At 45.1% G+C, this 164,618-nt stretch carries 148 protein-coding genes, 1 tRNA gene, 2 rRNA genes, 1 other RNA gene and 4 pseudogenes (1 of these 156 cut by a window edge); 56 read left to right on the plus strand and 100 right to left on the minus strand.

The window, feature by feature from the left end:
- From murC to ACZ1GZ_RS15525, 16 genes are all read right to left on the minus strand, one after another.
- Window positions 1-657, minus strand: the start of a protein-coding gene (murC, locus tag ACZ1GZ_RS15450) for a UDP-N-acetylmuramate--L-alanine ligase (RefSeq protein ID WP_472665775.1). Its footprint begins 753 nt before the window's first position; 657 of the gene's 1,410 nt are visible here — the first part of the coding sequence; its start codon is at window positions 655-657; its stop codon lies beyond the left edge, outside the window.
- A complete protein-coding gene (gene murG, locus ACZ1GZ_RS15455) occupies window positions 654-1,778 on the minus strand; it encodes an undecaprenyldiphospho-muramoylpentapeptide beta-N-acetylglucosaminyltransferase (RefSeq protein WP_472665776.1) in 1,125 nt (374 codons plus the stop codon). The genes murC and murG overlap by 4 nt, the downstream gene beginning before the upstream one ends.
- 11 nt (window positions 1,779-1,789) lie before the next feature.
- On the minus strand, window positions 1,790-2,947 hold the full coding sequence (ftsW, locus tag ACZ1GZ_RS15460) for a putative lipid II flippase FtsW (protein ID WP_472665777.1): 1,158 nt from the start codon (window positions 2,945-2,947) through the stop codon (window positions 1,790-1,792).
- Window positions 2,940-4,370 (minus strand): UDP-N-acetylmuramoyl-L-alanine--D-glutamate ligase, encoded by a 1,431-nt coding sequence (murD, locus tag ACZ1GZ_RS15465; protein ID WP_472665778.1) that lies wholly within the window; start codon window positions 4,368-4,370, stop codon window positions 2,940-2,942. The genes ftsW and murD overlap by 8 nt, the downstream gene beginning before the upstream one ends.
- A gap of 6 nt (window positions 4,371-4,376) precedes the next feature.
- A complete protein-coding gene (gene mraY / locus ACZ1GZ_RS15470) occupies window positions 4,377-5,480 on the minus strand; it encodes a phospho-N-acetylmuramoyl-pentapeptide-transferase (protein WP_472665779.1) in 1,104 nt (367 codons plus the stop codon).
- Window positions 5,481-5,488: 8 nt separating this feature from the next.
- Entirely contained in the window at window positions 5,489-6,937 is a 1,449-nt protein-coding gene (locus ACZ1GZ_RS15475; RefSeq protein WP_472665780.1) for a UDP-N-acetylmuramoylalanyl-D-glutamyl-2,6-diaminopimelate--D-alanyl-D-alanine ligase, read from the minus strand.
- Window positions 6,938-8,401 carry a UDP-N-acetylmuramoyl-L-alanyl-D-glutamate--2,6-diaminopimelate ligase gene (locus ACZ1GZ_RS15480; protein WP_472665781.1) on the minus strand — a complete coding sequence of 488 codons (1,464 nt, stop codon included), beginning with the start codon at window positions 8,399-8,401 and terminating at the stop codon, window positions 6,938-6,940. It lies immediately after the preceding gene.
- A gap of 67 nt (window positions 8,402-8,468) precedes the next feature.
- Entirely contained in the window at window positions 8,469-10,202 is a 1,734-nt protein-coding gene (locus tag ACZ1GZ_RS15485) for a peptidoglycan D,D-transpeptidase FtsI family protein (protein ID WP_472665782.1), read from the minus strand.
- Window positions 10,202-10,549, minus strand: coding sequence for a cell division protein FtsL (gene ftsL, locus ACZ1GZ_RS15490; RefSeq protein ID WP_472665783.1), 348 nt, complete (start codon window positions 10,547-10,549; stop codon window positions 10,202-10,204). The genes ACZ1GZ_RS15485 and ftsL overlap by 1 nt, the downstream gene beginning before the upstream one ends.
- The gene (gene rsmH / locus ACZ1GZ_RS15495; RefSeq protein ID WP_472668328.1) at window positions 10,550-11,584 is read right to left on the minus strand and encodes a 16S rRNA (cytosine(1402)-N(4))-methyltransferase RsmH; all 1,035 of its coding nucleotides are present in this window, start codon (window positions 11,582-11,584) and stop codon (window positions 10,550-10,552) included. It abuts the gene before it with no gap.
- 14 nt (window positions 11,585-11,598) lie between these two features.
- A complete protein-coding gene (mraZ, locus tag ACZ1GZ_RS15500; RefSeq protein ID WP_472668329.1) occupies window positions 11,599-12,039 on the minus strand; it encodes a division/cell wall cluster transcriptional repressor MraZ in 441 nt (146 codons plus the stop codon).
- A 344-nt stretch (window positions 12,040-12,383) separates the two neighbouring features.
- Window positions 12,384-12,787: RNase P RNA component class A (gene rnpB, locus ACZ1GZ_RS15505), an RNA gene on the minus strand.
- A gap of 70 nt (window positions 12,788-12,857) precedes the next feature.
- Window positions 12,858-13,391 (minus strand): lytic transglycosylase domain-containing protein, encoded by a 534-nt coding sequence (locus tag ACZ1GZ_RS15510; protein ID WP_472665784.1) that lies wholly within the window; start codon window positions 13,389-13,391, stop codon window positions 12,858-12,860.
- A 142-nt stretch (window positions 13,392-13,533) separates the two neighbouring features.
- Window positions 13,534-14,295, minus strand: a complete 762-nt coding sequence (locus ACZ1GZ_RS15515) for an N-acetylmuramoyl-L-alanine amidase (protein WP_472665785.1) — start codon at window positions 14,293-14,295, stop codon at window positions 13,534-13,536.
- 16 nt (window positions 14,296-14,311) lie between these two features.
- A complete protein-coding gene (locus tag ACZ1GZ_RS15520; protein WP_472665786.1) occupies window positions 14,312-15,022 on the minus strand; it encodes a TerB family tellurite resistance protein in 711 nt (236 codons plus the stop codon).
- 88 nt (window positions 15,023-15,110) lie between these two features.
- A complete protein-coding gene (locus ACZ1GZ_RS15525) occupies window positions 15,111-16,589 on the minus strand; it encodes a diguanylate cyclase domain-containing protein (protein WP_472665787.1) in 1,479 nt (492 codons plus the stop codon).
- A gap of 243 nt (window positions 16,590-16,832) precedes the next feature.
- Between ACZ1GZ_RS15525 and ACZ1GZ_RS15530 the strand changes: the two genes are divergently transcribed.
- Entirely contained in the window at window positions 16,833-18,011 is a 1,179-nt protein-coding gene (locus ACZ1GZ_RS15530; RefSeq protein ID WP_472668330.1) for a lytic murein transglycosylase, read from the plus strand.
- A gap of 7 nt (window positions 18,012-18,018) precedes the next feature.
- Complete coding sequence (locus ACZ1GZ_RS15535) at window positions 18,019-19,278, plus strand: amidase (protein ID WP_472665788.1); 1,260 nt, start codon at window positions 18,019-18,021, stop codon at window positions 19,276-19,278.
- 8 nt (window positions 19,279-19,286) lie between these two features.
- Here the strand turns inward: ACZ1GZ_RS15535 and metF are convergent, their stop codons facing one another.
- From metF to ettA, 3 genes are all read right to left on the minus strand, one after another.
- Window positions 19,287-20,210 (minus strand): methylenetetrahydrofolate reductase [NAD(P)H], encoded by a 924-nt coding sequence (gene metF, locus ACZ1GZ_RS15540; protein WP_472665789.1) that lies wholly within the window; start codon window positions 20,208-20,210, stop codon window positions 19,287-19,289.
- Window positions 20,211-20,226: 16 nt separating this feature from the next.
- Window positions 20,227-21,231: an ArsR/SmtB family transcription factor gene (locus ACZ1GZ_RS15545; protein ID WP_472665790.1), complete on the minus strand. Its 1,005-nt coding sequence runs from the start codon at window positions 21,229-21,231 to the stop codon at window positions 20,227-20,229.
- A 124-nt stretch (window positions 21,232-21,355) separates the two neighbouring features.
- Entirely contained in the window at window positions 21,356-23,005 is a 1,650-nt protein-coding gene (gene ettA / locus ACZ1GZ_RS15550) for an energy-dependent translational throttle protein EttA (RefSeq protein WP_472665791.1), read from the minus strand.
- Between the two features lie 152 nt (window positions 23,006-23,157).
- On the opposite strand from ettA, the gene ACZ1GZ_RS15555 reads away from it, so the two are divergent.
- Window positions 23,158-24,090 (plus strand): alpha/beta hydrolase, encoded by a 933-nt coding sequence (locus ACZ1GZ_RS15555; RefSeq protein ID WP_472665792.1) that lies wholly within the window; start codon window positions 23,158-23,160, stop codon window positions 24,088-24,090.
- An 85-nt stretch (window positions 24,091-24,175) separates the two neighbouring features.
- Window positions 24,176-24,976, plus strand: a complete 801-nt coding sequence (locus ACZ1GZ_RS15560) for a TerC family protein (RefSeq protein WP_472665793.1) — start codon at window positions 24,176-24,178, stop codon at window positions 24,974-24,976.
- On the opposite strand, the gene ACZ1GZ_RS15565 is transcribed toward ACZ1GZ_RS15560, so the two are convergent.
- The 5 genes from ACZ1GZ_RS15565 to ACZ1GZ_RS15585 form a co-directional block, all read right to left on the minus strand.
- Window positions 24,973-25,206, minus strand: coding sequence for a DUF1905 domain-containing protein (locus ACZ1GZ_RS15565; RefSeq protein ID WP_472665794.1), 234 nt, complete (start codon window positions 25,204-25,206; stop codon window positions 24,973-24,975). The two genes, ACZ1GZ_RS15560 and ACZ1GZ_RS15565, sit on opposite strands and share 4 nt — an antisense overlap.
- A gap of 58 nt (window positions 25,207-25,264) precedes the next feature.
- A complete protein-coding gene (locus ACZ1GZ_RS15570) occupies window positions 25,265-25,729 on the minus strand; it encodes a helix-turn-helix transcriptional regulator (RefSeq protein WP_472665795.1) in 465 nt (154 codons plus the stop codon).
- 11 nt (window positions 25,730-25,740) lie between these two features.
- Window positions 25,741-25,968, minus strand: coding sequence for a helix-turn-helix transcriptional regulator (locus ACZ1GZ_RS15575; RefSeq protein ID WP_472665796.1), 228 nt, complete (start codon window positions 25,966-25,968; stop codon window positions 25,741-25,743).
- A gap of 9 nt (window positions 25,969-25,977) precedes the next feature.
- Window positions 25,978-26,277, minus strand: a complete 300-nt coding sequence (locus ACZ1GZ_RS15580) for a hypothetical protein (protein WP_472665797.1) — start codon at window positions 26,275-26,277, stop codon at window positions 25,978-25,980.
- 99 nt (window positions 26,278-26,376) lie between these two features.
- Window positions 26,377-26,748, minus strand: a complete 372-nt coding sequence (locus ACZ1GZ_RS15585; RefSeq protein ID WP_472665798.1) for a VOC family protein — start codon at window positions 26,746-26,748, stop codon at window positions 26,377-26,379.
- Between the two features lie 85 nt (window positions 26,749-26,833).
- On the opposite strand from ACZ1GZ_RS15585, the gene ACZ1GZ_RS15590 reads away from it, so the two are divergent.
- On the plus strand, window positions 26,834-27,319 hold the full coding sequence (locus ACZ1GZ_RS15590) for a winged helix-turn-helix transcriptional regulator (RefSeq protein WP_472665799.1): 486 nt from the start codon (window positions 26,834-26,836) through the stop codon (window positions 27,317-27,319).
- A gap of 51 nt (window positions 27,320-27,370) precedes the next feature.
- Here ACZ1GZ_RS15590 and rpoD read toward each other — a convergent pair.
- The 3 genes and pseudogenes from rpoD to ACZ1GZ_RS15605 form a co-directional block, all read right to left on the minus strand.
- Window positions 27,371-29,412, minus strand: a pseudogene (rpoD, locus tag ACZ1GZ_RS15595) (RNA polymerase sigma factor RpoD).
- 370 nt (window positions 29,413-29,782) lie between these two features.
- Complete coding sequence (dnaG, locus tag ACZ1GZ_RS15600; protein WP_472665800.1) at window positions 29,783-31,741, minus strand: DNA primase; 1,959 nt, start codon at window positions 31,739-31,741, stop codon at window positions 29,783-29,785.
- A gap of 105 nt (window positions 31,742-31,846) precedes the next feature.
- Entirely contained in the window at window positions 31,847-32,566 is a 720-nt protein-coding gene (locus ACZ1GZ_RS15605) for a helix-turn-helix transcriptional regulator (RefSeq protein WP_472665801.1), read from the minus strand.
- Between the two features lie 333 nt (window positions 32,567-32,899).
- Here ACZ1GZ_RS15605 and carA point away from each other — a divergent pair, with 333 nt between their 5' ends.
- Complete coding sequence (carA, locus tag ACZ1GZ_RS15610; protein ID WP_472665802.1) at window positions 32,900-34,099, plus strand: glutamine-hydrolyzing carbamoyl-phosphate synthase small subunit; 1,200 nt, start codon at window positions 32,900-32,902, stop codon at window positions 34,097-34,099.
- Between the two features lie 20 nt (window positions 34,100-34,119).
- Here carA and ACZ1GZ_RS15615 read toward each other — a convergent pair whose 3' ends face one another.
- The 3 genes from ACZ1GZ_RS15615 to ACZ1GZ_RS15625 form a co-directional block, all read right to left on the minus strand.
- Window positions 34,120-35,472, minus strand: a complete 1,353-nt coding sequence (locus ACZ1GZ_RS15615) for an MATE family efflux transporter (protein ID WP_472665803.1) — start codon at window positions 35,470-35,472, stop codon at window positions 34,120-34,122.
- Between the two features lie 121 nt (window positions 35,473-35,593).
- Window positions 35,594-36,535 (minus strand): KPN_02809 family neutral zinc metallopeptidase, encoded by a 942-nt coding sequence (gene ypfJ, locus ACZ1GZ_RS15620; RefSeq protein WP_472665804.1) that lies wholly within the window; start codon window positions 36,533-36,535, stop codon window positions 35,594-35,596.
- 96 nt (window positions 36,536-36,631) lie between these two features.
- On the minus strand, window positions 36,632-37,030 hold the full coding sequence (locus ACZ1GZ_RS15625; RefSeq protein WP_472665805.1) for a DUF2306 domain-containing protein: 399 nt from the start codon (window positions 37,028-37,030) through the stop codon (window positions 36,632-36,634).
- An 81-nt stretch (window positions 37,031-37,111) separates the two neighbouring features.
- Here ACZ1GZ_RS15625 and ACZ1GZ_RS15630 point away from each other — a divergent pair, with 81 nt between their 5' ends.
- From ACZ1GZ_RS15630 to ACZ1GZ_RS15665, 8 genes are all read left to right on the plus strand, one after another.
- Window positions 37,112-37,897, plus strand: a complete 786-nt coding sequence (locus tag ACZ1GZ_RS15630) for a LytTR family DNA-binding domain-containing protein (RefSeq protein WP_472665806.1) — start codon at window positions 37,112-37,114, stop codon at window positions 37,895-37,897.
- A gap of 179 nt (window positions 37,898-38,076) precedes the next feature.
- Window positions 38,077-38,595: a hypothetical protein gene (locus ACZ1GZ_RS15635; protein WP_472665807.1), complete on the plus strand. Its 519-nt coding sequence runs from the start codon at window positions 38,077-38,079 to the stop codon at window positions 38,593-38,595.
- 251 nt (window positions 38,596-38,846) lie between these two features.
- Entirely contained in the window at window positions 38,847-42,332 is a 3,486-nt protein-coding gene (gene carB / locus ACZ1GZ_RS15640; RefSeq protein WP_472665808.1) for a carbamoyl-phosphate synthase large subunit, read from the plus strand.
- Window positions 42,333-42,489: 157 nt separating this feature from the next.
- Window positions 42,490-42,966 carry a transcription elongation factor GreA gene (gene greA, locus ACZ1GZ_RS15645; RefSeq protein ID WP_472665809.1) on the plus strand — a complete coding sequence of 159 codons (477 nt, stop codon included), beginning with the start codon at window positions 42,490-42,492 and terminating at the stop codon, window positions 42,964-42,966.
- Window positions 42,967-43,002: 36 nt separating this feature from the next.
- Entirely contained in the window at window positions 43,003-44,064 is a 1,062-nt protein-coding gene (locus tag ACZ1GZ_RS15650) for a glycosyltransferase family 4 protein (RefSeq protein ID WP_472665810.1), read from the plus strand.
- The gene (locus tag ACZ1GZ_RS15655) at window positions 44,061-45,011 is read left to right on the plus strand and encodes a glycosyltransferase (protein ID WP_472665811.1); all 951 of its coding nucleotides are present in this window, start codon (window positions 44,061-44,063) and stop codon (window positions 45,009-45,011) included. Before ACZ1GZ_RS15650 ends, ACZ1GZ_RS15655 begins: the two co-directional genes overlap by 4 nt.
- A gap of 186 nt (window positions 45,012-45,197) precedes the next feature.
- Window positions 45,198-46,142, plus strand: coding sequence for a thioredoxin-disulfide reductase (gene trxB / locus ACZ1GZ_RS15660; protein WP_472665812.1), 945 nt, complete (start codon window positions 45,198-45,200; stop codon window positions 46,140-46,142).
- Window positions 46,143-46,275: 133 nt separating this feature from the next.
- The gene (locus ACZ1GZ_RS15665; protein WP_472665813.1) at window positions 46,276-47,172 is read left to right on the plus strand and encodes a LysR family transcriptional regulator; all 897 of its coding nucleotides are present in this window, start codon (window positions 46,276-46,278) and stop codon (window positions 47,170-47,172) included.
- A gap of 355 nt (window positions 47,173-47,527) precedes the next feature.
- Here the strand turns inward: ACZ1GZ_RS15665 and ACZ1GZ_RS15670 are convergent, their stop codons facing one another.
- On the minus strand, window positions 47,528-48,730 hold the full coding sequence (locus ACZ1GZ_RS15670) for a pyridoxal phosphate-dependent aminotransferase (RefSeq protein WP_472665814.1): 1,203 nt from the start codon (window positions 48,728-48,730) through the stop codon (window positions 47,528-47,530).
- 216 nt (window positions 48,731-48,946) lie between these two features.
- Here ACZ1GZ_RS15670 and ACZ1GZ_RS15675 point away from each other — a divergent pair, with 216 nt between their 5' ends.
- Entirely contained in the window at window positions 48,947-49,120 is a 174-nt protein-coding gene (locus ACZ1GZ_RS15675) for a hypothetical protein (RefSeq protein WP_472665815.1), read from the plus strand.
- Here ACZ1GZ_RS15675 and ACZ1GZ_RS15680 read toward each other — a convergent pair.
- The gene (locus tag ACZ1GZ_RS15680) at window positions 49,099-49,572 is read right to left on the minus strand and encodes a PH domain-containing protein (RefSeq protein WP_472665816.1); all 474 of its coding nucleotides are present in this window, start codon (window positions 49,570-49,572) and stop codon (window positions 49,099-49,101) included. The two genes, ACZ1GZ_RS15675 and ACZ1GZ_RS15680, sit on opposite strands and share 22 nt — an antisense overlap.
- 190 nt (window positions 49,573-49,762) lie before the next feature.
- Here ACZ1GZ_RS15680 and ACZ1GZ_RS15685 point away from each other — a divergent pair, with 190 nt between their 5' ends.
- Both ACZ1GZ_RS15685 and ACZ1GZ_RS15690 read left to right on the plus strand, forming a co-directional pair.
- On the plus strand, window positions 49,763-50,662 hold the full coding sequence (locus tag ACZ1GZ_RS15685; protein ID WP_472665817.1) for a DMT family transporter: 900 nt from the start codon (window positions 49,763-49,765) through the stop codon (window positions 50,660-50,662).
- Between the two features lie 80 nt (window positions 50,663-50,742).
- Complete coding sequence (locus ACZ1GZ_RS15690; protein ID WP_472665818.1) at window positions 50,743-51,222, plus strand: BA14K family protein; 480 nt, start codon at window positions 50,743-50,745, stop codon at window positions 51,220-51,222.
- 3 nt (window positions 51,223-51,225) lie between these two features.
- Here the strand turns inward: ACZ1GZ_RS15690 and ACZ1GZ_RS15695 are convergent, their stop codons facing one another.
- Window positions 51,226-51,876 (minus strand): MBL fold metallo-hydrolase, encoded by a 651-nt coding sequence (locus tag ACZ1GZ_RS15695; RefSeq protein ID WP_472665819.1) that lies wholly within the window; start codon window positions 51,874-51,876, stop codon window positions 51,226-51,228.
- 179 nt (window positions 51,877-52,055) lie between these two features.
- On the opposite strand from ACZ1GZ_RS15695, the gene ACZ1GZ_RS15700 reads away from it, so the two are divergent.
- On the plus strand, window positions 52,056-52,331 hold the full coding sequence (locus tag ACZ1GZ_RS15700) for a hypothetical protein (protein ID WP_472665820.1): 276 nt from the start codon (window positions 52,056-52,058) through the stop codon (window positions 52,329-52,331).
- Window positions 52,332-52,389: 58 nt separating this feature from the next.
- Here the strand turns inward: ACZ1GZ_RS15700 and ACZ1GZ_RS15705 are convergent, their stop codons facing one another.
- Entirely contained in the window at window positions 52,390-53,280 is an 891-nt protein-coding gene (locus ACZ1GZ_RS15705; protein WP_472665821.1) for a branched-chain amino acid aminotransferase, read from the minus strand.
- Window positions 53,281-53,507: 227 nt separating this feature from the next.
- Between ACZ1GZ_RS15705 and ACZ1GZ_RS15710 the strand changes: the two genes are divergently transcribed.
- The 3 genes from ACZ1GZ_RS15710 (at window position 53,508) to ACZ1GZ_RS15720 (ending at window position 56,182) form a co-directional block, all read left to right on the plus strand.
- Window positions 53,508-53,963: a MarR family winged helix-turn-helix transcriptional regulator gene (locus ACZ1GZ_RS15710; RefSeq protein ID WP_472668331.1), complete on the plus strand. Its 456-nt coding sequence runs from the start codon at window positions 53,508-53,510 to the stop codon at window positions 53,961-53,963.
- A 15-nt stretch (window positions 53,964-53,978) separates the two neighbouring features.
- Window positions 53,979-54,704 carry a response regulator gene (locus ACZ1GZ_RS15715; protein ID WP_472665822.1) on the plus strand — a complete coding sequence of 242 codons (726 nt, stop codon included), beginning with the start codon at window positions 53,979-53,981 and terminating at the stop codon, window positions 54,702-54,704.
- A gap of 95 nt (window positions 54,705-54,799) precedes the next feature.
- Window positions 54,800-56,182, plus strand: a complete 1,383-nt coding sequence (locus ACZ1GZ_RS15720) for an ATP-binding protein (protein ID WP_472665823.1) — start codon at window positions 54,800-54,802, stop codon at window positions 56,180-56,182.
- Between the two features lie 10 nt (window positions 56,183-56,192).
- Here the strand turns inward: ACZ1GZ_RS15720 and ACZ1GZ_RS15725 are convergent, their stop codons facing one another.
- The 4 genes from ACZ1GZ_RS15725 to ACZ1GZ_RS15740 form a co-directional block, all read right to left on the minus strand.
- On the minus strand, window positions 56,193-56,534 hold the full coding sequence (locus ACZ1GZ_RS15725) for a tRNA-binding protein (RefSeq protein WP_472665824.1): 342 nt from the start codon (window positions 56,532-56,534) through the stop codon (window positions 56,193-56,195).
- Window positions 56,531-57,349 carry a pyrroline-5-carboxylate reductase gene (gene proC, locus ACZ1GZ_RS15730; protein WP_472665825.1) on the minus strand — a complete coding sequence of 273 codons (819 nt, stop codon included), beginning with the start codon at window positions 57,347-57,349 and terminating at the stop codon, window positions 56,531-56,533. Before proC ends, ACZ1GZ_RS15725 begins: the two co-directional genes overlap by 4 nt.
- Complete coding sequence (locus tag ACZ1GZ_RS15735) at window positions 57,350-57,850, minus strand: type III secretion system chaperone family protein (protein WP_472665826.1); 501 nt, start codon at window positions 57,848-57,850, stop codon at window positions 57,350-57,352.
- A 343-nt stretch (window positions 57,851-58,193) separates the two neighbouring features.
- On the minus strand, window positions 58,194-58,487 hold the full coding sequence (locus ACZ1GZ_RS15740) for an accessory factor UbiK family protein (RefSeq protein ID WP_472665827.1): 294 nt from the start codon (window positions 58,485-58,487) through the stop codon (window positions 58,194-58,196).
- Window positions 58,488-58,704: 217 nt separating this feature from the next.
- Between ACZ1GZ_RS15740 and lgt the strand changes: the two genes are divergently transcribed.
- From lgt to pth, 9 genes are all read left to right on the plus strand, one after another.
- Window positions 58,705-59,556, plus strand: coding sequence for a prolipoprotein diacylglyceryl transferase (gene lgt / locus ACZ1GZ_RS15745; RefSeq protein ID WP_472665828.1), 852 nt, complete (start codon window positions 58,705-58,707; stop codon window positions 59,554-59,556).
- A gap of 8 nt (window positions 59,557-59,564) precedes the next feature.
- Window positions 59,565-60,695 carry a class I SAM-dependent methyltransferase gene (locus tag ACZ1GZ_RS15750; protein ID WP_472665829.1) on the plus strand — a complete coding sequence of 377 codons (1,131 nt, stop codon included), beginning with the start codon at window positions 59,565-59,567 and terminating at the stop codon, window positions 60,693-60,695.
- Window positions 60,696-60,757: 62 nt separating this feature from the next.
- Window positions 60,758-61,549: a peptidoglycan editing factor PgeF gene (pgeF, locus tag ACZ1GZ_RS15755; protein WP_472665830.1), complete on the plus strand. Its 792-nt coding sequence runs from the start codon at window positions 60,758-60,760 to the stop codon at window positions 61,547-61,549.
- A 4-nt stretch (window positions 61,550-61,553) separates the two neighbouring features.
- Entirely contained in the window at window positions 61,554-62,702 is a 1,149-nt protein-coding gene (locus ACZ1GZ_RS15760) for a M24 family metallopeptidase (protein WP_472665831.1), read from the plus strand.
- A 38-nt stretch (window positions 62,703-62,740) separates the two neighbouring features.
- Window positions 62,741-63,259: a hypothetical protein gene (locus ACZ1GZ_RS15765; protein WP_472665832.1), complete on the plus strand. Its 519-nt coding sequence runs from the start codon at window positions 62,741-62,743 to the stop codon at window positions 63,257-63,259.
- 208 nt (window positions 63,260-63,467) lie between these two features.
- On the plus strand, window positions 63,468-64,400 hold the full coding sequence (locus tag ACZ1GZ_RS15770) for a ribose-phosphate pyrophosphokinase (protein WP_472665833.1): 933 nt from the start codon (window positions 63,468-63,470) through the stop codon (window positions 64,398-64,400).
- A 7-nt stretch (window positions 64,401-64,407) separates the two neighbouring features.
- Window positions 64,408-65,028, plus strand: coding sequence for a DUF922 domain-containing protein (locus tag ACZ1GZ_RS15775; RefSeq protein ID WP_472665834.1), 621 nt, complete (start codon window positions 64,408-64,410; stop codon window positions 65,026-65,028).
- A gap of 189 nt (window positions 65,029-65,217) precedes the next feature.
- The gene (locus ACZ1GZ_RS15780) at window positions 65,218-65,859 is read left to right on the plus strand and encodes a 50S ribosomal protein L25/general stress protein Ctc (RefSeq protein ID WP_472665835.1); all 642 of its coding nucleotides are present in this window, start codon (window positions 65,218-65,220) and stop codon (window positions 65,857-65,859) included.
- Window positions 65,860-65,878: 19 nt separating this feature from the next.
- The gene (pth, locus tag ACZ1GZ_RS15785) at window positions 65,879-66,619 is read left to right on the plus strand and encodes an aminoacyl-tRNA hydrolase (RefSeq protein WP_472665836.1); all 741 of its coding nucleotides are present in this window, start codon (window positions 65,879-65,881) and stop codon (window positions 66,617-66,619) included.
- 15 nt (window positions 66,620-66,634) lie between these two features.
- Here the strand turns inward: pth and ACZ1GZ_RS15790 are convergent, their stop codons facing one another.
- Complete coding sequence (locus ACZ1GZ_RS15790; protein ID WP_472665837.1) at window positions 66,635-67,039, minus strand: hypothetical protein; 405 nt, start codon at window positions 67,037-67,039, stop codon at window positions 66,635-66,637.
- Between the two features lie 187 nt (window positions 67,040-67,226).
- On the opposite strand from ACZ1GZ_RS15790, the gene ACZ1GZ_RS15795 reads away from it, so the two are divergent.
- From ACZ1GZ_RS15795 to bluB, 3 genes are all read left to right on the plus strand, one after another.
- Window positions 67,227-67,742, plus strand: coding sequence for a fasciclin domain-containing protein (locus tag ACZ1GZ_RS15795; RefSeq protein WP_472665838.1), 516 nt, complete (start codon window positions 67,227-67,229; stop codon window positions 67,740-67,742).
- Window positions 67,743-67,898: 156 nt separating this feature from the next.
- Window positions 67,899-69,002: a redox-regulated ATPase YchF gene (gene ychF, locus ACZ1GZ_RS15800; RefSeq protein WP_472665839.1), complete on the plus strand. Its 1,104-nt coding sequence runs from the start codon at window positions 67,899-67,901 to the stop codon at window positions 69,000-69,002.
- 15 nt (window positions 69,003-69,017) lie between these two features.
- Entirely contained in the window at window positions 69,018-69,641 is a 624-nt protein-coding gene (gene bluB, locus ACZ1GZ_RS15805) for a 5,6-dimethylbenzimidazole synthase (RefSeq protein WP_472665840.1), read from the plus strand.
- Window positions 69,642-69,669: 28 nt separating this feature from the next.
- On the opposite strand, the gene ACZ1GZ_RS15810 is transcribed toward bluB, so the two are convergent.
- The 5 genes from ACZ1GZ_RS15810 to ACZ1GZ_RS15830 form a co-directional block, all read right to left on the minus strand.
- A complete protein-coding gene (locus ACZ1GZ_RS15810) occupies window positions 69,670-70,212 on the minus strand; it encodes an adenine phosphoribosyltransferase (protein ID WP_472665841.1) in 543 nt (180 codons plus the stop codon).
- Between the two features lie 103 nt (window positions 70,213-70,315).
- A complete protein-coding gene (locus ACZ1GZ_RS15815) occupies window positions 70,316-71,152 on the minus strand; it encodes a cytochrome c1 (protein WP_472665842.1) in 837 nt (278 codons plus the stop codon).
- Between the two features lie 25 nt (window positions 71,153-71,177).
- Entirely contained in the window at window positions 71,178-72,479 is a 1,302-nt protein-coding gene (locus ACZ1GZ_RS15820) for a cytochrome b (RefSeq protein ID WP_472665843.1), read from the minus strand.
- A 12-nt stretch (window positions 72,480-72,491) separates the two neighbouring features.
- Window positions 72,492-73,055, minus strand: coding sequence for a ubiquinol-cytochrome c reductase iron-sulfur subunit (gene petA / locus ACZ1GZ_RS15825; RefSeq protein ID WP_472665844.1), 564 nt, complete (start codon window positions 73,053-73,055; stop codon window positions 72,492-72,494).
- A gap of 270 nt (window positions 73,056-73,325) precedes the next feature.
- Window positions 73,326-75,182: an ABC transporter ATP-binding protein gene (locus ACZ1GZ_RS15830; protein WP_472665845.1), complete on the minus strand. Its 1,857-nt coding sequence runs from the start codon at window positions 75,180-75,182 to the stop codon at window positions 73,326-73,328.
- 147 nt (window positions 75,183-75,329) lie between these two features.
- On the opposite strand from ACZ1GZ_RS15830, the gene ACZ1GZ_RS15835 reads away from it, so the two are divergent.
- Entirely contained in the window at window positions 75,330-76,226 is an 897-nt protein-coding gene (locus ACZ1GZ_RS15835) for a polysaccharide deacetylase family protein (protein WP_472665846.1), read from the plus strand.
- A 60-nt stretch (window positions 76,227-76,286) separates the two neighbouring features.
- Here ACZ1GZ_RS15835 and ACZ1GZ_RS15840 read toward each other — a convergent pair whose 3' ends face one another.
- The 6 genes from ACZ1GZ_RS15840 to ACZ1GZ_RS15865 form a co-directional block, all read right to left on the minus strand.
- The gene (locus ACZ1GZ_RS15840) at window positions 76,287-76,730 is read right to left on the minus strand and encodes an RbsD/FucU family protein (protein WP_472665847.1); all 444 of its coding nucleotides are present in this window, start codon (window positions 76,728-76,730) and stop codon (window positions 76,287-76,289) included.
- 235 nt (window positions 76,731-76,965) lie between these two features.
- Window positions 76,966-78,129: a Gfo/Idh/MocA family protein gene (locus ACZ1GZ_RS15845; protein WP_472665848.1), complete on the minus strand. Its 1,164-nt coding sequence runs from the start codon at window positions 78,127-78,129 to the stop codon at window positions 76,966-76,968.
- Window positions 78,130-78,131: 2 nt separating this feature from the next.
- Window positions 78,132-79,190 (minus strand): sugar phosphate isomerase/epimerase family protein, encoded by a 1,059-nt coding sequence (locus ACZ1GZ_RS15850; RefSeq protein WP_472665849.1) that lies wholly within the window; start codon window positions 79,188-79,190, stop codon window positions 78,132-78,134.
- Window positions 79,191-79,258: 68 nt separating this feature from the next.
- Window positions 79,259-80,212 (minus strand): substrate-binding domain-containing protein, encoded by a 954-nt coding sequence (locus ACZ1GZ_RS15855; protein WP_472665850.1) that lies wholly within the window; start codon window positions 80,210-80,212, stop codon window positions 79,259-79,261.
- 92 nt (window positions 80,213-80,304) lie between these two features.
- A complete protein-coding gene (locus ACZ1GZ_RS15860; protein WP_472665851.1) occupies window positions 80,305-81,315 on the minus strand; it encodes an ABC transporter permease in 1,011 nt (336 codons plus the stop codon).
- A complete protein-coding gene (locus ACZ1GZ_RS15865) occupies window positions 81,315-82,832 on the minus strand; it encodes a sugar ABC transporter ATP-binding protein (protein ID WP_472665852.1) in 1,518 nt (505 codons plus the stop codon). Before ACZ1GZ_RS15865 ends, ACZ1GZ_RS15860 begins: the two co-directional genes overlap by 1 nt.
- A gap of 232 nt (window positions 82,833-83,064) precedes the next feature.
- Between ACZ1GZ_RS15865 and ACZ1GZ_RS15870 the strand changes: the two genes are divergently transcribed.
- On the plus strand, window positions 83,065-84,102 hold the full coding sequence (locus tag ACZ1GZ_RS15870) for a LacI family DNA-binding transcriptional regulator (RefSeq protein ID WP_472665853.1): 1,038 nt from the start codon (window positions 83,065-83,067) through the stop codon (window positions 84,100-84,102).
- Between the two features lie 37 nt (window positions 84,103-84,139).
- On the opposite strand, the gene ACZ1GZ_RS15875 is transcribed toward ACZ1GZ_RS15870, so the two are convergent.
- Window positions 84,140-85,993 carry an ABC transporter ATP-binding protein gene (locus tag ACZ1GZ_RS15875; protein ID WP_472665854.1) on the minus strand — a complete coding sequence of 618 codons (1,854 nt, stop codon included), beginning with the start codon at window positions 85,991-85,993 and terminating at the stop codon, window positions 84,140-84,142.
- A 442-nt stretch (window positions 85,994-86,435) separates the two neighbouring features.
- Here ACZ1GZ_RS15875 and ACZ1GZ_RS15880 point away from each other — a divergent pair, with 442 nt between their 5' ends.
- Both ACZ1GZ_RS15880 and hemF read left to right on the plus strand, forming a co-directional pair.
- On the plus strand, window positions 86,436-86,888 hold the full coding sequence (locus tag ACZ1GZ_RS15880; RefSeq protein WP_472665855.1) for a tRNA (cytidine(34)-2'-O)-methyltransferase: 453 nt from the start codon (window positions 86,436-86,438) through the stop codon (window positions 86,886-86,888).
- A 99-nt stretch (window positions 86,889-86,987) separates the two neighbouring features.
- Window positions 86,988-87,901, plus strand: a pseudogene (gene hemF / locus ACZ1GZ_RS15885) (oxygen-dependent coproporphyrinogen oxidase).
- A gap of 11 nt (window positions 87,902-87,912) precedes the next feature.
- Here the strand turns inward: hemF and ACZ1GZ_RS15890 are convergent.
- The 3 genes from ACZ1GZ_RS15890 to ACZ1GZ_RS15900 are packed head-to-tail and all read right to left on the minus strand — an operon-like array spanning window position 87,913 to window position 90,436.
- Window positions 87,913-89,160: a CCA tRNA nucleotidyltransferase gene (locus ACZ1GZ_RS15890; RefSeq protein ID WP_472665856.1), complete on the minus strand. Its 1,248-nt coding sequence runs from the start codon at window positions 89,158-89,160 to the stop codon at window positions 87,913-87,915.
- Window positions 89,157-89,816, minus strand: coding sequence for a CoA pyrophosphatase (locus ACZ1GZ_RS15895; protein WP_472665857.1), 660 nt, complete (start codon window positions 89,814-89,816; stop codon window positions 89,157-89,159). The genes ACZ1GZ_RS15890 and ACZ1GZ_RS15895 overlap by 4 nt, the downstream gene beginning before the upstream one ends.
- Window positions 89,816-90,436, minus strand: a complete 621-nt coding sequence (locus ACZ1GZ_RS15900) for a DUF1285 domain-containing protein (RefSeq protein WP_472665858.1) — start codon at window positions 90,434-90,436, stop codon at window positions 89,816-89,818. The genes ACZ1GZ_RS15895 and ACZ1GZ_RS15900 overlap by 1 nt, the downstream gene beginning before the upstream one ends.
- Before the next feature lie 130 nt (window positions 90,437-90,566).
- Here ACZ1GZ_RS15900 and ACZ1GZ_RS15905 point away from each other — a divergent pair, with 130 nt between their 5' ends.
- The 4 genes from ACZ1GZ_RS15905 to ACZ1GZ_RS15920 are packed head-to-tail and all read left to right on the plus strand — an operon-like array spanning window position 90,567 to window position 97,441.
- Window positions 90,567-91,580, plus strand: coding sequence for an AAA family ATPase (locus tag ACZ1GZ_RS15905; protein WP_472665859.1), 1,014 nt, complete (start codon window positions 90,567-90,569; stop codon window positions 91,578-91,580).
- Between the two features lie 2 nt (window positions 91,581-91,582).
- A complete protein-coding gene (locus ACZ1GZ_RS15910; RefSeq protein WP_472665860.1) occupies window positions 91,583-92,509 on the plus strand; it encodes a DUF58 domain-containing protein in 927 nt (308 codons plus the stop codon).
- Window positions 92,509-95,358, plus strand: coding sequence for a DUF4159 domain-containing protein (locus ACZ1GZ_RS15915; protein ID WP_472665861.1), 2,850 nt, complete (start codon window positions 92,509-92,511; stop codon window positions 95,356-95,358). The genes ACZ1GZ_RS15910 and ACZ1GZ_RS15915 overlap by 1 nt, the downstream gene beginning before the upstream one ends.
- Before the next feature lies 1 nt (window position 95,359).
- Entirely contained in the window at window positions 95,360-97,441 is a 2,082-nt protein-coding gene (locus tag ACZ1GZ_RS15920; protein ID WP_472665862.1) for a hypothetical protein, read from the plus strand.
- Window positions 97,442-97,449: 8 nt separating this feature from the next.
- Here ACZ1GZ_RS15920 and ACZ1GZ_RS15925 read toward each other — a convergent pair whose 3' ends face one another.
- Complete coding sequence (locus tag ACZ1GZ_RS15925; RefSeq protein ID WP_472665863.1) at window positions 97,450-97,938, minus strand: GNAT family N-acetyltransferase; 489 nt, start codon at window positions 97,936-97,938, stop codon at window positions 97,450-97,452.
- 263 nt (window positions 97,939-98,201) lie between these two features.
- On the opposite strand from ACZ1GZ_RS15925, the gene ACZ1GZ_RS15930 reads away from it, so the two are divergent.
- Window positions 98,202-99,182: a glutathione S-transferase family protein gene (locus ACZ1GZ_RS15930; protein ID WP_472665864.1), complete on the plus strand. Its 981-nt coding sequence runs from the start codon at window positions 98,202-98,204 to the stop codon at window positions 99,180-99,182.
- A 3-nt stretch (window positions 99,183-99,185) separates the two neighbouring features.
- Here the strand turns inward: ACZ1GZ_RS15930 and ACZ1GZ_RS15935 are convergent, their stop codons facing one another.
- Entirely contained in the window at window positions 99,186-99,653 is a 468-nt protein-coding gene (locus ACZ1GZ_RS15935; protein WP_472665865.1) for an NUDIX domain-containing protein, read from the minus strand.
- A gap of 42 nt (window positions 99,654-99,695) precedes the next feature.
- On the opposite strand from ACZ1GZ_RS15935, the gene ACZ1GZ_RS15940 reads away from it, so the two are divergent.
- Complete coding sequence (locus ACZ1GZ_RS15940; RefSeq protein WP_472665866.1) at window positions 99,696-100,586, plus strand: metallophosphoesterase family protein; 891 nt, start codon at window positions 99,696-99,698, stop codon at window positions 100,584-100,586.
- 10 nt (window positions 100,587-100,596) lie between these two features.
- On the opposite strand, the gene ACZ1GZ_RS15945 is transcribed toward ACZ1GZ_RS15940, so the two are convergent.
- The 5 genes from ACZ1GZ_RS15945 to ACZ1GZ_RS15965 form a co-directional block, all read right to left on the minus strand.
- Window positions 100,597-101,241: a hypothetical protein gene (locus tag ACZ1GZ_RS15945; RefSeq protein WP_472665867.1), complete on the minus strand. Its 645-nt coding sequence runs from the start codon at window positions 101,239-101,241 to the stop codon at window positions 100,597-100,599.
- A gap of 109 nt (window positions 101,242-101,350) precedes the next feature.
- Window positions 101,351-103,057, minus strand: coding sequence for a 2-isopropylmalate synthase (gene leuA / locus ACZ1GZ_RS15950; protein WP_472665868.1), 1,707 nt, complete (start codon window positions 103,055-103,057; stop codon window positions 101,351-101,353).
- 340 nt (window positions 103,058-103,397) lie between these two features.
- Window positions 103,398-103,913, minus strand: a complete 516-nt coding sequence (locus tag ACZ1GZ_RS15955) for a helix-turn-helix transcriptional regulator (protein WP_472665869.1) — start codon at window positions 103,911-103,913, stop codon at window positions 103,398-103,400.
- A 17-nt stretch (window positions 103,914-103,930) separates the two neighbouring features.
- Window positions 103,931-105,220, minus strand: coding sequence for a ferredoxin reductase family protein (locus ACZ1GZ_RS15960; RefSeq protein ID WP_472665870.1), 1,290 nt, complete (start codon window positions 105,218-105,220; stop codon window positions 103,931-103,933).
- Window positions 105,221-105,360: 140 nt separating this feature from the next.
- Window positions 105,361-107,535: an anthranilate synthase gene (locus ACZ1GZ_RS15965; RefSeq protein ID WP_472665871.1), complete on the minus strand. Its 2,175-nt coding sequence runs from the start codon at window positions 107,533-107,535 to the stop codon at window positions 105,361-105,363.
- A 291-nt stretch (window positions 107,536-107,826) separates the two neighbouring features.
- Between ACZ1GZ_RS15965 and ACZ1GZ_RS15970 the strand changes: the two genes are divergently transcribed.
- A complete protein-coding gene (locus ACZ1GZ_RS15970; RefSeq protein ID WP_472665872.1) occupies window positions 107,827-108,558 on the plus strand; it encodes a helix-turn-helix transcriptional regulator in 732 nt (243 codons plus the stop codon).
- An 11-nt stretch (window positions 108,559-108,569) separates the two neighbouring features.
- Here the strand turns inward: ACZ1GZ_RS15970 and ACZ1GZ_RS15975 are convergent, their stop codons facing one another.
- From ACZ1GZ_RS15975 to ACZ1GZ_RS16000, 6 genes and pseudogenes are all read right to left on the minus strand, one after another.
- A complete protein-coding gene (locus ACZ1GZ_RS15975; protein ID WP_472668332.1) occupies window positions 108,570-109,670 on the minus strand; it encodes a DUF2333 family protein in 1,101 nt (366 codons plus the stop codon).
- 6 nt (window positions 109,671-109,676) lie between these two features.
- A pseudogene (locus ACZ1GZ_RS15980) lies at window positions 109,677-110,963 on the minus strand (DUF6638 family protein); the annotation flags it as partial.
- Window positions 110,964-110,967: 4 nt separating this feature from the next.
- Window positions 110,968-112,887, minus strand: a complete 1,920-nt coding sequence (locus tag ACZ1GZ_RS15985; protein ID WP_472665873.1) for an AAA family ATPase — start codon at window positions 112,885-112,887, stop codon at window positions 110,968-110,970.
- A gap of 3 nt (window positions 112,888-112,890) precedes the next feature.
- Window positions 112,891-113,991, minus strand: a complete 1,101-nt coding sequence (locus ACZ1GZ_RS15990; RefSeq protein ID WP_472668333.1) for a hypothetical protein — start codon at window positions 113,989-113,991, stop codon at window positions 112,891-112,893.
- A gap of 65 nt (window positions 113,992-114,056) precedes the next feature.
- Complete coding sequence (locus ACZ1GZ_RS15995) at window positions 114,057-115,145, minus strand: hypothetical protein (protein WP_472665874.1); 1,089 nt, start codon at window positions 115,143-115,145, stop codon at window positions 114,057-114,059.
- A 126-nt stretch (window positions 115,146-115,271) separates the two neighbouring features.
- Window positions 115,272-115,856 (minus strand): thymidine kinase, encoded by a 585-nt coding sequence (locus ACZ1GZ_RS16000; RefSeq protein ID WP_472665875.1) that lies wholly within the window; start codon window positions 115,854-115,856, stop codon window positions 115,272-115,274.
- A 92-nt stretch (window positions 115,857-115,948) separates the two neighbouring features.
- Here ACZ1GZ_RS16000 and ACZ1GZ_RS16005 point away from each other — a divergent pair, with 92 nt between their 5' ends.
- Entirely contained in the window at window positions 115,949-116,692 is a 744-nt protein-coding gene (locus ACZ1GZ_RS16005) for a HugZ family pyridoxamine 5'-phosphate oxidase (RefSeq protein WP_472665876.1), read from the plus strand.
- A gap of 187 nt (window positions 116,693-116,879) precedes the next feature.
- A complete protein-coding gene (locus tag ACZ1GZ_RS16010) occupies window positions 116,880-117,836 on the plus strand; it encodes a nucleoside hydrolase (protein WP_472665877.1) in 957 nt (318 codons plus the stop codon).
- 14 nt (window positions 117,837-117,850) lie between these two features.
- Here the strand turns inward: ACZ1GZ_RS16010 and ACZ1GZ_RS16015 are convergent, their stop codons facing one another.
- Both ACZ1GZ_RS16015 and rirA read right to left on the minus strand, forming a co-directional pair.
- Window positions 117,851-120,121 (minus strand): glycoside hydrolase family 9 protein, encoded by a 2,271-nt coding sequence (locus tag ACZ1GZ_RS16015; RefSeq protein WP_472665878.1) that lies wholly within the window; start codon window positions 120,119-120,121, stop codon window positions 117,851-117,853.
- A gap of 118 nt (window positions 120,122-120,239) precedes the next feature.
- Entirely contained in the window at window positions 120,240-120,707 is a 468-nt protein-coding gene (rirA, locus tag ACZ1GZ_RS16020) for an iron-responsive transcriptional regulator RirA (protein ID WP_472665879.1), read from the minus strand.
- Between the two features lie 208 nt (window positions 120,708-120,915).
- On the opposite strand from rirA, the gene ACZ1GZ_RS16025 reads away from it, so the two are divergent.
- Window positions 120,916-121,395: a cytochrome c gene (locus ACZ1GZ_RS16025; protein WP_472665880.1), complete on the plus strand. Its 480-nt coding sequence runs from the start codon at window positions 120,916-120,918 to the stop codon at window positions 121,393-121,395.
- An 11-nt stretch (window positions 121,396-121,406) separates the two neighbouring features.
- Here ACZ1GZ_RS16025 and ACZ1GZ_RS16030 read toward each other — a convergent pair whose 3' ends face one another.
- The 5 genes from ACZ1GZ_RS16030 to ACZ1GZ_RS16050 form a co-directional block, all read right to left on the minus strand.
- Entirely contained in the window at window positions 121,407-122,078 is a 672-nt protein-coding gene (locus ACZ1GZ_RS16030) for a cytochrome b/b6 domain-containing protein (RefSeq protein ID WP_472665881.1), read from the minus strand.
- Between the two features lie 134 nt (window positions 122,079-122,212).
- Window positions 122,213-123,058 (minus strand): fumarylacetoacetate hydrolase family protein, encoded by an 846-nt coding sequence (locus ACZ1GZ_RS16035; protein ID WP_472665882.1) that lies wholly within the window; start codon window positions 123,056-123,058, stop codon window positions 122,213-122,215.
- 77 nt (window positions 123,059-123,135) lie between these two features.
- On the minus strand, window positions 123,136-124,938 hold the full coding sequence (locus tag ACZ1GZ_RS16040; protein ID WP_472665883.1) for an IlvD/Edd family dehydratase: 1,803 nt from the start codon (window positions 124,936-124,938) through the stop codon (window positions 123,136-123,138).
- 18 nt (window positions 124,939-124,956) lie between these two features.
- Window positions 124,957-125,700 (minus strand): SDR family oxidoreductase, encoded by a 744-nt coding sequence (locus ACZ1GZ_RS16045; protein WP_472665884.1) that lies wholly within the window; start codon window positions 125,698-125,700, stop codon window positions 124,957-124,959.
- A 63-nt stretch (window positions 125,701-125,763) separates the two neighbouring features.
- Window positions 125,764-126,408 carry a GntR family transcriptional regulator gene (locus tag ACZ1GZ_RS16050; protein WP_472665885.1) on the minus strand — a complete coding sequence of 215 codons (645 nt, stop codon included), beginning with the start codon at window positions 126,406-126,408 and terminating at the stop codon, window positions 125,764-125,766.
- Between the two features lie 249 nt (window positions 126,409-126,657).
- On the opposite strand from ACZ1GZ_RS16050, the gene ACZ1GZ_RS16055 reads away from it, so the two are divergent.
- Together ACZ1GZ_RS16055 and ACZ1GZ_RS16060 are read left to right on the plus strand one after the other, a co-directional pair.
- The gene (locus ACZ1GZ_RS16055; protein WP_472665886.1) at window positions 126,658-128,166 is read left to right on the plus strand and encodes a UxaA family hydrolase; all 1,509 of its coding nucleotides are present in this window, start codon (window positions 126,658-126,660) and stop codon (window positions 128,164-128,166) included.
- A 9-nt stretch (window positions 128,167-128,175) separates the two neighbouring features.
- Window positions 128,176-129,105 (plus strand): NAD(P)-dependent oxidoreductase, encoded by a 930-nt coding sequence (locus ACZ1GZ_RS16060; RefSeq protein WP_472668334.1) that lies wholly within the window; start codon window positions 128,176-128,178, stop codon window positions 129,103-129,105.
- 18 nt (window positions 129,106-129,123) lie between these two features.
- Here the strand turns inward: ACZ1GZ_RS16060 and phoB are convergent, their stop codons facing one another.
- The 7 genes and pseudogenes from phoB to ACZ1GZ_RS16095 form a co-directional block, all read right to left on the minus strand.
- Window positions 129,124-129,822, minus strand: coding sequence for a phosphate regulon transcriptional regulator PhoB (phoB, locus tag ACZ1GZ_RS16065; RefSeq protein ID WP_472665887.1), 699 nt, complete (start codon window positions 129,820-129,822; stop codon window positions 129,124-129,126).
- Window positions 129,823-129,851: 29 nt separating this feature from the next.
- Window positions 129,852-130,571 carry a phosphate signaling complex protein PhoU gene (phoU, locus tag ACZ1GZ_RS16070; protein WP_472665888.1) on the minus strand — a complete coding sequence of 240 codons (720 nt, stop codon included), beginning with the start codon at window positions 130,569-130,571 and terminating at the stop codon, window positions 129,852-129,854.
- 11 nt (window positions 130,572-130,582) lie between these two features.
- Window positions 130,583-131,371: a phosphate ABC transporter ATP-binding protein PstB gene (pstB, locus tag ACZ1GZ_RS16075; RefSeq protein WP_472668335.1), complete on the minus strand. Its 789-nt coding sequence runs from the start codon at window positions 131,369-131,371 to the stop codon at window positions 130,583-130,585.
- 52 nt (window positions 131,372-131,423) lie between these two features.
- The gene (gene pstA / locus ACZ1GZ_RS16080; RefSeq protein ID WP_472665889.1) at window positions 131,424-132,683 is read right to left on the minus strand and encodes a phosphate ABC transporter permease PstA; all 1,260 of its coding nucleotides are present in this window, start codon (window positions 132,681-132,683) and stop codon (window positions 131,424-131,426) included.
- Window positions 132,676-133,575: pseudogene (gene pstC / locus ACZ1GZ_RS16085) on the minus strand (phosphate ABC transporter permease subunit PstC); the annotation flags it as partial. The gene pstA and the pseudogene pstC, both read right to left, overlap by 8 nt.
- A 155-nt stretch (window positions 133,576-133,730) precedes the next feature.
- Window positions 133,731-134,780 carry a substrate-binding domain-containing protein gene (locus ACZ1GZ_RS16090; RefSeq protein ID WP_472665890.1) on the minus strand — a complete coding sequence of 350 codons (1,050 nt, stop codon included), beginning with the start codon at window positions 134,778-134,780 and terminating at the stop codon, window positions 133,731-133,733.
- Window positions 134,781-134,930: 150 nt separating this feature from the next.
- A complete protein-coding gene (locus ACZ1GZ_RS16095) occupies window positions 134,931-135,974 on the minus strand; it encodes an ATP-binding protein (RefSeq protein ID WP_472665891.1) in 1,044 nt (347 codons plus the stop codon).
- Between the two features lie 221 nt (window positions 135,975-136,195).
- Between ACZ1GZ_RS16095 and ACZ1GZ_RS16100 the strand changes: the two genes are divergently transcribed.
- The gene (locus tag ACZ1GZ_RS16100) at window positions 136,196-137,764 is read left to right on the plus strand and encodes a trimethylamine methyltransferase family protein (RefSeq protein ID WP_472665892.1); all 1,569 of its coding nucleotides are present in this window, start codon (window positions 136,196-136,198) and stop codon (window positions 137,762-137,764) included.
- On the opposite strand, the gene ACZ1GZ_RS16105 is transcribed toward ACZ1GZ_RS16100, so the two are convergent.
- The 4 genes from ACZ1GZ_RS16105 to ACZ1GZ_RS16120 are packed head-to-tail and all read right to left on the minus strand — an operon-like array spanning window position 137,755 to window position 141,746.
- Window positions 137,755-138,498, minus strand: a complete 744-nt coding sequence (locus ACZ1GZ_RS16105; protein ID WP_472665893.1) for a proteasome-type protease — start codon at window positions 138,496-138,498, stop codon at window positions 137,755-137,757. The genes ACZ1GZ_RS16100 and ACZ1GZ_RS16105 overlap by 10 nt on opposite strands.
- A 30-nt stretch (window positions 138,499-138,528) precedes the next feature.
- A complete protein-coding gene (locus ACZ1GZ_RS16110) occupies window positions 138,529-139,329 on the minus strand; it encodes a transglutaminase family protein (RefSeq protein WP_472665894.1) in 801 nt (266 codons plus the stop codon).
- A gap of 10 nt (window positions 139,330-139,339) precedes the next feature.
- Window positions 139,340-140,281: an alpha-E domain-containing protein gene (locus tag ACZ1GZ_RS16115; protein ID WP_472665895.1), complete on the minus strand. Its 942-nt coding sequence runs from the start codon at window positions 140,279-140,281 to the stop codon at window positions 139,340-139,342.
- A gap of 37 nt (window positions 140,282-140,318) precedes the next feature.
- A complete protein-coding gene (locus tag ACZ1GZ_RS16120) occupies window positions 140,319-141,746 on the minus strand; it encodes a circularly permuted type 2 ATP-grasp protein (protein WP_472665896.1) in 1,428 nt (475 codons plus the stop codon).
- 106 nt (window positions 141,747-141,852) lie between these two features.
- On the opposite strand from ACZ1GZ_RS16120, the gene ACZ1GZ_RS16125 reads away from it, so the two are divergent.
- Window positions 141,853-142,836, plus strand: a complete 984-nt coding sequence (locus ACZ1GZ_RS16125) for a zinc-dependent alcohol dehydrogenase family protein (protein WP_472665897.1) — start codon at window positions 141,853-141,855, stop codon at window positions 142,834-142,836.
- On the opposite strand, the gene ACZ1GZ_RS16130 is transcribed toward ACZ1GZ_RS16125, so the two are convergent.
- From ACZ1GZ_RS16130 to ACZ1GZ_RS16160, 7 genes are read right to left on the minus strand one after another with little or no spacing between them, the layout of a single operon-like run.
- Window positions 142,833-143,585, minus strand: coding sequence for an SDR family NAD(P)-dependent oxidoreductase (locus ACZ1GZ_RS16130; RefSeq protein WP_472665898.1), 753 nt, complete (start codon window positions 143,583-143,585; stop codon window positions 142,833-142,835). The two genes, ACZ1GZ_RS16125 and ACZ1GZ_RS16130, sit on opposite strands and share 4 nt — an antisense overlap.
- A complete protein-coding gene (locus ACZ1GZ_RS16135; RefSeq protein ID WP_472665899.1) occupies window positions 143,573-144,790 on the minus strand; it encodes a thiolase family protein in 1,218 nt (405 codons plus the stop codon). The genes ACZ1GZ_RS16130 and ACZ1GZ_RS16135 overlap by 13 nt, the downstream gene beginning before the upstream one ends.
- Entirely contained in the window at window positions 144,768-146,252 is a 1,485-nt protein-coding gene (locus ACZ1GZ_RS16140) for an AMP-binding protein (protein ID WP_472665900.1), read from the minus strand. The genes ACZ1GZ_RS16135 and ACZ1GZ_RS16140 overlap by 23 nt, the downstream gene beginning before the upstream one ends.
- A 10-nt stretch (window positions 146,253-146,262) precedes the next feature.
- Complete coding sequence (locus tag ACZ1GZ_RS16145) at window positions 146,263-146,820, minus strand: biotin transporter BioY (protein WP_472665901.1); 558 nt, start codon at window positions 146,818-146,820, stop codon at window positions 146,263-146,265.
- A 31-nt stretch (window positions 146,821-146,851) separates the two neighbouring features.
- Window positions 146,852-147,451 (minus strand): energy-coupling factor transporter transmembrane component T family protein, encoded by a 600-nt coding sequence (locus ACZ1GZ_RS16150; protein WP_472665902.1) that lies wholly within the window; start codon window positions 147,449-147,451, stop codon window positions 146,852-146,854.
- The gene (locus tag ACZ1GZ_RS16155) at window positions 147,451-148,152 is read right to left on the minus strand and encodes an energy-coupling factor ABC transporter ATP-binding protein (RefSeq protein WP_472665903.1); all 702 of its coding nucleotides are present in this window, start codon (window positions 148,150-148,152) and stop codon (window positions 147,451-147,453) included. The genes ACZ1GZ_RS16150 and ACZ1GZ_RS16155 overlap by 1 nt, the downstream gene beginning before the upstream one ends.
- Window positions 148,153-148,560: an acyl-CoA thioesterase gene (locus ACZ1GZ_RS16160; RefSeq protein WP_472665904.1), complete on the minus strand. Its 408-nt coding sequence runs from the start codon at window positions 148,558-148,560 to the stop codon at window positions 148,153-148,155.
- A 311-nt stretch (window positions 148,561-148,871) separates the two neighbouring features.
- Here ACZ1GZ_RS16160 and ACZ1GZ_RS16165 point away from each other — a divergent pair, with 311 nt between their 5' ends.
- From ACZ1GZ_RS16165 to ACZ1GZ_RS16180, 4 genes are all read left to right on the plus strand, one after another.
- On the plus strand, window positions 148,872-149,933 hold the full coding sequence (locus ACZ1GZ_RS16165; RefSeq protein WP_472665905.1) for a quaternary amine ABC transporter ATP-binding protein: 1,062 nt from the start codon (window positions 148,872-148,874) through the stop codon (window positions 149,931-149,933).
- Between the two features lies 1 nt (window position 149,934).
- Complete coding sequence (locus ACZ1GZ_RS16170; protein WP_472665906.1) at window positions 149,935-151,482, plus strand: ABC transporter permease; 1,548 nt, start codon at window positions 149,935-149,937, stop codon at window positions 151,480-151,482.
- A 65-nt stretch (window positions 151,483-151,547) separates the two neighbouring features.
- On the plus strand, window positions 151,548-152,504 hold the full coding sequence (locus ACZ1GZ_RS16175) for an ABC transporter substrate-binding protein (RefSeq protein ID WP_472665907.1): 957 nt from the start codon (window positions 151,548-151,550) through the stop codon (window positions 152,502-152,504).
- Window positions 152,505-152,622: 118 nt separating this feature from the next.
- Window positions 152,623-153,801 carry an MFS transporter gene (locus tag ACZ1GZ_RS16180; RefSeq protein ID WP_472665908.1) on the plus strand — a complete coding sequence of 393 codons (1,179 nt, stop codon included), beginning with the start codon at window positions 152,623-152,625 and terminating at the stop codon, window positions 153,799-153,801.
- On the opposite strand, the gene speB is transcribed toward ACZ1GZ_RS16180, so the two are convergent.
- From speB to speA, 4 genes are read right to left on the minus strand one after another with little or no spacing between them, the layout of a single operon-like run.
- The gene (gene speB, locus ACZ1GZ_RS16185; RefSeq protein WP_472665909.1) at window positions 153,798-154,649 is read right to left on the minus strand and encodes an agmatinase; all 852 of its coding nucleotides are present in this window, start codon (window positions 154,647-154,649) and stop codon (window positions 153,798-153,800) included. The two genes, ACZ1GZ_RS16180 and speB, sit on opposite strands and share 4 nt — an antisense overlap.
- On the minus strand, window positions 154,650-155,834 hold the full coding sequence (gene nspC / locus ACZ1GZ_RS16190) for a carboxynorspermidine decarboxylase (RefSeq protein ID WP_472665910.1): 1,185 nt from the start codon (window positions 155,832-155,834) through the stop codon (window positions 154,650-154,652).
- Window positions 155,835-155,842: 8 nt separating this feature from the next.
- On the minus strand, window positions 155,843-157,048 hold the full coding sequence (locus ACZ1GZ_RS16195; RefSeq protein ID WP_472665911.1) for a saccharopine dehydrogenase family protein: 1,206 nt from the start codon (window positions 157,046-157,048) through the stop codon (window positions 155,843-155,845).
- 26 nt (window positions 157,049-157,074) lie between these two features.
- Window positions 157,075-158,961 (minus strand): biosynthetic arginine decarboxylase, encoded by a 1,887-nt coding sequence (gene speA, locus ACZ1GZ_RS16200; protein WP_472665912.1) that lies wholly within the window; start codon window positions 158,959-158,961, stop codon window positions 157,075-157,077.
- 188 nt (window positions 158,962-159,149) lie between these two features.
- On the opposite strand from speA, the gene ACZ1GZ_RS16205 reads away from it, so the two are divergent.
- On the plus strand, window positions 159,150-159,368 hold the full coding sequence (locus ACZ1GZ_RS16205) for a hypothetical protein (RefSeq protein ID WP_472665913.1): 219 nt from the start codon (window positions 159,150-159,152) through the stop codon (window positions 159,366-159,368).
- A 119-nt stretch (window positions 159,369-159,487) separates the two neighbouring features.
- On the opposite strand, the gene ACZ1GZ_RS16210 is transcribed toward ACZ1GZ_RS16205, so the two are convergent.
- From ACZ1GZ_RS16210 to ACZ1GZ_RS16225, 4 genes are all read right to left on the minus strand, one after another.
- Window positions 159,488-160,480 carry a sodium:proton symporter gene (locus ACZ1GZ_RS16210; protein ID WP_472665914.1) on the minus strand — a complete coding sequence of 331 codons (993 nt, stop codon included), beginning with the start codon at window positions 160,478-160,480 and terminating at the stop codon, window positions 159,488-159,490.
- A 494-nt stretch (window positions 160,481-160,974) separates the two neighbouring features.
- A tRNA-Met gene (locus ACZ1GZ_RS16215) sits at window positions 160,975-161,051 on the minus strand.
- Between the two features lie 279 nt (window positions 161,052-161,330).
- A 5S ribosomal RNA gene (gene rrf, locus ACZ1GZ_RS16220) occupies window positions 161,331-161,445 on the minus strand.
- A gap of 222 nt (window positions 161,446-161,667) precedes the next feature.
- Window positions 161,668-164,464, minus strand: a 23S ribosomal RNA gene (locus tag ACZ1GZ_RS16225).
- Between the last annotated feature and the right edge of the window lie 154 nt (window positions 164,465-164,618).

Raw genomic sequence — 164,618 nt, forward strand, 5'->3', positions numbered from 1 at the left:
GTCAATGCACAATACGCCAAAACCGTAAAATGGGACATTTTCTACAAACTGTGCAAAGGCGGCTTTAACTGTTTCAAAGTCTCCGTAGTGATCAAGATGCTCTGGATCGATATTGGTAATCACAGCGATATCGGCAGGAAGCTTTAAGAAAGTACCATCGGATTCATCCGCTTCGACAACCATCCATTTACCCTCGCCCATGCGCGCGTTGGTGCCATAGGCATTGATGATACCACCATTGATAACGGTCGGATCTAAACCGCCAGATTCGAGCAAAGTGGCAACCATGGATGTGGTCGTCGTTTTCCCGTGCGTGCCACCAATCGCAATTGCATTACGGAAACGCATAAGTTCTGCAAGCATTTCAGCACGACGCACAACAGGTAACAGCTTTTCACGCGCAGCAACCAATTCAGGATTATCTTTACGAATTGCAGTTGAGACCACCAATACTTCCGCGTCACCGAGATTTGCTGCTGAATGACCAATAAAGACGTCGATACCCTTTTCACGCAGACGCTGCACATTTGCGCTGTCTGACTGATCGGAGCCCTGCACTTTGTAACCCAAATTGTGCAACACTTCTGCAATACCGCTCATTCCAATTCCGCCGATACCAACGAAATGTACAAGTCCTATTGTTTCAGGCATCTTCATGCTTGCTGATCCTTAAATTCTCGAATTGATGTACCTTGGGCCATAGCCTCAACAAGATCGGCAAGCAAGCTTGTAGCACCCAAATTTCCAGCAAGTTTTGCATTTGCCGCCATTTTTTCCGCTTCAAGCGGGTTGTTCATCCGATTTTCAATCATTTCTGCAAGTTTATCTGCGGACAATTCTGATTGCGCAACAACCTCCGCGCCACCTTTTTCCAACATGCCTTTTGCATTAGCAGCCTGATCATGATCAAGCGCAAAGGGATAAGGAACGAGTATAGCAGGACGACCAATTGCCGCTAGTTCAGAAACGGTAGATGCACCTGAACGTGATATAACCAATTGTGCATCGGCAATCCGCGCCGCCATATTATCAAAAAACGGAGATATTTCTGCGTCGATATTCATCTCAGCACACTCGGTTTGAGCCTGTTCAAGATCTTCTTCTCTCGCCTGCAAAGTGAGCTTTAAACGTTTTTGCGAGTCAGCTGAAAGTTTGGCAATCGCTTGAGGAATTGTTTGACCAAAAAATTGAGCACCCTGACTGCCACCGAAAACAACGAGGTTAAATGTCTCATCACCATTTGAAGACTTATATGCTTGCTCCGCAGCTTTGATGACCGCTGGTCTCACCGGATTTCCAGTGACGATCGTCTTATCTGAATAAACACCTGAATTCTCGGGTAAAAACCCTCCAGCTATCGCAGTTACTCGATTGGCCAGCAGCTTATTTGCTCGTCCCATGACCGCATTTTGCTCATGCAATATACTCGGCTTGCCTGCTTGTGTTGCAGATAAAAGTGGAGGTAATGTAGGATATCCACCAAACCCTATAACCGCATCAGGTCGCAAAGTTCTGATTAAATGGCTTGATTTTCGCATCCCCTTGAACAAAGTCCAAAGCGCCCTAGCCACCTTGAACGGGTTCTTCGAACCAATCGTGGAAGATGGAATAATATGCATATCATCGCATGGGAACGTATTTGCGTATCGGCTGGCACGATTATCAGTTGCCAAATGAACGCGATGTCCGCGCGCACTCAGCTCGACTGACAAGGCTTGAGCGGGGAATAAATGCCCACCCGTGCCACCTGCGCTCAATAGAAAAGTCTTCTGACCCATTTCCGCTTTTCCTAAACTGCCATAGAAGGTTTGACTTTGCTCGGCATAACAATTTTGTTGCGCGCCCGCTTTTCGGGGCGATGTCGCGTAAGCGCCAAAATAAATCCAACAGTTATGGCAATCGCCAGCATGGACGAACCACCATAGGAAATAAACGGCAATGTCATTCCTTTAGCTGGAAGCAATTCTAGATTAACACCAATATTGATCATTGATTGTGCACCAATAAGCAGCGCAAGTCCGCTTACAGCTAAGCGCGTAAACTCATCTGTTTCACGCGCTGCATGCAGCAATGTGCGCAGCACCACAAACGCAAAGATCGACACAAGCACGATACAAAACAAAATACCAAATTCTTCAGCCGCGACTGAAAAAATGAAATCAGTATGACTGTCAGGTAAAATGCGTTTTATTGTTCCTTCACCCGGTCCACGTCCAAACCAGTCGCCACGAATGATTGCTTCACGCGCTGTATCAACCTGAAACGTATCACCCTCACCTGTTAAAAAACGATCTATACGACCGGCGACGTGTGGAAAAATGGTATAAGCGGTTATAAACCCAGCAATGGCCAATCCACCCAAGGCGATGATCCAAATCCACGGCATACCAGCCATAAAGAACATTGCACCCCAAACCGCTGTTAGCAACATGGTTTGGCCCAAATCAGGTTGCGCAATCAAAAGGGCAGCAACAATGCCAAAAAGAATGATTGCAAATAGATTTCCAGGTATTTCAGGATGACGACTACGCTCTGAAAACAACCACGCACATATGATCACAAAAGCAGGTTTCATGAATTCTGATGGTTGCAATGTAAAACCCACAAGAGATAGCCACCGTCGCGAACCTTTAATTTCGCTGCCGATGAAGAGCGTAAGCACCATCATAGCAACAGCGCCAAGCAATAATAAAATAGCAGCTCGCCTCACCATACGTGCATCTAAAAACGAAATCGCAACCAAGGTTATCAATGAAGGCACCATGAAAATGGCAAAGCGTTTTACAAAGTGAAAGCTATCAAGCCCAATGCGTTCTGCAACGGCGGGACTTGCGGAAAATGAAAGCATAAAACCTAAAAGGATCAAGACGACAAATGCGATTAGCAAAAACCGATCTACAGTCCAAAACCAGCTTGCAACAGCACCACGTTCAATACGGCTAACCATCTGCATCACCTTTCAGTTTATGCGGTATGAGCATTTCTATACCTTCAATTTTAGCAACTTGATCAACAAAACAATCGCCTCGGATTTCAAAATTCCGGAACTGATCAAAACTTGCACATGCGGGCGAGAATAAAATAGTAGCCTTACGCCCAGATTGCGCGGCAAATTCCTTCGCTGACGCCTGGCTATGCGAAACGGCGAGTTCGAGCGTGTTAGCAATTTCAAAATCGACTTCATCGCCCAATTCAGCAGCAAATTTTGGTGCAGCTTCACCAATCAAAAAGGCTTTCCGCACACGCTCAAAATACGGAGATAATGCCGTAATACCACCATCTTTGGGCAAACCACCCAGAATCCAGAATATATCGTCATATGATTTAAGTGCAGGCGCTGTGGCTTCGGCATTTGTCGCTTTTGAATCATTGATGAAAAGCAACTCAGCCAACCGTGCAACAGGCTGCATGCGATGCTTAAGACCCGGAAACGATGAAAGAGAATCTGAAATAGCATCAAATGACAATCCAATGGTATGGCATGCTGCAATTGCAGCAGCAGCATTTTGCGCATTATGTTGACCACGTAAGGTCTCAATTCCGGAAAGATCGGCAACGACTTTATTTTCCCCAGCGTCTGAGCAAATAATCAAACTGTCATCTGAAAACAGACCATTATCAAGCGTGTGCTTTGCTGAGATCGGCGTATTAACAACTCCGTTCGCTTGAAGTCCCTCTTGGATCTTTTTGCAATACTCATCATCAATGCCGATAATTGCATTTTCACTTTTCGCCACCAAACGTTCTTTCACCGAAGCATAATGGGCCATGGAACCATGACGATCGAGATGATCGGGTGTTAAGTTGAGCAAAATACCCGCACTTGGATGAAGCGATGGCGCAAGATCAATCTGATAGGATGAGCATTCAACAACGTAAACGCTGTCATCTTGTGGAGGGTCGAGTGATAGGACAGCTGTACCAATATTGCCGCCCATTTGAATGTTTAAATCATTCTCAGCAATAATATGCGAAATGAGCGCTGTTGTTGTCGACTTCCCATTCGTTCCTGTGATCGCAACAAATGCACATTCAGGGGCAATTGCTGCGCGCTCGCGTGAAAAGATTTCAATATCGCCGATGATTTCAACACCAGCTTTTTGAGCTAAGTCCACCGTCCAATGCGGCTTGGGGTGAGTAAGCGGAACACCAGGCGCCAATACGAAGCTATTAATAGAACCCCAATCGATATCACGAAGATCGGATGTAGGAATACCTTCGCTGGCAGATTTTGCGACCTGTTCAGGATTATCATCCCAGGCAACAATATCTGCACCACCTGCCATGAGAGATTTTGCAGTAACAAAACCCGACCCACCAAGGCCAAACAGGGCGACCTTTTTATCTTTGAAGCTTCGAGCAGGTATCATTTTGCTCTATCTCAATTTCAATGTCGCAAGACCAACCATTGCCAACATAACGGCAATGATCCAAAACCGCACAACAACCTGGCTTTCGGTCCACCCTTTTTTCTCAAAATGGTGGTGAATTGGCGCCATTCTAAACACGCGCTTTCCAGTGAGTTTAAATGAGATCACCTGAATAATCACCGACATGGTTTCAAGCACAAACAATCCGCCAATGATGGCCATGACAATCTCGTGTTTGGTCGCAACCGCCACGGTACCAATCAAGCCACCTAGCGCGAGCGAACCCGTATCACCCATAAAGATCGCAGCGGGTGGCGCATTAAACCATAGGAAACCAAGACCTGCTCCTATTACCGCCCCCAAGATTACCGCAAGCTCACCAGTTCCTGGCACAAAATGAATTTGTAGATAGTTTGCAAAAAGCGCATTACCCGCCAAATATGCAATCGCTCCGAAAGAAGCAGCTGCGATCATGACGGGCACAATTGCCAAACCGTCCAAGCCATCGGTTAAGTTGACAGCATTACCAGCGGATACGATGACGAATGCGCCAAATGGGATGAAGAACAAGCCAAGATCCAACAAGAAATCTTTAAAGAACGGGAAGGATAACGATGTCGCGAATGTTTCGCTTTGGTCTTGGGTTGCAGACATGGATTGGCTGAGAATAAAATAAACTGCAACGCCTGCAATTAAGAACTCTAGAAGAAGACGAACTTTACCTGAAAACCCTTTATCCGATTGCTTGGTGACCTTTAAATAATCATCATAAAAGCCAATTGCACCAAAACCAAGTGTGACCAATAAAGTGGTAATAACATAGGTATTCCCAAGATCAGCCCACAACAGCGAACTGATCACAATACCAGCTAGGATCATCAGCCCACCCATTGTCGGGGTACCGGCTTTCTTAAAGTGGGTTTGAGGTCCATCGGCGCGAATAGGTTGGCCGCGCCCCTGACGAACGCGCAGGGAATTAATGATTTTTGGTCCAAATAAGAACACAATAAGTGCGCCTGTGAAAAGCGCTCCACCAGTTCTGAATGTGATATACCTAAATAAGTTTAAAACCGGAAAACTGTCGGCAAACTCAACCAACCAAATAAACATTAGACCCCCTAGTCACCGGATGCGAGCTGATCATCATCGGGCTCACATTCGGGAAATTTTTCCTGTAATTTTTTGACGACTTTGCCAAATCCAATACCAAGTGATGATTTGACCATAATCACATCACCACTGCGGACTTTACTCATCAACCACTCAATCAACGCATCTAAATCTGTGCGGTAGTAAACCTGCATCTCACCGCGAATAGCATCGGCAAGATAGTTCATATCTTTGCCAGAAAGCGCAACAATATCAACGCCAGCTTCCTGCAAAGGCTGCGCGAGTTCAACATGAAGCTTCTCAGAAAATTCGCCCATTTCTAGCATGTCACCTAAGACAGCGATGCGGCGACCGCCGCGCCCTGGCTCACACGCTGCCAGCAGTGAAATCCCTGCACGCATTGAGGCTGGATTTGCATTATAACTTTCGTCAATGAGCGTAAAATATCCAGCACCAATTTGTCGAAGTGATCGTTCCCCGCGACCCTTCTCAGGTTCAAAATCAGCCAAGGCGAGTGCCGCAAGCGCCATGTCAGCACCCAGCAGCGAACACATACCCAAAACTCCGATAGCATTTTGTATGATGTGATCCCCAGGCGCACCGAGTTTAACAGCAATTTCTTCACCTTTGATTTTAACCGTTAAACATGAGCAGTCTGCATGGCTTCGCAGATTTAACAGTTCAAAATCCGCTTTTTTGTTGCGACCATAAGAATATGTTCGATCTTTTAAACCAAGCGCGTTGGCTTTTTTCTTCAGATAGCCAAAGAGGTCATTATCCAAGTTAAGGATCATCGAGCCGTCTTTAACAATGCCTTCCATAATCTCGGCTTTGGCATCAGCAATTTCATTGAGATTTTTAAAATTACCCATATGCGCAGCTTCAACGCATGTGATCATTGCAACATCTGGGCGGACCATATCCACAAGCGTACGAATTTCGCCCGAATGGTTCATTCCAATTTCAAAAACACCAAAATCAGTATCTCGCGGCATTCGCGCCAGTGTTAGCGGCACACCCCAGTGATTGTTAAATGAGGCAACCGAAGCATGAACTTTTCCAGATGGCGTGAGCGCGGTACGCAACATTTCCTTCGTGGTGGTCTTGCCCACAGAACCCGTAACCGCTGCAACTTTACCTGACACTCTGCGTCTTGCAGCGCGCCCTAAAGCTTCTAGCGCTGCTAACACATCACCAACAACAATCATCGGTGCGTTCAAGTTACCCATAGCAGGGATTTTTTCTTCAGCTATGATGAGAATACCTGCGCCATTGGCAAGTGCAGCACTGGCAAAATCATGCCCATCAAAACGATCGCCTTTAATTGCAAAAAACGCTGCACCTTGAGGTACATTGCGGCTATCAATGGAAACATCTGTCACGCCTTCTGGCATATCGCCAACGGGTCGACCATCCATTGCGCTAACCAGCTCATCTGAAGTCCAAAGTAAATCCATCTACCCCTCCAAACCTAATACGGCTCGCGCAACTTCATGATCAGAAAAGGGAAGTGTCGTGTCTCCAACGATCTGACCATGCTCATGCCCTTTGCCTGCAATGATCAAACTATCGCCCTCTTCAAGCATGGAAATACTGGCTTCAATTGCCTTTTGTCGATCACCAATATCAATCGCATCAGGCACGCTTGATAAAATCTCTTCGCGAATGGCATCTGGTGTTTCCGAACGAGGATTGTCATCTGTAACAATCACAACATCAGCGAGCCTTGATGCAATCTCACCCATCAATTTGCGCTTGCCTTTATCCCTGTCACCACCACAACCAAAAGCGAGAACTATGCGCCCTGTGGTAAATGGTCTAACGGCCTTCAAAACATGTTCAAGCGCATCAGGCTTATGAGCATAGTCAACATATACAGGCGCACCAGTTTTCGATTTTCCAACTAGATCCAAACGACCAGGGGCACCTTCAATTGTTTCAAGAGCTTTTAACACTGATTTCGCATCAGACCCTGTGGCAATACAAAGGCCTGCGGCAACCAAAGCATTAGACATTTGAAAATCACCCGCAAGCGGTAGATTTACTTCAAATATCTCGCCCTCATGATGAATTTCTGCGCGTTGCTCGTGGCGATGCTGCTCAACACGCTTGAGTGATAAAAATGAACCTTTATGCCCCACAGTTAAAACACGATGACCTGCATCATTTGCATGCGCGGCAGCTTTGTCTGACCATTCATCATCGGCGAAAATAACAACCGGTGAACCTTTGGGCAGCACACGATTAAACAACGCCATTTTCGCATTGAAATAATGCTCAACAGTTGGATGATAATCCATGTGATCGCGGCCTAAATTCGTAAACGCAGCAGCCGCAAGCTCAATGCCATCTAGCCGATACTGATCAAGTCCATGGCTTGAAGCTTCCATTGAACAATGGGTCACACCATCATTTGAAAGTTCAGACATTAATGAATGTAAAGTCACAGGATCAGGTGTTGTTAATGCGCCATATTCTTTTCGTCCGGGTGCAACAATACCAGTTGTGCCAATCATTGCAGCTTGTTGACCAATCTTATCCCATATCTGACGAACAAATGATGCAACAGAAGTCTTACCTGCTGTTCCGGTAACGGCGACAATTGTTTTCGGCTGAGTTTTATAAAACGCAGCAGCAGCTTTTGCTAAAACCAAACGAGGGTTTTCAACGACAAGATTTGGAATAGTATCATTTAGCCCAGAAATTTCTTCGGATGAAACAACAGTACATGCGCCGTTTTCCAAGGCACTCATGACAAACTGAGCACCATTTGCCTTATCACCTGAGAGCGCAAAAAACACAAAACCGGACTGAATTTTCCGACTATCTGCCGAAAGTCCGTCTACTACAACATTTAAAGCGTCTTCCGACAGCTCAGAATTGTGGATACCCGCAATTGCAGCTATATCGCCAAGTTTCATTTCATCCCCGTATTCGCCGTATTCCGCGAATCTCTATAGCACAACCTTGCGGTCGAAATATGATCAATTAATAGGATGTGAGACGATCACCCTCTCCATCCCCAAATTTTGGTCGAACACCCAACAAAGCAGCAGAACGACGGACAACTTCACGCACTGTCGGCGCAGCATTTGTCCCCGCTGTTGCATATTTCTTACCTTCTTCAGGCTTTGGCTCATCAACAATCACCAAAACAACATATTTGGGATCATTAATTGGAAACGCAGACAAGAAGGCATTAAAGCGAACTTGTGAAGAATATCTTCCATTGACCACTTTTTCAGCTGTTCCAGTTTTGCCACCAACCCAATAACCATCAACTTCGGCACGACGACCGGAACCTTGTTCTACATTCATGCGCATAAGCTCACGCATAGACTGACTTGTTTTGTCCGACATCACTTGTTTTGCCAACTGATTGGCTTCATTGCGCGTGCGCGGAACAAATGATGGTGGAATAAGTTTACCACCGTTCATCAAAGCCGCAGCAGCAACAGCAGTCTGGAGCGGTGTCGTTGACACTCCGTGCCCGAATGAGATCGTAACCGAGTTGATCTTTTTCCATTTTTTCGGTTGGCTTGGTGTTGCTACTTCTGGCAACTCAGTTTGCATTCTTGATAGCAAGCCCAATCGTGTCAAAAACTCTTGGTGCCCATCGACACCCACAACATCCGCCATTTTAGCAGTCCCGATATTCGATGAGTAAATAAAGATCTCAGGAACTGAAAGAACGCGGTTTTTTCCATGGAAATCGGAAATCGTAAAACCACCGATACGAATGGGCTTTCGCGCATCAAAACTGTCATTCATGGAAACATGGCCTGAATCAAGTGCCATTGCAGTTGTAAATGCCTTAAACGTGGACCCCATCTCAAATGTACCAGCGGTCATTCGGTTCAGACGATCTTTTTGTAACGCATCAACAGGATTATTTGGATTGTAATCCGGAAGCGAAGACATTGCGATCACTTCTCCTGTATGAATATCAAGCACAACACCCGCTGTTGCAATGGCGCGATAACGATCCATTGCCGCTGACAATTCATCACGAAGTACATGCTGAACGCGCAGATCGATAGAAAGTTTGACAGGTTCAAGCGCTTCATCAACGGTGAGCCCAACGCTTGCAAGATCACCAAGCCCTTGCCCGTCTACATACTTCTCCATACCGGCAATACCGACATTATCGATATTTACATGGCCCACAACATGAGACGCAGTTGGACCACCTGGATAAAAGCGACGTTTTTCCGGTCTAAAACCAATACCAGGAATACCGCGTGATAAAATCTCGCTTTGCTGACCCGGTGTTAATTGGCGACGCAACCATTGGAAACGAGACTTCGATGACAGCTTGCTGTAGGTTTTCTTAATATCAAGATCCGGTAATACAATGGCCAATTGCTCAACCACTTCATCAGGATCAACCACTTTGTGCGGCTCAGCATAAAGCGAAACCGTTCGAATATCGGTCGCCAAAATTTCACCGTTGCGGTCTTGTAAATCGGGGCGCGATGCAAGCAATGTGTTGCTCGGCAGGATAGATGAAACCGTCTCGGGAGACTTCATGCCATATTGCACCAAACGACCCCCAACGACCACGCACATGAGCGAAAAGGCGATCATAGCAATACCAATGCGGTTACCCGTTCTATTGGCATCAGAAACACGACTTGATGAAATCGCAATATCTTCACTCTGCCCGCCCAGAGAGATACTTGCCTTTTTCGGAAAGAATAGTTTCATTATGCTATGTTTCATCACTCAACCGCACCTGTCATGATTTGATCGGCAATTTCATCTGTTTCAATTTCTGGCTCCGGCTTAATTCGCGGCAATTCATCATGTTTTACAATCTGCTCAGCCTCAGTTGTGGTGAGCTGCAATTGTTCATGAAACGCCTCAATAAGCTTTTGAACGCGTGCGGGTTGATTGAGCAAACTCCAGTCAGCCTCAAGCAAATCGATTGTATCTTTATGGGTTTTAATCTCAGCCTCTAGCCTGCGGATTTCAGCCAAACGCTCTTCTGATTCATGCTTGATGTAGAACGTGTATGCAGTAGCGGCGAGAACCGCGACAATCAATAACACTTCAAATGCTCGAAACATCTAAACCAACCCCGCAACTTTTTTAAGTGGGTATAGATTTGGCAAGCCAAAGATTTTCATATCTGCCGAACCGCAAGGTGCATCGGTACGAATACCAGCACGCAGTTTTGCTGAACGCGATCTCGGGTTAATCTCAGCTTCATGCTTACTTGCTGCAATCATTGGTTTTTTGCCCAGCTGTTCAAAGCTTGCATCCGGCACCTCGATTTGCGGCAAATGGCGCGAACCAGAAACGCGGCCAAAACGATCAGTGAAGAATTTCTTCACGATGCGATCTTCCAAAGAATGAAAAGTTACAACAACAAGCCGTCCACCGGGTTTAAGCGCCTTTTCTGCCGCTAATAAAGCATGAGCAAGCTGACCCAACTCATCATTGATATAAATGCGCAAAGCCTGAAAAACACGCGTTGCCGGATGAATGCGATCTGCCATCTTACGCGGCGCAGCATTGGAGACGATCTTTGCCAATTGGCCTGTCGTCGTAATCGGTTCTTCAAGACGCGCCTGCTCAATCGCACGAGCGATGCGACCGGCTTTCTTTTCCTCGCCATAAAATCCAAATATACGCGCCAGCTCATTTGATTTGAGCGTATTTACAACGTCAGCTGCACTCACCCCGTCTTGAGACATACGCATATCAAGCGGTCCGTCTTGCATAAACGAAAATCCGCGCTCAGCCTGATCGATCTGCATAGAAGAAACGCCGATATCAAGCACGAAGCCATCTAGCGAACCTTCTTCAACAATATCTAAAATCTGTGAAAACTTTGCATGATGCAGAGAAAGCTGATCTGCAAACTCAGCCTTAATCTCATCAGAATTGGAAATCACTTCAGGATCTTGGTCCGTAGCAACGACCTTTGCACCCTTCTCTATGATCGCACGAGAATATCCGCCCGCACCAAAGGTGCCGTCAAAAATTATCTTATCTTGATTTGGCTCTAAAGCCTCTAAAACCTCTGAGAGAAGAACCGGAACATGGCGAACTGGTCCGCCACTGACGTCTGTTGCCACATCGTCAAAACCCGCCACTATTCCGTTCCCTCGCCTCAGGTTGAACGAACCGATTGCTCCATTCGTTCGCGCCGGGTTTCGTCTTGCATCCTCGTTAATGCTGACGGCTCCCAGAGCTGAAAATAATCTCCGCGACCCACAAAGGTCACTTGATCCGTTATGCCGGCAAAATCGCGAATAAAATCCGTGACCACGAGCCGCCCTTCCCCATCGAGCTTCATAAAAACGCCACCACCGTGAATTAGCAGAGACATTTTGTTGGCCTCCATTGAAAACGGATCGCCCTGATCTATATGCCGCTCGAAACGCTCCAGAACCTCGGGACCAGCGATAGAAATCGCCGGAAACACAAAATCTTGGAACACATACAGATCTCGAATATCTAACCGAGTAAGAACAGTCCTGAACGCCGACGGGACTGATACTCGCCCCTTCGCGTCCACCTTCTTTGTCACTTGCGACAAGAACCTGTTCATTACGCTTTACTACTATCCCTTTTGAGCCAAAGCGAAACATTTGCCCCCTAGCAAAAGATCGCACACACGTCTGTGCTTTTCTGACACGATGATCGGTAATCACGTCGCTAAGACCTCTATTCAGCGCCACAATTTTTTTGACCATTTGATGTATATTGGGATAGCATGGGCAAAATTGGGCGTCAATGGGATTTTATCTTTTATTAACGTTTCAATTCAAATTAATTATTCATAACTCGTTAAGATTAACGAAGCGTTAGGATTCCTCTCCAAGCTGCATCAAAATATAGGAAATCCAGCCCAAACGCCGATGTTTTGGGATCATGTTTTCTTTAAAAGGTAAATGTGTCAGTTGGCCTATAAGCCGGGTTCTGTTATCATTTTACCAGCGGTAAAATTCATGCAACCATTCGTCTGGGGCGCCGTTTACACGGTCAAATCGCCTCAAGCAACCTACCCGGATGACTAGCCTGGAAACTGCCGATGCTAAGCACCACGCCATCCCTATTTGGTTTTGCTCCCGGTGGGGTTTACACTGCCACTCTCGTTACCGATTGTGCGGTGGGCTCTTACCCCACCTTTTCACCCTTACCCGTGGACCATAAAGATCCATAGGCGGTTTGTTTTCTGCTGCACTTTCCCTAGGGTCGCCCCCGCCGGACGTTATCCGGCACCGTTATTCCATGGAGCCCGGACTTTCCTCCCCAAATCGCGAAACGCAATTTAAAGCGGTTGCCCGGCCAACTGACACGAGGCTCACTATAGCATAATCAAACCAAATACTAGAAGCAGCTTTATATATTTGGCATAAGAAACTGCTACTTCAAAATAGCCTTAACGCGCTGACAATATTTCGCTGACACTGGGTTCATACGCTTGGCATAGTGCCCGGCATTATATTTTAAAATTGCGCCACAAGTGGTGCCACCACCCCGGCGGTAAGCTTCACCTAGATATTTCATGCCGTAAGCGATGTTGTTCTCTGGGTGGTATAAATTTTTCGTCGATCCTGAATATCCCATACCGCGAGCCGTAGCCGGTTTGATCTGCATTAAACCGACCTCACCCGCGGCACCTCTGGCGCTTGCGTTGTAATTGCTTTCAATCTGAACAACAGCCCGTGCCAGTGACACCGGGACACCGTTTTTCTTCGCATGCTTTTGGATGAGTTTATCGTATGGTGAAGCAGTATAACCTGAAGCAGAACTTGTTGTGGTTGTTTGTTTAACACTACTTTTTTTAACCGACGATGTTTTTGTGGTTTTATCTACTTCTTTATCGCTGCTTGTTGTTTGGCAAGCAGATAGCATGAGCGCGCTGCCCAAAAGGCAGGCCGTGACCATAACTCTCATCAATATTTCCTTAAAATTTCTTGTAAATCAGCGACCAAATCGCTCAGTGTTTATTGCGCCTCTAAACGGCGAAATTCAGTCCAAATTGTGGCACTGCAGTAAACATGTGTTGCAAGAAATAGAAAAAACAAACATTTCGCGATTAAGACAAGGCCGAAAGCAAGCGATGTAGCGTTTCGATGGTCGACATATCTGCAATCCCATCTACTTTTTCAGGACGAAAATGACGTTGAAACGCAATGATATCCTGTTCAGTACGCTCATCAAACTCACCTGTAATATCTGTGCCATAGCCATAAAGCGACAACATGGATTGCAATGCTTCAATTGGCTGTCCACTTTCACCGCGCATGAAATATCGACCACTTCGGATTGGGGATGGATCAACCAGATGCCCAATGCCATTGGCATACAATTCCTGCCAAGGAAACCACTCTCCTGGATCCCGCTTGCGTGCTGGTGCGATGTCAGAATGGCCCAAAACACGTTCAGGCAAAATGTCATGGCGATCAATAATAGATTTCGACAATTCAATTACAGAGGCGATCTGAGCTTGCGCGAATTCTGGACAGCCAAATTCGTGACCAGGATTTGCAATCTCAATTCCGATGGATCGAGAATTAATATCACTCTCACCCTTCCATATACTTTGCCCTGCATGCCAAGCGCGATCCTGTTCGCGAACCATTTGCGTCACTTGGCCAAGCTCATCGACAAGGTAGTGCGCAGATACCTGAGATTCCTCAATGCATAGCCAATCTCGTGCAGCAATTGCTGTTTCCATAGCGGTGTAATGCAAGATGAGCATGTCAGGTCGACTAACGCCGCGGCGCTCGCCAAAATTTGGAGACGGGTGAACGATCGCAGCGGAATAATCCGGAGCAAAATCTGTACATGACGACATTGTTAAAGAACCCGCATTAACTTGGAACCTGCATTTTCTTCACGGCTTCAAATGCAAGATTTAATTTTGCCATGCGCTCTCCAGCCATGGACAAAAATTCGTCCGGCACGCCACGAGCTCGCAAATTGTCAGGGTGACTTTTCTTCGCAAGCTCACGATATCGCCGCTTAATCTCGTCAAAGGGGGTGTTTTTTGTAACACCCAAAACCGCAAACGGGTCCATGCCATCAGGATGAACATGACGCGCAGAAATCTGGGAGAAATGCGCTTCATCCAATCCAAAGATTTCAGCAATATGCTGCAACAATTGCTCTTCGCGCTCATGGATCACACCATCTGCTTTAGCGATATGATAAAGACCATCAAGCACATCTTGTAACACCGGACAATTGCGATCACCTGAGCTACAAAGACCTGACAAACGCGTTGCATAAACCTCGTAGCCGGCAACATCCTGCTTGGCTAAATTATATAACCTTGAAACATGCGCAGCCTCATCTTCTGGGATTTCAAAGATATCCTGAAATGCAGCAACCTCAGATTCAGTTACAATCCCATCTGCTTTCGCCATCTTTGCGGACAAAGCGATAATTGCCACAGAAAAAGCAACCTTGCGACGCGTTTCAGGATCACCCTCAAACGTGGTTCTTACGGCTTCAATGATGCTGGAGACAACACTCTTGGCGGTCTCGCCAACTTTGTCCAGAATTTCGCAAATCGATAACATACGATTTCTATACAATAATACTCATGTATTATCGAGCAATTTCTGCATAGTCTCACCAGATAGTGAACGAGAACTTATCTATGTTGAACTAAACCGAACGCTTGGCGCTACCGACAATATCACCTTTGACTAAAAGGCGCTTGAATTCCATTAGGCATTTAACCTGTTCAGCATGTTCCACACCGTGCAAAATAACGCGCAAATTCATACAATCTGCCAGGCGAACAAGATTGACCAAAAGCTCATATGAACTTTCATCAAAAGCGATGTCTTTCACCCAATTCTTACCGAGGATCAAATATGTCGACTTCAGCTTTTTACCCAAACCAAAATTGCTAATGTCACCGCTAAATCCTTGCGAGGCAATACGCACCCCAAGTCTAATCAGTTCATCAAGACTATTTTCCATAAGCTGTGCATTGTCAGAGCGATGAAGGGTATCAAATGAGAATACAAAATCATGGCCTGTAAGTTTGTGTTCTTTTAATAAACCAGCGAAATACTCAGTAAATGTCGGGTCCAATAATTGGTCTGAATCGAGATGCAACACCACAGTTTTGCGCTGGGTCCAGCCAGACATTGTTTTCATCGCACTTTCCAATATCGCACGATCAAACTGAACAACAAGACCTGTTTCCTTCAATATTTGTGTATATTGGCTATCAGAAAAATCACCAAATTCCGGGTTTCTGCTTTTAGCTGTCACATCGAACATCGAAAACGCTAAATCGGACGCAAATGCAATCGGCTGAAATTCAAGGTCGAAATCAGCTGTAAATATCATTTTACGAAGAGCTTGCTTAAAATCATGCTTTAAGCGTGTTTCCTGCTCCATCTGCTCACAGAAAAAGCGATGCGCGGAACCTGAAACTGTTTTAGCTTTGTAGAGCGCCATATCCGCACGCTGTAACAACATGCCAATATTATCGTCGCTTTCGCGCCCCCATGTAATGCCAACGCTTCCACCACCTTCGATCTCTGATTGATCAATTTGATAAGGTTGTGACAAGATTTTGATGAGGTCTTCACAAAATTCATCGACCTGGACAAAGCTCGGGCCGCCATCCCAAGTTATGACAAACTCATCACCACCCAAACGATAACAATTCACATGATAGGATGACAAACGACGCAAACGATCTGCTAACTCACAAAGCATTTTATCACCAGCCGCATGGCCAAGCGTATCGTTGATAAATTTAAAGCGATCAAGGTCTAAGAGCATCAAAGCACATCTATTTTCTTGTGAATATGCTTTGTCAAATATCGCTTTGCTATCTTCAACCAAACCACGACGATTGCGCAGCCCGGTTAGCTGGTCTTGATAGGCAATTTGCTCAAGCTCTTGAACTTGGTTGCCTTTGCTCATTTCCGCAATATGCGATGACATGGGAATACCACTTGCAGCCAATAGTGGCGTGATATCTGTCTCTTGAATTGCGACCACAGAAAAATCACCAACAACCAATCCATAGATCGTTAGTGCAAACAAACTCAATAATGTCATCGCCGGGCATACGTAACCATCACGCATAAACTTAACCAGCGGAAACCATTTTAACTTCATGTTAAACGCTCCCATTCGCGCTGGAAGATATCACTGGCAGGTTTAATCAATTATTACTCGGAGCAAGAAGCTGTGATGTTGTTGTGAATTATGGTTAATGAAATATTAAGGCTCACAACGCATCTATGGGCTGTAAATCGTCAAACTATAGCCAAGTTGCCTATCGGGTTATAAACTTGGTACTAGGAATCAAATTGAAGTGGGAGAGCGGGTTTGCCATTTTTTTCTAACAAAACTTTATCAATGTTGGTTGCAACAGGAATTCTTGCCGGATTTAGCGCTTTGCCCAACCAAGCACATGCAGCAGCTTGTGGAGGTAAGCTTTCGACCTTTTTAAACGGCGTTAAAAAAGAAGCTATGGCCGAAGGTATCAGCAAAAAAGCAGCAGACACAGCGCTTAGAAATGCTCAAATCAACCGAAAAGTATTGTCTCGCGATCGTGCACAAGGGGTTTTCAAACAAACATTTTTAGAATTCTCAAAACGTTCCGTTAGCCAAAACCGTCTGGATCATGGTGCCAAGAACTTACGAAAATTTGCATCAACATTTGCGCGCGCTGAACAAGAGTTTGGTGTTCCAGCACCTGTAATCGCAGCTTTTTGGGGATTAGAAACAGATTTTGGTGCATTCCAAGGTGACTTTAACACTATGAACGCGCTCGTAACACTTGCTCATGATTGTCGTCGTCCTGAACTGTTTAGACCGCAACTAATTGCTGCGATTAAGATGGTTGAAATGGGCGATCTTTCACCAACTAAAATGACCGGAGCTTGGGCCGGCGAAATTGGTCAGGTGCAGATGCTGCCGGAAGATATTGTTCGCTTTGGGACCGATGGTGACGGAGATGGGCGGGTAAATCTTAAGCAGAGCTCACCGGATGCGATCCTAACAGCAGCGGCATTCATTCAGAGCCTTGGATGGCAGCGCAATCAACCATGGATCATGGAAATTAGCCTCCCCGGAGGCGCGTTCCCTTATGAAAAATCTGGGCTTCGCAAAGGGATGACCACCGGCGACTGGGCCAATCTTGGCGTAACCGCAAGAAATGGCAGCTTGCCTAACGCTTCACTCCCAGCGGATTTGTTGTTACCTCAAGGACGCAAAGGCCCTGCTTTCCTCGCATTCCCAAATTTTGATATTTATCTGGAGTGGAATAAAAGCTTCATTTACACAACATCAGCGGCGTATTTCGCAACCCGTCTAGGTGGTGCAAAGCGATATGATGCTGGCAGCCCAGATCAAGGCTTAAGCGACGCGCAAATGAAGCAGCTTCAAAATAAGCTCGTTGCGCGCGGTTATGATGTTGGCAAGATCGATGGCATTTTGGGCAGCAAAACACGTTCGGCGGTTCAAGCAGAACAAACGCGTCTTGGCATGCCAGCTGATGCTTGGCCAACACCAAGCCTCTTAAGCAAACTGTAACGGCACCATGTCTTCGTTTACTCCACAATCGCTGCGCGCCTATCTTTATGATCGGGATCAAAATAACATCGATCCCGACGATATTTTGCAACGCTCTTTAAACCGTGTGGATGAAGTCGAGCAAGATGTCGAGGCCTTTGCGTGTTTATCAAATAAAACGCAATCTGCAGCCAAAGGTCCTCTCGCGGGCATCGCAATTGGTGTGAAAGATATTTTCGACACGCACGATTTGCAGACAGAATATGGCAGTGAAATCTATCATGGTAACCAGCCAAAAGTGGACGCTGCAATTGTTGCAATGCTTCGATCTAAAGGCGCATCGATCATTGGTAAAACCACCACAACCGAATTTGCGTTTTTCAAACCTACAAAAACAAAAAACCCGAACAATTTGGACTATTCGCCTGGTGGTTCTTCAGCCGGTTCTGCAGCCGCAGTGGCTGCTGGAATGGTCACGGCTGCGATTGGTACACAAACGGGTGGCTCCATGGTAAGACCGGCCGCATTTTGTGGGGTTGCAGGCTTTAAACCAAGTTATCGGATCTTACCAACGACCGGCATGAAATATTTTGCGCAAAGTCTAGATACAGCTGGAACCTTTGCCAAATCGGTGGCAGATGTCGCGACATTTACAAGCCTTCTAACAGATCGAGACCTTGAGATTGATGAGATAAATCCATCCGATATCCGGATCGGGATCTATCAGAATGATATCCTGTCGGAAGCAAGCGAGGATATGATAAGCGCACTCGAAGCCGCTGCGTCTATTGCCGAAAAATCTGGGTTTAATGTCGTGCAACTTAAAGAACCAGAAGAGCTGAAAAAGGCCCATGCGCTGCATTCAACTATTCAGTGCTTTGAGGCTGCGCAAGCATTAGGGCCAGAATTCGCACTTTATCCTGACCTTTTAAGCGACAAGATCAAAGAAGCGATAAATGAAGGCACGGCAATTATACCTTCTGAATACGACAACGCCCGCAGATCGGCTAAAAATGCCCGACGCAAAACGCATTCGCTTTATGATGATGTCGACGTGATTTTAACACCATCAGCCCCGGGTGCTGCGCCAAAAGGCTTTGCGACAACAGGCGTAGCAACCTTTAACAAGCTTTGGACGCTCATGGGTAGCCCATGCGTCAATATTCCGGTGTTCCGTGATGGAAACAACATGCCGCTTGGTATTCAAGCCGTTGGAAAATTTGGACGTGACAAGCTGACTTTATCAGTCGCACATGCTTTGCAAACTGCATTTGAAAAGTCCGCTTAACTAAATGATTAAGCAGCTTTTTGATTAAGCGTTTTCTTAGGTTCACTATTTTGGCGAAGACCCAACAAATGACACACAGCATAAACCAGCTTAGCGCGGTTCATTGTGTAAAAGTGAAACTCTTCAAAGCCACGATCTGCTAAATCCATCACCTGCTCTGCTGCAACAGCTGATGCCACAAGAGATCTAATTTCAGGATCGTTCTCCAATCCTTCAAAACGATTAGCCAACCAAGTTGGGATTGATGCTCCGCACATATTTGCGAACTTCTCAACTTGAGAGAAATTGTGCACCGGCAGGATACCTGGAACGATTGGAATATAGATACCAGCCTTGCGCACGCGCTCAACATAACGCTCAAAATGATCGTTGTCGAAGAAGAACTGCGTAATCGCACGCGTTGCACCATTATCCACTTTGCGCTTGAGCATATCCAGATCAGTCATGAAATCAGGACTTTCAGGATGCTTCTCAGGATAGGCAGAAACGGAGATTTCGCATTCACCCATCGCTGTTAGGCCGGCCGTTAATTCAGCAGCATTTGCGTATCCATCAGGATGAGGTTGATATTGCGAACCAATACCGCTCGCAGGATCACCACGCAAAGCAACAAAGTGACGAACACCAACATCACGAAACTCTTTTGCAACGTCATACACATCACCACGGCTCGCATCCACACAAGTTAAATGTGCAGCCGGTGCAACATCTGTTTCTTCTATGATGCGTTTCACGGTCGCTAAGGTTGGTTCTTTTGTAGACCCACCTGCACCATACGTCACAGATACAAATTCTGGCTGAAATGGTGCAAGTTTAGAGATACTCTCCCAAAGTTGCTCTTCCATTTTTCCTGTTTTCGGCGGAAAGAATTCAAATGAAACACGAATTTTATCGCTATTCGCGGGAGCTCCGAAACGGTTGGATAATACCATCTGATTATTTCCTATTCTACGCAATACTAGCGCTGTTATCGCCAGCCATTAAAATTCTTGGGTCTTTGCCGAGCCATATGGATACGGTGAGGGTTTTGTCTTGGCTGTTGCCCGAAGATAAATCGGAGATCTTTTCGACATCCAATCCGTTCGCCGTCATCCATCCGCTCATTGCTTCATGGCTGAAGCCAAGACGAGCGTGGGCAAAGTCGGTACGCATATATTCAAGTTCATGCGGCGCAAAATCAATGATGACCAATCGGCCACCTGGCGCGAGCATTTTACACGCTTCATTAATTGCCGGAGCTGGATCGTGCAGAAAGTGCAACACTTGGTGAATAACAATAAGATCATAGCTTTCACGCTCAAGCGCCAAATTAAAGATATCTCCCTGACGCACAGACGCGTGCGTTATACCTGATTGATCAAGCTTATCACGTGCAATGGTCAACATATCGCGGCTAGCATCAATACCTAAACCTTTGCGATACTGATCTTTAAACAATTCCAGAATACGGCCAGTACCGGTTCCCAAATCAAGCAAACTATCAAAAGGCTGATTGCCAACCAGTTTACAAAGCTCAGCTTCAACTTTCGCCTCAGACACATGGTGCTTGCGGATTTCTTCCCACTTTTCAGCATTTTGAGAGAAGTATTCCTGAGCACGTCCCGCACGGGCGCTTTTAACTGCTTTGAGGCGCTCAACGTCATGCTGAAGCATACGATCATCCTGGGCAATCGCTTCAATAATACTATGAATGATGCTGGATGTGCGACCTTCGTCGATTAATCGAAAGTAAGCCCAAGCACCTTCTTGATAGCGTTCGATCAAACCCGCTTCACCAAGCAACTTTAAATGCCGTGAAATACGAGGCTGCGATTGACCCAATATTTCTGTCAAATCACTCACGGTTAGATCACCGTGAGACAGCAAAATTAACAGGCGCATACGCGTTGTTTCACCCGCTGCTTTAAGCAGGTCAATCGCATCGTCCATTTTCAATTTTGGTAGATCTAACATCACGTCCTCGAAAAGATATAAAGATATGTTTATATCATTTTTGACAAAAATGCAAGATCCAAAAACAAAAAACCTCGGATAAGACAGAACTCATCCGAGGTTAATTTTAAATGCATTGATGATGTTAACGCGTCAAACGCTTATAAGTCACACGCTTTGGATTAACTGCATCCGCACCAAGACGACGGATTTTATCCTTCTCATAATCTTCAAAGTTACCTTCAAACCATTCCACATGGCTATCACCTTCAAAGGCCAAGATGTGTGTGGCCAAGCGGTCAAGGAACATACGATCGTGGGAAATGATAACGGCACAGCCTGCAAAACTCTCAAGCGCATCTTCAAGCGCAGCAAGTGTTTCTGTATCTAAATCGTTGGTCGGCTCATCGAGCAGGATGACATTGCCGCCTGATTTGAGCATTTTTGCCAAATGCACGCGGTTACGTTGACCACCGGACAAATCACCAACTTTTTGCTGTTGATCGCCACCTTTAAAGTTAAAGGATGAGCAATATGCACGGCTGTTTACTTCGTGTTTGCCGAGCTTGATGATGTCGTTACCACCGGAAACCTCTTCCCAAACTGTCTTGCCCCCATCCAGCGCATCGCGTGACTGATCGACATAAGACAATTCAACGGTGTCACCAATTGTAATTGAACCAGAATCAGGTGTCTCCTGCCCGGTAATCATGCGGAACAATGTCGATTTACCAGCACCGTTTGGTCCGATAACACCAACGATACCACCCGGAGGCAATTTGAATTCTAAATTCTCGATGAGAAGTTTGTCGCCGTAAGCTTTTGTCAGACCTTCAGCTTCAATCACTACATTACCCAAACGCTCACCAACTGGGATGATGATTTGAGCATCGCCAGGACGCTTATCCGCAGCTGCTTTAACCAACTCATCATAAGCTTTAATACGGGCTTTTGATTTCGCCTGACGCGCTTTCGGGCTTGATTGGATCCAGCTTTGCTCACTTGAAATAGCACGTTGACGAGAAGCCTCTTCACGACCCTCTTGCGCCATGCGTTTTGCTTTCGCTTCAAGATAAGCTGTGTAGTTACCCTCATATGGAATGCCGCGACCACGGTCGAGTTCCAAAATCCAGCCCGTCACATTATCTAGGAAGTAACGATCGTGGGTAATCATCAATACAGAACCTGGATATTCGCGTAAATGCTTCTCAAGCCAAGCAATTGTTTCAGCGTCCAAGTGGTTGGTTGGCTCATCGAGCAGTAGCAGATCAGGCTGGCTCAGAAGAAGCTTACACAAAGCAACACGACGAATTTCACCACCTGATAGGTTTTCAACTGAACTTTCACCAGGAGGGCAACGCAAGGCTTCCATTGCCATTTCAACCTGGCTATCCAAATCCCAAAGATTTTGGCTATCGATGACATCCTGCAGCTGCGCGCCTTCATCTGCAGTTTCATCTGAATAATTCATCATCAATTCGTTATAGCGATCAAGGATGGCTTTTTTATCTGCCACACCTTCCATCACATTTTCAAAAACGGTTTTGCTTTCGTCGAGCTTTGGTTCTTGTGGCAGATATCCGCGTGTTGCACCTTCCGCCAACCAAGCTTCACCGGTGAATTCATTGTCCAACCCTGCCATAACGCGCAAGACGGTTGATTTACCCGCGCCGTTTGGACCCAAGATACCAATCTTTGCATCTGGGTAGAATGAGAGGTGGATATTTTCCAAAACCTTTTTGGAACCATAGGACTTATTGAGCCCTGCCATGTGATAAATAAACTGACGCGCCATATGAACTGCCTTATTCGAATGTAATCTTTCCCGCACATGTAAGAGATTTGCGCGCTTCGAGCAATGAATGTTTTTTTATTACGGTACTTTGACTTGAATATTCCACTAAAACTCGTCAGATACGCTGAAACCCATGAATTATGAGACCATGAATGGCAAAAATTCGCACGCAAAGTCTAACCTCAACGACAGGCGCACAGCTTCACCTTCGTACGTGTTTTACCAAAAAGACGCCTAAAGCTGTCATCCAGATTAATCATGGACTGACCGAACATTCCGGCCGCTATGAGCATTTCATGAAATTTCTAGCAAAGCATGGCTATCATTCCTATGCTCACGATCATCGCGGGCATGGTTTAACCAAAGCAGAAAAACTCCCATTTGGGCAATTTGCAAAACGCGATGGAGCCCGCAAGGTTATTAAAGACGTCCGCTTCATTCATCATATGATACGATCTGATCATGCCGGCGTCCCAATCATTTGTTTTGGACATTCTATGGGCGGCTTAATTGCTGCAAACTATGCCATCCAAAACCCAAATTCGATATCAGGCCTTGCCATCTGGAACTCTAATTTTAAAACCAGCCAATATGCACCGCTCGCAAAATTCATTTTATATCTTGAAGCATTCTTCAAAGGTTCTGATGTGCCGAGCCTATTTATGTCCATGTTAACGTTTGATACCTGGTCGAAATCCATCAAAAACGCAAAGAGCGGTTATGATTGGCTCACTCACGATGAAGAGATGATCGAGAAAATCGCCAATGATGAGTTGGGTGGCTGGGCGCCGAGCAACGCAATGTGGAGCACAATTCTTGATTTTATTATTCGCAGCGCCAATCCAAACGCGATTAAGAGTTTAAACAAATCACTGCCTATTCAGCTTGTTAGCGGAGGACAAGACCCGGCAACTAAATATGGAAAAGCTGTTGAATGGTATGCAGATCAGCTCAAACAATGCGGTCTGACACGTGTCCAATTAAAAGAATATTCAGATTTTCGACACGAAACGCTGAATGAACTTGATCGAGAAACCGCTATGAATGATTTTGTGGATTGGGCCGATCAAGCGCTAGATAATTAGGGACTTTTGAAAACGCCTCTTGGCAAAGTGATGTTGATTTTGCTACCACGACATAAATTAAACCAAATTCTGCGGAGCGCTGTAAATGCTGGAAGGCCTGTTTACACTCGATAATCTAACTACTTTTCTCATTCTAACAGCGTTGGAAACCGTATTAGGGTTTGACAATCTGCTCTATATTACGCTTGAGGCGAAAAAGGTTGACCCGGCCAGAGAGCGTGTTTTGCGACGCTGGGGTATTATCTTAGCGATTGCGTTGAGAATTGTGCTGCTCTTTGTTGTTCTTCAGCTGATCAGTGCGTTCCAAGATCCTATTTTTGACATCGCACTTCCGTTCTTCACAGCATCCGTTAGTGGTCATGCTTTGATTGTACTCGCAGGTGGCTTGTTCCTTATGTACACTGCGATGAAAGAAATCTACCACATGATTGGCGTGCCAGACCTTGAAAATGAAGGCAAGCGCGCGGTTCGCAAATCTTTTGCATCCGCACTCTTCTGGATCGTTATCATGAACGTTGTCTTCTCATTCGACACGGTTCTGTCTGCGGTTGCATTGACCGACAACTTCATTGTTATGACAGCGGCAATTGTCATTTCAGGTATCTTGATGGTGGTCATGGCCGAAAGCGTCGCAACATTCTTAGCCAAAAACCGCATGTATGAAGTGCTTGGTTTGTTTGTATTGTTGATTGTTGGCATTGTTCTCATCGCAGAAGGTGGCCATATCGCCCATCTTAACTTCTTCGGTTACCCAATCGAGCCAATGTCCAAAGCGACCTTCTACTTCGTGCTCTTTGCGCTTGTGGCGGTTGAGGTTGTTCAAAGTCGCTATCAGAAAAAACTGCTGGCAGAAAAACAACGCGAGCAAACTGGCACAAACTTTTAAGCTTTAGATATCAATATCGAGTTGGACGGCGAGCATATCGCCGTCTCCAACTTTCGCTTTTTTCGAATTTCAGCCTTAATGGGCAAAAAGTAACAACCTGATTTGCTGTCTGGAAACAAAGATGTTTTCCATGAATGCTCACCAAGCGTGACCTTAACACGGATAGAGCCAAAGCCAGGGGTCTTGGATTGAACAAATGCTTTTATATGTTCTGAGTAGTCTTTAGGCACAGTGACAAAATGCTAGCTATCGCCTGTTACGCGCCACAACTCACCTTCAAATTCATAATTAAGATCTGACATAACCACTCATTTTGTCTCGTTGTTGCGCATATTTTACAAAGTCCTGATAAGTTTTACCTGGCTCATGGGGGAAGTTTTCGTAAACCAGATCGCAGGACACAATCTGATCGATGCGGAATGAACGAAACGCAACACGCTTTTCACACCAAGCCGATACTGTCCAAACCCGCCCCCAATATTCTAATCCCAACGGCCAGATGATACGCGATGAGACTTTGTTTGACTTATCGCGATACTCTAGTTTGAGTTTTTCTCGTTTATCAATCGCATTGCGCACAATACCAAGCGACTGTTTGGTATCCTCTTCGTTCCAAACGCGAATATTGGCAGCAGAATTGACCCGCACATAAGTTCGTTCACCTGGCAGCGCATCGGCAATTTTAATAGCAGCCTCTTCCGCGGCTTGTGCCAATTCATCATCGGCAACAGCCTTCACAAGATCAGCCCCCATTTGCAAAGCTTTCAATTCCAAAGGCAGAAAGTGCAAAGGGGGATCTCAATAGGTTGGCTGATCAGATAACCAACGCCGCGCTCACCTTCAATGGGAACACCAGAGGCCATCAAACCTGCAATATCGCGATAGATCGTGCGTTGAGACACGCCCAACTCGCCTGCAATGAATTCAGCCGTGCGCAGCCTTTTGCCGCGCAACAACTGTATAATCTCAAAAAGGCGATCGACCTTGCGCAATAGGTTCTCCTAGCAGAATGCTTTCACATCCAAATGCTGCATTTTAAGTGACTTTTGATCGATTACGGCTAATAGCGCGTGGTTGCGTTCATCGGCCATAAAGTTTGCAGATGCAGCTTCCGCTGACGCAAGATCGTCCCATTCAACGATATCCATCCATTGGCCATTGTCATTGGCAACCACAGTTCGTTTGATAAAACCAGACTGATCTTCAGCAAAGGCCAACGACTGTTTGTTTGCTTCAACGGCCTGCTCGACAGTTGCATCTGAATTCAACTCGTAGCTGACTACTTCAAAAATTTTACTCATCATTATCTCCTGAATGTTTCATCCGTTATTGGAATAATGATGGATATATATTACCCCTACTGACACCTTTTGTCAGTAGGGAATTTAAATTCAAAAAAACTAATTTGTGAGATCTTCCGCCAGCATGAGCGCATTTCCGTCAGGGTCATAAAATGTCGCTGTTTTGACCATGCCTTCAACAACCATTGTCTCGCCGTCAAACTTTACGCCAGCGCCTTCTAAGGCACCTCTGGCTTCGTCCATATTGTCAACACCAAATACAGGCACTGCATTCCCGGGGCTGGGCTCCCCCTGCTCTCCTAAGCCTAATGTCACACCATCAGTCATGGTCTTCATCTCACTCCAGCCCAATTCGTCGGCATGGTATAGCGCTTCAAACCCAAGCTTTCCTTCATACCACTTTGCGCTCGCATGTCGGTCACTGACAGAGATTGCGAATGTGATGGTATTATTTAGCGAAACAAGTGCCATTGTACTTTCCTTTTTACAATAAATATATATACTATATTTTATGGACATTAATCTACTTGTCAAGATAACGCAACGTGCTTGGTCAATGAACATTTTAGCACTCATGCACGAAGGCACTGCTGGACGGCAAGCAACCCTGCTTGCAAAGACCGGTGCGGGACGCACAGCATTCGCGCAAAGTCTTCAGCATCTGATTGAATTAAACTTAGTGCAGCGTAACCCTGGACACGGACATCCACTACGCCCCGAATATATTCTCACTGAGCTCGGTCATTATGTTGCAGAACGCGCTTACAAGATTGGTCATATAGACAGCGAATTGGAAGACAGAGCCTTGCTCAGACGCGCCTGGACGCTGCCCATACTGGCGATAAGCTCTGAACCCATTCATTTTGGCGGATTAAAAAGCCGACTTCTGCCGATAACCGATAGAGCCCTATCGCAATCACTTAAACAATTGGAGGCATGTCACTGGATGCAAAGAGATGTCGATATATCCCAAAGACCAGCAAGATCGATATATCAGGCACAAGGTATTGGATCGCAGATTGGACAATTGATCAGCGCATAAAAAAACCTGACACAAAGTATCAGGCTTTTCGATTTTTGATTAGATCGCTGTTTAGCTATCCAAGAAGCTGCGCAATTTACGCGAACGACTAGGGTGCTTTAATTTCCGCAATGCTTTCGCTTCGATCTGACGAATACGTTCACGCGTCACGCTGAACTGCTGACCAACTTCTTCCAAAGTGTGGTCGGTATTCATGCCGATACCAAAACGCATCCGAAGAACACGCTCTTCGCGTGGTGTAAGCGAAGCCAGAACACGCGTTGTTGTTTCGCGCAAATTCGCTTGAATAGCCGCATCAATCGGAAGGATCGCATTTTTATCCTCAATGAAATCACCCAAGTGGCTATCTTCTTCATCACCCACAGGTGTTTCAAGAGAGATCGGCTCTTTCGCGATTTTGAGAACCTTGCGCACTTTCTCAAGCGGCATAGCAAGTTTTTCAGACAATTCTTCAGGTGTCGGCTCACGACCAATCTCGTGCAACATCTGACGTGATGTACGTACGATCTTGTTGATTGTCTCAATCATGTGCACAGGAATACGGATTGTTCTCGCTTGGTCAGCAATAGAACGTGTAATCGCCTGTCTGATCCACCAAGTTGCATAAGTTGAGAACTTATAACCACGGCGATATTCAAACTTATCAACCGCCTTCATAAGACCAATATTACCTTCTTGAATAAGATCAAGGAATTGCAAACCACGGTTTGTGTATTTCTTTGCGATTGAGATCACAAGACGAAGGTTGGCTTCCACCATTTCCTTCTTGGCGATGCGCGCTTCGCGCTCACCTTTTTGCACCATATGCACGATACGGCGGAATTCAGAGATCGAGATACCTGTTTCAGTCGCAAGATTTTGGATCTCACCGCGTAGATCACCAACCTTACGCTCTTCAGCATTGGCAAGTTCTTGCCAACCTTTTGTCTTAAGAGCTGCAATCATCTCCATCCAATTTGGATCAAGTTCTGAGCCTTGATAGTGCTTCAAGAAATCTTCGCGCAACACACCGTAGCTTTCAGCCAAACGCAACAAGCGACCTTCGTTTTGCACGAGGCGTTTGTTAATGTCATAAAGCTGTTCAACAAGTGCATCAATTCTGTTCTGATTAAGTGCAAGCGATTTCACGGCACTAATCAAAACATCTTTAAGCTCTTTATATTTCTTTTCCTGTGCTGGAGACAATTCGTCATTGTCATGGTCAGCCATGCTGGATTCAACTTGTTGATCCTGCAATTTGCGAAGCCCGAAATATGTGTCCGCGATAAGATCAAGCGTTTCCATCACCTGAGGACGCAACTCAGCTTCCATCGCAGCTAGCGATAGATTTGCTTCATCTTCATCATCTTCATCTTCTTCAATTGAGCTGCCTTCGCCACCCACATCGGTGACATCATCAGAACGCTTACGCTCAGCGAGACGTTTTTCCTTCTCTTCAGCTGCCTTACGGTCAGCCTCGATCTTTTCAGGGCTCTGGAACTGCGGTGCAGCCTTTGCTTCTGGACCAGAATACGTTGTCTCAAGATCAATGATCTCACGCAATAGGGTGATTTCTTCATTCAACTCTTCGCGCCAAATAATTAGCGCCTGGAATGTCAGTGGACTTTCACAAAGACCAGCGATCATAGTTTCACGACCAGCCTCAATGCGTTTTGCGATAGCAATCTCACCTTCACGAGATAAGAGCTCGACCGAACCCATTTCGCGCAAATACATGCGCACCGGATCATCGGTACGATCGGTTGGCTCTTTTTCTTCGCCTTCGCCAAAGCCGTACCGGTTGCCGTTGCAACTTCAGTCCCGGTCGCAGAAGGTGCAGCAGTTGCAGCTTCCTCTTCAGCTACATCTTCTTCATCGACAACGTTTACGCCCATTTCTGAGAACAGCGATAAGATGTCTTCGATCTGTTCAGAACTAACTTCCTCAGATGGTAAAACCGAATTGATTTCGTCCATGGTCACATAACCACGTTTTTTTACCGTCTTGATAAGCTTCTTTACTGCGCTATCAGAAAGATCGATTAGAGGGCCGTCGGCGCCACCTTCTCGTTCATTTTCTTTTTCATCATTTTTTTCTTGTGCTTTAGTTGCCATCAGCCAGCCATTTCCTTGCAAAAACTGAGATCGTTACATACCAAATAAACCAAGTTTATTCGTTGCCGCGAATCACCTACGGCAATTTGATCAGTTGATGCTTAATTCCTGATTAACTTAGGATACCCATTCAGTAGGTGATTCCCGTAAAAATGCGCCACGTCAAGTACTTTTCGCCAAAACAGCCTATTTCCGTGCTTCAAACGCAATATTTATAGCTCCACAACGCATTATTACTTTATTTTATGTGACTCCATTTGGTGTCATCTATCGCAAATTCAAGCCTGCAAATCGAGAGAATCAGCCTTTAAGCCTGAAATATCGAAATTTTCGCGATTTAACCAACATCAACTTTAACAAAAAAGAATAATTAACTCCGTTTTCTTCCCCGTCCGGACAAAACACCGAAGCCATCAATGATTGCTTCCTGACTTTCAAGACGGATAACCTCCTCTTGAACCTGGTGCAAAGCAGCAATAAGGCCAGGAACAATATCTTCATCGCCCTCTTCTGTAGCCACAGCAATGTCGCGTTCAAGTTCGTTCTTTTGCCATTTTAGCGAACGCGTTCTTTGGTTTAGTGAAAATGCCTGCATGAAACCATCTCTGGCATCTTCAGGGGCGGCATCTGCCATAACCTGCCAAAGCCGCAATTGGCGCATCTGTTTTTCCAAGCGCTCAATAACCGGCCCCATATCTCTTTGCGTTAGATAAGTCATCATTTCCTCACGCGTTAGGCGATGACCACTTGCGCACGCCTCTTGCATAATTTGCCACAGACGTTGAAGCTCTTTGTTCTCCAATTCCAATTCCATGAGAATATCAAAATCATCAATGAGCATATGGGGATGGCTGATAATGGTAAAAACAAGCGCACTTTCGCGCGACAATGGCAAATCTGAACGGCCACTGACCAAACCAGATCGGCGAAGTTTATCCGAGGCAAGCATCGAATTACCCCCGCTCCCACGGCCATTTTGATATCTATTTTGTTGTGGGCCGGAACTAAATCCGCGATTTCCTTGTGCCTGATTGCCACTTCGGTTGGAGAAGAAACCGCGCAACCGATTACGAATATCCTGCTGATAATGATGTTTGATACTATCGTCTTGAATAACAGATATGATTTGGCGAAAGCGTTTTTCTAATTCCGCCTTGCTTTCGGGCGTATCATACACACCCCGGTCAGCTTCACGGCTCCAAACCATCTCCGCCAAACCACGGGCATTTTTGATCACTTCATCAAACCCAGCGCGTCCCTCTTCTTTGACCAGATCATCAGGGTCTTTACCTTCTGGCAAGACCGCAAATCTCAGCGATTTGCCCGGTGTTAAGAGAGGTAAAGCTAGATCAATCGCGCGGTCGGCGGCACGCTGGCCGGCACCATCGCCATCAAAGCACAAAACTGGTTGGTTTGAGACACGCCACAATAGGCGCAGCTGATTTTCAGTCAGCGCAGTCCCCAAAGGTGCAACCGCGTTTTCAACACCTGCCTGATGAAGCGCGATCACATCCATATAGCCTTCAACGGCAATAAGCGGAATATCATCATTCTTGATAGAACGACGTGCACGCGCATAGTTAAACAGCACGTTACTTTTATGAAACAACTCGGTTTCATTAGAGTTGAGATATTTCGCCGGTGCGGAAGGGTCCATTGCTCGTCCACCAAAGGCAATTGTCTTCTCGCGCGAAGACGGAATAGGAAACATAATCCGATCTCTAAATCGATCGTAAGAGACGGCAATATCAGGGCCATGGACAACAAGGCCGCATGCTTCAATCAAGCCTTTATCGACGCCTTGTTGCGATAGATGTTCCTTCAGCGCATTTCTGCTGTCATGCGCAAAACCAAGTCTAAAAGTTGATATAGTCTTGCCTGATAACCCCCTATCACGCAAATAAGCACGCGCTTTTGCACCCGATGCTTGCTGAAGTTGTTGTTCAAAATAACTGGTTGCCATTTCCATGACATCTTCGAGAGTTGCGCGCTTTTGTTCGCGCCGAGCTGATTCTGGATCAGGTGCAGGCAAAGTCACCCCGGCTTGATCCGCAAGACGTGTAACGGCCTCAACAAAGCTTAAACCTTCATATGAGGTCAAAAACTTGAAATGGTCGCCTTTTTCACCGCAACCAAAGCAGTAATATCGACCTTTTTTATCTTCACAGTGAAAACTTGGCGATTTTTCACCATGAAATGGACAACAAGCCCAAAAATCTCCGCGAGGCGCATTTGTTTTCTTGCGATCCCATGTGACATGGCGGCCGATGACTTCCGAAATCGGAATCCGGTCACGCAGTTCATCAAGAAAGTTGTTTGAAAATCGCAAAAATGCCTCCAGAGGTCGATATTTACTTAGCATAAATATCTGAAGGCGTTTTGGCTAGAATCTCAAATTTCGTCAAGCCATTTCATTAAATAGTATATTGGATAATTAGCGAATGAGACCTAAACGCATGGATCGAACAACGGCTTGCGTGCGGTTCACACATTCCAGTTTTTGTACGGCTAACATCGCATAATGATTAACTGTATGCTCGGACAATGACATGATCGTTGCGATTTCCGCGCTGGTTTTACCTTCAGCAATCCATTGCAACACTTCATTCTCGCGTTGTGAGATATTTGCATCCGTGGTTTGGTTACCCGGTAAAATCTTCAGTGATTTTTCAACCAACCTTGTTGCAAACAGCTGAATATCTGCCAAATGCTCTTCGCCGAGCATCACATCACGCCCACCCGTTAAAACCAACAAATGCAGACCATCACCATTATTGACCGGGAAATAACCGTTGCGCTCGTATTTATAACGGCTCAGCAATTCCACATGCATCTCGTTAAGGGTGCTGTAGTCAATATCATCAATAACCGGTGCAAGACGTTTGCGTGATTCTTTGATTAAGTAATCACTTTCCGCTCGACCCATCATATCATAATGGCCAAGAACTTCCGTTGGCCAATTATTGGTAATGGCAATCGTATTAATGCTGAGCTTTTCGTTCTCTGAGTGAGGAATGTAAGCGAGCATAAAGTGCTTAAATCCGTATTTTTCACATGTCGCACGCAGTATTTGTTTTATATCAAATACCGTCGCTATATCATCAACAAATGAAGATGATACCGCCTCCTGCCTAATCTCTGCGACTTGCCCCATAATTTTTATCCTACCATTAGCGTTAAAAGTTAACCTAGATAGATGGGCTTGTCCGAAACTGACGAAAGGTTAACAAACTAAGGGTGTCGAAGCGTTAGGAACCACTTTCTTAACAAATTTCGTCGTGCTGGAGACGCGTTTTTGGTTTTAAAATTTCAACTTCATTGCTTAAACGTGGATTTTACCACTCAGATGTTGACCGCAAAGACAGGCTAAGTTATCAGCATGTTTCAGATGGCAATTCTTTGCGCGATCTGAATCTTGAACGCATCTATCGCCATTCAATCGAACAATAATGCCCTATTATTTCGCTAAAGCTGAATGGATCCGCTAATGTCACATGCGCAAAACAACGACCAACCATGGCCAATAAAAAAACCAACCGCTGTATTAGTATTGGCGGATGGCACAGTTATCTATGGGCAAGGCCTCGGCGCTTCAGGTGAAGTGGAAGCTGAAGTTTGCTTTAACACAGCGCTTACCGGGTATCAGGAAATTCTGACCGACCCATCCTATCTTGGTCAAATCGTTACTTTTACATTCCCACACATTGGTAATGTTGGTGCCAATGGTGAAGATATTGAAGATCTAACACCGGCAGCAAGACGCGGTGCGGTTGGCGCCATCTTTAAGGCAGATGTGACAAACCCTTCCAATTATCGCGCTGTCGAACATCTTGATAGCTGGCTGAGTGCAAGAGGCATTATTGCGCTATCTGGCATCGATACACGCGCACTTACGGTTTTGATCCGCGAAAAAGGTGCACAAAACGCGGTAATCGCACATGCGCCGGACGGCAATTTTGATCTAGACGCATTAAAAGCCAAAGCAGCAAAATGGTCGGGTCTTGAAAATCTTGATCTTGCAATTGAAGCAACATCTGGCCAATCGAGTCAGTGGACCCAGGCGCCCTGGAAACTCGGTGAAGGTTATGAGGAGCTAAACAATGATGAATATCACATTGTTGCACTTGATTATGGCGTAAAAAGAAACATCTTGCGTTTGTTCGTTGGTCTGAACTGCAAAGTGACTGTTCTACCTGCCAAATCTTCTGCTGAAGAGGTTCTTGCTCATAACCCGGATGGCATTTTCTTATCAAACGGACCTGGTGATCCAGCAGCAACGGGTGAATATGCAGTTCCAACTATTCAAGCGCTTTTGGAAAGTGGTGTTCCAATTTTCGGTATTTGTTTGGGTCACCAAATGTTGGCACTTGCGCTTGGCGCAACGACAGTGAAAATGCACCAAGGTCACCATGGCGCAAATCATCCAGTAAAAGACCACACGACCAACAAGGTTGAAATCGTTTCGATGAACCATGGATTTGCGGTGGACAGCGACAGCCTGCCAAAGGGCGTTGAAGAAACACATGTCTCATTATTTGATGGCACAAACTGTGGCCTACGTGTTGCGGGCAAACCGGTTTTCTCTGTTCAGCATCACCCAGAAGCATCGCCTGGTCCGCAAGACAGCCATTATCTCTTCAGACGCTTCATTGATCTGGTTCAAGAAAATCAAAAAGCACACGCTTAAATTAATAAACGGACGGGAAGTTATACAATTTCCCGTCCGATTTGTTTGATCTTGTAAAAATATCGCGCACCCAAACAAATAAATGAAAAAGCAAGACCTGCAGTTAGGCCATACCAAATCCCTACTGGACCAAGCGCGAAACGGAAGCATAAGAGATATGCAAGCCCCAATCCAAAACCGTAGCAAACTAGGTTAATGATCATAGGCATAGTCGCATCTTGAAAACCACGCAGCACACCTGCGGCAATCACTTGCCCTGAATCAACAAATTGGAATGCGGCGGCAACCAATACAAGCGGGATCGCAATAGCTGCCACGATCGCTGCATCAGAGTTGGAGCTATCTAAGAACAGATCAACTAACTGGGTTGAGAACACGGCTATAATAAGTGCTGTAACGAGAGCAAAGAACATTGCAACCACCAGCGCCGCTTTGGAAGCGAGTAAAATATCAGACATATTTTCGCGACCATAGGCATTGCTCACGCGAATGGTAGCGGCACCTGAAATCCCGAGCGGGATCATAAATGCAATGGCCGCAACCTGCAGCGCAATCCCATGGGCGGCCAGCTCCATTGCGCCAATCCACCCCATTAATAATGAGGCGCCAGAAAACATTGAAATCTCGGCTAATATTGAAATAGATATCGGCAAGCCTAAAGTCGCAACGCGCCAGAAAACCGCCCAATCCGATCTCCATACACGCGTCAGTAATTCGTATTGGCGATATTGCTTGTGAATATACAGCCAACCCACCAACACAACCATGATAATAATATTAGTGCCCAATGATGCCCAAGCAGCGCCGACCACACCGAGCTCAGGAGCACCCCAATTACCGAATATAAAAACGTAATTGAGCAGCATATTTAACAATATTCCAGGAACAATCGCCCAAAATACGATTTGCGCTTTTTCAAGCGTTGCAAAAAAGTTGCGAAACACAAGCGCCCAAAGCGCAGGAAACAAACTCCATTGAGCAACGCGGACATATTCTGCTGCCAAAGATGAGACGTCCTCATCCTGCCCTAAAGAAACAAATATACGCTCAATATTCCACATTATCGGCATGGAAATTAGTACGATAAGCCCTGTAATCCAAAGGCCCATACGCATTGCACGGCGCAAGGATCTCGTGTCATCTTTTGCAAATGCGCTCGATGCTAAAGGCACCACTGCATGACCAAATCCAGCCCCAAAGATAAAGAAGAAAAACACAGCCTGCGTGCCAAGCACACCCGACGCGAGACTAAATGTGCCATGCCACCCGAGCATGACGGTATCCGTTGTATTAATCGCGATTTGAGCCAATTGGCTGCCAACTAGCGGCAGGCTTAATAGCCATGTCCGTTTTATATGGTGAATATAGTTCATCACGCGACTCAGTTTAATTGCCCAAAGAACAGACAATAACTTCATATCAAGCGAGAATACACCGCCTATTTTTTATGCAGAAGAAATACTGCAGAAAGAAATTTGATGTTCTGGCTTTAAACTATAATGTCGCGTTGAACGTGTCACAAGCCGACAACCGACCCGTTTCAAACCCGCGGGAGAACCATTCTTTTCTTTGAGCGGATGTTCCGTGGTTAAAGCTTTCTGGAACAATAAAGCCTTGCGTACGCTTTTGAATGGTATCATCGCCAATTTGATTAGCAGCATTGAGCGCTTCTTCTAAATCGCCGCGTTCAAGCAATCCTTTTTGCGCCGTGTAATACCCCCAAATCCCGGCAAAGCAATCTGCTTGTAGTTCAACGCGAACAGACATGCGGTTTTCTTCTTGTTTGCTCATTGAGCGACGCATCTGATTAAATTTTGGCAGTACACCAATGACGTTTTGGACGTGATGACCAACTTCATGCGCCAAGACATAGGCTTGCGCAAAATCACCAGCGGCACCAAAACGTGTTGCTAATTCATCATAAAAGGTGAGATCGATGTAGATCTTGCTATCTGCCGGACAGTAAAACGGACCAGAGGCTGAACTTGCAAATCCGCATGCCGACTGAACTTGATTTGAAAACAATGTTAAAGTCGGTTCAGGATAGTTCACACCTTCAGTGCGCATAACACCGTTCCAGACATCTTCTGTCTCAGCCAATACGGTCGCAATGAACTGGGTCATTTCATCCGCACTTTGGCTCGGTTGACTGTTTTGTGTGGTGGTTTGCTCAAAATTAGAGGTTGGAGCTCCTCCCATTTGCGATAAAATATCAGATGGGCTGACAATCCCAAATGCCCAAAGGCCTAGAAACACTACCCCCATAAGCAAGAGTGATTTAAAGCTCATGCCCCCACGACCAACACCGCCGCGACGAGATGGAAGACGAATACCACCGCGACCAAATGGATTGCGGCTGCTAGATCTTGTTCGTGAACTCGAACGACCACGAACATCTTCGATATTGCTTGACTGGCGACGACCTTTCCAACGCATGACATACCCCTTGGTCTGCAAAAAATAGTACTTTCACTGGTAATGCCATTTGGTTGGATAATCAAATATAGATTTCTCAATATGTGTGGAATTTAGCTATCCGATGAGGAGTTGATGCATTAAACGCCCGGGCAGTAGCGTGAAAAGCCCAGCGCCTATCAGAGCGTAATAAAACAACCCTTTCATGGTTTTTTTATGCTCTTGAATACGCCCTGCCCTTGCATGCTGGATGGCGCTAAAAACAGAATAGATCGCCAAAATAGATAGCAAATGTATGGGGCTAAACGGCCCGATGAGTTTTATACCATGAAGCCAAAAGCTTGAAACCGCAGTGATGAGTAAAGATACCACCCAAACTTTGCCCAAGAGTTTATGTTTTAAATTCCCTTTGGCACCCAGCATGATCCAAATACCAAGAATTAAGGCTAGAACAGCTGAAATAACGTGAATTTGAACCGTAAAGCTTGCCTGAAAAAGCGGTGATAAATTAAACATCGAAAATCTTCCTCATTGAATGAATGGAAGAATGGTCTTATCGGTTATATGCCAAAGACAAATTTAGTTTACGTGGAATGCATGACCGAATTCGCCAATGATACACCTTTCCAATTGACGCTTCGCCAAATGCAGGCGCAATTCAAAGACATTAAATTTTTCGGCTATATCGGTGTTGCTGTATTGATCCTCACCCTATCGGGTCCTTTTGGAACGCTCGAGCATTATAATTTCTTAGAGCGTTTCGCATATTGGGCGATTTTAACGCCTGTTACGTATGTATTAGCAAGTAGCGTGGCGACATTTGTCACAATTTCACTGAAACGTAAAAATCAAAACGACTGGTTATCTTATATCATCGGCGGAAGCGCAGCTGGTATCATTGTTGGCTTATTTGTGTGGTTGTTTGGTCTATTTTTGCAACAATCATTTGGCCAGTCATTTGCTGGGCTGCTAAAAATTTTCATGTACACGCTACCTATTACAATTGGCGTGACATTGTTATTCAAACTATCTGAAACTAAACCGCAGCAGGCGTTGGATGAGCTGCAGGCGGATACAAGGTTTTTTGAACGTGTACCAAAGGAACTCGGAAGAGATCTCATTTCTTTAAATTCGCAAGATCATTATGTAAAAGTTACAACATCATTTGGATCTGATCTTATTCTTATGCGGCTTTCCGATGCGGTGTCAGAGCTGAAAGATTTCGAAGGCATTCAACCGCACCGATCTTGGTGGGTTTCCAAAAACCACATTGCTGAAATGAAAATAGTGAATGGCAAAAAAATGATTAAGCTAAAGAATGGTGATCTAATACCTGTTAGCCGTTCAAACCAAAAAGACGTTGCCAACTACCTGTCCCGTTAATTGCAGGTCAAATTTTCAAAGTTTTTTCAAAAATTATTGTGTGCAGTGCGAAAATAGACCTTCTTTTTGTCATAATCGAACGCTAAACAGCGCCCATCTTCTTTTGAGATGTTATGAGGGCGACAACTTCCTCAAAATTGAAACAAACTAATTTGGCATAAGCCAATAAGGACAAACACATGAAAAATTTATTGATCGCGCTGGCTGTATCAGCAATGGCAGCGCTTACGCTTTCAGCTTGTAGTGACGAGAAAAAGGAAGCCGAGGCGAAAGCCAAGGCTGCTGCCGAAGAAAAAGCCGCTGAAGCTGCTAAGGCTGCGGAAGAAGCAGAAGCTGCAGCGAAAAAAGCCGCTGACGAAGCTATGGAAAAGGCAAAAGCTGAAGCTGCCGCTGCTGAAGAAAAGGCAAAAGCCGAAGCGGAAGCTGCAGCAAAAGCAGCTGAAGAGGAAGCAAAAGCTGCTGCCGACAAAGCTAAAATGGAAGCAGATGCTGCGGCAAAAGCCGCGGAAGATGCGGCTAAGGCTGCTGCTGATAAAGCAAAAATGGAAGCAGACGCTGCTGCCAAAGCTGCAACAGATGCAGTTGACGCTGTAAAAGAAGAAGCTGACAAAGCAATGGAAAAAGTTGGCGAAACAATGAACGCTGTTGAAGACACAGTTAAAGCTGTTGACGGTCTTCTTAAACAGCCAACTGAATAATTCATCATCCCTGTTTGATGAACATAATTGGGCAGTGGGTTGGCAAAATCCACTGCCCTTTTTTCATGCACATAAGGGGTAAAAACCATTTGGGTTTTATTCGTGCTACTTTGCCCACAATTTTCGTCTTTTAAGGGGTTACAAATACTTAAACTTCCCCTATAAGGCACGCTTAGCCACTTAAAACAGATTACACCTCCGATGGACTTCTCCAGCCGGAGTTTTTGTGTAGCGTGATACGGATATACGCCATGACGAAACGTACTGATATTAAATCCATTCTGATTATTGGTGCGGGACCGATTATCATCGGCCAAGCATGCGAATTTGATTATTCAGGAACCCAAGCCTGTAAAGCGTTAAAGGAAGAAGGTTACCGGGTGATCCTGGTTAACTCCAACCCAGCAACGATCATGACAGATCCGGGTCTTGCCGATGCAACATACATCGAGCCGATCACACCGGAAGTTGTTGCGAAAATCATTGCAAAAGAACGCCCCGATGCGCTTCTGCCAACAATGGGTGGCCAAACAGCGCTGAACACAGCGCTTTCGCTACGCCGCATGGGTATCTTAGATCGCTACAATGTGGAAATGATTGGTGCGCAACCTGATGCCATTGATAAAGCCGAAGATCGTTCATTGTTCCGAGAAGCAATGGATAAGATTGGCCTTGATACACCTATTTCAGTCCTTGCGAATGCGACAGATATTAAAGACGTTGATCGTGTAAAGCATGAAGCAGCGCGCGCAGAACTTCGCGAGAAATTTTCAGGTGATGAGCTTGATAAAGAACTCGATGCACTCGAAAACCAGTGGAACCTTGGCGAGAGCGACCGTAAACAACGCTACATTGCCCATGCAATGGGAATTGCAGCCACCGCTATCGATAAAGTAGGTTTGCCAGCGATTATCCGACCATCTTTCACATTGGGCGGCACAGGTGGCGGTATCGCGTATAACAATGATGAATTCTTTGAAATTGTTCGCTCGGGTCTTGATGCATCTCCGACCACAGAAGTTTTGATTGAAGAATCGATTCTTGGCTGGAAAGAATATGAGATGGAAGTTGTGCGCGACAAAGCGGATAACTGCATCATTATCTGTTCGATTGAAAACTTGGACCCAATGGGCGTGCACACAGGCGATTCTATCACTGTGGCCCCTGCTCTGACATTGACCGATAAAGAATACCAAATCATGCGGAATGCATCGATTGCCGTATTGCGTGAAATCGGTGTGGAAACAGGCGGTTCAAACGTTCAATTTGCGGTGAACCCGAAAAATGGCCGTTTGATTGTTATTGAGATGAACCCACGCGTGTCGCGTTCATCAGCGCTTGCATCGAAAGCAACTGGTTTCCCAATTGCCAAAGTCGCAGCCAAACTTGCTGTTGGTTACACGCTTGATGAGTTGGAAAACGACATTACCGGCGGTGCAACACCTGCATCCTTTGAGCCATCTATTGATTATGTGGTCACAAAGATCCCACGTTTTGCATTTGAGAAATTCCCAGGTTCTGAACCAACACTTACAACGGCTATGAAATCTGTTGGTGAAGTGATGGCGATTGGCCGTACCTTTAACGAATCGCTGCAAAAAGCACTTCGCGGCCTTGAAACTGGTTTGACTGGTCTTGATGAGATCGAAATCCCAGGTCTTGGCGAAGGCGATGATCAAGACGCCATTAAAGCCGCGATCAGCACGCCAACACCTGATCGTTTGCGTATGGTTGCACAAGCCATGCGCCTTGGCATGAGCAACGAAGATATCAATAAAACCTGTTGGATTGATCCATGGTTCTTGGAGCAAATGCGCGCCATTGTAGATATGGAAATGCGTGTGCGCCAATATGGTTTGCCTAAAGATGCTGAAAACCTGCGCATGCTCAAATCAATGGGCTTCTCAGACGCGCGTCTTGCATCACTCATCGGTCAAGACGAATTGGACGTAACCAAAGAGCGTCGCGAGCTTGGTGTTGTCCCAGCTTACAAGCGCATTGATACATGTGCTGCGGAATTCGCATCACCAACAGCTTATATGTACTCAACTTATGAAACACCTTTTGTCGGCCAACTCAGCTCTGAAGCTGATGTTTCAGATCGCAAAAAGGTTGTTATCTTGGGTGGTGGCCCAAATAGAATTGGCCAAGGCATCGAGTTTGATTATTGCTGCTGTCATGCTTGTTTTGCGCTTAATGATGCGGGCTATGAAAGCATCATGATCAACTGTAACCCTGAAACGGTTTCAACTGATTATGATACATCTGACAGACTGTACTTTGAGCCACTCACAGCAGAAGATGTGATTGAAATCCTTCATATCGAGCAGTCTAAAGGCACACTTGAAGGCGTGATTGTTCAGTTCGGTGGACAAACACCTCTGAAACTTGCCAATGCACTTGAAGAAGCAGGCATTCCGATTTTGGGAACAGCACCTGACGCTATTGATTTGGCAGAAGATCGTGACCGCTTCCAAAAGCTTTTGATCAAACTAGATCTCACACAGCCGAAAAACGGTATTGCTTATTCTGTTGAGCAAGCACGATTGGTCGCAGCTGAAATTGATTTCCCGCTTGTTGTTCGTCCTTCCTACGTTTTGGGTGGCCGCGCGATGGAAATCATCCGTGATGAGGCAACATTATCGCGTTATCTGTTAGAAGTTGTGCCTGAATTGGTACCAGAAGAGATTAAAGCGAAATATCCAAACGATAAAACAGGTCAGATAAATACGCTGTTGGGCAAAAACCCGCTTCTATTTGATAGCTATCTCACCAATGCAACAGAAGTTGATGTTGATTGTTTGTGTGATGGTGAAGACGTGTATGTTTCCGGCATCATGGAGCACATCGAAGAAGCTGGTATTCACTCAGGTGATAGTGCCTGTTCACTGCCAGCGCACTCATTAGATGATGCAATGCTTGATCGCTTGGAAGAACAAACAAAAGCACTTGCGAAAGCGCTGAATGTTGGCGGTCTGATGAACGTTCAATACGCGATTAAAGATGATGTGATCTACGTTATTGAGGTGAACCCTCGCGCATCACGTACAGTCCCATTTGTTGCGAAAACAATCGGTGCACCAATTGCCAAAATTGCCGCACGTGTTATGGCCGGTGAAAAACTGGATGCAGCGTTTAAAGCCTATGGCGAAAAACCTGATCCACGACAGCTTGAGCATATTGCTGTCAAGGAAGCCGTCTTCCCATTTGCGCGTTTCCCTGGCGTTGATACGCTACTTGGACCAGAAATGCGTTCAACCGGTGAAGTCATGGGATTGGATACAGACTATTCACTATCCTTTGCAAAGTCTCAGCTTGGCGCAGGTGTTGATCTTCCGCGGTCCGGTTGCGTGTTCGTATCCGTTAAAGATGACGATAAGCCAGGCATTTTGGAAACTGCTAAGAAGCTTTCTGACGGTGGTTTTGAAATCATGGCAACGACAGGTACAGCCAACTTCCTTGAACACGCTGGGGTTAAAATCACCCGCGTGAACAAAGTACAGGAAGGCCGTCCTGATATCCGCGACGCAATTCGCAACCGCCAGGTACAGCTTGTGATCAACACGACATCCGGAGCAAAGGCGATCTCGCATTCGAAATCTCTGCGCTTGGCAACATTGACCAACAAGATCCCGTATTTCACCACCCTAGCGGGTGCTGCGGCAGCTGCTGATGCGATTATTGCACTAAATGCAGGTAATCTTGAGGTAAAACCGCTACAGGATTATTTCAAATAATCTGCCAAAACACCAAACGAGCGGGGAAAACAAAACCATATTTGCGATCCCCCTTGTTTCAGGTTAAGAATCACTATCTGATATTCTGATCGGCTTGTATTAATTTACAACTTGCCCAAACAAGTCCCTCAATAGGGAATTTTTTAAGGATTGAGCCATGGTTGAAAAAGTACCCATGACCCAACAAGGTTTTACTGACCTTCAAGAAGAACTTCGTTTTCGTACGCAAACAGAACGAGGTCGTATTATTGATGCGATTTCTGAAGCGCGTGCGCATGGCGATTTATCAGAGAATGCTGAGTATCATGCTGCCAAAGAAGCGCAGAGCATGAATGAAGGTCGCATCATGGAGCTTGAAGATTTAACTTCGCGGGCAGAAGTTATCGATCTAAGCCTAATGTCTGGTGACACAGTAAAATTTGGCGCGACCGTGAAAATGGTTGATGAAGACACTGATGAAGAAAAAACCTATCAGATCGTTGGCGATCAAGAAGCCGATGTGAAAAAGGGTAAAATCTCAATTTCATCCCCTATTGCACGTGCTCTCATTGGGAAATCCGTCGGTGATTCTATTGAGTTTAATGCACCTGGTGGCGCTAAAGGCTATGAAATCCTAGAAATCTCCTGGGGCTAACATAGCCGTTTTTGCAAAAAAGCTTGGTGTGATGGCATGAAGACATATGTTGACCTTAAAGACACCCATGTGCTCGCACCAAACTTAAAAAAGCGCCTTTCAGGTGTGACCTCCACAATTGTGAATTTGGTCCCTAAACAGAAAAAACTGGGCGTTCAAATCGCGTCCATAGGCCCAGGACTACCCGATTTTATCCCGCATGTAAGTTTTTCCCAATTATGGAAACTTTGGCAATTGCCGCAGGACGGCAAGATGCGGGTCTGGCATGCGCGCAGAAATGTAGAAATGCTGCCTGGTATTTTCATGCGCGATATCTTGCGGATGAAAATTAAAGTCATCTTTACTTCAGATGCACAACGTAACCATCGAAGCTACACAAAATGGCTGATCTCAAAAATGGATCATGTCATTAGTGGGTCACAAAAAGCAGGCAGTTTCCTTGAACGAGACAGTACAATCATTCACCACGGTGTCGATTTAGACCGGTTTTTCCCCTCTCCGGATAAAACAAAAGAACGCTCAGAATTAGGCCTTGATCCCAATCTAAAGATTGCTGGATGTTTTGGCCGCGTTCGCCACCAAAAGGGCACTGATATTTTCGTTGACATGATGATCAGACTTTTGCCCAAACATCCTTCGTGGATTGCAGTTATTACAGGTCGTGTAACCGCAGAACATGTTGGATTTGCAGACAAGCTGAAGAAAGCCGTTAAAGAGGCTGGTTTAGACGATCGTATTATATTTGCAGGCGAAGTGGATGCGATCGAAAAGTGGTTCCGGGTGCTTGATTTATACATCGCACCTCAACGAAACGAAGGTTTTGGCCTGACGCCGCTTGAAGCTGCAGCTTGCAACGTTCCAAGCGTTGCTGCCGATGTCGGCGCGTTTTCTGAAATCATCGTCAATGATAAAACTGGCATTGTTGTCGGCGTCGAGGACTTAGATGCGCTTTGCAAAGAAGCCGATAAATATATGTCTGACGCTAAGCTTTTAGAAACACTGGGAAAAAACGCCCGTGAATATGTCAGTCAAAACTTCTCGCTTGAAAAAGAAGCGACTGCAATCAACGCCGTGTACGAGGCAGTGCGTAACGGATGAAGAAAACGTTCCTGCTCATCGCGAAAGACAATTCCTATGGCCTTGTAAAAGAGGTGATGGTGATCGCTGAGCAATTGGAAGCGCATGGCTATAATGTCGAGCGAGCGACACCGAAAAGCCGGAGTTTGATCTCTCGCCTTACCCGGAAAAAACAGGCGGATGTCATAGTCTTTTTTGAGCGGATTTTTCCCGCATGGTATTCCGCCGCTGACGAATTTTATCTCGTTCCCAACCAAGAACGATATCCAAAGCGACAACTCAATCGCCTTAAAAAACTCGATGCAGTTTTGACAAAAACGCGTCACGCAGAAGAGGTATTTCAAGCCTGCGGCAGTGCCACCATCGATATCGGTTTCTCATCCGAAGATCGACAAGATGCGAGCCTAAAAAAAGACAAAACCAAATTCTTCCACCTCGCAGGCGGCAGCACGCTAAAGGGCACAGAAGTCATTCTTGACCTTTGGGAAAAACACCCTGAATGGCCAACGCTGACTTTGGTCCAGAAAAAGGTCAACGCACCCGAAAAAGTGCCAGCAAATGTGGAATTACATTCCGGGTATTTATCAAACGAAGATTTGCTAAAACAACAAAATGAATGTGGCATCCATTTGTGCCCTTCCCGCTCCGAGGGTTGGGGGCATTATATCGTTGAAGCTTTGTCGACAGGCGCCGTGGTTTTAACGACCGATGCGGAACCGATGAACGAACATATCAAAAAAGAGTATGGAATATTGGTGCCTTTCAAACACCAAAGTCCACGTCATATCGGAACCAATTTTTATATCGATGAAGCAAAGCTAGAGGCTGCAATCAACGATCTAATAAAAATAAAAGAGACAGAGTTCTTGGAAAGGTCGCAAAAGGCGCGCCAAGCCTACAAAGCCATTCATCAAAACTATGTCACCCGCTTTGAGCAATTTCTCAAAGACCATGGTCAGAGCCACTAAATACCAATTCAGTACCGCAATACCATCAATAATTCTCAATGAATAAGCAGATCACGGTAATTTGACAGTGAGAACTGTGAGTAACTTACTCATTGGTCTTGAAACACCCTATCCAGTCTCACTAAATCTGCGATAAATATCCCACAATAATTTTGCAGCTCAATATGCGCTACTAGAGGAAAATTCATGTCTGATCGCCACGTACCCGTTCTCATCATTGGCTCTGGCCCTGCTGGCTATACTGCTGCGATTTATGCAGCACGTGCGATGCTTAAACCTGTGATGATTTCTGGTCTCGAACAAGGTGGACAGTTAATGATCACAACTGAAGTGGAAAACTATCCAGGCTATGCAGAAGCCGTTCAAGGCCCTTGGATGATGGACCAAATGCTTCAGCAAGCACAGAATGTGGGCGCAGAAATCATCACCGATGTTGTCACCGATGTGGATGTTTCAAAACGTCCATTTACCGCAAAAACAGATAGCGGCGTGACGTTCACTGCAGATGCATTGATCATCGCAACAGGTGCACAAGCTAAATGGCTTGGTATTGAAACCGAGCAAACATTCATGGGTGGCGGGGTTTCCGCATGCGCAACATGTGATGGGTTTTTCTACCGCAATAAAAATGTAGCTGTTGTTGGCGGCGGCAATACAGCCGTTGAAGAGGCGCTTTATCTGTCTAATCTGGCCGCAAAAGTAACACTCATTCACCGCAGGGATGAACTCCGTTCTGAGAAGATCCTTCAGGAACGCCTATTTGCAAAAGAAAATGTAGAGATCATCTGGGACAGCGAAGTTAAAGAGATCACGGGTGAGCTTGCAAAAGCACCACTTCCGCCAACAGTGACAGGCGCGATTTTACATAACCGTAAGACGGGCGAAGACAGCTCGATTGATATTGATGGTATTTTCATCGCTATCGGTCACGCACCAGCTGTGAGCTTATTTGAAGGCAAATTGAAGCAAAAACCAAATAAGTATCTTTGGACCGCCCCTGATTCAACAGCAACAGATGTTGAAGGTGTATTTGCCGCTGGAGATGTAACAGACGACATCTATCGCCAAGCGGTTACTGCGGCGGGCATGGGTTGTATGGCCGCGCTTGAAGCAGAACGTTTCCTTTCCTAATAACCCACACCCCAAATGCACAATTTAACAATCTACAAGACCTACAATCTTGTAGATTGCACATTGTTTTCATTTACTATTAGATGAATAAAAAGAATCTTTTGTTTTGTTAGTGGATGGGGAGATCAACTAAATGCCGCTAGATTGGGACAAGTTACGCATATTCCATGCCGCGGCTGAAGCAGGCTCATTCACTCATGCAGCCGATAAGTTGCACCTATCTCAATCCGCAATTAGCCGTCAGGTGAGCGCGCTTGAGCATGAGGTCAGCTCAAAGCTTTTTCACCGTCATGCACGCGGACTTATCCTCACCGAGCAGGGTGAATTGTTATTTCGAACTGCCGATGATGTGCTTCATCGATTAGAAACAGCGCGCATGCAACTCATTGAAACCAATGAGCGCCCAAGCGGGAATTTACGTGTGACCACCACAGTTGGGCTGGGCCAAGGTTGGCTAACCGGCCATATCCATGAATTCCTATCGCTCTATGATGATATTCGTCTGCAATTGCTGCTCGATAACGACGAGATTGATGTGGGCATGCGCACAGCAGATTGTGCTATCCGTCTGCGACGACCGCATGAATCTGACCTCATTCAACGGAAATTGTTTACCGTGCATTTCCATGTCTATGCCTCGCCGACCTATATCAATAAATTTGGTGAGCTGAAAACTCTTGATGATTTAGATAACCATCGCATCATTACCTTTGGTGAACCTGCACCAAGTTATTTATTAGAGATGAACTGGCTTCAATCTCTTGGACGTTCGTCAGACAATCCACGAACCCCACATCTACAGATCAACTCTTTACCAGCTGTAAGGCGCGCTTGTATGCGCGGGATTGGTATTTCACTTCTGCCAGACTACATGGTTTCGAAAGAAGACGGCTTGGTTCAATTGCAAATCAATGCCGATATCCCGTCATTTGACACATATTTCTGTTATCCGGAAGAAATGAAAAATGTTGCAAAACTTCAAGTCTTCCGTGACTTTCTCGTTGCAAAGGCTCGCCGCTGGGAGTTCTAGACTGGTATAAAAATTAGCACACCAGCAAGAAAACGCTTTAAAAATAACCATTTGGATAGTTTTGCTGCAACGCACGCAAATCATCAGCTATGCGCTGAATGCATGACAGACATGCGGGATAATTTATTGTCAAATGCTTAATAAAGTATCATATTGTAGTCAGCAAATGCACAAATGGTGGTCACCTCCCAGTCCACCGCATGAGCTGTTCCCTCCGAAGGTAACTCCTTCTTACTTGGCCGTGGTTCGATCTACGGCCTTTTTTTTGTCTTTTTTTCAAGCATCGCATAAAATTGCACACAAAAAAGGCACATCAGTTGATGTGCCTTTCAGAAATTAACATGCTTGTTTGATCTTATTTCAAAGATGCACAGAAACGCTGAATGCGTGTACAAGCTTCCTCCAGCAATTCATCAGACGTCGCGTATGAAATACGGAAGTTCGGTCCCTGACCAAAGGCTGAACCATGAACAACTGCCACACCTTCTGCTTCCAATAGCTCAGTCACAAAATCAGCATCTGTCTCAATCAACTTACCACTTGGTGCTGTTTTACCAATCAATGCAGCGCATGATGGATAAACATAAAATGCACCTTCAGGTGATGGGCATTCAATACCAGTTGCTTGATTAAGCATGGAAACAACCAAGTCACGGCGACCTTTAAACAAAGTTTTGTTAGTCTCGATGAAATCTTGCGGACCGTTTAGCGCTTCAACAGCTGCCCATTGCGCAATTGAACATGCACCAGATGTTTGCTGACCTTGGATCATGTCCATAGCTTTGATCAATTCGATCGGACCTGCAGCATAACCAATACGCCAACCTGTCATCGCATAGGCTTTTGATACACCATTCATTGTTAATGTGCGGTCATATAGCTTTGGCTCAACTTGTGCAGGCGTGACAAATTCAAAGTCGTCATAAACAAGATGCTCATACATATCATCTGTCAGCACCCAAACATGTGGGTGACGCAACAAGACGTCTGTCAAAGCTTTCAACTCATCATGCGAATAAGCACCACCAGATGGGTTGGATGGTGAGTTGAAAATCAACCATTTTGTCTTCGGTGTGATGGCAGCTTCAAGCGCCTCAGCAGACAATTTAAATTTGCTTTCAATCGATGTTGCGATTGGTACTGAAGTACCGCCGCAGATCGCGACCATTTCAGGATAGCTCACCCAGAAAGGTGCAGGAATGATGACTTCGTCACCTTCGTTCAATGTTGCCATGAGCGCGTTAAACAAGATCTGCTTGCCACCCGTTCCAACGATGACCTGGCTAGGATCATAATCCAAACCATTTTCACGTTTAAACTTCTTGGCAATTGCTTCGCGCAGTGGAGGAATTCCGGCAACAGGGGTGTATTTCGTTTCCCCGCGCTTGATCGCATCCATTGCTGCTTCTTTGATATTATCCGGCGTGTCAAAGTCAGGCTCACCTGCGCCAAGACCAATAACATCTCGACCAGCAGCTTTTAACTCACGTGCTTTTTGTGACACAGCAATTGTTGCAGAAGGTTTAACTCTAGAAAGTGCATCGGCTAGAAAGGCCATTTTGTGCTCCATATGTTATTACGGAAGTGGTATGTCGCAAGGCCAGTATTCTTGCAAGTTGAAAATCAAAAAACTTCACTAATTTTTGCAGACTTGATCTTCTACACAACATTCACGCCACTAAATGGTCACAAAAACTATCCTCTAACGCCCTAATTCAATCTCATTGACGTCGATTTTCTTGATCATAACACCGCTAACAACGGAGTTAATATTATGGATCAATTCATTCGCACCCCTCGCGCAGGCAAAGAAGACAAACAACTAACGCTAACAATCTTTATCTTTGCCGGGTTTCTTTTAGGCGTGACCGCAATCGCAGGTATCGGCCAAACGGAAGACAAGGAGTATTTTGCAACTGATCAAATTCAGTTCACACAGCGTTCTTGAACTGCTTTGAGCGCACTGTATGGATCTCTCAATCCAGAAACGGTTATCGGTTTACCCGCACGCGGGTAAATGTGCATCGAGGCAACTTTGGTAAATCGCCCTAACCAGCCATATTCAAGTTCAACATTCTTGATAAATTGATAATCAATTTCCATTGGATCCCGCGCTGGAAACCCTTTGTGAACGATTAAATTATCATCGAACAATCGAATACCTAAAGTCGCGAATTTCAACACATTGTATGCAATAAGTAACGGCACACCCAAGACCAAAACAAACATACAAAGTCGAGCCAGCGCAGTGTGCGACTGATCATTTAAATACAGCCAACCCCAAGCAGCACCATATCCCAAAGCAATTATCATTGCAGGCAAAAGCAAAGTTATCAGGCTTGAACGAAAATGCAGTTCTGATTGCTTATTGTGTTCAGCAATTTTTACAATGTTATCCAATCCAAATTCCCAAAATAGTCTTCCCACACGGCAATTTCTTAAAGATTACGCGCAAGTTGATTAGAACTCAACTCCGGACCCAAATCCCCGCTTTGCATTTCCCGCTTGCTAATTTAGCTAAAATGAGACATCAAATCCATCGCGGGTTTACAAAGAACCGATCATCCAAACTACTAAAGAATGCCTTTTTATGACAAGACGTAACGCGAATTTGCTCCTCCTATTAGCTGGCGCGGTATGGGGAATGGGGTTCATTGCACAAACAACGGCAATGGATGATATCGCTCCCTACACCTTTGTGGGCGCTCGTTTTGTCATTGCAAGTCTGGTTCTAATCCCGTTTGCGCTATGGGAGACAAAGCGCGCTGAAACAGCACTTCCAAGAACTGCATATCTGCAATTTATCATGATTGGCTTTGTGCTATTCCTGGCCATGGGACTGCAACAAGTTGGGCTTTTAACAACAACTGTAACCAACTCGGGCGTTTTAACCGGGCTATACGTTATCTTTGTTCCAATCTTAGCATTATTGCTTTATCGAACAGTTCCGCATTTTATCGTCTGGCCTAGTGTCATCTTAACCTTTGCCGGGATTTATCTTCTATCCGGTGGCGCCCTCACCTCGCTCACGTATGGCGATGTGCTTACTATCGGATGCGCAGCATGCAATGCGCTGCAAATGGTGTTTATTGCCCGTTATGCCATAAAATATAACCGCCCCATGACATTTAGCTTTGTGCAATTCCTTTCTATTGCGGTCTTTGGTTGCCTCGTTGCAGGTACCACTGAACACATAGCATTTGCTCCATTGCTAAATGCTTTGCCTGAAATTTTATATGCTGGCATCTTTTCAAGCGCACTTGCATTCACCATCCAGGCAGTAGCGCAGCGTTATACCACTGCCCCGCAAGCTGCAATTTTCATGTCGACTGAAGTTTTATTCGCTGCATTATTTGGTGCAATCTTCTTGGGCGAACGTATTGCTTTTATTGGATATTTAGGCGGTCTGCTCATCTTCACAGCAATGATTTTGACAGAAACTATACCATTTATGAAACTCAAATCTTCACAAAAGTTGAGCCGTTCATAAACCGTTCAGGTTCAAAATTGTAGCTTAGCCTCACACTTTGAAAAACCATGCAGCAAAGCATGAAATGTGAGGTAAGAACCATGAGCAAAATTGTAAAATCAGCTATCATTGCAACTTCTATCGTAGGCATGACTTTGTCGACCACAGCCTCTGTTCAGGCGCATGATATTTATAAAAAACATCACCATAAACACATCGTCAAACATCATCACAAACACGTTGTAAAACATCGTCACAGACATGTTATAAAGAAAAAGAACAACGACGCTGTTGTTTGGGGCATGATTGGATTAGCGGCGGGCGCGATCATCGCAAACAGTGCGAACAACCATCGCAAAACGCACGTCTATCGCCAACCGACACCGCAAACAATTTACCCTGGCGCAAATCACTATCCGGCAGCCCCTGCTAAAAGCTATAGAACACGTTCCTATGTGAGTTATCAGCCATGGAGCCAAGGTTGGTATAACTACTGCTCAAAGCGATATCGTTCATTTAACCCAAATAAAGGAACGTTCCGCGGATATGATGGTAAAGATCACTTCTGCGTTGTTAAATAAAGCCTAATTAAGACCGGTCAGGAATGGATTTGAACGCCGTTCCTGGCCGATTTGACCTCCGGGACCATGACCACAAATAAACCCAACATGATCACCAAGTGGAAAAACTTTATCGCGGATTGAAGAGAGTAATTGCTGGTGATCTCCACCTGGAAGATCTGTTCTGCCAATAGAGCCTGAAAACAACACATCCCCCACATGCGCAAATGCATTTTTCTCATTATAGAAAATGACGTGACCCGGCGCATGCCCTGGGCAATGCAGAACCCTAAATGTATGCTCTGAAAACGAGACTTCATCCCCCTCTTTAAGCCACTTATTCGACGTCACATTTTTAACATCCATGCTCACACCAAACATCTGCGCCTGATCTTCAAGTCCGGATAAAAGCGTAATATCATCTTCATGCGGCCCAAGAATATCAATATTCAGATTTTCTTTCAGCTCTTCTGCACCACCAGCGTGGTCAATATGTCCGTGGGTGAGCCAAATCGCTGTAATTTTAAGTTCAGCTTCCTCAATTGCTTTTAAAATATGTGGCACATCACCACCTGGATCAACAACAACGCCTTCTTTGGTTTGTTCATCAAATAATATTGTGCAATTTTGTTGAAATGGAGTGACTGGAACAATAATCGCGCGCAGCTCAGACATTTATATTTCCTTCGATTTAGACACCACATCTATGGCACAGATTTCCAAGCCCCGTCAGTCCAAAACGCTATTCATCCCTATTTTATCGCTCAAAAACTCTGATCGGGGCAAAATCATGTATTTGCCATATTTTATGTGTTAGTTTTTCTTGTGTTTAAAAACATCAATAGGGGGATGTTATGGATTTTTTACCACTCATAATTCAAATTGTGACGGGGATTATCGGCGGGCACGCGGTCAGCGGTGCGCTAAAGCAGGCAGCTTTGGGAACAATTGGCAGATCAATTGCTGGCGCAATTGGCGGCGTTGGTGGTACTGCGATACTAGCCAGCCTAGGAGCAGGTGATCTAACTGGCGCAATGGGTGCATTAGCTGGTAGCGCCATCAGCGGCGTTGCAGGCGGCGGGATCGTCTCCGGCGGCATCGGCGCCGTTTTGGGCATGCTGAAGAAGTAAAGACAATAAAAAAGGTGGCAAAAGCCACCTTTAAAAATCGTTCTTGAACCCGAAGCTATTACTCTGCAGCTTGCAGATTAGGCGTAACTTCCTGCGAATAATCATCCATCAGTGTTTGGATAATTGTACCAACTTCAAACTTGTATTCACCAATTTCGCCAACCGGCGTCACTTCTGCGGCTGTTCCAGTTAAGAAGCAGCCATCAAAATCAGCCATCTCTTCCGGCATAATGACACGTTCAATCACTTCAATATTACGACGCTTTGCCAAATCTATAACTGTCTGGCGCGTAATACCATTTAAGAAGCAATCTGGTTTCGGCGTATGAATCTTATCACCCTGAATGAAGAAAACATTTGCGCCTGTTGCTTCTGCAATTTGACCACGCCAATCTAGCATCAATGCATCAGCATAGCCTTTCGCTTCGGCTGCGTGCTTGGACAATGTACAAATCATGTAAAGACCAGCGGCTTTGGCAAAACTTGGAATAGAGCGCGGGTCAGGACGGCAATAATCTGCCATGGTCAAACGCAAACCTTTAAGGCGCTGCTCTGGATCAAAATAACTTGGCCATGCCCAAACCGCGATCGCCAGGTTGATCTTATTTGACTGCGCTGAAATACCCATCATTTCAGATCCGCGCCATGCAATAGGACGCACATAAGCGTCCGTGAGGCCTTGGCGCTTAAGCGCTTCAATACATGCAGCATCAATCTCATCCGCTGAATAAGGAATTTCAAATCCAAGATATTCAGCAGACTTAATCAAACGATCTGTATGCTCACGAAGCTTAAAAATTTCTCCGCCATAGGCGCGTTCACCTTCGAACACCGAACTTGCATAATGCAAGCCGTGGCTCAATACATGAACTTTAGCATCCTTCCAGTCGACAAATTCTCCATTATACCAGATTTCACCATCCAGTTGATCAAACGGCGTTGATGCCATCTTTCATCCTCCAGCGCATACAAAAAGCTGTTGCGCACCACAATTACACAAGCTCAATCCGGTTATTGATTGATCGATTAGTTATATTTAAGGCGATTTTTGAAGTTTAATCAAAAAAATTGATCTCTCAAACATGCTTTAGATTAACAATCTGCGAAATATGTGTCAATAAGGCTGACGTATTATGTAAACTCTCGGAGCAGCGCATGCGTGGCGACAAAACACAAATGCTTGAAGTGTCAGATGCTGATGAAGATCAGCAGGAGCACTTTGAGATAGATTACGAAATTATCGAAGCCATGTTTTTCGCCTACCGCGATTTTGTTTCCGACCCTGACCTGGTTTTAAAAGAATTTAAGTTTGGACGAGCGCATCACAGAATTATCCATTTTGTCAGCCGTCAACCTGGCTTAACTGTCGCCGAATTACTCGATATTTTAAACATCACAAAGCAAAGTTTGGCCAAGGTTTTAAAGCAACTTATTCAAACAGGGTTTATCAAACAAGAAACCGATCATGAAGATCGCAGGCAGCGGCATTTATATACAACACAAAAAGGTCAAAAACTTGCCTTAAAGCTCTCCAGACAACAATCTCGCCGAATCTCTCTGGCCCTAAAAGAAATGGCACCTGAGGATCGGAATACGATTTTGTCGTTTTTGAATGGGATGCACAACAAATAAAAAGGTGCCTCCCGCATGATGAAAAAAGGATGGGATGCAAAATTGGTTGATGATGTGATTGATGATGGGGCTAAACATATCTTGGTGGTGGATGATGATACTCGAATTCGAGATCTTTTAAGACGCTATCTTGCTTCAAGCGGTTTCAGAGTAACAACAGCATCAGATGCCAGCCAGGCACGGCGAAAGCTCGAAGGCATGGATTTCGATCTTTTGATTGTCGATGTCATGATGCCTGGTGAGAGTGGCATTTCACTCACGAGCTCACTCTCTAAAATCAAAGACGTACCGATTTTAATGCTAACCGCTTTGTCAGAAGTCGAGTCTCGAATTTCTGGTCTAGAAGCCGGTGCAGATGACTATTTGGGCAAACCATTTGACCCCAAAGAGCTGGTATTGCGGATCAATGCAATCCTGCGCCGTGGGGGCACGCCTGAAACACCAACGATTCAGCAGGTTATGTTCGGACCATATACCTATGTGTTAGAAACGCGCGAATTAAAAATGAATGGCGAAGCGGTGCATTTAACCGATCGCGAAAAAGAATTGATGTCGATTTTCTCCAGCAAACCAGGTGAAACCATTCACCGCATGGAACTTGCCGGAGAAGACCAATCTGTTGGCGATCGTACCATTGATGTACAGATTAATCGCTTGCGCCGGCGCATTGAAGACAATCCTGCAGAACCAACATGGCTGCAAACGGTTCGCGGGATCGGTTACCGCCTTGCAGTTGAATAGCAAATTAAACAATTATTCGTAATCGGCAGTTTTATTTCAGCACGTTTTTGCTTTATAGCTACATAGAGTGCTGGCTGGAGTAAAAGAATAGCTGAATGGCAACGATTGAATCAATCCGACGAGAATATGAGCGGTATCCCCCAACAGGGATACGCAGATATACAAGATGGTTTCGCCGACGCGTCCCAACGGGTCTTTATGCGCGTTCTTTGCTGATTATCATTGTGCCAATGGTCCTGTTGCAATCCGTTGTGGCATTTGTGTTCATGGAACGGCACTGGCAAACAGTTACCCAGCGTTTATCGACAGCCGTTACACGCGATATCGCTGCGATTGTTGATATGCTCGCGACGTATCCGCAAGATAGCAATTACGAAGAAATCGTGCGCATAGCGCGGGATCGATTGGATTTAAATATTTCAATCGAACCAGGAACAACCCTACCTCCACCCCGACCAAAACCGTTTTTCTCAATTTTGGACCAAACACTTAGCGATGAACTGACAAAGCAGGTCCAATTGCCATTTTGGATTGATACGGTCGGTGATTCCAGCCTTGTCGAAATCCGCATCCAATTGGGTGCTGAGGTGTTGCAGGTCTTTGCACGACGCAGCCAGGCCTATGCATCAAACACACACATCTTCTTATTATGGATGGTGGGAACTTCGCTGGTACTGCTATTGATTTCCATCCTGTTCTTAAGGGGACAAATCAGACCCATTTTAAGGCTTGCAGATGCTGCTGAAAAATTTGGTAAAGGCCAACCCACACCGGAAGATTTTCGCCCCAGAGGGGCGGATGAGGTTCGTAGAGCAGGCTTAGCATTCATTCGCATGCGTGAGCGGATTGAAAAGCAAATTGAGCAACGAACAGCCATGCTATCTGGTGTTAGTCATGATTTACGAACAGTTTTAACGCGCTTTCGTCTTCAACTCGCAATTTTAGGCGATGATGAAGAAATCAAAAGTCTTGATCAGGATGTCAAAGACATGCAATCCATGCTGGAAGGATATCTGGCTTTTACCAAAGGTGAAGCAGAGGAAGATTTTGGCTCTATTGACCTCAATGAGCTGGTGAGCAAACTTGAAAAAGACGGCAAGTTATTAGGTAAAAATGTCACCAGCTCGGTCTCAGGTATCAGCCAGGCAGATGTACGCCCAAGCGCATTCTCACGTCTAATCAATAATCTGTTTTCCAACGCCTGCCGTTACGGCAACAAAGTCAAAATAACGGTGCGCTCAGATGCGGCTTGGCTGGTTTTCACCGTCGAGGATGATGGCCCCGGGATCCCAGAAGAATCTCGAGAAGATGTTTTCAGACCATTTTTCCGTTTAGATGAAGCTCGTAATCAAGATGAACAAGGAACTGGTCTAGGACTTGCTATTGCACAAGATATCGCACGAAGTCACGGCGGCGATATAACCCTGTCAGATAGTGATCTTGGCGGCTTAAAAGCAACAGTCAGAGTGCCTGCGTAATACGCAGCTGCTACATTAAACGTTCGCCGTTTGGAATGTCTTTTGACACACCTGCCAAAACAATTGCGCCGTCTTTGTCTGCAAAACCCAGCGTGAGAACTTCCGACATAAACGGACCTATTTGACGTGGTGGAAAATTCACAACAGCCATAACCTGCCGCCCCACCAAATCCTCTGGCTTATAATGCACGGTAATCTGAGCTGATGTTTTCTTCACACCAATGTCTGCGCCAAAATCGATCTTCATTTTAATCGCAGGTTTACGTGCTTCTGGAAATGGATTGGCTTCGACCACCGTACCCATACGTATATCAACCTTTTCAAAGTCTTCCCAAGCGATGAAATCAGTCATTTTTTTGCAAGTTCCTCTGAACGGTTTTTCGCCGCCATGATAGCGCGGTCAAAAATCTTTTGCATCCCGTCACCCTCAGCCATCAGCACAGAAAGCGCAGCAGCTGTAGTGCCGCCCGGCGAGGTTACATTTTGGCGCAAGGTACTCGCATCATCATCTGAACGACGCATCAGCTCCCCTGCCCCTGAAACAGTTTCACGCGCAAGACGCATTGCAACATCAGCATCAAGCCCGGCCTTAATACCGGCTTGCGCCATAACTTCAGCCAGCAAGAAGACATACGCAGGCCCGCTTCCGGACACTGCGGTCACCGCATCTATTGTGTGTTCATCATCAAACCATTCAACCGGGCCACATACGGATAAAAGCTGGGTAACAAGTTCTCGCCCCTTAACTGACAAACCATCTTCAGCCATTACACCTGTGATCCCACGACCAATCATTGCTGGTGTATTGGGCATTGCTCGCACAACAAGCCCCTGCGTTATATGGGATTTTATAGCTGCAATCGTTGTGCCTGCGGCAATGCTAACAATCAAAGTGCTCTCATCAACACATGCAAGAACTGATGGCAAAACCTTGTCCATCATCTGCGGCTTGATAGCCAAAACCAGAACAGAAGCTTTCTCATCTTCCGGTACAGATGCCCCGTAGCCAACACCTTTTGCATCCAACAACGCAGCCATTTCATCCTTTAAACCAGGATCAGCTACGTAAATTGGTGCGACATTAAGATCATTATCCAACCAGCCGCGCAAAACAGCGCCGCCCATATTTCCTGCGCCAAGCAGAACTATCGGACGTTTGTCAGACATTTAGGCGGAACCTTGGGTCTCAAACATGACAAGATCAATTGCCTTTTGTGCATCAATTCCAGCCCAGGCAACAAATTGGAAAGACTGAAAATAAGCTTCGCAAGATTCAACCGCGCTTGCAAGCAAGCTTTCAACCTGCTGACTGGTTGGCTCTGCACCTCCAGATAGTAACAGTGACTGACGGAAGATCATGACGTTATCTTTGAGCCAAAGATCAAAGTGCCCCATGAGAACCTGACCATTGATCAGCGAGATCAATTTCAACAACTCATGTGATCTATTATCTTGAACATTGAAGTCAAAAGCACAAGCAATGTGAAGCGCCTCATGCGCCTCGAGCCAAGAGAATGAAATCTGATAATTTGCCCATTCACCCTCAATAATCATCGCGATTTCGTCATCACATGAACGTTCAAAAGACCAATCGTTATTTGCCGCAACAAATTCGATAACGTCTACCGGGTTAGAATGCCGTTCAATATCTAACTCAACCAAATTCATCACAAAGCCTCATCTGCTTCAAAGTTCTTATTCTGTCGAATGCGAACTCAAAACCAACAATCATCAAATCTATATTTAGGATACTGACGCAATAAGCCTTTGCGAGGCTTACCGGACAGAATTCCGAATCATCTATAAGAATCAGTGTATAAGAGCAGATTCAGCATTCCATCCCCCGATGCCGAAAAATTTTTTTGAAGGGGTTATTTACAATTACCAAATTGATTCCAAAGTCTTTAGTAAATGACTCAGGAATAAGGGTTTTTTGGCTCTCCACAGGACGCCTCATCCTGTGGAAAAAAATATGTATAAAGTTTTTATAAGATTCAGAGCGTTAGTCTGATTAAGCTTTCGGTTTGCGTGTAGATGATTTTGCAGGTTTTTGACTTGCAGCCAACTGCTTCTCAAGTTCGTCAATCCGCGCTTTTAACGCATCGTTTTCTTCGCGCGCTTTAACAGCCATTTCACGAACGGCATCAAATTCATCACGCTTAACAATGTCCGCATTGTTTAAGAAACGTTCAAACTGGCTTTGCAATGCTGTTTCAGCTTCTTTTGCCACGCCTTGTGCGGCACCCGCTGCATCTGTCATAAGCTTTGCAAATTCATCGAAAATTCGATTTGGACCCTGATTCATCGTGTTCGCCTCTTTGTGTGATCTTGCATCAAGCAATGTGCTTCATACCTCACGTAAGTATAAGCTGGGTCTTTTGCAAGAAATTTCAGCATGTAAATAGTGGGCAAATCACCGCAAGTTGAATGTCATTGCCTTGACCAGACCACAAACTAAACGCATTGTCGCGACGCGGTTTTGAAAGCGCAAATGAAACAATGCTCAGATACGGATCACTTTCTTGGACATAATATTACTTCCATTTTCACTTCTTACATTTCCAAAAATTGACCCGGTCATCTTCTCCGTTGGCCCCTTTGACGTGCGATGGTACGGCCTTGCATATGTTGCTGGTATCTTATTGGGCTGGGCTTATGCACGAGAATTACAAAAGCGCAGCCACCTTTGGCCAAACAATCAACAAGCCATGAAGATGATTGATCTGGATGACTTTGTTTTGTGGGCCGCGATTGGTATCGTTGCTGGGGGCCGCATTGGTTATATCTTATTTTACGACTTCGCCTCGATCATGGAAAACCCCGCACGAATATTTGAAGTCTGGAACGGCGGCATGTCCTTTCATGGGGGTGTTTTAGGCACCCTCGTTGCAATGATACTTTTTGCCTATTTGCGTAAATTTAGCATGTGGAGCTTGTTTGATATCGTTTGCGCTGCAGCACCTGTTGGTATTTTCTTCGGCCGTATTGCAAACTTTATCAATGGTGAATTATGGGGCCGATTAAGCGGTGCACCGTGGGCATTTGTGTTTCCCGGTGGCGGGCCATTTCCGCGCCATCCATCACAACTCTATGAAGCTTTACTAGAAGGCGTTGTTCTGTTTGCTCTTCTGGCAGTGTTATGCATTGTTTACAAAAAGCTCAAACAACCCGGATTTATCGCAGGTGCCTTTATCTTTGGCTATGGAAGCGCTCGCATTTTTGTAGAATTTTTCCGCGAACCTGATGCCCATATCGGATTTTTGTTTGGTGGCTGGTTTACAATGGGCATGCTTCTATCCATTCCCCTGCTTGCGATAGGCCTATGGGGTATGCTAACTGCATCCTCGCGGGTTAAAACAATCAGGTCGGAATAGCTTAATACATGCCTACACCCTTGGAACAAAAGATCCGAGATTTAGTAAACGTGAATGGTCCAATCAGTGTTGCGGACTATTTTGCGCTATGTTTGGCTGACCCAGAGTTTGGCTATTATAAAACTAGAGATCCCTTCGGTCATGAGGGAGATTTCATCACAGCGCCCGAAGTCAGTCAGCTCTTTGGTGAAATGCTTGGCATATATCTTGTACAATCCTGGCAAAAACACATGCCGAATGGCCCTATTCGCCTCGTCGAAATCGGCCCCGGTCGTGGTACATTAATGGCTGATGCGTTGCGCGTTATTCAACAAACGCAAAAGGATCAGTTTGACCAATTGACAATCCATATGGTCGAAACCAGCCCAAAGCTACGTGACACACAAGCAGAAACACTGAAGGCCTATCAGGACAAGATCCAATGGCATGATACATTTGAAGATGTGCCAGATGGTTTTACCTTGTTGGTTGCAAACGAATTGTTTGACGCCATTCCAATTCGGCAATTTGTCAAAACCGATACAGGTTATCGCGAACGCATGGTCACAGTGGATGCAGATGATCTTTTAAGCTTCACCGTTGGCGTCGCGGGCATTGACCCCGAACTCTTGCCTGAAAATCACAAATCACAGCCCGTCGGCACTATATTTGAAATTGCGCCAGCGCGCGCCAATGTCATGGCATCCATCGCAACACGTTTGACCGAGCAAGGTGGCAGCGCCCTTGTCATTGATTACGGATTTCTTGCACAAGGCTTTGGGGATACTTTGCAAGCGGTTCGCAAACATAGCTATGATCATCCGCTTGCAAGCCCTGGGATAGCTGATCTCACAAGTCATGTTGACTTTGAAACCCTCATGCATATTTCACATGCCGCCGGATCGCATATTCATGGCGTAATGCATCAGGGCGATTTTCTCGTAGGATTAGGTTTGCTGCAACGCGCAGGCGCTTTAGGTCACAACAAAGACCACGACACGCAGCAGGAAATCCGCAGCGCTGTTGAACGCCTCGCCGGTGAAGGCGAAGGCAAGATGGGCGAACTATTTAAGGTATTGGCGATTAGTGGCGCACCAATTCAGCTTGCACCATTTATCGCAGGCGACACTATCTCAAATGAAGAGAATCATCCAAACTAACGTTTGGTAAAGTCCATGATAATTGAGTTGGATGTAAATCAGCGTTGCGAGAGGTGTAAATCGTGCAAGCACAAACAGATGCGCAGTTTGTTCAAAGCCCAATTCTAAAATCACTGCAATCTCAATCGGGCATTTCGCATGGATTTTTCAAACGACATGGCGGTTGTTCAGAGGGCATATTTTCAAGCTTGAATGCGGGATTAGGTTCAGGGGATGAGACGCAAAGCGTTATTGAAAACAGACGCCGCATTTGCAAGGCCATTGGCACAACACCCCCACATTTAGCAACGCTGCATCAGCATCATTCAGCGGATATATTTGTTGCAACAGGCGGCATAGAAAAAGATCGCCCCAAAGCTGACGGTATCGTTACAAGCACCCCTGGGACAGCTGTGGGTGTGGTCACAGCAGATTGTGGACCGGTTTTATTTGCCGACCCTGAGAATAAGGTAATAGGCGCAGCACATGCAGGTTGGCGTGGGGCTTTTGATGGCGTCCTACAAAACACAATTGAGAAAATGATTGAACTCGGCGCAAAGCGCGAAAACATTCGTGCATCTTTAGGGCCGTGTATATCACAAAAAAACTACGAAGTTGGACCTGAGTTTTATCAACGCTTTATCGATAAAGATCAAAAGCTTGGACAATATTTCAAAGCTTCCAACAAGGAAGGTCACCACCTTTACGATTTAAATGGCTTTATTCAGTCTCAACTAAAATCCGCTGGCGTCATTGCTGAAGATCTAGAAATTTGTACTTATGACGAAGGCAACGGCTATTTTTCCTATAGGCGCACAACACATCGACAGGAAAAAGACTATGGTCGGCAACTTTCTGTAATCACGTTAGGTTAAAAGCATGCCAATTTATTTCACCGATGATGAATACAAAGATCGCGTAAAACGCGTTCGCGCAGATATGCAAACAAATGGCAATGATGCCATGCTGATTTTTGCGCAAGAAAGCATGTATTGGCTGACGGGTTATGACACATTTGGTTACTGTTTTTTCCAATGTTTGATCTTAACGCAAAACGACATGATCTTATTGACGAGATCGGCGGACTTACGCCAAGCACAACAAACATCAAATATCGATGACATTCGCATTTGGAAAGACGGTGCAAATGCAAATCCTGCGAGTGATTTAAAAAACATCTTAACCGAACTCGGATTAGCAGGGAAAAAACTTGGCATCGAGCTTGATACGCATGGTCTGACAGCAGCCAATTATATAAAAGTAACAGGGCAATTGAATGATTTTGCCGAGCTTGTTGATCAATCATATCTCATCAGTGAATTGCGGCTTGTGAAAAGCGATCAAGAAATTGAATATGCAAAACGTGCCGGAGTGCTAGCTGATGATGCATTGGATGCGGCGATAGCCGCGATTAAATCTGATGGCAGTGAAGCGGCTGTTCTTGCCGCCATGCACAATGTCATCTTCGGTCAAGGCGGTGATTATCCCGGCAACGAATTTATTATTGGTTCGGGGCGCGATGCGTTGCTCTGTCGATATAAATCCGGCCGCAGAGAACTTTCTACGGACGATCAACTCACTTTGGAATGGGCAGGGTCATTTGCCCATTATCATGCCGCGATGATGCGAACCATTGTGATCGGCAAACCTCGCCCACTTCACAGCAAACTTTTTGAAGCAAGTCGGGAAGCATTGTCAGCGGTGGTTGAGAACATGCAAACGGGCAGAACGTTTGGCGATGTATTTCAAGCTCATGCGGATGTACTTGATGCCCATGGATTATCCAGCCATCGTCTAAACGCTTGTGGGTATTCGCTCGGAGCACGCTTCACACCATCATGGATGGAGCATCAGATGTTTTTTGAGAACAACCCCCAGGAAATCAAACCCGGGATGACGCTGTTTGCGCATATGATTATCGTTGATTCCGAAACAGAAACAGCAATGACACTTGGTCAAACCTTCTTGACCACTGACGCAAAGGCTGAAAATCTATCACGAAACGGTTTCGATTTAATCCAGTGTTGATGTAAAACATCGATTTACATGAAGGTAAGCGGGAGCGCATGGCTTTTAGATATCTAAACATATTGGTAAGTTTGTCATTTATGACGGGCACTCTTTTGGGCTGTAACAGCACCGAAAGCGTACTTCAGCCAATTCCAACTGCGACCACAACAACGACACCTGAAGTAAACGCAGTTACCCAACCTGTTAATCAAGGCATATTGGTAAGCTTCCTACCGGTAACGGGTGCCCCCGCTGACAAATTGAGCATACTATCTCAGTCTTTAGCGCGAAAAACACAGGAGAACGGCATCACGATTGTCGCCACGTCAAATGCAGAAGCTCAGTATAAAATCAAAGGCTTCTTATCCGCATTTTCTGATGAGGCAAATACAACCGTTGTATATGTCTGGGACATACTTGATCCTTCCGGTGCTCGACTTTACCGAATCCAGGGTCAAAGTGATACAACTGGAGCTGGATCGGACCCTTGGCAGTTCGTCACGCAAAGCGTAATGGAAGAAATTGCCGGAAAAAGCCTGACAGATTTTATAAATTGGCAAAGACAACAAAGCTAAAGCCGAGCTTAAACGTTTTAAATTGGGACCAACTTCAGGATTCTGTAAAGAAATGCATTTTTATGTGGAAAGGTTCTTGAAATCGTCGTAAAGGCCGCTAAAAGCACAGCCATAGCCTTTTGGCGTGGTTGATTAAATAAGCCAAATGCGCATGCATATAACAAACGTTATGTGCTGGACCCAATTGTAGAGATACGGGCGGAACAAGATGAAGATTTTTGCGGGCAACTCAAACCAGCAACTGGCGGAAAATATCTGCCAATACCTCAACCTTCATCTGGGAAAGGCAAGCGTTAGGCGCTTCGCAGACCAAGAGATATTTGTTGAAATTCAGGAAAACGTTCGCGGTGAAGACGTCTTCATTGTGCAATCGACATCCTATCCTGCCAATGACAATCTCATGGAACTATTGATCATGATTGATGCGGCAAGACGTTCATCTGCGCGCAGGATCACAGCTGTGCTTCCTTATTTTGGTTATGCACGGCAGGACAGAAAGCCAGGTCCACGTTCCCCAATTTCAGCAAAGCTTGTTGCTAATTTGATTACAGAGGCTGGTGCCGATCGTGTTTTAACCATGGACCTTCATGCAGGCCAGATCCAAGGCTTTTTTGATATTCCAACGGATAACCTATTTGCTATGCCAACATTGGCACGCGACATCAAAGAACGTTACGAAAAAGGCAGCATGATGGTTGTCTCACCTGACGTTGGTGGTGTGGTTCGCGCCCGTGCATTGGCAAAACGCTTAGATGCATTGCTTGCAATCGTTGATAAACGTCGTGATCGTCCTGGGGAATCTGAGGTTATGAACATCATTGGTGATGTGTCTGGTAAAGACTGTCTATTGATCGATGATATTGTGGATTCAGGCGGCACTTTGTGTAATGCTGCTGATGCTATGTTGGCAAATGGTGCGAACTCCGTAACAGCATATATCACGCACGGTGTGTTATCAGGTGGTGCGGCTGCAAGAATCGGTGCCTCAAAATTGCGCGAATTGGTGATTACAGATTCAATTCGTGCGACACCAGAAGTTCAAGCGACTCATAATATCCGCGTGATTGAGACCGCAAGCTTAATTGGTGAAGCGATTAACAGAACCTCAGCTGAGAAGTCCGTCTCCAGCCTCTTTGATTAGGAAATGCATGCTTAAGTCCATAAAGTTTAAGAGTTTTTATGGACGATGCTTAGCAACAAGCTTGATCGTTGCGAGCTTCAACGGCGCAGCTATTGCTCAAACCAATTTTTCAACCCAATACAGCACCTTTGATGTGAGCGGGATGAGCGTTGAACAAATTTGGCAAAGCATCCAAAAAAATGGACCAAGGTCGAAATTGGGTATTGGTCACGCTGGCTATACCACCTTTGACCTTGAAAGCCCGGTGAAATTTGTAACCAAAAATGGCAAATGCCATATATCGGCTGCTAAGTTCACTATGGTGAGTTCCATCCAATTACCCAAATGGATAGATCAATCGATCGCACCCGAAAGTGTTCGTATTTTTTGGCAAGCGCTTTACACAGATGTTAAACGCCATGAGGAAGATCACGTTCGCATTGCAGAGGAAGCAATCGTAAGGTTAGCAACGTCTGTTAATAACCTCAAACCTCAAAAAGATTGCAACATCATGAACCGCAAAATCTCCCGACTTGCATCTGCCAATCGCAAACAGCTAAACCGTGCGCAAAACAAATTTGAACGTGCGGAAATGCAGGGGCAACGCAAACGTATTGCCGATCTCATTCAAGCCTATGCTTTAAATTAGCCTTCCTTTAATCGCTAAGGCGATAAAATCTGCACAAAAACTTGCATGTCTAAGCACAATGGTCTAAGAGCTGCTCATCCATGTAGACACCCTTGGAGGCAACATGGTTTCGGATTTTATATCCGATGTTTAAGCCGCCGTTTTGGCCAAGCATAAACAACTCCATATATTTAAAGTAAGGAACACGCTATGAGCGATACACTCAAAGCTGTTGCGCGCGAACGGGTTGGTAAGGGGTCCGCCCGGGAACTTCGTCGTAACGGTCAAATTCCAGCATCTATTTATGGTGATAAACAGTCCCCTGTTTCTATCGCTATCTCACGTAAAGAAGCAACAATGCGTATCCACGCTGGTGGCTTCATGACAAATATTCTTTCGATCGATGTCGACGGCGAAAAAGTCAACGTTCTTCCAAAAGACTACCAGCTTGATCCGGTTCGTGACTTCGTCATGCATGTTGATTTCTTGCGCGTATCTAAAAACACACAGGTTGTTGTGGAAGTTCCAGTACAATTTGAAAACGAAGACACATGTGTCGGTATCAAACGTGGTGGTACATTGAACATTGTACGTCACACTGTTGAAGTATCTTGCCCAGCCAACTCAATTCCAGAAGCACTTGTTGCTGATCTTGCAGAATTGAACATTGGTGATGCGGTCCACATCTCAGCAATTACATTGCCTGAAGGTGTTACACCAACAATTACTGATCGTGACTTCACAGTTGCAACTATCGCTTCACCAGGCGGCGCACAAGACGCTGAAGACGACGCAGCAGAAGCAGCAGCGGCTGCAGCTGAAGGCGGCGAAGCAGAAGAAGCTTCTGAATAAGGATTTTGGGGCTTATACCATGTTACTCATTGTAGGACTTGGAAATCCTGGCCCCAAATATCAAAAACACCGGCACAATGTCGGGTTCATGGCGGTTGATGCAATCATCGACCGCCATAATTTTTCCAAATCGCAAAATAAGTTTAAGTCCGAAGTCTATGAGGGCAAGCTTGCTGGCGAAAAGGTCCTCATTTTAAAACCACAAACATTTATGAACCTATCCGGCGAAGCGGTTGGAGAGGCAATGCGGTTTTATAAACTTACTTGCGATGACATCATTGTCTTTCATGATGAACTTGATCTGGCTGCTGGAAAAACCCGCATTAAACGTGGTGGAAGCCATGGCGGACATAACGGACTGAAATCAATTGATGCGCATTGTGGTAAAGACTATCAGCGTGTTCGCATCGGTATTGGTCATCCCGGGAACAAAGCACGTGTGAACGGGCATGTGCTTGGTGATTTTTCAAAAGTTGATCACGACTGGCTAGACCCACTTTTACACACCACGGCTGAACATATTGAAATGCTCGCTCGTGATGATGCCGCGGGTTTAATGAACAAAATTGCTTTGGCGTTAAACGCAAAAGGGGACGCGCAGCAATCGCCTAAGTCAAAAGAAGTAAGTAAAAAAGCCTCTGGCTCAAACAAGCCAAAGGCTAAATCTCATATTCACCAAGCACGCAATTCATCGCCAATCACACAAGCAAGTGGTCCAATGGCTGAGATGCTGAAGAAACTGCTGGGTGACAAAAAATAACGTCCAGCTGGTGCTTTAGCACTGATGAGAATATGTAAAGACCAATACGTCAGTTGTGATCACGCCAGTTGAAACGCATTGTCTGGATTTTTCGCGTGTACCGGTCATGGTGATACGCAAAGGATTACGGCTAACAGGTCCCTCAACATAATATTCTAGTGGATTGCCAACACAGTATTTTGAAAACACCCGCGCAAGACCTGAATACCAGTCTCCATTATTTTGGCCATTAAATAGCAACGTTCCGCGCTGCACACCCGATTGTCGAAGCGATGGCTTTGGTTTTTCATAGGACATCCAGCGATTGTTTCCATCCGCCTGCAATCGCATTAATGAGCCATTATGCGTCCAACAGCTATCTGCCAACGCAGTTGTCGTCATTATTGCCAATAATGAAACAGTCTTTATCAAAATTTTCATAGATCCAAATTCACCCCTATTGTTCCGCTCGATTTTTCTATTTTATTTCATAGATTTGCAAAAAACACAAAAATCGTTCCATTTTTACCGGTTTCTGCGCAAAATAACAAATAATCGCAGAAAATGATCTAATTATTATTCGTTCGCGTAGCCTTACCCATAACCTCGAACGATAAAGGATCTTAACATGAAAACTATATTGAAAAGAACAGCAGCCGCGGCTGTGATTGCCCTTTCTGCTACTGCTGCGAATGCTGCGAGCATTGTCGACATCGCTGCTAATGATGATCGTTTTACGACACTTGTTGCTGCTGTGAAAGCGGCGGGTCTTGCAGATACACTAGCTGGCAAAGGCCACTTTACAGTGTTTGCACCAGTAAATGCTGCATTTGATGCGCTTCCAGCAGGCACTGTTGAGACACTTCTAAAACCGGAAAACAAAGGTCAGCTCACTGACATCCTATTGTATCATGTTGACGACCGTAGTTTGGTATCTGGCCAGCTTCCGCATGAATCAATCTACATCAAGCCAATTCTTGCAAGCAAACGCCTTTGTGTAACAAAAAGCGCATCTGGCGTGACAATCGGCGACAGCACACCGCAAACAGCTAATGTTGTGATTGCTGACATCAAAGCTGACAATGGTGTCATCCACGTCATCGACAAAGTACTATTGCCAGGCAAACGCCCTGCTTGTCACTAAATTATAATGACTTCATCCCTGCCTGCTGCTTGCATGGCGGGGATATTTCATTGTTGAGCATCAACATTCAGCCGATTATGTCGAGAAACCCTTGACCAAGCGCTGTGTTTCCCCCATAGCCTCCTTATTATTTTCATTACATGAGAGAACGCTTCTATGGGATTTAAATGTGGTATCGTTGGTCTACCAAATGTCGGCAAGTCAACGCTTTTCAATGCACTTACACGCACAGCTGCTGCGCAAGCTGCAAACTACCCATTTTGTACAATTGAGCCAAACACTGGCGAAGTTGCCGTTCCCGATAAACGCCTTAATCAACTGGCTGATATTGCCAGTTCAAAAGAAACCATTCCAACACGCATTTCTTTTGTCGATATTGCGGGACTTGTCCGCGGCGCCTCTAAGGGTGAAGGCCTGGGTAACCAGTTCCTCGCCAACATTCGAGAAGTCGATGCGATCGTTCATGTATTGCGCTGTTTCGAAGATGATGACATCACCCACGTAGAAGGCAAAATTGACCCTGTTGCAGATGCAGAAACCATTGAAACAGAGTTGATGTTGTCGGATCTTGAAAGCTTAGAAGCACGCACCGAAAAAATGCGTAAACGTGCGACTGGCAAAGATAAAGAAGCCCAGGTTTTATTGCCAGTCATGGAAGATGCGCTTGCACTACTCAATGATGGAAAGCCTGTGCGCCATATGCTTGATGGGATCGCTGAAGAAGATCTACGCATCTTAAAGAGCTTGAACCTTTTAACATCAAAGCCTGTTTTATATGTATGTAATGTTGCCGAAGAAGATGCAGGCAAAGGTAATTCCCAATCAGACGCTGTTGCAAAAATGGCAGCCGAGCAAGGCGCGCGCACTGTGGTTATATCTGCTGCAATTGAAGCTGAAGTTGCACAACTTGATGATGAAGAAGCTGAAATGTTCTTAGACGAACTAGGTCTTGACGAAGCAGGTTTGGATCGTCTTATTCGTGCCGGCTATGAGCTGTTAGAACTCATCACATTCTTCACCGTAGGCCCTAAAGAGGCTCGCGCTTGGACTGTTCGTAAAGGGACAAAGGCACCCGCTTCTGCAGGTGTTATTCATACAGATTTTGAACGTGGCTTTATTCGTGCGCAAACCATTGCTTTTGATGATTATGTTACTCTGGGCGGTGAAGCTGCAGCAAAAGAAGCTGGCAAAGCGCGTGATGAGGGTAAAGAATACATCACCCAAGATGGCGATGTTATGCTCTTTAAATTCAATACCTAACTCCGCGAAGGCGATATGAAGTTTAATCAAGATGATACTGACGCGCTGCTTAATTTGCTATCATGGCGGCGCGATGTCAGGCATTTTGAAACAACGCCTTTGCCTGAGGAAAAAATAGAACAACTGCTAACCGCAATAGACCTAGCGCCATCGGTTGGCAATAGCCGCCCATGGCGGTTTATACGCGTCAAAAGCACTGATCTTAAAACAGCGGTCTATCAAAATTTTGAAAATTCCAACGCCTCTGCCGCTGATTTATATAGCGACAATGAGCTATCAGAATACAACAATCTCAAACTTGCCGGATTAAAGGAAGCGCCCTTACATTTGGCTGTCTTTACAGAAATGGAACCGGACTTAGGAAAAGGCTTAGGCCGCCAAACCATGCCTGAAACGCTTGTGTATTCGACTATTACCGCAATCCATAACTTGTGGTTAGCAGCACGGACAATGAATATTGGCGTCGGCTGGGTTTCTATTCTTAATCCAGAGGTTCTCAATCAAATATTAGATGTTCCAAGTGATTGGAAATTCACGGGATATCTATGTTTAGGCTATCCCAAATTCGATGCAGAAGAACCTGAACTGCATCAAAAATCCTGGCAAAAGAACATCAAGACAAATTGGATAGAGCGTTAGTTAACAGCACCGGGGTATAATCCCGATACTATTCACCCTCAAACTCAATAAGCGTTCTGACAGGCACACCAAGCTCTTCAATCTTCTTGCGGCCACCAAGGTCAGGTAGATCAATTACAAAGCATGCAGCAACAATATCAGCGCCCTGCATTTGCAACAATTTGATCCCAGCTTCTGCCGTACCACCCGTTGCAATAAGATCATCAACCAAAATGACCTTTTCCCCTTTTTGAACTGCGTCTGTGTGGATTTCAAGCTCAGCTTCACCATATTCCAGCGCATAACTCATGGTCACAGTTTCAAATGGTAATTTGCCCTTTTTTCGCAGCGGCAAAAAGCCTGCGGACAACTGGTGAGCCATTGCGCCACCAAAGATGAAACCACGCGCATCAATGCCCACAATCTGTGAAATGCCAGCGCCTGTAAACGGGTGAACCATTTCATCGACGGAACGCCTAAATGCACTTGGATTGCTCAAAAGCGTTGTGATATCCCGGAACATAATTCCTTCATGCGGATAGTTAGGAATGGTTCTAATTGCGTTTTTTAGCTCAGATTGTAGATCACTCATCATAGGCTCCTGGCAAAGGCTTTAGAAGGTATTGGGTGTTAGAAACAAAAACGCCGACTTAATCTTTCAAATCAAGTCGGCGTTTTTAAGCTTTTATGAAACCTTAGTGCTCAATTCTTGAGAAGATTGAACGCTTGGTTAGATAGACCAAGATGGTCAGGATCAATAAGAAGCTGATCACAATAAATCCAATACGCTTACGCTCTTCAAGGTGCGGCTCTGCAGTCCACATCAAGAACGCTGCAATATCCTTTGCATATTGATCGACAGTCTCAGGTGACCCATCATCATAAGTTACCAATTCATCTGACAATGGAGCTGCCATTGCAAGCGCTGAGCCAGCGATGAAGTAAGGGTTATAGTGAGTACCATCACCAACTTCCACATCAGCAGGCGCATCTTGGTAGCCTGTTAGAAGTGAATAGATGTAGTTTGGTCCAGCTTCGTTATATCCTGTGAAGATATCGAAAACGAATTGCGGGAAACCACGCTCAACATAACGTGCTTTAGCAAGCAATGAGAAATCTGGAGGAACCGCACCACCGTTCGCAGAAGCAGCAGCTTCTTTGTTCGGGAATGGTGATGGGAAGTGATCAGCAGGAAGTGCTGCACGATCTTCAACATCACCATCAGCATTTGGTTCTGCTTCGACTTCATATTCAGCAGCGAATGACTTGACTTGATCACGTGAGTAACCAAGTGCTTCCAAAGTACGGAAAGCGACAAGATCCATTGAGTGACAAGCGGCACACGCCTCGACATAAACCTTCAAACCACGTTGTAGTTGGCCTTTGTCGTATTTACCAAATGGGCCCGCAAATGACCAATCAAGCTCCTTAGGCTTATTGATCGGATACCCACTTGCTGCATGTGCAGCGCCGACACCTACCAGACCGATCAACATCAACGGCAGAAGGAGAGTTGAAATAACTTTTTTCATGACTTTAATCCTTATCTGTCGTCGATTAACCGCGTGTCTCGGCAGAGGCAACAGCCTCATCAGGCTTTCCAGCCCCCGATCCACTCTTGGCAAGAACTGCCTCGGTAATTGAGTTTGGCAAACGTTTTGGTGTCTCGATCAAACCAAGAAGCGGCATGATGATAATGAAGAAACCAAAGTAGTAAGCTGTACCAACCTGCGCCAATACTGTGTAAATGCCTTCCGCAGGCTTCGCGCCAAGCCAACCTAGCAAGATCGCATTCGCTACGAAAATCCAGAAGAATAGCTTGTACCACGGACGATAAACTGCTGAACGCACTTTTGATGTGTCCAACCATGGTAGGAAGAACAAGATGATGATCGATCCGAACATCGCCAAAACACCACCCAATTTAGAATCGATAGGACCTAAATCAAATGTGATCGCACGCAAGATCGCGTAGAATGGAAGATAGTACCATTCTGGAACAATGTGCGCTGGTGTTACCAAAGGATCAGCAGGAATGTAGTTATCCGCGTGGCCCAGGAAGTTTGGCATAAAGAAGATGAAATATGCGAACACCAACATGAACACGACCATACCAAGTGCATCTTTAACTGTTGCAAATGGTGTAAATGGAAGCGTGTCTGTTTTCGACTTAACTTCAACACCCGTCGGGTTTGTTTGACCAGTCACGTGAAGTGCCCATACGTGAAGCACAACAACACCTGCAATCATAAACGGCAATAGATAGTGAAGTGAGAAGAAACGGTTTAGTGTTGGGTTATCCACCGCAAAACCACCAAGTAGCAATTGCTGAATAGGCTCACCAATTACTGGGAAGGCTGTGAAGAAGCCGGTGATCACTGTCGCACCCCAGAAAGACATTTGTCCCCAAGGTAGAACGTAACCCATAAAGCCTGTCGCCATCATAAGAAGGTAAATAACAACACCCAAAATCCATAGGATCTCACGCGGTGCTTTATAAGAACCGTAATAAAGGCCGCGAGCAATGTGGAGATAAACAGCAATGAAGAAGAATGAAGCACCGTTAGCGTGCATGTAACGCAGCAACCAACCGTAGTTCACGTCACGTGTAATGCTCTCAACAGAGTTAAATGCAAGTTCAGTTGAGGCTGCGTAGTGCATTGCAAGCACGATACCAGTCACAATTTGTACGACAAGCATAAGCGATAAAATACCGCCAAATGTATAAGCATAGTTTAGGTTTCGTGGCACTGGATAAGACACGAAACTATCATGAACCAAGCGTGGCAATGGAAGACGGCTATCGACCCATTTACCTAAACCAGTTGTTGGTTCATATGTTGAATGATTCCCACTCATAAATATCTCCCCTTATGCCTGATCTGTGCCGATAACAAGCGTTGTTTCGTTTGCAAAAACATATGGTGGTTTTGGCAAGTTAACAGCAGCTGGACCACGCAAAATACGACCAGTTGTATCAAAGACTGACCCATGACATGCACATGCCCAACCCTCAGGCTTACTATCAACAACCTGAGGCACACAGCCAAGGTGTGTACAGTTTGCAGATACAACGACCCATTTTTTCGCATCATCAGCAGGTCCGCCCAAACGTGTATCAACCGGAGCGTAGTCTTTCATGTCGCCTGCAGTGAGCTCATCGGCTGCAACAACCTCATCGTCTGTAAGGTAGCGAACAAAGTAAGGTTTACCGCGCCATTTAACGATGACATGACCGCCAGGCTCTAGGCTTGAAACATTGACCTCAATCGGCTCACCAGCAGCACGCGTCGCTGCATCGGGGTTCATTTGGTCAATAAACGGCCAGGCAACACCAGCAGCACCAACTGCTGCGGCCATTCCTGTCGTTAAATAAAGAAAATCGCGACGAGTTGGCTCGTTGTGATCATTTTGTCCGTTGTCTTGTTCACTCACGGTTCAATGTCTCCTTAAAAACTTGCTCGATAATTTTGACAAGGTCAAATAATTGACATGAATCAACACTATCGGCGCGAGGGCACCCAATTAAGCGCGTTCTATGCCCCTTCTATCAATAAGTCCATACCCAACCCGCAAAGGATGGCACATTGTCGCGGGAAAAAAGCGCACAAATCAACAACAATCCTTTCAGGCGGTGGAAAACTGCCAAACAAGCGCCTTTTCTCGGCAATATCTAGTTTAAAAAAGAATCAGATTTCGAACAATTTATTCAGAGGCGATAAAACCGCCAGATTGCCTGGACCAAAGTCGCGCATAAAGCCCATTATTTTTCAATAATTCTTCATGCGTTCCATTTTCAACGATACGGCCCTTATCAAGCACGACCAAGCGATCCATCTTTGCAATTGTGGACAATCGATGCGCAATGGCGATCACGGTCTTACCTTCCATCAGCTCTTCTAAATGCACCTGAATGACAGCTTCCACCTCGGAATCCAGCGCTGATGTGGCTTCATCTAAAACCAAAATGGGCGCATCTTTTAAAATAACGCGCGCGATTGCAATTCGCTGGCGTTGTCCACCCGATAATTTAACGCCTCGTTCGCCCGCATGCGCATCCAATCCACGACGCCCTTTATAATCTTCCAAATTATCGATGAATTGAGTGGCTTGTGCCTGCTCAATTGCATTGAGCAAATCTGTTTCATCCGCATCTGAACGACCAAACAAGATATTATCGCGAATTGAACGATGAAGTAACGCGGTATCTTGCGTAACCACGCCAATTTGCGAGCGCAAAGATCTTTGTGTCACATTGCGAATATCTTCACCGCCAATCCGAATTGCCCCCTGCTCCACATCAAAAAAGCGCAACAATAAATTCGCCAGAGTGGATTTGCCTGCACCTGATGGCCCAACAACCCCAATTTTCTCACCTGGTTTAATTGACAAGGATAGATCCTTGATAACCGGCTTATCTTCTAAATAATCAAAATGGATTTGATCAAATTCGATCGACGCATTTCCTACCTGCAGCTCGTTGGCATCAGTTTTATCCAACAAGCCAATTGGCTGAGAAATTAAATCCGCGCAATTTTGGATCGTGCCATAATTTCGCATAAGCGCGTTGAGCTGCGTCATCAACCGACCCATAAGCAAACTCAGACGAAGCATAAGCGCAAGCGCGAATGCGACTTCACCAATAGTAATGAGTTCAGCTAGCCATAGATCAATAGATAAGATGGCGATCAACGAGATCATTGTTCCGGACAACACAGCCAATGTCAGCCGAACGGTTGTGATATTTCGTGTAAAGATAATGAGCGCTGCAATAAACTGCTTCACACCATCTTTAAGAAAATGATCGTTCTCCTCATCATTGGCAAATAATTTCAGGGTTTGGATATTGCTGTAGCTGTCAGTAACCCGACCGTTTAGCATAGAGCTTTTTTCAGCCATTGTTTTTGCGCTGCGCCTCACACGAGGCACCAAATAGCGCGCAATTATCACAAACAGCAAAATCCAAACCGCAACCAATGCAGCAAGACGCCAGTCAAGCGTTGCAACCATGGTCAGTGTTGTCACTGAATAAATCACAATAAACCAAACGACCTGCAATGCAGAGATCATCAAATCGCCCGTTGCTTGTCCGGATTGCAATATTTTTGTGGCTATGCGCCCTGCAAAATCATTTTGAAAAAATGGCAAATTCTGCTTTGAAACGTGACGATGCGCCTGCCATCGCACGCGATTAAAGAACCCCGGCACAACAATTTGCTCTTCTAATATCGCGCTACCTGTTACAATCGTCACTCGAGCAATCGTCGCTATGAACAACATAATGGCCAGCTCAAATCCGTATTGAGATAACAAACCATCCCAACCTTTTGCGGGATCGACATTTGCCAAATAATCAACGATTTGACCGATAAAATAGAACATCGCCGCTTCAAACAGCGCAACAAGTCCGCCAAAGACTAACATCAAAGCAAAAACTGGTTTTGCCTGACGAATATAATGCCAAATAAAGGCTAATGTTGTTTTCGGAGGCTGAAGATTATCTACGTCTTCAAACGGATCGATGGTGCCTTCAAATTTTTGAAAAAAACGATCTAGAATCATGACTTATCCATACATTGCACCCTTGCTGCAGCGCAATACAATTTATACCAATTGGAAATTTATTGATCCAAGAATTGCGTTATTGAGAGAAAATTAACCATAAAATGAAATAAAGCTTGCAATTGTAAATTTAGTACTGGTGTAAAAATGCGTATAGTAAGTATTGCCGCGTGTTTGGTAAGTGTGGCCCTATTGGCTGGGTGTGCAAGCAAGCAAGCTAAAGTCGACCCAAATGTGAAGAACCTATCTTCACCATCTAAGCTCTCTAACACACAACAGGCAAACGCTGTTCGAAGCTTTGCACCTGTTAAAGAAGCTAAAAAGCCCAAAGTAAAGTTTCCAGAAACACCAAGCTCTTCGCCTCTGGCAAGACCAACATCAGGTAGTCTTGCTGGCAGAACGATTTACGTCAATTCCATCTCCGATATTAAACTTAGACCGGGCGAAGTGGTGCTGACCTTTGACGATGGTCCAGTTCCCGGTAAAACGCCTGCCATCCTCAACACATTGAGCAATTATGGTGTGAAAGCCACATTCCTAATGGTTGGATCAATGGCAAATTATCATCCAGGGCTCGTCAAACAGGTTCGCGCGCGGGGACATTCTATCGGCTCTCATACATATGATCATGCGAACCTAGCAAAGGTCTCGTTTGATGCCGGTAAATCGAAAATTCGCGCTGGTGAAAAAGCACTCGCAAAATCAGGTATCAATGCGCCGTTCTTCCGCTTCCCATATCTTGCAAGCACCTCAGCATTGCGAAAATGGCTCGCGCAACGTGGTGTAACGGTTCTCGATGTGGATATTGATTCAAAAGATTATTTCAAAGATTCAGCAGATACAATTGTCAAACGTACCATGGCGCGCGTTAAGGCTCGCGGCAAAGGGATTATCCTTTTCCACGATATCCACGCACGATCAGTCGCAGCTCTTCCAGCCTTCCTACGTGAACTCAAAGCAGCTGGTTATAAAGTGGTGGCTCTTAAATCTAACCGTCGCCCAAGCACGGGATCATCGCTTCAAGTGAGCGCCCTGAGCGAATAGCTCATATTGAATAAATTGATTGAGAGGCGGTGCCAAAAGCATCGCCTTTTTTAATGGCGATTATTTAGGCCAAACAACGCCCTTGCGCAGAATAAAATTGCCATAAAACCGCGTTTCAGTAGTACGGATCACCGCATAGGTTTCTTTCGCAGACGCATAGAACGCATGTCGTTCAATCAATTCGATGGCTGCACCCGCATTTTTGATAATCGGATCGGCAATCTGAATGATCTCAGGAATTTCATCCGGCGCACCGACCACCTGCATCCCGCATGCAGGCGGCACATCAACATCGAATGTATCTATTGGATAAACAGTCAATATCGCTTCAAGCGCTGTTATCGCATCAACATTCATTTCCAAATGACGACCTATTGTACTCGCCGCAGCCACCGACGCTGCTGGAAAATTTGCATCACAAATAACGAGGCGATCACCATGCCCCATTGAAGCAAGCGTATGAAGAATATCCGCGTTTAGCAGTGGATGGATCCCTTTAAGCATTGCAATCTTCCCTTCAAAAAACTTGATGCAATCTTATTGTTTGCTTAGCGCTTCATCGACATGGGATTATACACCATCAACAAAGTGCCACTGCCCTGTCACAGAGGCCGCTCTACTTGATAATAGAAACACCACGGCATTGGCAAGCACTTCATCCAGCTCACCCAATTCTACTTAAGGGTATCGTTGATGAAACAACATTGCGCTAGGTGAGAATATCAACAGAATTCTAACTTTATTTAATCTCGATCCATTGCGCGTTGTCAGCAGATGAACGAACGCACGCATCGATAAATTTCACACCGAGCAATCCATCCTGCACTGTAGGATAAACCACCTCAGCATCAACTTCACTTTGGTTCCGTTTCGCAACAATAGCTTTTGCCGCCTCACTATAAATATTGGCAAAACCTTCCAAATAGCCTTCGGGATGCCCGGGCGGTATCCGGCTCACACGTGCTGCCGATGCGCCCGCACCAGCGCCATTTCGCGTGATCAAACGTTTGCTTTCACCCAGCGGGGTATACCAAAGGTAATTGGGATCTTCCTGCGCCCACTCAAGACCACCCTTTTCGCCATATACTCGGAGGCGAAGAGCATTTTCATTCCCTGGAGCCACTTGGCTGCACCACAACATACCGCGTGCACCACCTTTATAACGCAGCATCACATGCGCATTATCGTCCACCTGCCGACCATCAACGAAGGCTTGGATATCTGCGGACAAGCTATCAAGTTCCAACCCGGTTACAAAAGCTGCCAGGTTAAATGCATGTGTTCCAATATCCCCTGTTGAACCTCCGGCGCCAGAACGAGCAGGATCCGTGCGCCATTCAGCCTGTTTGAAATCTTGCTCCTCAGATAGCCAATCCTGCGCATATTCAACTTGGATGACACGCAATGCGCCCAAATCCCCATTTGCAATCATCTCACGTGCCTGACGGATCATCGGATAGCCGGTATAATTATGCGTTAAAACAAACAGCGCGTTTGATTTTTCCGCAACCGCAACCAGCTTTTCAGCGTCTTCAAGCGTGGACGTTAAAGGCTTATCGCAAATAACATGGATGCCCTGCTCTAAGAATGCTTTTGCCGCAGCATAATGCACATGATTGGGCGTGACGATTGCAACAGCTTCAATCCCATCTTCACGCGCGCTTTCAGCTTCAGCCATCGCATTAAAATCATCATAAATACGATCATCTGCCAAACCCAATTCGCGACCAGATTTTTGCGCACGTTCGGGTGTTGAAGATAAAGCTCCGGCTACAAGGCTGTAGTGATCATCAATACGCGATGCGATGCGGTGAACGCCACCAATAAATGCATCGCTGCCGCCACCGACCATACCAAGACGAATGGGCGCATCTATCTCTTCACTTCGACCTTCAATTGCCATGACTAATCCTCCAAACCTAGCATCTGACGGTTGACTTTATCGTCTGTTCCACCATCTGCAAAATCATCAAATGCACGTTCGGTAACGCGAATGATGTGATCTTTTACAAACTGCGCACCTTCACGTGCACCGTCTTCTGGGTGTTTCAAGCAGCATTCCCACTCAACGACAGCCCAGCCATCAAAATCGTTCGCTGCCATTTTTGAAAACACAGCGCCAAAATCAACCTGACCATCGCCGAGACTGCGGAAACGTCCTGCCCGATCAACCCAACTTTGATAACCGCCGTAAACACCCTGACGGCCAGTTGGGTTAAATTCAGCGTCCTTAACGTGGAACATTTTGATGCGGTCTTTATAGATATCGATGTGATCGAGATAATCGAGACACTGCAAAACAAAATGCGACGGATCATATAGCATGTTGCAGCGTGCGTGATTATTGACGCGTTCTAAGAACATCTCAAACGTCACACCATCATGCAGATCTTCACCTGGGTGAATTTCATAACAAATATCTACGTCACACTCGTCAGCGTGATTTAAAATAGGTGTCCAGCGTTTGGCCAATTCGTCAAACGCAGCTTCCACCAATCCTGCAGGACGCTGCGGCCAAGGATATAAATATGGCCATGCGAGCGCACCTGAAAATGAAACATGTTGTTTAATGCCAAGATTTTTCGACGCACTCAGTGCCTTCATCATTTGATCAACAGCCCATTCTTGGCGAGCTTTTGGGTTGTTATGCACATGCGGTGCTGCAAAGCCGTCAAAGCCTTGATCATAAGCTGGATGAACCGCTACAAGTTGACCTTGCAAATGTGTTGATAATTCGGTGACTTCCACACCATTTTCTGCGGCCACACCTTTAAATTCATCGCAATAGTCGCGTGAACTAGCAGCTTTTTCCAGATCGATTAATCGGGCATCCCAGCTTGGCACTTGAACACCTTTATAACCGCATTCAGCAGCCCATTTGGTAATGCTATCCCAGGAATTAAATGGCGCTTCGTCACTTGCAAATTGTGCCAGAAAGAGCGCTGGACCTTTTATCGTTTTCATCGAAATTCTCCGCGAGAAAAGTTGAGAGGGCAATTCGCATTGCCCTCATGGTTTTGTTGAAATACTTCTTAGAATGGAGAATCTGGGAAGTAGAATTGGTCTGCATTGCTCTTATCGATCAATGTTGCACCAAGGATGTAACGACCAGCAACTGGGCCATTTGATTTAAATGCAGCAACAGTTACGTCCATCGCAGTTGCAAGCATTGCCGGTGGGTAAAGCACATCAATCGGCTGAAGCTCATTACCATCCATAATCGCTTTGATGGTTTCTTTCATTCCGGCACCGCCGACAACAAACATACCATCGCCATCACGCCCAGCTTGTTTAAGAGCTGCAACAACACCAATTGCGATGTCATCATCTTGTGCCCAAACAGCATCGATATCCGGGAAGCGGCTTAGGAAATCCTGCATCACTTCAAAACCATCATCACGGTTCCAGTTCGCATGCTTGTGATCTAGAACATTGATGCCTGTGCCTTCCATTTCAGCCATAAATGCATCAAAACGCTCATTATCAATGGTTGTTGGAATACCGCGAAGGATCACGATGTTATCGCCAGAGTTTAGACGACCCTTCATGTATTCAGCTGACACACGGCCAAGCTCAGGATTGTTACCTGCAACATAGATGTCTTCGATGCCTTCTTTTGAAAGACCGCGGTCAACAACCGTAATCAAAGCACCAGATTTTTTAACATTCAAAACAGGATCAGTTAGCGGATCAGATTCAAACGGCAAGACAACAAGCGCATCAATCTGGTTAACTGATACCATGTCCTCAAGCGCACTTGCTTGTGAAGCTGGATCAGGTGAGTTGACCAAGATAAGATCAATATCAGGATACAAAGCTTCAAGACGCTTTTCAGCCTGCTCAGCATGCCAGTTCATCCCGGCTGCCCAAGCATGAGTTGGTGTCGGATATGACACGCCAATCTTGATTTTATCGGCTGCATTTGCTGCGCCACCAAGCACCATTGCGGCACCTAGAGTTAACGCAAATATCGTTTTTTTAAGCATAGTTGTTCCTCCCAACGGGTTCAAAGTTTGCACGAGAGCCGTGCGGTTATTGCTGCAGCTGATCCTTTCAGCCACAGACCAATTTCGTGAAGTTAGGTCTTCTTTTTGCTCCATTCGGCGCGTTGCAACCAAACGGCAATGATAATAATAAGACCTTGCATCGTTCCATTCAGATAGTTCGAAATAAGGTCGGTAAAGTTTAAGATATTTCCTATTGTGGTCAGGATAAGCGCACCCAGGATCGTCCCGCCAATTCGGCCATAACCACCCTTTAAGACAGTGCCGCCAATGATTACCGCAGCAATCGCTTCAAGCTCCCAAAGCACACCAGTTGATGCAGATGCAGAACCCAAACGCGGTACATAAATGATCGTTGCAAGCGCCACACAAAACCCTTGAATAATATAGGTCGTGGTTTTAATCCGATCGACGTTCACCGCTGAATATTTAGCCACACTTTCATTGGAACCAATGGCTGTGCAATAGCGGCCAAAAGCTGTGCGATTAAGCAAGATCCAACCAGCGATCGACACACCAGCAAACACCCAAACCGGGATCGGCAGACCCGCAAAACTATCGTAATAAACCGGACGATAAACATCGCGAAGATCAAAGCTTAATGAAAGCGTACCACCATCTGCAAAATATGTGACAAGCGAACGATAAATGCCCATTGTACCCAGCGTGACAATAAAGGCTTCAATCTTACCTTTTGTGGTCAAAGCACCATTAATCCAACCAGCGCCAAAGCCCAAAATAATACTACAGCCACATCCAACAAGCACAGTTGCAAGACCTGCACCGAGCGTGTCGATCAATCCATTCATAATAATGATCATCACACCAGAAATTACAGCTGCCATTGAACCAACAGATAGATCAATCCCACCTGCTGTAATCACAAAAGTCGCCCCAACAGCAATGATCCCGATAAAGGCAGACCGTGTCAGCAGGTTAGTGATATTCCCTTCCCCCAGGAAAGCTGGGTTGAGCAGGTAGCCAATGATGCATAGGATCAATAGCGCTAAGGCTGGGCCAATCGCTTTAAAATCGATCTTTTTCAATGGACTATTTTCAGTGTCTAAAACTTCGACAGATGACATCAACTTGCCTCCTTCAGGCCGGCTGCATACCGCATAATATCATTTTCATTAATTTCACTACCGGACAGAACGCCCATGATGCGGCCTTCGCGCATAACATATACGCGATGGCAGATGCCTATGATTTCAGGCATTTCAGATGAAATAACCACGACCGAAACCCCCTCTTTGGCAAGCGCAGCAATGAAATGGTAAATTTGTTGTTTTGTCCCCACGTCAATGCCGCGGGTTGGCTCATCAACGATGATAATCTTCGGGTCGGTCTCCATCATCTTGGCAAGCAGAAGCTTTTGCTGATTGCCGCCGGATAAATCCCCAACTTTAATTTCGGCATCGCGAGTTCTGATATCAAACCGGCGTATACCGCGCGCCAGCGCTTCTTCCTCTGCCTGACTATCAAGCAACATCCGTTTGACGAATTTTGGCAGAGCAAAAAGACTCATATTCGGCGTCATTTTCTGTTCAAGTAAAAGACCTTTTTCTTTGCGGTCTTTAGTCAGATAGGACAATCCCTTCTCACGCGCTTGCGCAACATTGGAGAAGACAACTTTTTCACCTTCAAACGAGATCACCCCCGCCTCGATATTTTGCAGACCACAAATGGCTTCAAACAAATCTGAACGTCCTGAACCAACAAGTCCCGAGAAGCCTAAAATCTCACCCTTACGAAGTTCAAACGTCACCTCACTCAATTTTGAAGTTGAAAGACCTTCAACCTTTAAAATTACATCTGCATCGATATTAACTTCATTCATTGGCGGATAGAGGTCTGATAATTCGCGTCCCACCATCATTTGTGCCATGTCATCTAGTGAAAGGTCTTCAATGTTTTTCGTTCCGATCCATTGGCCATCACGCAAAATCGTCACGCGATCCGAAATCTCTTTCACTTCCGCAAGTTTGTGGGAGACAAAGATCACCGCAACGCCACGTTCCTTTAAACGTTTAACTTGACGGAAGAACAATTCTGTCTCTGCTTCAGTCAAAACAGCCGTTGGCTCATCCATAATTAATACGCGCGCATTTCGGTTCATTGCTTTTGCAATTTCAACCATTTGCTTTTGCGCGATTGAAAGATCAGAAATTCGGGCTGTTGGAGAGATATCAAGCCCGATTTCTGTCAGCTGCTCTCGCACCTGATTCCGCATTGCCACACGATCAAGAAACGCACCTTTTTTAAGCTCGCGCCCCAAAAAGATATTTTCTTCAACCGTCATCTGTTCTGCAAGATTGAGCTCTTGGTGAATGAGAACAATCCCAAGATCTTCCGCTTTACCATTCGGTGGCAAATCTATTTGCTGACCATCAAGATACACGCTGCCAGAAGTCGGCGCATGAAAGCCTGCAAGAATTTTCATCAAAGTTGACTTACCGGCGCCATTCTCACCAATCAATGCATGGACTTCACCTGATGTAATGTCAAAACTTACACTGAAAAGAACGGGGACGGCACCAAAGGATTTACTGATCCGATCAGCTGCTAAAATAGCATTAGAATTACGTGCGCCTTCAAACATTTTAGCCCCTCCCAAAGCCGCCTGTTTCTGTAACTTGAAAAAAATGTAAACGTTTTTATTTTTAATGTAAACCTTTTTATTTTACATTGGAGCCCATATTGGATGTATTCATGTGTGTTAAAATGTTGGATTAATTCTGTAATTTTAGTATACAAACAGATGAATATTTTTATGGTACATGATGCATTATGCTCGTGATGTTTGCCAAAATTGGCAGTTTGGGTGAAGCGGTTTGGAAAAAATTTCAAAGAAACCTGCAACGATTGAAGATGTTGCAAAAATTGCAGGCGTATCGATAGCAACCGTTAGCCGAGCACTGCATTTCCCCGAAAAAGTGACCCAAAGTACACGTAAAAAAATCACCGCTGCTATTTCCCGAACTGGCTACCGTGCCAACCCAATGGCGCAAAATTTGCGCATGCAGCGTTCCAAAATGGTGATGGTTCTAACCAATTCTATTTCAGACCCAAATTTCCCAGGCATTCTCACAGGTCTTGAGAAAGTTGCAAATGAACGTGGCTATGGTCTGTTAATGGGGGCAACAGAAAGCAAAGCAAACCTTGAAGAGAACTATATGCGTTTTTTAGCATCGGGGATGACCGATGGATTGATTCTCTTAACAGGCAGTTTGCCAGTTCATGAAACTGAAAACGGACGCGGGAATATGCTCCCTCCATTGGTGAGTGTCGCGCAACCAATTGAGCATACTGATGTAAGTTACGTCGGCATCGACAATATCAATGCGTCAAAGCTCGCTGTAGAATATTTACTATCATTAGGACACAAACGTGTGGTCTATATTTCTGGACCACAAGGCGATGCCGTTTCCGAATTGCGGCATCAAGGCTATTGCGCAGCATTGGCAAATTCGTTTGACGAGAGCTTTGTCTGGAAAGTTAACGGCAATGGCACGAGCGAAGGTGGACGTTCAGCGATTGAACAATTGTTTATCAAAGACAAATTACCCACAGCGTTTTTCTGCTATAACGATGATACAGCCATCGGTGCGATTAGCGCCTTGCAATCCAGAGGATTTAACGTACCGCGCGATTTCTCAGTCATCGGTTTTGATGATATTCCATTTGCCAATAACGTTACGCCGGCTCTCACGACAATTCGCCAGCCTCGTAAACAGATGGGTGAAATCGCAATGAACCACCTTTTGGACAATCTCCCAGATCGCAGTATTCCCATTGAAAGCGCCCTGCTCCATGGAGATCTGATTGTACGAGATTCGTGTTCAACACCCGATCACTCCAAGTTCAAATAATCATTCGCACTGATATCTTTGCCAAAAAGGCGGAGGATTATTCCCCCGCCTCCTTTTGTTTATCGTCAATATTGATGAACCCACCTGATTGACGTGACCAGAGATCAGAATAAATCCCGCCCTGTTCAACCAAATCATCATGTGATCCTTCTTCAAGGATATTACCCTGATCAAGTACGATCAGACGATCCATTGCTGAGATCGTTGACAATCTGTGGGCTATCGCAATCACTGTTTTGCCTTGCATGAGATCAAACAGGTTTTCTTGAATGGCGGCCTCGACTTCGGAATCAAGCGCGGAGGTCGCTTCATCAAGCACCAGAATTGGTGCATCCTTTAAGAACACACGCGCAATTGCAATTCTTTGTCTTTGACCACCAGAGAGTTTGACACCTCGCTCACCCACATGTGCATCCAATCCTTTTCGGCCTTTCAAATCTTCCAGACCAGAAATAAATTCCAATGCGTTTGCCCGGCGCGCCGCCTCAAGTATCTCTTCATCACTCGCATCAGGGCGTCCATAAGCAATATTGTCCCTGACAGAACGATGCAAAAGCGAAGTATCTTGCGACACCATACCGATTTGCGATCTCAGCGAATCTTGCTTAACGGTTGAGATGTCAATTCCATCGATAGAAATTTGACCCGCTTCAAGATCGAAATAACGCAGTAGCAAATTAACAAGTGTTGTTTTACCAGCACCTGATCGACCAACCAGACCGATCTTCTCACCTGCTTTAATATCAAGTGATAAGTCATCGATAACGCCGCTTTCCTTACCGTAGTGGAAACGCACATCTTTATAAGATATCGTCCCAACCTCGGCTTTAAGGTCTTTTGCATCTAACTGATCATTGATCTCAACAGGCTTGGTCAACATATTGATGCCATCCTGAACAACACCAATTTGTTCAAAAAACCCAGCGAGTTCCCACATAATCCAATGCGACAAACCATTAAGTCGCAAAGATAGCGCAATACCTACGGCGATTGCACCGATGGTAATATTGCCAGTGGACCAAAACCAGATTGAAGCGGCAGCCACGGAAAACAACAGCAAATTGTTGTTATAGGTCACACCAAGATCAAGCTTAGTCACAAGACGCATTTGCTTAAACACTGTCACCAAAAACGGATCCATACTGTCTTTTGCATAATCAAGCTCTCGGCCCGCATGAGAAAACAATTTCACAGTGCCGATATTTGTATAGCTATCAACAATACGTCCAGTCATGATGGAACGCGCATCGGCCTGAGCCTGCGAGACAACCTTAAGCTTTGGGACAAAAAACAAAAGCAAAGACGCGTAGATAACAAACCACGCAAGGAAGATGATTGATATCCGCCAATCAATGCTGATCAAAAGCACAATCATCGCCAAAAACTGCACGATGACATAGACGAATGTATCGAGCATCTTCATCACAGCTTCTCGAACCGCAAGCGATGTTTGCATGACTTTTGTCGCCACACGTCCTGCAAATTCATCGGCAAAGAAGCTCATGCTATGTTGGAGTAATCGTCTATGCATCAACCATCTAATGGACATAGGATAACTGCCCAACAATGTTTGGTGGGTTACCATTGCATGAAGCGTCGAAATGATCGGCAAACCAATTAACACCACTAAGCCCATCAACCATAAGGTCGATGAATGTTCATCAAAAAATGTGGCAGGATCACTGCCGGTTAAATAGTCAACCAGATCACCCATAAAGCTATAAAGAAGCACCTCACCGATTGCGATGCCTGCGACCAGAATCGTACCCATTAACAACCAGGGAGAGGCGTGTTTTGAGTAGTGCCAACAAAACGCAAACAGTCCCTTGGGTGGCAATACAGCCTCATTGTCGGGATATGGATCTATACGTTTTTCAAACCAAGAAAACATGAAAATGTCCTATTCGATAACAAAACCAGTAGAGATAAAACGACACCTAACGCGCTTTAAAAACTGATAAAGATAAAAAGAACTCGCAAACAAATGCGAATAGAATTTGATTATAAAGATAGAGCTACGCAAGGTTCTCTGCGCGGCGATGATTACGGCAAAAAGGCGTAAATCAGAGGAGTTTTAAGCGTTATTTGTCGGTCGAATAATGAGACGCGGACGCTGCGGAACAATGGTCCAATTCCAAAGAGAGCGAGACATAACGCGGGTAACTTTATCCATAACGAAATACTCCTTCTCAATAGCAAATAACGGTTCTGTGCGAACTTCACATTGTTAACTATATCTACTGAACATAAAAAAGCTAGCTGAGCGAGGGGAAGAAAACCGGACAAATGAAAAGACTGTTGCCTATTTGCACCAATCATTCTATCCAGTCGCCATGATTCAAATTGCACTTTACCAACCAGATATACCCGGCAACACAGGCACGATCATGCGCATGGCAGCATGCCTTGGTGTACCGCTTCATATAATCGAACCTGCTGGATTTGATTTATCTGAGCGCAATTTAAAGCGCGCTGGTATGGACTATTTGGAGCTAACCAACCTAACGCGGCATATTTCATGGCAGGCATTCTTTGAATGGCATGTTCAAGAAAACAACCGCCTTATCTTAGCATCAACCAAAGCAGCTCAGCCTTATTGTGATGTTAAATATGATGGTGATGATGTATTGCTTTTTGGTCGCGAAAGCTCCGGCGTTCCTGACAATGTTCATGAAAGCGTGGATGAGCGTATCCTCATAGAAATGCAGCCCAAGATGCGCTCACTTAATCTGGCAATGTCGGTTGCAATGATCACCGGCGAAGCCCTGCGCCAAACGCGTATATAGCAAATGCGACAATCACGCGCTTAGATATTGCAATCAACCTATGGCATTCGCACCAGCATATTGTTATGAACGTGCAAGATAAACTTAATCGAGATTTTCATGAGACAGCGTCCTGAATTACCAGTCGGATTACCCAAAGACATCGAAGAAAAAAAGAAAAAGCACGACTTTGGTTTGAAAACCTTAGGGACGTAATTTGCGCTACATTTGAAGCGTTAGAGGAATCGGCGGAAAATCCACAATACGAAGGTGAACCAGGTAAATTCGTTCAGACCGATTGGCTTCGTGATGAAGGCAAAGGCGGCGGCGGCTTGATGTCAATTATGAAAGGCCGCGTGTTTGAAAAAGTCGGCGTTCACACATCAACTGTTTATGGCGAATTCTCGCCAGAATTTCGTAGCCAAATTCCAGGTGCTGAAGAAGATCCCCGGTTTTGGGCCTCAGGTATCTCGCTTATTTGCCATCCGGTAAATCCAAATGTTCCTGCGGTACACATGAACACCCGTATGGTCGTCACATCAAGCCAATGGTTTGGTGGCGGTGCTGATCTAACACCTGTTCTAGATCGCCGGAGAACTCAGGAAGACGCGGATACTCAGCTTTTCCACAAAGCAATGGAAATCGCCTGTAATCGACATGAGATCGCAGATTACCCAAACTATAAAGATTGGTGTGATGAATATTTCTATCTACCACACCGCAAAGAAGCGCGCGGTGTTGGCGGCATTTTTTATGACTGGCTACACAGCTCAGATGAAGATGGCGGCTGGGATGCTGACTTCTTATTCACCCAAGATGTTGGTCGCGCTTTTTCAGTTGTCTATCCAAAAATTGTCAACGCGAATGCAAGTAAGAGCTGGACGCAGGACGACCGCAAAGAACAGATGGTCCGCCGTGGTCGGTATGTGGAATTTAATCTACTTTATGATCGCGGTACAATTTTCGGACTTAAAACCGGCGGCAATGTAGACTCGATCTTGTCATCCCTGCCCCCAATTGTTGAGTTCCCTTAAATCCGCTTGGATTAAAGTTTTTCCAGCAAATCAGACTTGGTCAAATTGAAGTTGCTATCAACCCAAAGCTCTTCAAGCTCTTTCAGCTTTGCACCCATTTCTTTGCCAACTTCTATCCCACGCGCAATCAAGTCTTTCCCTGATAAAGGAAATTCAGGTTCTGACCAATTGTTCGCGCGTTTTAATAACTTTGAAAAGCCAGCTGATTCTATCATCGCAGCATCATCGGCTTCCGCGCGAGCCCTTGCGCTGATTAACGACAGGTTCAGCACATCTTTAATACCCGAATGAGAGCCGCGATAAATCATGCGATCCAATGCAGTTTCTGCCATGTCATGCGCAATTTTAGGTGTATTCGCCCAATGCTTTAATCGATCACGCTCTGCACCTGACATTTTCAATCTCCCTGCCATTTCCACAATTCGGTCCGGATCAGGTGGAATAATTGATTCTAATACCAGCAATGGGTCGCTATCCCAATCCATTGCTGATTGCGTTTCAATGAGTGGCCCAATGCTATCTATTCCCCATTTCTCAGTTTCAGGGAAAATCGCTGTAAGAACACCCGTTGTGCGCATCCACAATAATGCCCGCGAGGGGTCATTTGCGCCAAAAAGCAAACGCATTTCTTTCCAAATACGCTCAGCCGATAACTGAGATAAATTTGAAACCGCACGGGCGCTGGCCTTTAAACCTTCGGCATCCGGACGGCCTTTGCCATATTGCGCGAAGAATCTAAAAAAGCGAAGCACGCGCAAATAATCTTCTTTAATGCGCTGTTCGGCATTGCCGATAAATCTAACATTTGCACTTTCAATATCTGAAAGTCCGCCAACCAGATCAATCACATCTCCATTGATATCAGCATATAGGCCATTGATAGTAAGATCGCGCCTATCTGCATCTTTTTGCCAATCCGTTCCAAAGCGAACCTCTGCATGGCGACCGTCTGTCTGAATATCTTCTCTTAAAGTTGTCACTTCAAAAGTCGCACCCTTATGAACAATCGTGATCGTTCCATGCTCAATGCCAGTGGGGATAGCCTTCATGCCCGCAGTTTCTGCACGTTCTATAACATCCAGTGGCAATAAAGTTGTGGCGATATCAACATCAGCAACATTATGCCCCATGAGAGAATTACGAACTGCACCACCTGCAATGCGCGCTTCACCATCATCAGCGTTTAACAATGCAAATACTTGTTGAAAATGCTTATCCTGAAACCAAGTTTGATCTTTAACAGAATGTGAAACGCTCATGCGTATAGCCTTTCATATAGCGTACGAATAATGCCCGCTGTCACACCCCATATTCGGTGTTCAGGATGTTTTATTGTATAATAATATCGCCGTTTGTTTTGCCAGATTAAACTATCGCGAATATGATTTTCCGAGTTCATCAAATCCATCAACGGCACTTCAAAAATCTGATCAACCTCATCAGGACTTGCCTGCAATTGATATCCCGGCTTCACAAGCGCTAAAACAGGGGTAATTGAAAAGCCGGTCAACGAGCGATAGATCGGCAATTGCCCTACTGGTTCAATATAGCTTGCATCAAGCCCTATTTCTTCTTCAGCTTCGCGCATGGCAGCATGTTCTGGCGAAGCATCATCGGCATCAATTGCTCCTCCGGCAAAAGCCACCTGGCCCGAATGCTTTCGCAGTTTCGCAGTACGAACGGTTAGAATAACCCGCGCGACATCGTCATCCGCAATAACAGGAAATAAAACAGCTGCTGGACGGAGCTTGAGTTTTTGCAATTCCTCCGACAAATCGGGATTTAGCCGATGATCGCCATGCGTTTCAGACAACGCAATCGGATCATGCTTTAAAATCTCATGATGATCCGCCTTTGAAAGATCGGCAAATTCCTGCGCAGAATAGTTTTTAGTCATCTTGGCAAAATTATTCATTACGATTGTGCATTCAATTCTGCCATTGTCATAATGGGATAGACTTGGCCGTTAGATTTAACTGCGAACATAGCTTCGCCGTCAATTTCAACCTCTTCTCCCAAGTCAACAAGATCATACATTGTCGCCCGATTGACCAATGCTTCAAGGCGCCCACGAACATGAAAATAGGGCTTTAGCTCTGCGTCTTTTCCGGCGATATCAAACCTCAAAGGATTGTCTTTTCCAATTTCAATTAATTCGCCGACATTGGTTCGGAATGTCAGCACTTGTCCGTTATCATTTTCACTGACGTGCATTTCAACCGCTAAAAAATGCGCGTCGACCACTCTGATTCGGACCTTTTCGACGGGCGTAACAAGATAGGTTTCACCATCGTCATCCTTTCGCAACACGGATGAAAACAAACGAACAAGCGATTTCCGCCCCATGGGTGTCCCCATATAAAACCATGTTCCATCACGACGAATTTCCATATCCAAATCACCGCAAAACGGGGGATTCCAAGCATCGACCGGCGGCAAACCACCACCCGTAGAATTACGATCTTCCATGGCTCTGCGAACCATTTCTGCAAGTCCGCTTGTATCTGTTGAATGTGTTAAGCTGTTATTTGTCATTATTCTGTCCAAAAAGCACTAGATAACGAAATAGTGCATCATTGCCCTCTTGTCAGCCATCTGTAAGAGAATAAGCTACGTAAAACAAATCAGTTATGAATTTTAATCAGCATTGAAAGTAGATCGTAACATGGGAAGTAACAAAAGCATCGACAAGGGATTAAGCGAAAAAGAAATTGTAAAACGAGCCGACATGGCGCTTGAGCAATTGGCAAACGTACGCACCGAAGTTGGTCAGGTTATCTTTGGACAGGAATCTGTTGTTGAGCGCACGATCGTTTCCGTTCTTTCCGGTGGCCATGTTTTGCTTGTTGGCGCACCAGGACTTGCGAAAACCAAATTGGTTGAAACACTCGGCACTGTGTTGGGGATTACATCGAGCCGCATACAATTCACGCCAGATTTGATGCCAGCTGATATTTTAGGCTCTGAGATCTTAGACGAAGATCAAAAAGGTAATCGCAAGTTTAAGTTCATCCCGGGTCCGATCTTCACGCAGTTACTCATGGCTGATGAGATCAACCGCGCATCTCCACGCACCCAATCTGCACTTTTACAAGCCATGCAAGAACACCATGTAACCGTTGCAGGACAACGCCATGATATGCCAAAGCCGTTTCATGTGCTTGCAACACAAAACCCATTGGAGCAAGAAGGAACATATCCGTTACCTGAAGCGCAGCTTGATCGATTTTTAATGCAAGTTGATGTGCCTTATCCGTCTGATGATGCAGAAAAACGCATTTTGCTCGAAACAACGGGTAGAGATGAAAACACAGCGAAAAGCGTGCTCGACACTAAATCACTCATTGAAATCCAAGAGCTCGTTCGCACCATGCCAGTGAGCGATAAGGTTGTGGATGCGATCCTTGAATTAGTTCGATCCGCCCGACCAGGACATGGTAATGATGTCGTTGACAATGCTGTATCCTGGGGGCCCGGCCCACGCGCAGGCCAAGCGATGATGTTATGTGCCCGCGCACGCGCCCTTTATGACGGGCGTCTTGCACCATCAATTGACGATGTGGCCGAACTTGCGCAACCAGTTTTACAACACCGAATGGCATTAAGCTTTACAGCACGTGCTGAAGGCACAAAAGTACAAGATGTTATTGAAACCTTAGTTGGCAGAATTAAGGGATAAGAATGTCACCAATTGGCCAGATATCAGATATAGCAGATCAAACGGACACACTTGCACGTGGTCGACTACGGGCTGCTTTAATCCCTGATTGTTTGGTTGAAGCTCGGCGCGTAGCCAATATTGTTATTGCTGGATGGCATGGACGCAGAAAACGCGGTACTGGTGATAACTTTTGGCAGTTTAGACAGTTTACTCAAGGTGAGAGTGTCTCCAACATTGATTGGCGCAAATCAGCACGTGATGATCAGCTTTATGTTCGCGACAAAGAATGGGAAACGGCACATACCGTTTGGCTCTGGGCGGATTTATCGCCGTCTATGCAGTTTCAATCGGAAATGAGCGATGTCTCCAAGGAAAGTCGATCTCTGGTTATTTTGTTTGCTTTGGCTGAGATATTATCAAGATCGGGAGAGCGTATCGGAATTCCAGGCGTAATGGATCCCATTCTTGCTCGAAATGGCGCTGAACGGTTGGCTCAAATTCTTACCCATAGCCGCGCGCAGGGGTTTAAAAACTCCATGCCTGATCTTTCAAATGTCAAACGCTTGAGCGATATCATCGTGATCAGCGATTTTCTTGGCGATGGCGAGGAAATCATTTCACAAGTCGCACCCGTTGCTCAACGGGGTACGCGCGGACATCTCATTGAAGTAAGCGATCCCACTGAAGAGATTTTTCCTTATACTGGTCGCATTGAATTTACCGATCCTGAAACAAATGCAAGGCTGGTTGCTGGCAAAGCCTCGACCATCGCAGAAGACTATTCAATTGCATATAAGAACCGCAGAACCGCATTATCAGATGAAATTAGGCGAATGGGTTGGAGTTATACCCACCATAGAACTGATCGCGCCGCATCAGAAGCGCTAGCCTCCGTACATGGATTTTTATCCGGTCTTGGCACTTCTTCAAATGGAGGTGCCCGGTAATGAGCGCAATTCCATTTGCATTTGGATTTCCGATTGCGCTCTTTGCGCTGGCGCTTCTTCCGGTGATCTGGTGGTTAAACCGTCTAACACCACCCAAGCCCACACAAGAGCCTTTTGCCCCGTTTGAGATTTTAGCGAAAGTTTTAAAGAAGGAAGATACGCCAGCAAAAAGCCCATGGTGGCTAACCTTGCTAAGAGTATTGTTGGCTGCAATTATTATCATTGCGCTTGCGGAACCCATTTTGAACCCGCGTGAAGAACGTCTCGTCGCACAGGGGCCGGTCCTCATCATCGTGGATAATAGCTGGGCAAGCGCACCGGATTGGCAACAATATCAAGATACGGCAAATGCGATATTGGACGAAGCTGAAAACAATGATCTTCCGGTCATAATAACTCAGTCCACCTCGCCGCAAAATGATTTAACTTTGGGAACAGCTGATCAAGCCAGACAAGTGTTTGCAAGTTTTGAACCTATTCCTATGCAACCTTATCAAAATGATATCGTTGCTTCGATTGAAACTGCACTTTCCGGGCGCCAGATAGATACAGCTATCGTATTAACCCAGAACGTTGATGCGCAAAACACTAGTGCATTTTATGAAAGTCTTTTGCAGCTCAACCCAAACAGGCTCGAGATCATTTCGCCAGATAATTCAAATCTAGTTGGTATCACATCTGCAAAAAATGAATCGACTTTCGTGACTGTGGATTTAACGCGCTTATCAACTCAAACTGACATGAGCTACAACATTACGGGTTACGACATTCAATCGCGACCAATAGTAAACGGAAGTGTTGAGTTCAAATCAGGGGAACAAAGCAAAACGGCTGATCTCGCTGCTCCTTTTGAACTTTTAAATGATGTCGTACGTTTATCAGTGGAGAGCAACAAGCACGCCGCTGGAAGCTTTTTATTAGATGATCGCTTTCAGCGCCGAAAACTGGCTTTGTTTTCTGGTGAAACACAAGACCTCATCAACCCGCTGCTAACCCCTTCACATTATATCCAGCGCGCTGCACAACCATTTGCCGACTTCATCGATGTTACCAATGCTGATCTGACAACTGGTTTTTCAACATTGATCGAACAAGGACCTTCCGCTTTGATTTTATCCGACATTGGCAGTTTGGATGCAGATGTTGAAACAGAGTTGCTTCAGTGGATCGAAAATGGCGGTACTTTGATCAGATTTGCCGGTGCAGGCCTTGCCGCCATTTCCAATGCGCAAATCGGAGATGATCCATTATTGCCAGTCCGTTTGCGCAGCGGAGAGCGACAATTTGGCGGCTCACTCACCTGGGCAGAACCTAAGTCCTTGGCACCGTTTACACAGTCCAGCCCATTTTTTGGCATCCAACTTTCAAATGATATCGTCGTTAAGCGCCAGGTTTTGGCGGAACCAAGTTTAGATCTTGCAGACAATACTTGGGCAAGTTTAGACGATGGCACACCGCTTGTAACAGCAAAATCGCTGGGTTCAGGCCGCATTGTGTTATTTCATATCAGCGCTGAAACCACCTGGTCTAACCTACCATTAACAGGTGAATTCGCCGAAATGCTGCGCCGAACTATTGCGCTTTCGCATTCTGCCGCTGCAAATAGCGATGAAAGTTCAGCACAATCAACTCAAACATCATTTTTACCTCCGTTTCGAACAATGACCGCTGAAGGCACGTTAGAAACCGCTGATGGCAGTATAAACCCGCTGGAAATAACTCCCTCTGGTGCCGTGATAGACAATCCGCTCACACGCCCTGGCCTGTTTGGGTCGCAAGATGGGTGGCGCGCGATAAACCTGCTGCAAGAGGATGATGTATTGCAGCCCGCTGCATTACCGGAAGCTGATTTGGAAGTAACGAGTTCAAAAATGACATTAGGGTCTGCATTTGAGTTTAAGTCATGGTTATTATTTATAGCGCTCATTATGCTGATTATTGATGCATTGATCATCATGTTTATGTCCGGTGCCTTTTCTCGATTAAGAATGGCAAGATCCAGCTTATTCGCCGCAAAGGCATCTCTAATTGCAATTGCGACCTTGGGTATGAGCTTATTGGATGTGCAAAACAGTAATGCGCAAGATAGCCAGGTAGGTGACGCAGAAATCATCGAAAAACTTGAATCCACACAATTAGCCTATGTGATTACCGGTGACCGCCAAATCGACCGCATCAGTGAATTGGGTCTTAACGGGCTAAACTTTTATTTAAGAACACGAACCGCGCTTGAACCAAGCCCATCAGTAGGATTAGACATTGAGACCGATGAGCTTTCTTTCCACCCGCTGATTTATTGGCCGATTAGCGAAACGGCACCCATGCCCTCTAAGGCAGCCATGTCCAATATTGAAAATTTCATGAAACGTGGCGGTACAGTTTTGTTTGACACGCGTGATGCAATTTCCAACATTTCGCTCAATGGATCAACGTCCGCAAGAACTCAAAGGTTGCGCCAAATACTTGATGGCCTGATCATACCACCGCTGGAACCTGTTCCTACAGATCATGTTTTAACCAAGACATTTTATTTATTGGACAAATTTCCAGGGCGTTTTTCAGGTGGCGAATTGTGGGTTGAAGCTCTAAATCCTGAAGCAAGTGGGCAAAACCAGTTGGTCAATGGTGGCGATGGTGTTAGCTCTATCATGATTACCAGCAATGACTTTGCCGGCGCTTGGGCCATGGATGCATCTCGCCGTTCAATTTTACCAATGGTTCCGCCAAACGGTCGTCAACGAACGCTTGCATTCCGCTCGGGTGTCAACATCGTCATGTACTTGCTCACCGGAAACTACAAGGCAGATCAAGTGCACCTTCCTGCATTGCTGGAAAGGCTGGGACAGTAAGATGGCGATAACCTTTGCACCTTTGATCCCTATAGCATTACTTGCAATCTGCTTGGCCGTAACTTTGCTCATTTCTGGCATTGCATTTTTTTCAAAACAACGTGGCGCACTATTGCGAACTGTCGCATTTACTCTGGTCTTATTAGCTTTAGCAAATCCCATTTTTACCGATGAAGAACGTGAACCTGTACAAAATATTGTTTCGGTTATCGTCGATAAAAGCCAAAGCCAATCAGCAGAAGATCGTCTTGCACAAACGGACCAAACCTTAGCGTTACTCGAAGAGCAACTTGCAAAGTATAAAAATATCGACGTCCGGGTTCGTGAGGTTGAACATGATAAAAGCGATAATACAGCAACCAATCTGTTTTCAGCACTCAGCAATGAAATTTCTGACATTCCGGCAAATCGTCTTGCAGGTAGCATTTTAATCACGGACGGGCAGGTTCACGATATCCCAGAGAACCTTGAACAAATTGGTATAAACTCACCTATACATAGTCTGATTACAGGGGATGAAGATAAGCTAGACATTCGTGTTGAAATTACCAAAGCACCACGCTTCGGACTTGTGGGAGAGTTTCAGGAGTTAGTCTATCAAGTATTTATAGATGGCAATCGCGCCCTTTACCCCCAAACAGATATTGAAGTTGAGTTGAAGCTTAATGGCGAATTTATCTCAACGGAAATTGCACCGATTGGAACTCAAACATCCGCTTTTGTGGAAATTCCCCGCCGTGGTGAAAACCTAATCGAGCTTTCCGTCACTCCTATTGAGGGCGAAGTGAGCGAGATTAACAATAAGGCCGTTGTGCAAACTGAAGGCATTCGACAAAACCTGCGCGTATTGCTTATTTCAGGTGCGCCACATTCAGGCGAACGTGCTTGGCGCGATCTGCTTAAATCCGACACCTCAATTGATCTGGTGCATTTTACAATCCTCAGACCACCAGATCGCAGTGACGGAACTCCAATTGATGAATTATCCCTCATCGCATTTCCGACACGTGAATTGTTCTTGGAGAAAATTGATGAATTCGATCTCATTATCCTTGATCGTTATCAAAGATTGGGTGTCTTATCGATCTTATATTACGACAATATTGCGCGTTACGTTGAAGACGGAGGCGCATTGCTAATTGCTGCAGGGCCAGAATTTTCTGGCATTCAAAGCATTGCCACAACCCCATTGGCCACAGTCCTTCCCGCGCTTCCAACAGGTCGCACCAATAAAATAGGTTATTATCCGCGTATTTCGGCGGAAGGCGCAAAACATCCTGTAAGCCGTGACCTTCCAGGTAGTGCCGCAGAACCCCCAAACTGGGGCCGCTGGTTTAGATCCATCGAAGTAAACGGCATTGAAGGTGATAATATTCTTGATGGCCCAAACCAGTCGCCCCTATTGGTATTAAATCGCGTGGATCAGGGACGCGTTGCCATGCTATTGTCTGATCACAGCTGGCTTTGGTCCCGCGGTTTTGAAGGCGGTGGTCCACATGTATCACTTTATCGGCGTATTGCGCATTGGCTGATGGGAGAACCTGCTCTTGAAGAAGAAGCCATTTTTGCCACATCAAACGGTGAGAATATTCAAATCACACGGCAGACAATGGCAGATAATATTCAACCCTTAGAACTGATCTCACCATCTGGCGAACGCGGTGAAATCGTCCTCGAACAAACGTCACCGGGTCGATTTGAGCTTGATTTAAGTGCGCAAGAAGCTGGCCTTTATCAGGTGATTGACGGGGAATTATCAACCCTTGTCCATGTTGGGGCAGTTGATGCACCTGAATTTAAACAAGTCATTTCGACTGAGGCGAAACTCGCACCAATCGCAACGCTAAGCAAAGGCATTGTAAAACGTGTATCAAACAATGGGGCAATTGAACTGCCGCAAATCGTCCCGGTTCGCCAGCTCCCTAATAGTTTAAGCACAGCAAACTCTAATCGCATGCTTTTGCGCACATCCAACGAAACTGTACTTATTGGCGTAACGCAATACCCGTTATTGGGAGGGCTGTTAGGCCTCGCCGCATTGCTGATGATATTTTCGCTAACCTGGTATCGGGAAGGTCGTTAATCACAATCCTAATCGCGGAATTTAACGCTGCCGGAGAGCACCTCACTTTCCGACAATTGTTTATTGATCAGGATACGTGAACGATCAACAGGACCAGGGAACATAACGCTTTGAGCATCAAACTGATGAAACCCCTTCGGGCCATAATAGGCATAATCACCCACCAAAATCACCATAGCATCATCAACAGATTGAACTGCAAGCTCGATAAGTTTGCCACCCACACCCTTTGATTTATGAGATGGGCGAACTGCCAGTGGGCCCAGTAAATAAGCCTTCACCTCACCAATCCAAACGGGTGTCATACGCACAGAACCCACAATTAACTCGCCATCCTGACAGATATAAGAATGCTGATAATCATGAGGCCCTTGCTCGCGAATGCGCGCTGCCGCGCGCGCAAAACGTCCCGGGCCAAAAGCTTCTTCATTGATGGCATGAATAACATTGTCGTGCGAAAGATCTTCGTTGAGAAAAGTAAATTGAGAAACAAACATTTTTAAGTCCTGAAATTGCATAGATAAACCGGCCCACTGGATGGGGTAATTGATTTATCGTCGTCGCAATTTCAGTCTTTTAAGCACGGCAAATTCCTTTGTTGGCGCTCGTGTATCAACAATTTTCGAAACAGTCCAACAAAAAGTTACAAAAATTGGCCAATTCGATCGTTGCAAAAATTGCGACAGTTTAGCTCGAAATTGATATCTTGTTTATTTCCGCCAAATCTTCATATTCCAAGCAGATTAAAAAGGAGATCGTTATGGGTATGCTAGTTGACGGAAAATGGCACGATGTTTGGTATGATACGAAAGCCAGCGGTGGTCACTTCAAACGAAAAGACGCTGCATTTCGTAACTGGATTACCAAAGACGGGAAAGCCGGACCGAGCGGCAAAGATGGATTTAAAGCTGAAATAAACCGTTACCATTTATACATCTCTTATGCTTGTCCGTGGGCACATCGAACACTGATCTTTAGAATGCTCAAAGGCCTTGAAGATATTATTGATGTTTCAGTTGTTGATCACTTTATGGGAGCAAACGGCTGGGAATTTCATGATCGCGATGGCGGTACGATTGATCACCTACACGGTTCTGAATACATGCACGAAGTCTATACCAAGGCTATGAGTGATTATACTGGACGCGTGACCGTGCCTGTGCTTTGGGACAAACACAACAATACAATTGTCTCAAACGAATCGTCTGAGATTATTCGCATGTTCAATAGTGAATTTGCTGAGATGAGTTCATCCGATCACGACTATTACCCAGAGCATTTGCGTAAAGAGATCGATGAAATCAACGCGATCATTTACCACAATGTGAATAACGGTGTTTATAAGTGCGGCTTTGCCACGACCCAAGAAGCCTATAACGAAAACTATGACAAGCTCTTTGCAACGCTTGATATGTTAGATGACAGATTAGCCAACCAGCGTTATTTAGTTGGCAATCAAATTACAGAAGCAGATTGGCGTTTGTTTACGACCTTAGTGCGCTTTGATGCAGTTTATGTCAGCCATTTTAAGTGCAACAAAAAACGCATCGCGGACTACAAAAACCTTGCAGGTTATCTGCGTGAATTATACCAAATTGATGGGATCTCTGACACGGTTAACATGTTACACATCAAGCACCATTATTTTGCCAGCCATGAAACCATCAACCCAACTAGAATTGTGCCAAACGGGCCTGAACTTGATTTAGATAGCCCACATGGACGCGATCATTTGAGTTAGAAATTACCACCTATCAGCAAACCCATTGCCAGCGGCAATTTCATCAATTCGCCGCTGGGTCGCTTTTGTTATTCCATCGGGCAATGCTGCTAAGTCAAAAAAGCCGGATTCCGCAATTTCATGATCATTTTGCTTTGCTTCTGATTGTATAACTTGGCATTTGTAAAATAAAACATGATCGCGATTGGTAGCATTGGTGTTGAAAAAGACAGCCAAAAGTTCTGCTTGTCCTTGTACAAAAAGGTTTCCCTCTTCTTGTAGTTCCTTGTGCACCGCCTCTAAAGCAGCTTCACCACGTTCAATTCCGCCACCAGGTAAATGCCAACCATTTACATAGGTATGCCGCACCAAAAAAATACGTCCCTTGTCATCAAATGCTGCAACACGCACACCCATGGTCATAGAGCGAGTAAGCCAAAACCAGGTGTGAAAGACCTTATTTCGCAGTTTTTCTAATAAAGATTTTTGCATATTTCCTTGCCCGATTTCTTTGCAAAGGCTATCAGATCAAGCATGTTTCGTCTCGCTCATATTTCCGACCTTCATTTAAGTCCTTTACCCCAGGTTCGATTACGAGAACTTTTCTCAAAGCGTATTACCGGTTACATAAACTGGAACAGGCACCGCAAAGCATTTCATCAGATCGGTGTTTTAGATACCCTCATGTCCGAGATTAATAACAAAGGCATTGATCATCTAGCGATAACCGGTGACATGGTTAATCTTGCTACCAACCCGGAAATCCTAGCGGCGAAAAAATGGCTTGAGCTCAATTGTCCCGCTGATAGCACAAGCTTGGTCCCCGGAAATCACGATGCGTATGTTCCGGGCGCATTCAAACAAGCCATGCAGGCTTGGAAGCCCTGGGTCACTGGCGATAGCAAAGAAGCAGTCGATGTTTTTCCCTATATGCAAACCAGAGGCCCTTTGGCAATTATAGGATTATCCACCTCAAACGCGACCATGCCGTTTCGTGCAACGGGTAATTTCTCAAAACAACAAGCTGATAAAGCCGTTGAACTGCTCACAAAAGCAAAACGGCAAGACCTCTTTCGCGTTATTCTCATTCACCACCCACCATATGAAGGCGCGACCCATCGTATGAAGCGCATGTATGGTACGAAAAATTTTCGCCAAATGCTGGATAAAGCTGGCGCGGAATTGATTCTCCACGGCCACACACATCTAAATACTCAATTTGATATCATAACCAATCAGGGCAAAGTGCCAACATTTGGTATTTCCTCAGCAACGCAAATCCATGGTGATAAAAAACCTGTCGCAGGGTTTAATCTGTTTGATATTTCTAAAATCGGTAATGCTTGGCAATGCGAACACGCACGCTTTTTATTAGACAAATCAATGCAACAGGTGCAATGCGTTATGAAATCAAAGCTTTATTAGCCAAATTTGATTAAAACGACTGCAAGAAGTTTGCTAATTCTTCGCGATAGTTAAATGTCAAAGCAAGGCCTAACAACCCACCTAGAATGAACCAAGTCGCACCAATAGCAAATGAACTGGATGACGGTTCACGCTTTTCAGCAATGAGCGGCTCAGCTGCGTCTTTGTTATCATTTAAAGTATCAGGTTCAGCACCCAAATTCTCATTTGTCATGCGTGCATAATAGTCTTTAAAGGCTTCCATATCACCTTCAAGAAGCTTTTCACGTTCAATCACACGGTCGGCAATATAATTGGTGACATATGCATAAACCTCATCAATGTCACCACTCTCAACCAGCACAACACGCCCCAAACGACTGTCGCGGACAAAGCGATAAGTTCGTCTATCACGCCCCATATGCACATGTGCAACACTATCAATCCAAATGCGCGGCTGCGCACCTGAAGAGATATTAAAGTCAAAGCGATCATCTTCTTTGTCGACATCGTCAAAGATTGGTTCAAGCTTTTCAGCCAAAAGTTCTAATCTGGCTTTATCAGCTTCTTTCATATCTATAACAACGTCCTGCCGTTCGGCAGATGTTACCCGCGCTTTGCGCACGACATCAGAAAGGCGATTATTATTCTGGGCGTTGTCTTTCTTCTCAGACATGATGCTATATCCAATATTTTATGGTTAATATTAAATTAGCACATAAAACATCGGGTGGCGAGAACGATCGTCCCGCCACACAATAAATCCAATTGTTTTTGAAAACCTGTTACTTATTTACAAGAAAACGGTTCGCTGCTGACAAAATTGCAACCAATGATGCCGCGGAAATATTGGTATGAATACCAGCACCATGCAGCTTTTGGCTATCGCTTTCAATCTCCATGTAACAAATCGCAGAGGCGTTTGAGCCGTGTTGCAATGAATGCTCAGAGTAATTGGCAACGGTCATATCCATATCAAGATAATTTGAAAGTGCGTTGATAAAGCTATCAACTGGTCCGGTACCTTTTCCTTCAATCTCAACTTCTTTGCCATTATCGGAAATCTTGGCCTTGATAAGACGCAAATCGGAATTGTCTGGATCGGTAAATGTCGTGTGGTCGATAAATTTTAACCGACCATCTTTTTGATTAACATAAACGTCCATAAATCGCTCATAAATACGCGCGGCAGGAAGTTCCACACCTTCTTCATCGGTGATCTTTTGAATTTCACCGCGGAATTCAACTTGCAGCGCACGCGGCAATATCAAACCATAATCTTCCTGCAGGATATAAGCGATACCACCCTTGCCTGATTGAGAATTAATTCGGATGATCGCTTCATAAGTCCGGCCCACATCCTGCGGATCGATCGGCAAATATGGCACTTCCCATTCAGGGCTATTGGCCTTTTTGATCGACTTCATACCCTTGTTAATCGCATCCTGGTGAGAACCAGAAAACGCTGTGTAAACCAATTCACCAACGTAAGGATGGCGCTCGGGAATTTTCATCTGATTGGAATATTCATAAACATTTTTAATGCGTTCAATGTCTGTACAATCAAGCTTTGGGTCCACCCCTTGGGTAAACATGTTCAACGCTAATGTAACAACATCAACATTACCCGTGCGCTCTCCATTACCAAACAATGTACCTTCAACGCGATCGGCACCCGCCAACAATCCAAGCTCGGTGGCTGCAATTCCGGTACCGCGATCATTATGTGGGTGAAGCGAGATAATCACACTATCGCGTTGATCAATATTACGGCAGAACCATTCGATCTGGTCAGCATGGATATTTGGCGTCGACATTTCAACTGTCGCAGGCAAGTTAAGGATCAATTTGTTATCCGGTGTCGGCTTGATCTCTTCCACAACTGAATTACAGATGTCTAGAGCGACTTCCAACTCTGTTCCGGTAAAGCTTTCGGGCGAATATTCAAAGCGATAGCCACCACCTGCTTTTTCCGCCATATCGACAATCATTTTTGCAGCATCGACTGCTATCTGACGAATGCCAGCAACATCTTTGTTAAAGACCACACGACGTTGAAGCTCTGATGTTGAATTATAAAAATGGATAATCGGATTTTTAGCTCCATCAAGTGCTTCAAATGTGCGGGTGATTAACTCCGGCCGACATTGCACCAAAACTTGCAATGATACATCTTCCGGCACATTACCTTCTTCAACACACCAGCGCGCAAAATCAAAATCGGTTTGTGAAGCTGAGGGAAACCCAATTTCGATCTCTTTAAAGCCCATATCAAGCAAAAGCTTGAACATCCGCGCTTTACGATCATGGCCCATCGGGTCAACCAACGCCTGATTGCCATCCCTTAGATCAACCGAACACCAGATTGGCGCTTTTGTGATGGTCTTAGAAGGCCAAGTTCGATCAGCGAGTGGCACTTGCCCATATGGCTTATATTTTTCAGCTGCCATAGGCATTCCAACAATGCCGTTATTTGAAGTATTTTGAACCATTTTTCATCTCTTACTTTTCAACATTCACGGATAGCAAACTGCTTATTCAACGCGAACGCTCCCCATATGGGATATTCAATTTAATCTGTAAAGGAATTAAGGAGCTTTTCCGAAACGGCTTCGACCGCCGGACGCTCCTTATAGAGCCCGACGACCGCTTGTAAGTAAGAGAAGGTCTGAATTCATGCGCAACACACCTGCAGACAAATGCAAGGTGTCTTTTAATGAGCCAAAAATTCTGTTGTGTCGGTTTTTCATAATGCGAGAGAATTAACGCGATTTGCGCATTTGTGCAACCCACGAAATTTCGCAAGTGGTTTTAACCATTCGTCTTGTGTGATTATGAACTCTCAGACAACAGATCATCATTCATCAATTCTTCAACAAAATAGCTGATTAATTGCGGACGACCAGACACATCAGCTTTACGATAAATTGCATTTAATTGTGCTTTAACAGTGCCTTCTTTGGTTTCCCGCATTGTTGAGATTTCTTGAATGCCTAAACCTTTGATCGCAAGCAGCGCGACATCTTTTTCAGAACTAGTCAAACCCCACTCCTCAAAAGACTGCATCAGCATGGCGTTAAACTCACCCGACGCTGCACGCAATTTATCTTGCAAACTGCTTGCCTTTTCTCGACTAATCCGCAACTGCCGCCCGGTGATTAGCATGCTTAAGACCATGACAAAGACGATCATGAACTCAAAAATTTCAAAATCAAAACCACCGACTTTATGTGGTAAATTTAAAAATTCCCGTATGACATCAAATACAAAAAATAAGACACATAGTGCCTGCGCAATGAACAATGCTTTCAAGCCACGTCGTGTTTCAAAATACTCTAAATACGGCATGGGCCGGCCTCCACAATCTATGTCGATTTACGCTGCAAAAGTTTTAAAACGAACGACAGCAAATAACGTAGCCCAATGCCCGAACGAATTTCAAATTCTTCATAATGAAAACGTGACTTTGATAGACCCCGTGCCGCCAAACCTTTTTGCAAACTGTTACGCATAATTTCAGGACCACAATAATATGCATCGGCGTCTGATATAGAAAAATCCACTGCATCTGCAATCCGATCGACAGTTAAGCGGCCGCTTGTCTGTGAGCAAACAAGATGGAGATTGAAATTTGGGTTTACATCCAGCGTACGAAGCTCATCTAAATGGACAGCCTCTTGTTCATTGCGAACGCAATAAAACAAATGCACAGGGTGTTTTAATTCGCCAACTTCACTTGCCCATGCAAGGAATGGTGTAATGCCGATACCACCTGCAATCCAGATTTCTGGGCGTCTGTTTTTCCGGCGGAAATGACCATATGCGCGAGATACATTTGCTTTTTGTCCAACCTTAACGGATTTTGCAATATCATGCGTGAAATCACCCAAAGCTTTGATGGTAAAGCGCAAGGTGCCTTCTCCATCCGGCGCCTTTGAAATCGTAAATGGATGCACTTCAGTCTTTTTTGCACCTTTGATATCCAAGAATGCGAACTGCCCTGCTCTGTGAGAAATACCGCGTGATACGGGTTTTAATTCAAGCGAGATCATAGAACCGCTGTTTTGAATACCAGACACTTGATAATCGCGCCCTCCCCTGAGCGGCAGCAACGTATATATGTAAGAGATAATACCCAACACACAGAAGACAAGCATATAGATGCCAAGCGGTGTGACCGGATCAAGTGGCTTCATCAGTAAGATGTAATGTATTGCAGAAAATGTGAAGAACAGCCCCATAAACTTATGCGTCCAAAGCCATAGGTGATATGGAATGAATGTAACAATTGTGATCACCACAAGAATTAAAATACCATAAAGACTTACTTCACCAAGCGTTTCGCCAAGATCCGTTAGAAAGGTTTCGCGCCCCTGCAACTCAGCATCAACTGTGTCATGAATTAAGATCGTAGCAACAGCTAAAATACCAAGCCATTTGTGAATGACATAAATACGGTCCAACCCGCCAAAAATCGGTTCTAATCCGATGATACGCGTAGACAGCATCATCGAAATGCCCATGGCAATAATTGAAACAGATCCAATATATTGGCTAAACATAGCCGATCCGTTGGGACCTGTGATCCAGCCGACATACCAATATAGCGGTATCAAAAGTGCTGCGATAATAAGGACAATTCCAATTGGGCGCATAAAAGTTCCTATATCATATAATTCTTATCGCTCGAACTATTGATAATTGTAGGAAAGGTCAACTCAACGGAACGCTATCCACATGGCCATAAACCAAAGTGATAAATGACCATGTGGATTAAAAAACTGGATTTCAAACCTTAGTTAGATCGCTTTGCCAAATGCGCAACAACATTTTCAATCATGCGCATACCAGCATCTTGACCCAAGGACATGATAGATTCTGGATGGAACTGTACAGCAGCCATCCCAGCGTCCAAATCCTCAATTCCCATTGCAACACCATCTTCCGTCTCAGCTGTGATCGCAAAACGTTCAGGCAAAGTCACTGGATCAATGAACAAGGAATGATAACGGCCAACCGCTACATTACTTTCCACGCCTGAGAACACAAGACTTGGATTGTTAATGCGAATTCTAGATGGTTTACCATGCATTGGGATTGCAAGCTGACGCAATGAGCCACCAGCTGCTTCGGCCAATGCTTGCATACCTAAACATACACCAAATATTGGAATATCGCGTGCTCGTGCTTTGGCGATTGTGTTTTTACAATCAAAATCCGTTGGATTACCAGGACCAGGTGATAATACCACAAGGCCTGGCATATGTTCATCAAACACCTCTTCAGATACAGGAGAGCGAACGGTCGTAACCTTTGCACCTGTTTGTCTGAAGTAATTGGCCAATGTGTGCACAAAAGAATCTTCATGATCCACAAGCAAAATTGAGACGCCTTCGCCGACACTTGCACGTTTGACAGAGCTTGTGTCATTGGACTTCACATCACCGCGGATCGCAGCCAACATAGCAGAAGCTTTCAATTCTGTTTCAGCTTCTTCAGCATCAGGATCAGAATCAAACAACAATGTTGCACCTGCACGAACTTCAGCAATCCCATCTTTGATACGAATAGTGCGCAGTGTCAGGCCTGTATTCATATCACCATTGAAATTGATCATACCAATTGCACCACCATACCAAGATCGCGGGCTTTTTTCATGGTTTTCAATAAAGCGCATCGCCCAAAGTTTTGGCGCGCCAGTAACCGTCACAGCCCATGCGTGAGACAAGAACCCATCAAATGCATCCATGCCATCCCGCAATCGACCTTCAATATGATCCACGGTATGAATAAGGCGCGAATACATTTCAATTTGGCGTCGACCGATCATGCGGACAGAACCAGGTTCGCAAACGCGGCTTTTGTCATTACGATCAACGTCCGAACACATTGTAAGCTCAGATTCATCCTTTTTAGAATTCAGCAGTTCTAAGATCTGTTCGGAATCTTCAATCGCATCACGACCACGCTTAATCGTTCCTGAAATTGGACATGTTTCAATCCGGCGTCCATTGACGCGCACAAACATCTCTGGAGATGCTCCCACAAGATATTCGTTCTGCCCTAAATTGATGAAGAACGAATATGGAGATGGATTGATTTTTTTAAGACGGCGCGCAATATCAGATGGTTTATCGCGACACTGTTCAAAGAACATTTGCCCTGGCACAACTTCAAACAGATCACCACGTTTGAAGCTTTCCTTGGCTTTTTCAACCAATTTAGCGTATTCGCCAGGATCATGATCCCCGCGAGGAGGCACCTGATCGGAAGGAACAAAAGGCTGCTCATCGATTTGTTTTTCTTTACCAGCCGTGGTCAAATCACCATATGAGAATTCGTAGGCTTCAACCCAAGCCTCTTGATTATGATGGTCCACCACCAAGATTTCATCTGGCAGAAACAAGACCAGATCACGCTGATCGTCAGGGCGTGCAATTTGATATTCTATCGGATCAAATTGAAACGCCAGATCATAACCAAATGCGCCAAACAGGCCCAAATTTCCATCTTCATCTGAGTGAAAAAGGTCGGTAACAAGTCGCAGAACGGTAAAGACACTTGGCATCTTTGATCGTTCTTCTTCGGTAAAACTGCGCGTTGGTAATTTCACATTCAAAGATATCTGCGACGCTGATTGCGCTTGAACTTCAATTTCATCTTGCCCCTCAAACGAAGGTGCGATCATGGCCAGCAAAGCAATTCCGCGATCGTTGTAAGCTTCAAACTTAACGCTTCGACCATGCGAGGACATACCCAAAGGTGGATCAATGATGGCTGTATCCCAACGGGTATAGCGTCCCGGATACTCATAATTTGAGGAAAATGCTGCCCCTCGACGCGAATCTAATGCATCAATATATGACGAAATAGCATCGTTATATGAACGGTTTTTACGTTCTCGGGTGACATTAACACCACCCTTCGTTTGATATTCTTCAGCTTCAGTTTTCATATTCACCACACTCATTTGGCGTGCTTTAGATTTCAATAGCAGACATAAAAAAAGCCGCTAACAAAATCAGCGGCACATTTTCATTCAAACAGGTAACATCGTGGCCGCTTTTAACGAACCCACCACCACATTGCTGTTTGATTAATCTTAGTCATATAAAGGTGTTAAACCAACAATTTCACTTTTGCAAGCAGGCTCTACAAACTTGTGACGCAAATCTGATAAAATTTGGATTTATTACCAATTACGATTGCTAACTTGCATTCAAAGCATTAAATTCACTCTTAACTTTGGATGCAATCAAATATGTCAATCAAACTGAGTCAAAACTCGCTAGCGAAAACACTAGGACAAATACAGTCCATCACCGAATTGGGCGATGCATTGCGCGCGACGGCTGATGAATTTGATATCGACAAAATGGTTGTAACAAGTGTACCAGCTACATCAAGCCGCAAACTATCAGATCATGTTTTATGGAGCTGCTTAAGCCCGCAACTAATATATGATTATGATCAGCAGGAAATGCTAAGCTATAGCACCCATTTTGATGCGCTTAGGCAGTCTGTTCAGCCAAGGGTTTGGCGCACCGATATGGTGGATGAATATGTGATTACCCAATCTGCACAAAACATAAATAGAACCCGTGAATTTTTATTCGACAACAATATCTCAATGGGTTTCAGCTTTCCTGTTAGCTGCCGAAATGCATCAAAGGGCGCGGTAATGTTTATGGGGGATCGTGATGAGATTGACGATCTTAGTCTCGCCTATCTGCATACAATTTCATCCTACGCATACGATTTAATTTGCGAATTAACGAACAACGAAAGTCGTCCCAACCGCAGTCTTACTCAGCGCGAAAGCGAAATACTGACTTGGGTGGCAAACGGCAAAACATCGTCTGAAATCAGTCAAATTTTGAATGTGTCAGACCATACCGTTAACGCACATTTGCACAGCGCAATGAAAAAAATGGATTGCGTAAACCGACCACAATTGGTCGCCAAGGCTTTACGCCTTGGGACAATTTCGTAAACTTAATTCACTTAGCGATCTAAAATTGATCTGATTTCGACAAGGTTTGATCTAAATCTTAGGATGTAAAAACCCATTGTTGCCAAATGCGTTGGCATAATCCAACCGCTCTCATTACCATTTGAAATCATAGCTGGTTGAATTTTAAGCGCAGCAACTAATTGGCCATCCATTTCCTCCCAAGGACGATCTAGATTACGTTGTTCAATAACCTCAACAAAGTCGGCACGCGCTGCTTGCAAAATGCCGTGATAAGCATAGAGCTGACCAAAAGCGAACCAAAACCTGTCATCTGCTCTTGTGTCAAACCAACCGGCATTGCTGGTCTCAGATTGTCTTCTAAGGATATCTGATGTCGAACCGATATCAGATGCAATCCGATCGAGGAAGCGAATTAAGTTATCCGCACGCGCATCAAATACGGTATCACATTTAACCAGGCGGTCATTATAGCTAGTAAGGTGGCCAATACCTGAACGATAATAGCTTTGAGAAGGCGTCGTGAACCCAAACGGGTCGAGACTGAAATACCATCTTTCCTCATCCGTTTGCATCACACCACGTGCGTTTTGTAAATCATTATCAATCTGAGACGTACCACGCACGCGCCCAAGCGTGTCGACAAGCTCAGCGGTCGTTCTGCGAATAGCTTGGTTCACCCCACGCTGGAAGCTTGCTTTATTATCAAAATACGGGGTGCTATCCCAATCAAGTCCAAAAAAGCCCGCTTTATATAGCAAACTGGAGGACACCCAACCGTTTTGATTAACGTTGAAATCGATCAAATCGCTCGTCACCGACACAATACCCGACGGAGCGCAAACATCATTGCCAACAACTGTGCCGGGCACTGCAGCTTCTGAAAACTCATACTTGCTAGTGTAATTGGTATCAAAACCATGCCAGAACTGAGTGGAATATGTGAACGATCCATAACCGCCAAGAATAACAATCACGACAAATGCTATGATAATTTTTAAAATAAGCCCACTGGCCTTAAACAAAGCAATTAGAGCAATAAACGGAGCTAATATCCAAGCAATTAGTTTGGCAATGCCCCGTTTGATCGCATCAAATATATTGCCAAAAAACTCAAAAATTGGATCAAGCATGGGAATATCCCCCTCAGTTTGATAAAGTCGCGCCCTTAGGTCTTTCTTGTCTGATAGATATGTATTTTTGAGTTTAGAAACAACCTGTTGTTTAAACTCATCGCTATAATCTTGATAAACTTCGTAAAATCCTTGCTTATCAAAAATAAAGCGAGACACAAAATCAAATGGAGTTAAGCGCGAGACCAATCGATTGACCAACCATTTCTCACGATGTTTGGGATTTGCCCTGCATAGCAACAGCCACTCGCTTTTATTGATGTCTTTTGAAGAAAGTTTGCCCACATCATCAATTTTATCAAGCATATCTTTGAAATAGCCATAACGACCATCACGGGCAATGAGGCGGTTATTGCTGCGCAACCAGGATCGAATGTTGCTGTCAGACAAATCATCAAATGATACATTTTCGCCCTCCGCACGCAAAACATCTCGAATAACCATTTCAGCACGATGCTCTAGTAACTTGGACTTTTTGACCCATTTTTTGGTTGGCAATTGCAATCGGTTGGTCGATTTCAAATAGTCAAAAATTCGAGCATGGTCTTTAATATCCAGATAGCTCACCTGCCAAGGGCGTGAACGGCGAAAACCTGGCGCCTTCGAATCGCAAATAATGGTGGTGGTACGCTCATCTCGGAACACGAAAACACCACCAAAATGGTTTGCCCAATAGGACCCCTGATCAAAAACCAAATGTTGCGGCACAAGCTCATTGTTTCGAATATCACCCGTTTTTGCAGCCAGCGCCACCATTCGGTTTAGCATATCATCATCACGCCAGGCGTTTTTAGATACTTTAAGATGATCAACAAGCGCACGAAGCTCATTTGCATTATCGAGCAATGAGTCCGCCGATTTAACTTCAAACTTCACTTCTTCAATCGACAACAGATCATCGATATCTTCAACACGCGCAATTGGATCATCGATCTCGCCGTATAGCGCATCTTTAATGGTCACCGCATGAAGGGCACGACCATTGTCTGAAAAGAACTGATGCATCAGCCACGCAGTATTAGAAAACTTTGTGTGAACAACAGGTAGATGCTCTTGATCTGGAGACAGGATTATAAAACGTCGATTTACACCCATCGGATCAAGATAATTTTGATCATCCATTTCCTCCGCAATCTCTGGCGAGAACCCAGTCATGTCAATGTGAAACTCATCCAACTCAGTTGGTTTGAGTCCAAACCCTTTCATCGCTTTTCGATAGCGATCAACCAGAAAGGACTGACGAACTGGCATAAGACGGCCATATATCAGATCATTTTGATAAAGAAGCTTCATCTGATTACCTATCTGACCACCTGCCGTCAGCGCGCATGGCTTCGATCTCAGCAATAGCCCGCTCGCGTTGGCGTTCGCGTCTTATAATGTCTTCAACAGCTGCCGCATCGCTTTTGTCAGTATATCTAAACTCACTATCAGCATATCGGTTGATTTCTTGCAAAACCATGTCGAGCGTAAACGGCTTACGAAGTTCGCCAATCATAGAAGATTTCTCATCATAGCTTTTATGCATAAAGGCTTCTGGTGTTTCAAACCACTCATCAGGAAGTTCGACATCCATCGCACGCATTTTAATCGCATCCGTGATGTTCTTTATTGCACGGCCGGTAAAGCGCGGTTCTGCGCGTTTAATAGCGTAAAGATAAGCACCAACATCAGCCATGGTTTTAATCGCACCATTGGTCTTTTCAAAATGCTCCCAAACGGCCACGAGACCATCTTCTTTTGGCTTATCGTGACCTTGATAGCTCGCTGATACTGCCTTTTTAATCTGCTGGCCTTCAAATAAATCGTGATCACCTAATTCAATGGAGTGATTTTTCCCTGCCAACAACACAAAGATATCGACATAATCATCCTCAGTTTGCGGACCATCAACCAGCCATCGCGCACTCGCTCTTTGACGTAAAGCATCGTCCACATTTTCCGGATAGTTTGAAAACATCCCAAAGGCACAGTTTCCACGCACAACCGTTGAAGCACCAGCAAAGCTTTCCATCAATACAGCTGTAACTTCTTGCTGACCAGCGGAAGACTTATCATCTGATCTACGCGCAGCCACTTGATCGATATCATCAATCGTACCCAGCGAGATAGATCTCGGATCGATAACGTTATTGACGAATTCCTTACAGTTTTGGCCTGATTTACCTTGGTATGATGAGATCTGATCAACACCAAAATTCTCATAATGAAACGGATAACCTGCAACCTGGCAATAATCATTGATCATGCCTGCAAGCATCTGAATGAGGATAGTCTTACCCGTGCCAGGCATACCATCGCCAATGAAGGTAAACACAAAACCACCATGCTCAACAAATGGATTCATCTGGCGATCAAAGTCATACGCCATCAACATTTTAGCGAGTTTAAGCGCTTGATATTTTGCAATGTGGTTACCGATGATCTCATTAGGCTTTTTAAAATTCATCACCAAAGGCTTGCGCGCCTTGCCCGGTGGTGTTTCAAAACCATCTAAATTGAAATCATCTTGCTCAATACGAATATGTGTGTGTTCAAAGCCCTGCAAAGCAACAAAGCGGCTGCGACGTGCTAGTAATGCCGAGATAGTTTCTTCTGCATAGGAACGACTGCGCGCAATAAGCGCTTCATCATCTTTCACATCTTCCAAAGCTTCATCTAACCCGGCTATGATGCTCTTTAGTGCATCTTGCGAGGTATCGAAATTAAAGTCCGGCGCTTCAACATCAGATACACTTTCTGTATCTGATGGAAGATGACGCAACATATAAGCTGCCCATGAAAATGCGGCAACATAGGCGGACGCTGACAATAAATTTTTATAGTTCTTGGCGTCTTCACCCGCCAAAGGTGAGACAGCGTTGCGTGATTGTAAATCTTCTAATCCCGTGGACTGAGAAAACACGTCTGCAACAGCCAATGCAATAGCCGCTCCTCGGCGTGAACGAAACAATAAATTATGTTGCGGAACTGATAATAATGGGTCAGTCGCATTTATATTTTGAAGAGTTGCAGATAGCTCAACTTCATGGGTTCGGCGCGCACCGCGAGATGACACAGTCGAGACAAACCGCCGCCGCGTACCCGCAAGCGGCGTTGAAGACTTTGCTTCACCCGCAACCATTAAGATAAATCGCGTGACCAAAGATTGCGCAGTATGATGGTGTTCGGTTATTTGGTCTTCGTGAATAGTGGTCAAACCGCTGCTCTGTTCCAAAGTCTAAACTCCTATAACCTGATTGCCTGAAATGACATAAACAGTAAAACCGTTGAAAATTTCTGCTGCTTTTCCATCTGCGTAAAGCGCCTGATAAGCATCGTGCGGCACCAAAGCATATTTCTCATAATAGCTCACGCCTTGTCGCGTTGCTTCTAAATCATCTGTGTTGATATGAAATTCTTCACGTGCTGGACTTGATGACCAAATACCGCGTTTTGCTGGAATTTCAGCCTTTGAAAAAACCTCTTGCATCGTCCACGTCAAAACCCATGCATTTTCCGGTTTTCTTACTTTGGATAAAATCTCCGAAACGCGCTTATTGTTCTCCGTTAAGCCAGCGCCGTAAAACGGTCCAAACACAAAACGGCGCAAAAGTTTTGGATGCAGGAAATCAAAATCTTCATCTAAGTTTTGCGCAATTGTCGTCGGGCTTAGTGAATACGAAGTGTTCTTCTCAACAAAATCATCAAATTCAAGCGCAAATTGCGGGTTTAACAGGCCACCGACTGGCAATGGAATATTCAAATTCTGCTTCAGCTTACCGTCTTTGCCAATCAACATATCAGCTATGGCTTTGCTGGAGTCTTCTATCTTTGCCATATAAACAATTGGCAAAGTCCGGCTGCCATCAAATGCGCCCCAATGCGCATGATAAGATGGACGCCCTGTTTTCGAATTGATAGAGACTTCGATAGTCTCCGGCAAAATAAGCGAATTAAAAATTTCGCCTTTTTGAATATGTTCCAAATAGGCGCGTTCGGCCATATCTTCTTGTTGTTGTTCCGGAAAACCCTTGCGCGATAAAATATGATCAATCATATCCGCTTTAAGGGTGGCGTTATCTTTTAAATTGGATAACCGTTCTTCAGCGTCTTTACGGTCGGCTTCCAGTTCAAGCACATTTTGGAAAATAGGAAAGCCACTATCTGCCTGATCAATTCTAAAGCGCTCGACAAAACCGATTTTATGATGCCAACAGGAAAATGTAGCCGCCAGCTTTTCCATATAGGGTGATAATGTACCGCCAATAATTTCATGACTATAAAGTTCTGAATCATTGTTTGATAAAAAGAGATTAAACCCTTCAAGAGCGGCTTTCATAGCTTGGAAATACCGCTCAATTGGGCTTGAACTATCACGTCGGTTCAAAACCTGATCCTTATGGCTTACTGTTGTACGTAATCCGCTGCATTATGCTTATCCATCACAGCTTGGAAACGGCGTGCAAATGCATCATCGGCCAGCTTCTTACGGCGTTGAATATCATCGGTGGCAAGCATGTTTTTCTCATGCATTTCCAACAAATCACCAATATGCTTTTGAGATGCAGCGCCAATGCCAGCCATGGTTTCTTCAGCTGCAGTATCCACTGCACTACCAAGCGTATTAATTTTATGAGCAACATCCTGCTGCGCTGCTGTTTTAAGCGAATCTTCAAGTGCTTTATAAAGGACAATACGTTGTTCTGTATCAATCGTCAGCTTGTTAATAAGCGTGTTTTGTGCAGCGATCTGGTTATTGAGCGAATCCACAAATGTCTCAAACATCGATGTGTAACGCTCAAGCGTTTGGCTTTCCGCAAGCAATTCCTGCTCTTTGGCCATCGCTTCATTATATTCAGTTGATATCTTAGCGCGCTCAGCTTCAAGATCAGTACGCTCTTTCTGATCAGTCGATGTCGAAATCTTGTTCTCAATATCCATCAGCATTGGATTAAGCTCATTAATCCGGTTCTGCGTTGCTTCAAGTGTTTCCATTGCAGTTTTTCTGCGTTCAATCACTTCTGTCAGGCTTGCTTCAGATGTTTTATACCGCGTTTCTAAAACAGCCTTTTGCTCTCGAAGAATACCAACAATTGAATCTGACTTTGACAGCAATTCTTGCAAGTTTCCTGCAAGAGACATGTTGCGCACACGATCAGAACGCATGCGCTGCATCTTTTGTTTTGAAAAGATACCGATGAATTTCTCATAAGCCGTGTAGCTTTTCATGCTTTCAAATTCTGATCCGAAAACGTTGGTGGCATCTTCCAGACCAATGATCAGGTCAGCAATATTGCCTTCCATGACCTTTTGTTGTTTCAAGACATCTTCAATACGTGCATTTTCGATATCAAATTCTGCATCACCAATTTTAGTATCTGCTTTCGCAAACTCATCCAGCACCTTGCTGGATTGATCGATCTTGGTGCGCATTTCTTCAACTTGAGAACGTGTCTTTTCAATTTCGCTATCCAATGATGCTATTGATGCCATTTTAACTCCCCGAACAAAGTCTTTTCTCAGACCCACCCGTTATATCTGTTTTGTTACAACTTAATCTCTATGTAAGGCTGTAAGAGATAAAATCAACTTCTGGTCAATAATTCAACTGAATTATCTCTATTCGTGACCGATCGCCTTCTTCCAGTGAACACGACAATAAGAAACATAGCTTTCATTGCCGCCAACCTGAATTTGCGCACCATCTTGTACAACATTTCCATCGCCATCGATGCGCACAACCATTGTTGCCTTGCGACCACATTCACAAATTGTCCGCACTTCGCGCATTTCATCGGCAATCGCTAGCAATATCTTCGACCCAGGGAAGAGTTCACCCTTAAAGTCTGTCCGCAAACCATAAGCCATAACAGGAATTTTCAACTCATCTACGATCTTTGACAATTGCCATGCTTGTGCTTCCGTCATAAAATTTGCCTCATCAACGAAAACACAGGCAATGTCACCGTTTCGCAATTCGCCCTTTATGATCTCAAATAAATCGTCATCAGCATGAAACGCGGTTGAATCGCTTGCAAGACCAATACGCGAACCGATGCGCCCTGCACTTCCGGCGCGGTCATCTAATGAAGCATTGAGCAAAACTGTTCGCATGCCGCGCTCTTGATAATTATATGAAGCCTGTAGCAGTAAAGTCGACTTACCTGCATTCATTGTCGCATAATTAAAATAAAGCTTTGCCACCGCGTTTCTCCCCGTATTATGGTGTCATAAATGCGATTAGGCGTCGCGAATATCCAGTTAAAGTTTCCAATATCAACAAAATAGTTCCGAACATGAGTGAAAAGAAAACAAATGTCATTCGAGAAACCAATGACGAAGCGCGAGAGCTTGCAAAACAGCTAATCCGCACAGCACGATTTGGCGCGTTGGCGGTTAATTCAGGAAATCTTGGCTTTCCATCGGTCAGCCGCACCCTTGTTGGATTAGACAAAGATGGTGCACCGTTAATTCTTGTTTCTGAATTATCAATCCATACCAAAGCGATAATTGCAGACAATAAAGTATCGATTTTGCTGGGAGAACCGGGCAAAGGCGATCCGGTCGCCCATCCGCGTATCACAATTGCTTGCAATGCAAATTGGGTTGAACGAACCAACCCACGCTTTAAAGATTTGCGTGCACGATTTATATCCCGCCACCCCAAAGCAGAGCTTTATGTCGATTTTGCAGACTTCAGGTTCTATCGTCTTGAACCTGTAAGCGCTGATCTAAATGGCGGATTTGGTAAAGCATTTGCGCTCAACCCCAATGACTTCTTGATCAGTAGTGATTTTGAAAACGATACGACAATCAACGAGAGCGAGCTTGTTCAAAAAATCAACGATGAATATGCTGGCAAAATTGATCAGATAGCAGCGGCTCATTTGGGAGATGACCAGAAGAATTGGCGGTTAGTTGATATTGACTGCGAAGGTGTTGGGCTTGCAAAATCAGATAAACTCATTCGCATCAATTTCACGCAAAAGCCAGCGCATAACGAAGAGTTTGAAGCCTTTATCCTAAAACTCGCCGAATAAACAAAACCCACTGAGAATAAAAAAGGGCGCGCTAGACAAATGCGCGCCCTTTGTGCCACACACGGGATAGGGCCCGAAGTGCCGCCGGTCACGAACAAACTGACATATGAAACTTGCGTATATCTTATGCGACAAGCCATTGAAAACAAAATGAAAATACAATTTCGCCGAATAGTTAGGGAAAAACATGCCACATAAAATCATTCTAGACACAGATCCCGGCATAGATGATTCGTTCGCAATAGCTTATGCAATTGCACACCCAGAAATTGAATTACTAGCCCTCACTACAATCTATGGCAATGTGACCATTGAACAAGGTACTGAGAATGCTTTGAAGGTTTTGACAGCATTTGGTGGGAAGGCAGACGTTGCCAAAGGTGAATCAGGACCATTATCGATTGAACAAAACCATCCAAGTGATTATGTCCATGGCAAGAATGGTCTTGGTGGGTATGAGATGCCCGAAACCGACACGAAAATTGTCGAGCAGTCTGCCGCACAATATATCGTAAATGCTGTGAATGATGCACCAGGTGAAATTACGATTTGCGCCGTAGGTCCTTTGACAAATATCGCAAAAGCATTGGAGCTTGACCCGACAATTACCTCCAAAGTGAAAGAAGTTGTTGTCATGGGTGGTGCAGTGTTCCATGTGGGCAATATTACCCCGGTAGCCGAAGCCAATATCTGGAATGACCCCCACGCAGCTGATATTGTTTTCGCTGCTGATTGGCCACTCACTTTGGCGCCAATGGATTGCACAATGCCTGTGATATTCACCCACGAAGACTTGCAAATGTTAGCTGATGAAAATCCTAAAATGGGTGTTCCATTACAAGCAATGTCAGAATTCTATATCAAATTTTACAGACGCGTTGCAGGCCTTCACGGTTTGGTTCCCCACGATGTCATGGCCCTAATGTGGGTTACAGTTCCAGGTGCATTCCACGCAAGAAAAGGCGCACTAGCTGTCGCTTTGGACGGTCCAGCAATTGGCCAAACCCTGTTTCAAGCACAAGGAAAAACAACGCTTTCAGACGCGTTTGATGGTCGACCAAATCACACCGTTTTAGTCGATACAGATGTACGCATGTTCAGATCAAACTATTTCGGCATCCTTGGCGCTGCCCATGGCTCATAGCCAAAGGCTAAACCTTAATCGTTTGCAGTATCCGCCAGAAACGCTGCGACCCAAGATAATGCCGCATTCCAGTTAATTGCAATCTCATTGGTCGAAAATGACTTATGATGATCAATATAACAGGCTTGCGGCGCGCATCCTTTTAATTCTTTAATCGCAATTTCATCAGCTGGAATTGAATTTGGACCGCCAGCAAGTGCACCATTTGGCATTGGCGGGAATGATGGGTCAATATTCTTTGCAAATATACGCGCATGCTGATTTTGCGATGATCTTGTGCCATGGCCAGTCACATAGGAAATACCCATAATGTTACGCCCTAGAATATAATCCATCCCTTTTCGAACGGCATTTAAGTAGTTTTTATCTTTGACCAAATCATAAGCTGCTGCAACCACAACCATATTTTGCAAGACAGACGAATTAGATCCCCATCCCAAACCTTCATCAGCTTTAAACATGATATCAAAGGCTTCATTGTCCTGCATGGCAATGAAATTATCCGCAGCAGCCAAAACCGATCTTTGTACAAATAAGCGATCTTCATCAGGAAGCACATTTGGAATAAGCGCGAGCTGTAGTCGCGCAAGACCTGCAAGAAACTGCCAATCGATGCCGCTCGGTTTAAACACACCAGTTGACCAATATTTTGAAGCTTTAATACGATTAAGATAAGCTGCATCTCCTGTTGAGATGAAAAGTTCTATATCTGCCCAATAAAACTCATCGCTCACATCATTGTCGTCATAATCGCCACCGCCATATTGTCCACCTGATAATGGCGCGAACAAATCAGGTGTTTTAATCGCCGCAGCATGCGCACGTTTTGACACAGTTATAAGCTGATTAGCATAAGCTGCATCATAAGGATTAAATAAACGCGCAGCTTGAGCCGTCACCGCTGCTAAGTTGAGCGTTGCGGCCGTCGACGGTCGGTGGATGGAACGGCGAACGGGATCGCGATGCGGCCACAACGGTAATCCATTCCACTCCACCCCATGAATTTTATGATACGCCATATCTGCATATTCCTGCCCTTGGGGCACCTGCATACGCATTAAAAAATCAAGCTGCCATTTTGCTTCTGCCAGAACATCGGGCAGATTGTTGGAGGCATTATCATTGCGCAAATTCGCATTTATCAGTTTTGACTGTGAGCCGGAATAATACAAGGCTCGTTCATAACTAGACAAAACCTGAGCAACGGCGATACCGCCATTAACAACATATTTGCCAAAATCACCGGCATCATACCAACCGCCAGATACATCGAGTTTTCCGCTACATGTCCAGGATTGATCATAAATCTTGCGCGCCGTTGATTTATTCAAACATGGCGTCGCACGATCAGAAGTATGACCAGCAGGGCGGCCAAATTCACGTCCGGCAATATCTGGTGAAATTTCAACACCACTTCGAACTAAATAGAAATAAGACAGAGCATCAATAGGCAAATCATCATAAAGATCTGGCGTGATTGAAAACACATCGCTGCGGGCGCCATCTGCCTCCAAATAGACATCCGAAACAGAGTTTGGAAACTTGCTGAAATTAATCTGATGCGCATCAAATCCGGAAGATGGATCAAAGCCGAATGGTTGCGAGTTGCCATTGGCTAACAATTCACCAGAACTTGTCTTCAATGACCACCTAACTGGCTCTAACGAAGGATGCACCAAAGTTGCAACTTTTGGCCCGTTGGGCAAATATCCAAGCTGATTAACATAAAGTGCGATATCACTGGTACTTGTCGAACCTCTTTCAACTTCTCCATCGGTCAGTGACACTTCAGACAGACAAAACACATCACCCGCCGGTGCGCCACCAAATTGGAAAACAACTTGCGCACCCTCAATATTTTGATCAACCGAAAATGAAGATGAGAAGCTCGCGCTATTTACGTCAATTTCCTCTACCAATTCGTTCAACGGCGTCCAAGGCTCCTGACCCTGCTGCACAATTGCGCGAATAGTTTGCGAACCATTCCCGGATGCTTTTATAGAAAATTGATATTCAATACCCTTTTGCAGATTAATATCGTTCAAACCAATAATTGCATCCCAAGGTTCAGACGTTTTTTCGCTAACTTTGGTGCACAGCTGACCGTCTTGGTAAGACACCATAACATTGGGTGTGCTCCACCAGGCTTGGCTCGAACCTTGCGTTAAAAAATTGGGATCAGCGATAAGCTCCTTGGCCAGACCAAGCGAAGGAGATAAATTGAACCCCAGACCAATGACAATCGTTTTTGCAATTAATCTTTTATAACTAAGACCGGTCTTCATCTCATATCCCTTTTCATAATGGGGCTAACCCGTTGGCCAGGTTTCATTGCATCATGCAAACAATATTTGCGCGACACAATGCTATAATTATATGAAAAGGTTACTAACGATCTGAGATTTATGAGTTCGTGGCAGCGGAAGCTGTTTTCAACTCATCAAGCCCCAGTAAGATATTGATATCAGGGCGAGCTTTGACCAAATCCTCAATTGTGTATTCGGACAAAACTTCAAAAAATGCATTCAACGCACGACGCAAAGCTGAATTTAGACCGCAACTGTCAACCAACGGGCATTCTGATGCATCATTTTCAAAACACTCAGCCATAGCGAAATTATCTTCTGTGGTTCGAACAACATCAAGCAATGTAATTTCGTTCGCAGGACGAGCAAGGCGCACACCACCATTTCGGCCACGAACGGTTTCCATGATCCCGGCTTTTGCCAAAGGCTGAAGAATTTTAAACAAGAACAATTCGGACACAGAATAAGATTTTGCGATATCTGGAATCCGGCTAAGATTCTCCGCATCTGCAGCACAATACATCAGCATTCTGACGGCATAATTTGTTTGACGCGTTAGTCGCATTTCTTGTCCCTTTATTTAATCTCTCACTTACTACTTTAGAACACTTCTAATTAAAGTACACCCCTTTTATCAAGTTTAATTTACTTAAATCTTTGGTTCAAAACGTTGATTATGTCATTTGGTTGTGTAGAGTTTGTTTGGGGAAGTTAGCTTTTTGCATTTTTCGGGGATTTGCAGAAAGGCAAAAAAACCAACGGAAGGGTAGTAAATGAAATTTTTAAGAAAGATCAAAACAGTGTCTGCAATCGCTGGCATCTCGGTTATGATGATGGTCGGCCAGCAAGCGATTGCCATGGATGATCCCGATGCAATTGTAAAAGAACGTCAGGTCGTCATGGACAACGTTAAAAACACAGTTGGTGCTTTATCAAAAGCAGTTAAATCCGGTGCCTCAACAGAAGATATTCTAGCTGCGGCTGACGCATTTTTAGCGGCAAGTGCAACTTCGGTGACAATTGAAGCTTTTAAAACCAATACCCACGGCAAATCGACGGTCAAAACAACTGCGACGGAAAAGGTTTGGACAGACTGGGCGCGTTTTGAACAGGCGTTGCTAGATATGGAAAACGGCGCAAAAGAGATCCAAATGGCCGCTGCCGCCGGTACGTTGACCTCTGAAGATCAGCTCGGCGTTGCGCTAAAAGAATGTGGATTTTGCCACCGTAGCGCAGGCTACCGCGCAAGGTAAGTTGATCGACGCTAAGCGTTAAATACAAAATAAGCTATGGCGATTGAAACCAATATTGCCATGGCTGCCACAATAGGCTTTTTCTCACCAAGTGATGGTACCTTTTCCGCATAATCTTCAGAAACTTTTTTCTGGCCAGTGACCATTGGCTTCACAATGTCGTCTTTTTTGATAAATCTGTAAAAAGCAATCGCTGCCAGATGCAAGACAATCAATCCAATGATTAATTTCGCATTGATCCCATGATAAGTTGTTGCCTGATAACTCATATCGCCAGACACATATTTGGCAAGCGGACCTTGCAGCAAAATCTCATCGTCAGAAATTAAACCCGTTGCGACTTGCAACGAAATAATGCCAAGCATTGCGATTACAGATAAAGCCGCGATCGGACTATGACCAATCATGCCTTTAAATTTCTCCGAACTAGGATTTTTAACATAGCTTAAAACAGCACCAGGCCCTTTGATGAAGGTATGAAACAGCGCGGTTCTAGAACCAATCACACCCCATATGACGCGAAAGATAAGCAAAGCCAAAACGCAATGACCAGAAATAAAGTGGATATCCATTTCATCTAATCGGAAAGAAATGAACGAGACCAAAATGCAGATCAAAAGCAACCAATGGAAGATTCGAATATAAACGTCCCAAACTTTGACTTTCGCTGTGCTGTTCGCCATCATTCCCACCTATCTATCCATGACAATTAGCCTATCATAACACGCTGGTATTTTTGTTCAACGCATTGCAAAGATACAAAAAAGGCCGCCAACTTTTTCAAGCCGGCAGCCCTCATTTCACATTGAGAAAAAGCTTATGCGTCTTGATCAACGTTTTGAGTTTGTGTTCCCAATTTTGAGATTGATAGTGACATCACATCGCCCTTTTTAAGATAAACTGGCGGTTTCATACCCATGCCTACACCAGGAGGCGTACCTGTTGAAATCACGTCACCAGGATGCAATGTCATCATTTGCGAAAGGTGCGAGATAATCTTTGCAACGGTGAAAATCATTGTCGAAGTTGAACCCGTTTGCATACGCTGGCCATTCACATCAAGCCACATATCCAATTGTTGCGGATCGCCCACTTCATCGGCTGTAACCAACCATGGACCAATTGGACCAAAGGTGTCGCAGGATTTACCCTTCGTCCACTGGCCGGTTAGTTTTGTCTGGAACGTACGTTCGGACACATCGTTAGCAACGCAATATCCAGCGACATAATCCAGAGCCTCTTCTTCCGAGACATATTTACATTTTTCACCAATCACCACGCCAAGCTCGACTTCCCAGTCGGATGTTTCAGAGCCACGTGGCAAGAAAACAGTATCATTCGCGCCCACAACAGCAGAGGTTGCTTTCATGAACAAAATTGGATGATCAGGGATCGGAAGGTTCGATTCAGCTGCATGGTCTGAATAGTTCAAACCAATACACATAAATTTACCGATTGAACCAACACAAGCGCCATAACGTTGCTCTCCCTCAACCAATGGCAGACCGCTTGCATCAAGTGCTGATAGTTTAGACAGCACATCTTTCGATAATGCTGCACCATCAATATCACTCACAACAGCTGATAAATCACGCAGATTACCTTCAGCGTCAATCATGCCTGGTTTTTCTTGCCCTTCGGCACCATAACGAACAAGTTTCATATTTTTTCCTCACAAGTTTGGCCAATATATTTGGCCGAAAAATTTAAGCTCAAAAGCCTAGTAACTGATAATTTGAATTAATGATTATCTCTGGGTATGCCTTTTTTCGCGATTGCCTGATATTTCGTAGCCCCGCGAAGCACCATACCTTCAGAAAACGGCTCAACCAGTCCACGGAAATACTCCTGCCAAGGTGATTGATGCCCAGGATGATCATACCCCCCACTTGCCTCATATTCAGCCCTACGTGCCGCCAATTCCTCATCAGAAATCACGATATCAGCTGAACATGCATTGAGATCAATGCGCACAGTGTCTCCTGTTTTAACGAGTGCTAATCCGCCACCCGTCGCAGCTTCAGGCGAAGCATTCAAAATTGAAGGCGAACCTGACGTTCCCGATTGGCGGCCGTCACCCACGCATGGAAGAGCTTCAATACCTTCTTTAAGCAGATAGCTCGGTGGACGCATATTGACCACTTCTGCACCGCCCGGATAACCGACGGGCCCAGCACCACGCATAATGAGAATACAATGCTCATCGATATTAAGTTCCGGATTGTCAATGCGATGGTGGAAATCCTCCGGTCCATCAAAAACAATTGCCCTGCCCTCAAATGCATTTGGGCTATCAGGATTAGACAGATAACGCGCACGAAAATCAGGCGAAATCGCACTGGTTTTCATAATAGCGGAATCAAATAGATTGCCTTTCAAATTTACAAAACCAGCATCAGGCTTCATTGGACTTGAAATCGGTTTGATCACATCGTCATTTTCAATTTTAACATCCGCACAGTTTTCAGCCATAGTTTGACCATTCGCTGTGACCGCATCTGGATGAGGCAACAAATCATTGGCAATTAACTCACCTATCACCGCAGGTACACCGCCAGCGCGGTGATAATCTTCACCTAAATATTCACCGACTGGCTGCAAGTTTACCATCATGGGAATTTTATGGCCGATATTCTGCCAGTCCTGATTATCAAGCGATACGCCAAGGTGACGCGCAATCGCATTTAAGTGGATCGGTGCATTGGTTGATCCACCAATGGCAGAATTGACAACGATCGCATTTTCAAATGCTTCACGTGTCATAATCTTTGTTGGAGTGAGGTCCTCCCACACCATATCAACAATCCGGCGACCCGTTTCATAAGAAATTTGTCCCCGCTCACGATAAGGTGCCGGAATTGCAGCTGATCCAGGCAATTGCATACCCAATGCCTCGGCCAGTGAATTCATCGTTGTTGCTGTACCCATCGTATTACAATAACCAACAGAAGGCGCAGAAGATGCAACAAGATCCATCATCCCTGCATCATCAATCTCTCCCTTGGCATGCAATTCACGTGCTTTCCACATGATGGTGCCGGAACCTGTCCGCTTGCCTTGATACCAACCATTGAGCATTGGCCCCACAGACAAAGCAATCGCAGGAATATTGACTGTCGCAGCTGCCATGAGCAAAGCTGGTGTCGTTTTATCGCAGCCAATTGTCAGAACCACACCATCAATTGGATAGCCATAAAGCGTTTCCACAAGTGATAGATATGCAAGGTTACGATCCAGCATCGCAGTCGGGCGTTTGCCGGTTTCTTGGATAGGATGCACGGGAATCTCAATAACCGTACCACCCATTGCAATCACACCATCACGCACGCGCTTTGCCAGCTCTATGTGATGTCGGTTACACGGCGAAAGGTCAGATCCCGTTTGTGCGATACCAATAATTGGCTTGCCTGATTGCAGCTCTTCACGCGTGAGCCCATAGTTTAAATAACGCTCCAAATAAAGCGCTGTCATCTCTGCATTATCTGGGTTATTAAACCATTGTTTGGATCTTAAATCCTCAGGTTTGACTATCTTTTTTGACATTATTTTCTCCAGGAATATTTAGCCGGCCCAGCCGCCGTCAATCAGCATGGTCTGTCCGGTTGTGAACGCGCTTTCATCAGATGCAAGATAAACAGCAAGTGCACCAACTTCCTCAGGTGAACCAATACGGCCCATGGGTTGGCGCGCGATGAAGGCTTTGCGCGCTTCTTCATAATCACCCATTGCATGCAAACGATCTTCAAGCGATGGACTTTGAATAGTGCCCGGGCAAATCGCATTGCATCGCACACCCGTTTTTATGTGATCAACGGCAACAGATTTGGTCAACCCGATCACCGCCGCTTTTGTTGTGCCATATACAAATCGGTTTGGCGCACCAATGATTGATGAGGCCGCCGATGACATATTGATGATCGACCCATTTCCCTTTTCAAGCATGGCCGGGATGAACGCCTTGATAGTTCTGAACATCGATTTCACGTTGAGATCAAAAGCAAAATCCCACTCATCATCCGTACAATCAGATATTGTTCCTGCATGTACAAATCCAGCGCAATTAAACAAAATGTCGGGCGAGAATTTTTGCGCAGCAGCAGCTACATCTTCATCGGAACGTACATCCAGTTTATGCGTTGTTACGTTTTCAAGACCCAAATCATCCAATTGTGCCAGCAATTCTTCATTCAGGTCAGTTGCGATGACCGCAGCACCTTCAGTTGCCATTGCAATGGCAGTTGATTTACCAATGCCCTGCCCTGCAGCAGTTAACAATGCGGTTTTCCCAGCTAATCTATTTGTCATTTCGCATCCTCCAGAAACCTATTAATATCTTCAATTATTTTTCGCATCGCCCGGCGTGAATGACTAACCGGATTTATGCAGATGATTTGTGAGTGCAGTTTGACAGGCCAAAACATCACGCTCCAACGCAGCATTTAATATGTTCAAATGTTCTTTGATATTATCCTGACGAAACCCAGAGCCTTCTGAAACGGCTAACATATGCATGCGGTGGAGATCGTAAATATCCCGGTGTTTTTTTATCAACAACGACGATCCACAGCGAGAGATCAAAGTCTCATGAAATTCCCACTCGCAATCGCACCAGATATCAAATAACTCTTCGCTATTCTGGTCTGCCTTAAATTTGTTTTCCACATGCGCCAATTTATGGTGAGTCGCTGCAAGTTGGGCTTCCCATTCAAGTCCACCATTTTCAATAGATAAGCGCGCACCCTCGCATTCAATTAATATTCGGTGCTCAACAGCCTCATTACATAATTCAAGTGAAGCAAGCGGTACTTTAAAGCCTTTATGCTCCTGAAACTCCACCAAACCATCGCATGATAATCTGAATAAAATTTCCCGCAACTGGCTGGCAGAGCAATCATATTGTAAGCGCAATTCTTCCGGCTTGAGCTTTTGACCGGGGTCAAACTGTGCAGAAATAAGCCTTCGGCGAAAATCCCAATAGATATCGACACTTCCATCGCTGCTTTTATCTAACAATCTGGCTTCCATACCATCCCTTTAAGGTTTGTGGCGCGATTTTTATCCAACGCTACATGTCGCATAAAACATGGATGGCACATTTTTTTGATAAAAACTAGTATTTTCGTGAATTTTAAATTTTCACAAAAATACGGATATTTTTGTTTAACCCTTGTGAGCATCGTTCATTCTTGATACCAATGTATACAAAGATACAGTGCACATATATTTGAAGTGTCCCAAAAATGCTTCATCCGAGGAGTAAAAGTGACTGATTTTGTTAAACTAAATGGCGCAGACAATGTTGTGACTGTGACACGCGCTATAGAATTGGGCGCAGAAATTTCGGGCATTACATCAAATCAAAGCGTCCCACGCGGACATAAAATTGCTGTTTCCGACATTGCCATTGGCGAACCAATTTTAAAATATGCACAAAAAATTGGATATGCCAGCCAACAGATTAAAGCGGGCGACCACGTACATACCCACAATGTAGAATTTCGGAACGTGGATTCAGAATATGAGTATTCAACCAATATTTGCGAAGTCAAATCCGCAAACGACAATCAAATTGATACGTTTTTGGGCTACCGCCGCGAAAACGGTAAAGTGGGCACCCGCAATTATATAGCGATTGTCACATCGGTGAACTGTTCAGCAACCGCAGCGCGACGAATTGCAGATGCATTTGGTCCTGAAGAGCTTAAAGACTATCCCAATGTCGATGGTGTTGTGGCCTTTGTGCATGGCACTGGCTGCGGCATGGCCGACAGCGGGGATGGCATGGATGCATTGCAACGCGTTATGTGGGGTTATGCTCGGCATCCAAACCATGCTGGCGTTTTAATGCTAGGCTTGGGATGTGAAATGAACCAAATTGACTGGCTGCTCGAAGCCTATGATCTTAAACAAGGTCCGCTTTTTCATACCATGAACATTCAAGACGTTGCAGGTTTGCGCATAACCGTGGAAAAAGGCATTGAACGCATCAAACAAATGCTGCCCGAAGCCAACAAATTTACCCGTGAACCCTGCCCTGCATCTGAATTAAAAGTTGGGTTACAATGCGGGGGGTCAGATGCTTGGTCAGGTATCACCGCCAACCCCGCGTTAGGATATGCATCGGATTTAATTGCTGCACAAAAAGGCACGGCATTGCTTGCGGAAACTCCCGAAATTTATGGCGCTGAACACTTACTTCTCCAACGCGTGCGCGACAAAAAAACCGGCGACAAACTTCTTGGTTTAATCCGCTGGTGGGAAGATTACACTGTGCGCAACAAAGGTTCGATGGATAACAATCCTTCACCGGGGAATAAAAAAGGTGGCTTAACAACAATCTTAGAAAAGTCGCTTGGTGCATCAGCAAAGGGTGGAACATCGCCGCTCAATGCAGTTTATAAATATGGGGAAGAAATCCGAAGCGAGGGCTTTGCATTTATGGATTCACCTGGATACGATCCGGCTTCAGTGACCGGGCAAATTGCCAGCGGATGCAACATAATTGTTTTCACAACGGGACGTGGATCTGCATTTGGTTCAAAACCTGCACCAACTATTAAAGTTGCCAGCAATTCAATCATGTATAGCCGCATGAGCGAAGATATGGATATCAATGCCGGCGACATGCTTGAGGGCGTGACACTGGAAGAAAAAGGTCGTGAAATGTACAAGCTCATTTTGCGCGTGGCATCTGGTGAAAAATCAAAATCCGAAGCTCAAGGGCTCGGCGACCATGAATTTGTACCATGGCAAATAGGCGCGGTGATGTAGCCTCCCAAAATCTCTTTCAACAATACGAATACTGAATTAGGACATTTAAAAATGACACAGCAAAAAATTGGATTTATCGGTCTGGGTTTGATGGGTGCGGCAATGGTCGACCGCCTGCTCGACAAAGGTTATGACTTAATAGTGATGGGCAACAAATCGCGCCCGCGCATCGACAAGGCAATCTCCCGCGGAGCGGTTGAGGCGACTTCAGCAAAAGATTTAGCTGAAAAATCTGACATTATCATGTTGTGCATGGATACGTCGCAATCTGTGGAATCGCGTATGTTCGGCGATGATGGCGTACTTGCAGGGCTCAAAGAAGGTTCTGTTGTCATCGATTTTGGCACATCATTACCAAGCTCAACAAAAATGCTTGGTGAAAAAGTAGCAGAAAAAGGTGGTCAATATTTAGATGGTCCGCTTGGACGCACGCCGTCACATGCGCTTGAAGGCAAGCTCAACATCATGACGTCAGGTGATGAAGCTGCATTTAACAGCATTAAGTCTGTGCTTGAAGATCTTGGTGAAAATGTCTTCTTCCTTGGTGAACTTGCAACAGGTCATACTATTAAACTGATCAATAATTTCTTTGCGATGACAACAGCATCTGCAATGTCGGAAGCATTTGTTATGGCTGATAAAGCAGGTGTTGATAGACAAAAAGTCTATGACGTTATGTCAGCAGGCCCTGTGCATTCCATGATGATGGATTTTGTTAAAGCCTTTGCAATTGACGGCAACCCAGAAAATCTAGCTTTTGCCATCAAAAACGCATCCAAAGATGTCGGATATTACGGGCAAATGGCAGATGATTTAGGCGTTGAAAGCATTATGTCGAAATCAGCTCGCACGGCGCTCACGTCAGCAATTGACGAAGGAATGGGCGACAATCTGGTACCAGAAATGGTCAACTTCTTTGAGAAGAAATTTAACTCTTAAAACGTTCAGGCTATTCGCTTAATCATCATCAAGCGAGTAGCCAAACCCACGAATTGTGCGAACTGGATCTGTTTTTCCAGTTTGCTTAAGCGCTTTGCGCAAACGCCCCACATGCACATCAACAGTTCTTAGATCGATATCGCTGTTCATACCCCAAACGCGATCAAGCAATTGTTCACGGCTCCAAACGCGGCCTGGCTTTTCAAGTAAGAACACCAACAAACGAAATTCTGTCGGCCCAAGCTTAATCGTATCTTCGCCATAGGTAACGCGATGACGTTCAAGATCAACATGCAACTCGCCATAAGATAGCGATTGTTTTGCTGTGCTAGGGCGTGCTCTGCGCAATGTTGCACGCACTCGGGCCATCAATTCTGTTACCGAATATGGCTTAACGATATAATCATCAGCGCCGGTATCAAGACCACGCACGCGATCGGTTTCTTCACCACGCGCAGTTAGCATAATCACCGGTATTTCCGATGTTTCTTTCTTGCGCTTGAGCTGGCGACAGACTTCTATGCCAGACAAGTTAGGCAGCATCCAATCGAGTAAAATGATGTCGGGGATGACTTCCTCAGCGCATAAAAGCCCTTCTTCACCATCAATTGCTCTGGAAACGCTAAAACCTTCTTTTTCAAGGTTATAAGCGAGCAATTCCATTTGCGGCGGTTCATCTTCTACGACTAAAACTCTTGCGGCTGAAAAGTCTGACATAAGGAATTCCCTTTTTGTCTAATTAGGCTTTATTCGTCCAAATCAACGGTGATGGATGATGTTAGATCGCTCTTGGCGCGATCATCATCAGGCAAAGCACCGCTAACCATATAATGCACTTGCTCTGCAATATTCGTTGTATGATCACCCATACGCTCAAAGTTTTTCGCAATGAACAACAGGTGCATACACGATGTGATATTGCGCGGATTTTCCATCATATAAGTCAGTAATTCACGGAAAAGCGTATTGTGAATAAGATCCACATCTTCATCTTTGTGACGCCAATGATCGGCCATCTCTTTGTCGCGCGCGACATATGAATCCACAACACCGCGGATCATGTCCTGCACGATTTCACTCATACGGGAGATCGTTTCATTTGATGATCCCAAAGGGGTAAGTTCTGTAACAACAGACGCACGCTTTGCAACATTTTTAGCGTAGTCACCAATGCGTTCAAGATTGCTCACCATTTTTAGTGCAACCACGACGGCACGCAGATCCTGCGCCATTGGTTGGCGTTGAACTAGAATACGGATCGCCATATCACCAATTTCTGTTTCAAGCTGATCCACGCGCTTATCGGACGCACGAATGCTTTCAACAAGCTCCAAATCTTGTTTGAGCAAGCATGTTACGCAATCATTGACCTGCGCTTCAACAAGCCCGGCCATTTCTAGAACGAGCGTTTCAACAGTCTTAAGATCATTATCAAAAGACGTTACAATATGGGCATCTTTGTTCATTTTGCTCTCCACTAACCAATACGGCCAGTAATGTAATTTTCTGTGCGATCATCTTGCGGATTGGTGAAGATTTGATCCGTGTCACCATGCTCAACCAAATTGCCCAAATGGAAAAATGCGGTCTTTTGAGAGACACGTGCAGCCTGCTGCATTGAGTGTGTTACGATGATGATCGTAAAGCGCTCGCGTAACTCATCAATTAGCTCTTCCACGACAGCCGTAGCAATTGGATCAAGCGCAGAGCATGGCTCATCCATCAAGATAACTTTTGGTTCAATCGCAATGGCACGCGCAATACACAAACGTTGCTGCTGCCCACCAGATAAACCAGTGCCTTGTTCATGAAGACGATCTTTAACTTCTTCCCAGAGGCCAGCACGTTTTAAGCTATGCTCAACAACGTAATCCATTTCATCTTTCGATGTCACAGTTTTATGGATACGCGGGCCATAAGCCACATTATCATAAATTGATTTCGGGAACGGATTAGGTTTTTGGAAAACCATACCGACATGCGCACGAAGCGCCACAACATCAACATCTTTAGAATAGATGTCTTGGTTTTCAATAATCACCTGACCTTCAACACGGGCAATATCAACAAGATCATTCATCCGGTTAATACAACGCAAGAAGGTTGATTTACCGCAACCCGATGGACCGATTAGGGATGTGACCTGGTGTTTTTGAAAGTCAATATCGATCCCAAACAGAGCTTGTTTTTCGCCATAATAAACTTCAACACCTTTGGCCTGAATAATCGGACCATTTTCATCCAGTGTTTTTTCAAACTCGCTCATTTTTTGTTCACTCTCAACAGAATTATTCAACATATCGACCGACCCTTTCCGCTTAGAATCTACGTTCGAATTTGCGACGAAGGACCACCGCCAATAAATTCATCAATACAAGAAAAAGCAAGAGCACTATAATTGCCGCTGATGTTTTTTCCAAGAAACCACGTTGTGGTGCGTCTGCCCAAAGGAAAATCTGAACCGGAAGCGCTGTTGCAGAATCCAGGAACCCTTTTGGAACGTCAGCAATAAAGGCGACCATACCAATCATCAAAAGTGGCGCAGTTTCACCCAAAGCGCGCGCCATACCAACAATCGCGCCGGTTAACATGCCAGGAAGCGCAAGTGGGGCCACATGGTGAAATGTTGTTTGAATGCGGCTTGCACCTATCCCCAACGCTGCTTCGCGAATGGAAGGAGGCACCGCTCTTAAAGATGCGCGAGACGCAATGATAATTGTCGGCAATGTCATAAGAGCTAAAACCATGCCGCCAACCAGTGGAGACGATCTTGGAAAGCCAAAGAAGTTTAGGAAAATCGCCAAGCCCAACAAACCAAATACAATAGATGGCACCGCAGCAAGATTATTGATGTTCACTTCAACAAACTCACTCCAACGATTTTTCTTTGCAAACTCTTCAAGATAAATCGCAGCACCCACACCCATTGGGAATGAAATGACAAAACAGATGACCAAGGTTAGTGCCGATCCGACTAGAGAACTTAAGATACCAGCAAGTTCAGGTTCGCGACTATCACCATTGGTGAAAAAGCGCTTGTTGAATTGGCGTTTGGTTTGTCCGCTTTCAGTCAGCGCATCAACCCAACTAACCTCTGCGTCACTAAATTTACGCTGACTTTCTTCAAGGCCGGTATCAACGCCGCCTTTTAGATAAATATCCGCGTCATCTGATGCAAGCAACCAAACATCCACAACTTGACCAACAGCCTCTGGGTTATCTCTTACATATTGTTTAAGTTCCAGAGCAGCATCCGGGCTCAATAAGCCATAAAGCTTGCGGCGATCTTTGCGGCTTTTCACATCAGGAAAACTCGCTTTGAGAGCATCGCGTACAATTGTTCGGTAAGAAGCACCATCAACATCGCTGGGATCAACATTATCGGGGCCTAGATCGACGGTTAGCTGGATAACGCTTTCACGCAATGCGCCAGATCCTGTCCAGGCAATTGAACCAACCATGACCGCAAGAAAACCGATCGCAAAGATGATCGCAGCTAAACCACTAAGCTTAAAAAGACGCTCAGATGTGTGACGACCTTGAAGGCCAGCCGCTTCTGTTGAAAATGAATTAGTCATATTGCTCTCGGAAATGATTTACAATTTTAAGCGCGATCACGTTCAAGATAAGCGTGATAACAAACAGGAAGAGACCAAGTGCAAAGGCAGATAGCGTTTTAGCACTGTCAAACTCCTGGTCACCAGTTAGCAAAGTTACAATTTGAACGGTAACGGTTGTCACAGCTTCAAACGGATTGAGCGTTAAATTCGCTGCCAAACCTGCAGCCATCACTACAATCATTGTTTCGCCAATCGCACTTGAAGTGGCTAGCAGCAAACTGCCGGCAATTCCCGGAACAGCAGCTGGCAACACGACCTTGCGAACCGTTTCAGCATGGGTTGCACCCATCCCCAGCGACGCATCACGCAACGACTGCGGGACTGAATTGATCACATCATCAGAGAGTGATGACACAAGCGGAACCACCATGATGCCCATGGCGATACCAGCTGCCAGCGCGCTTTCAGATGAAATTTCAAATCCGGCTGTTGCACCCGTGTTGCGAATAAATGGCGCAATCGTAAGCGCGGCAAAGAAGCCGTAAACCACGGAAGGAATACCCGCCAGCATTTCTAGAAGCGGCTTAGCGATTGAACGAGTTCTGCGTGAGGCAAATTCAGCAAGATAAACAGCTGAGGCGAGCCCCAAAGGTGTAGCTATCAACATGGCAATGAAACTGATAAGCAAGGTACCGGTAATCAGCGGAACAGCACCAAATGCGCCACTTGAACCAACAACTTCAGCCGTAATCGCTGTTTGTGGGCTCCAATGTGTACCAAAAAGGAAATCCGCAATGGGAACTTGCTCAAAGAAACGAATTGTTTCAAAAATCAGTGACATAACAATACCGATTGTCACTAGGATAGCTACCGATGCGCAGGCGACCAAAACGATCATGATCAATTTATCTGCAATGCCAGAACTTTTTTTCGCAAACGGATTCACTCCGACAGCAAACTTAGATGAAATATCACTCATCGACCCCACACTCGCATTAGCTATTTAGAAAAAGAAAAGAAACGACGCGGGTATCGTTTAACCCGCGTCGCTTAGTAATCACAAGATTACATTGACAATGGAGCTAGGTCAGCCACAGTTTTTGCAACTGAAGCACGCTCTTCGTCACCCATTGGGATAAGACCTTTATCTGTAAGGTAACCTTCTTCACCCCAAGCATCGTCGCTTGAGAATGCAGCTAAGAATTCTTCCATACCTGGGATCACGCCAACGTGGTCTTTCTTAACGTAGAAGAACAATGAACGTGAAACTGGGTAGTCGCCTGAAGCAATGTCTTCAAATTCTGGTGCAACACCATCAACAAGTGCGCCCTGTAGAACGTCTGAGTTCTGATCAAGGAAGCTAAAGCCGAAGATACCAAACTGTGTTGGAGCAGCTTGAAGCTTTTGAACGATCAAGTTGTCGTTTTCACCAGCTTCGATGAATGCACCGTCTTCACGGATTGAATGACAAAGTGTTTTGTATGCAGAACTGTCTGAACCTTTAAGGTCTTTGATCCATGAGAAAGACTTACAACCGCCTTCCATTGCGATTTCAACAAATGCAGCACGAGTACCAGATGTTGGAGGAGGTCCTAGAACTTCAATTTTTGTTTTTGGAAGCTCAGGACGAATGTCTGACCACATTGTGTATGGGTTAGGCTGAGTTTTGCCATCTTCACCAGCTGGAACGTCTTTAGCAAGAGCTAGGAAAACGTCTTGTAGTGTAAGCTCTAATGGAGCGCTGTCACGTGAGTTAGCAATTACGATACCATCGTAACCGATTTTAACTTCAACGATGTCTTTAATGCCATTTGACGCACAATCATCAACTTGTGACTGCTTGATACGTGCAGAAGCGTTAGTGATGTCTGGGTGCTCTTCACCGATACCGGCACAGAACAACTTCAAACCACCGCCAGTACCTGTTGATTCGATAACTGGTGTTGGGAAATCTGTTTCTTTACCGAAGCGCTCAGCAACAGTCGTTGAGAATGGGAATACTGTTGATGAACCAACGATGCGGATTTCATCACGAGCAGATGCAGCAGAAGTGCTGATTGCAATTGCACAAGCACTAGCAGCAAACGCAGCAACGACTTTGTTAAACTTTGACATTTTTATCTCCTGTCAGAAAAATATGAGCCCGCTTTTTCTATTCATATCGAGCGGATGCGCATCTATCTATCGACGCTTGGCAACACCTTTATGACAGTTATGTTACAGTTTTATGACAGTGGATAAAAACTCGATTTATCTAGATAAAATTCAGCCAATGGGAAGAATAATTTGGAAAGTGGAACCTTCGCCCAGCTCACTTTCAATTTCTAACCGGCCTCTGTGGCGATTAAGAATGTGTTTTACGATCGCAAGACCTAACCCGGTACCACCTTTGATTCGGGACCGACTTTTGTCTGCCCGATAAAAACGCTCAGTTAAACGCGGAATATCCTCAGCTTGTATGCCCTGCCCTTCATCTTTCACAGAAACGATAACCGCTGGTCCATTCACAGCACCAATATTATCAGATAACTCAATTTTCACATCAACGACACTATCCAAGGCACCATACTTGACCGCGTTCTCAACAATATTATGGAAAACCTGGATCAATTCATCATGATCACCCACAATAAGCGTTTCCGAACTCTGATTTGATACATTGATTGTTTTGCGTTCTTTTTCTGCAACTGGAGAAAGGGTGGCGATGACGTGATCCAATATTTGAATAATATCAACTTGCCCTGATGGTCGAATTCGTTCTTTGCCCTGCAATTTGGATAAAGACAAAAGATCATCGATTAACCGCTTCATCCGCGCAGCTTCATTTTCCATGAGAGCTAAAAACCGCTGCCGCGCCTCACCATCGTCCTTTGCTGGACCACGAAGTGTTTCAATAAACCCTGCTAATGCTGTGAGTGGTGAGCGCAATTCATGACTAACATTTGCAACAAACTCGCTGCGCATTAGCTGTGCGTCTCTAATTTGAGATACATCTTCAAATGTAATGGCAATTTTAGCGCCCTTTGCCAGTCCTTCGCCCAATGCATGTAATTTCACCTCAAAGGTAGCGGATGGTGTGGCGCCAATTGTGAGCTCAACTTCAGCGTCTTCTTCGCCTGCATTAATGCGATCAATTGCGGCCAAAAATTCTGGATTACGCACAATACGTACAAGGCTTTCATCAACAATATCGTTACCAAAGCGTTGTCGAGCGGCATGATTTGCGAAGGTAATTTTTCGATTTTGATCGATAAATAGAACACATGCGCTGAGCGCATTTAGAACCTGATCGAGCTTACTAACATCCATTTATCTACCGTTCTTTTGGAATCAAAATTTGAAATTTATTGGTGAACATTTTGATATGACACGTGCATGACATTTTCATAAACCAATCATCTGGCTTTGTCATCAAACGTATTTTGCGCCGTTTTAGCGACATTTTTATTCGCAAAATGAATAGCCGGATGTAAACTGCTCAGACACATTTAGACGAAGGGACAACAATAACTCAAGCTGGAACAGCGAAAATGTCAGAGATTGATTCAGAAACCACAGCGCCTCGTAAAGCCGCCCGTACATTGGGTCGTGCAGGTGGTCGAGCAAGTCGCATTGCGGCGCGCGCAGCTGCACTTCCTGATGAAATGCGCCCTGTTAGACCCGGACTTTCCGGTGGCACCTATAAACCGCTAAGCGACGCTGACATTAAAAAAATCCACGATGCCGCTATCGAGGCACTCGAAGAGATCGGCTTGGCTGATGCGCCGCAGTCCGGCATTGATCTGATGACCAAAGCAGGTGCAGCTCTGGGCGATGATGGTCGTCTGCGTTATCCAAAAAGCGTCATCGAAGATACGCTCGCAATCGCCTGCAAAGATATCACATTGCACGGACGCGACGAACAATTTGATCTGCATCTAGCCGACAAGAAGGTCCATTATGGCTGTGCTGGCGCTGCTGTGCAAATGGCGGAAGTTGAAGATGGAACTTACCGAGATTCTAATCTTGAAGATTTGTACAGAGCCGCGCAGATTGTGCAGGTCATGGATAATATCCATTTCTTCCAACGCCCAATCGTAGCACGCGATGTTCTTGATAATTTGGAGATGGATCTCAACACAATCTACGCGTCTTGCGCGGGGACCACCAAACATATCGGCACCAGCATCAGCGAACCCCATCATATGCCAAAAATGGCTGAATTGATGTACATGATCGCCGGCGGTGAAGATAAGTTTCGCGCTCGACCCTTCATATCTAATACTAACTGCTTTGTTGTTCCTCCGATGAAATTCGCCACCGAAAGCTGCGAAGCGATGGAGTCAGCTATCCTCGCAGGCATGCCTGTGCTACTATTATCTGCGGGTCAAGCAGGTGCTACCGCCCCTGCCCCATTGGCAGCATCCATTGTACAAGCCGTTGCGGAATGCCTAGCTGGCTTGGTTTATGTCAACGCACTCAAACCTGGTCACCCAGCGATTTTCGGCACATGGCCTTTTGTTTCAGATTTAAGATCAGGCGCGATGTCGGGTGGCTCAGGCGAACAAGCATTACTAACTGCAGCTTGCGCGCAAATGCATCATTATTATGGACTGCCTGGTGGAGCAGCCGCTGGGATTGCAGATGCAAAAATGCCAAACATGCAATCAGGCTGGGAACAAGGTATTTCCAACACTCTTGCGGGCATGGCAGGTTTAAACATGGTCTATGAAGCCGTTGGCATGCATGCTTCGCTTTTAGGGTTTTGCCAGGAATCGCTCATTTTAGGCAATGATATGTTGGGGCAAGCGCTTCGTTGCGTGCGCGGCATTGAGGTTACTGATGAAAAAGTTTCTATCGAAGTCATGAGACAGGTTTGTTTGGATGGACCCGGGCATTTCCTTGGACACCAACAAACACTCGATTTGATGCAGACGGAATATGTTTATCCAAAAACAGCAGATCGCTTAAGCCCGAAAGAATGGGAAGAAGTTGGACGCCCAGAACCATTGGTCGAAGCGACCAAGCGCAAACATGAAATTTGGGCCAATGCACCAAAAACACTCATTGATCGTCAAATCGACAGTGAGATCAGATCAAAATTCAATATCTATGTTTGATCGTTGATGGCGTAATCTGGAAGCGCGTCTAGCGCGCTTTTTAATGATTCACCCCATTGATTGGAAATCAATTGATAATAAGGATGAGAAAATTCAATCCTGTCCGTGTGGCCTATCTGTAAGCTGTCTTTTTGATAAGTCTGCACATCCAAGGGCAAATCAACGGATAGGTTTGCCTTGATGGTGGAATCAAATGAGACCAACATTAAACGAATTGCTTCTTCAAATGTCATGTCAGGATCATGCGCACGTACTAAAATCGGTTTACCATATTTGGTCTCGCCGATCTGAAAGAATGGCGTATCCTCGGATGCTTCAATGAAATTCCCTTCAGGGTAGATCAAAAACAGCCGCTGCCCACCACCCTTAATTTGTCCACCTAAAATGATCGTCGCATTAAATGCAGATGAACTTTCCTGACCAGATTGCTCGTGGTTTGCAATGACATCGCGCAGCACTTCACCAATCAATTGCGCCACTTGAAACATTGAGGCAGCAGCAAGAATGGATGGCTCGCGTTCATCTGGCGCTTTTACGCGTTCTTCAAGAAGACTTACGACCGCTTGCGTGGTCGCCAAATTGCCAGCTGTCATGATGGTCAATATCCGTTCACCAGGCACTTCCCAAGTGAACATTTTTTTAAAAATTGAGATATTATCGACGCCGGCGTTAGTGCGTGTGTCGGACATAAAGACCAAGCCATGATTTAAACGCATGGCAACACAGTAAGTCATGAACCCTCCCACAAATGATTCGTACGCAATTTACTGCTGAACTTGCAAAGAAACAATCAGATCTTCGTTACCTGATCCCATTCTTAAGCCTGTTATAGGCGCACAATCGCGATAATCAAGTCCGCTGGCAACGCGAACATATCTGTGGTCGGGAGAAATCTGATTAGAAACGTCAAATCCAACCCAGCCGAGACCCGTTACATAAGCTTCAGCCCATGCGTGGGTAGCATCTTGGTCTACGCGGTCATCCATCATCAAATAACCACTGACATAACGAGCAGCAAATCCCATCTTACGAGCTGCAGATACAAAAATATGGCTATGATCCTGACAAACCCCGGCGCCCGTCTCAATCGCTTGTTCGGCCGTGGTGTTTACGATCGTATTACCGGTGTTATAGCTAACCGCATCACGAATTTTTGCAGACAAGGCATGAAGCTTGGACAAGTCATCCGAATATTCATCCCCGACAGTTTTGATGATCTTTTTCACTCCAGAGCCACATTTGGTCAACTTTGTGGAGCGTTGATAAAGCCATAATGGAATATGGGAAATATGTTCGCCGACAATTCCGTTACGATCAACGGTTTCAACCTCACCTTCGCAATGGATTATGAGTTCATTTTGATGAGGGAACACTTTAATCAATTGAACGCGATTAAGATTATGATCCTCGTATTCAAGTTCTTTATGGCCACCTTCCACGGTGGTTTCCCATCGAATGACCTTTTGTCCATGATACGGTTTTGGCGTTAAGCGAAGTTGTTGAACCCCATAGGGAACGCTTTCATCATATCGGTAAGTTGTCGTGTGAGAAATTGTTAAAATCATATCAACCTCTCTAACTCGTAAACCGATAGTCAACTTCGATCTGCTGGCCGAGTTGAGTAATATTAGTAATAAAACTGCTTAAAAATTCATGCAGCCCGTCTTCAAAAATACTATCAATGGTTATCTCTGAAAGCCCTTCCTTAAGTGAGTTAACAAGGGTGTGAGACGGCAATTCAAGATCATAGTCCTTTGCTAGATAATCCAAATTGGTCGCAATTTTACCGACACAAAAGCCCAACGAGCGAGGCACACGTTTATCTAGGATAAGAAAGTCCGCAATTTCTCGCGGCGTGAGTTCACCTCCAGAAATTGACTTGAATGAATTCAGCGCGGAGACAGATCTTAAAATTGTTTCCCATTGAACGTTATCGAGCGACGATCCCACAAGAGAAACCGAAGGCAACAATACATGATATTTAACGTCCAAAATCCGTGCTGTATTATCGGCGCGTTCTAAAAAGGTCCCAAGGCGGGAGAAGTCAAATATATCATTGCGCAACATAGTGCCATGCAATGCACCGCGCACCAGTGCTGATTGTTGACGAATAAGCCCCAACACAGCAGGCAGTTCTTTTTGACGAACTGGTCGCGAAAGAGCTTCACTTAAGTTTATCCAGTTCTCGTTGACCGCTTCCCATACCTCGCGCGTAAGCGCTGTGCGTACCAATCGGGCATTGTTTCGCGCAGCCTCGCTAACAACGACAACACTGGATGGATTTTTCTTGTCACGAAGCAAAAAGTTTATCACAGAATCTGCATCAAACTTGTCATAGTGAAGCAGATAGGTTTCTCGCATTCCTGACGTTGTTAAAATGGACGACCATTCATCTTCTGAAGTTGCAGTTCGGGTCAACGCAATACGAAAACCAGCATCCAAAATACGAGCGGTATTTTCGCTGCGCTCTAAATAGCGGAACATCCAAAACAGACCACCAGCTGTTTTACCTAGCATGATTGACCTCCTGAATTTGTACAAACACCTTCATTGATCAATCCCTCAAAACCCAAGTATCTTTGGTGCCACCACCCTGACTTGAATTCACGACGAGCGAACCTTTTTTCAAAGCAACACGGGTTAATCCACCCGGCACAATGTCAATCTTTTTCGGCGACACTAAAACAAATGGACGTAAGTCGACATGGCGTGGCGCCAAGCCTTTCTTGGTCAATATCGGCACGGTCGACAAGCTAAGTGTTGGCTGCGCGATATAATTATCTGGATTTGCTTCAAGCTTCTTGCGGAATGCTGAAATCTCTTTCTTGCTCGCAGCTGGACCAACCAACATGCCATAGCCGCCAGAACCATGCACTTCCTTGACAACCAAATCTTCAAGATTATCCAGCACATATTTCAGCGAATCCGCCTCAGAGCAACGATATGTTTCAACATTCTTCAAAATTGCTTTGCGACCTGTATAGAACTCAACGATCTCAGGCATATAACTATACAAAGCTTTATCATCGGCAATACCCGTACCCGGCGCATTGGCAATTGTAATGCCGCCTGAACGATAAACATCAAAGATGCCTGGCACACCAAGCATGGAATCTGGGTTGAAATTCAAAGGATCAAGGTATTCATCATCAATACGACGGTATAAAACATCAATGGCTTTGTAGCCTTGGGTAGTCCGCATCGCAACGCGACCATCGATAATCTGAAGATCATGTCCTTCAACGAGTTCTGCACCCATCTGCTCAGCGATAAAGGAATGTTCAAAATATGCAGAATTATAAATACCTGGCGTGAGAACAGCGACAACCGGCTTGTCTTCACATTTTAACGGTTTGGATGCCCGAAGAGATTTTAGCAAACGTTCTGGATAGTCACTCACCGCTCGCACACGGTTTGATGAAAACAACTCCGGGAACATCTGAAGCATCGTTTCACGATTTTCCAACATATAAGACACACCCGAAGGTGTTCGGGCATTGTCCTCAAGCACGAAGAAGTCATCTTCGCCCGTTCGCACAATATCTACGCCAACAATATGCGTATAAATATTCCCCGGTGGTGTGAAGCCAATCATCTTGGGTTCAAACGCCTCGTTATTTGCAACAAGGCTTTTGGGAACAACACCAGCTTTTAAAATTTCCTGGCGATGGTAGATGTCATGAAGGAAGGCATTTAACGCTTGAACGCGCTGCTCTATTCCTTCGGCGAGTTTTGAAAACTCTCTTGCCGCCAATACACGCGGAACGATATCGAAAGGAATTAAGCGTTCTGTCGCAGCATCATCTCCATAGACATTGAAAGTGATACCTGTACGGCGGAAAAATATCTCTGCTTCTTCAGCTTTTTTAGTGAGGATTTTTGGGTCTTCAGAATTAACCCAATCGTGTATAGATTGATAAGGATTACGTGGGTCAACACCCTTCGCAAACATTTCATCAAAGAAAACTTGATCTTTACTCATAATAAAAGACTACATTTCTAACAATTGATTACAACCCCCAAAAACTATATTTCTCCGCTCAAAACTATATTTTCAAATTCTCAGTAAAGGCTATTAGGTTTATCAGATGCAAAACTTAAACACTTGCTCAATAATTCATCAGTTTGGAAAGTTAGAGGACGTGATTGAAATTGAGACATGTGAGTTAGCAGACTGCGGTCCAGATGAAGTTTTGGTTAAAATGGAGTTTGCCCCCATTAATCCATCGGATTTAATTACAATAAGCGGTGCATACCGTGGTCGCACACAATTGCCATTTCTCCCGGGATTTGAAGGTGTCGGGATCGTTCACAAAGTTGGCGATAACGCCACCAAATACAAAGTTGGTGAACGTGTAATGCCCATCCGCCAATCAGGCACCTGGCAACAATATCAAATCGTGACCAGCGAAAATTGTTTTAAGATGGATGATCGTCTTTCAGCGCAAGATGCCGCCATGTCCTACATCAATCCTATGACGGCGATTAAAATGGTTGATGAAATTGCTCAAGTTGCGCAAACACACAAAGTTCTCGTCAATGCGGCAAATTCTGAAATCGGACATATCATTATCGAACTTTGCCTAAGGATTGGTTCTGATATCACAGCACTCGCGCGCTCAGATCGATCTGAAAATGAATTAACCCGTAAGTTTGGCGATCACATCGCCGTTCGAAACCAAGATCAGTTTATATCTTCTAAGAATTCACAGACTTTCGATACAATGTTTGATGCGATTGGCGGACCCATAGCCGAAGAGTTGGCGTTCTCCCTCAAGACAAATGGTATGATTGTTCATTATGGACTTCTATCGGGTACGCCCATCAGCCCAAAACTCAACCAGGAGCGCCCTGACATTCAACTCAAACTCTACTGGTTGCGCAACTGGGTTCACCAAGCACCTTATGAAGATGTGCAGGAAATGTTTGATAAATCAGCCGCGTTGATTTTGGATGGCACGATCTCAACGCGTGTGTTTAAAACATTGCCGTTGAACAAAATCAGAGAAGCAGAACGAGTTCTCAATGATCCACAAAGATCGGGCAAAGTCTTGCTTGATTTACACGCCTAACGCTCATCCATTTGCTTGATGAAGAATTTTTCAAGCCAGCCTGTTGGCAGAGTTGATATCAACCAGATAAAAAACGCCTGATGCCATGGAAATATGATCCGACCTTTATTGCGCTTAAGGCCATGGATAATTTTCTCAGCGGCCTCATCAACGGGCATAACAGACATATTCTTCGGCGCATTTTGCACCATCGGAGTTTTTACAAAACCAGGACAAACAACACTAACGCCGACGCCATATTTTGCATACTGACCCCGCAATGCTTCGCCATATAGCCTCACCCAAGCTTTACTGGCAGAATATCCAGCGGGTCGCCCAAATGTTCGAAAACCAGCCAGCGAACTCAAAACGGCTATCTGCCCGCTTTGGCGTTCTTTTAATCGTGGCAGCAATGGTTCAAGCATATTGAGAACACCGAAAACATTGATCTCCGTCGTCAAACGAATGAAATCCGTATCCTCATATTGGCGCCCCACCCCTGCACTTGCTATCACCAAATCAAATGTGTGCTTGTCGTCCAATGAGAGCAAAAGCTCGCTCATTTCTTTATCATCGCGCACATCAATTACATGAGAAGATGCCGTTGCACCCTTCGCACTGCAATGCTCTGTAATCTCGTTAAGTCGCGCCTCATCACGACCCAACAAACAAAGATGCACACCTTTTGATGCAAGCTGAATAGCCAGCTCAGCGCCAATGCCACTTGAACCACCAGAGATGACAATGTTTTTAAATTCTAATTGCTGCACGAATTCACCTTCATAGATTTAAATAATGTGCTCACACCCATGCCACCCGCTGTTCCCAATGTGGCCAGCGACACAGCATTGTCCTTAAAATTTTGGTCCCTCAACATTTGTGCGAACAAACGAACCACCAAAATTGCACCCGATGCGCCGAACGGATGACCCAACGCTAGTGCACCACCATCCAAATTCACGCGATCTGATTTAATGTTCAATCCATCAAGCGAGGCTAAAACCTGCGAAGCAAAAGCTTCATTGAACTCGACATATTGAAGATCCTCAACGCTGATACTTGGCTGGCGGTCGAACAGGTAATTCGTCGATGCAATAGGACCAATGCCTAAATGATTGGGATCAACACCACGGGTGGCACCATCGATAAATGCGATGGCCTTTTCAACGCCAAGCGCTTTAGCTTTGGCCAGACTTGTTATGACAACCAGTGCCGCACCATCGTTTAATGGACAGGAATTTCCTGCCGTCACCGTTCCGTCTGATACAAACTTTGATGGTAAGGATGCAAGCTTTTCTAAACTCGTATCATCCCGCGGACATTCATCTAAGTCTACCGATTGAGCACCCACAGCAATCGAAACAATTTCCTCTTTGAATATCCCTGATCGTTGAGACTGAACCGCGCGCTGATGGCTTTGCAACGCAAAAGCATCCTGCCGCTCTCGTGAGATGAAATAGGTTTTTGCGACATTTTCAGCCGCAACGCCCATGTCAGGATCACCAATGCTATCAGGCGAAAACCTTGCACGATCATAAAACTGCAACTCTTGGCTCGAGGCTGAAGTTCGCTTGGCGCGTTTTGGAGCTGTGCTGACACTTTCAACACCCCCGGCAACATAGATATCCCCCGCGCCAGACATAATCATACGACATGCGAGATTGATTGCTTCAAGCCCACCGCCACATTGCCTGTCGATGGTAAGACCCGGGACTTGCAAATCAAATCCAGCCATGAGAGCCGCCAATCGAGCAACATTGCCACCGCCACCTGCAGCATTGCCAACAATCACATCATCAATCTCGGAAGGTTCAATCTTTGCCGTTACAACTACATCTTTTAAAACGGTCGATAACAGCGCCTCGGCAGTAACATCTTTAAACATGCCATGCGCACGACCAATCGCGGATCGCTTTGCAGCTATGACAACAGGAAGACGTGCATCATCTAATTCAGAATTGTTGTAATTGGTCATTTTTGTCCGCTACCCAATCCATCAATATCTTTTTTGAAATCTTGCCACTTTCCGTCATCGGCCAAGATTGCGTTTCATAAATTACCTTGGGATTAGCATATGATGGTAGCGATTGGCGACAATGGGCCAACAATTCTTCTTCTATTATATTTGCACCTAAAACAATCGCGACGAGTTTTGTTCCCAAATGCTCATCATCCATTCCCAAAACCACAGCGTTTTCAACGGCATCGAAATCCATCAAAACCGCCTCGACGCTTGAAGGATATATATTATTGCCGCCTGAAATGATCATATCACCTTCACGGCCAGCAAGTGTAAGGCGGCCAGCATCATCTAACGTGCCAATATCGCCAACACTTGCCCAACCATCTACCTGAACAAATCCAGCATCATCGTGAAGTGACAGATAACCATCGCAAACGAGATCACTTTTAACCCATACCGTTCCTGATTGATGTATAGGAACAGCTTGACCTTCCTCATCTCGGATCTCTAAATCAACCCCGGAGAAGGCTTTGCCGACATCATCATCATTTGGCGACTGCCGAACAGCATATGTCACAAAACCAAGTTCAGACGCACCGTAATATTCAAAGATTTGAACGTTCGGCATAAGTTTACGCACCCGCGCCAACAATGCGCCATCGAGTTTGGCCCCAGCAGTCACGATGGAGGTAATTTGGTCAAGCTTAAGGTTTCCGATCTCAAGAACCTTGCATAAAGCCGACAGCATGGTTGGCACCAAGACCAAACGTTTTGCATGGTGTTCTTGGGCAAGTAAAACCAATTGCGCGGCATCGAATTTTTCCATCGAGATAAAGTGCGCACCAGCACAAAGTGTTTCGGCCATCGCATAAAGCGATAAGCCATGCGCCAGCGGCCCCGGAGAAATTGTGGTCGTTGTCTCATCCACCCCAAAAACAGATTTGCTGTATTCAAGGCTAACCTGCCAAGACAAACGATTGCGGATAAAAGCTTTCGGCTGGGAAGTAGTGCCAGATGTGAGCCCGATTAAAAATGGTGTTTTCGCACCATCATCATTATCAGACTTAATATCATGGGGTGTTAAACCCTCAGCATAGGACTGGATCTCGGTAAGATCATGATCGAGCTGTTCAAATAAAGAATGGGAGAAGCAAAAATTCGGCTGTACATCGTCCAAAACAGACTGGATCTGGGCGGATTTGAGAGCCGATGACAATAATAGGCAACAATGTTGCCCGTAAGTTGCGGCCAGAAACTGGCTAACAAATTGTGTAGAATTTTCGGCGATAACTGCTAGCACATTTGTATCAAACCGATGCTGTATCTGCCGCATATTCTGACCTTCAATGCGACAAATCAATTCATTACGCTTAGCGATTAGATCTTTAAACGAATAGCTCTCGTTGCCGATCGTAACCGCGTTTGCGTTTGGCTTTAGATCACACCATTTTTCAATATCTGAATGAAACGGCATGATCTAAATTTTACTTAAGTGCGATTGGGTAAATACGCCGAACAGCGACGGTCACGAGCATGGCAATGACAGCCTTAACCAAATCGCCTGGGACAAAGACAAGTGAACCAAGATAGACATCAATGAAGGATGATCCTGTGTTCCGCGCAATCCACAAAATACCTGGAAGATAAACCACACAAATACCGCCTAAGAAGCAGGCTATGAAAATGATGAAATGTGCGCGAATGTTGACTTGTGTATCAGAAATAAAGTTCTTGAGGATAAATCCGATCACATAAGCACCGAAGAACCAGCCCACAAGGAAGCCGCCGCTATTGCCGATGAAGTGTTCAATACCGCCGCGTCCACCAGCAAGTAAAGGCAGTCCAGCCAGAACCAAAACCAAGAAGACGAGAACAGCCAACGCACCACGCTTTGGCCCCAGGATGGTACCTGCAAGCATAACACCAAGCGTTTGCGCTGTGATTGGTGCGGGAATTCCAACTACAGGAATTGCAGGCAATAAACCCAAAGCCGCGATGATAGCCGCAAACAATGCGATAAATACAATATCTTTGGTCGCCAAAGTATTCTCCAATTTTAAAAAGGTAGTTTAGTTAGTCCAGCATTCTTGCATCGATAGCGTCCGAAATATCGTCCGCGCGTTTAAGCGTTAATACAATTAATGGAACAATGAGAGCGAGAGGGTTTGAATTTAAACCACGAGCTGCTTGAGCTTCTTTGATATCCATCCCCAATTTAAAAATCTCCGGAATAAACCGTAACGTTAACGACAGCGTCAGGCTGACCGTTTTGGGCTTAATAAACGGGATAAATGACAATGGCAACAATAGGCTCTCAATAAAGTCCATGAAATCCTCAATCCGGGTTGTTACGGTGACGCATGCAGCCATAATGACAAGGCTTGTGAGCCTTAAAAATGTCAGCAAGCCAGCGTTGAGATCATTCACAAAAGCACTAAAAATCGAGAACAATAAAACCATAAAAAGCGGCAATAGAAACATCGCTTTAAGACGTCTTGCTGGCACTTTGACATAAACAACCAGCGCTATCGCAGATACCAATATGGCTACCAAAATGCGCAAGTCTTCAATCTGGTAAAAGATTATGGAAAATGTGATGAGCAGAAAGAATTTGCTCCACGTCGGTATTCTGTGGAGAACTGAGTTGCCTGGAAGATAGAACGATAAATCCATCAGACCGCCATCTTCGTTTTGTACCAGGAAATCGCCGCCTTGGGTGTATCATCGGCCGCAATGCGGCCATTATCAAAAACCAAAACGCGATCAAATTCACTTAATAGTTCAAGGTCGTGCGTAACCAGCACCACATATTGCTCAAGCCCCATGATAGTTGATGCAATTGCATTGCGATTACGAAGATCAAGCAACGTCGTCGGTTCGTCAAATACGATCATTTTTGGTTGCATGACAAGAACCGAGGACAAAGCGATCATCTGCTTTTCGCCACCACTTAGCATGTGCACCGACCGGTCTTTAAGATGGAGCAAATCAAATCTCGACAAGATCTCTACGACCTTGGCTTTACGTTGATCTTTGGGAACATTAAGCCCCTTAAGCCCAAGTTCAATATCCTCAGCAACAACGGGGTAAACAATCTGGTTATCAGGGTTTTGAAACACAAAGCCAACATTTCGGCGAACGTCTTTAACAGCGTCTGCAAGATCAAATCCAAGAACTTTCACGCTGCCATCTGTTGGTGTTAGCAGACCATTTAAAATTCTTGCAAAGGAACTTTTGCCAGACCCATTTGCCCCGATGATCCCAATCCGATGCTCTGAAGCTTGAAAAGTTAGATCATGCAGCACTTTTTGATCGTTACGCACCAGATTAACATCAGCAAACTCCAGCACAGCATTTTTAAGATCATCTGCCATTTACAAAAGCGCCGATAGTTTTTCACGCAGGGGTGATGCAATGGTCGCGGGCTGCCCCATCTTATCTACAAAGACCCATACCGCGTTTTCTTCGACTATCAAACGAGGATTACGTTCGCTCTCATCGAACATTTGGCAATGCAGTACCATGCTTGTATTTCCTAATTTTTGAAGCGAAACCTCAATTTTATAAAGGCGATTAAAGTGGGCCGGCAAATGATAGGTCAGTTCAATTTTTTTGATAAAAAAACGATACTCTGAAGTTAATGGGTTGATATCAGACACAAAATTGTTGGTCTCAATCCAATCCGTTATAGCTTCTTCAAAATAGCAAATATAAGCTGAATTATGCACATGGCCATGCATATCTACATCGCGAAACGGCACTTTAATTGTATAAGCACTCAAGCTGTAAATCCCTTTAGATAAACAATTAGTGTTTTGTCGATGCGAGATATAACTGTATAGCGATATTGGGTCTAGTCACCAACAACCCGGATCAATAATTATCCAACTCTGGTCTGTTATCCAGCACCCAGATTATTGCAATTTTATACACTTTATCATAACAAAATTTAATGCCTGACATTAGCTATACTTATGCTTGCAATTTTACCATATAAGACTTGCAGTTATTGTTGAGCGCGCTAATATAGACCTAAAAATTATAAAAACAGAGTAAAAGTTACTGAAAACAGGGTTCGGGAGTAAATTTTGGCATGATCACATCGGGTGACGAGAATGTCGTGGTAGCCAATAATGTCTGGAAAATTTTTGGAGATCGCGCCAAAGAGGCATTAGAAGCCATTAGGAAAGATAATCTTTCTAAAGCAGAAGTTTTGGAACAATACGGCGCAGTAGTCGGCGTAAAAGACGTAAGCATCAGCGTAAACAAGGGTGAAGTTTTTTGCATTATGGGGCTATCAGGCTCCGGCAAATCAACTCTTGTTCGCCATATCAACCGCTTGATTGAACCCACACATGGGGAAATTCTTATCAACGGTGTGAACGTCGGAAATCTCAATGCAGAAGATTTAAGAGTAATGCGAGCCGACAAGATCGGCATGGTGTTTCAAAACATGGCGCTGTTGCCGCACCGTACAGTAAGTGACAATATTGCATTTTCACTTGAGCTTAGAAATGTAGATGCATTCACACGATCACAAGCTGCGGAAAAGGTGATCGAAACCGTGAGTTTACAAGGTTATGGCGATCGCTATCCATCGCAATTATCCGGTGGTATGCAGCAACGCGTAGGTCTTGCTAGAGCACTTGCAGCTGATCCAGACATTCTATTGATGGATGAGCCGTTCTCGGCGCTTGATCCATTGATTAGACGTGGACTGCAGGACGAGTTCTTGGCGTTATCTAAAGTTATGAAGAAAACAACTTTGTTCATTACCCACGATCTGGACGAAGCCATTCGCATGGGTTCTCGCATCGCCATTATGAAAGACGGTGAGATCGTTCAAATCGGAACGCCTGAAGATATTGTAACAAAACCCGCGGATAAATACGTGGCTGACTTTGTTGCAGGGATTTCGAAACTAAAACTAATCTTTGCCCATACAATCATGCAGCCCATCGCTAAATATGAAAAAGAGAACGGTAAAATCAAAGACATGTCTGCATGCCCAACCGCGGATACAGAAGATGACTTAGATACACTCGTGGGACACGCCGTTGGTCAAGATAATCCTGTGGTTATTATGAGTGATGGGAAACCAGTCGGCATCGTGACCAAAGATGCTCTATTACGCGGCGTTCAGGGGGAAGCATAAAATGGAAACGGAAAAAGATATTCTCAAGCCATTTAAAGAATTTGCCGGACCGAACGGCGAATATTATGGCAATACCTTTTTAAAAATTCAAAAAGCAACACTCAGCAAATTCCACATCAATATTGCCGCAGCGATTGGCAGTTTTATTTGGGCGGCACTTCGCGGCAACTGGCTCTTGTTCTGGGTTGCATTCCTGATCGATCTCGTAGCGTTGATTAATCTGGCATTGGTATCAAAATATGCGCAGGCCGCAATTGATAATGCTGACAAAGACTATCTTGTCGTTCGTTACGAGGGCTGGTCATCTGACCACCTCTTAGGTGCTATTGCCGTTTTTATCTTGGGGCGATTGTTTGTAGGTTGGCTCGCAGACCGGGTCTATTACAACCAATATAACAAATGGCGTGTTGATCGCTCGGTCAATTCAGGCTCGAAATCTTCGCGTTTAGTATTGGTTGCGGTCATTGCGGCACTCATTGCACCTCTAATGCTCTATCGCTCAAGTCAGTTTGCCCCAGATGCGCGTACTTGTATTAAGCAAGACCGTGCTATTGAAAAAGGTGAAATTGTACCGTTTAAAGATAAGTTTGATTGCGCAATTATCGGTGAGTTCCCAACTTTAGTTTGGTTGGAAAGACCTGATGAAATCACCTACCCGCGCGATGAAAACGGCAACCGATTTGTCGAACGCAAGCCAGCGCGTGAAGGTTTGCCACCGCTTGATCTAAACAAATATGCAGCACAAGCCATTGACGATGGTATTGGATATTTGACAGCTTTTTACGGTTTCTTCTTTGACGGTATTACCGCCTTCCTAAGAACCATGCTGAATATGATCACTGCCGTGTTTGTAGGAACGCCTTGGATTATTGCCATGGGTGCAATCTTAGCGATATCATATTTCCTAGCGGGCACGCGGATAACGATTTTTGTTGGCGCATCGCTGGGATATCTTGCCTTGTTTGGCTTCTGGCAAACTGCAATGGATACGCTTTCGCTTGTTGCCGCCTCATCAATTATTTGCGTGGTCTTCGGGTTACCTCTTGGCGTATGGGTCGGGAAATCAACCCGCGGTCAAAGTATCGTCACACCTATATTGGATATTATGCAGACGATACCATCATTTGTGTATCTATTACCGGCTGTGGCCTTCTTCTCAATCGGTAAACCACCAGGCATTCTCGCTACTGTGATTTTCGCAATGCCGCCAATGGTTCGTTTGACAGCTTTGGGCTTGCGCCACGTGCCTGAGAACACAAAAGAAGCAGCGTTGGCCTTTGGTGCAAATCCACGCCAGTTGCTGACAAAAGTTGAGCTACCGCTTGCTTTGCCATCCATTATGGCAGGGGTCAACCAAGTGGTTATGATGAGCCTTTCCATGGTTGTGGTCGCAGCGCTGATTGGCGCTGGTGGCATGGGCTTTATCGTAACAGAAGCCCTGGCAAACACACGTACAGGTGCTGGTATATTAGCGGGTATCGGAATTGCACTATTGGCCATGATGGTTGATCGTGTTGTGCAAAAGGCTAATCCAACAGCCGAGAAATAAAGAGAATATTCATCGGCATGCTTGCCGATGATTGAAATTGAAAATGAGTTACAAGGGAGACAATAATGAAACTCATCAAAACACTAACACTAGCAGCGGCACTGACTGCTTCTGCATCAACATTCAGCTATGCAGCTGATGCGAAAGTTGCAATCTCTGACCTTAACTGGACAGGCGCAAAAGCAATTGCACATGTTCTTAAAGCAGTAATCGAAGGGCCACTTGGTTCTGAAGCTGAAATCATCGAAGGTCTTTCTGACCAAGCCATCATCAGTGCTGGCATGGACAAAGGTGATGGTTCTGCAGATGTTTGGACAGACATGTGGATGCCTAACCAGCAAGGCCCATGGGACAAATACATTGTTGAAGCGAAAACAGTTGCTCACAACTCACCATATCTTGGCACACAGCAAATGTATGTGCCTGCATACATGGCTGACAAAATCAAAAACTTTGAAGATCTAAATGATCCAGAAATCGCTGCCATGTTCGATTCTGACGGCAACGGCAAAGGCGAATACTGGGCAGGTGATGCATCTTGGAAATCAACAAAAATCTGGCAAGTGAAGATGAAAGATTACGGTCTTTCAGAGCTTTGGGAGCCAAACATCATTTCTGATGCAACATTTAAAGCGCAGCTGAAAGCAGCTTACGGCAATCAGAAGCCAATTATGTTCTACTACTGGACACCGGAGTGGATCCACGCTGCTTACGATCTATCACCATTGGCTGAGCCAACAGGTGAAGAAGGCTGTATCGATCTTAAACTAGATGGTGAAGATTGGCTTGAGGCTTCAACAGCATCATGTAAAACACCGGATGCCGAGATCTTTGTATCTTACTCAAAATCTTTGGAACAGCGTAACCCTGCTGCTGCAAAATTCCTAAGCCAAGTTCAGTTTGACCCTGCAACAGTAAACGACTGGATCTTGAAAATTGGTCGTGATGAAATGGACCCACAAGATGTTGCTGAAGAGTGGGTTGCAGCAAACGAAGACATCGTAAATGGTTGGATTAAATAAACTTTAATCTACTCATCGATTTTCGAAACCGTCGGGATGAAAATTCCGGCGGTTTTTTTATGCGGTAAGCTCGATAATCGCATGGCTTGATCACACACTTGCCTTGTATAATGTTGGCATGTCGAATCAAAAATCTCCCGCTTCTGCCATTTTTCAGATCCTGATCCTTTGGTTCATTGGTCTCACAGCAGCTATGCAATTTGCTAAATTCAGCCTGACTTTCAGCGTGCTGCGAGAGGCGTATCCTGATGCAGGTACAAGCCTTGGTCTTATTGTTTCCATCATTGGATTGGTCGGTATCATCTTTGGCCTTTGGGCCAGCGCGGTTGTCTCACGCTTTGGATTTAAGCGATTATTGATCTATGCATTGATATTGGGGGCTACCTGCTCGCTCTATCAATCATTCCTACCCGATCTGACACCCATGCTCATAAGCCGCGTGGTGGAAGGCCTATCGCACCTGGTGATCGTGGTCGCCGCCCCAACAATGATATCCCGCTTCAGTCCTGAAAAACTAACCGGGGCCACCATGACATTATGGAGCACGTTTTTCGGCGTTGCCTTTACCATCACATCTTGGATAGGTCTGCCATTTCAAGAGACATATGGCATGGATGCATTTTTGCAGATTCACGCTACAACGATGCTTTTGCTGGCCGCCATCGCTTTTTTTGTCATCCCCGAACTGGATATCAAACAAGCATCGGCACAAAGGCTCACTCTTAAGGATCTCATCAAAACCCATTTCGAAGTTTACAGCTCGCCCTACGTATCAGCGCCTGCATTTGGCTGGCTGTTTTATACACTTACATATGTGTCTCTTTTAACAATCCTGCCTGATCTATTCACACCTGAGACCAGCGCATTTTATCTCGGCCTATTACCAATTGTCAGTATTGGTGCATCGATGTTCTGCGGCGTATTTTTGCTAACAAAATTCCACGCCGTCTCAGTTGCAATATTTGGTTTTATTGGCGCAGCATTATCCATCGGATTTTTAATCACAGGTATCCAGATCGAATTCGTGGCAATTTCTATATTCGTCATGCTGGGCGTTATCCAAAGCGCAAATTTTGCATCGATCCCTGCCCTTAATAAAGATGTCAATGATCTTGCGAACGCCAACGGCGCGGTCGCACAAATGGGAAATCTCGGCAATACAACGGGCACACCCATTCTATTATCGATCCTCGTATTCTCGGGTATGAACGGGCTTATTTTGATGATCACTTTGACTTATTTATTTGGCGCGGTAGCTCATTTCTTGCTGGCGAAAAAACGAGCTGCAATAAACTAAGCGAGAGCCATCAATCCGTAAGTGACTTGCGCTGCGGTAAAGTTCCAGCCATCCATATCGTCAATTGGCGCGAGTTCCACCACATCTATGCCCACCAGGTTTCGCCCCTTTAGGGCACTTTTGACGATGTGGATAGATTGATAATAGGAAAGACCACCGGGCACAGGCGTTCCCGTAGCTGGCATTTCAGATGGGTCTAATCCGTCCAAATCATATGAGACATAAATATCTGTCGGAAAATCATCAGGCAGTGTGACTTCATTGATATTACCGAGATAAAGCTCTTCTGCATCGATGTGAAATACGTTTAATTCAACGCGGCGATCAACTTCTTCCTGACACAAAGCGCGTACGCCAAATTGAGCTAAACGCGTTCCCTCATCGCCAAGCAATTGCATCACCGATGCATGGGAATGCTTTTCGTTTTGATAGGCTTTTCTAAGGTCGGCATGCGCATCAATCTGAACAATCCCAACCGAGCGCCCCAACGCACGTTCAACACCCTTCACGGCACCGTAAGTTAAACTATGTTCACCACCCAGGGTCACTGGAATTTTTCCTGCGGTTACGGCAGCATAACTACGTTCTGCCAATCTTTCCATCACATCAGGCAGTGGGCCAGAACAATCAACTTGCGCTTCTGTGAACACACCTTCCTGACAGGGTTCAAACCCGAAGCACAAGCGCTCGAGCTGATCGCTAGCCTCTAAAATCGCAGAAGGTCCCCTACTGGTTCCACTTCCATATGAAACGGTGCGCTCCAACGGCATTGGAATAACGCGAAACTTAGCCCGTACTTCATCGCGTTCTAAATCTGTTAGCTCACTATCTAAAAAACAATTGGCCATTTACGAAATCCGCGTTAAAAAATCATCATAGGTAAATTCTCGAACCATCTTAAGTCCATCGGTTTTCGAATTCCAAAGCGCGATGGCAGGCAACGGCACACCATTGAAAGTATTTGTCTTCACAAACGAATAATGGGCCTGATCTAAAAACGCGATGCGATCACCAATTTGTGGATCGCTTTCAAAGCAATATTCGCCGATCACATCACCCGCCAAACAAGACGGACCACCCAAACGATAGGCCTCCCCCTCTTCCACTTCATCAAGCATTTGCGGGCGATATGGCGCTTCAATCACATCAGGCATATGGCATGTGGCTGAAATATCTGTGATTGCCAGCTTCATTTCATTTTCTGGTAGATCAAGAATTTCACCAACCAAAATTCCAGCATCCAGCGCAACTGCTTCACCTGGCTCTAAGTATATTTCGAGACCAGTATCTTGTTTGATCTCTTGAATAAACTTGATCAAACCTTCGCGATCATAATCGGATCGCGTGATATGATGACCACCGCCAAAATTAAGCCATTTTAAATTAGGTAAGTAACGCTCGATCTTGGGCTTTACAGCTTCCCATGTTCGTAACAGCGGCGCAAATTCTTGCTCACATAAAGTATGGAAATGCAGACCATCAACATGCTGCATGATCTCATCCGTTAGCTTAGAAACAGGTGTTCCTAAACGCGAAAACGGCGCACAAGGGTCGTATTTTTCAACCAAACCTTCCGAGTGTTCAGGATTAATTCGCAAACCAATATGGATATCCTTCCCGCTCTCATTGACCAAAGGCAAAAAACGTTCAAGCTGTGAGGGTGAGTTAAAAATCAGATGGTCGCTGAGTTCGATAATCTCAGGCATATCTTCCATTTTATACCCAGCACAATACGTCGCCAACTCGCCTTGATAATGCTGGCGCGCAAGCCGTGCTTCAAAAAGGCCGGACGAGCAAGTACCCGATAAATATTGGCCAATTAACGGACCAACAGCTGGCAAGGAGAATGCCTTTAAAGCCGAGAGAATTTTCGCACCCGATTGATCTGCGATATCTTTGAGCACGACCAAATTGTTTTCAATCGCCGCTTCATCAATCACAAAACACGGTGATGGCACACGCGTTAAATCAAACCGGGCAAATTCGCCCGGCCCACCGGCTTGTGTTTCCATCATGACCTGATCGTCAGCCATAAATAAACCTAAAAATCTACAGGGCCATCAAGCTCATGAACCTGCCATGGCAAGCCATGCGCGTTGAGCATATCCATATAATCATCTGGGTTAAGCTGTTCTGTATTCCAAACACCCGGTTCTGCCCAATTACCTTTTAATATCTGCGCAGCGCCAATCATTGCAGGAACGCCCGTTGTATAGGCAACAGCTTGAGAGCCCACTTCTGCATAACATTCTTCATGATCGCAGATATTATAGATGTAATAAGTTTTTTCAGCTCCATCTTTCGAACCAGTAACGATATCACCGATACAGGTTTTACCCTTGGTTAGTTCACCTAAATCACTTGGGTCAGGTAAAACCGTCTTGAGGAATTGCAGAGGTATAATCTCAACACCTTCATGCACCACAGGTTCAATACCCGTCATGCCAACATTTTGCAGCACAGTGACGTGATTGATATAAGCATCACCGAAGGTCATCCAAAAACGTGCTCGCTCAACTTCCGGGAAATGCGTCTTAATGCTCTCAAGTTCCTCATGATACATGAGATACATGTTTTTCTCGCCAACGCTTGGGAAGTCAAAGGCGACCTTTTGTGTCATCGCAGGTGTTGTCACCCAAGCACCATTTTCCCAATGACGCGCCGGCGCTGTCACTTCGCGAATATTGATCTCAGGATTAAAATTAGTCGCAAATGGTTTGCCGTTATCGCCACCATTGCAATCCAAAATATCAATCTGGCGAATGGTATCGAGTTTGTGCTTACGAAGCCATGTTGCGAAAACGCTTGTAACGCCCGGATCAAATCCTGAACCCAAGATCGCCGTCAAACCCGCTTCTTTAAAGCGATCTTGATAAGCCCATTGCCATGAATATTCAAATTCAGCTTTTTCCGGTGGCTCATAATTGGCGGTGTCCATGTAATTCACACCGGCTTCAAGACATGCATCCATCAGCGCTAAGTCCTGATAAGGCAGCGCTAGATTGACGAGCAGTTCAGCGCCTGTTTCCTTAATCAGTTTAACCGTTGCGGAGACATCCATCGCATCCAGCTCAGCCGTTTTAATCTCAACGCCTAAACGTTCTTTAACCGCTGCAGCAATTTCATCACACTTGAATTTTCGGCGGCTAGCTAACGTAATCTCGCTAAAAATATCAGAATTCATCGCCATTTTATGCACAGCAACAGAACCAACCCCACCGGCACCAACAACAAGCACTTTACCCATGGATATCCCTTTCAAATTGGATGAAATTAATGCGTTTCCACACCTTCAAAATAGGTGTAACCGTTCATGGCTTCCTTGTAAATCGCCATCATAGTTTTGCGATCTTTGACGCCAATTTTGCCGTCACTCACCGCCTGTTCAAGTATCTTTTTAAATGCGTCCACGCAGTCTTTCGGGTCATATTCAACGTAAGATAATACATCATAAATCGTATCACCTTCGACCTCGTTTAAGAGCTTGAAACCACCTTTGTGATCAAAATCAATTGTCACAACATTGGTGTCGCCAAACAGATTATGCAAATCGCCAAGTGTTTCCTGATAAGCACCGATAAAGAACACGCCAAGATAATAGGTTTCACCTTCGCGCAACACATGCACAGGCAGCGATGACGCATCGCCATCATCTGTGACAAATCGGTCGATCTTTCCGTCTGAATCGCATGTGATGTCAGACAAGATTGCGTGTCGAGTTGGTTTCTCATTTAGTCTTTGCAATGGCATGATGGGATGCAGTTGATCAATTGCCCAGACATCCGGCAGAGATTGGAAAAGCGAGAAATTACAATGGTAGATATCCACCATCTGGTTAAGCTTATCTTCCATGCCTTCGGGCGGAGATTCCTCATTATCAACAATTGCTTTAATCTGGGCGCAAACATGCAGATAAATCTTTTCTGCACGTGCCATCTCGCGAATGGAAATATTGCCAAAACTAAACAGCGTTCTGAGTTCATCTCGATAATAGCGCGCATCGTTGAAACACTCCTGCACGCGATCAAGGGATAGATAATCTTTCACAGCGACCAAGTCTTTAATCAAATGATGATCGCCCGCTTCAGTTTCCGGCATGTCGTCTTTTTGATAGGCCGTTGCTTCAAGCACGCTAAAGACCAAGAAGGATGATTGCGCAACGACTGCCCGACCGCTTTCAGTGACAATTGTCGGATGAGGAAGTTTTGCCTCTTCCATAGCATAGCCAACGGATTCTACAATGTTAGAGCAATATTCGGACATGGTGTAATTCACCGAGTTAACCGCATCACTTTTCTGACCTGTGTAATCAATCCCAAGGCCCCCGCCCAAATCGAGATAAGATAAAGGCACCCCTTCCCCACAAAGGGAAGTAAACACACGGCAGGCTTCTGAAACTGCGCGTCTGACATCATTCACATTTGGAATTTGCGAACCTAAATGCGAATGCTGCAAGACAAGACAATCAATCAGATCAGCTTCCTTTAAACGATCGACAACATCTATAATCTGGTTAATGCTGAGGCCAAATGTTGAGCGATCACCAGAACTCTCAGCCCATTTGCCACTGACGCGATGATTAAGCTTAATCCGAACACCTAACAGCGGCTTTAACCCAATCTCAAAGCTTGTCTCAATCACAAGATCAAGCTCAGACACACTTTCAAGGACAATGACGACATTAAAGCCAATTTGCTGAGCCCGAATGGCAAGTTCGATAAATTCCTTATCTTTGACACCATTGCAGATGATCAAAGCGTCAGGTGATAGCTTTTGGCTGAGCGCTATGACCAATTCAGGTTTTGACCCGGCTTCCAAACCATAATGATAAGGTTCACCATATTCGGTGATCCGATCAATCACCTGGGCTTGCTGATTAACTTTGATGGGGAAAACGCCGCGATAAACACCCTGATAATTATAGCTTTTGATCGCATCGGCGAAACATTGGTTCAAATGATCAATTGAATGCTTCAAATAAGACGCTACGCGCACCAATACAGGTGTTTGAATACCACGGGCTTCAAGGTTAGAAACGATCGAAGGCAGGCTAAGCGGCGTTTCATCAGGTTTTACAGGATTTAACAGCGCTAACTCGCCGTTATCCTGTTCACAAACAAACCCATCCCCCCAACGCTCTACGCCATAAATGTCTGCCAATATCGTTCCAACCTTTTAATATCACATGATAAATTCGTGCAGATCGGTAAATCGGATTATGGAAGAATTATCAAGATAAATCTTCATCACAAACCCTACTATAGTCCAAAACTCCTACATATTAGCATAGCAGACAGAGTTCTGATATAATCGTCAAAATACATGTAATTAGATTTCTGGAGTTTGTTTTGCAGTTCACATTAATGATCGAAGAAAACAGAACCAAAGATTTGCTGAAATATCAACAATTGCTGGACTTACAATCAAGCCTACTTTTGAGAACACCTCAGCTTGGTCCGATTAAGATTGAAAAATTGGACGCGTTTAAAAAGTTCATGTTTAACTTTGGCATTCCAAAATCAACACGATCATTGTTTAACGCGCATGGTCAGCAATCCCGTAAATAATCCATAGATCATTGCATGTTTAACGGTAATTGCTTTCATCAAACGCAAAAGTATCAGGCACATCACCAACAATGCAAATCTTTGCAGTTGATCTGAACATTTGGTTTAAATTAACTTCATCAGCCGACGATGTCCGGCTTATTTTTATATTTCGATTTGGTGCCAGGAATTATAAAATAATTGACAAATGGCTTCATGAGCATTGGAAGCAAATATATCGGGAACTGGCCAAGAGCAAACCATAACCAGGTAAACTCAGGCAAGCTGCCTCCGAAAGCAGCAACCATCAAGCCCATATTGCGTGTACCACAAGTATGAGCAATGGCATATGCATCCTCCCGCCCCATTGGGAGAAATAAGAAAAACGTGAGCACAATCTGACCTAACGCCACTACGAAAGTAAGACCAACTACCCCCAAAGTGACAAGGGGTCTGTCGGATATACTTTCAGCGACACCATCCATTGCTGCGACAGCAAAGATCAACAATAGGATTACATTCAAGCCAGAAATCATATCAGAATTGCGTTCTAGCCGTTTAGTACCCACCACTTTCCTTATGCAGATCGCAATAATCAGGGCACCAACCAAGAGTACTGATAATTTTGCAGCTAGACTGGCTACACTCAAAGGAAGCGATGACCCAAGCATCAACTGACCCAAAATAGTCGCGGTGACAGGTGTAACCAATAAAGCGACCACAGATATAGCTAAACTCAGCGCACCATTAAGGCCAAGCATATACAAAAAAGCCGGAGCGGCCATCACGGGCGGAGCTGCGGTGGCAATGTAGATTGCCAACACTATATCCTCGCCCCAAGTATCCGGTGCCAAATAATTAAAAATGACAAACGAGAAGAATGGCAATCCAATCATCATCCATGCCAAAACCCCAAGCAAAAAAAACGGTCGTTTTAAGCGGGTTTTAATGGCGGCATGGTCAACCTTCAAAAATGCCAGCGTGAGCAAGAGTAAGACCGCAAGTGTAAGATAGGGGCGCAAGTAAGACGAAAGACTTGGAAGCGCGACGCCGATAAAGATACTTATCGCGAGCGCTGTCGTTCCATGTCGTCCAACATATCCCAAAACTGAATTAAAAACTGCTGCAGTCACACTCTATTCTCCGGAATAGTCCTGAAATTTTCGATTAAAATGATGGTGAATGGTTAAAGCAACTCAATATATTGCCTTAATAATTTCTACCAAAAACTGAATTACACCATACGGTTAAAATTCATAAATTTTGAATTGAGTTTACGGTTGAATTTCCAAAACTACAACTAAAGATTACTATTTGAATACAAATTAACGTAACGCTTAGATACAAAAAAGGCCCTGCTTTTTGCGAGGCCTGAACTTTTATGCACTCGACGTTTTCGCGTTTTGAAGAACGTCTGTTGCTTGTTTTGCAAAGATACATTTGCTCTCGGCGTTTTTACGTTTGTAAAAAGCGCCTGCCGCTACGGGTACAGTGTATGATTTGTGGTATGTAACGCTTCCGTTTTACGGAAGCTTTTTATGTGGGGAGATTTTTACGCACTCGACGTTTTCGCTAAGCGAAGAACGTCTGTTGCTTATTCCGCATTTTTGCTTTGCAAAGAATGCTTTGGTTGCGGGAGTAGGATTTGAACCTACGACCTTCAGGTTATGAGCCTGACGAGCTACCGGGCTGCTCCATCCCGCGTTAAAAGCTTTAGCTTTTGACGCTGCGTCGCCAGTTAACTTTGCGCAGCAAAGATAACGAGAGACATATTCGCCTTAATCTTGTTGGTTTGAATCTTGCGCTTCGCCTTTTGGCTCAACGTGCGATATCAAACTGTAATATTGCCAAGAATTCAGCAATAAATCTCTAATTTAGAGATGCGTTTTTATTCTCGCCCCAAAGTTATTGGACAAGATTGTCTTTTAGTCTTTGGGAATGAGGATATTTATTATTGTTGAGAGTTTTATATGCGTTTTGCAGACCTGGCAGCGACCTACTCTCCCGTGCCTTAAGACAAAGTACCATCGGCGCTAAGGCGTTTCACGGCCGTGTTCGGAATGGGAACGGGTGCAGCCACCTTGCCATAACCACCAGGTCGGCAAAAAGCATATAAAGTTAAGAAACTGGTCGTTGTTTATTTATGGTTTAAGTCTTGCGCTTCGCCCTTTGGGCTCAACGTGCGACATTAAACTGGTATCACTGATAATTCAGTGTTTTCGGCGTTATCGCTAATGTTGCTGTCTTATTAATTTAAAACACACGTGAAGCTTAGCTTCGCGCACGTTTTAAATCACTAAGATGAACATAAGCAATGAGAACAATCAAGCCAATCGAGCTATTAGTACTGGTAAGCTTCGCACATTACTGCACTTCCACACCCAGCCTATCAACGTGGTAGTCTTCCACGGCTCTCAGGGAATACTCGTCTTTGGGTTAGTTTCCCGCTTAGATGCCTTCAGCGGTTATCTATTCCGTATATAGCTACCCTGCTATGCTGCTGGCGCAACAACAGGTCCACCAGAGATACGTCCACCCCGGTCCTCTCGTACTAGGGGCAGATCCCATCAATATTCCTACGCCCACGGCAGATAGGGACCGAACTGTCTCACGACGTTCTGAACCCAGCTCACGTACCGCTTTAATTGGCGAACAGCCAAACCCTTGGGACCTGCTCCAGCCCCAGGATGCGATGAGCCGACATCGAGGTGCCAAACAACCCCGTCGATATGGACTCTTGGGGGTCATCAGCCTGTTATCCCCGGCGTACCTTTTATCCGTTGAGCGATGGCCCTTCCACGCGGGACCACCGGATCACTATGACCGACTTTCGTCTCTGCTCGACTTGTCAGTCTCGCAGTCAGGCAGGCTTATGCCATTGCACTCAACGACCGATTTCCGACCGGTCTGAGCCTACCTTCGCGCGCCTCCGTTACTCTTTAGGAGGCGACCGCCCCAGTCAAACTACCCACCACACACTGTCCTGGATCCGGATAACGGACCGCAGTTAGACATCCACGAAGATAAGGGTGGTATTTCAAGGATGGCTCCACCCCCACTGGCGTGAGAGTTTCAAAGCCTACCACCTATCCTACACATGCCTTGGCGAATGCCAGTGTGAAGCTATAGTAAAGGTGCACGGGGTCTTTCCGTCTGACCGCAGGAACCCCGCATCTTCACGGGGAATTCAATTTCACTGAGTCTATGTTGGAGACAGCGGGGAAGTCGTTACGCCATTCGTGCAGGTCGGAACTTACCCGACAAGGAATTTCGCTACCTTAGGACCGTTATAGTTACGGCCGCCGTTTACTGGGGCTTCAATTCAGAGCTTGCACTCCTCCTCTTAACCTTCCAGCACCGGGCAGGCGTCAGACCCTATACGTCGTCTTGCGACTTCGCAGAGCCCTGTGTTTTTGATAAACAGTCGCTACCCCCTGGTCTGTGCCACCTATATCTACTTGCGTAAATACAGGTCACGCTTCTTCCGAAGTTACGCGTGCAATTTGCCGAGTTCCTTCAACATAGTTCTCTCAAGCGCCTTAGTATTCTCTACCTGACCACCTGTGTCGGTTTGGGGTACGGTCTATACGGTGGAGCTATTTCCTGGAACCTCTTCACTGCACAACCAATCCAATAAGGATGTACAATTTACGAGATCCGTCACTACCACCAGGCTGCAGAATATTAACTGCATTCCCATCGACTACGCCTTTCGGCCTCGCCTTAGGAGCCGGCTAACCCTGCTCAGATTAACTTTAAGCAGGAACCCTTGGTCTTTCGGCGAGAGGGTCTCTCACCCTCTTTATCGTTACTCATGTCAACATTTGCACTTCTGATACCTCCAGGATCTCTCACGAGTATCCCTTCGCAGGCTTACAGAACGCTCTGCTACCGCACTATAAATAGTGCCCTCAGTTTCGGTGCATGGCTTTAGCCCCGTTACATTTTCGGCGCAAGAACCCTTATTTAGACCAGTGAGCTGTTACGCTTTCTTTAAATGATGGCTGCTTCTAAGCCAACATCCTGGTTGTTTTGGGATTCTCACATCCTTTCCCACTTAGCCATGACTTGGGGACCTTAACTGGAGGTCAGGGTTGTTGCCCTCTCCACTACGGACGTTAGCACCCGCAGTGTGTCTGCCAATTAGTACTTCCGGGTATTCGGAGTTTGGTTAGGATCAGTAAGTCGTTGGGACCCCATAGCCCATCCAGTGCTCTACCCCCGGAGTATTCGATTGACGCTCTACCTAAATAGATTTCGCAGAGAACCAGCTATTTCCAAGTTTGATTGGCCTTTCACCCCTAGCCACAAGTCATCCCGACACATTGCAACGTGTATGGGTTCGGTCCTCCAGTTGGTGTTACCCAACCTTCAACCTGCTCATGGCTAGATCACTTGGTTTCGGGTCTAATGCAACAAACTAATCGCCCTATTAAGACTCGCTTTCGCTACGCCTACACCTATCGGCTTAAGCTTGCTTGCTACACTAAGTCGTTGACCCATTATACAAAAGGTACGCGGTCAGCCTTGCGGCCTCCCACTGTTTGTAGGCATCCAGTTTCAGGTACTATTTCACTCCCCTTGTCGGGGTGCTTTTCACCTTTCCCTCACGGTACTGGTTCGCTATCGGTGATGCACGAGTACTTAGGCTTGGAGGGTGGTCCCCCCATGTTCAGACAGAATTTCACGTGTTCCGCCCTACTCGAGGACAATAGATCGATTAACGCGTACGGGGCTATCACCCACTACGGCACGACTTTCCAGACGCTTCCGCTTTTCTTACTATTGCCACTGGCCTGGTCCGCGTTCGCTCGCCGCTACTAACGGAGTCTCGGTTGATGTCCTTTCCTATGGGTACTTAGATGTTTCAGTTCCCCACGTTCGCTTCATACACCCTATTTTATTCAGGTGCAGATACCTTTTATCGATATCTAGAAAGATAAGATGTTCAAAAAAGAACACCTTAAATTTTCTAGACATCTAAGGTAGGTTTCCCCATTCGGATATCATCGGATCAAAGCTTATTCGCAGCTCCCCGACGCTTTTCGCAGCGTATCACGTCCTTCATCGCCTGTGCATCCCAAGGCATCCACTAAATGCCCTTAAGTCACTTGATTATTCTCATTGCTAATGCCCATCTTAGCATCCCAAAAGGAACGTCTAAAATGCCACTAGCGCGTCCAGCATAATGTCTTGAAGTGTTTCTCGACCAATCTCAAAACCACAACGGCTTAGAGACCTAAAATCAAAGATTTTAGAAAGTCGATAACC

It is taken from the genome of Lentilitoribacter sp. JB5-8 (assembly GCF_055693385.1).

Coding starts and splice junctions, on each gene's coding strand:
- ACZ1GZ_RS15740 (WP_472665827.1), bottom strand. CDS start 58,487: ATGAATCAGGGTCCAAATCGAATTTTCGATGAATTTGCAAAGCTTATG.
- ACZ1GZ_RS15535 (WP_472665788.1), top strand. CDS start 18,019: ATGTCTTCGTTTACTCCACAATCGCTGCGCGCCTATCTTTATGATCGG.
- ACZ1GZ_RS16105 (WP_472665893.1), bottom strand. CDS start 138,498: ATGACTTACTGTGTTGCCATGCGTTTAAATCATGGCTTGGTCTTTATG.
- ACZ1GZ_RS15990 (WP_472668333.1), bottom strand. CDS start 113,991: ATGAAAGCCGCTCTTGAAGGGTTTAATCTCTTTTTATCAAACAATGAT.
- ACZ1GZ_RS15815 (WP_472665842.1), bottom strand. CDS start 71,152: ATGAAAAAAGTTATTTCAACTCTCCTTCTGCCGTTGATGTTGATCGGT.
- ACZ1GZ_RS15630 (WP_472665806.1), top strand. CDS start 37,112: ATGACCGAATTCGCCAATGATACACCTTTCCAATTGACGCTTCGCCAA.
- leuA (WP_472665868.1), bottom strand. CDS start 103,057: ATGGTTCAAAATACTTCAAATAACGGCATTGTTGGAATGCCTATGGCA.
- pstA (WP_472665889.1), bottom strand. CDS start 132,683: ATGACTAATTCATTTTCAACAGAAGCGGCTGGCCTTCAAGGTCGTCAC.
- ACZ1GZ_RS15615 (WP_472665803.1), bottom strand. CDS start 35,472: ATGAACTATATTCACCATATAAAACGGACATGGCTATTAAGCCTGCCG.
- ACZ1GZ_RS15905 (WP_472665859.1), top strand. CDS start 90,567: ATGGGAAGTAACAAAAGCATCGACAAGGGATTAAGCGAAAAAGAAATT.
- ACZ1GZ_RS16090 (WP_472665890.1), bottom strand. CDS start 134,780: ATGTCAAAGTTTAACAAAGTCGTTGCTGCGTTTGCTGCTAGTGCTTGT.
- nspC (WP_472665910.1), bottom strand. CDS start 155,834: ATGGCTGACGATCAGGTCATGATGGAAACACAAGCCGGTGGGCCGGGC.
- ACZ1GZ_RS15525 (WP_472665787.1), bottom strand. CDS start 16,589: ATGAAGTTAAAATGGTTTCCGCTGGTTAAGTTTATGCGTGATGGTTAC.
- ACZ1GZ_RS15655 (WP_472665811.1), top strand. CDS start 44,061: ATGAAGAAAACGTTCCTGCTCATCGCGAAAGACAATTCCTATGGCCTT.
- ACZ1GZ_RS15840 (WP_472665847.1), bottom strand. CDS start 76,730: ATGCTTAAAGGGATCCATCCACTGCTAAACGCGGATATTCTTCATACG.
- ACZ1GZ_RS15845 (WP_472665848.1), bottom strand. CDS start 78,129: ATGGCAATTGAAGGTCGAAGTGAAGAGATAGATGCGCCCATTCGTCTT.
- ACZ1GZ_RS15580 (WP_472665797.1), bottom strand. CDS start 26,277: ATGAGTAAAATTTTTGAAGTAGTCAGCTACGAGTTGAATTCAGATGCA.
- ACZ1GZ_RS15690 (WP_472665818.1), top strand. CDS start 50,743: ATGAGCAAAATTGTAAAATCAGCTATCATTGCAACTTCTATCGTAGGC.
- ACZ1GZ_RS15605 (WP_472665801.1), bottom strand. CDS start 32,566: ATGGGGCAAGTCGCAGAGATTAGGCAGGAGGCGGTATCATCTTCATTT.
- ACZ1GZ_RS15485 (WP_472665782.1), bottom strand. CDS start 10,202: ATGAAACATAGCATAATGAAACTATTCTTTCCGAAAAAGGCAAGTATC.
- ACZ1GZ_RS16165 (WP_472665905.1), top strand. CDS start 148,872: ATGATCACATCGGGTGACGAGAATGTCGTGGTAGCCAATAATGTCTGG.
- ACZ1GZ_RS15765 (WP_472665832.1), top strand. CDS start 62,741: ATGGCTTTTAGATATCTAAACATATTGGTAAGTTTGTCATTTATGACG.
- ACZ1GZ_RS15995 (WP_472665874.1), bottom strand. CDS start 115,145: ATGGCATCAATAGCATCATTGGATAGCGAAATTGAAAAGACACGTTCT.
- ftsL (WP_472665783.1), bottom strand. CDS start 10,549: ATGTTTCGAGCATTTGAAGTGTTATTGATTGTCGCGGTTCTCGCCGCT.
- ACZ1GZ_RS16140 (WP_472665900.1), bottom strand. CDS start 146,252: ATGCCGTTTCATTCAGATATTGAAAAATGGTGTGATCTAAAGCCAAAC.
- pstB (WP_472668335.1), bottom strand. CDS start 131,371: ATGAGCGAGTTTGAAAAAACACTGGATGAAAATGGTCCGATTATTCAG.
- ACZ1GZ_RS16100 (WP_472665892.1), top strand. CDS start 136,196: ATGTCAGAGATTGATTCAGAAACCACAGCGCCTCGTAAAGCCGCCCGT.
- ACZ1GZ_RS15900 (WP_472665858.1), bottom strand. CDS start 90,436: ATGACAAATAACAGCTTAACACATTCAACAGATACAAGCGGACTTGCA.
- ACZ1GZ_RS15705 (WP_472665821.1), bottom strand. CDS start 53,280: ATGGCATCAACGCCGTTTGATCAACTGGATGGTGAAATCTGGTATAAT.
- ACZ1GZ_RS15590 (WP_472665799.1), top strand. CDS start 26,834: ATGAACATTTTAGCACTCATGCACGAAGGCACTGCTGGACGGCAAGCA.
- ACZ1GZ_RS15515 (WP_472665785.1), bottom strand. CDS start 14,295: ATGTCGTCATGTACAGATTTTGCTCCGGATTATTCCGCTGCGATCGTT.
- mraZ (WP_472668329.1), bottom strand. CDS start 12,039: ATGAACAGGTTCTTGTCGCAAGTGACAAAGAAGGTGGACGCGAAGGGG.
- ACZ1GZ_RS15665 (WP_472665813.1), top strand. CDS start 46,276: ATGCCGCTAGATTGGGACAAGTTACGCATATTCCATGCCGCGGCTGAA.
- ACZ1GZ_RS16095 (WP_472665891.1), bottom strand. CDS start 135,974: ATGGATGTTAGTAAGCTCGATCAGGTTCTAAATGCGCTCAGCGCATGT.
- ACZ1GZ_RS15890 (WP_472665856.1), bottom strand. CDS start 89,160: ATGAGCGTTTCACATTCTGTTAAAGATCAAACTTGGTTTCAGGATAAG.
- ACZ1GZ_RS15675 (WP_472665815.1), top strand. CDS start 48,947: ATGGATCAATTCATTCGCACCCCTCGCGCAGGCAAAGAAGACAAACAA.
- ACZ1GZ_RS15625 (WP_472665805.1), bottom strand. CDS start 37,030: ATGTTTAATTTATCACCGCTTTTTCAGGCAAGCTTTACGGTTCAAATT.
- ACZ1GZ_RS15940 (WP_472665866.1), top strand. CDS start 99,696: ATGTTTCGTCTCGCTCATATTTCCGACCTTCATTTAAGTCCTTTACCC.
- ACZ1GZ_RS15635 (WP_472665807.1), top strand. CDS start 38,077: ATGAAAAATTTATTGATCGCGCTGGCTGTATCAGCAATGGCAGCGCTT.
- proC (WP_472665825.1), bottom strand. CDS start 57,349: ATGTCTGACAAACGTCCGATAGTTCTGCTTGGCGCAGGAAATATGGGC.
- ACZ1GZ_RS15830 (WP_472665845.1), bottom strand. CDS start 75,182: ATGATTCTAGATCGTTTTTTTCAAAAATTTGAAGGCACCATCGATCCG.
- ACZ1GZ_RS15585 (WP_472665798.1), bottom strand. CDS start 26,748: ATGGCACTTGTTTCGCTAAATAATACCATCACATTCGCAATCTCTGTC.
- ACZ1GZ_RS15850 (WP_472665849.1), bottom strand. CDS start 79,190: ATGAAAACGATAAAAGGTCCAGCGCTCTTTCTGGCACAATTTGCAAGT.
- carA (WP_472665802.1), top strand. CDS start 32,900: ATGTCACATGCGCAAAACAACGACCAACCATGGCCAATAAAAAAACCA.
- ACZ1GZ_RS15750 (WP_472665829.1), top strand. CDS start 59,565: ATGCCTACACCCTTGGAACAAAAGATCCGAGATTTAGTAAACGTGAAT.
- ACZ1GZ_RS15650 (WP_472665810.1), top strand. CDS start 43,003: ATGAAGACATATGTTGACCTTAAAGACACCCATGTGCTCGCACCAAAC.
- ACZ1GZ_RS15735 (WP_472665826.1), bottom strand. CDS start 57,850: ATGAATTTGGTTGAGTTAGATATTGAACGGCATTCTAACCCGGTAGAC.
- ACZ1GZ_RS15795 (WP_472665838.1), top strand. CDS start 67,227: ATGAAAACTATATTGAAAAGAACAGCAGCCGCGGCTGTGATTGCCCTT.
- pth (WP_472665836.1), top strand. CDS start 65,879: ATGTTACTCATTGTAGGACTTGGAAATCCTGGCCCCAAATATCAAAAA.
- greA (WP_472665809.1), top strand. CDS start 42,490: ATGGTTGAAAAAGTACCCATGACCCAACAAGGTTTTACTGACCTTCAA.
- ACZ1GZ_RS15720 (WP_472665823.1), top strand. CDS start 54,800: ATGGCAACGATTGAATCAATCCGACGAGAATATGAGCGGTATCCCCCA.
- ACZ1GZ_RS15935 (WP_472665865.1), bottom strand. CDS start 99,653: ATGCAAAAATCTTTATTAGAAAAACTGCGAAATAAGGTCTTTCACACC.
- ACZ1GZ_RS15725 (WP_472665824.1), bottom strand. CDS start 56,534: ATGACTGATTTCATCGCTTGGGAAGACTTTGAAAAGGTTGATATACGT.
- ACZ1GZ_RS16015 (WP_472665878.1), bottom strand. CDS start 120,121: ATGAAGACCGGTCTTAGTTATAAAAGATTAATTGCAAAAACGATTGTC.
- ACZ1GZ_RS15775 (WP_472665834.1), top strand. CDS start 64,408: ATGCTTAAGTCCATAAAGTTTAAGAGTTTTTATGGACGATGCTTAGCA.
- ACZ1GZ_RS15955 (WP_472665869.1), bottom strand. CDS start 103,913: ATGCCGTATTTAGAGTATTTTGAAACACGACGTGGCTTGAAAGCATTG.
- ACZ1GZ_RS16035 (WP_472665882.1), bottom strand. CDS start 123,058: ATGAAACTTGTTCGTTATGGTGCCGAAGGGCAAGAAAAACCAGGCATG.
- murD (WP_472665778.1), bottom strand. CDS start 4,370: ATGATACCTGCTCGAAGCTTCAAAGATAAAAAGGTCGCCCTGTTTGGC.
- ACZ1GZ_RS15855 (WP_472665850.1), bottom strand. CDS start 80,212: ATGCTTAAAAAAACGATATTTGCGTTAACTCTAGGTGCCGCAATGGTG.
- ACZ1GZ_RS15710 (WP_472668331.1), top strand. CDS start 53,508: ATGCTTGAAGTGTCAGATGCTGATGAAGATCAGCAGGAGCACTTTGAG.
- bluB (WP_472665840.1), top strand. CDS start 69,018: ATGAAGTTTAATCAAGATGATACTGACGCGCTGCTTAATTTGCTATCA.
- ACZ1GZ_RS16010 (WP_472665877.1), top strand. CDS start 116,880: ATGCCACATAAAATCATTCTAGACACAGATCCCGGCATAGATGATTCG.
- ACZ1GZ_RS15715 (WP_472665822.1), top strand. CDS start 53,979: ATGATGAAAAAAGGATGGGATGCAAAATTGGTTGATGATGTGATTGAT.
- ACZ1GZ_RS15700 (WP_472665820.1), top strand. CDS start 52,056: ATGGATTTTTTACCACTCATAATTCAAATTGTGACGGGGATTATCGGC.
- ACZ1GZ_RS16155 (WP_472665903.1), bottom strand. CDS start 148,152: ATGGCAGATGATCTTAAAAATGCTGTGCTGGAGTTTGCTGATGTTAAT.
- ACZ1GZ_RS16150 (WP_472665902.1), bottom strand. CDS start 147,451: ATGGATTTATCGTTCTATCTTCCAGGCAACTCAGTTCTCCACAGAATA.
- ACZ1GZ_RS15820 (WP_472665843.1), bottom strand. CDS start 72,479: ATGAGTGGGAATCATTCAACATATGAACCAACAACTGGTTTAGGTAAA.
- ACZ1GZ_RS15510 (WP_472665784.1), bottom strand. CDS start 13,391: ATGAGAGTTATGGTCACGGCCTGCCTTTTGGGCAGCGCGCTCATGCTA.
- ACZ1GZ_RS15920 (WP_472665862.1), top strand. CDS start 95,360: ATGGCGATAACCTTTGCACCTTTGATCCCTATAGCATTACTTGCAATC.
- ACZ1GZ_RS15480 (WP_472665781.1), bottom strand. CDS start 8,401: ATGAAACTTGGCGATATAGCTGCAATTGCGGGTATCCACAATTCTGAG.
- ACZ1GZ_RS16120 (WP_472665896.1), bottom strand. CDS start 141,746: ATGAGTAAAGATCAAGTTTTCTTTGATGAAATGTTTGCGAAGGGTGTT.
- metF (WP_472665789.1), bottom strand. CDS start 20,210: ATGGTATTATCCAACCGTTTCGGAGCTCCCGCGAATAGCGATAAAATT.
- ACZ1GZ_RS16170 (WP_472665906.1), top strand. CDS start 149,935: ATGGAAACGGAAAAAGATATTCTCAAGCCATTTAAAGAATTTGCCGGA.
- phoB (WP_472665887.1), bottom strand. CDS start 129,822: ATGTCAGACTTTTCAGCCGCAAGAGTTTTAGTCGTAGAAGATGAACCG.
- rirA (WP_472665879.1), bottom strand. CDS start 120,707: ATGCGACTAACGCGTCAAACAAATTATGCCGTCAGAATGCTGATGTAT.
- ACZ1GZ_RS15875 (WP_472665854.1), bottom strand. CDS start 85,993: ATGTTTTCTTGGTTTGAAAAACGTATAGATCCATATCCCGACAATGAG.
- phoU (WP_472665888.1), bottom strand. CDS start 130,571: ATGAACAAAGATGCCCATATTGTAACGTCTTTTGATAATGATCTTAAG.
- carB (WP_472665808.1), top strand. CDS start 38,847: ATGACGAAACGTACTGATATTAAATCCATTCTGATTATTGGTGCGGGA.
- ACZ1GZ_RS15570 (WP_472665795.1), bottom strand. CDS start 25,729: ATGGGGGCTGATCTTGTGAAGGCTGTTGCCGATGATGAATTGGCACAA.
- ACZ1GZ_RS15770 (WP_472665833.1), top strand. CDS start 63,468: ATGAAGATTTTTGCGGGCAACTCAAACCAGCAACTGGCGGAAAATATC.
- ACZ1GZ_RS16040 (WP_472665883.1), bottom strand. CDS start 124,938: ATGTCAAAAAAGATAGTCAAACCTGAGGATTTAAGATCCAAACAATGG.
- ACZ1GZ_RS15915 (WP_472665861.1), top strand. CDS start 92,509: ATGAGCGCAATTCCATTTGCATTTGGATTTCCGATTGCGCTCTTTGCG.
- ypfJ (WP_472665804.1), bottom strand. CDS start 36,535: ATGCGTTGGAAAGGTCGTCGCCAGTCAAGCAATATCGAAGATGTTCGT.
- ACZ1GZ_RS15895 (WP_472665857.1), bottom strand. CDS start 89,816: ATGAATAATTTTGCCAAGATGACTAAAAACTATTCTGCGCAGGAATTT.
- ACZ1GZ_RS15960 (WP_472665870.1), bottom strand. CDS start 105,220: ATGCGCCCAATTGGAATTGTCCTTATTATCGCAGCACTTTTGATACCG.
- ACZ1GZ_RS16135 (WP_472665899.1), bottom strand. CDS start 144,790: ATGACCAATTACAACAATTCTGAATTAGATGATGCACGTCTTCCTGTT.
- ACZ1GZ_RS15865 (WP_472665852.1), bottom strand. CDS start 82,832: ATGTTTGAAGGCGCACGTAATTCTAATGCTATTTTAGCAGCTGATCGG.
- ACZ1GZ_RS16175 (WP_472665907.1), top strand. CDS start 151,548: ATGAAACTCATCAAAACACTAACACTAGCAGCGGCACTGACTGCTTCT.
- ACZ1GZ_RS15810 (WP_472665841.1), bottom strand. CDS start 70,212: ATGAGTGATCTACAATCTGAGCTAAAAAACGCAATTAGAACCATTCCT.
- ACZ1GZ_RS16045 (WP_472665884.1), bottom strand. CDS start 125,700: ATGACAAATAGATTAGCTGGGAAAACCGCATTGTTAACTGCTGCAGGG.
- ACZ1GZ_RS15685 (WP_472665817.1), top strand. CDS start 49,763: ATGACAAGACGTAACGCGAATTTGCTCCTCCTATTAGCTGGCGCGGTA.
- ettA (WP_472665791.1), bottom strand. CDS start 23,005: ATGGCGCGTCAGTTTATTTATCACATGGCAGGGCTCAATAAGTCCTAT.
- ACZ1GZ_RS16110 (WP_472665894.1), bottom strand. CDS start 139,329: ATGATTTTAACAATTTCTCACACGACAACTTACCGATATGATGAAAGC.
- ACZ1GZ_RS15975 (WP_472668332.1), bottom strand. CDS start 109,670: ATGCTTGATCCAATTTTTGAGTTTTTTGGCAATATATTTGATGCGATC.
- murG (WP_472665776.1), bottom strand. CDS start 1,778: ATGGGTCAGAAGACTTTTCTATTGAGCGCAGGTGGCACGGGTGGGCAT.
- ychF (WP_472665839.1), top strand. CDS start 67,899: ATGGGATTTAAATGTGGTATCGTTGGTCTACCAAATGTCGGCAAGTCA.
- ACZ1GZ_RS15780 (WP_472665835.1), top strand. CDS start 65,218: ATGAGCGATACACTCAAAGCTGTTGCGCGCGAACGGGTTGGTAAGGGG.
- ACZ1GZ_RS16115 (WP_472665895.1), bottom strand. CDS start 140,281: ATGCTAGGTAAAACAGCTGGTGGTCTGTTTTGGATGTTCCGCTATTTA.
- ACZ1GZ_RS15475 (WP_472665780.1), bottom strand. CDS start 6,937: ATGGATTTACTTTGGACTTCAGATGAGCTGGTTAGCGCAATGGATGGT.
- mraY (WP_472665779.1), bottom strand. CDS start 5,480: ATGTTTATTTGGTTGGTTGAGTTTGCCGACAGTTTTCCGGTTTTAAAC.
- trxB (WP_472665812.1), top strand. CDS start 45,198: ATGTCTGATCGCCACGTACCCGTTCTCATCATTGGCTCTGGCCCTGCT.
- ACZ1GZ_RS15880 (WP_472665855.1), top strand. CDS start 86,436: ATGATTCAAATTGCACTTTACCAACCAGATATACCCGGCAACACAGGC.
- ACZ1GZ_RS15910 (WP_472665860.1), top strand. CDS start 91,583: ATGTCACCAATTGGCCAGATATCAGATATAGCAGATCAAACGGACACA.
- ACZ1GZ_RS15945 (WP_472665867.1), bottom strand. CDS start 101,241: ATGTCTGAGAAGAAAGACAACGCCCAGAATAATAATCGCCTTTCTGAT.
- ACZ1GZ_RS16005 (WP_472665876.1), top strand. CDS start 115,949: ATGAGTGAAAAGAAAACAAATGTCATTCGAGAAACCAATGACGAAGCG.
- ACZ1GZ_RS15965 (WP_472665871.1), bottom strand. CDS start 107,535: ATGAGTGTGGTGAATATGAAAACTGAAGCTGAAGAATATCAAACGAAG.
- ACZ1GZ_RS15760 (WP_472665831.1), top strand. CDS start 61,554: ATGCCAATTTATTTCACCGATGATGAATACAAAGATCGCGTAAAACGC.
- ACZ1GZ_RS16180 (WP_472665908.1), top strand. CDS start 152,623: ATGTCGAATCAAAAATCTCCCGCTTCTGCCATTTTTCAGATCCTGATC.
- ACZ1GZ_RS15930 (WP_472665864.1), top strand. CDS start 98,202: ATGGGTATGCTAGTTGACGGAAAATGGCACGATGTTTGGTATGATACG.
- ACZ1GZ_RS16125 (WP_472665897.1), top strand. CDS start 141,853: ATGCAAAACTTAAACACTTGCTCAATAATTCATCAGTTTGGAAAGTTA.
- ACZ1GZ_RS15555 (WP_472665792.1), top strand. CDS start 23,158: ATGGCAAAAATTCGCACGCAAAGTCTAACCTCAACGACAGGCGCACAG.
- ACZ1GZ_RS15860 (WP_472665851.1), bottom strand. CDS start 81,315: ATGTCATCTGTCGAAGTTTTAGACACTGAAAATAGTCCATTGAAAAAG.
- speB (WP_472665909.1), bottom strand. CDS start 154,649: ATGGCCAATTGTTTTTTAGATAGTGAGCTAACAGATTTAGAACGCGAT.
- ACZ1GZ_RS15545 (WP_472665790.1), bottom strand. CDS start 21,231: ATGTTAGATCTACCAAAATTGAAAATGGACGATGCGATTGACCTGCTT.
- ACZ1GZ_RS15530 (WP_472668330.1), top strand. CDS start 16,833: ATGTTGGTTGCAACAGGAATTCTTGCCGGATTTAGCGCTTTGCCCAAC.
- ACZ1GZ_RS15925 (WP_472665863.1), bottom strand. CDS start 97,938: ATGTTTGTTTCTCAATTTACTTTTCTCAACGAAGATCTTTCGCACGAC.
- ACZ1GZ_RS15520 (WP_472665786.1), bottom strand. CDS start 15,022: ATGTTATCGATTTGCGAAATTCTGGACAAAGTTGGCGAGACCGCCAAG.
- ACZ1GZ_RS15560 (WP_472665793.1), top strand. CDS start 24,176: ATGCTGGAAGGCCTGTTTACACTCGATAATCTAACTACTTTTCTCATT.
- ACZ1GZ_RS16195 (WP_472665911.1), bottom strand. CDS start 157,048: ATGGGTAAAGTGCTTGTTGTTGGTGCCGGTGGGGTTGGTTCTGTTGCT.
- ACZ1GZ_RS16030 (WP_472665881.1), bottom strand. CDS start 122,078: ATGGCGAACAGCACAGCGAAAGTCAAAGTTTGGGACGTTTATATTCGA.
- ACZ1GZ_RS16025 (WP_472665880.1), top strand. CDS start 120,916: ATGAAATTTTTAAGAAAGATCAAAACAGTGTCTGCAATCGCTGGCATC.
- ACZ1GZ_RS15835 (WP_472665846.1), top strand. CDS start 75,330: ATGCGTATAGTAAGTATTGCCGCGTGTTTGGTAAGTGTGGCCCTATTG.
- ACZ1GZ_RS15970 (WP_472665872.1), top strand. CDS start 107,827: ATGTCAATCAAACTGAGTCAAAACTCGCTAGCGAAAACACTAGGACAA.
- ACZ1GZ_RS15790 (WP_472665837.1), bottom strand. CDS start 67,039: ATGAAAATTTTGATAAAGACTGTTTCATTATTGGCAATAATGACGACA.
- ACZ1GZ_RS15670 (WP_472665814.1), bottom strand. CDS start 48,730: ATGGCCTTTCTAGCCGATGCACTTTCTAGAGTTAAACCTTCTGCAACA.
- ACZ1GZ_RS15695 (WP_472665819.1), bottom strand. CDS start 51,876: ATGTCTGAGCTGCGCGCGATTATTGTTCCAGTCACTCCATTTCAACAA.
- ftsW (WP_472665777.1), bottom strand. CDS start 2,947: ATGGTTAGCCGTATTGAACGTGGTGCTGTTGCAAGCTGGTTTTGGACT.